Source organism: Leptothermofonsia sp. ETS-13 (genome assembly GCF_049200465.1).
Taxonomy (GTDB): domain Bacteria; phylum Cyanobacteriota; class Cyanobacteriia; order Leptolyngbyales; family Leptolyngbyaceae; genus Leptothermofonsia.
In genome coordinates this window covers 4,550,581-4,779,280 of record NZ_CP120836.1, presented here as the reverse complement: position 1 = coordinate 4,779,280, position 228,700 = coordinate 4,550,581, and the positions used below count along the sequence as shown (strand labels likewise).

Genomic DNA, 228,700 nt, shown 5'->3' with positions numbered 1-228,700 from the left:
GCCCGCTTAGATTAAACCAGGTACCTGGCGGCAGGGATTGGGCTTCAAAACGGTTCATTGCCGTCAGGGGTAATGGCCGACTGGTTCCGCCATGGACAGACCGGGCTTCAACCAGTGGTGCAATGGCAGAGGATTCCTCCGGACCGGTGATCGCCAGTTGGTCCACCAATTGCAGACGGGGTTCTGGCCCTGCCCCATGGTGCGGGGGTGAAACCGCCTGGTATAACCGCAGCTCCACAATCCGCTCTAGATGGTTGGGAGTATTTGGTTGTCCTTCCAGCACAGGTATTAACAGATCCGATGCTGTCAATCGGCTATCCCAAAAGTTCCGATTTTTTCCGAGCGGCAAAGCTTCTCCAGGAACACGTCCTGCCTGTCTAATTTCAGCCCGAACTTGCTGAAGGGTCTGGGTTGCCTTCAATCCAGTGACTGGGGTTGGCATCCAATTAGGGGACCAGTGGTTAATCCAACCCACTGCTTGAGGGTTCACAATTAGCTGTATTCCTAACCAGGTGATGCCAGGCACACCACTCGCCGCCAGCAAGAGAGCGGCGATCGCCCCAATTATTTCAACGCGCGATCATCGCTGTCTAGATTCACCCCTCCGAGCATCTGTTGCCGGTTGCTTATAGACTGTTGCTTTCAAAACTCCCCCTCACTTCACCCCTCCCCTGACTCCTGACGTGTCTTCAAAAGATCAAGCTCCCGCTGCAAATGCTGCGCCCATTTCGCGGCTAAAGGCGGTTCTGTAAAAGGGATGCCGATGGGCTGATCCCGATCTATACAGGCAAACTCCAGCACCGCTCGCCCTCTTTCCGGCGGAGTCTCCCAACTGGCAGGCTGGCCATTGACCAGTAAGCGAATGGTTTCTATATCTCTGAGAGAAAAGCTCTCCAGGTTCACTGGCCCTTTGCGCGTTGGAATTCCCCAAGTTAAGTCGCTCCCTTTTTGCCCTAAAACAGCGTAAATATCATACTTTGCCTGGTCAAACGATTCAGCCCAGAGTTGGTAAGCTTCAACCTTCCGGTATTCATTCCAACCAGACCAGGCCAGCCACAAGAAAAAGAGCAGCAAAGGAAGCCAAAGAAGACCACGTTCCATCGTTCAAAATCATTACGTCTTCCCACATTATTGACGGGACGTGAGCTATCTTGGTAAGAATTCTCACTGTTGGCCAACGGTATGAAAAACCTTTTGCTGCTGGGGTTGTTTCTGGGTGGGTTGTGGCTGGCCATTGCCAACTTTACAGGATTGGCACACCAGGGAACCTATGACTCAATCGTGCTGGACTTCCGTGAAGATGTGGGAGCAGCGCAGATTGAGGAACAGGTGCAGGCGATCGCCAAACAGTTTCATATCAGCCCCCGCCTCAACAGCGAGTTTTCCCTTGCGGATCACGTCTTTGTGGTTCCCGGCGACGAGAAACTGCTCAGCGCTTTGAAGAAGTCTGAGGTCAGGAAGTACACCGAATTCATCGAACCTAACTATATCTATCAGGCATTCATCGCGCCTAACGACCCTGACTATGGCAAACAGTGGAATTTGCGCAGCATTAATGTCGAGGCCGCGTGGGATGAAACGAAAGGCAAAGGAGCGATTGTTGCCGTGATTGATACGGGCATCAGCCCAGTTCCTGACCTGGCAAAAACAACCTTCGTCAAAGGCTATGACTTTGTCAATGATCGAGTTGAAGCAGTTGATGACAACGGTCATGGCACTCACGTCGCTGGCACGATCGCCCAGTCCACCAACAATAGCTTCGGTGTGGCAGGAATTGCCTACGAAGCTAGCCTGATGCCATTGAAAGTTCTCTCTTCCTCTGGTGGCGGTACCATCGCAGATATTGCTGAAGCCATTCGCTTTGCGGCTGACAATGGTGCCCACATCATTAATATGAGTCTGGGTGGGGGCGGCGAGAACCAACTGATGAAGGAAGCGATCGACTACGCCCACAGCAAAGGGGTAGTCATTGTGGCAGCAGCTGGCAACTCCGATGAAAATGCAGCCGCCTACCCCGCCCGCTATCCCCACGTGATTGGAGTTTCTGCCCTTGGCCCAGCCGGGACGAAAGCGCCCTACTCTAACTTTGGGGCAGGCATTGATATTTCTGCTCCTGGTGGGGCAAAGGATGGAGATGACCCTGCGGGTGGCATTTTGCAAAACACCATTAATCCTGAAACGGGTGAATCGATGTTTGAAGCGTACCAGGGCACCAGTATGGCGGCACCTCACGTGGCAGGGGTCGCCGCTCTCCTCAAGGCAGAGGGGATTAGCAATCCCGACGAGGTTGAAGATGTCCTCAAACAATCGGCTTTGAAGGTTGAAGACGACTCCCTCAACTATTACGGTGCAGGCAAGCTGGATGCGGCGGCGGCGGTGAAACTGGCAACCCGTGGTCGAATCACGTTCCACGACTTCTTCCGCTGGCTGCGCGATAACGGCTACCTCAATCCCAGATTCTGGATCGATGGTGGGGTAATTGCCCTCTGGCCCAAGATTCTCATGGTCATCGGCTCTTACCTGCTAGCCTGGTTTCTACGCAATTTCTTTCCCTTCACCTGGGGCTGGTCCCTGTCTACCGGCCTGATTGCTGGAAGTTCAGGACTATTTTTCCTGAAGGGGATTTACCTGTTTGATGCGCCTCAGTGGCCTTTCCGTGTTCTGGGAAGCTCCATTGCGGAACTGGGCGGATCAATTCAGGGAACTACGGCTCTCAACCCAATTTTTGCCAGTGTGCTGATCCCGCTGGTGTTAATTGCTCTACTGTTAGGACACCGCCAGTGGAAGTGGCTTGCCATTGGAACGGCGATCGGGATGACAGCCTGCCTCGGCGTCAGTGCCATTCTGTCTCCTACAATGATGTGGATAGGAGACGGAATCGCCGCTCGCATTTTTCTGATAGTGAATGCCCTACTTTGTTTCGCACTGGCACGCCTTGCCGTTCAGCCAGGAGGAGCTTCAACCATATGAGTATGCAGGTCGAAGGCAAAATTGAGCGTAAAGGATTTGGTCCCGGCACCTGGGCGCTAGTCAGCACTGACGGCAAGACCTACGAGTTGCATAAGCCCCCCGCAGATCTACACAAGGTGGGACTGAACGTCAAAATTAAAGGCGAAGTTCGCGAAGATATCATGTCTTTTGCAATGATTGGTCCGATTCTGGAAGTAAAGAGTTTTGAAGTGTTGGAGTAGAGAGTCGTTATCCAGATAAGTAGCTAGGTGCAATTAAATTAAAGATAATTTCGGGGGTGGAGGGGGGAAACCCTCTGCCTGGGGGCGCAGCCCCCATTCCCCCCTTTACAATTAGGACTACCTACTTAGGATCGCTATATTAGCAACACCTCTTTCCCTAATTCGTACTTGCCAAAACCTCCTGTAACCGGCTCCTGAACTCTCCTTTCGGGTGGCCACCCTTAACTTCGCCTAGAATTTTAAACTCATCGCTTTCGGGTTCGTCGCAGACAAGATAAGTGGGCCAACCCATTCCTTCTTTGTCCGGGTACTGAGCCAACAGGATTTTGCGGTACTTCCGGTAAGTTGCCGTATCCTGCATTTTGACATTAATGAACTGAAGCCCAAGTTCCTCAACAACCTTCTGATCGTAGAACGACATTTTGTGGCAAATTCCACAGTCTTCCGAAGAGAATTTGATCACAGCCCGATTCATAGAGTTCCTATCTCCAAACAGTTCTGCATGAGTTAGCTCTCCTGAGAGTTGGGTGATAAGCGAAGCTTACGCTACTCCTCACCGAAAAGCCGGGAGAGCCTTAGTTAGATAACCAGTGTTACAAACACTAAATCGTGCAACATGGAGGTTTGGGGGTTCCGCCCCTGCACCCCGTTTAAGTTTCAAGAAAGATCGCTATAGATCTGATTATTTGTAGGATGAGTTAGCGTAGCATAACCCATGCTGGCATTGAGTTGAAGTATGAAACCCAACCTCGTATCTGCAATTTAATCACAAATAGAAAACCCCCCCGGTTTAGGTGTAAACCGGGGAACAAATCAGGGTGCATCTACCATCGATAAAGATCGGGTCGGATTTTCATTGATCCGGAATTGTTTCGTGGGAAGTTTGAAGACCATGGGGAGTTTTTTTGAATTTTCAATAACGTTTTGCTGGAGGAATCCTGTACTTAAGTAGCCCGTGTCATGATTCAGTAAGGAATTGATGAAGCTGAATGGCTTTATCGGTGCATTTACCGAAATTTACGAAAAGCCTCAAACCAAGGTTGTAGAGTGAAGTAAGCAGTTTGCCGTTCCCTGTCAAGCAAAACCTCTAGGGATGAATGGCGCTGCCCCACCTCAAGCAGGGCAATCTAAATATCAGACGACTTAGCGTCGAGGTTTCTGCCTGACACATCAGTTTGGCTGGTAGCTAGGATGGTATGGGCAGCAGTCTGCTGTCGTCGCAAGAAAGCTCGTAAGCAGTCTTCTCGGAGTGTGACGGTGACCCAGGAATTTCACATTTCTGTGACTCCAATCGGAGATGATGAATATCTGGTGCGAACAGAACGAGTAGCACCGGGGGTACCGTTGGCAGAGGAGCAGGTAAGTTGGCCTGTGGATGAGTGGCTGGAGCGGGCAGCACTTTTGATGAACGACCCAATTACGGGGTTGCTTCGAGGTGATGCAATTCCTTTCTTCACTGATCCTTTACACCAATCGTTGACTGATGCCTCAGATGCCCAGGCTCAGCGTTCAATCAACTTAATTGTCCTCGGGCAGCATCTTTACAATGCGCTGTTTCAGGGCACAATTCGCGATAGCTGGATGAAGGCTCAGGGGATTGCTCAGCATCGGCAAGAGATTTTGCGGTTGCGGTTGGGGTTGAAGGATAACCGCTTGCCACGGTTGCCGTGGGAAGTATTACATGCGGGCGATCGCCCTCTGGCAACGGGAACTGATGTGTTGTTCTCCCGCTATAATTCTAGTTTTGCCGCCATATCATCGTTCCAGTTTCAACAGCTTCCAGTCGTTGAACCGGGGCAACCATTGAAGATTTTGTTGGTGTTGTCGGCTCCCAGCGACCAGGAAGTGCTGGCTCTGAAACAGGAAGCATTGCATCTGCAAGAGGAATTGCAGGGGCTGCAAAACGGCAATCGCAACGGTCGCTTTCCAGATATTCAACTCACCATTCTGGAACAACCTGGGCGGGAACAGCTCACCCAGGCGCTGGAGCATAACCACTACCAGGTGTTGCACTATGCGGGGCACAGCAATCTGGGAACAGCAGGTGGCAAGCTTTACCTGGTCAGTAACAAAACCGGCTTAACCGAGGCACTTAGTGGCGATGATCTGGCAGGATTGCTGGTTAACAACGGCATTCGGATGGCAGTTTTCAATTCCTGTCGGGGTGCTCACACTGCAACGGCAGATTCAACGGCAGCAGTGGAAGAAGGAAACCTGGCAGAGGCTCTGGTTAAGCGAGGTATTCCAGCCGTGCTGGCAATGGCAGAGCGAATTCCAGATGATGTGGCGCTGAATTTGAGTCGGCTGTTCTACCGCAACCTGAAGCAGCTATATCCAATTGACCTGAGTTTGAGCCGTGCCCGTCAGGGGTTGCTTTCTTCTTACGGCTCCAATCAAATGTATTGGGCGCTGCCGATCCTTTATCTACACCCGGAGTTTGATGGCTATTTACAACCGCCAACGGAGAGTGCCGACAGGATTCTGGCCCTGGGTTCCTTTGACCAACCTTCAGATTTTGACCAGCCTGCTGTCGATTCAAACGCCTGGGAGGATGAGTCGATCAAGGAGGAAGAAGCTGTAGTTGATGCAGCGATCGCCGCTGAACCTTCAGATACTTTTAGGGCAGATAGCTTTAATCAGGAAGAGTTGGATAGTGACGGCTTTGATGTCGAAGAGTTCGATAACGAAGAATTTGATGAATTTGATGAAGCGGCCCTGTTAGACCCGGATGATCTGGAGTTTGAGGATCCGGAGTATCAGCCTGAATTGGAGATTGCCCAACTGGTTCAGCAACTCTCCCAGAGCTCAGCTAGGGAAAGGGATAAAGAACCACCCCTGCCTGCCCCTCCTTCAGAAAGCTTACTACCTGAAGCAGAGGAGGAGTTGAAGCCGGACGATTATCTTGTTTTGCCTGACAACCCCTGCTATCACTCGCCTGTTGTAGCACCAAGACCGGGTCGGGAGGCTACAGTTCTGGAAACTAAAATCCCGACTGATCGCGATGCCAATGCTGACGAGGATGGGTCAGTCTATCTGGAACTGGAGCGGCTATTGGCAGAAGCAGGCAAACCAACAGAGGCGATCGCACGCTGTAATCAGGCTATTCAAGAAAACCCAACCAATCCAGAAGCCTACGATCGTCTGGGGTTTGCGCTTTATCAGCAAGGTTACCTGTCTGAGGCGATCGTCGCTTATCAACAGGCTATTCGCATCAACCCTTCACTGGCCGATGCCCACAACCATCTTGGTTCAGCCCTTTATCAGCAAGGAAATGTGAAGGATGCCATCCGGGCTTATAGTCGGGCAATTCAACTCAATCCCAATCTGAAAGAAGCCCGACAAAACCTAGATATTGCCCTTCGTAAGCAGGGTGTTCACCTTTCACCCAGTCAGCTTGCTTTGGACGAGGAGCAAACCCACCATCGCCCAATGGCTGAATTGACCAACGGTGTTGGCAGGTCGAGCAATAGTGCCGCCATGGCATTGCCTTTGCCATCAAGCCAAGTTCCCTTCCAGCAAATGCTTGATTTTCCCAGACCTGCCTATGCTCGCGCCAGGGCAATTTCTTCCGGGCAATCCGCTAAATCACTACTATGGGCGGGGGTCGGAACCCTTGGAGTGGCATCGGTGGTTCTGGGTGTCTGGTTCTTCCAAAACCATTTTGATAGCTCGGCTTTCCAGTTGCCTCTGCCACAACCGTCCATTTCCAGTATCGAAAAGCCAGAAGACTTAAAGAAAGCGAGCACGTCAGCCGTTGCCGCTTTCGCCACCGAACAGTTGAATCAGGGAGACATCCAGGAGGCTGAACCGGCGATCGAAGCATTACTTGATCGGGGTGCCCTGTCTCAAGCCGTTGCTGCCATGACTCCGGTGTGGAGTGAACAGACAGAGAACGCTACCCTCAATTTTTTAATGGGCCGGGCTGCCTGGCAGTCCGTTATGTCGGGAAATCGGGACTACAGTGTCAATGATGTTCAGCGCTTTTGGGAAGCGTCGATCCGGCAAGACCCCAATGCCGAATGTCAGGCGGCTTTAGGTTTTGCTTATTATACAGAAGGTAACCTGGATCGGGCTAGCCGCGCCTGGTTACGGACACTGGAGCTTTCTGGAGAAGGTTCTGCGACCCAAACGGTTGCAGAGCAGACCAGTCCAAGTCGGTCTTCAAAAGAGGCTTTGAAAGCTTACGCCGGTTTGGCGTTGGTGTTGATGAAAAAAGCAGAGAACCAACCGCCTGAAGAGCGTACCCGGATTTTGAGCCAGGCGACCCAACTACGTCAGAAAGTCCTGACGCAAGATCCAAATGCTTTTCAGGCTGATGCGCTAGCGAAGGATTGGATGTGGTCAGCGCAGGCGATCGCAGATTGGAAAACGCTTTTAAGCATTTCAAGGTGAGGTAGACACAGCCTCAACAGAAAACTTGAGAGTCCACGCTTTATGGCAAAGGTTTTATAGCTGTCACCCGGTTGCTTAAGACTACATCTTCTTGTTGCTGGCTGACGGGTGCGTCAAGCTCACAACTCTCTTCTTTCGCGACTGCTGACCTTAGCCTACATTCCGCACTTCCAACTGGCACAAAAGGATTTTCCCCCTCAACACGGCAAGTAATACTGTCGGCGAGCAGACCCGAGAAATTAGAGAATCCGACAGCGATCGTCCGCTAGATTGATGATCTGTTTACCGCCATTCAAGGCGTACCTTTGCCCAGTTGATTGGGAATCGTTTGATTGGGCTGTTGCAAAGCTTAGGAGGGATTCTAGAAAAGGGGCTCTGATTCCTTGAAACCCTGATTCTCTCGACCTCCTTTCCAGGATTGCCACAAAAAATTTGACAAACTCAGGTGGGGGCTTCGCCCCCACCCAGGGGTGGAACCCCTGCACTCGTTCAAATTTCAAGAAGGATCGCTATAGTTCAGTCACTTCTTAGTTTAGTAACTGATTTGCAATGTTACAGAAGCTTCTACTTGCTGGTCACCGCCGATCACGGGAGTAGGGGCAGCCGCAGCTTTTTTTAAGGCATCAATTTCGGCAAATACAGGTCGAGGGGGTGGGGTGAAGGCTGCGCCAATTTGGATGCTGACTATATCTTTGCTAACCAACCCAAGGGCACTCAAAACAGCATCCGCTTGTTCCTGGGCGTTCTGAGTGGCTTTGCGGAGGGCGGCTTTTTGGGCAGTGGCGATCGCCGCATCCGACGCAACAAAACTGACGCTATCAATCCGGGTTGCCCCTGCTTTCACAGCATCATCCAGTAGACTCCCGGCTTTTTCCGTTGCAACCCGAAAGCTAACAATATTGCTAGCAGTATAACCAGTGAGTGTCTGAGTGCCACTGTCATAACGGTAGGTGGGATTCAGGTTAATACCCGTCGTTTCCAATCTTTCGACATTGCGTGCCTTTAATAGTGTCACAACTGAATTGGAGCGTCGCGCCACTTCTTGCTGTACCTCATTGGCCGTTTTGCCCTGCGCCTCAACCCCCAGCCTTATCTGAGCCAGACTAGTTGCCGCCATCTCCGTTCCTCTACCCGTGACGGTCAGCGTTTTCATAATTTTCTCCTGTGCAAGAACTGGATTGGCAACCATCAGGCTCAACATCCCTGCATTGATCACAATAGCTTTCAGCCGACTCCAGCTTCTGGGTTTTCTGGTTAAGACAGTTAGGAACATAAACAAGGTTCTCCTCCACCAAATAGATTGAATATCGATTTAAGCTGCAGATGCGACAAATCAGGATTGTTGACACTCTGCACCCCTCACCCTTTTCATCCTCAGGGTGCTGAAATATAGCTGTCGCCAGGTTGCTTAGGACATTGGTTTTAAGGGGGGCGGGGGCTTCAACCCCTGGCTGGGGTTCCACTCCTGCACTCCGTCCTCAGCCTAGTGGCGATAGCTGTAATCAGCAACGGCGGTTTGGGCAAGCGTATTTCTAATCTGCCACTAGATCGAAAAGACGGTATGAACGGTTACAATTTCGGAAACTTTGGGCAACGGCTGTTATTGGTCAAGAGGAGGATAGTCGATTGCGGTTTTTAAAGTGAAGATTCTAGATTGAAAGGGTTATCGTACCTCCCTATCCTCCTCCTTATGTCCGCCATTCTGGTTGAGAACTTGAGTAAGACCTATCCGGTCGCTGTGAAAGAGCCTGGGCTGAAGGGCACGGTGCTGCATTTCTTTCAGCGCACCTACCGTCAAATCAAAGCCGTGCAAGATATTTCGTTTCAAATTGCTCCTGGGGAAGTTGTTGGTTTTTTGGGGGCAAATGGAGCAGGGAAAACAACCACCCTCAAGATGCTGACGGGTTTAATCCATCCCTCTGCTGGGCAAGTGAATGTAGCCGGGCACATTCCATTTCAACGAAAAACGGCATTTTTAAAGAAAATCACGCTGGTGATGGGGCAGAAGCAGCAGTTGATTTGGGATCTGCCTGCAATGGATTCGCTGCGGATTAATGCGGCAGTGTATGGGATTCGCGATCGCGAATTCCGCGATCGCATCGGCGAACTGACTGACATGCTTAACCTGGAAAGCAAACTCACTCAGCCAGTCCGCAAACTTTCCCTGGGCGAACGGATGAAAGCCGAGCTGCTGGCTGCTCTCATCCATCAACCTCAAATTCTTTTTCTGGATGAGCCAACCCTGGGGTTAGATGTTAACGCCCAGGTTAGCGTGCGAGAATTTTTGCGGGAATACAATCAGCGTTACCAGGCAACCATTCTCCTCACCAGCCATTACATGGCCGACATCACGGCCCTTTGCCCACGGGTCCTGGTCATTCACCAGGGGCAGTTGGTTTACGATGGCAGCCTGGAAGGACTGGTCGATCGCTTCGCCCCCTGTCGCGAAGTTACAGTGGAACTGGCAAACTCCTATCCTCCCGACAAACTCTCCCTTTACGGTGATTTGGAAGCCGTGGATGGTCAGTCAGTCAGATTTCTGGTGCCCCAGGAAACCCTCACCCGCACGGTCGCTAAGATTCTGGCAGAGCTAGAGGTGTTAGATCTAGCTGTTACCGAACCTCCGATTGAAGAGATCATTGGGCGCGTTCTTAAGGCAGGGGTGGTGTCATGACCATCAACAGGCAGAAGGCGAAAGGCGAAAACTATACCCTATCCGGCATCCTGCCTTCCTGCCAGCAAGCCCTTCGCATTGCCGGTACCCTGCTCTCTGTTTACTACGCCTATATGGTTGAATACCGGGCAGAACTCTTGTTGTGGGTACTGTCAGGTTCGCTGCCAATTATCTTGATGGGGCTCTGGGTGGAGGCAGCTCGAAGTGGGCAGTTTGGCTTGACCCCCGTAGATTTTGCCCGTTATTTCCTGGCGGCGTTCATTGCCCGTCAGTTCACTGTAGTCTGGGTTATTTGGGAATTTGAGCGGGAAATTGTGGAAGGGAGGTTATCGTTTCGCCTGTTACAACCCCTGAACCCAATCTGGCATCATTTCGCGTCCCACGCGGCAGAGCGCCTTGCCCGCTTACCCTTTGCCTTTGGGCTAATTGCTCTGTTCTTTCTCCTCTACCCGCAGTCTTTCTGGGTTCCTAACCTGACAACGCTTGCCCTGTTTATGGGCGTTGTCATCCTGGCCTTTGCGCTGCGTTTTTTGATGCAGTACACCCTATCCATGTTTGCCTTCTGGATTGAGCGGGCCAGCGCGCTGGAGCAGTTCTGGTTTCTGTTTTATCTGTTTCTGTCAGGGCTGGTTGCTCCTCTGGAAGTTTTTCCACCATTGGTGCGAGAGATTGTTCTCTGGACTCCATTCCCTTACCTGATCTACTTTCCTGCTAGCCTGCTAGTAGGGTTGCCTGTCAATTTGGGAAAGGGGCTGCTGGTAATGGTGATTTGGACCGTGCTGTTTTCTCTGGCGTACCGCTGGTTGTGGCGTCGAGGGTTGCAGCAGTATTCAGGAATGGGGGCGTAGGGACTATTCGTTGTAGATTATTCGTCTTTTTCGTCTTTAAAGAGGTGAGAGATGAAATGGAGTGATAGAGTGACGGGGTGATAGTTTTTTAATTCCATCACTCCCTTACCCTCCACTCATCTACTCATCCACCCATCTACTCCTGTAAACTATATGTTACTAACAACCTCTGCCAGTCATATTTAACCCCGATGGGAACGATACTTTCGCTGCCGATGCTTTGCGAGTGCTTTGCGCTTTTCCTTCTCAAGTGGGGTTTCAAAGTGCCGATTTTTGCGAATGTCCTGAAAAATTCCTGCTTTGGAAACCTCACGCTTAAAGCGTCGTAATGCGGATTCAATTCCTTCGTTCTCTCTTAAAACCACTTGAGTCATTCGAGATCTCCTCTTGCTAAAATTTTTTGCCAGGTAGTGACCTATGTTAGGAATTTGGTGATCGTCATTAGGGGCGGAGCGTTCCAAACACCATTCCTATTCAGGACTACCATTTGCCATATACGGGAGACAGCCCAAAGTCTTCAGCAGACTAGGGTAGCCAGCGTGTTCTGCTGAAAACCCTAGAGTTCAAACTTTAGGAAAGTCGCTTAGTAGCGACGATATCCTCCGCGGTTGTTGCCCGTATTACCTCTGGGAGCGCTTCTGTTTTCGCGGGGTTTGGCTTTGTTAACCTTCAGGTCGCGCCCCATCCACTCGGCTCCATCCAGTGCTTCGATCGCAGAAGCTTCTTCTGCCTCGGTACCCATCTCAACGAAGGCAAATCCTCTCATTCGCCCTGTTTCCCGGTCCGTTGGTAGCTGAACTCGGCTAACCGTTCCGTATTCTCCAAATACTTGCTCCAAATCTTTTTGTGTAACCTCGTAGGACAGATTACCAACGTAAATCGACATAATGTTTCCCAAAATCAATAAAACAGGTGTAGAGAGTTAGATTCGGAGAAACATCTATCGCTAAAACTAATGAAAGGTTTCAGAAAGGTTTCAGGCCGAAAATAATCCTTACTAGGGCACTATAGCACAGGGAGCAAGCTCTATGGGTCGTTACTGGCAGGTTTTGAAGTTATTTTGGGCTACTGCGATCGCCGCTGAACTGGAGTATCGCGTCAATTTTTTGCTGGCTGCCCTCAGCAGCTTGGGTGGGTTGGCGGGCAGTCTGTTCGGGTTGTTTTTATTTTATCAAAATGATTACACCTTTGCCGGTTGGAGTTGGGAGCAGGCTCTGGTGGTGCTGGGGGTTTTTACTCTGCTCCAGGGATTTTCCAGCACATTTCTGGCTCCCAACCTGAATCGGATTGTGCGCCATATTCAGCAAGGTACCCTTGACTTTGTGCTGCTCAAGCCAATTAATTCTCAGTTCTGGCTCTCGACTCACACCCTTTCGCCCTGGGGATTTCCGGATTTAGTGTTTGGGCTGATTGTAATTTGCTATGCTGGAGCCCGTTTGGGACTGCATGTTGGAGACTATCTGCTCAGCCTGGTGCCAATTCTGTTTGGTTTCTTGATTCTCTACAGTCTCTGGTTTATTTTGGGGGCCACCAGCATCTGGTTTGTCAAAATCTACAATGTCACCGAAGTACTGAGAGGGTTGCTGGAAGCCGGACGGTTTCCCATAGTAGCTTATCCCACCGCCTATCGATTTTTCTTCACCTTTGTGGTTCCTGTCGCGTTCCTTACCACCGTGCCAGCGGAAGTGATTTTGGGGCGGGGTGAAATTGGTTGGACGATAGGTGCGGGGGTGCTGGCGATCGCCCTCCTGTTTGCCTCTCGTACCTTCTGGCAGTTTGCTCTCCGGTTTTATACCAGCGCATCAAGCTAACTGCTCCCAACCGTTGTATATCTGTCGCCAGGTTGCTTGGGACATTAGCTTTAAGGGGAGGTGGGGGCTTCGCCATCCCAGCCAGAGGTGGAACCCCTGCACCCCGTCCTAAGCCTGGTGACTATAGCTATAAAAAAGAAGACTCCATTTGGAGTCTTCTTTATTCAGGTGTGAGGTGAACTCAGTGGTCTGTCCAGATTTTTCAGGAGCAAAATCCCTGAAAAAGTAACCTCTACAACAGCCAACTCTACTCGTCAACTCAAGGTTGACAAATACTTAGAACGAAAATGTTGTCCGAATCGTACCAACAAACTGGGTATCGTTATCGCTATTCCCTTCCGGATTGATAATGACGAAGAATCCAGGGGTCACTGCAATGTTGTTAGTAACCTTGAAGCGATAGAACGCTTCCACGTGAATCGGAGTATCCTCATCTTCACGATTCACATCGTTATCAACTACATAGGGAGGAATACCCACCAGCAGTCCACCCAGATTTCCTTTCTTCAGCAGATCTGGAAACCCCAAGTAAACTGCCGCGTTGAGGATTTGCGCCTGATCGCTATTACTCCGTCGATTGGCCCACATGTAGCCAAACCAGCCACCAAAAATAAAGTTCTTACTAATTTTCCATTGAAGATTCGCACCAACCGTATCGTTAGAAGTGGCGACACCAGAACCAAATGGCCTGCGGGCAAACTCAGAGCCTGTACTAGCAGTAATGTTGACATCTCCTCCTGAATAATAGGAGTGATTATAGAACAGACCCAGCGAAAGATCCTTAAATGGTTTGAGCACGAGCTGGCCGATCGCACTGTAAGAACCATTAAATAAGCCATTTTTAGGTAGCGGAACATTGCTATCACTGTCAGCAATGTATCCTGCCTGAAGGTTAGCCCAGTCTCCTAACTTGATATCAAACGTCAGCCCCGCGCCCGAACTCCCACTTCTGAGAAAAGGGTTAAAACGACCGAAACGAGAAACTGCACCGCTACCACTACTCTCAAATGGGCTGTTGGTGCTAATTAAAGCATCGTAAAATTCAGTGTTAGTGGCATCAATTTGAACCCGCAAATTGTCTCCAATAGGAAAGCGATAGTAGAGTTCATCGATCGAAAATGCGTTGTCATCGCTACCGTCAAAGGATAGACGGGTCATGTTCGTTCCAGTGAGGTTGCCACTAAACGAATTAACGTTGGCTGCTTGAAGGCGAGTACGCAGGCGGTCTTTGCCCGTAAAGCTGGTGTCAAAGTTGAGACGAACCCGGTTTGCCAGAATTGGTTGGGTGTTATCATCGTCATTTACACCACCAATAACAGCACCATTACCACGGCGAGTCGCCGCATCACCCCATGTATCGGCAACCGCAAAGATTACTTCACCTGTCAACTTCGTTGTGGTGGAGAATTGCTGCTTCTCCAGAGTTGCAGTCCGAACTTCCAACTGATCCACTCGACCACGCAGAGCGGCTAACTCCGCTGCAAATTCTTCCTGAAGCTTTTGTAACGCCAGTAGGTCTTCCTTTTTAACCAAATCAGCTGTTGATGCAGCAATCAGTTCACTGATGCGGTCCATACAAGCATTGAGACCCGCGGCAAACTCGTAACGGCTGAGAGCCCGGTTACCACGATAAGTTTTATCTGGGTAGCCGACAATACAACCATAGCGTTCAACCAGAGATTGTAATGCCTGAAAAGCCCAGTCAGTTGGCCTTACGTCAGTCAGTTGAGAAACTGAGGTAACTTGATCAAGAGCACCGGCATCTACACTTGCCAAATTGCTAACAGAGGGCTGAGGCATAGAAATAGAAGTAGATGCATCAGCCTTAAGCAAAGACGTATCGGCTACCAAAACTGGAGCAGACTTCGTTTGAATCACATCCTGTTCAGCTAAAACCCCCTTAGAGTTTTCGACAGAAGCCACAGCGGAAACAGCCGTAGCTCCCAAAAAAACAGGAGTTAACCACAAAACACTTCGAACGGTTTCAAACATGCTTCCTTCCTCACATCCAGATTATTAAGCAATATAGCGGTGACTTCGATTCGCAGATGCCGAATTCGAATGACAACATTTGCGTAAAAAGCATCAACGAACACTAGTCTACTGATTATGCTCAAGCTATTTTCTAAATTACAGCTAGCCTTAATGAATTGAAAACAAACAGACAAATAACAGATGGTTAAGGCTACCTAAAGATTTAGTTAAAAGCGCTTTTAACCAATCATTTTTAATAATCATTTTTAATTTTTTAATAATCATTTTTAATAATCAATATGATTTTCCTGTAGTTCGGGTCAATTGCTCAGAGCTTCTATCTGAAAGGGCTTAGTGAGCCATAAGCGCCTTTCTAGAAGTCTTTTAGGGCTTTTAGAGAATGAAATCATGAGTAGTAGACATAGACTTTTCTAAAAGCAGGGATTAAGTTTGAAAATAGGATTGAGAAAAACAGAATTGAGAAAACCGTTGGGTAGGGTGATTATTGTATTCTCTTTCAAAGAAGAGTAATTTCAAGAAGAGTAATAATAGTCTTTGCTTAATCAAAAGTTAACCAAACCACAGTGTTTTTTAACGGTGTTTTTAACCTGGACAAGGTTTTAGATTATGGTCTCTTAACTCTAGGCATGTATCTTAATCAAGGTTGATGTATCAAAAAAATGTGTAGCTCACGGAGCGAATGGTATGGCAAGCAATGCAATGAAATTTAAGTTCAATCGCTTCTCGGTAGTGGGTGCGATCGCTGCACTGGCCACGACCGTTAGCCTTGCAGTTCCCAGCATTGTCAAGTCTCAAGCTGTCATCAAGATCGATGGTTCTAGCACCGTTTATCCTATTACTGAAGCTGTTGCGGAAGAGTTTCAGAAACAAAAAAGTGGAATCAAAGTAACGGTAGGTATTTCCGGTACAGGTGGTGGTTTCAAGAAGTTCTGCCGGGGTGAAACGGACATTTCCAACGCTTCTCGCCCTATCCTCCAAAAGGAAATTGATGCCTGTAAACAGAAAGGAATTCGTTACATTGAACTTCCAGTTGCTTATGATGCGTTGACGGTTGTGGTCAACCCTCAAAACACCTGGGCTGATAAGTTGACCGTGGCTCAACTGAAAAAAATGTGGGAACCCGCCGCTAAGGGCACAATTACTAACTGGAATCAGATTAATCCTAATTTTCCGAACGCACCTTTGAAATTATTTGGACCTGGAGCAGACTCTGGCACTTTTGACTACTTCACTGAAGCCATCGTAGGTAAGTCAAAGTCTAGCCGCTCTGACTATACAGGTAGCGAGGATGACAACGTGCTGGTTCAGGGGGTTTCGACCGATAAGAATGCTATTGGATACTTCGGTCTTGCCTACTACGAAAACAACAAAGGTCGGGTGAAGGCCGTTGCAATTGACAATGGCAAGGGACCCGTTCTTCCTTCAATACAAACGGTGCTCGATGGCAGCTATAACCCCCTTTCTCGCCCAATTTTCATTTATGTCAATGCAGAGTCTGCTAAAAGGCCAGAGGTGAAGGATTTTATCCAGTTTTACATGAGAAATGGTGAGCGACTGGCGAAGAAGGTTGGCTATGTTCCTCTGCCCTCCAAGGCTTATACTACTTATCTGGGCTACTTCCGTGCAGGCCGGGTCGGTTCTGTTTTTGGGGGGTAAGGAGAAGGTTGGTCTAACTATTGACCAACTGATGACAATGGAAGCAAAGCAGTAAGCTTCTAGCTTGCTTCAAAGTTTGCTTCACGGATAAGCTCCCTCACCTCCTTTTCTCTAAGCCTGGCGAGCATTGTGATCTAAGCCTGGCGAGCATTGTGAGGTGAGGAATTACTATAAGGTAAGGATTTTTCTGCTATTCCAATGAGGGTGTTCTAGAAACGGGGCTCTGAATCCTCGAAACCCTGATTCCCTCGTTCCCCCTTCCAGAACTGCCACGCAAGAACTGGCAAAGATCGGCAAACCCTTCCCAACTATCACTAAGCCTGTTCTTTGTTTGACTTTTCCCATGACTGAACAACCCTTGCAACTGTCTTTTCCTACCCAGCTTTACCGAAAGAAGTGGTTTCGTGACTTGAAAGAGCAGGCCATTCAATTCCTGTTGCTACTAGCAGCCTGTTCATCGATTGTCACCACGATCTCCATCATGTGGGTATTAATCAGCGAATCGGTTGGGTTCTTTCAGCATGTTTCTCCCTGGAAATTTCTAACCGGAACAGAATGGGCTCCCCTGTTTGAGCCCCCTGCTTATGGTATCTTGCCGCTGGTTTGTGGCACTCTGGTCACTTCTGTCGTTGCGCTTGCGGTCGCCATTCCACTTGGAACCATTGCAGCCCTTTACCTGACTGAATTTGCTTCTCCTCAACTAAGGGAAACTGTCAAACCCATTCTTGAGTTACTGGCAGGAATTCCCACAGTAGTATTTGGTTACTTTGCTCTATTGTTCGTCACCCCGTTGCTTCAGAAAGTCATTCCCAACTTACCCGGATTTAACATGCTGAGTCCGGGAATTGTCATGGGCATCATGATTACGCCATTGATTAGCTCCGTCAGCGAAGATGCGATGCGAGCTGTACCAGTAGAGTTACGGGAAGGGTCCTATGCAACTGGTGCAACTCGCTTACAGACGGCTTGGAAGGTGGTATTTCCGGCAGCCATCTCTGGCATTTCTGCTTCTTATATTCTGGGAATCTCGCGGGCAGTGGGGGAGACAATGATTGTGGCGATCGCCGCTGGACTCCAGCCCATCATGACCCTCAACCCTCTCGAGTCTGCTGCTACCATTACCACCTATATCGTGCAGGTCAGCCTCGGCGACACCCCCCACGGTACCCCCGAATACCAGACCATCTTTGCCGCCGGACTGACTCTGGTCATTATTACGCTGATTTTCAACATTATTGGCTACTTCTTGAGTCGGCGCTATCGGCAAAGGTACTAAGAGAGGATTGAATGAATTTTGAGTTCTGAGGTTTGATTTTTCACCTCACTCCTCACTCCCTTGGCACCTGATATCTATTACCTCTGACACTTAACACCGAATCTCTACCTCCGTTACCCCCCTCATTCCTCCCCTCACTGGTAACTAACAACTAACAACCCTCATGACCACTGAGAATCTTTCAGAACTTCGAGCTAACATTGATCGCCGTAAATTACTCAGTGCCATTTTCGCCATTATTGGGCTACTGTCAATTCTGGTAGGGTTGATTGTGATTCTGGCGCTGGTGATTCAGTTAGGCATCAAGGGCGTTCCTCGCCTTTCCTGGCAGTTCTTCACGTCCTTCCCCAGCAGCAACCCTGAAGAAGCGGGGATTCTTTCGGCATGGGTAGGAAGTTTTCTGGTCATGCTGGTCACGACTACTGTTGCCGTTCCCTTGGGAGTTGCGGCGGGTATTTATCTGGAAGAGTATGCCCGCAAGGATTGGCTTTCTGCCGTAATTGAAATTAATGTCACCAACTTGGCAGGCGTACCTTCGATTGTCTACGGTCTTCTTGCTTTGGGCTTTTTTAACTATATTCTGAATTTAGGGGAGAGCATTCTAGTAGCAGGGTTGACTCTGGCCTTGCTCATTCTACCTGTGGTAATTGTAACGACCCGCGAGGCATTGCGGGCGATTCCAGGCAATTTACGAGAAGCAGCCTACGCGGTTGGAGCAAGCAAGTGGCAGATGATTCAGGATCACATTCTGCCTTACTCAGTCGGGAGTATTTTGACAGGGGTTATTATTGCCCTCTCCCGGGCAATTGGTGAGACGGCCCCTCTTGTAACAATTGGGGCACTGACCTTCATTGCGTTTTTGCCCGATTCCCCCTTTAAATCAGAATTTCCTTTCATTTCATTTGAGTGGCTGAAGGCTCCCTTTACTGTTATGCCAATTCAAATGTTTAACTGGGTTTCCCGCCCTCAGCCAGAGTTTCAGCTCAATGCTGCAGCAGCAGGGGTCATTTTGATTGGCATGACTCTGGTGATGAATGGGCTGGCAATTTATCTTCGCTATCGTTTTCGAAAAGGTATCAAATGGTAGAAGAAGCATTTAAACCCCTGTCTGACTCGCCTGGACTTCAGTCAAAGGCTCAGGCCAAGAACCTGAATTTTTACTACGGCGGCACGGCTCACGTTCTGAAAAATGTGAACCTGGCGATCGCTGAAAACCAAGTCACAGCTCTGATTGGCCCTTCCGGCTGTGGCAAAACAACGCTATTGCGCTGCTTCAACCGAATGCACGACCTGTACCCCGGTAACCGCTACGAGGGGGAAATTCTGCTCGATTCCAACATCAATATCCTGGATCGACGAGTTGATCCAATTGAAGTCCGGATGCGGATCAGCATGGTATTTCAACGCCCCAACCCCTTTCCTAAATCCATTTACGAAAACGTTGCCTATGGATTGCGAGTGCGGGGGGAACGCAAACGCGGGGTAATTGATGAAAAGGTAGAACAGGCTTTGCGATTAGCCGCTCTTTGGGATGAAGTGAAGGATCGGCTGAGAGAGCCAGCCTACAATCTTTCGGGGGGGCAACAACAACGCCTCTGCATTGCCCGTGCTCTGGCAACGGACCCAGAAATGATTCTGTTTGATGAGCCAACATCAGCCCTGGACCCGATCGCCACAGCCAGCATCGAAGAGTTGATGAGCAATCTCAAAAAACACGTCACGATTTTGATTGTGACCCATAGTATGCAACAGGCTGCGAGATTATCAGACTACACCGCGTTTATGTTTCTGGGTGAGTTGGTGGAGTTTAACAAGACCATTACACTTTTTAACCAACCCTTGAGCAAGCAAACGGAAGATTACATTCGTGGACGTTTTGGATAGGTCGGTTTAGATAATTTGCTATGGGGAATCCACTCTCCACCGCCGCAAAGAATACATCGCCAGCGCTAAAAGTGTCGTGGCGGCCAATGCTGGCGATCGCCCTTGTTTTGCATACTCTGTTATTGTTTGCCCCCCTGGGTGAACAGAAGAAAGCTCCTCCCAAAGCCGATCCCAAGGCTGTCAAAATCACCCGATTACCCAAATCCCCCTCTAAATCGAACCAACTGCGACCCACGACTAGAAGAGCGAAACCTACAGTCAAGCGAAAGACAGCGCCCCCCCCTTCAACGATTGTCACCAAAGCAACTCCAACCCCTCCTCCAGTTGAAGGACCAGCAAATCCTAAGGGGGATACTTCCAATGAACCGGTAGGAGGCAGTGGTCCTAAGTTAGACGATGTAACAGAAATCTTCACTGCCCCCTTCGCTGAGTTCGTCGTTCCGCGAGAGCAGGTCGAAGGCGGTGAGATTCTAGAGCCTTTACGAGCACCAGCAGATGCCCCTGTGACAGCTGACCTGTTCCCTAACCCAAATGCCTTTTTTTCCAACCCCGACAAGCTAACCAAAAGAGCTGGTCTAATCACCTTCGAATGGTTTACCGCAATTAATCCCGATTTTTTATACAGCAACCATCTTGAACCGATCTACACGAAGAAAGGCTTCATAATTGTCGAAAAGGGAGAATACGGCGGTGGCAAAGTTTATGAACTGAAAAAGGGTAATGATGTTCTGTACTTTAATATTGTACCTACTGGTGATACAACTGGCACCCTAATTATGGTGTGGAAGAATTCTCCTGTTTAGTGATCGCACCTCATCCTCTCAATTCCTATGGCTTCCAATGGATAACCCCATGTCTGCTGCAACCAAAAATCTGCCCTCTGTTTTGCGAACTTTGTGGCACCCTATGCTGATCCTTGCCGTTGGCTTACATGCTATTTTTCTAGCCATACCACTTGGTAGTAGGCAAAAGCAACTGCCAGAAGTGACGGAACAACCCGTTCAATATAATCGGCTACCAGATATCAAGCCAACTCCCCCCAAGTCTGCTCGCAAATCAACCGTGAAGAAACAAGTCGCTCCTCCACAAAAAACGGTTACTTCTCCCCGTTCTCTTCCCCTAACAACCCCTAACCCAAGCCCTGCCACCTCCTACAAACCACCCACCAGCGCTCCATCGTCAGATTCTGACAATTCAGATTCTGACAATTCTGTTGCCGATTCCGCAGGTTCCCCAGACAACGGTTTCCTTGTTCGAGTGGGCCCTAAGCCTGTCACAGCAGATTCCACCCCTCCACCCCCATCCCCTGGTTCTGTCTCGGCAGCCAATTCAGCCACTACCACCACGGCGGTTAACTCACGCCCTGATCTGGACCCCGAAACACGAGAACTGATTGAACGACTCGGTGATTTGAATGGTCGCCCCATTGCTCAGGATGAAGACTTGACAGGCATTATCCCCACTGAGAAAATCTCTAATTTTTTCACAAACTTTGAGAAAAAAGAACCTAAACCAGGGCTGGTTGGAGTGGAATATCTGTCCACGCAAAAACCAGAGGAGGTTTATGAGTATCTAGGTTTAATCTACCCGGACTACACACTAAAACAAGCGGGAGAGTACGGTGGAGGAACCATTTATGAAATCAAGAAAGGTGAATATGTGCGCTATTTCAATTTGATCAGAGATAAGGAGAATAAAGGTACTGTTATTGTGCTCTGGAAGGAGCGTCCTGTTTATTAAAAGATTATTATTTTTGATTTCTTATCAATGGCCAGAAAGCCTTCATCGTAGGATGGACATTGCCTGCTAGCCTTGATTCAATACCACTTTGTCCATTATTTCTTATCAACTATTTCTTATCAACAGCCAGTGAGACATTTCCTCCGCCGATGTCTTGCATAATTTGAAGCATACTTGCAACTTTGTCGTAACTCAGTTTTTGATCGGCTTTTAACACGACAATACCATTGGGACGAGTATCGAGGTAAGTGACTATTTTTTGAGCCATCTGGTCAATGTTGACAGGTTGCCCTTCGATGAGAATTTGACCCTGACTGTCCAGTCCCACAATCATCGTGTCTGTGGTTTCCTGTTCTTTAACGCCCAGTTTGGCCGAGGGGAGGTTTACCTTAACCGCTGCCTCTTGTCCAGTCAGGGTCATAGAAATGATGATAAAAAAGGTCAGTACTGTCATCAACACGTCCATCATTGGTACCAGGTTCACTTCTGGAACCCGTGATTCATTTTGACGATTTCTAACCATAGATAATCAGTTGATTTACTAACCGTCTAATGCCAAAGAGACGCGATCGCCCCCTACAGTTTGTAATTCTCCCAAAATTTGAACCACCTGTTCATATCCCAGGGCACGAGATGGCTTCAAAAGCACGACCCCTTTTGGATTCCTGACCAGGTAAGTCTGAATTTCAGCTATCAACTGATCTTTTGTGAAATTGCTCTTGCCAACCTGGATACGTCCACCCACTTCCAGTTCCACAATCATTGGTTCTGGCAGAACCTCCTGAGGGGAAGGACTCACCTTGCTGCTCGGGATCGACACATCCACAGCTTGCAAATTGCGTAACATTGCTGTAATCATGACAAAGAACGCCAGAATTCCCATCATCACATTCATCATCGGGATGAGGTTAATTTCCGGGATTCCGCCGTAGTTTTCTTTTTTTCTGGCACGCATAGGAAACGTTAGCTACTTCTACTGGCAGATGCTGGAGGGGTATCTTGAAATCTCCTTTCTGCATAACCTTGCTGAGATTCGCTCAGTTCATACCAGGTTTGACGGTAAATCAGCTCCAACTCGTTACCAACATCTGAAAAGTAGTTCACTTGTTGTGATTGAAGCGTGACAAATAGACGATAAAACAACAACGCAATAATTGCCACAATCATTCCACCCGCCGTGGTAATTAGAGCTTCACCAATTCCTCCCGCAGCCTTCGTCGCCTGCTCACTGGTACCGCCGCCGCCAATATTCAAATTACCAAAGGTTGCAATCAGTCCCGTCACTGTCCCCAAAAGACCCAACAGGGGTGCAACAGCGACCACCGTCTCCAGTAATTTGTCGCCCTTACGCATTTCAACAAATTCCTTATCACCAGCCGCTTCCATTGCCAGCCGAAAGGTTTCAGGAGTGGGTTGATTGAGCCTTAAAGGGGCCGACAGATACCGACCAATGGGAAGATCCTGGGCTTTTTCAGCGATCCTGGCAGCTTCATCCAAATCATAGCGAGCTGCCTCTAGCACATCGTGAGCGATGCGAGCCTCACTCCTTAAAAGCTGGAACCAGAACAAACCCCGCTCAAGGGCACAGGAGATTGTCAAAACAGACAGCCCCACGATCGGAATCATGACAGGGCCACCCTTAATTACAATGTCGAACAACGTAGACATAGTGTTACTTAAACTGCCCCCTTAATCTACCAACACTTCGCCATCACCGGGACGGTTCGGATCTGGAATGTTTTCAGTTGTTACCTTAGGCTTCTTCAAAGTCTGGCCAGGCTTTGAAGAAGCCGAATTTGTCTTAGCTGAAGCTGATTGCCCAGAGGCTAATGAGCCCCCTTTAGGATTTGCACCTGGAAGGACTCGCTGCCAATTCACTCCCCCTGCCGGATCAATGGTGACGAGAATAATTCCTGGTTGTTGGTTTTGAGCAGCTTGTTTTGTTTGACGGTTGTTCGTCTGCAGGGATTTTTCAGCTGTTTTTTCCGTCAATTTTGCTATCGGCTTTGCACCGCGCTTCAGCACCTTGCACTCAAAACTTTCTCCCGGTTTGACCGCCCGGTAAATATTATTACCACAATTGATAGTTAGTGGTCCCAGTTCTTTTTCCAGTTCCTGCTGAATCTTGGTTTGAAGTTCAGATACGTTAACAAGACCCTTGACGCTAGGTACACTCCAACGCACAGTTCCTTGATCGTCTTGTTGGGTAACTGGAATAGCAAAGCCGCCATCAGTATCTAATATGCCAACACATTCAAACGTTTGACCCGACTCTGGCTTGACACCATCGGGACAGACGACGCTTTTGAGGGACAACCCTCCCTGTTTGATGATATCGTCCTGAATTGTTTCCGCAATTTTTGCTGTATCCAGAGGTTTTCCACAGCCTGTCAGGGTCAACAAACTGGCTACAAATAAAAACTGGGGAGTTTTTACCAATGCTATTGTTTTGGCTTTGCCCACGTAACCTGTCTCCAGCGATCGCCCTCAGCTATAAACTAAGCGCCCTTTGCCATCATTACCTTATCCAGAAATGGTAAAGAAGACGTTAAACGCAGGACGCCTGCGATCTGCTGTACTCAAATCAGTGGTGGAAACTGAAGGAATACCCGGTATACTGATTCCCTTCATAAGAAACGACCAGCCAGGTTTGCGGATCAAAAGCCAGTGGGTAAGCTTCACGTTGAACTGTGCCACTCGCCATTAGGTTTGAGGTCTGAAGCTTACAGTAGGGTTGCTTCAGGGTCTGGCGAACCTGCTCCTTGCTAGAACCTTCAGGGACAGCCAGCAGCCGAGACAACTCCTCTCTCGACAAAACCCTCCTGGACTGCACTACCTCTTGGCAGACATCTTCCACCGGAGATAGGCTGGCCAACAATCCACTCGGATCAACGAGCATGCCAAAGGCAGCCACCACCGATCCACCAGCTAGCACGTACTTAACACCTGTTGTATGGGATTTACGACGATTCATCTCTTTTAACCCTCGAAAATCATCGAGTTGAAATCTCAAACGAGGTAAATGAAGGGGAAACTACCTAACACCAATCCTCTTTACTCTGAATAGGAACTAGAATTTACCCTGAATAGGGACTAGAAGCTCCTAATGGAGCAAGCCTTCCTGTTTAAGGTTAATTATCAATATAGTTCATTAGTACTAAAATAGCGCATTAGTACTATTTTGCAAAGTTTTTTGAGAAGCCAGGAACTATGAGTTAGAGGTCAGGGAGCAGGAGCTAGGGGCTAGAGAGCAAGTATTGGGACAACTCATAACTCATTCACCCCTCCACCCTTCCTGACTCAATTCACCGTTACAGTAACAATAGGTTCTTAGTATCAAACTGAACTTTTTTTGAGGCGGTTTTTAAGGCGGTTTTGAACTAAACCTCCTTGAAATTCTTGTTTGATCGCACATAAGGGTGTTCACAAAAGGGTGTTCACAAAGCAATGAGTAAGCTAGAGCAGAAGGTTTTTGAGCAATCTGTCCAGATCAATGCCAGCGCGACGGTTGTCGAGCGATGTCTTATCGACCGTTCTCTAATGCATCGTTGGCTCAATCCGGCATTGCGGTGTGAACCCGTTGGTGAATGGTCAACCAATATGGGGGGGGAAAGCCGTTTCATTATCCAGGTACCGCTGTTGCAGCCCAGCCTGAAAAGTGTGGTGGTAGAGCGAGAACCGGGGTTGATTGTCTGGGAGTTTTCGGGTTTCTTTAAAGGGCGCGATCGCTGGGAGTGCAACCCAGAACTGAGGGGAACCCGACTGCTCAATCGATTTGAATTTGAGATTCCGAATCCTCTGGTGCGTTTTGGCTTTAACACCTTTGCTGCTTCCTGGACTCAAGCAGATATGGAGGCCCAACTGAGACGGTTGAAGCAAGTTGCGGAGGAGATTTATCAACGAGAGTCGTAGTAGGAGTAAAGGAGTGGAAGCAGGGAATAGAAAACGGTGTAGCTGGCTCAATTTCGCATAATTTTTTCTATTAAATTCCGAATAATTGGGGCATCTGGTGCGGCAGGCATGAGGTCTAGATAGTCCTCCAAATCCTGGCGTGCTTCAGCGAATCGGTTGAGGTGGTAGTAGAGGATGCCGCGATCGCGCAATTCCACGGGCGCACTAGGAAACAACAAAAGAATCCGCTCAATGGCAGCCAGAGCCTTTTGGAAAACCCCCTGGTTCAAATAAATGATCTTCAAGTTGGAAAGCATTCTTGCCAGAAATTGATGGGGAGTGACCGCTTGCAAAAAAGCTGGCTGAATTTCGACAGGTTGGCCGAAAAGTTGAGCCAACCGATCCATGCAATCTTGTGGAAACAGAATCTCCCCTTGATGGAAGGCATCCACAAAAATTTCCATCTCTCCCACATTGGGACGAATCAAAAAATGCCCCGGCATTCCAATCCCAACCATCGGAAAGCCAACCCGTTTAGCGATCGCTAGGTAAATTAGCGACAGCGTAATCGGAATTCCCGTGCGTTGATCAATCACATTGTTTAGAAAACTGTTGCAAGGATTGTAATAATCGTCTGCATTCCCTTTAAAGCCCAGATCTTCGTACAGGTAACGATTAATTGTTTGCAAAATTCTGAGGGGATAAGGTTCAATTGGCAATCGTTCCTCAACTTCTGTTGCCATCACATCCAGGGCATTTAGATAGGCTTCCACGTCCAGATCTGGATACTCTTCCATCGCCAGGTAAAGCGCTGCCCGTTCCAAACAAATTTGCTCGTCGGTTTGATGAATTTCTTGATAGAAAAACTGGCGTGCAACTGAAAATTCCATGACGTTATAAACGCTTGCGGCTTAACGCATTGCGTGGGTAGAGCACAGCAAAACAATACCTTTATAATCCTAATGGTTACTGAAACAAACGGGATCAAAATTCACTGGCTAACAGCCAGGTCTTTCAACCGTTGCAATAGCCAATCGAGCCGCAGTTTGGCAACTTCTAAACTTGCAGAAATTTCAGGATTCAAGTTTAACTCGGAAGTCACGTCCTCATTCAACTGACGATAGCGGCTGTAACCAAGTCGGCTAACCGTTCCGCGCAAGCGATCAGACAGAAAAGCCGCGATCGCCTGATAGAAATGGGCTGCAAAGGCATTGTCTTGCAGCAACTTTGCCCGCAGTTGATTGCGCGGAATCGCCCAGAGTATCGTCGGCTCTATCGCTTTAACCGTAGCTGACGGTGGGCGAGCATCCACAAACGACATTTCTCCTACAATTTCGCCACTGGAAAGGACTGCAATTTCCTCTCCTTTAACCGCTTCAGCTGAAACTGACAGTTTCCCTTCCAGCACAATATAGAGGGCATCGATCGGCTGCCCCTCTTGAATCACAACGGTTCCTGCTGGAACTTCTTTTCGCTTACCCGTTTTGATTAACCAATCAAAGTCGCGATCGCTGAGTTCTGCTATAAAGATATAAAGCTCTTTTCATATTTTCCTTCTTTCACTCAAGGATGGTAATTATAGCTGTCGCCAGGTTGCTCAGGACATTGGTTTTAAGAGGGTGTGAGGGCTTCCGCCCCCAGCCAGAGGTTCCACCCCCTGCACCCCGTCTGTCCTAAGCCTGGTGGCTATAGCTATAAATCTTTTTCCACCATGAATTGCCAAATCTGGAAGGTTGATGGTGGAATGCTGTAACAGAGGTTGTTAGTGATGGGGGATGGGGGATGGGGGATGGGGAAGAGGAGGGGGAGTTTTGAGTTTTGAGTACTGAGCTAACTTCTGGCTTCTAACTCGTAGCTTTTTCCGGCCTGTCAATTTTTCTGTATCAAACATGGAAAGGGATCCAGGGGAATCAGGGTTTCGAGGAGTGAGAGCACCATTTGTGAGACACACCCTTTTTTCCTCTTTTTCCTTTCTCTTTCCTTCTTTCCTCTTTCTTCTCTCTTTTTCCTCCCAGTTCCTATTCCCCACCTGATCCTATTCTAGGTAATCGTTTCCGGCTCCGTACTTCCATGCATCTGCCCAGCGTCGAATGTAATATTTCTGAACCGGAGAGAGGCGATCGCTCCAGGACCTTAGCACCTGCCCCAGGGGAGAAAGTCCAGTATAGGCGGCCAGATTGCTGTAGTGCATCACCCATTCCAGTAGGGTTGAAAGCCCCACCTGGGGAATAATTTTGAACACCATTCCTGGTTGGACGAGGGAAGTTTTGACCAGGGTTTGAAACAAGGCTGGAAATTGCACCACATCTTGCAGAAATGGTCTCAATACTGGATCACCCAATTGCTCCATCTGCCTAAATACACTGGCAAGTAATTGATTGATCTGATTGGGAGCAATTTTCTGGTCCACTCGAACGCTCATAGCCCGTTGAAACAGCCAAGTGACTGCCAGATTGGGCTGATAGGGCTGTAGCAGTGCCAGGGCGTTGCGGTTCAAAACATCGCTCTGCAAAGCTTCGTGGATTCCTTCAGTCAACCGTTCCAGGTGCCGCACCATCGCCCCAAATCCGCCAAAGCTGAGGGGCGATTGACTACCACTGCTGTCTCCAATGGGTAAAATTCGGTTCCATCGGGGCTTCAGGGGGCTTTGACGGTAGCAGGGAAAAAATCCAAACAATGCCCGCTTAAACTGAAGCTGCTCCAGGGAGACGGTTTGATAACCGGGCAACAGGCGGAGGTAATCTTCAAACAGATTTTCCAGACTGGGGCGATCGGGATGGGCGTCCAGGTAGGTGAACAGATAGGTTGTTCTGCCGTCCCTGGCCGGAAAGGCTTCCCAGAAGTACTGACATTGGTTTTGTAACGGCGTGAAGGAGACAATCAGGTCACCCGTTTCATTTTCAGGAAAACCCGTCGCACAACTGCCGACTACTAGGCAAACCGCATCTGGCTTTTTGCCCTGCCGCGCCTGTTGCACGATCGCCGAAAAATGTCCCATGGCATCCAGAACCAGACGGGTTTTGAATTCTTGTTCACCCGCTTTGACAACAACCCCACTGGGATGAATCACAGCCCCTTCAAAGGGCGTCTGCTCAAACAGGTGCCCGCCCTCAGACAGAAAGCGCTGCTTGAGCGTTTCCAACAGGAACACGGGATCAACACCAAGGTTGAGAATATCCCTTACCCAAATTTCGGGGCCATCTAAAAAGCTGACACGGGCGGGATTGTACTCCGTGGCGATCGCCCGCTCCAGTTCCTCCTCCGTCAGCAACTCTAAACGGATAAACGACTGAAGCTCTTTGCGAGAAATATTCCACTCTTGCTCCCGTCCGCGCAGAATACCACGCTCAATCAGGGCAACCCGCCAGCCCCGCTGTACCAGCCCTGCCCCAATTAACACTCCCAGCGTGCCACCGCAAATCACCACGTCCCATTCCACCTCAATCGGTTGGTTGCTCTCCTGCACAACGTCAGGTACTGGCAAAGTTCCTTCCCGCAAGGATTGCCAGAGTTTATCCAGCCGTCGCAACCCTTCCAGGGGATTGCCCGGTACCTGGGAAAGAACTTGCTCAGTCAGAGTCATATGCAGCAGGGATCAGGGATAAAAATCTTAGCTTTGCAACAGTCGTTAGCCATCTTTAATGGTTGATAGGAAATTGTTGATAGGAGTGACTCAGGGGCCCATCAAGCCATTGCCATCATGTGAGCCAGGTCATCCGGTGCCAGGTAGGGTTGTACCACGCTGCCATCTTTGAACCAGATGATGCGGCGAGTGCGGCGAGCAACATCTGGTTCGTGGGTCACCATGACGACGGTAATGCCACTGTCATTCAGTTCTGAAAAGATATTCAGAACCTCTTCCGTAGTGCGGGAATCCAATGCTCCAGTTGGTTCATCCGCAAGAAGCAGAACGGGTCGGTTGACGATCGCCCGCGCAATTGCAACCCGTTGCTGTTGTCCCCCTGACATTTGATTGGGGCGGTTATGCATCCGGTTACCCAGCCCAACCCGGTTCAGCGCTTCTGTTGCCCGTTCTCGCCGATCTGCCGCTGGAACATTAGCGTAAACCATTGGCAGCATGACATTTTCCAGGGCATTGAGTTGGGGTAACAGGTGAAACTGCTGAAACACAAACCCAATTTTGCGGTTACGGATTAGGGCCAGATCTGCATCGCTCAGGGCCGCTACCTCCACTCCATCCAGATAGTAGCGCCCGGAGGTAGGACGATCCAGGCAGCCAATCATGTTCATCATAGTGGACTTACCAGAACCGGAGGCACCCATAATGGCGCAGAATTCACCCTGCTCAATGGTCAGATTGACGCCTGAGAGAGCTTTTACCTCAGTTTCTCCAGAACCGTAGATTTTATAGATGTCTTCAAGCCGAACGATAACGGAGTTGGGCATGGTGGGTGGAGGTTTGAGTAGAGGGTCAGGGTAGAGGGTAGGGAGTAGGGGTCAGGGACAGGGGTTGGGGACAGGGGGTCAGGAGTCAACAGCAGCCAATAGCCAGCAGCCAGATGTGTTACGCGCTTCTGAGGGCTACGATGGGGTCTAGTTTGGCGGCCTGACGGGCAGGGAAGACACCAAAGAATAAACCAATGCCACCGGAAACACTAACTGCAAGAGCGATCGCAGCGGGTGAAATTCCAGCCTTTAATGGTGTAAAAGCTCCAACAGCGGCAATGCCTCCGACTCCAATCACCGTGCCCAGTAGTCCGCCTGCTGCTGAAAGAATCACTGCTTCAATCATAAACTGCACCAGAATGTCCTGCTGAGAAGCGCCAATTGCCTTCCGCAGGCCAATTTCCTCGGTGCGCTCCGTTACGGAAACGAGCATGATGTTCATGATGCCGATGCCACCCACCAGAAGGGAGATGCCCGCGATCGCGGCTAGCATGGCAGTCAACCCCCCGGTAATGGTGCCCACAATATTCAAAATGTCCTTCTGGGTCTGCACCGTAAAGTCATCTTCGTCGGTAATTTTGTGCCGCAAACGCAACAGGTTTGTGACCTGAAATTCAGCCGCTCGAATGCTTTCAGCGTCCTTAGCAGAAATGGAAATAAAGGTCAGATCTAGCCCATAGGGAGAAGTGCGCCCAGTCAGGCGATTGGCATGGGTAGTAATGGGAATGTAGGCTGCATCATCCTGGTTATTTCCTAAAAAAGGCTCCCTTTGCTTGCAACACTCCGATCACCTGAAATGGAATGCCCTTAATCCGAATTTGTTCCCCAATCGGATCTCGATTGCCGAAGAAACGGGTTGCCAGATCAGATCCGAGAGCAACTACCTGAGCATTTTTGTCCACATCCTGATCGTTAATAAACCGTCCCTTTGCCATATCAAAGGTACGAACGGAAAGGAATTCGGGTGTAGTCCCAACAACCAGGGAACTGGTGTTCAGGTTGCGGTAAACCACTGGAAGCTGGCTCTGACGTTGGGCAGCCACTTCTTTGATGGAAGGCACCTGGGTGGCGATCGCCTTAGCATCTTCTAGCACCAGCGTTCTGGGTAAATCAAATGTGCGGTTACGCGCCTCCCGCGCCCCCGGAGTCACAAACAGCACATTGGGGCCTAGCGACTCAAACTGCTCTGATGCAAGGCGTTGCGCCCCCTGCCCAACACCCACCATCGCAATCACCGAAGCATTGCCAATGATGATGCCAAGCATCGTCAAAGCACTCCGAAGCTTATTTGCAGTTAGCGTTTTGACCGCCATTTTTGCACTATCAAGAATATCCATTGCCGTTGGAAATAGTTATGAATTTTGGGTTTTGATGGAGGCAACAGGCAACAGGCGATAGGGTGGAGTGGAGGAGTTTTAAGTTCTGAGTTTTGAGTTCCAATACCCAATCCCTGACCCCTGGCCCCCAGTCCCTTCTGACTTCCGACTCCTGACTCCTGAATCCTGAATCCTCCCCCCTTATCAGCTACCCCCCTTTACCCATACCCTTTGTAATGTCTTCCAGCTTTTGTCCTTCGGGTAGCTCAACAAATACCAGGTCGCCAGGCTGAACGCCTTCCAGAATCTGGGTCTGGTTGCCAATGGTGGGACCAATGGTAACGGGCTGGAATTTGGGTTTGTTGTTGCGATCGGGAATGAGAACGCCAGTCTCTCCCTTATTCGTGACGATCGCCACACTGGGCACCATCAGCGCTCTGTTCAACTGCTCGCCTAGAAATGCCAGGTCGGTGGTCATGCCAGAGCGAAGTTCATTTTTGCCCGTTGTGATGCTGACCCGTACTTCGAAAGTAATCACGCCCCTCTGAGTGGGGTCTTCTTTGGCTTCCGGTGAAACCAGGCGAACCACTCCCCTAAACGTTTGCTTCGGGTAGGCATCGGCTCGAATTTCCACAGGCTGTCCTGGCTTAATCTGCCCAATGTCAACTTCAGGGACTTTAGCCAAAATCTCCAGATCATTGGCCAGAGTCACGATCGAAGTGGCAGAGGAGGTGGTGGAGGCAAAGCTGGTAGGAGTGACAAAATCACCTTCAGTCGCATTCTTTTGGGTAATGATGCCGTCAAATGGAGCACGAATAATCGTGTCATCCAGTCTGGTGGCGATTTCTTTCAAGCGGGCTCTGGCAGACTGCACCTGAGCTGCTGCCTGCTCAATTTCTTCGACCCGGTATCCGTTTTGCTGCTGATTCAACTGTTGTCGGGCGTTATTAAGGCGAGCTTTGGCCTGCTCCAGATTGGCCCGGGCGCTACGCTCTTCATTCACAACTTCATCCAGGCGATCGCGGGAAATTGCCCCCTCGGATGACAACATTTGGTTTCTGCGAACCCGTTCACCGGCTAAGTCTAGACGGGTTTGTGCCGCTTTCACCTCTGCCTGGGCCTGCTCAACCGAGGCCCGTGCCTGCCCAATCGCTTCAGGTCGACTTCCCGAACGCAGCATAGCCAGATTGGCCTCTGCCCGCGCCAGTTCAGCCTGTGCCTGGTCTCGTTGAGCGACCAGTTCGCTACTATCCATTCGCGCAATGATTTGACCCTGCTTAACGCGATCGCCCTGTTCCACATAAAGCGCCTCAAGCCGACCGGCAGCTTTGGGGTTCAGGTTCAGCCGCTTCACAGGTACTACATCCCCACTGGCGGTAATCCGCATCGTCACATTCTTCATCGCCACCGGTTCAGTAAAGCGGCTGATGTCTTGTTGAGGTGTATTACGAACAACCGCAAACGTCGTGGCAGAAACGCCAACCAACCCAGCCGCTACCAGCCCAAGCATCCAGGGCGTGGTCTTCTTCGTTACAGTTTTCATCAAGGGGAGTTGCATGGGATTCAAACCATAAAAGCGAGTGTAAGTTCAAAGCGAATGGGGACAGGTGACAACTCAAGTCGAATGAATCCTTACTTTTTAAACTGACAAATTTTTTATTTAGTGCCTTCCTCCAGATGGGCAAACCGTCGCTCTTCCCAACGCTGAATCATGGCTGGCAGTTCCTGCTCAAGAAAGGCATGCATATCGCGCATTTCTATGAGGCGATCGCAAAGATTCGGATTTTCTCCCTCCAGCAATTCCAGTCCACGCTCTGCCAGTTGGCGAAAGGCAGTAATTTGAGCCATTCGCTGTTTAGTCAGTTCAGTCCAGGCATTGGGCTTAATGCGAAAGTAGTCTCTCCGTTGGCCTGGCAGGCCGATGCGCTCAATCAAACCAATCTGAATCAACAGACGAGTCATCGTGCTAATCGATCCCTTACTGGCCTGAAGCACATTGGCTAACTCACCAGGCGACTGGTGCGGCGGATCAGAAAGCAACAACCAACCGAAAATACGCCCAGCCATACGTGGTAGACCCACCATCTCAAACGAAAGCCCAACATCTTCAACAAAGTGCATTTGCTTGAGCGCTTGCTCAGCCCTTGCAGCATTAATACTTATGTTTGTCAATGTTCCCATGCCCTCAGCTTAACACATCTTAGTTCAATATTTACTGAACAATTTGAATATACAGATCAATCTGTATCCAACCCAGGGTGGTAGGTGTCAGAGTCGCTGTTTGTTTCAGATTGTTTCGACTCGCTTTCTGCGTAGTAAATGACTCTCCCGTCCGTAGTAAAGTGAAAAGCATCAAAGCTGTAATACTTGAAGCTTAAGAACAGAAGGAAAACACATGGCAATCCAGCGTGGTTCTAAAGTACGAGTTACTCGTAAAGAGTCTTACTGGTATGGAGATGTGGGCACCGTTGCCTCCATCGACAAAAGTGGCATTAAGTATCCTGTGATAGTTCGGTTTGACCGGGTTAACTATACGGGTTACAGCGGCAACGCATCGGGTATAAACACTAACAACTTTGCAGAAAGCGAATTGGTTGAAGTTGAGCCACCAGCTAAGTCCAGGAAACCGGCTGCCGCCGCTGCTCCTGCCTCCACACCTGAGCCGCCTAACGAAGGTTAATTGCCACTCTCAGGGTAATGACCTCTGCTAGCTAATCTGAATCCTAAGAAAAAGGGTGAGAATGGGTAATTAACTGCCCGTTCTTACCTTTTTTTGGTTGTTAGTTAAGTGAGGTGTGAGGTGTGGGGTGAAAACTCAAAACTCATTCACCTCATCTACTCATCCACCCGTCTACGCCCTCACTCCCCCACCCATCCCCTGCCCCTCCACCCTCTCCTATTCTCCCTATCGCCCATAGCGGTTTTCATTTGAATGAGGTACGGTACCTCACACCCTTGAAAAAGACTACATTCTCATACCTATGCCCGAACTGCCTGAAGTTGAAACAGTCCGAAGGGGGCTGAATCAAGTGACTCTGCATCAAACCATTCAGGGTGGAGAGGTGCTGCTGAATCGTACCATTGCCTGCCCTGCATCGGCTTCAGCATTTTTGGAAGGATTGCAGGGGACGGCGATCGCTCAGTGGCATCGACGGGGCAAATATTTGTTGGCTGAGTTAACGTCCTCCGGCTATTTAGGGGTTCATCTTCGCATGACCGGGCAACTGCTCTGGCTCAATTCGTCTGAACCCGTGCAAAAACATACCAGAGTGCGGCTATTTTTTGCAGGTCATCAGGAACTCCGTTTTGTGGATCAGCGAACCTTCGGGCAAATGTGGTGGGTGCCGCCAGGTGAAGCCCCTGAGCGCATTATCAGTGGATTGCAGACTCTGGGACCAGAACCGTTTTCGGAGGATTTTTCCCTTGCTTACCTGGTCAGGCAACTGAAGCACCGTCGCCGCCCCGTTAAAAATGCCCTGCTCGATCAGGCGATCATCGCTGGGATTGGGAACATTTATGCCGATGAAGCCCTGTTCTTGAGCGGCATCCATCCCGAAACCCTTTGCATTGACCTGAATCGCAGGAAAATTGAAGGCTTGAGAACCAATATCCTACAAGTGCTGCAAGCCAGTATTGAGGCAAAAGGCACAACGTTTAGCACCTTTCGCAGTGTGGAAGGGGTAAATGGTAACTATGGTGGGGCAGCCTGGGTCTACGCTCGTGATGGGGAACCTTGCCGCACCTGTGGAGCCGTCATTCAGCGACTGAGAATGGCGGGGCGATCGGCCCATTACTGCCCTCAATGTCAGCGTAAAGTAAATCGCCTCTAAGGTTATGGTGGTTATGGTAGGTAATAGGCGGAAGGAATGAGAAGCTAGGAGTCGGCGGAAGTGAGGTGGGAGGTAGATTCTTCCCCTCACTCTCCAGTAATCGATAACGCTTCAACCCACACATAGGGACATACGCCAGCGGGAGTCACATGGGTCTCTTCCTCCACATAAACGATTGACTTCAGTAACTCCAGAAAATCCCCGGCAACTGTGGCTGACTCAATACTGATGCGTTTGCCCTGATGAATCAACCAACCATCAAATGGTAGGGAGAAAGAGCCTTGAAGCGCCTTAACTCCTGCGTGAAGTGCCTGCAAGTCATCAATCAATACCACATTTTCTGCGCTGTCCAAGCTGTACGTCTGCTCAGCAGGTTTGCCTGGAAAGACGTGATAGAAATGAGGGCTGACGCTGACTTTGGCTCCAATGTTGGCGTGTCCGGTAGGTTGGGTGTTGAATCGCCTGGCGGTTCCAGCACTGTGCAGGAAACTCGTCAACACTCCGTTCTCAATCAAAGTCACTCGACGGGTGGGGGTACCTTCCCCATCAAAGGTGGTGATCGCCGCGTTGTCTGGATGGAGTGCATCATCACAAACTGATAGTAGGGGAGATGCAATCTGGGTTCCCAGTGATTCTGGGGTTGAAAGGCTTTGTTTGTCTAGAATGCTTTGGGCATTGAACAGGTTTGAAAAGGCTCCTAACAGACTCAAAAACGCATCGGGTGAAAAGACAACCTGGTATTTGCCCGTCGGAATCTTTTGGTAGTTCAGGTGACTAATTGTTTTGTCAATGGTTTCTTTCAGGCAGCCTTCAATGTCCAATGTTTCTAAACCCCGGCTCATACGGAATGCCCCAGCACTACGAGTTTTTTTTCCTTCCTCCTCCGTTTTGCTGTAGAGGTAAATAGAGGCTGTAGAGTATGCTTCGGTGCGCTTGGCACCATCGCTGTTCAGGTAGAAATGGTCAATGTCGCGCTGGGCCAGGCCGTTATAGGGAACGCTGGCGATCGCCGGATGAGCCTCTATGACTTCCTTTTCAACCAGAATCAACTTATCGAGCAAATCTGCAACGGGCACCTGAGCGGTTTTATCGCTAATTTGTTGAGCCAGGGGAGCCGTTGCTTCGGGGCTAAAATCGGGAACGTTTTCTTTCACGCCAAAGAAGCTGGCTTCGTAGGCCGTCTTTAGTGCTAGCTCCAGCCCATTGGGGTCAACATCCGTTGTAGAAGTGACTCCCACCGTGTTCTCCTCGTTCCACACCCGCACGGTTACGCTGGAACGCTGAGAAGCTTTCACCTGGTCTGGCTTACCCTGATCAACTTTGACACTGGTTTCATCGACTGCTGAACCAAAGATGTCATATTTCTGGATATTCAGACGGTCTGCAATTTCCTTGGTCTGAATTGCAAGTTCTTGAATACTTAGCACAACAATTCCCTCAAATCTTCTTCAAAAACTAATGTTCTTCTCCTACTTCGTGACAGAAGTTTTACACCAATTGCGTGGATGAGTACCTCTCCCCCTCCCTCTCCACTCATCCACCCAGCCGATCCCAACTGGGCAGCCACTTCTGCCAGCCTGCACTACCGTCCGCCAACCGTAATGGAATCAACCTTGATATGAGGCTGACCAACGGTAACGTAAACGCTGCCGCTAACGGAACCACAGAATCCCGCAGCCAGATCCAGATCATTTGAACACATAGAAATTTTGTTCATAATTTCCCTGGCTTCCCCAATCAGGGTGGCTCCTTTGAGCGGTTTGGTTAGCTTGCCATTCTCAATCAGATAGGCTTCATCTACTGAAAAGTTGAACTGTCCCGTTGGGCCAACACTGCCGCCCCCCATCTTCTTGCAATAGATTCCCTTGTCAATCGAGGCCAGCAAATCATCAACCGAATACTCACCGGGAGCGATGTAAGTGTTGCGCATCCGCGAGGCGGCAGCATAGGTATAGTTCTGGCGGCGACCACTACCTGTGCGAGGATGCCCGGTACGAACGGAACCCGCTCGATCTGCCAGAAAGTTTTTCAGGATGCCCTTTTCAATCAGCAATGTGCGCTGAACCGGCATTCCCTCATCATCCATGTCGATGGTGCCAAAGGCGTCGGGGGTCAACCCTTCGTCCCAGGCGGTCAGGTTTTCGTGGGCAATCTTCTCGCCTTTCTGATCAAGAAAGGGGGTGGTGCGTTTTTCAACCTGAGTGGTTTCCAGCAGGTGCCCACAGGCTTCGTGAAAAATGACGCCACCAAACTTATTGGCCATCACAATCGGATAGCTACCAGATTCAACATAGTCGGCATACAACATTCTACCCGCAGATTCGGCAACGCTCTCGGCTGTGGAAGCATAGTCCCAGTTGCGTAAAAAATTGGGATCTCCGGTCTTACCTGCCCGCTCAGAAATGGAAGAGCGGTGAGTACCATCGGCACACAGAAGGCTATAGCCAACTGACTGGGTGAGGCGAATGTCTCTGGCAAAGGTGCCATCACTGGAGGCAACCATCACTTCCTGACAGTCACGGAAATACACTGCCCGACGGGATTGCACATGGCTGGCTTTTTGTTGCAGGCGAGCGTTGGCATCCAGCAGAACTTCGCTCATTTCGCGCATGGAACTACATTGGGGTAGCCAGGACTCTTTACCCCGCAGCACAGCATAGTCACGCAAAGGTTCCAGGTTGATTTCGGGAACAAAGGCGCCGGGGGCTGGAAGTTGCAATCCCAAAATGGAAAGTCCTTTCTCCAGGGCGGCTTTCAGTCCAGAAAAGGTCAGATCGTTGGTGCTGACGTAACTGTCAGCGTGTCCCCGAAACACCCGCACTCCTGCTCCGGTGGATAGGCGAGGAGAAATGCTGGTGATGGAGTCATCTTCTGCAAGGCAGCTAATGTAGTTGACCCGTTCTAGAAAGAACTCAACGAAATCTGCGCCCGCAGCACGCCCCAGGCCAAGGAGGGTAGATAGGGGAGACTCCCAGGTTTCATCGAAGCGGTTGGGAGTGGAAGTGTACTGAAGGTTTGGGAGCTCTCTGGAAAGAAGGAGAGGGGTTGCAAGCATGGTTTCTCCGGGGTGGCGATCGCAACTGAGCAACTTACTTTTTCAAACTTACTTTTTCAAAGTATAAAAGGCATCCCAATCTGATGCCCATGAATTCCATTCTAAGAGGCCTGCAAAAAATTTGTCGTGAAACCCAATTTCCCTCCAAAACTAAGGTTATAGCTCTACGCAGGTGCGTTAGGAAATTGGAATTAGAGAGGGAGTGGGGGCTTCGCCCCCAACCAGGGGTTCCACCCCCTGCACTCCGTCTTCAGCCTGGTGGCTATCGCTATACCTCAAAGCAAGTGGACTTCAAAATTCGAAGCAGGATGGATTGCTATGTATTCCCATGGGTGATGGCTTCACTGGTCATATCACCTGCCATAACAACTCTCTTAGTCCCTACTTTTCTCTTAGTCCCTACTTTGAAAAACTGTCATCTGTTATCTCAATCTGGGAACAGTAAAACCCTGCAAAAATGGCTGCTATGTAAAGCAGAACTCCCAGCCAGAATACCAGGTTGCCGATCAGTTGATCTTTCGTTAACAGGTTCATATCCAGCAATAGAAAATGCCAGTCGTGTAACACAGCTTCTCCACCCAACAGTGGCAATGCTCGTGCTTGGGCATCTTTGATGTAGATAGAAACATCCCATAAATTCTGGGCAACCCAACAAAGGGTAACTGCACCTGCATATAACTGCCGATGAAAGAGGAAGTAGCCCGTAATCCCTGCTGGAACCAATACTTGCATGAGTGAGCCACCCAAAATATGGAGAAATCTTCCAAAAAACGAGAAAATCACATGTCCCGCTTCATGGAAGATGAGGTTCACTCCATGCAAAAACATCATGATGCTGTCGCTTCCTTCCAGGAACCGCTCAACCGTGTAGCTTGATGCCCCAAATAGACCGTATAGAGCCAGAATGATGACAAAACTTACTTTCAGCGGATTCAGTTTGAGCAACAGGTGCCGCAGATCATCGGTGGTGTAAGTAAATGAACCAATTTTGAAAATGGGTGTCGTTCCAGGCGTAGTCCGTCGCATTGGAGTTGCGGACTCTTCAGGCGCAGATTGTTGGCTGGGTCCACGGCCTGTCTCTGGAGAGGTCGCTGAGAATTTTATACACTCAAATGCAACCGTCCATGCAGGTTTGGTTTCCCCGCGCTGCCGTCCATAGATCCTGACTACAGACGCGATCGCAAACTCCAGTTCCACCAAACACTGTCGGATACGACGAACAGCCATTACCTGATTGGGCACCAGTTCCGCCTCCAAAAGAACATGCAGACAGTCCTCGTGCTGGTGCACCTTAACAGCAACATTACGATCGCGCACAGCCTGACTCAACAGAGTCGCGATCGCCTGTTCATCTCCTTGCTTTGCCAGTTCTACAAGATCAAACGGCATCATATCACATCCAGTATGCCCGGTCTGTCTGGCAAAAAGATCAAAAAAAATCGATCGCCCCCATTAGCCAAAGAGCGATCGTTTGATCCAATTATAGTACAAACGAACTGAATATACTAGTCAATGGCTTCATCACTCCTCCACCTTTTCCCTCCTTCCGGTTCCAATCGTAAGAGAGGGGTTAGGGGTGAGGAGCTTTAAGTTTTGAGTGCCGGGTGCTGCGTCTCCTAACCTCTAGCCCTCAATCCCTATTCCCTAACCCCTATTCCCTGGCCCCTGGCTTCTTTGCTCTTTCCCCTTTCCCCTTCCCTCTTTCCTCTTTTCCCTCTCCCCTGCCTACTCCCCATTCCCCAACTAAGGAATCATCGCAACCTTAATCACCTTCCGCTGCTTCATCTCTTCAAACACCTGTCCCAGTGAGGTCAAAGGTTTTTCTCCACTAATCAATAATTCAAATGGAAGGGTTTGACTGGCTAACAACCGGAGGGCCGCCCGCACACATCTGGGTGTGTTATGGAAAACTCCTTTGAGAGTCAGTTCGCTGTAGTGGAGTTGTTCGGTATTCACCGTGATGGTGGTATCGCGGGGACAGCCACCAAACAGATTGACAGTGGCACCCGGACGGGCACAGGCGATCGCCATCTCCCAAACCGATGGCACTCCCGTTGCCTCAATTACCACGTCGGCACCCCAACCATTGGTCAGGTCTTTTACCAGGGAGGGCACATCCTCCAGCTGGCGGTAGTTAAAGGTTTTTACGGCTCCCAGTTTTTGACCGATTTGCAGGCGTTGCTCATTGCCCCCGAACAAGAAAACCTGGGCAAAGGGTTCGGTTGAGTCAGGCATGGCTGACTGGTTGTGCCAATCTCCTTTACCGGAGGCCAGAGCGGCCACAAACATCAAGCCGATCGCCCCATCACCCAAAATCACGATGCGATCGCCCCGCTTCACATTAGAACGGGCCGCTCCATGTAGCACACAGGCCAGTGGTTCGGTCATGGCTGCCAGTCCGTAGGAAACTCCTTCAGGAATAGATAACAAATTGTGTTGCACAATTGGAGCCGGAATTTTGAGGTACTCAGCAAAGGTGCCATTGTTAAACAGCAAATTCTGGCAGAGGGAGTACTCCTCTTTGTTGCAAAAGAAACAGTTCATACAGGGAGCCGAGTTGTTAGCAACGACGCGATCGCCCACCTGCCAGTCCTTTACGCCTTCCCCAACTGCAACTATTTCCCCTGCGGCTTCATGCCCAAATAATGTGGGTGGCTTTAGCATCTTCGCGTGCCCACCCCTGCGCCAGACCTTCAGGTCTGTTCCACAGGTGGTTGCGGCTCCTACCCGAATGACCACCTCTCCTGCCCCTGGAATGGGGTCTTCCACTTGCTCCAACCGGAGGTCTTCTTTTCCGTACAGTAATGCTGCCAGCAAAGCTGCCTAACCTTTAGAGAAGATTACCGAATCATCTTACTGGTTTGGCGACTCGATTTTGTAGTTCAGCCTCATCTATCCCCCAGCTTCAACAACATTTGCTTTCCGGAGTAAGAGAAACACGCTTGTAGTATTTTGTAGTTTAGTGGTACAGGTTTTCTATCTCAATTCTCGTTTGGATGTGGTACGGGCGGAAAGGCGAAACGCTTTCCGCCCCTTCAGCCAAGATATTGCTTTCAATTGAGAATCGCCCCATCACAGAATCCATCAACGACAACGGACTTTCCAGAGATTTATTACAAATTTCCTTCAACTGTGGAATAGGAAAATTGTCCGTTGAAGCTAAAAAAGCCCCAACGTTAAAAGGTCACGATCATGGTGTTACTCTACCCCCAATCATTCAAACCCTTCCAGCCCCCTCCAGAGTCTGATAAGAAGCCAGAACCGTCAAAACTCCCTCCAGTTCCTCTGGATGACAAGATTCAGGAGCCTGACCATTCGAAGGAATCGGCAGAAACGATTCACAATCTCCGACAAACCTATTACCTTACCTGGTACCTGGAACGACGCACGTTTTTGTAAAGACGGTTACGCACAATTTGAATGGAATTCTTATGAAGACGCTAACACGGCGCCCTTACCAGGGAGAATCTGATTTGCCCAGGATTGTTGACTTAATCAATACCTGTGCGATCGCCGACGACATAATTGATAGCACAACGTCCATTAATGAACTGCAGATTGAGTTCGGTTCTCCTTTAGTCAATCCAGAGCGTGACATTTGTCTCTGGGAAGATATCGACGGTAAGCTAATTGGCTTTGCTGAACTCTGGATTCCAGAATCGAGTCAAACCCAGAGGGGTTCCCTCTGGTTTAATGTACATCCCTCTATCCGCGATCGCGACTTAGAAACCGAGATTCTGATGTGGGCGGAAAGGCTAATGCAAAAAATCAGTCAGGAACGAGGAGTCACAGTCAACCTGCAAGTGCCCGTCCGCGAAACGTTGACAGACCGGGTGACTTTGCTGAAACGTCATGGTTTTGGTCCTGTGCGCTATTTCTACCGCATGGAGCGATCGCTTGCAGATCCCATTCCCAAACCCCAATTTCCAGATGGATTTATCCTTCGTTCGATGAATAGGATAGAAGATGCCCAGGCATGGGTTGATTTATATAACCAGTCTTTTATTGATCACTGGAACCACCATGAAATGACACTGGAGGAATGCCGCTACTGGATGAACCACAATCCAGTCTATCGACCGGAATTGGATCTGGTGGCGATCGCCCCTGATGGCACCTTTGCTGCCTTTTGCTACAGCGAAATTGACCCTGAGTACAATGCCCGCATTGGGCAGAGACTAGGTGCAGTTCATCTACTGGGCACCCGTCGAGGTTTTCGCCGGATGGGATTGGGAAGAGCAATGCTGCTATCAGCCCTACACCGACTTCAGAAAGCAGGGATGGAAACCACCCGATTAGGAGTGGACACCGAAAACCCCTTGGGTGCAAAGCAACTCTACGAATCCGTCGGCTTTAAGCAAGTGTTGACCAGTATCGTTTTTGAAAAGGAATGAGGGGTGAGGGGAGTTTTGAGTTCTGATGAAGGCAACAGGCAATAGAGTGGAGGGTAAATGGGCTGATGGGTAGATTACTGAATGCAACTGAATGCAATTGTTACGTTGCGGGAAATCACTAAAGAAAACCTGGATGGCATCCTCAAGCTAAAGGTGACTCTCGCTCAAGAAAATTTTGTTGCTTCCAATGCTGTATCTATTGCTCAAGCCCATTTCTATCCAGAAGTTGCATGGTTTCGAGCAATCTATGCGGACGAAACACCCATCGGGTTTGTAATGCTGGAAGATGACCCCGCCAATTCATCTTATTTCCTCTGGCGATTCATGATTGATGCTCGTTTTCAAAAGTGTGGGTTTGGACGACGTGCTTTAGAATTGGTAACTGAATACGTCAAAACCCGTCCTGGAGCAAAAGCATTATTGACTAGCTGCGTTCCCGGCGAGGGGAGTCCTGGAAAGTTTTATGAAAAGATGGGCTTTACCTACACCGGTGAAATGGATGAGGATGAGTTAATTATGCAGTGTAAGTTTTGAAGTGATGGCAGGTGGTAGGTGGTAGGTGGCAGGTGGTAGCTCCTGCCCTCTGATCCTTATCATCTACCACCTGGATCCCTTGCATTTCTCTGACAACTAACAACCAACAACTAACCACTACCCTAACACCTATTCCCTTCCCAGCTTAAGACGCCTCGCCTTCAGTGTTTGCAACAAATGCTGCATGCTGATCTTGGCTTCTGGTATTTCAACAGCGGCGTAAAAAGCAGCTTCGCGGGCAATGACCTGAATCTCTCCCCCGGTGAGGCGAAACTTGTGTGCCAGCCATTCCCAATCAATGTCGGCATGTAAAGGAGTTTGAGGGGGAAAGGCCCGCTGCCAGAGTCGCAAACGGCTTTGCTCATCGGGCAGAGGGAACTCCAGAATGGGAGTGATTCTTTTCTGCCATCGGGGTTTTACCGCTTGCTTGCTGGGAACACTGAGGAGCGTAATGCTTCGCTGCAGTTGACGCTGGTGCAAAAATTGAAGGATTTCTGTTTCCAGCAGAGGTGGGGGTTGCCGTAACCAGATCTGGGCAGATTTGAGCAGTAAAACCGTGGGGGCTTGTTCAGCGATCGCCAGCAACACCTGACTATGAGCATTGGGAGGCAGTAGTGCCAGATCAACCACTGTGAGGGGAGTGCCCAACTCCTGGGCAATTGCCCTAGCTGCCATCGTTTTGCCTGTGCCAGATGCTCCAATCAGGAGGGCGATCGCTCCAACAGGTGGCTGGTCCATCCATTCCTGAAATCCCCAAACCTCATCCACCTGGGAAACTAACTTGAACCGTTGGCAAAGATGCTGGAGCGTTTCTAAAAGCGCTGGGGGGAGAACCAGGTCAAGCCAGGAGGGGGCAGGTTGAGATGGAAAAAAGCTGAGCCATGTAGCAGGAAAGCCAGAATTAGTTCCTGTTTGTTTAAGCTGTATTTGATGGGAGTGACTAACAGGTAAATCGGGTTGCAACAATTCTTGTAGAAAACAGACATCTGGTTTGTCGGCTAGTAGAAAACTGACCAGCGGATCGGAAAGTTTTACCAGACGGGTCAGAAATGGTTCTGCCTGATTGGACAGCACTTCCAGCAGTCGATACCTCAGCAAAACCGAATCCCTGGTCAGGCATTGTCGCCCCAGTCGCCACTCAGTATCGTTGCGGCAAAGAATGCGTAGAAGCAGGTCTACTGTTGGCAGGCCGGGGGCTCCGGGCTGTTCCGTTTCTTGTAAGTAATTGTAGATCTGTCCATAGCGGCGATTGATTTCGGGAGCCAGTGCCATCAACACCAGGTTTTTCTCAAAGGCTGAAAGTTGCAAGTGATTCCTTAACAATGGCAACCCCAGACCGATCTGTTGTTGTTCACTGGCTCGAATTTTCGCCTCCATCTGTTGCTGATAGCCACCTTTGCTGGCTCTACGCCGTGGCATTTCTGCTGGAGAGTCATAGGCCACTTCACCTTCCAAACTCACCAAACCTTTCCACCAATGGCTGCTGGCGCGGTCGGCACGATTACGGGCGAGGCGATCGACTTCCTTTGCTTCCTTCCGTTGCCGTGCAATAGCCAGGCTCAACACCCGATCCAGCCAGTTTAATTCTGCTTTCAGGTATGTCCAGTTATCGGGGAAGGGTTCAACGGAATCGCCAGGCATTGAGGTGAGGAATAGGGAATAGAGGGTTAGGGAAGGGTGATCAGGAAGAAGGAAGAAGAAAGAGGAAAGAAAAAAGAGGAAAAAAGCTACGAGTCAGAAGCTAGAAGTTAGCTCAGCACTCAGCACTCAAAACTTATCCATCCATCCACCCTGTTATCCTCTAATCTGGCTTTGTTGGAGTTGTTCTTGCAATTGTTCTGCACTCCAGGCAGGTTCCTGGCAGCTCAAGCCCTGGCAAACCAGACCCACAGCACCCGGAGGCAGGTCAGTGTTTACTTTGTATACAACGGTCGGCAGGTATTGAGCAAAAAGCGCAACAATCTGGTCGGATGTGGTACGCACCAGGGTGTGGTTTTGAAACCAGTCAAGGGCAGAAAAGAGACTAGGGCAGGACTGGGGCGATCGCTCCATCACTACTCCAAATGCTCGCAGGATTTGCTCGGCTCTATCCAGATTGCTAAGGTCTTCTGTTAATAACGCTAGCCGAACCAGATTGGTAGCGGCAACCCCATTGGCGGCAGGAGTCGCATTGTCTACATAGCTCCGTTCGCGCAACAGTAGATCACTTCTAGCATCTGTATTGTAGTAGCCTCCCAACTCCAGACTCCAGAGAAATTCATCCAGCTCCTCTTGCAGCCTTACCGCTTGCCCCAACCAAACTTTAGCCTCTCGCGCAAGAGCTAAATTGGCCTGATGCAGATCAAGTAGTGCCTTGATAAACAGCGCATAGTCCTCCGACTGGGCCAGAACGTCGGGTTTTCCATCATAATTAACGCGATGGAAACGCCCATTTACCCACTGATGGTCGAGGATAAAATTGGCAGCTTGGTGGGCGAGTTCTAGATATTCACCGTTTTGGAAAACCATCGCAGCCCGCGCCAGTCCCGAAATCATCAGGCTATTCCAGGCAACAATCATTTTCGTGTCAGTCACCGGAGGAATGCGACCAGTCCAGGTAGTGGTTTTGGCTTCCTGGTTGTTACGGGCAGGTGGAAAGGTTGGCAGGGCATCGGCAAATTCCCCATAGCGAACCTTAAACAGCTTGCTTAAAGCTACCTCCAGGCTATCTGAAAGTTGACCGGGTTGCTGCCGCTGCAAGACGTTATACCCTTCAAAATTGCCATCCTCCGTCACTGTAAACTGTTGGGTCAGTTCTGCCAGTTCTTCAGCCGTGAGCAACGATTGCAACTGTTGATAATCCCAGACGTAGAAGGCTCCTTCTTCAGGTTCGGCTTCGGTGGGGTTGGTGAAACTGTCGGCATCCTGGGCGGCGTAGAAGTAACCTTCGGGAGCGGTCATCTCGCGCTTGAGCCATTCAACGGTGAGGGCAATCGCCCGTTCAAACGCAGGTTCCCTCACCCCCAATGCCCACAGATTTGCCAGGTATTCCACAATCTGCCCATTGTCATAGAGCATCTTTTCAAAGTGAGGCACCGTCCAGGTTGGGTCTACTGTATAGCGATGGAAACCACCCGCAACGTGATCAAAAATGCCACCCAGAGCCAGATCTAACCCTCGTTGTCTGCTAATTTCACCAGCCTGAGGCACTGACTCAGGAAACCGAGACGCCCGCAGCACCGCTTCCGCGTAGGGAATCATCGGGAAACTGGGACCCGGCGATTTTGAAGAGATAATCCCTGTGCTGGACTGCAAACCCTTCTTCAGGAGATCTCGACTGAGCTCCTGAATCGGTTGCAGGGTCGCCACAGTCTGCAAATTGCTCAAGATTTCTCCCTTGACCGATCGCAGCTTGTCTTTTTGGGTGTCGTAGTACTGACGGATGGCTTGCAGCACTTGCAAAAAGCCAGGTCGCCCGTAACGGGACTCAACCGGAAAATAGGTACCACCATAAAAGGGAACCAGGTCATCAGGAGACAGAAATACATTAAGGGGCCAGCCACCCTGCCCAATCATCATCTGCACGGCCTGCATATAAATGCTATCCAGGTCAGGACGTTCTTCTCGATCCACCTTGATTGGCAGAAAGTGGGCGTTCATGTAATCGGCGATCGCCTTATCCGAAAAGGCTTCCCCTTCCATTACCGTGCACCAGTGGCAACTGGAGTAACCGATGGAGAGAAAAATCGGTTTATCTTCTCGCCGCGCTGTTTCCAGTGCTTCTTCACACCAGTACCACCAATCAATCGGGTTGTCGGCATGTTTGCGCAGGTAGAGGCTATTGGATTGGGCAAGGCGGTTTGGCATGGGAAGTTATTAGTTGTGTTGGTTGTTAGTTGTTAGTCAGGTGAGGGGAGCGGTGTGAGGTGAGGAGCAGCGCCTCCTTATCTGCCCTGGAGTTTTGAACTCTGGCACCTACCAACTACCAGTCTAAAATTTTCCTGCCAGCCTGATACGAAGTCACTCTCACGGGTACCACAAAACCTTTCCTGGCTTTTCTAAGCTGGAGTCGAAATTGAATCGAATCCCCTATAGCGTTCACAAATAGTTTGTGAACAAGGGGGGTGGAGGCTTCGCCCCCACGCAGGGGTTCCGCCCCTGCACCCCGTTCAAATTTCAAAAAGGATCGCTATAGAAAGGATTGAACGGATTGCCAGGTTAGTTTTGGCGTAATGACCTGTTTGTTCGATAGTTGTTAATCCTATTCACCCTGCAATAGCTGCAATTCATCCAGATTTACCAGGAGAAAAATCAATGACTCAAAAGATATTGGAAGTGACGGCGATCGCAGATCTGATAATTCTGAGAAGCTTTCCACCCAAATTACAAATCAGTGCCTCTGGTCATGTGACATCATCCGGTTGGGCAAATGCTCAGTTGATTCCATACGTATATATTCCAAGCGCCTCCAAATGGCATTTACGATTTTGATTTTGTTGCAGAACCACCCGATGAAGCAGCAGCCCAGGCCATTTCGACCATAGAAGCGAGTTATCTATGGGACGCATTTCCCGATGACTTGAAGGGTGTAAGGATACACGCCTCAACAAATTCACTTGAAAAGCTACTGAGCCCAATCGAAGAGCCTACTAAGAAAGAACCTACCAAGAAGTAAGTAGGTAGTCATAATTAATTTGTAAAGGGGGGGGGGGAGTGGGGGCTGCGCCCTCACTCCCCCTTCTGACAGTTAATTATGGCTATCTACTTGTCACTGGTTAAAACTTATCACTGGTTAAAACGGAGAGAGAGGGATTCGAACCCTCGTTAGAGTTACCCCTAAACAGCATTTCCAGTGCTGCGCCTTCAACCACTCGGCCATCTCTCCAGGGGGGATTGCGCTATATCCACAGTCACAGAATGATTATATTAGCAGAAGCTGGTCATAGACTGGTAAAGAAACTCGTAATTGATCCATGACCCAATCTTATATTGTTCGAATTCGCGATCGCCGCACCAACACCCTCCGCACCGTCGAAGTGCCCGAAGACCGTTACATCCTGCACACCGCTGAAAACCGGGGTATAGAGCTGCCCTTCTCCTGTCGCAATGGAGCCTGCACCACCTGCGCGGTTCGAGTGCTTTCGGGCGAAATCTACCAGCCGGAGGCGATGGGGCTATCTCCTGGCTTGCGCAAACAGGGATATGCTCTGCTCTGTGTCAGCTATCCCCGCTCTGACCTGGAAGTAGAAACCCAGGATGAAGACGAAGTTTACGAACTTCAGTTTGGACGCTATTTTGGCAAAGGTAAGGTGACAAGAGGGCTGCCACTGGATGAAGATTAGTCAGGCGACAGACAACGGACGACAGGCGGCAGAGAAAAGCCCCTCTTTTCTTTTGGGTCTGGTGTCCCTGCTCTTTTGTCTTTTACTGACAGCCTGTCAACCTCCAAACCAGCCCCAGGGGTTGACAATTCCCGTGCAGCAAGTGCTTACCGGGCGCGATATTGAGGTGGCGGGGATTGTTGGGCAACCAGAAATCACCGAGCGGGTTCGGTTAGAAGGTATTGATGCTCCCGATCCAGCTCAACACCCGTGGGGAGAGGCAGCTAAAAACTGGTTGAAACAGGCGATTGGCAACCACCCTGTGCTGCTAGAGTCAGATCTGGAGCCACGGGACGACAACGGCCAGCGGTTGGCTTATGTCTGGCAAAATAGCCAATTGCTCAATGAGAAACTGGTCGCAGAAGGTTACGCGATCGCTACTCCCCCATCCCCCCAACCGCAAATACGACCAGCGCCTTGCCCGCGCCCAGGATCGGGCAAGAACACTGGGATTAGGGATCTGGAATCCCAACCAACCGATGCGGCTTTCACCTGCGGAGTTTCGTAGCGGCAGGGGAGCGTAGGAGTGAGGAAGTGAGAGAGTGAGGATTCGCCCCCAGTCAGGGGGTCCCACCCCCTCCACCCCCCGAATCTATCTTCAATTTAATTTTGTCCAGTTACTTAACACCAGTTACTTAACACCAGTTACTTAACAACTGATATCACCCGATTACCCCCTCCCCGTATTACACCCTCACACCCTCACCCTATCACTCATCCACCCATCTACCCTCTCATCCCTCACTTAACCAACAACTAACAACTAACAACTACCTCATGCTTACTAGCTCTGAACAACTCGCGGCGTTCCTTGACATTGCTACGGAAGCCGCTTTGGCGGCGGGTGTCATTTTGCAGGATTACCTGGGCAATCTGGATGAGATCGAGGAGAAGGGGCATCCTGGTGATCTGGTAACAGAGGCAGACCGGAAAGCGGAGATAGAGATTCTGAAGGTGCTCCGCCGCCATGTGCCGGGGCACAGAATTCTGACAGAGGAATCGGGACAGGTGGGCAGTCTGGACAGTGAGTTTTTTTGGGCGATCGACCCGCTGGATGGTACTACAAACTATGCGCACCAATACCCGGTTTCGGCGGTTTCCATTGGGCTGATGATTGAAGGGGTACCTCAGGTGGGGGTCATCTATGATCCTTTTCGGCGAGAATTGTTTCGGGCTGCTAAAGGGCTGGGAGCAACCCGCGATCGCCGTCCGATTCGCGTTTCAAAAACCTGTGAATTAAGTAAAAGCCTGTTAACAACAGGTTTTGCCTATGATCGCCGCCAAACCACCGACAACAACTATGCCGAGTTTTGCTATCTGACCCACCTGACGCAGGGAGTACGGCGGGGTGGCTCAGCCGCGTTAGATTTGGCCTATGTTGCCTGTGGTAGATTTGATGGCTACTGGGAACGAGGTCTATCACCCTGGGATATGACTGCGGGCATTATTCTTCTGGAGGAGGCTGGGGGAAAGGTGACCGCTTATGATGGCAGTCCTTTCCAGATCGATTCTGGACGGATACTGGCGACCAATGGTCACATCCATACCAGCCTTAGCACGGAGCTACAGCGAGTTCCTTCCCTCACCATTTGGGCAGATCTCGGCAAGTTTAGTAAGCTAGGCTAACGCCAGCTTGCTCAGGCAGTATTACACTAGAATGAATTCAACGGCAGGTAAGCATACATACCATGTCTTTTCTAATTGAGCGAGGGCTTTTTCTCCTGGACTTTAACGATCACCATGCAATTTTAGGTGTCCCGGTTGATGCCGACATCAAAGACATTCGGAAACGGTATCTCAAGATTGCTCGACGCCTGCACCCGGATAGCTGCCTATCTGAGAGCGAAGAAGATAAACAGCGTGCCAGTCAGTTTTTGTCTAAACTGGTTAACCCAGCCTGGGAAAAGCTGTCTCAAGAAAAAGACCGCAGCGAATACGGCTTGCTTTTGAAGTTGAAGGTACAACAAGCTCTGCAAAAGAGGGGATCGCTAGATGTGGTCAGTAGTTTGGCAAAGCAGCTTTCCACCACCCCCAATCCCGACCACTTTTATCAGGCATCCTTAAAAGACCTGGCGAATAAGCAATATGACCATCTGGATCAAACTCTGGAGTTAACCGCCCAGATCAGTGAATTAAATCTGGTGTATCTGATGCGCAAAGAAAGCAGTGGTGGTATTGCACTTGATGAACCGAAAAAGACGATTTACACCGGCAGCAACATTCCAGATTCCACTCGATCCTCGACCAGACCGATCGCAACGGCTCCAAACGTGCCTCCTAAACGAGAATCCTTCTCTGATCAGTATTACCGTCGAGCGGAAGCCCTGGCTGCAAAGGGTAATTTTGCCCAGGCAATTCTGGAACTGAGGGATGCCTTGAAAATTGAACCCAATAACAGCCGTTGCCACAGCTTGCTGGGAGTGATCCATCTGCGGCAGAATCAGTTGCCGATGGCACGGGTTCACATTAATAAAGCACTACAAATTGATCCCCAGAATGAGATGGCATTGGAAGCCAAGCAAAAACTGGAGCAGGGGCAAAGCAGTGCGGGGAAGGTGACTCCTCCCAAAGCGTCACCCAAGTCGAATAAGCCTAACGATCAGCCCGGTGGCGGTTTATTTGGTTTGTTTGGTGGGAAGAAGAAGTAATGGCCTATCAGTCTCCGGCAGGAGCAAGGGATCTACTACCCCTGGATGTTGCTCAAAAACGTTGGATTGAAGATCGCTTGCAGCAGGTATTTCACCGCTGGGGCTATCATCGGATCATCACCTCTACCCTAGAACGGTTAGATACCTTGATGGCAGGGGGCGCAATTCAGCGATCAACGGTGATTCAACTTCAGGAATCGGAAGAGGAAGAATTGGGGTTACGACCCGAACTGACTGCCTCGATCGCCCGTGCTGCCGTCACTCGGATGGCGGGTGCAACTCTTCCCCTGCGTCTTTACTACAACGCTAATGTTTTCCGCCGTGCCCATGAAGGCAGCCACAGCCGCCAGCAGGAGTTTTACCAGGCGGGCGTTGAACTGTTGGGAACAGGTGGTTTACTGGCTGATGCTGAGATCTTGCTACTGTTGACGGATGGTTTGAAATCTTTGGGATTACGACAGTGGACGCTGGTGCTGGGAGAGGCTGGTTTAACGCGATCGCTCCTCGCGTCTTTTCCCTTAGCGGTGCGGGATCAGGCGCGCTGGGCGATTGCCCATCTGGACCGCATCACCCTCGAAACCCTCCCCCTCACATCTGAATTGCGAGAACGGGCACTGATGCTGCTGGATCTGCGCGGTCGTCCCGATGAGGTATTGCAAAAGGTTGCCAGCCTCAAACTCGACGCCTACCAGCGAAAAGCGCTTGACAATCTGAAATCCCTCATCGATCTGCTGGAAAAAAGCAGTTTTCTCCCCTCTATGCCTCACCCTTCCCCCTCCCTGGTCCTCGACCTCAGCCTGATTCGTACCTTCGACTACTACACTGGCATCGTGTTTGAAGTTGTTAGCCCCAGTGAGGCAGGGCTTCAAACTCTGGGACAGGGAGGACGTTACGATCAACTCCTCGGAGTCTATCACCCTCAAGGGCAGAGTTATCCTGGCATTGGGTTTTCTCTGCAAATCGAACAGCTCCATCAAATTTTACTGCCGACCGGGCAACTGCCTCAGCAAACCCCTGGTAGTGAGTGGTTGGTTGTACCAGATAGCCCCCAGGCTTATACCGCAGCTCTAGCCTATGCCCAGAGCTTGCGTCACTCAGACAGTCTCGCCAGAGTTGAGCTGGACCTGGGTGGACGAACTTCAGCCGAAATTTACGATTATGCCCGCCACCGACGCATCACCCAAATCGCCTGGGTCAAAGCTGGAGGAGACCCTGTAATCGAAACGGTCAATCATCAGCTTTAAAGTAAGCATACCGATTTGTACTCACTTGATGCTGTTGTGGGTGAGTGTCAATATCTCCTCCGCTCTCATCAGTAAGTTAACTGACAAGTTGATGCATTTGGCGATAAACAACATTGCTAAGCGATGAAACCGACCGATTAAAGATCGAAAGGCAGCTTCGTTACATTTCGCCATTCTATTCCAGGATGCTTTAACGATTGACAATCTCAGGGCTTACACAAAAGTCTAAACATTCTCTGGTTGGGTTGTAGAAAACCACGGTGCTGCAACCCTCTCTCTTTATAACCCTCTCTCTTTTATGGCAACAAGTTTGTCTTTGGCATTGCTTGCTTTTGGCATTGCTAGTTCTATGTCATAGATGGCTGGACAGTCTACCCTTGCTTGATTAATGTGGATGATCACATTGTCAGCGAGACCTATTATGATTCGAGTTGAGGAAGAGAATACCCGATTACAGCACTATCTGTAATCGCTTGCATCGCAAGACGTTGTGTTATTGTAAGTCCGTAAAAAAGCTGAAGCACTTGATCCAAGTGTTATAGCTCTACGCGGGTGCGTTAGGACATTGGAATTAGAGAGGGAGTGGGGGCGAAGCCCCCAGCCAGGGGTTCCACCCCTGCACCCCGTCCTAACCATCATGACTACCGCTATATTTCACTATTTGAAATTTCGTTCGCTTTGAAATTTCGTTCGCTACCACTTCTTGCCTAATTCATACTCGATTCAGTAACGCCTGATAGCTTTTTACACCGAATCTTCCCCCTTGTCTTGTTCCATCCGCTTCTTCAAGAGACGAATTTTATTGCCCCGACCCGAAATAGTGGCAGAATCCTTCTCAATCTCCACAAATAGCTTGCCAGAGAAGAAATTGCTGAGCGCGGGACGAGAATAAACGGTGAATGCATCCAATTTTCCAGCCTCGCTGTACCCTAACTGTTCCAGGGTTTGCTTCAACTTTTTAAGAAACGCGCCCCGATTTTTAATGGGAAGCGTAAGAGTTTGATGGCTATTGAAATAAGCACCCACCAACCCTGCTGTTAAACCCAATAAAATACTCACCTGGAAAGGATTAAACGTCAGTTCAGAACCAACCCCCTGATCGATCACAAACGCTGCGATCAGGGTTGTACCAACAAAGTAAAACAAAAAGGTGGGAACAAACCCCGGACCTTTCATGACAGCTCTCCTGATTGGGTGGATGGGTGGATGGGTGGGGGAGTACTCCTTACCCCCTGAACAAAATCCAATAATTGATGCGCCATTTGTAGCTTACTGCACGGTTCGATCGCCTGTTGCCGTCCTTCGCGGTCAATGAAAACGGCCTGGTTCGAGTCACTGCCAAACCCACTATCGGCTTGGTCGATGGGGTTGGCGGCGATCGCGTCCAGTTTCTTCCGCTTCAGCTTGTCTAAAGCAGGTGTCACGATATCGCCACTTTGGGCGGCAAATCCAATCAATTTCTGGTGAGGTTGTTTCAGGCGGCTAAGTTCTGCGGCAATATCGGGAACGGGCTTCAACGGCAGGCTGTCAGGCAAGGCTGCCTTGGGCAATTTCTCTAAGCTACAGGTCGCTGGCTTGACATCCGCAACCGCCGCCGCCATAACTGCCCAATCTGCATGGGGAAACCATTCCAGCAGCGCTCGCCGCATTTCATCAGCACTGACCGTCGGAATCAACCGAACTTCCTGGAGAGCGGCAACCTTCTGGATCTCCATTGGGGCATGCACCAGGATAACGGTGGCCCCACGATGAATTGCTGCCTGGGTTAGTGCGATTCCCATCTTCCCCGTCGAAGGATTACCAATAAAGCGAACCGGATCCAGGTGTTCTCGGGTTCCACCAGCACTAATCAGCAGGTGTTTGCCCGCCAAATCGCGTTTTCCCTGAGTATGCAAAAGGGAAAGAATATGGGGCAGAATTGCGTCGGGTTCTGCCATCCGCCCCATGCCGACGCGATCGCAAGCCAGAATACCTGCCCCCGGCCCCACCCGGTGATAGCGAGGATCAGTGCAAATTTGCTGCCAGTTTCGCTGAACCGACTGTTGCTCCCACATGTCCGTATTCATGGCCGGAGCCAGCAACACCGGGCAGGTAGACGCCAGCACTGTATTGGTCAGCAAATTATCAGCCATCCCGTACACCAGCTTAGCCAGGGTGTTGGCAGTGAGTGGTGCAATCACCAGCACCTCAGCCCACTCTCCCAACTCAATGTGCAGCGGACGGGCCTGGGTCGGCTGCCAGAAGTCCCGATCTGTATAGGCAGGATGACGACATAGGGTAGAAAAGGTCAGCGGAGTGACAAACTCCTGGGCTCCATCGGTCAGGATAGCTCGCACCTCAATACCCGACTTCGCTAGCGCCGAGGCCACTTCTGCCATCTTGTAGGCTGCAATGCCACCCGTAATTCCCAGTAAAACCCGTCCTGGTTGAGCCATGACTGGAATAGAAACCTATGCTTCGTCGTAAGCTTCCATATCTAGCAAATAGAAGTAAGGTTCAGCCAGTTCTGGACGCCGAAACGCGATCGCCCGTAGCAGATGCCAGTCACGCAGTTCTTCTGACGTGGTGGTGTACTCGTCTGCTTCCAGCCTGGCCGCGATCGCGGCCACATCTGCCGCAGTCAAGGTAGAGACATTCAGTTGTTCAAGATTCGCCATGACCATCACTTGCACTTCCCCCTGCTGCCGAACAGCAATACCAGAATGAAAATATCAGCGGATCTCCCTATATTTTATACTTGTGGATTTGACGCAAGCCCATTTCCCCGACTTCATTTGCTCCTGGAGAACAATTCTTTAATAAAATTTCGCATTTGCTCCAGGACCAATGGTTGAATTTCATGCCCCATGTCAAATTCCTGGTAGCGCAAGTCCACCCCAAGAGCATTCAAACTTTCCCGCGCCTGACGAGCCGCTGCCAGCGGAACTACCATATCCTGCCTGCCGTGCACCATCAATACTGGTGGAAACGAGGTCGCTTTTGGTCGAAGTGGGGCGTGCAGGTACCCACTCAACACCATCAGCCCCGCCAGAGGAAAGTTTAAGCCCACATCCAGTGTCATCGCCCCTCCCTGAGAAAATCCACCCAAAACGGTGCGAGAGAAAGAAATTCCCGTTTGCTCAGGCAGGGAATTCAACAAGTGGGTCAACAGTTGGCGGCTAGTCGTGAGGTCGGGACGGTCATAAAATCCTGGCGTACTCTGGAAATTAAACTCAGGTGTAAAGTCGTACCACATCCTTCCTCCCGGTGCATGGGGATGGACAAAGGGCGCATTCGGGAAAACCATCTGGAAATCAGGCAAGTTGATAAAATTTGCCAGCCCCAAAACATCCTGAGCATTGGCCCCCCAGCCATGCAAAATGACGATCAATCCCTCAGCCGCTTGACCCGACCGAGGCGGAACCATAATTGTTTGTAGCTGCAATTGATTTCCCCCTTCAGAGTTTTGAGTTCAGAATTTTGAGTTTAAGGCGAAAGGCGGGGACGGGTGAAGGTCAGTTGTTAGTTGTTAGTTGTTGGTTAAGCGAGGGGTGAGGGAAAAACGCAAAACTTAGAACTCAGAACTCAAAACTTCTCCTTTCCCCTCCCTCCGCTAAACTAATCTAGTACAGCAAAACGAAAGTCTTGTTGGGGGTGCAGGGGTTCCACTCCTGCTTGGGGCGAAGCCCCCAAACCCCCATGGTGCAAACCCTAAATTTTGCAACCCTACAACTTATGGAAGGGAAGGAAAGAAATGGCAAAGCTGGCTTTGCTGAGTGTATGGGACAAGACCGGGCTAATTGAATTGGCACAGAGTTTAGTGCACGAATTTGGCTTTGATTTAATCAGCAGTGGGGGTACAGCGAAGGCCATTAAAGAGGCAGGGCTGCCAGTCACAAAGGTTTCTGACTACACGGGCTCTCCTGAAATTTTGGGTGGGCGGGTTAAAACGCTTCATCCTCGCATTCATGGGGGCATTCTGGCCCGGCGAGATGTACCGCAGGATCAGGCAGATTTGGAAGCGCAGCAAATTCGCTCAATCGATCTGGTCGTCGTTAACCTCTACCCCTTTGAACAGACGATCGCCCAACCCAACGCTTCTCTGGCAGAGGCGATTGAGCAAATTGATATCGGGGGACCAGCCATGTTGCGAGCATCGGCAAAGAACTTTGCCCATCTAACCGTGCTGTGTAACCCTTCCCAGTATGGGGATTATTTGGAAGAACTGCGACGGAACCAGGGGGAAGCTTCTCTGGCTTTTCGTCAGAAGTGTGCGCTGGCCGCTTTTCGTCATACGGGGGCTTATGACCGGGCGATCGCTGCCTATTTAGAGGCACAGGCAGCAGGTGCGGAGGCGAGTTTAGCCAAAACATCGAAGGTTTCTGCACCAGAGTCAACCGTCCAGAAGTTTACGGAACAAACGTTACCTGCCACCTTTATCCTGGAGGGCCAACAGATTCAGGCTCTGCGTTATGGCGAAAATCCCCATCAACCCGCCGCCTGGTACCAGACTGGAGGTGCAACTGGATGGGCAACCGCCACCAAACTGCAAGGAAAAGAACTGAGCTATAACAATCTGGTAGACCTGGAAGCGGCCAGACGTATCATCGCCGAGTTTGCCAGTCCTGATGATTCACCAGCGGCGGCAATTCTAAAGCACACCAACCCCTGTGGAGCGGCATCAGGTGAAACCTTGGCAGAAGCCTATGACAAAGCGTACAACGCGGATCCTGTCTCTGCGTTTGGTGGCATTGTCGCACTTAACCGTCCAATCGATGCGGCAACGGCAACCGCCCTGACGCAAATTTTTTTAGAATGTGTTGTCGCTCCCGGCTGTGAACCAGAAGCCAAAGAAATTCTGGCTGCAAAGTCAAAAGTCCGCGTGTTGATTCTGCCTGATCTGAGAAACGGTCCCACCGAAACAGTGAAGCTCATTGCAGGCGGATTTCTGGTACAGGCTTCTGACGATCTGATCACTGACTCCAACCAGTGGAAAATTGTGACGGAGAAATCGCCTACCCCTGCTCAACTAGAAGAATTATTATTCGCCTGGAAAATTTGTAAGCATGTGAAGTCCAATGCCATTGTGGTGACTCGCGATCGCACCACTCTGGGAATTGGAGCGGGACAGATGAACCGGGTGGGTTCCGTCAAAATCGCCCTGGAACAAGCAGGTGCAAAGGCTCAGGGAGCCGTCCTTGCCAGCGATGGCTTTTTCCCCTTTGATGATTCCGTCAGAACCGCTGCCGCTGCCGGAATTGGGGCGATCGTCCAGCCCGGTGGCAGCCTGCGTGACCAGGATTCCATTAAGGCAGCGAATGAGTCAGGAATTGTAATGGTGTTTACCGGAATTCGCCACTTTTTACATTAGGTGGCAGGGGATGGGGGATTGGGGATGGGATGGGGGAATGGGTGGCTGGGTTGGGGTTATAGCGGTAGTCATTGTGGTTAGGACGGGGTGCAGGGGTGGAACCCCTGGCTGGGGGCAAAGCCCCCACTCCCTCTCTAATTCCAATGTCCTAACGCACCTGCGTAGAGCTATAACAGGTAGATGGATGGATGAGGGCTGGAGTAATGGGGTAGAGAAACCTCACTCTATTAACCCATCACCCTATCACTCCATTACCTCACTCCCCTACTCCCTCACACTTCACACCTCACTTCAACACTCGTCCACCCATCCACCCCTATAGATCAGGTAGCCAGACTCTGAAGGAAGTCCAGCCATTCTGGCTTGTGACGCTGATCTGCCCTTGCAAGGCGTGTACTATTTCTCGAACTACCGACAAACCCAGCCCCGATCCTCCAGGATCTCGATTTTCCTCTACCTGGTAGCGGTAAAATTGGTCAAACAGGTAGGGTAGCTTATCCTGCGGAATTACCTGCGTGTTACGGACTGCCAGTTCAACCCCGGCTTGTTCCTGCTGAACCTGAAACTGAATTTCCCCACCAGGATTCGTGTATTTGCAGGCATTTACGACCAATTCCTCCAGAATTCGTCTAAGCAGAAAGGGATCAGAAGTCAGCCGTAGGAAATTGGGTGCAATCTGGAGGGTGAGTCGCTGCTCCTGTCTCTGAACACGGAGTTCAAAGGGTTGTAGAAGTTTTGGCAACCAGGAATTCAGGTCAATTGGCTCCAGTTTCAGTTCATAGGAGCCGGACTGGATTCTGATTAAATCTAGAAAATTATTGATAAATTCAACTTCGCGATCGCACTCGCTTATTGCCAGTTCATAGTACCGCTGCTGTAGCTCCGGTGATGGTGCTAACCTCATCATCTGCAAAGCCATTTGCAAATTATTGAGCGGGGCACGCAATCCATGCACTAAATTTCTAACGAAATTCTCATTCACCCGCTGACTTTCAGCTTCTGCGGCTTCGCTAACCACGGCGATTCTAATCATCGCTCCCTGATAGTTCACAGTTTTTGCCGCAACCTTAACCAGGACTGTTGCACCATCCTTTGTGACACCCGTCGTGACATAGGAACTGTCCTCAGTAGAATGGCACTTTTGCCGTACAGTTTCTTGAAACTCAGGTGCAACCAGATCCAGCGGACTACTATCTAAAAGTTCAGAAAGTTGGTAGCCCGACTTTTCGCAAAAAGTAGCATTGCTATCAATAATTCGATTGCCGTCATGAATTAGAATTCCCAGAGTTGTCATTATGTCTTTGTATGTCTTTGTCCTCACCGGACAGTGAACATCTCAACCATCCGAAATCACTCCAAAACCACATCAAAGTCGGGGTTGGAGAGCTATTTTTAACACTTCTTCTACGTGTTTTACGTGGCCCCGCACGCGCATTTTCATTATTGAATCCACAACCTTCTTCTAACATCCCCTCCCTGAGTGAAGCTAGAAAAGGCTCTGAGCTAGCCCAAATGGAGGAGAGGGGTTGAACGCGCCACCTGACAATAGTAGCTTTCTATATCTAAAAGGTGTGGATAACTCATCCCATCCTTTTGGGGAGAGATTATGCTAATTTTTATGAAGTTCCTCTAACATTCCCAACCTGATCCTATGAGTTTTGAAATCCCAGAATCCATTAAGGTTTACAGCCAGTTTGTTCACCCGGTAATTATGTGGGTGCTGTTTGCACTAACCTGCTATGCCCTTTACCTGGGAATGAAAGTCCGCCGCACTCGTTCCGCTGAAGGTGAAGAAAAGAAGGCGTTAATCAAGGGAAAGTATAATACCCGGCATTTTCAAATTGGCTCACTGGTACTGGCACTGATGGTGGTGGGTTGTATTGCCGGTATGGCAGTGACCTACATCAATAATGGCAAGTTGTTTGTTGGTCCACACCTGCTCGCGGGTTTGGGGATGACTGGGTTGATTGCGGTTTCCGCTGCCCTATCCCCTCTGATGCAAAAAGGTGTCGAGTGGGCTCGCTACACACACATTTTCTTGAATGTCACTATCCTGGGGCTTTTTGGCTGGCAGGCACTGACGGGTGTTGAAATTCTGCAGCGCATTATTAGCAAGATGTGAGGCTCTGCTGGGTAGTAGGTTTCAGTTGTCAGGAAAAGTGAGGTGATAGGGTGAGGGAGTGGATGGGTAGAGGGGGTAGATCGCCTCCTCTCATCTCTTTCCATCTCACGATTCTTTCTTCGCTGAACTATAACGACCCTTCTTGGAATTTGAACAGGGTGCAGGGATAAATCCGTGGTTCGGGCACAGCCCTCCTCAAAGCCAATGTCTGAGCAACCTGGCAACAACCATAGCTATGTATCTAATTCTATAACTAAATAATTACTAGAAACTCATAAGTGGATTAGTCTTCCAGCTTCTCCATTTCGCCTTCTAGTTTTCTTTGAAACCAGCGCCGGGAATGTTTGGGAATTGGCATTTGATGGGAGGTATGGAAGTCTTCCAGAACTTTGCGCGTCAAACGATGGGAAACCTGACGCACAATTTGCCGCAGGACGCGATCGCCCGTTGTTTGGATCAGCGACTTTGGCAGAGCACGATGAATAAAGCGAGGAAATTGGATCGTCACTGTCAGATCAAGATGCCACTGAACTCGCGTCAAACAATGGGTGAATTCATTCTGGTCACTCGCTTCAACAAACCCAGCGGGGCTAATTTCAATTAGCTTCATCGCGGCTCGAAAGTCCACATCGTAGCCAGTAGGGGTGTAGCCTGGCACCGGAATCGTTTCAATTCGGTAAACGCCCTGTTCCTGGGGCAGCAGATCCAACCCAATCTTAGGCTCAATCACAAAACCGTAGGAACCAAACCGCCCGATTGTTAGAGCATAGCCATTTTGACCGATTGGCTCAGCTTTCATCGGTTGAGCACAGCGGCTGAACCAGTCAGAGTGCTTATCAAAATAAACTGCAACGGTTTTGGGGTCGGCACACATTTCCATACTGTCAACATACTGGCTGCAAAACTTGGTAGGTTCAACCTCATTACAGCTAGATTCCTGTGACATTGGAGCATTTGGGTTAGAGATGATGGATGCTGTATGCAGCAAACCATCAGAAGTGTTAGCTGATTGATGTTTAACGGGGCGTAACTGCATGTTCAGCGTTCCAACATTCATTGCTGTTCTCAGGTTCAGAGTTCCCTTCAACGAAGGACGAACCTTCGGGGTTTCTACCGATTTATCGGTTGTTTCCAGGTAGACCACAAGTGGTAATGATGGCGGCATTCATCCTTACCAATTCAAAAATCCTGGTGTTGCTGAATTTGGGTATGAAATAAGTGCTGTATGCTCGAAACTTCGTTTCGATTCATACTGCTTTTCAGTAGCGCTAAAATCCTTACGATTTGGGCACCACCGTTTCCAGATTCTGTTTTAACTGAGATGCAGCCAAGGGGGGTTAGTGAGGTTGCCAGAAAGCCATCTGGGATAGTAAACAATCTGTTACTTAACCTCATATGCTGTAACAAACAGCAATATATCATCAATACTAAGGGTAGACCTTACTGTCTAACTAGACTGTGAGGAATATCACCAGAATAGGGGAACAGCGATCCATTTTTAGTCTGGTGTTTTGAAGGATCATTGTCTTGAGGTAGTTAAATGAAAGCATTTGTCGCAGGAGCAACGGGACAAACTGGGCAAAGAATTGTGCAGGAACTGATGAAGCGGGACATTCCTGTGCGAGCGCTGGTGCGCGATCGCACAGCGGCTCAGGCCATTTTGCCCCCAGGAGTTGAGATTACCGTTGGGGATGTATCGCAGCCAGCTAACTTGACGGCAGCGATCGCAGACTGCACAGTTTTGCTCTGTGCCACGGGTGCCAAACCCAGTTTCGACCCCACTGGTCCCTATCGGGTGGACTATGAAGGCACCAAAAATCTGGTCGATGCCGCAAAAGCAAAAGGAATTGAGCATTTTGTCCTCGTCTCTTCCCTCTGCGTTTCGCGCCTGCTGCATCCGTTGAATTTGTTCTATCTCATCCTGGTTTGGAAAAAGTGGGGAGAGGAATACCTGCAACGAAGTGGCCTCAACTACACCATTGTCAGACCGGGCGGCTTGAGAAATGATGAAAGCCCTGACGCGATCATGATGACATCTGCCGACAACCTGTTTGAAGGGAGCATCCCCCGCACGAAGGTAGCACAGATCTGTGTAGAAGCCCTTTTTCAGCCGTCTGCGCGTAACCAAATTGTGGAGGTAATCACAAAGCCCGATGCCCCAATAAAGCCGTTTGAGGAATTGTTTGCCAGTGTAGCTCTCAACTAGTGGGTCTTTGCTACGGTTGTAGCCATTACTTGTCTGCCGAAGCCAGAGTGGTCGCTTAGTCAGTTATCTCAAAACTGGCGATGTTCATGTCAAATGATTTACTAAAAATTATGGATTGAATTTCGGGTTGAATTGGGTTGGGTGTACATGAATTCGCAATCCTTAAAGCAAAAATCGATCGAGGGCGGTCTTTAACTCCTCAATTTCTGCCTCAATATCCCCTTCTTCAGCAGCACGGGCAATACACTGAGTCAGGTGCTCATCCAAAATAATCCGGGCGACCCGGTCCAAAGCACCCCGTACCGCTGCAATCTGAACCAGCACATCGGGGCAGGAGCGGCTTTCTTGAACCATGGTTTTAATCCCCCGGATATGACCTTCAATCCGGGAGAGGCGATTGACGATTCGTCGCAGAGATTCTTCGCTGTGGACATGGGAATGGCCTGGGGAGCCGTGCTCATGAGTAAGATGATCACGCTGATGGGAATGATCGTCATCAAAGTAATCAAGGTCTCGCCGTCGAGGAAGTTCAGAAGTTGCCATTGGGGGAGACTTTGCATAGTTGAAGTACTCAAGATTCTAGCCCAAAAGCAGCAGGAGCAGGGGAAGGCGTAAAGTTCACCGCGATGAACAGACCAGGCAGATCGACGTGCGAGCAGCTGAGTTACAAAATGCGGCTATTGGTCTGTCAGGTAGTGCATCAAAGCAGTGTGGGAAAATTGTAATAATTGCCAGGAGACCTTCATTTGCCTATTTTCAGGTTTGATTGACTCAAATCTGAAAATCTTGGTTAAGTTATAATCCCGCATTTCTCTGATTCACGATCGTCTGTCAAGACTTATAGCTCTAGGCGGGTGCGTTAGGACATTGGAATTAGAGAGGGAGTGGGGGCTTCGCCCCCAGCCAGGGGGTCCACCCCTGCACCCCGTCCTAACCATCATGACTACCGCTATATTTTGTGAGACGAAAACTCATAAAATAACCACTCTTATTCAATCCGGAGGTACAAAATTAAAACTGACAAACTACTAGTAGTCTGCCAAGCAGATTTTGAAGGGTTGCAAACCCTTCAAAACCCCCTAAATTAGTTTTTCCGGATTTAGATAACGAGGCAAATTTCCTTTGGTGAAACACTAGTATCTGTCCAAAAATTGTTTGTGTTGTAAGGATGTTCTACGTAACGTTCCTATCCCAATTGCTTAAGGGGTCGTTATCCCAGTAGGGGCTGGTTGTGTAGACGTTTGAGGCGCGGGTTCCGGAGTGGGCGCAGCGGCTGGACTGGGGGATGGAGTGGGTGCCCCCTGGGCCGCGGGTTGGGGCGTCACGACTGGAGACACTGGAGCTGTACCTGGAGTTACGGTTGGAGTCGTCCCTGTATTCGCCGGAAGCGTTGAGTTGGTGGGTAATGGAGTAATAACGGCAGGTGGTGCCGTAGGAACAGTTACCGGAGCGGTTACGGTTGGCGCGGTAGCTGCCGGAGTTGTAACAGAGGGAGTAACTACTGTCGAAGGAGAAACCGTCGGAGCAGTCACGGTCGGAGGTGAGGGAGTAATTGGGGTCGGCGTTGGGCGTGTTAACTGTGGCAGATTGATGGTCGATATTGGCTGCGGATCAGGGCGCACAATGGGGGCTGGAGTTGTTGGAGCGGGTGTCGTTACTGGAGGTGACGACTGAACAGGCGTGGAAACAGGTGGAGTGACCACGGGTGTTGGATTCGATGCAGGTAGAGGCTCTGGTCGATTGATAGGGGTGGGAGTGGGTTGAGTCGTGACTGGTGCAGGAGTGGGTTGAGTCGGAGTGGAAGGAGAGGGGGTAGGCCGACTGATTGGTTCCGGGTTTGGGGCAGGAACAGGAGTGGGAGGGGCTGGAACCGGATCGGGACGGACGGGACTGGCTGGATCTGGAGTTGGAGCGGGTTGTGGACGAGGAGAAATTTCAGGGTCAACTGGGGAAAGGGGAGCGGTCCCGATAGGCCCTTCAGATTGCCCTGTTAGTCCTGAAGGTAGAGAGGGGGCTGATGGTTGGGCGATGACAGCGCCGGAGTTTTGGGTTGTTTCGGTTGGTGCTTTTCCGGCTAAGCCATCGGGACCAACCAAAATTAAATTGGTAAAACCTTCAGACAGGCTGCGATCAATGCCGTTTTGTAAAGCGGGGTTGGAGACCACTGGCTGCTCTGCGGGACGAGAATAGGCGACCCAGGGGGGATTGACTACAACGTCAGAGTTTGCCAGAACGGGTTGGGATTTGAGAGCCTCGGCGGTTTCTTCCTGGACAGCGGCGATCGCCTCATCGGAGTTGGGTGTTGGATTTTGTCGGGGCAGATCCAGATCCCGTACCATCTCACTGGTTTCGTAAAATGACCTCAGATCAAAGTTGTAGACCTCAAAGATGCGGTCCTGAACCAGAAGTGCCATCTGTCCGGCTTTCAGCGTAATCGCCTGGGTGCCCTCTTTATTTTGAGCAACCTCAATTTCACTGTTGGTCAATGCACCAACCAGGGTCGTGTCTGTTTCAGGGTTGTAGCGAATAAATAGGGCAGAACCTCGAATTCCAGCGACGGCGTTGGGCGTTTGTACACGGGTCCGCCCCTGCTTGGGGGGAATTAACAGCAAGACGGTGCCATTTCTCAGGTCAAAGGTCCGTGTGTCCGGCAAAAACTGGAACAGCGCCCGTTCGCCAATTCGGGCCAATGAGCGATCATTAAAGCGAAGTTCAGCCCAAGATTTGCTAGCCGTCTTCAGGGCATCCAACGGTTGCATCGTGGTGCCTCTAGAAGCATTGCGCCACCGTTCTCCACGGGGTTGAAACTGCACCTGGTTTCGTAACTCCCGAATCGTAGCACTCGTGAGTTTTACCTCGGCACTTGCAACCCCCGAAAACAGAAGGGTTCCAGCGCTCCACAAACTTAAAGTGATGATAGTCAGGAATCTACAAGGCATAGTGGCTCCAGAGTTTCACTTTGGGGCGATCGCGTTGTCCCAGATGTGTCCCAGATGCGCTTCAGCAATTCGCTAATTTCGGATTAAAATTCATCCGGAGTTCAGGAATACTTCCGTGATTTCTCTTAAATAACCCCACGCGACATCTGATTCATCAATGAGTAGTATTTCGAATAACCAGTTTAATTGCACCCTGTTGGAATGTCACTAAAAAGCCTAACAATCCCGATTTCGGGGGATGGCATCAAACTCGCTCACATAGCCTAATGGCATAAAGCTATCAGGAAGAATCCAGCGGCAGGCGATCTTGTTTCCCTGGCTTCATCAAATCTTTAAAGTGAGTGTGCTGGTTCAGTAAATCCACGGTTTTAACTTTGCGGAGTCGTTTTAGCCCTTCCCCTTTCGGATCTGGTCTTTCCACGCGCTATGGTTTCTGGCAACATACTCTTGCGTGGGGGACCTTGTTATTGAGTAACCCTACCTGGGCTGCTCCAAACCCATCCCACTCTTCATTTTCGAGCGCTGAACAGCCTTCAGGGCAGGCGCTTGTGTCAGAGTTCGAGCCCGTTGGCTACAAGTCCGACTTGGTTCGCCCCTCCTATGCCTACAGTGCCGCAACCCTAACTGAACCGTTGCCTGCACAACCGCTTCGCGTCTCCTTCAGTTCCATCAAAAGCCTCAAGTCTGCTGAAGGGAATCCTCCCCCACCGATTCAAGTTAGCGATGCTGCTCCGGCTGAATCGGCTGAAGACCCTGAATTGGGAGTGTTACGTCTACAACCCCTGTTCAAGCCCCCCCCGTCCCAACCGCCAATCCCCAACCTGCCTGACCAAAGTCAAACAGCGAATCAACCACGTTGCCGCGGTGACGTTCCCCCCGACCCGGAGTTGGGCTGTATCCTGATTCCACCACCACCGCCGCCGCCCCGTCAGCCAACGGTTTACCTACTGGCAAGATTTGACTATTTCAGGAGTAGCAATATTTATTCGGCGATCGATCCAATTGATGATGGGCTAGCCAGACCTGGAATCACACTCTATGCGGCTCCTCGTCTCGGGCCGAACACCTTCCTGACCGCTTCTGTAACAGGTAACCTCGTTCGCTACAGCACCCAGACCCAAATTAATTACAACGAGTTGGTGTTTGAAGCAAGCATTTTTCAAGTGCTATCTCCAAGCATGTTTGGCCGAATTGGTTGGACGAATCAGCGACTCTTTATTGCCAGCGATGATATTCTGGGTCTACCCAAAGGTAGGCGATTCCTGGATGATCACGCCATCCGTTTGGAGATTAGCCGCAAGGACCAAATCACCAGTCGTCTCTACCTGAACACCTTCTATCAGTTACGGGCGGGTTTTGCCAATCCCAGGGACCGATCGCGCATCATCAACTCATTCATTGCCTCCCTCAATTACGATATTCAGCCCACCCTTCAATTCGGGTTGGACTATCAGTTTGCCCTGGCAAGCTTTACCCACCAGCCCCGGGAAGACCAGTTTCAGCAGGTAGGCGTTCATCTAGCTCATACAATGTTTCGCAACACTCAGATTTATCTGTTTGTAGGATATAGTTTCGGACGTTCTTCCGCCCCCCTAGTTGACTTTGATGGTCTGGTGTTTGGAGTTAGCCTCAGTGCTACCCTGGGGCTATTCTGATACCGTTAAAATCATCCTTAAGCAACTACTCTTAAGCCTCTATGTCATTTCAGTCAGAAAGCCAGGAACCGACCTGGCTTAGGGTTATTCGGCTCTTGCGATGGGATAAACCCGAAGGGCGATTGATTCTTATGATTCCGGCTCTCTGGGCGGTGTTTCTGGCCGCAAGGGGAGCGCCGCCCCTACCGCTGGTGGGAATCATCATCCTGGGTGCACTGGCCACTAGTGCCGCAGGCTGTGTCATTAATGACCTTTGGGACCGAAATATTGACCCCAGGGTACAGCGCACCCGTAATCGCCCACTGGCGTCCCGTGCCCTGTCAGTTAAAGTGGGCCTGGTGATAGCATTGATTGCACTTGTTTGTGCCTGGGGGCTGTCGCTCTACTTGAATCCACTGACATTCTGGCTATGTGTAGCTGCCGTTCCGGTCATTATTCTGTACCCTCTAGCAAAGCGGGTGTTCCCGGTACCGCAACTGATGTTAGCGATCGCCTGGGGATTTGCCGTTCTGATTAGTTGGAGCGCGATCAGTTGTGCCCCAACCCTTGCCCCAACGCCCTGTTTAGGAACGGAAACCTGGCTTCTGTGGGGGGCAACCGTACTTTGGACCCTCGGGTTTGACACAATCTATGCTATGCCTGACCGCGAGGATGATCGCCGTATAGGGGTCAACTCCAGTGCTCTTTTCTTTGGCAAATATGCTCCCCTGGCAGTTGGCGTATTCTTTGCCGGGACCACCTTTCTGCTGGCAAAGCTGGGGCTGGTCATGCAACTTCAACTGAGTTACTGGGTTGCCCTCGGAATTGCAATTCTTGGCTGGGCCTGGCAATATTCCCGGCTAACCCCAAAAACAGTTCCTCCAAGCGTTTATGCGGGTCTATTTCGGCAAAATGTTTGGATTGGCTTTGTCTTATTGATTGGAATGATTTTTGGTGCAAGAGGATAGCCCCTTCAACATTGACCTGCTTCAAGAAGGCGATCGCCTTTCCGTTCTGGAAAATGTGGCGCAGACCCACTGCCAGATTCTGGTCAACCATTCAATGGATAGATTGATGGTCTATAACGATAGCCACCAGGCTGAGGAAAGGGTGCAGGGCTTCGCCCCCACTCCCTCTCTAATTCCAATGTCCTAATGCACCCGCGTAGAGCTATTTTACGGGAAAAGGGCTGGCATCATTAAAAAACTGGGTTAACCAAAGGCCAACCCAGTAGGGAGCAATATGCCAGACGCAACGTGAAAGAGTGACAGAACCTTTAACGGAGTAAGGGCCTAAGGATCGGTTTGTAGAACAGAAGGTTGCAGCATCGAAACCATTTGCTGAATGCCGCGATGAATGCGGCGAGTGACTGTCATTGGGCTGACCCCTATCCGCTCAGCCACCTCTTTGCGGGAGAGGTCATTGATAAAAACATACTCAATGGCTTGCCGAGTCTTCTCTTCAAGCTGATTCATGGCCCGCTGAAGCTGTTGCCGGTCTTCTTCCAGATTTTGCAGGGTCTGGTAGCGAACATCGGGTAAGGTGTCTCCCAGGGTCATGGGCGAGTCAATTTGCTGGCAAACGGTGGCATCCAAGCTGAGGGGAAGACGATTCTTCGTTGCCATCTTGCTTTCACGCCACTCGTTGACGGATACTCCCAACTTCTCAGCAATTTCGTCATCAGTAGGCTGGCGGCCCAGTTCCTCAATCAGGGCTTCGCGAACTTTTTGGCCTTCTTTGTTGAGTTGCTGCCAGCGGCGGGGAATCTTAACAGTACCACTGCGATCGCGCAGGAAATGCAACATTTCACCGCGAATGTAAGGAACGGCAAAGGAGCTAAATGCACAGCCTTGATTGGGATTAAAACGTTCAATGGCGCGAATTAAGCCCAAATAGCCAATCTGCTCCAGATCTTCGTAAGGCTCGGCGCACTGGTGGCTGACTCGGTGAGCAATTTTTCTAACCAGGCCAGCATTTAACTGAACCAACTGGTTGCGAACCTTAACTGAGGGTTTCTGGTGGTAGGAAATCAGCAATTCCATCCCACGGGAGCGAAGAGAAGTTTGAGTAGCCATCGTCTGCAGGTCACCTTTCACATCAGTGTTGAACCTATTCTCTGTAGAGATGGCAAAGGAAACTATCGTTAATCTACGGTACTGATCAAGGAGGTACAATTAGGGTTTCGGCATAAACACGTAAAACCTCCCTGGTGAGACCTCCGGGTTGGTTCAACTTTCCTTAATCTTCTAAGCGCTCAAATCGTTTAGTAGAGCCCTGTTCGTTCTTGGAAATTCACGTAAAAATAGGGACAGCTATTAATGTTTCGTCTACGAGAGGAAGTCCCGTGAGTAATACCAGCAACTTCCGACAAGCCATTGCTGAGGCTAGAAATCAAGCTCTGATTGGCCCTAATGTAATTGCCAATGCGCTTCCTTGGGTGGGGGGCGGATTGGTTCTAACGGCGGTAGGCACCTTTGGTGGACTGCAAGTTCTGGCTAATAATCCTGGTCTGTTCATGGCCACATTCTGGGTGGCCTTGATTGGAAACCTGATTCTGTTCTTTGTGGCCAATTCGGTTGCCCAGAAAGGGAATAACAGCGTTGCTTTGCCCCTTTTGGCTACCTACAGTCTGTTGACGGGGTATACCCTGACTGGGATCGTTGCCGTTGCCCTGGGTACTAGGGGGGTTGGGTTCCAGGGAATTGGATTTGCAGCGCTTGGCTGTGGTATCACGTTTGTGCTTGCAAGGCAGATTGGCTCTAACTTGAGCGATCGCGACGGTATGGCCCTTGCCCAGACCGTTCGCCTGGGTATTATTGCCCTGTTTGTGGTATTGCTGATTCAGCTTGGGCTCGCCCTGTTTAGCATTCATACCCCCACCTTCCTGGAAATTGCCATTTCGGGCCTGGGAGTGCTTCTGTTTGCAGGTGCAGCCGTGGTAGACTTCTATGTCCTGCCCCGCACCTATAAAGATGATCAGTACCTATCGGCAGCCCTGTCGATGTACCTGACCTATATCAACTTGTTTATCTTCATCCTGCGGCTTTTGATTGCCATCTTCGGTGGTCGGGATTGATCTCTGTTGAAGGAGTAATAAGCAATGGGCGAGAGGCGAAAGGATGAATGGATTAGTGATGGAGGGATAGGGTGATTGTTCTTTGGGTTTGTCAAAAAATTGACAAACCGTGAAAATGGAGTCGAAGGAATTAGGATTTAAATCAAGGTTTCAAGGAATCGGCGCCCCGTTTCTAGAACAGCCTCCTCAAAATTTATCCAACCATCCACTCCCCTACTCCATTACTCCCTCTCTCCCACTCATCCCCTCCTTTCACGCTCTTTGTATGGCCTCCTGGCTTTTGCTTTAAGCTCAAACTTTCCTATTCCCTTGTAATTGGTTTTGTAGGATCACGATTTTTTGACATGGAAACGCTCGAAATTAAGCGCGAAGTCGAATTGCTCTCTGATCGCCTGGGTAAAACCCAGGACTATCTTTGACATTCCTGCCCTGACTGCCAAAATTCAAGATTTGGAGCAAATTGCAGCCCAGCCCGATTTCTGGAATGACCAGACCGCCGCCCAGCAAACGCTTCAAGAGTTGAATGACCTCAAATCTCACCTTCAACAGTTTGAGCAATGGAAGCGCCACCTGGAAGATGCCAGGACAGTGCTGGAATTGGTGGAACTGGAAGAAGACGAGTCTCTCCTTCAGGAAGCGGAATCAAACCTGACCCAACTCAGCCGCGACCTGGATCAGTGGGAACTCCAACAACTTCTTTCGGGCCCCTACGATGCGAAGGGGGCTGTTCTGACAATCAATGCGGGAGCAGGGGGCACCGATGCTCAGGACTGGGCAGAAATGCTGCTGCGGATGTATACTCGCTGGGCAGAAGCTCACCGCTACAAGGTTCATATGACGGAACTTTCGGAGGGGGATGAAGCGGGCATCAAGTCTGCCACATTGGAAATTGATGGGCGTTATGCCTATGGATATCTAAAAGCTGAGAAGGGAACTCACCGCTTGGTTCGCATTTCGCCTTTTAATGCGAACGGCAAGCGACAAACCAGCTTTGCCGGGGTTGAGGTGATGCCGATTCTCGACAACACCGTTCAACTGGAAATCCCGGAGAAAGATCTGGAGATTACTACTTCCCGTGCTGGAGGCAAGGGGGGGCAAAATGTGAACAAGGTGGAGACGGCGGTAAGGGTTCTGCACATCCCAACGGGGCTGGCCGTGAGGTGTACGGAGGAGCGATCGCAACTCCAGAACAAGGAAAAGGCTCTGGCCATCCTGAAAGCCAAGTTGCTGATCATCGCTCAGGAGCAGAAAGCTAAGGAAATTGCAGATATTCGAGGCGATATGGTGGAAGCGTCCTGGGGCAATCAGATCCGTAACTACGTATTTCACCCCTATCAGATGGTGAAGGATTTACGCACGGGGACTGAAACCACGGCGATTACGGATGTGATGAATGGTGATCTGGATCCGTTCATTCAGTCCTATCTACGTCAGGAAGCCCAACTAGTCGATGTTAGCTGACAAACCACTGGATGAGGAATAGAAAAATGGGGATGCCCTGTCAGGTCAACAGTATTTTGCGACTAAATTGATCGCAGGGCTACCCAAACCCTCTTGACCCCGAACGCCAATACCAGGCCACAAAGGAGGGCTATCGAATTTTGCCAATAGATGTGCCGCTGCAACTGGTTGATGAAAACTGGATTGCCCACACAGATGTCATGATCCAGCGGCTGACCTGGGAACAGCAAGCTACAACTATCGACTTTAAGGTGGTTAGAGTCTATGCTGTGCCTTTTCCTCTGAAATAAATCATTGTCCAATCTACTAAATCCTATGAAATCCCAAAATCCAACTTCAGAAGTTCCCCAAGCAGGCGAAACCGAACCTTCCAAGCCACAAGGGAGCTACGTTAAATACGCTATGCGGAATATGGTACGTAAGCGGGGAACTTCCCTCAAACACTTTGTTTTAACAACCCTTGGGCTTCTGGGCATTCTGATTGGGCTTTCTTACCTGACTCGTTGAGGGAGCGTGAGTACTGTGCAGGTTGAAGTCTGTGTTCAGGAGAGCTTTGATGAGGTTTTTGAACTGGAATTGAACGGATTACCAGCAGCGAATTCCTCTTCCTCTCGTTGCACGATTTCTGTAGAAACCTGGGAAGACTGGTTCCAGAAATGGTTGGAAGCTCTCCAGCCTGATTTTTCTCCCATTCAGTCTTACGAGTTAAGTTTACGGCTGACGGGCGATCGCGAAATTCAAGCGCTCAATGCCCAGTATTGCCAGCGAAACCAGCCGACAGATGTTCTCGCCTTTGCGGCCTTAGAAACTGAAGGTCCCCCCTCTGAGGAAATAATAACTTCCTTGCCACTTTACCTTGGAGACATCGTGATTTCGGTAGACACGGCCCAGCGACAGGCAAAAGCGCAGCAGCATCTTCTGGAAACGGAACTGGCCTGGCTCGCAACCCACGGACTTCTGCACCTGTTGGGTTGGGATCATCCCGACGACGACAGTTTGACTCGAATGTTAAATCAGCAGCAAGCTTTACTTCAGATAGTTGGGTTTCGTCTCCAGACCAGTTAGAATTCTTGCGGATCTGTAATAAAGGTTATACTCCGCGATCACCTGTGCCCGCATAATGAATTATCTTCTGGAACCCAGACCCCTTCGAGTGAAGATGATGGTTAGACTCCTTCCAATCCGCCCGCTTCAACCCCTTGTCAGTTAGTCCCTGTTCTCCCTGTCGGCTATGCCTCCTGAACTTTCAACCCAAACCTCCGAACACTCCAACAATGGTAAGGTGCTGCATCTCATCAAACTAAATCGGGATCTCTCCTGGCAGGTTGCCCCCAGTTTACTGATCAGCTTTAAATTTGCCTGGGCTGGTATTAGCTATGCCTTTCAGACTCAGCGAAATTTCCGCATTCACGTTTTGCTAGGCTCCCTGGCCATTTTTCTGGGTATTACACTCCATCTCACTGCTGTAGAAATGTCAGTTGTGGCGCTAACCATTGGGGCAGTCCTGGGGATGGAACTACTGAATACGGCGATCGAGTCGGTGGTTGACCTGACTGTCAAGCAGAACTACCATGAGCTTGCCAAAATTGCTAAAGATTGTGCTGCCGCTGCTGTTTTGATTTCTGCCCTGGTGGCGATCGGGGTTGCAGGCTCCCTCATGCTGCCCAAACTTTGGCTACTGATCGTGCCATTTTTACATTTGTGATGGGCGGTCGCTTTAGCCAGTCAAAATCCAACCTGAACAGGCAGAGAGTGCCCAATGATTTTGGTCATCGACAACTACGACAGTTTCACCTATAACCTGGTGCAGTACCTGGGTGAACTGGGGGCTGAGTTCTCCGTTGCCAGGCAAATCCAGGTTTACCGTAATGATCAAATTACCCTGGAGCAAATCCGCCAGCTAAAGCCAGATGGAATCGTGATTTCTCCCGGTCCTGGTCGTCCGGAGGATGCGGGCATTTCGATGGCGTTGATTCGAGAACTGGGGCCAGACCTGCCAATCTTGGGAGTTTGCCTGGGGCATCAGAGTATTGGACAGGTGTTTGGCGGCAAAATTGTTTCTGCTCCAGTATTAATGCATGGCAAGACCTCGTCAGTGACCCACACAAATGCTGGAGTTTTTCAGGGTTTAGAGAATCCGTTGACCGCAACCCGGTATCATAGTCTGGTGGTTGACCGGCAGGCGTTCCCTGAAGCGTTAGAAATCACCGCCTGGGTTGATGACGGCACCGTCATGGGTATACGTCATCGACAGTACCCGCACATTCAGGGTGTACAGTTTCACCCAGAGAGTGTTCTAACGACTTCGGGCAAGCAACTATTGAGGAACTTCTTAGTATCCATTAGCGGTCAAACACATTAGGGAATTAGGAATTGGGAAGCAGAAATCAGGACAGGTAATAGGCTGTCTGTTCTCCGTTACCCCTTGACCCTTGCCCTCTAGCCTTACAGTGGTTCGGTGAGGAGATTATGAGACGGCGGCAGTTGATACGCTACACAGGAGCGGGGTTGGTTTCGGCACTGGGAGTTGGAATCACTTCCAGGCTTGAAAGAGTACAGGCTCAAACATCAGGACTTTCAATTCGGTATTTTGGGCATACCTGTTTTTTGTTTACTGGGGGTGGAACCCGAATTCTGGTCAATCCGTTTCGATCGCTCGGATGCACAGCCGGATATAAACCTCCCAAAGTGGCTGCCGATCTGGTGATGATCAGCAGCCAGCTTCTGGATGAGGGAGCAGTCGAAATTGTCCCTGGCAATCCCCGGCTGCTTTATGAACCTGGCGTTTACCAGGTGGGCAAGCTGCGGATTGAAGGCATTCGGATGGATCACGATCGCGTCGGTGGACGCAGATTTGGGGTGAACGTCGCCTGGAAGTGGAAACAAGCAGGAATCGAGCTCTTGCACTTGGGTGGTGCTGCTGCCCCCATTTCTGTTGAACAGAAAATTTTGATGGGTCGTCCGGATGTGCTTCTGCTTCCAGTGGGTGGTGGACCTAAAGCCTATACTCCAGAAGAAGCTAGGCAAGCCATTGACACCTTGAATCCGAGGCTGGTAATCCCGACCCAATACCGAACGCAGGCAGCCGCGAAGGAGGGGTGTGACCTGGTAGGGGTAGACAAGTTCCTCTCACTGATGAATGGGGTTCCTGTGCGGCAGGGGGGAAACACCCTAAACCTGGGGCGGGGCGATCTGCCAGCAAAGGGAATGGTAATTCAGGTAATGAGCTATGCATAATTAGCATTACTCATCGATCTGCCAAATTTCCTTCGTATAATTATCGTCCAGCACCTTTTTGGGACGCATAACTAAAATGACCTGGCCCAGAATTGTGGCTTCTGGCTCATACTCGAACCACTGGATTTGGAGTTGTCCAGCATTATCGACCACAAAATAATGACGAGGGTCCCAGTCTCGTTGAGACCGATCAACCACCACCATCACCTCTTCCGGTGCACCAGGGAGTGCTACTGGCAGGGCCTCACTGTCACAGAGAATGGCAACTGGATCCTCAGCCGCTAAAATAACCTGCCACCCAGGGATAGCCACCCAGGCTCCCGTTCCGGAAAATTTCACAATCCGGAACGGTTCAATCTCCTCAACCAAGGGGGCTGCCTGCAAGTCAGCTTTCGTAAGGGGAAGTTTCCCAATCACGGGCAGCAAGCGTGGAAGTTCTTCCGTTGCTTCCAGGCGGTACACTGGCAAAGCGGGGGTCGGAGTTGCAGGTACAACTGAAAAATCTGTCAGCAGCTGCTCAATCTTTTTACGAGCGGCATCACTGTGTGCAAATCGAAGTCCTTTAGCAATCAAGCGAGAGCGTTCCTGCAAATCTGACTTTTGTCGTGTCAGTCTCCAAATCTGGTAAGCGATCGCATCCCCTGGATGATCGGTAAATCCTTCTGGCTTATTAACCAGGCGAGAATACTCTTTCACCGCTTTAGCAGCCTCATGAACTTCATTCATATCCAGCTTTTTCTCGAACGCTAACTCTGCCATCGCGGCTCGTTCTGGTTGAGTCAGAATGCGAAGCTCATACAATACATCGCTGCCCTTAACACCAAAATATTCTTTGGCTGCATCAGAAACCCCAACTGCAAGAATGCTGGCATAGACCTGGGCTGCAACAACAATCTGGTTTTGCTGAATCGGTTCAAAACCCGTTTCTTCAAAAATAGACTGTGGATTATAGCCCATCTTCTGCAATGTCTGACAGGCTTGCCCCCACTCAACCCAGGTGCCCTCTTTCCGGCGGAGCGATCGCAACACCCCTTCCACATCTACAGTGTTTTGCTGATCGGAATCAGGGAGATTTTGAGGAATTTCAGTCATAGCAACGGCGGTGGTGTTTTCTATCAGTTATCGGTGCTTGCCAGCGATTCAGAAAATTGGAAGCATCCATCATTCAATATCAGTCATTGTCTAAGTCAAATTATCGCGCTATTACTTGACGAATAGCCAGTCTCAAGGGATGATGTAATACGCATAAGGGGCTATAGCGCAGTTGGTAGCGCACCTCAATGGCATTGAGGGGGTCAGCGGTTCGAATCCGCTTAGCTCCATCCAAGGTAGGCTATTTGTTAGAGGTTGGTGATTGGGACAATAAGCACTAAGTGTCCTTAAACGACACTTAGTGCTTATAACTGGTTCTAGTCAGTTAATGCTTGTCTTGAGCTTCGCAACGTTACCCCACTGATTTTGCCTGTACTATAGGTTTTACCTATCATTTCCTTTACGGCACTTTTAGCAAGACTTAAGGCAATTTCCGGAGAAGAGGGTACCGAATTAAATGAGTTGGATTAGGGCGTGTCATCAAATAGGTAAGCTGGGATAGCAGACATTTATCCCACAAGCTGAGCATGACCACTCGCCGCTATGCTTTACGAGATGACCAATGGGAACGCATCAAAGATTTATTAGCTGGCAGTGACCAGTGGGTTGGAGTCAAGGCGAAGGACCATCGGTTGTTTGTCGAAGCTGTCTTGTATCGCTACCGAGCAGGCATCCCTTGGCGCGACTTGCCAGACCGATTTGGGCACTTTCGCAAAGTCCACACCCGGTTTCGGCGGTGGGCCAAAACGGGTGTATGGGAGCGAGTGTTTAGGATGTTAGCCCACAATGCAGACATTGAATACGCGATGCTCGACTGATTATGCGCGCCCACCAATATAGTGCCGGGGCAGAAGGGGGGCTGCCGATGCCCAAGCTATTGGTCGCAGCAACGGGGGATTGAGTACTAAAATTCATGCCTTGGTTGATGCTTTAGGCAATCCGCTTGGGTTTCACCTCACACCTGCGCAGGCATGTGACTTGGATGGGGCGGATGTGCTGTTAACCGACCTCAAAGCAGACACCCTGTTGGCAGACACGGGGTATGATGCAAACCCACGAGTGATTGAACGATTGCAACAGCAGGGCAAAACGTGTGTGATTCCCCCCAAGCGCAACCGCAAAACCCAGCGAGACTACAACAAGCACCTCTACCAAGCACGCCCTCTGATTGAAAACTTCTCTGCCCAACTGAAGCAGTATCGGGCGATTGCAACGCGCTACGACAAGTTGGCACAGATGGTTCTGAGTGGGATTTATCTGGCGGCTGTTGTTATCTGCCTCAATTGATGACACGCTCTAAGATATATCATCTGGGTAACAATGGATTGGTAACAATGGATTGCGTTCTAATCTTCCCTCCACTGTTTTCATAACTGACTTAGAGAGCGAAATCTCTTTTTGGTAAACCTTTTGATTCAACTGAACAATGGGATAAAGACATTGCTAGAGCATACTTTGTGCCCTAGCAGGCATTGTGGCACATCTTTGAGCTGAGTACCATTCCAATGCTGTTCTAGAATGATTCAGCACTGTTCAATGGGATCAAACTTACTATAGTAGGGGGGATAGTACAGCAAGTGTAAAGGAACGTTCGCCTTAGACAAAACAGACTTCAATCATCATCTGCTGCATTTTGAGTGGATTCACTTTGGAGCAAATGTCCTAATTGGGAAAAGTGATTTAGAGTCAGCGGGCTAAACACTTTCGACTTAAATCGTGGACTTAAATTTAACAAAGACAGTTTAGCTATTTAAGCGGCGATCGCAGGTCAAGGTGTAGCGTTATGTAGCAATATCCACGTTGCTGATGATGTGGCATTAGGTTTCTTAGTACAACTCCGTTTCTTAGTACAACTCCCTGATGTGCCACTGGAGAGGTTGAACTATTCGGCAGTGTATTTAGAAAACCACCCAAAAGAAACACTGATTCTAAAGTTTGTAGATTGGTTAGTTGCAATCGCTGGTAGCTTCTCTCAACCTAAAGCCTTAGGATAAGGTAGTGTGTTGCAATTGCCATACAATCGGGTCGAGGAGAGCATTTAACTCTCCCCTCCCACCCCTCCCATCATGCGGGTCCGCAATGGGCGGCTCATGAAGACGCACAAACAACTCTGATGATTGATGAGGCATATCCTTGAACTTGCATCCAAAGTTGCCTAATCGATAGCCCCCTCTGTGGCTCTAACCACTCATTGGTCATTCCCGTATGCGTTGCGAACGTCTTTGACAAGCGCCAATAGCCTTTACGGCGAATGCCCGTCAAAATCGCCTGACGCTTTGTTGTCCCCAGTTTGAGCAAGTTGGTGATGCGAGTTCTGGGTCTACGCCACTGCTTCCAGGAACACATCCGAATCCGCCGCCTCAACCAACCCTCTAACTCCTCCATGGGACTGTAATGTTAGGAAATGCCAAAGTCGTTCATCCAGCCTCGCACGTATCGGTTCAACCGTTCGATTCGTTCTGCCATCGAGACTCCCCAGTTGCGGCAAGTTAACCCTTGAGTCGGTGTTTGAAGTCTTGCAGAGCCTGGTTCGAAGCCAAGATCTGAATGCCTCGGAAGGTAACCCCCAGGTATTCCAGGTCTTCGATCTTGACCACCCGACTTTTCTCGCGATTGACCCTAAGCTTCAGCGTTTGGGTCAGGTAACGGCGAATGTTCGCCATCCCCTGTCCGTTGCCTGAATTGTGCTACCGACTAGCACTCCTGCTCTCAGGTAACGACCGATGAGGCTTAAAAGCACTTTGTCAGTTACTTTACGGGCAATGCGGGACATCAATACATCGTGGTTGACTGTATCAAAGAATTGTTCCAGATTCAGGTCAACCGCATACCGATCCCCCGATTTAACACGATTTAACAAAGGTCTTCACCTGCCGGATGGCACCGTGAGCAGAACGTTTCGGTCGGCTCCCATCATTGGACTCGGACAATCCAGGGTCGAAGATGGGACTCAGCACTGGCAGGATGGCTTGTTGGATCACCCGGTCAACGACATCAGGCACCCCCAACTTTCGTTCTCCCTGGCCCTGGGGCTTGGGAATCACCACCCGTCGCAGGGGGCGCGGTTGGTAGTTGCCCTCCATTAGGGATTGGCGAATCTCACCCCAATCCTCGCGGGCATAGGCCGGACAATCGTCTCAGGTCATCCTATCACTGCCAGCTGCCCCCTTGTTCGATTTCACTCGTTCCCAAGCTCGTTTCACATTGTCGCGCTTTAAGATTCGCGTCATCAGGTTCTCTAAGGCTGGCTCAATGTCAGCGCGCCAAGCATCATCTTCCCCATCCGGGTTCATGGAGGCGCTTGAGTTGTTCATCGCTCCTCCTTCGTTCGTTCATGTTCAGCCCTTCATCCTGGAGGGACTACTATGGCTTCTGCTGACTTCTGTTCAGTGTCCCCCTCGAAATTACTCTCAAGCGCGCTGCCTCGATGACGTTAGGGGTCTGTGGCTCCCTCGCCGTTTCCCGCGAGACCTCTATCAGACTCCCATAGTCCATCGAACCGCAACCAGACAGACCTCCCCAGATAAGAACGTGATCTGTCCCGCCGCAACCGCGTCATTGACGATGCCCCTTGAACCACGGGTTTCGTTGTGTTGTGCCAACTCACCCAGGAGGCTTCGCCTTCTATGACGTTTCTGTTCGTCGGCTCGTCGGTTTGCCGCTGGCTTCCTCCAGACACTCCCTCGCAGGAGCAACCTTGCCTTAAGCTAGTGGTTATCGTCACTCGGAACTTTTGGGTTCATTTGGACGCTTGTTCCACCACAGCGGACTTTCATCCCATCAGTTCACGCCCATGCGGGCGTACACATGGCGCTGGAGCGGCCTGAAGGAAACCACTGGTGCTGAGTTCGAAGCTACTGCAGCCGCTGACCTTTGCCTTTAGCTGGCTTCGTCCTGGGTTAGGGCTATGCAGAAAGATTATCGGTCATGGGTGAATGTTAAACTTGACCCAGATATACCAGGAGAGCGATCACTGTAACTTCTATAGCTGTCGCCAGGTTGCTTAGGGTATTGGTTTTAAGGGGATGTGGGGGCTTTGCCCCTAGCCAGGGGTGGAACTCCTGCACCCCTTCTTCGCTTACTAGCCTAGCGTTGCTTGAACCGTCATAGCTGATGCCTCGCCCCCAGCCAGGGGTGAGCCCGTGCACCTCATCCTAACCCTCTTGAACCACTTCGGGAAAAGTGAATTCAGTCAAAAATGGTGAAACCTTTACTCAGTCAAGGTCTCAGCATATACAGTTTATTTCCGATATTGCAAAACATTCGACAATAAAGTGTATATGTCCAACAGCACGCGGTGAGAGGCTTTCAGCATTTAGAGACAGTTTTACTTCGCCTAGAGTGATATATCAGGGATAAAGCCACTAGAAGCGTTTCGATCGCCATTGGTCCAGTGTTGTTACCCAACAGTTCAGGGGGATGATTACCACGTAGGGTGAAGTGTTGATCCATCACTTGACCGAGTTGTTCGATGATTGGATTCAAGCTATTTAATCGAGTCAACCAATACTGCCTTCCACAATTCCGTATTAGCTAAAAATTCTACGTTTTTTGCTCCATCTGCCAGATGATCAGCAATTCCAAGTTGTGCTGCCACTGCTGCCACACCAATGCATTGTGTTAGTCATAGACCATTCATCATTTGCAGGATTTGCATTAAAGGGTTGGATTGAGCATTCGAATACCCAATAAATCCGTAACAAACAATACTTTTTTCCCTTGAAAATAGTTGCTTATTAAGGAAGCTAGAGTTTTTGTTGTTATCAGGGTTTATCTGATATTTTCTTTAGAAAACTCTTCTATACCACTAGTGGTTCACCAAAGGAACTTTGCCTGGTTATCTAAACCCGGAAAAACCCCTAAATTGGTTTTTCCAGGTTTGCAACCTTCAAAATCTGCTTGGCAGACTACTAGTGTTGTAAACACTAAATTTTGCAACATGGGAGTTTAGGGGCTCCGCCCCCAGGCAGGGGTTCCATCCCTACACCCTCAACAAAACTTTCGTTTTGCCGTACTAGACATTAATATGCCTAAAGTCATTTCCATTCACTCGTACCGAGGTGGTACGGGCAAGTCTAACTTTGCTGCGAACTTATCAACGACGGTGGCTGCCCTAGGCAACCGGGTGGGCATGGTTGATACAGACGTTCCCTCTCCAGGGATTCATAATTTGTTTTGTCTAGAGCCAGAGCAGATGGGTAAAACCCTCAATAACTACTTGTGGGGTGAAAGTCCAATTGAGGATGCAGCGTATGATGTCAGTGCCAATGTGGGCATAGATGGGACAGGTAAGCTGTTTCTGGTGCCTTCCAGTGTGAAAGCGGATGACATCGCCAAAATTTTGAAGGACGGCTACGATGTCAAGCTGATGAATGACGGGTTTCGCAATCTGGTCAAGGGGTTGCAATTGGACTATTTGTTCATTGATACTCATCCTGGCTTATCGAAGGAGACCTTTCTGTCGATCGCCATCTCCCATATCCTGATTCTGATTTTGCGTCCTGATAAGCAGGATTATCAGGGTACAGCGGTGACCATAGATGTGGCACGACAATTGAATGTTCGCAGAATGCTGTTGGCAATCAACAAAGCTCACAGCAAGTTGAATTTGGATGCTCTGAAACAGAAAGTGGAGGAAACCTACAACGAGACAGTGGCGGGGGTGTTTCCCCTCTCGGAAGATGTAGTGCAACTTGCCAGTGAAGGGGTGTTTTGCGTGAAATACCCAGAACATCCGGTGAGTCAGGAGTTCCACAAAGTGGCACAGCAAATTATTGAGGGGTAAGCATCATGTCAAACTTAGGAGATTTGCAGTCCCTTGCCAGTTCCATTACGGCAGTTACATCCCCCTTTCGCAATTATCTAAATGATCTTTACGAGAAGTATCGATCGCTCAATGAAGGAGCCGTTGCAGATTACATTCCCGAACTGGCGCTAGCAAAACCGGAATGGTTTGGGATTTGTGTGGTGACACAGAATGGGCAGGTATTTGAAGTGGGTGACTGCGACAAGTTGTTTACGATTCAGTCCATTTCCAAAGCGTTTGTGTTTGGCCTGGCGTTGGAGGATCACGGACGAGCGTATGTGAATAGCAAGGTGAGTGTGGAACCGACAGGGGAAGCTTTTAACTCCATCGTGCTGGATGAAGCCACCAACCGTCCCTATAACCCGATGGTGAATGCGGGAGCGATCGCGACTACCGACCTGATTAAAGGCAAAAACGGCACTGAACGCCTGAAACGAGTGCTGGAGATGTTCAAACGCTACACTGGCCGGGATCACGACATTAACGTGCCTGTCTTTTTGTCGGAGAAGGCAACGGGCTACCGCAACCGGGCGATGGCCTACCTGATGCTGAACTTTGGCATGGTCAGCGACAGAATTGATGAAACGTTGGATCTGTATTTTCAGCAATGCTCCATTCTAGTAAATGCAAAAGATCTGGCAATGTTGTCGGCAACGCTGGCAAACGGGGGCGTAAATCCGGTGACGAAGGAGCGGGCGATCGATGAACAGTATGTGCAGGATGTGATCAGTGTGATGCTCACCTGTGGCATGTACGATGCATCGGGCGAGTGGTGTTACCGAGTCGGCATGCCTGCCAAGAGTGGCGTAGGCGGTGGTATTACTGCGGTCGTCCCCGGCAAGTTGGGCGTTGGCACCTTTTCGCCACCGCTCGATGCCAAAGGCAATAGCACTCGCGGCATCAAAGTTTGCGAAGACCTGTCAAGGGATTTTGGTTTGCATTTATTTAACGTGGCGAAATCAGAACGGGATTTACAAGAGTGGATCGTGGGAGGAGATGGAATTAATGATTGGTAAGTCTGCCAGAAACTCCCCAGGCAAGTTTCGTCTTCGCACCACTCTGGTGTTGCCTTTTGTGCTGCAAATTATGACAGCGGTTGGACTGGTGGGCTATCTCTCCTTCCGCAATGGTCAACAGGCTGTCAACGACCTGATCATTCAGCTATAGCTCTACGCAGGTGCGTTAGGACATTGGGTATGTTGGATTGGCGAACGAGAAAGGGCAATATCTTCGGATTGGCTGGGTTAATCCCTACAGAAAAGTTCTTGCGCTCTTGCGTCTCCGGCAAGCACCGGAAACTGGAGCTTCTTGTTGAAATGGCTACACTTCACTGAGTCAGCGATCGCGCTCATCTTTGACTCCATCGCATAGGTGGCGATCGCTCTCCTTCAGGTTGCTGTTGGTTTTCAAGTAGTCTCCCACCCATTGGCAGCCCTGCACGAGTAAATCCTGCAAGTCCAGGTTCAGCATCATGATTTTGGTTTCATTAACAGCTACAAGAACTTTTCCATCAGGACTAAAGCTTAAACCTTGAATACGATCGTTGAATCGACCAAAGGTGGACAATAGCGTACCCCATTCCAATAATTCTGCATTTTCCTGCCTGGACTCCACAGGTTTCTCTAGACTCCAAAGAATTAATTGACCATCTGCTCCACTGGATGCTAAAAGTTTTCCATTGGGACTGAAATTAACATTGCTTACCCCACGAGAATGTCCTTGCAGGGTTTTAAGTAAAGTCCCATTCCGATTCCATAACTTCACGGTTGTATCGTTACTAGCAGATGCAATAAGTCGACCATCAGGACTAAAGCGGACATCGTAAATTACGTCAGTGTGCCCATCTAAAGTTTTATAGAGGTTTCCATTCCGAGTCCATAGCTTTACAGTTCGATCTCCTCCGGCAGATGCCAGTAGTTCTCCATCAGGACTAAAGCTGGCTCCATAGATGTAATCACTATGTCCTTGAATTACCTTCTGAAGCGTACCATCCAGGTTCCACAATCGAATGGTCTTATCATCACTGACAGAGGCAAGAGACTGCTCATCCGGACTGAAGGCTACTGCTCGAATCATGTCTGTATGACCTTTAAGTGTCCGCAGTAAGTGTCCATTTCGATTCCAAATCTTGACCGTTTTATCAGCGCTAGCAGATGCAATCAGTTGGCCACTCGAACTGAAGTTCGCTTCATTCACCCAATGATTATGCCCCTCCAGTGTTTTTTGCAATTCGCCATTCCGATTCCAGAGTTTAACTGTTTTATCTGAGCCACTGGTTGCGAAAGTTTCTCCATCGGGGCTAAAACTAATCCAGTTGATAGCATGGGTATGCCCGTCAAATAGCGCTGATTCTCCAGCATTTACCTGCCAAAGCCTGATCGTGTTGTCAAACCCAGCCGAAATCAAGCTCTTTCCGTCAGGGCTAAAACGGACACCGATAACGAATCCAGCATGTCCAGGGAATGCTTTAACTAAAGCACCATTCAATTGCCACAAGTTCACAGAACCATCAGCACCCGCAGTAGCAAGCGTTTGGCCATTTGGGCTAAAGCGAACACTCATCAATTCAGCCGGGGATGAAAATCGAACCTTCGCCCGACGGAGAACCACTTCCCGTAGCTCCCCTCCCTTGCGCTCAACCTTCAAAGATACCTCTGTACCCACGTTTCCTCTGATTCTATCGCTTGCTTCCGATTGATTAAATCTAAACTCGCTGATGAGTTTGCCATCGACTGCAAGGATGCGATCTCCAACCATCAATCTAGCAATTTGAGCAGGAGAATTCTCAAACACCTCTGTAATGGTTAAGTTTTTTGCTGTCTCATTCCATTCATACCGAATTCCAATCCCAAACAACTCGCTGTAGCTGGTGCCTGTTGCAGAAAATTGGCTCAATTTTTTCCCTGTTAGGTTCCAAACTCTAACAATGCCATCTCCTCCAGCCGTTGCGATGGTTTTTCCATCGGGACTAAAGCTCACATCCCTAACACCAGTATCGTGGTTGAAGATTTGAGATGCCTCTAAAGTGCTGTTCAGCATTCTCAATTTCACGTCTTTTCCTTCAACCGTTGCTATCGTTCGACCATCTGGACTGTATGCCATCACACGAGTATTTTGCCCGTAATCTTGAAACAAATCTGGTTGAAATGCCTTAAGAAGTTTTCCGTCTAATTGGTAAAACTTCAGCCCCTCCTTATTGAAAATGATGATTGTTTTGCTATCCGAACTGAACATGACATCGGAATCGGATAATCCCTGAAGCGTTTTAAGCAAAATACCCTCACGATTCCAGATTTTAACAGTTTTATCGGAAGCGGCTGTCGCAATGTTTTTTCCGTCTGGGCTGAACTTTACGTCATACACAAAATTCTGGTGTCCAGTTAGACGTTTAACTAATTGCCCATTCCGATTCCACAGAATCGCCGTATTATCTGCACTGGCAGAAGCAATTAACTGACCATCTGGACTGAAATTAACGCTTTGTAAACGATTGGTATGTCCCTCTAGGCGGTTGTATTCTTGTACTCCGTAAACTGCTTGCTGAAGGGCGACAACTGCTTTCGTCCTTAGGTTGTCATCTATCCAGCTTGCCTGTTCCAGTAATCTTGCTGCATTCAATCCTTGCAGAAGTGCATCCAATCGCTTATTCAGGCTAAACAGCGCTTCAGAAGAAGCAATCAGAGCACTCACCTCATTTTTTTCTGATGCAACTCGCCGTTGCTCAGCCTGCTGATACTGGTTAAATGCGGTGAACGCGGAAGCGATCGCAACCACAGAAACCGCTGCAACTGCCCCTAACCACATTCGTTGCCGCTTAATTTGAAGTCGCTGTTGTTGAATTTCAGCTTCCTGACGATCACTTTCGGCCTTACGACTGGCACCGATATAGTCACGCTGAATCTGAGTTGATCGCGGTTCTTTCTTGACATTCTGGGTTAACCACTGAATCACCAATTCCAGTTCACTGCCGCGCAACAGCAAATCAGGATTGCGGTCTTTTTGATTCCATTCGATCGCTTTCACCAATATCCGCGTATGTTGTTTTACATGCTCCAGATCGGTGTCGATCGTTTCTATCAACTTGTGAAATGCATGGTCAAAATCATCGGTTTCCTGAAAAAACAACCAATTGTGCCGTTTCAAAGCAGGATGAACTTGATCACCGGCAAAATCATCCCGTCGCACAAGGGGCACTAACCGTTTGTGATATTTGACGGCGTGTTCAATTTCCTGGTAACAAACCCTAGATTCAACTGAATCAGAACTAAGAATAAATACGAATGTGTTGGCAGCTTCAATCCCCCGTTCAATTTCCTGCCACCAATCAGCAGTCAGAGGAATGTCCTGCCAGTCTACCCAGGCTTCGCGTCCAGATTCTGCCAGTGCCGTATGAATGGCTTTGACGAAGTCCTTATCCTTGCGCGAGTAAGAGATGAAAACATCGGTCATGCCCATACCCCAGCGAGAGGATGTCCCAGCTTCAATTTATCAGGTCTGGTGATTGGAACTGTTACCCATTGGGGTTAATTTAGGTTTGCGAGGATAGGGGCGATCGCTTACCCTCATTTCCATTCTGATTTTTAGCTTCCCGACCAGAGGCACGATCACCAACTATACAACTCGTACACCAGCTTTTTCTCCCGTAGAGTTTCAAGCTCTCTGGCTGTGGCTGGGCTTTGACCATTCTGGAGTGCCTTCAGCCAGCGTTGTTGTCGCGTCTTATAGCTCTACGCAGGTGCGTTAGGACATTGGAATTAGAGAGGGAGTGAGGGCTTCGCCCCCAGCCAGGGGTTCCACCCCTGCACCCCGTCCTAAGCCTGGTGGCTATCGCTATAGAACAAACCTGAACAAGTTGGCTTGCCTTACTTCCTGGATTTGCCAGAAAACACGTTAGAATTGTTGAGGCTTCTTTACCAGAGTTTGCAATTGAATTTTGGGAAAACTTTCTTAAGAAGCTGTTTTTAGCCTTAACGCCCTAGCTTTTCATCGGTATTCCTCTATGACTCTCCCGATTCGCAATGTCGCTATCATTGCCCATGTTGATCATGGCAAAACTACCCTCGTAGACGCACTACTCAAGCAGGCAGGTACCTTTCGGGAGGGCGAAGATGTGCCTGAGTGTGTGATGGACTCCAACGACCTGGAACGGGAGCGGGGAATCACTATCCTGGCAAAGAACACCGCCGTTCGCTACAAAGACACCCTGATTAACATTGTTGATACGCCCGGTCACGCTGACTTTGGGGGTGAGGTTGAGCGAGTACTGGGGATGGTGGATGGCTGTCTGCTGATTGTGGATGCGAATGAAGGCCCTATGCCCCAAACGCGCTTCGTACTCAAAAAGGCGCTGGAAAAAGGGCTACGTCCCATTGTTCTAGTCAATAAAATTGACCGCCCCCAGGCAGATCCCCATGGAGCCATTGACAAGGTGTTGGATTTATTCCTGGAGCTGGGAGCTGATGATGACCAGTGTGAGTTTCCTTACTTGTTTGCATCGGGGCTGGCAGGGTATGCGATCGCCCAGCTCGATGATGAGCCTATTGACATGAAGCCTCTATTTGAGGCATTTCTGCATCACGTTCCACCCCCCATTGGCGACGTCAACAAACCCCTTCAACTTCAGGTCACCACCCTGGATTACTCCGATTACCTGGGGCGGATTGTCATTGGCAAGATTCACAATGGCACCATCCAAACCGGGCAGCAGGCAGCACTGGTGACAGAGAGTGGCGAAATTGTGAAAGCCAAAGTCACCAAGCTTATGGGTTTTGAAGGGTTGAAGCGGATTGAAATTGAGTCAGCCTCGGCAGGAAACATTGTTGCAGTGGCTGGCTTTGCCGATGCCAATATTGGCGAAACCATTACGGATCCCAACAATCCCCAGGCTTTGCCGTTGATTAAGGTGGATGAACCCACATTACAAATGACCTTTTCGGTGAATGATTCGCCATTCGCCGGTCAGGAAGGGAAACTGGTCACTTCACGGCAGGTACGCGATCGCCTCATGCGCGAACTGGAAACTAATGTTGCGCTCCGGGTTGAAGAAACCGACTCACCCGATAAGTTTCTGGTTTCGGGTCGGGGCGAACTCCATCTGGGCATCCTAATCGAAACCATGCGGCGGGAAGGCTACGAATTTCAGGTGTCTCAGCCTCAAGTTATTTACCGCGAAGTCAATGGTCAACCCTGTGAACCTTACGAAACATTGGTGCTGGATGTTCCCGAAGATGCGGTGGGTAGCTGCATGGAACGCCTGGGGCAGCGGAAGGGCGAAATGCAGGACATGCAGGTGGGGGCCAAAGGTCGCACTCAGCTAGAGTTCGTGATCCCGGCTCGCGGATTAATTGGGTTTCGGGGTGAATTTATGCGCCTGACCCGTGGCAACGGCATTATGAACCACAGTTTTCTGGACTACCGGCCCATCAGTGGTGAAATCGATGCCCGCCGCAACGGTGTACTGATCGCCTTTGAAGAGGGAGTAGCCACTTTCTACGCGTTGAAGAATGCCGAGGATCGCGGAGCCTTCTTTATTACCCCCGGCACTAGGGTCTACAAGGGCATGATCGTGGGCGAACATAATCGTCCCCAAGATCTGGAACTCAACGTCTGTAAAACCAAGCAGTTGACCAACCACCGTGCCTCCGGTGGCGAAGAACTGGTACAGCTTCAGGCTCCTGTAGAAATGAGTCTGGAGCGAGCACTGGAATACATTGGCCCCGATGAGTTGGTGGAAGTGACCCCAAAATCTATTCGCCTGCGCAAGGTGGCAAAGGAGAAGAAGTTGGCAAGGAAATAGAGGAAATAAACTTCAGGCAATGGGCAACAGGCGACGGGCGGTAGGTATGATTTTGGCTGTTACCTGTTGCTTTTTAAGCATGGGTAAAATCGCGGCCAGCATTTCTGGAGGGATCAAACCCTTCGTTTCTGACGCGGCGACGGAGATCGCCTGCATCGGTTGAGGCACGTACGGCATCGTCGGGGCTGATTTTGCCCAACAGCACCAGGTCGCAGAGGGCCTGGTTGAGGACCTGCATGCCTTCGTTGGTATCGGTTTCCATCAGGTGGAAGGCTTCCCCTTCTTCCCCTTTGAGCAGATAGTCTGACATAGCCGGGGTGTTAATCAGAATTTCATGGGCTGCCGTCCGGCGACCATCGGTGGTAGGAATCAGCACCTGGGCGATCACAGCAATCAATGATTCGGTGATTTGTACCCGCATGGCTGGCTGCTCGTCTGGGTTGTAGATGTTGAGCAGACGGTTGATGGAATTGATCGCATTCCGGGTGTGCAGGGTTCCCAACACCAGGTGACCAGTTTGAGCAGCTTTCAGGGCGGTATCGACAGTGATGCGATCGCGCATCTCCCCGATTAGAATCACATCTGGATCTTCCCGCAGGACAGACCGCAAAGCGCTATGGAACTCGTGGGTATGAAGCCCGACCTCCCGCTGGCTGATCAAACACCGCTGGGAAGAGTGGACATACTCAATCGGGTCCTCAATAGAGACAATGTGTCGGGTTTGGGTTTCATTCATGTGCCGGATCATGGCCGCGATGGTGGTGGATTTTCCCGAACCCGTTGGGCCTGTCACCAGAATTAAACCCTGGGGCTGGCTGGCCAGATGTTTCAGAACTGGCGGCAACCCTAAACCGTCAATGGTTGGAACATCCAGCGAAATCAACCGGAGCACAATGGCTCCGCCCCGCAGCGTTTCAAAACAGTTGACCCGACACCGCAAAAACCCAGGATAGAAGATGGCTGTATCCAGCTCCTTATCTCGTTTAAACCGCTCTATTTGCTCAGGAGTCAAAATTTCAGCCAGGTATTGCTCAAAAATTTCAGGGGTCACCATCACCTGATCTCGCGGCTGCACCATTTGCCCTCGAATGCGAAACCGGGGTAGCTCTCCTACCCGAATGTGAATGTCAGATGCCTGCCGTGCGTGGGCATCCCTAACCATCTGCTCAATCGTGCTGACTGGCTTTGCTTCTACCTGCTGCCCCTGTATTGGCGTAGGAGCCGGGGGGGGCGGTGGAACAGGTAAATGATCATGAGGTCGGGGTGCAGAACCGTGCATAGGTTTCTCTCTTGTTGATGATGTCGTCAGAGAAGCAGATCGAGCTGGAGCCGAGTCGTTCAACAGGTAGCGCCCTGGGTAAACTAGCGTGAGAGCATCGGGCAACCCTTCCAGAGCCAGGAAATGGCAATGAATTTACGAACACTCTTAATAAATATCCACTAATTGTATCGAGTCCGCATCGAGTGATCTGCTTTTTTAAGCATTCTTGTTACTGAGTTCTGGTCCTTCCGTGAGCGATCGCCTCGCTACAAAAATCTTTTCCAGAACTGCGCTTCTACCTACCCTGACGATTGACATGAGCAAGGCCACACAAATTGCCGAATGGCTGGAAACCCGATGGGTAGCCCCTGCTTACAGCGGCTGGCTGTTAGGGAGCCTGTCCATCTTTTTCTTCATTTCAGCGACCAACACATTAGCGGGTTGGCTATATGTGTTGAGCGGAGTTGGCATCGCCCTGCTGGCGATCGCCGCCATTCTGCCTGAGCGTATACTACGCAACATTCATGTCCACCGCAACCCTATCCACCCGGTCAGCATGGGGGATAATCTGACTATTGAACTGGTACTGGAAAACCCAACCGCTCAACCCAAAACCCTGATTCAGATTCAGGACATGCTGCCCTACGTACTAGGTCAGCCCGTGACAAAAGCGATTGAAACTATCCCGCCTAATGGCAATTACCACTGGGTCTATTTTCAGCCCACCCAACAGCGGGGTATCTACCGCTGGCAAACGGTGAATCTAAGAACAGCTGCGCCCTTGGGGTTATTTTGGTGTCGGCGAAGTCGGGTCGAACCAGCCAAAGCAGTGGTTTACCCCACAGTCCTGCCCTTAACCCACTGCCCCCTGATAGATGAAATGGGAAGAGAGGCCAGTTTGCAATTTAACAGCGATCGCCGCACCCAGGCAGCTACTGAAGGCATTACCCGTTCCCTGCGCCCCTATCGCTGGGGAGACCCTACCCGCCTGGTACACTGGCGCACTAGCGCCCGCTACGGCGAGTTACGGGTTCGGGAACTGGAAGTTTTGACGGGAGGGCAGGAACTGGTCATTTGCCTCGACAGTGCCCTTCCCTGGCGAGATCGAATCCGGCCTCCTACGCCCCCTTCAGACGACTTTGAGCAAGCTGTGATTGCTGCTGCCTCCCTCTACTTCTATGCCCTCCACCGCGAAATAAACGTTAAACTGTGGACGGCTGGTACAGGTGTGGTTCAAGGTAGCCAGATTGTTTTAGAAACCCTGGCAGCCGTACAGCCAGGCGAAGATGTCTACGCCGAAAACCTGCCCAGCACTCCAATCCTCTGGCTGACCCAAAACCCTACCGGGCTACATACCCTCCCTCCTGGTAGCCGCTGGATTTTATGGCCCTCTGTCCAAGAGCCAAATCGCCAACCTATCGAATCAAACCCTCTCCCCTCTGTACAAAACACTCCTGGCATCACAATAAATCCCAATCAACCCCTTCAGCTTCAGCTTCAAGGCCCATTTAATTAAGTTTTGAGTTTTAAGTAAAGTGAAAGGGTGAATGAGTGGATGGGTGGATGAGTGTTGAGTGCTGAGTTGTCTCAATGCCTGCCCCCTAGCCCCTAGCCCCCATTCCCCAATCCCTGACTCCTAACTCCTGGCTTCTTTCTTCTTTCTTCTTCCTAACCCCTCCCTCCCCCCTTCTAGATGACTAACGACCAACCCGACCAATTCTGGCAGGGTGTTGAGCAGTTCAATCAGCGCCAGTTCTATGCCTGTCACGATACGCTGGAAGCCATTTGGATGGAAGCGTCGGAACCTGACAGAAGGTTTTATCAGGGAATTTTGCAGATCGCCGTTGCACTCTATCACCTGGGCAACCAGAACTGGCAGGGGGCAGTAGTGCTCATGGGCGAAGGCATGAATCGATTAAGAAGTTACCAACCAGAGTATGCGGGTATTGATGTAGAAGGGTTTCTGGCACAAACAGCTCAAATCCTGAAACTGCTACAAGAGGCTGGACCCAACCGGGTTTCGGCGATCGCCCAACAACTGGGCTATCCCATTCAGAGAAATGGGCAGGAGGAAGCAGCTATGGAAACCATTCAGGCAAGTACCCATCCCCTCCCAACCTTGCAAAGAATTTCTACCCAATAGCCCCCTTCCGCCTCTCAAAGGAGAAATACGGGCACGCCTCTACCTGTCTTCCCCTGTCACCCCTGAAACTTCCCGCCACCAACATCCGTCATATCCTGGTATAGTGATAGCCACCAATCTCAGGACGGGGTAAAGGGGTAGAGCCCCACACCCCTTAAACCAGTGTCCTAGCCTGGATTATTCACGAAGGGTCAAGATAAATATAGAAAGTCAAGATAAATATAGAAAGGAGAGCTTTAAACCGTATAAATTCAAGCTTTCTAGCCTTTAAAAGCGTCTTTATTTTGACATGACAGTCTGTAATTCAGATTTTCTCTACGATTTTGATGTCCCCGAGCCCTAGCGGTGCAATTTTCAGATCTTGAACTGAGCAGGCGTATATTCTGAGCAGGCATATATATTGAGTAGTTGTTGAGTAGTTGATTGGGGCAGCGATCGCTGTAACACCATTCAGGTTTGAAAGACTCTGGAGAACAATTGAGTGAAGTTACGGAAGATTTTTGCGAATTAATCGAATACTGTAAAATATAGCCGTCGCTAGGTTGATTAGGATATGCCAGGTTGATTAGGACATTGGTTTAAGAGGGTGTGGAGGCCTTGCCCCCAGCTAGGGGTGGAACCCCTGCACCTATCCTAAACTTGGTGGCTATAGTTATAAGGCATTGCTGAAAAGCAATATCAATCGAAAAAAGTTTCGAGCATATAGCACCTATTTCATACCCAAATTCAGCAACGCCAGCTATAAATCTACCGTTGGGCCAAACGGTAAAGCAAATCTAGTTGGCTCTTCCAGGGTGTGGGAGGGAAAATACTTCGAAATACTCTATTCATCCCCCTCAAGCTCTCTGTAATAGGGGTTTAGCTTTGGTGATAACGTTACTTGATTATCACCACGCTGTATAGCTCACCATCAAATTTTAGTTTGGCACTAATGAGTTTTCTGTAAATAAAATGAATTAAACATTTAGGACATTTTCTCAGCGGATAATTTCAAACCTGAATGATAATATTGCGTTGAACGCGTTCGAGGGCATGTCGTGATTCGCTCTGCTACTCTTCCTACTCCTCAACCTACTCTCCCATCTCTGACTGACAATAACCGCCTGCGGCTGCTCTCTGGCTCGGCAAATATCCCCCTTGCTCAAGAGGTTGCTCGCTATCTGGGAATGGACCTGGGACCCATGGTTCGCAAACGGTTCGCGGATGGTGAGTTATACATCCAGATTCAAGAATCCATTCGAGGCTGTGATGTCTACCTGCTGCAACCAACCTGCCGTCCGGTGAACGATCACCTGATGGAACTGTTGATCATGATCGATGCTTGCCGTCGCGCTTCCGCACGGCAAATTACGGCGGTGATTCCTTACTATGGCTACGCAAGGGCAGACCGCAAAACAGCGGGTCGGGAGTCCATCAGTGCAAAACTGGTGGCAAACCTGATCACCCAGGCAGGGGCAAGTCGTGTGCTGGCAATGGATCTGCACTCCGCTCAGATTCAGGGCTATTTTGATATTCCCCTCGATCATGTGTATGGCTCTCCTATCTTGATTGACTACCTATCAAGCAAGCAACTTCCCGATCTGGTTGTGGTTTCGCCGGATGTGGGGGGTGTCGCACGGGCCCGAGCTTTTGCAAAAAAATTGGATGATGCTCCCCTGGCCATTATTGACAAACGGCGGCAGGCTCACAATGTTGCCGAAGTGATGAACGTAATTGGGGATGTGTCCGGTAAAACTGCGGTTTTAGTGGATGATATGATTGATACCGCTGGCACCATTTTGGAAGGTGCAAGAATTTTGAAGGAAAATGGTGCCCGTCAAGTTTATGCCTGTGCGACCCATGCTGTGTTTTCTCCGCCAGCGATCGAGCGATTGTCGAGTGGTTTGTTTGAAGAAGTGATTGTCACTAATACGATCCCTGTGTCTGAAGAATTGCGCTTCCCACAGTTGACGGTGCTTTCAGTTGCGAATTTACTGGGCGAGACAATCTGGCGAATTCATGAGGACAGCTCAGTCAGCAGTATGTTTCGGTAACTGATTGTTAGTTATTGTTTGTCAGTGAGTGGTTAGTGGCGAAATTTACTGACCATTTATTCTGTCTGCAGGTGCCTGATTCTTAACCCCCCAATGAAAAAACTGACCTGATAAGCTATTGAAGGGCTGCTCAAGCTTCTTTAGCCTTGCCTAGTATAAGGTTCATGCCATTTGGGAATTTACTGACGGCTGGTGGTGTGGTCATGGTTCCACTGCTGGGATTTTCAATCCTGGCAGTGGCTCTGATCATGGAACGAATTGGGTTTTGGGTGCGGGTGGTGCGGCGGCAAGATCCGGTAGTTCGTGAAGTGCTAGATCTTTATAAACGTAGTCCTAGAGCGGCTTTTTTAAGGCTAGAGCAGAACCTGGATCTGCCCATCGCCCGTATCTTCCTTGCCGCTCTGGAACTGGAGCGACCAACCCCGGAAGAATTTCGTCTTGCTTTGGAGAGTGCCGCTCAGGCTGAATTACCTTTACTAAAGCGCTTCAACACCGTATTTGAAACGATTATCAGTCTGTCACCCCTGCTGGGTTTGCTAGGGACAGTTTTGGGGTTGATTAACTCCTTTGCCTCTCTCCGATTGGGGGATGTAGCAGGCACGAATGCAGCCGAAGTCAGTGCTGGCATCAGTGAAGCCCTGGTTTCAACAGCCTCTGGATTAGCTGTGGCAATCTTTACGTTGCTGTTTGCCAATACCTTTCGAGGTTTATACCTACGGCAAACTGCGTTGATTCAGGAATACGGGGGGCAGCTAGAGCTTCTCTACCGTCGCCGTTACGAGCAAGGAAAGTATCCCTATGCGCCTGCCTGAGGAACCTGACATTCCGCCTCAGATCAACATCGTTCCCATGATTGATGTGATCTTTGCCCTACTCACGTTTTTCATCATGTCGGCGCTCTATCTTACTCGTTCGGCTGGATTACCTGTTAACCTGCCCAAGGCCATTACAGCAGAAACCCAATTCAAAGATGAGATTGTTGTTACCGTTAATCGACAGGGACAGTTATCACTGAATCGTGAACCAGCCCAAATTGAAGACCTTCAGGCACGAGTGCGGACTTTGATGGGAAATAGCCCTCAGGCAGTGGTGGTCATCAATGCCGACGATCGCGTCAACCACGGTCGGGTGGTTGCGGTGATGGATCAGCTGCGTCAGATTCCTGGAGTGCGAATTGCGATCGCCGCCGAACGGCCTTCTATGTGAAAAGTGGAAGGGTGGATGAGTGGGAGAGTGGTGGTGGGAGTTATAGCGGTAGTCATTATGGTTAGGACGGGGTGCAGGCGTGGAACCCCTAGCTGGGGGCAAAGCCCCCACTCCTTTCTAATTCCAATGTCCTAATGCACCTGCGTAGAGCTATAGAAGCTAAGAGCCAAAAAGTTAACCTGGAACTCAAAACTCAGAACTCAAAACTCATCCACCCATCTACCCCTCACTACAGCAGTCCTAAATCAGTCGTGAGATTGAGAGGCTTTGTGAGAAGGGATTCCTGAGAAATCCTTTCTCACAATCCAAATAGGATCGCTATAGTACAGCAAAACGAAAGTTTTGTTGGGGTGCAGGGGTTACACCCCTGCTTGGGGGAAGCCCCCGAACTCCATGTCGCAAAATTTAGTGTTTACAATACTAGCCCTTACCGACGCCAACATAGCGGAAGCCTGCTTGCTCAACCAATTTGCGATCCAGGAAATTGCGTCCATCAATCACAATGGGTGTATTCATCAGCGATGCCATTTTGGTGTAGTCGAGATTGCGGAACTGCTGCCAGTCGGTTACCAGCACCAGCGCATCACAACCATCGGCTAAGCGCTCCAGATCCGTTTCTACAAGGACATTCGACAAACCATGGCGCATTCCCGTCTGGGAAATGATCGGGTCGTAGGCTTTGACCTTGGCGCCTAGGCGAGCAAGCTGTTCGATAATGTTTAAGGCTGGGGCATCCCGCAGGTCATCTGTATCAGGTTTGAACGTCAGTCCCAACAGCCCGATGGTCTTACCTTTGAGAATCTTGAGTACCTGCTGGAGCTTTTCGACCACAATTAACCGCTGATGCTGGTTAACACTCACAGCCGCCTTCAACAGTTGGGCTTCGTAGCCGTAATCATCTGCAGTATGAATCAGCGCTGACACATCTTTAGGGAAACAGGAGCCCCCCCAGCCAATGCCTGCTTGAAGAAATTTGCTACCAATGCGGGAATCCAGCCCAATTCCCTTGGCAACTTCTGTCACGTCAGCACCCACGCGGTCGCAGATATTCGCAACCTCATTGATAAAGCTAATCTTGGTCGCCAGAAAAGCGTTTGCGGCATACTTAATCATCTCTGCCGAACTCAGGTCTGTGATCACGACGGGCACTGGGGGAAGGGATTTATCTTCAGCAAACTGGCGTTGTACGATGGGCGCATAAAGTTCTTGCATCAGGGCGATCGGTCTGGGATTGTTGCTGCCCAACACGATGCGATCCGGGTTAAAGGTGTCATAAACTGCCGAGCCTTCCCGCAAAAACTCCGGATTGCTGACGACATCAAACTCTGGTTCCTTAAAGATTGAGGAAACAGTGTCAGGGATGCCTCCACCAGCCAAAACAGGGGTTGCGGTTGCTGCTTTCTTCTCGGCGTATCCATCTAATACCAGCATTCTGACCCAGTCACCAGAACCAATGGGCACAGTAGATTTGTTCACAATCACCTTATACTCACCATTGAGGTGGGAACCAATACCACGAGCAACAGCTTCTACATAACGAGTGTCGCTCTCCCCATTAGGCAATGCTGGAGTTCCTACAGCGATAAACAGAATTTGTCCATGGGCAACTCCTGCGGCCAGGTCAGTGGTGAATTCAATTCGTCCCGCATCAATGGCCGACTGCATAATTTCCGAAAGCCCCGGTTCAAAGATAGGAGAGCGTCCCGACTTCATTAATTTGACTTTTTCTTCGTTATTGTCCACACAAATGACATGGTGACCTGTATGGGCAAGGCAGGCTCCAGTAACCAGGCCGACGTATCCGGTACCAATTACACAAACACGCATGGAAAAATCCTCAGAATGTCAATATTTATTTAGGGTGAAATGGTCGAACAGTGTGAAGTCGGCAGATGCTACTGCCTATGAGACGAGAGGCTGCTTCAAAGAAGCTATTATAAGAACCTACCTATCCAAGTGGAGGCACAGTTGCTTTGGATGCCTTTCCATCGGCATAACTGATTCGTGAGCGAAAATCTTCAATTGTTTCCCTCAACCCTTCTTGCAGCGGTACAGTTGGTTGCCAACCCAGCCATTCTCGAGCTTTGGTAATATCTGGACGGCGACGACGTGGATCATCTTGGGGTAATGGCTTAAATTGAATTTCTGCGTCGGGATTCACCATTTGCTGAACGGTCTGCGCCAGTTGCAAGATGGTATATTCCTCTGGATTACCCAGGTTGACTGGTCCCAGGCGATCGCCATTCATCAATCGCATCAATCCATCTACCAGATCTGATACGTAGCAAAAGCTACGAGTTTGGGACCCATCACCATAAACGGTTAAAGGAATACCACGCAGAGCCTGCACCACAAAATTGCTGACTACTCGACCATCGTTTTCCAGCATCCGGGGACCGTAAGTATTAAAAATCCGAGCAACCCGAATTTGCACATCATTCTGTCGGTGGTAGTCGAAGGCGAGGGTTTCAGCAACTCGCTTCCCTTCGTCATAGCAACTGCGAATCCCAATCGGGTTCACGTTTCCCCGGTACTCTTCTGATTGAGGATGAATTTCTGGATCACCGTACACTTCTGAGGTCGAGGCCAACAAGAACCGGGCTTTGACCCGCTTGGCCAGCCCCAACATGTTCAGCGTTCCCATCACATTGGTTTTGATGGTTTTCACAGGGTTGTACTGATAGTGAACCGGAGAAGCAGGGCAGGCCAGGTGATAAATCTGGTCAACTTCTAGGCGGATGGGTTCTGTAATGTCGTGACGGATCAGCTCAAAGTAGGGATGGTTGAGCCATTTCAGGATATTGCGTTTATGCCCGGTGTAAAAGTTATCCAGACATATCACTTCGTGACCGTCTAACATTAGTCGGTCGATCAAGTGAGAACCAATAAAACCAGCGCCGCCAGTAACTAAAATTCTCATAATCAAGAAAAATCAACGAAAAGGCTGGGTGCAGACACTATTTGGCGATTGAAGCCGAGCACAGATACAGGCTGATGGTTGTCTATCAAGCAAGGCTTTAGAGAAACTCAGGAACCTCACGGGTACTCTTTTCTCTTTTACTTTAAGAATGCCCTATGAACCGGAACCTTTAGTTGAAGAACCATCACTCATAGAAAAAATGCCCGGAGTACTGGCGTTCTTAAGCAAGTGGATGAAAGAGGCAATCAGTTGTTTAGAAAGTTAACAGAGTTTTGCTGCCAGAAAAATCCTCCATCAAAGAATTCATTAAATCTTCAATGGAAAATCCTGATATTTCAGAGTTTTTACAAATGACAGATGACAAATGACAGATTAAGTCAGAATCAGAATTCGTCAGTGGGTTTTCCCGGATTGTCGGTGAAAGAGTAGCTTACGCTACTCTTTCACCTCAAACAAAACCTCTGGAATATTGATTTTGTTTTGGTGATAGCTTCGCCTATCACCAGGGTCTCAGGAGAGACGTCAGTGCGCTAGCGGCTGCATAACCTTTGAAATCCAGGGCCAATAGTTGAAATCCAGGGCCAATAGTGTGTATAGCGTTCCCAGCCGTTTGCGAAAAAGGAGACTTATGAAGGCTTTCCTTAGTGAGAAAACCTTTCTCAATCCAGACAGGATGGCTACTTATCCTTGTTCAAGTCATTGTTCAAGTTTCAGGACTGCCATAAAAGCTTCTTGGGGAACGTCTACTGTCCCGATCGCCTTCATCCGCTTTTTACCTTTAGCTTGTTTTTGCAGCAGTTTCTTCTTGCGGGAAATGTCACCGCCGTAGCACTTAGCCAGTACGTCTTTACGGAGAGCAGGAATGTGTTCACTGGCAATGATTTTGCTGCCGATCGCAGCCTGAATGGGAATTTTGAACTGATGGCGGGGAATCAATTCTTTTAGCTTTTCCGTCAAGGCACGCCCCACACCATAGGCTTTGTCGCGGTGGACAATGGTTGCCAGGGGATCGACCGGATCGCCATTAATCAAAATGTCTAACCGGACGAGGGGATTTTCTCGATAGCCAATGAGCTGGTATTCCATGCTGGCGTACCCGCGCGATCGCGACTTGAGTTGGTCAAAAAAGTCAGTTGCCACCTCTGCCAGCGGTAATTCATAAATTAATGTCGTCCGCCCCGGCGTCAGATACTTCATGTCCTTAAACACTCCACGGCGGCTCTGGCTCAACTCCATCAGGGTGCCGACATATTCTTCCGGTGTAAAAATATCGACCTGAACATAGGGTTCTTCAATCTTTTCCCGGTACTGGGGGTCAGGCAATTTACTGGGGTTGTCAATCAGCAGAACCTCGCCCTTAACCGTTGTTACCCGATAAACCACTGAAGGAGCCGTGGTAATCAAGTCCAGGTCGTACTCCCGCTCCAACCGTTCCTGAACAATTTCCATATGTAGCAGACCCAGGAAGCCGCAGCGGAAGCCAAAACCCATAGCACTGGAAGTCTCTGGTTCGTAGTTGAGAGCCGCATCACTCAGCTTCAGTTTCTCCAGGGCTTCGCGCAGGTCTTCAAACTGGTCAGCATCGGTCGGAAACATGCCGCAGAACACCATGGGTTTGGCTTCCACATAACCGGGTAACGGCTCTTTTGCAGGTGAGGTTGCCAGTGTAATGGTGTCGCCGACGCGGGCATCTTCAACCGCTTTAATGGCGGCTGCCAGGTAACCCACTTCTCCGGCATGGAGTTCTCCCACCTGGATCTGGTTGGGGGAGAGAACGCCCAACTCATCAATTTCGTATTCTTTGCCGGATGCCATCAGGCGGACGCGATCGCCCTTTTTAACCCGGCCATCCATCACCCGAAAGTAGACAATCACTCCCCGGTAAGGGTCGTAGTAGCTATCGAAGATCAGTGCCCGCAGCGGTTGGTCAACGGTGTCCTGGGGCGGCGGAACCAGATGGACGATTGATTCTAGAATCTCATCAATCCCCACCCCTTCTTTGGCTGATGCCATAATTGCGCCGCTGCAATCGAGCCCAATGATGTCTTCGATTTCTTGCTTCACCCGGTCAGGCTCGGCTCCCGGCAAATCGATTTTGTTCAAAACGGGAATGATTTCCAGATCATGCTCCAGGGCCAGATAGACATTGGCCAAAGTTTGCGCTTCAACCCCTTGAGATGCATCCACAACCAGCAAAGCCCCTTCGCAGGCGGCGAGCGATCGCGAAACTTCATAGGAAAAGTCCACATGCCCTGGCGTATCAATCAGGTTCAATACATAATGCTGGCCATCCCGCGCAGTGTAGTTCATGCGAGCAGCCTGAAGCTTAATGGTAATACCCCGCTCTCGCTCTAGCTCCATGTTGTCGAGAAACTGCTCTTTCATCTCTCGTGCATCTACCGTTCCGGTCGCCTGTAACAAACGATCAGCCAGAGTTGATTTCCCGTGGTCAATGTGGGCAATGATTGAAAAATTGCGAATGTGGGAGACGGGCGCGTCAGTCATAGGGGTTGATGTCACATCGTGAGTTCAGCATGAGTCCGACTGGTATTCGTGCAGATTCTGCTTAACGTATTGTAATTCTTTCTTACACAAGGCACAGCAACTGGCAAAGACTGGATTCCCAGCACTTGCCCGGATGTATTCCTTGCCCGGATGTATTCTTATAGAGAGATATGTAAAATTTACAAGAATGAGGCGTATTCTATGCCATAGATTGATATATCTATCCCTTTAAGGTTCTCCCAGTTGTACTTTGTATTTACTTCATAAAATCCGGTTTAGACAGGATAAATTCCATGCTTTTCCAGGCTGGTTTTTAATTTAAGGAACTTTATCGCCAATCTACATTATCCCCGATCTATGAGTGAGTCCGCTATCCATTCCCGTCCATCTCCTGACAAAGTTGAAATTTCTATTCACCTTGACGCTGACTTACTCAATCAGATCAAGCACCTCACGAATGATCCCAGTAAAGTCATTGAGGTAGCTATTCGGCAGTGGCTCAGAAGCGAAGTGACTCGCGATGATGACCTATCCCGTAACCTTCAGCGGAATCCACCCGTTCCCCCTCGTGGTGAATGGAACGATTAGGATTGTTCAGTCCTGCAAATCATGGATATGAATACGGTACGAGTCCTCAACCGAATCCTGGTCTATCTAGCTAGCATTGCTGTCTTGCTGCTTCTATCGTCGCTCTTGAGTGCTCATAACCCTAACGCATGATGATTCCTTCCACCAACTTTCAACCCTCTTTATCGGATTATGGTAAACTCCCTGTGCAGGAAGACCATACTCAGGGAACAGTGAGTGAGTTGGTATTTTCTCAGGATGTCGAGGGAAACTACCTTTCATTTTATTGGCGAGGGGCAGAAGTTTATGGCATTTCTTCAGAGCAGATTCTGAAGGGGGCTGCTGGAACGTTTGGCCCAGTTGAAGTTGCTCCCTATCGGGAACGGATCAAGCGAGTGTTGAGTTGTCTATCGTCGGAACGCTTTAGATGCCAGTTCTACTGTGGTGGACAGACGCTGCTGCTGGATTTGGTGATGAGTCCAGTTTTGCTGCCTGATCGCCTCCCAACTACGGTGGTTGTTGCAGGTTATCCCATTTCTGCTGCAACCGGAGATGCTACCCTGACTGGTCTCGATTCTGCGATCGCCTATCCCATCCTTTCCCTCAGTTCAGACCGTTATCAAAAACTGCTGACCCAGATTGCCTGGAATATCCGTCGTACTTTGGATTTACCAATTATCTGGCAGCAAACGGTGAAGGGATTGGGGAAAGCGCTAAGCGCTAGTCGTTGCATCGTCTGTCCTTACAAGCCGCTGAGCCACAAAGTGGAGGTGATTGCTGAATATTGTGAAGAGGGTGTCCCTTCCATGCTGGGGCAGGAGTTCTGGATTTCTGAAGATCCCTGTCTGCGGGATGCCATCAGCACCCTAAAACCAGTCATTGCTCAGCACGACGAGGATAGCTTGGAAAATAATAGCGAGGCTCCACCCTGGCACTCCATGCTGGTCGTGGCGACCTGCTATCAAGACCAGCCTAATGGATTGATTATCCTGCACCAGTGCGATCGCGTTCGCCTCTGGAGCGAAGCCGAACTGGAGTTGATGCAAGACCTTGCCGACCAGGTAGGAACGGCGATCGCTCATGCCACGCTATTTGCCGATAGCCAGGCACTGACAACCAAACTACAGCTTGCCAACAACAGCCTGAAACAGCAACATCGGGAACTGGAAGAAGCCAGAAGCCAAGCGGAGGAAGCCTCCCGTCTAAAAAGCGAGTTTCTCGCCAACACTTCCCACGAACTGCGGACTCCTCTTAACGGCATGATTGGCTTTCTAAAGCTAATTATGGATGGAATGGCCAATGACCCAGAAGAGCAGAGTAAATTTATCAAAGAAGCCTATCGATCAGCCCTTCACCTGCTCGATATCATCAACGATGTTCTGGACATCGCCAAAATTGAAGCGGGCAAGTTGGAAATTGAAATGTTGCCGGTCAAACTCAGCGAACTTCTGGAGGATGTTGAAGACTTCACCCGTAGCCAGATCCTGGAAAAGAGACTAAGTTTCAAGATAGAAAAACCTCCCACAGAGGATGAAATTATTCTGTTTGGCAATTATCAGCGGCTTTTGCAGGTAATGCTAAATCTGGTCGGCAATGCTATCAAGTTCACCCATGAAGGTGGCATCACAATTAGCGTTGAAATTATCAAAAAGAAAGTAACGGTCCACAACCAGGAGCTTCCTGGAATGGTAAAGGTGCGCGTTGCTGATACAGGAATCGGCGTTTCCCTCGACAAGCAAGACAAATTGTTTCAGTCCTTCAGTCAAGTCGATGGTTCCCGCACTCGTCAGTATGGGGGCACAGGTCTGGGACTCGCCATTTCCCAGAAGCTAGTGGAGGCAATGGGTGGTGTGGTTAACTTCTACAGCATGGGGGAGGGTCTGGGTTCAACCGTTACCTTCACTGTCCCCCTCTATCAGGAGCCACTCATGATCTCATCCTAAGCGGATTCATATAGGCAAAGCCGTCAGTCTTTTAGTAGAAGCCAGGAGTTAAGACCAGGAAGGTGCCTATAACCCGTTGCCCACAGACTCCTGTCTATATCAGCTTATCTATAAAAAATCGCGGACGAATTCGAAGAGATCGTCTTCCCAGCAAGGTTCCGGCAAGAGCCGAAGCAGACAGCTAGCAATATCAGCTTCAACTTCAAGCATGTCATCCCGTTGAAACCAGTCAGATAGCACTTTGGCATCCCGTTCTCTGAGGGGCAAAAGTGGTGCAGCGTGACCACCTGGCTGCGTAAACTGAGTAGACCTGGTAAGTCCTTCTCCGCCCCGTAACCCAAGCCGGGATTTCTGAATCTCGCCTTGCTCTGCTGCCTGTTTCAATTCTGCCAGGCCATCTGGCGTAGCTTCTGATTCCGGTTTTTTGGGCAATAACAGCCCTTGTTGTCGAGCGATTAAAGTAGCCCGATGCAGTTTTCGCAGGAGAGCCCAGTTTTTTTGCAAACCGAGAGGTCTGGATCGGCCAGAGGGCGGGGTTGACAGCCCAACATCGGGTTTTAAACCAGGTTGTTTTCCTATGCTCTCTACAGTAAAGGGGGCAGCTAACTGAGATGGATTGTCGTCTCCCGGTGATGTGGTAAATATGGTATGCATAACAGAAGTCAGTGCCGGTTGCATGATTCAACCCGCCCAAAAGGGTATTCTTGCTACTCAATGCTTTTGATCACCCTGGTAGCAGATACACAAGATTTAGATGGATTTTGGTAGATGCGGGATCAGCGCATTAATAATTCAAACAATGCCCACAACTGCGATCGCTTAAAACGTTGAAAAACCAACGATAGCACATAACTTATGGCTTTCTCACCATAGTAAACCTCCCTCACTTGAGGGAATTTAAAACCGGAGCTATACCTTTTGCGGGCATGGACCTGGTTTTTATAGATCAATTGCAGAAAAGAGATGGTTTTGATAGAAAAACCAACACAATACTCATCAATAGTCTTATTAAGTAGCTAGACGCAATTAAATTGAGGATGATTTTGGAAGTAAAGGGGTTAAAAAACTACTGCCAAGGGGGCGCACCCCCCACTCCCCTTCTTACAGTTTATTATGGCTGAATAGCGATGTAAGCGGGATCAGTGGCTAAAACCCTCAGATCTGGCTCATTATTATAGCGATAGCCACCACGCTTAGGACAGGGTGCAGAGGTGGAAATCCTGACTGGGGGTGAAGTCCCCCCTAGAGCCAATGTCCTAGGAACTTAGCGACAGCTATATGCCAATTTTGACCTTGTGTTAGTGATATTCAATTATGGCTATCTACTTAGAAAATTGGGATTGAGGAGTTGGCAAAGGAATTCTGGTTTTTCGGCTTGCCGGTGAAAGAATAGCATAAGCTACTCTTTTATCTCAAACAAAGTCCCTGGAATATTGCTTTTGCTTTAATGATAAGCAAAGCTTATCATTAAACTCCCAGGACAGCTGGAATTCTCCTGCTTGAGGGTGAGTACAGCGTAGAATCTACCGTTGACAACCCTTGTTCGGCGCGAAACAGAAGATTATCCGTGATTGTGCGGTTATTTCTGCAAGTCCAAGAGCTTTACTCTAAATGCCATGCGGCCCTCATTCTATCTACGTGTTCTCTAACAATTGACCACTCCTGAATAAACACCTGAATAAACATTTTATGAGTGCAATAAACATTCATTTTATGACTGCAAAGTTAACGCTTGCTCAAGGATATTCAGGCTATTATGCTCTAAGTTTGTTCCACAGTGTCATTAGATGGCCTTAACTAACTATAAAAGGGGGAGTGGGGGCGTCGCTTCCAAGCAGGGGGCTTCCCTTCCTCCCCAATAAGTTCAATTGTGCCTGGATTTATTTGTGTCTAGTTACTTAAACGATCGTTTAAAGCGATTGTTTAAGAATCGCTTGATTTTACATCCGATTGATAATGCCCAAGCATGTGACTAGGTTGAATGTAACTTTCCTTGCCGTATCTACCCGCTGGCAATAAAAAAACTACCCTAATCCCTCAATCATTACATTGATCAACTAGATTCATTTATCAACCAGATTTCATACAGTCTTGCAACCGCTTAGGAATAAAGTATGACTGACTCACAATCCTTGATCGAATATCCATCCCACGTCGTTAGAGTTTCTGGGGAAGAAGATTTGGAGCAGCGCTTAGGGCTGTACCGGGTGTTTCTGAAACTCTATGAGCATCATCGCGGATTGTTGGATGAAATTTTGGATCTGGAAAACAGCGATGAAAAATGGCGTAGCCGTGCTGCGATGCGCTATGTCCAGGGAGTTGTGCAGAAACAGGCCCATCTGATGACTAATTTAGTGAAAGGCAAAACGCAAGTAATTTATCAACCGGAAGGGGTTTGGGTGATTGGGCGCGATCGCAAAGCAGCTCTTCCCATTCAGGACAAGCGGTTGTCTCGTCGCCATGCCGCAATTCAGTTTGTTGAGAACGAGGGATTCTACCTGATTGATCTGAACAGCACCAATGGCTCGTTTGTCAATGGGGAAGCTGTGCGGCAATGTGCTCCTTTGAAAGATGGTGATCAGATTCGTCTTGGCAGCCTGGCCTTCACCTTTTTCATTTGCGAAGCCTCTAGGATGGTCGAGAGTTTACCAGCAGATGTGCTAGAGCAAGTTAACACTCTGCGCAAAGCGATCGCTTCTGCTAATCAGGACTTAGCTGATCAGGAATCGGGATATTCATCAATAACCTCAGATTGGGAAACTCCCTTCCTAATTGGGCCAGAAGAGACTGCTATGTTTCCTGTTTCATCCGTCCCTCCCAAAGACCTGCTCCCAGAGGCTGTAACACCAGAATTAAGCACAGCTCAGCAAGCAAAAATTCTTGACCGTTTTCTCCGGCGCTAAGCTCAATACATAGCAGTCCTAAATCATAGGATCGCTATAGCTGTCGCCAGGTCGCTTAGGACATTGATTTTACAGAGGTTTTCAGTGAGTTAGCTACACTCTTTAAGGGCTAGGGGTTAGGGGCTAGGGACTAAAGAGTGGTTTATGCGTTTGAAACTAGCTGTAAGGGAGTGTGGGGGCTTCGCCTCCAGCCAGGGGTTCTATCCCTGCACCCCGTCCTAAGCCTGGTGGCTATAGCCATAGCAGTCCTGAGTCACAGGTGAAAAGGGGGGTAATGTTGGGCTAAACCTGTAGAACTGACTGTGGGTAAGGACATTGCAGCAAAGCCCCTACCCATGGACTCCTACTCGTCTTCTTCCAGATAGTCGTCCTCATCATCCATATCAGCTTGCCCGACAGTGGTAGCTGAAACAACCGCTCCCATTTCCAGCTTTTGCCGAACCTCTTGCTCAATCTTTTGAGCAAATTCCGGTTTCTCGTCGGCATACTTGATAGCGTTGTCCCGTCCCTGAGCGATATTGTCGCCGTTGTAGCTGTACCAGGCTCCTTTCCGAATGATCACCCCCGTCTCCTCTGCCAGATCAATTAAGCAGCCCAGCGTGGAGATCCCCTTGCCAAAAATGACATCGAACTCAGCAACTCGGAACGGAGGCGCAACCTTATTTTTGGCAACTTTAACCTTGGCACGGATGCCATATTCCTCGGTGCCTTTTTTCAGAGTTTGAATGCGACGAATGTCCAAACGAACCGAAGCATAGAACTTGAGTGCTTGCCCTCCGGTAGTTGTCTCTGGACTGCCATAGGTTACCCCAATCTTCTGGCGGAGTTGGTTTAAGAAGATAACTGTACAGCCCGATTTCCCCATATTGCCTGCAATTTTACGCAATGCCTGACTCATCAGGCGAGCTTGCAACCCCACATGGCTGTCCCCCATTTCACCTTCAATTTCTGCGCGGGGCACCAGAGCCGCAACAGAGTCAATCACAATAATATCGACGGCAGATGAACGTACCAGTTGATCCACGATTTCTAGGGCAGCTTCGCCAGTGTCTGGCTGGGAAACCAAAAGATTATCAATATCAACCCCCAGTGCTCTGGCATAGGCGGGGTCGAGGGCATGCTCTGCATCAACAAAAGCAGCAATTCCACCCGCTTTCTGAACTTCAGCCACCGCATGCAGGGCAACTGTTGTCTTACCAGAACTTTCTGGTCCGTAAATCTCAATTACCCTTCCTTTAGGAAGGCCGCCACCCAACGCCAAGTCTAACGTGAGTGCTCCACTGGGAATGGTTTCAACCTTCATGCGGCTGGCATCTCCCAGTCGCATAATGCTGCCTTTACCAAAGTTACGCTCAATTTGGGTCAGTACCAGGTTCAAGGCTTTTTGCTTATCGGAAGTTTCGGTTTTAGTAGCCATTAGCGCCTCAACGCAGAAGTGTTTGTGGAAGTAGGGGTATGTATCAGAACTTGGAGGATTTTAATTCAAATATTCCCCTCCTGGGAGACATGGCAACGATTTTGAACGGGCAAGTTAGGAGAAGCCAAGGTTTAGAGTTGGGGTCAGTGATCTGGAGAAATGGACTTAAGGCGAACAAAGTGGCTGAATGAAACGGAATAGAATTGAGCATATCAATAGATTTAGTTGAGTCTAGTGAATCTCAAGGGGATTAAAGCGGATTTACACCAAATTTTCGGTTTTCTGGTGGCCATGAACGGGTGGATGGTGGAAGGGTGAACTGGATATATTTTAGATGTCTATGGATTAATCTCAAGCATTAGGCGTTTGTAAGTGACAGGCATGACCTCCTATCTTCCAAGTTTGCTCGTTCCAGATACGGCGCTTTCGGTGGCAGGGCTGACGGCGTACATTCAGGCAATGTTTGAACAAGACATTCAACTGAGGCAGGTTTGGGTAACTGGGGAGGTTTCCAGTGCAAGCCGCTACCGAAGTGGTTTATTTTTTACCCTTCAGGACCCAGATGCGAAAGCAGCCATTCACTGCGTTGTGTGGAACAGTTATTTAGAAAAGTTGACCACTATACCGGTGACAGGAGAACAACTGATCATCCTGGGGCGGATTCATGTGCATCCTCAGCGGGGTCAGTATCAGTTGATTGTCTGGCAGACATTACCTGCAGGAGAGGGTTTACGGGCTCTGCGTTATCGGCAGTTACGCAATCGCCTGGAAGCAGAGGGTTTGTTTGATCCGGAGCGAAAGCGGCCCCTTCCTCCCCATCCCAAGGCAATCGCGGTTGTAACTTCACCTCAGGCAGCAGCCTGGGGAGATATTCAGCGAACGTTACGGCGGCGGTATCCAGGGTTGCATGTGCTGTTTTCTCCGGCGCTAGTACAGGGGAATCAAGCTCCAGCCTCGATTGTCAATGCCATCCGTCGAGTTGAACGGGATGGTAGGTCAGACGTACTAATTCTATCACGAGGTGGTGGGGCGATTGAAGATATGGCGTGTTTTAATGATGAGCAAGTGGTGCGGGCGATCGCTGAATGTTCTATTCCAGTCATTGCAGGCATTGGGCATCAACGGGATGAGACATTGGCAGATCTGGTTGCGGATGTTTGTGCCCATACTCCGACTGCTGCCGCTGAACAGGCCGTTCCTTTGCTGGCAGACCTTTATCTTGAGCATCAGGAGCGGGTTTTGGCGCTAAAGGAGATTATGAATTACTCCCTGGAAATAACTCAGGAACGGCTGCAACGTCTGCGCATCCGGTTAACTAAACTCCAGCTTGATCGAAAACTGGAGCAGGAGTCCCAAAGGTTAAATTGGATGCGCAAGCGTCTGGTACAGGGAAGCCTGTTACAAATTCAACAGGCAAAGCAGCATTGCTTGTTATTGAGACAGAAGTTGGAGACACTCAATCCCGAGGCGGTATTGAAACGGGGTTATGCAGTGATTAAGCAGATGAATGGGGCGATTGTGCGCTCAACCAAGGGGTTGAACGTGGATCAGGATTTGCAAATTCAGTTGGGACAGGGTCAGTTAAATGTCAAAGTAACTGAAGTCCTGAATACAGCGACAGAGGGTTAATTACAACTATAGTTAATTACAACTATAGTTGTAATGATATGTCAGGTGCCAGTGCAGAGGAGCTGGGAGGCAATTGTTGGTTGGTGGTGGTTAGTGGTTAAAGCGGTGTGAGGTAAAAGCTTAAAACTCTACACCTGAGGTGCTTCTAGTGTAGTGTCAAGACTAAAAATTAGGGTCAGCCATCTCTGAAAACTTTATCTGACGAGCTTTTCAAAATGTGACACTTCTAGAGTTGAGCTGTAGCACTGCACTAGTCTCTAGTTTCTAATCTCTCGCATCCTGTTCGCCTTGAACTGGGTGCTTATTATGTAATCTTTGCTATTTCTGATGTAAGCGGTTTATCAAGAATTTGTTGGAGTTCGTACTTTTGATATATGAATAATTCCAGTCTCGATTCCCCTTCTAATCCATTCCAGGAAGGCTGGAATTATGAGGCGACAGTGAGAAAAGTTGAAGAGATTATGGCGCGTATCGAGGCGGGTGAACTGGAGCTTTCGGAGGTGTTTGACCAGTTTGCTGCTGCCGTTGAGTATTTGCGCCAATGTGAAGCGTTTCTGGCTCAGCGTCAGAAGCAGGTGGATCTGTTGATTGAAACACTGACGGATGAATCGGAATTCTGAAGGAAATTATTTTTAGGACAGAGGACAGGAGTGGAACCCCTAACTGGGGAGAAGCCCCTATATCCCCCTAAAGCCAATGTCCTAAGCAACCTGGCAGCAGCTATATTACGATTCCTATGACGATTCCGGCTCTTGCACGGGGGCCTTCCACCAGCGATCGCCCTGTACCAGGGTATGAACCTGCCATTGGGAGTCTGTTTTGGGATAGTCCGAACGGTAGTGCCCACCCCGACTTTCGGTGCGGAAATAGGCGCTTTTCAAAATGAGGTACCCAATGTCCAGGAGATTGCGCGTTTCGGCCCAGGTGCGAAGGTGAGACTCAGTATCCGGGCCATCCAAACGCATCGGGCGTTTGGGCTGGAGATTCAGGAGGGATTGACTGATGGGTAGGGCTAGAAATTCTTGCTGCCACTGTTGAATTTGGGCGATCGCCGCTTCCATTCCTTGCCCTTCCCGGCAAATTCCGGCGCTCTGCCACACCAGGCGAGGCAACTGGTAGCGTAAAAACTCGATGGTATTGATTTCATTGAGGGTTAGAGCACTAATTGCGGCTGGAAAGGTCTCCTTCACCGGTTGCTGGTAGCCGTCATCCGCTCCTGTTTCCCTAATCTGGGGAACGTCGAGATAGGCGAACTGGGCCCCAAAAACGATACATTCGAGCAGCGAATTGCTGGCCAGGCGATTGGCCCCATGAACTCCGGTGCTGGCCGTTTCACCCACAGCATAAAGCCCTGCGATCGACGTTTGGTTGAATAAATTAGTGGCGATGCCACCCATCCAGTAGTGAGCAGCAGGGGCGACTGGAATCGGTTCCCGGAACACATCTATTCCCCACTGCTGGCAAACCTGAATGATGTTGGGAAACCGATGCTGGATGGTTTCTACGGGAATTGGACGCAGGTCCAGCCAGACATGGGCAGCGGCAGGATCGGTGTAGGTCTTTTGCAGGTAACTGAAGATGGCCCGGCTCACCACATCCCGGGGCGCAAGTTCTCCAGCCGGATGGTAGTCAAAGGCAAACCGCCTGCCCTGTGCATCCACCAGATGGGCTCCCTCACCTCTTACGGCTTCGCTAATCAAAAAGCGGGGAGCCTCCGGTTTGGTCAATGCGGTGGGGTGAAATTGGACAAACTCCAAATCTCGCAGAATTGCGCCTGCCCGGTGGGCGATCGCAACCCCATCTCCCGTACTTAAAGTGGGATTGGTCGTCTGGGCAAACACCTGTCCACCGCCGCCCGTCGCCAGAATCACGACTCCTGCCCGCAGCCAGCGAATCTGTCCATGGTAAAGCAGGCAGACCCCTTGGCAGCGCTGATTTGCGGCATCCATCCACAAATTCAGGGTTAATGCCTGGGAAATCATCTGAATATTTTTGCGATTCAGAACCTGGGCAATTAAAGTGCTAACTACGGCTCGTCCGGTAGTATCGGCAGCATGCAGCACTCGACGTCGAGAGTGGGCCGCCTCCAGGGTGAGGGCGAGGTCACCGTTGTGGCGATCGAAAACTACCCCCATTTTGATCAAGGAATGAATACATTCCGATGCTTGCTCAACTAAGAACTTAACGGGTGCGTAATCACACAGACCTGCCCCTGCCCGCAGGGTATCTTCCAGATGAAGGGCAGTGGAGTCTTCTGGAGCCATGACTGCTGCAATTCCACCCTGCGCCCAGTCACTGGCTGAAAGAGAGGGAGTGTCTTTTGTAACTAACCCAATTTGAAGATCCTTGGAAAGGCAGAGGGCAGCATACAGTCCCGCTGCTCCTGCTCCAATTACCAGCACATCAAACCGTTCAGGAAGTTCTGAAGCGATCATCTGTGTGACTGTGAGTTGAGCTTGCAACGAAGTTCTCGGCAGAAGATAAAAGAAAATAAAAATTGCTCTCTGACCCTGGGATGGGCATTGAGCAATTTAGTTAGGGCTTACATAAACTCTGGAGGTTTTAACCTGAAGCCGTACTTTATGACTCGCATCAGTGCTTAAACCTCTGAGATTTTGCAAAATGCGTAAGTCCTTTTAGTTTAAGGTATTGAACCGAATCGTTAACGATAGATGCCATTGTTGAAGCGATCGGCTCCTTCAACCAAAGCATCTTCAACGTCGGTTACGGTAAAGTTTTGCATGTTGGCTTGCAGAATTTCTCGCTGTTTTTCAGTTAAACCTGGAATCTTCAACACATCATCCACTTTCTGGTAAGGAGCGTTTTTGACAATCATTCCTGCCAATGTTGGATACAGCCCTTGATACTGTCTAAAAGCACGAACATTCGCGTTGTTCAAGTCAACTTTCTGACCGTACTCAGACGCCAACTTTTCTCCTACGACGTCACGGATCTCTTCGACCGCAAACAGTTTAGGAGCAAAGACTATCCCTTTCAATTCTAAACTGGCAGGCAGGTTTGCAGCTAGCGCACTTTGTGGCACTCCAAACAACCCTAGACAACCTATCAACATCCCCAGAATTGTTAACAGGCGAAAAACCCTTTTCATGAACATATTCCTCCCGTCCTGTTGCACGAAATCGACTTATAGCATTTATTAGAGCCTTTATTAGAGCCTATCATTAGCCAGGCACGATCACGCCTACTGGCAAGCTCGGCTAAGAGCAGGATTTAGAAAACTTTACAATTTTAGTAAAGATGAACTGTGTCTGGTTGGGATAAAACCTCTGCTACACAGCAGAAGTTCAAATTTATACTCAAAGCCTATGAGTTCCTCTTCCCTGAGTTCCTCGTCCCTATGGTGGACACCCTTGGCTCATGCCAAGATGTTAGTTTTTACTCTTGGATTGTAGAAATATATTCAGATCGGAATACGAACAGGCATGGGCAACGGTGGGGATATCGTAACCCTTGAGGTGGACAGTGTATTGCTTAAAGAGTTTGGAGGAGTTGGCACCCAAAGCAGAGAGATGCTGATAGGTAGTTTCACCTACCGCAATCTCTAGACCAATTTGCTTGGTGGAAGTCTCCAACCGGAAGGCAGCGTTTACGGTATCTCCCAGGGCAGTATAGTCGGGGCGATCGCCGCTGCCGGTATTGCCAACCATGGCATAGCCAGTGTTGATGCCAGCACCAATGCGCAGGGGAAACGGTAAGGGATAGCGGTTATAGAGGTCGCTAGTCATTTTGTGTAAAGCGCTCAGGGCACGGAAAATCCGTACCATTTCTTCATCGCTGACCCCTTGAGCACTATGAATCCAGATTGCCATGACGGCATCCCCGATGTATTTATCGACCCAACTGCCGTACTCGCGAATAATGTCCCCGGCGTGGCGAAACCAGGTACCGATGACCTCTGACAGCAATTTTTCGTCCAGTTGACGGGTCAACACGGTAAAGTCTCGAATATCGACCACCAGAACTGAAATAAGTCGCCGCACATGCAGGGTGGCGGTTGCTGTGAATTCCTTCGAATCACTGTTCATTGGATCAGCCGCCTGGCTGACATTGGGGCAATGAAATTCCAGTTCGGTCTGACCGAAGGTGAGGCGATCGCCACTGTGGAGGGTTACGGGAATGCTCACTCGACGACCATTGACAAAAGACCCATTCCGGCTACCTAGATCAATTAAATAAAATTCTCCGGTCTCCATGCATTGCAACATCGCATGGTTGCGTGAGATCCAGCGATCGGGCAACACAAAGTTGTTATCCTCACTTCGCCCAATCGTCCAGCAATTGCTACCGGTTAACGGTAGCCGTCTGATACCAGATTCGGTTCGCAGTAGCAGATGGGGAGTGGATTGTAAAGTCACCACAGACTAAGAAGCAAGATTGATTTTTACCCTAATGATGCATCCTGACACATCTCTGTATGCCAGTGTAGACTCGAAAGAAAAAATCACCCAAAAACATTAGAATTTCCGGGGTTTTTCGCTCAGTTTAGCCGCAATCAAATTTGGAGGCTTCTATGGGAAACTAGATCACCTTCATGCGGTAACAGCCGCCAACCAAAACAAACTATCTACCAGAATTGTACTCAATACCGCCCCACTAAATGCCCACCAGCAACTTTGTCGGGAATAGAGTGGCAGGAGGCTAACCCCCAGTAGCAAAAGAGCTAGTATGATGGCCCAACTGACCCCCAAGGGGGTTTGCATGTGGGCGATCGCATCCTGAAGGATGGGACGTGCTTGTTCTCCTTCTACTTGCATCAACTGCCGCCAGTGAGGGATCAGGTTGACCAGGTAAAAGTAAAGATCAGTCACAACGGTGCCAAACAGAGAGCCAAGATAGAAGAAGCTGCCAATTCTGGTTTGATTACGGGCGATCGCCCAGACTGCAAACGGCAACCCAATTGATTCAACTGGCAAATGGATCAGAGGTTCCCAGCGGAGCCATCCCCAGTAAATCGATCCGGCCAGCCAGGTCCAGGTAAAGCCGAGTAGCAAATCCCCAGACCACAAATTGTGACATCGAGATGACAACTGGAGCCCTATCCACCAGAGAACAGGGGTTAAACCCAGACTTATCCAGGGCCAGAACCGAACCAGGGGAGCTTGCAGGAAAACTGGCACAGAAACCAGAAAAACTGAAGCCAATAGCACCAGCCAATGCCTGGCAGACACACGCTTTTTAAGCGTCAACTGACCGTGGATTTCTGAGGAATAAACGACGGCATGGGAAGCATATTCGGGGGAGCGAGAGGAGAAGAAAACCAAGGATTGTTAATATTTTTTATTTAATTTACTTTATTTAACATACCACAGATTTTGGTATATCCCCCCCTGGGGCATAATCTTTCAACCTTTTAGCTTTTTATGGGTTGGCTGAACTACTCAACAGTCGCTTGATTCAGTAAAGAGTTGATTGAAAGCTTGAGATAAGCTTCTCGCTAACGCCAAACCTATGGCAATCTGGACGAGGAAATAAACCAGATTCTGAGCGCAAAAATAAACCAGGTAAGACCTGCGATCGCAAGAACTGTCAAGACTGTAACAATCTGAGGGAGAAGAATGAATGGGCTGGCTCGAATTAAATCCAGGGGGATGGATGGGAAACCTGAATGGGGACAGCCTTTGGTATGTCAGCCAGAATGTTCTGGCTTTGGAGGGTCAGGCCTCGGTTGATTTTCAACCAGATCTTCTGGTCAGTATCTTTCAGGCGTTTATCCTGGGAATTGTTCAGGGAATCACTGAATTTCTGCCAATTAGCAGTACAGCCCATCTCCTGGTCTTTACTAAAGCCTTTGGTTGGAAGCTTTTGGGACAAAAGTATTTTGTTGATGCCATTCAGTTCGGTAGTGTAATCGCGGTTCTTATTTATTTTTGGAATGATCTGCACCAGATTGTAACCGGTGCCTGGAATGCTTTTCGCAAGCAGGACTGGGAGCGGGAAGAGTGGAAGATAGCTATAGGAATTGCTGTGGGTACTTTGCCAGCCCTAATTGGCGGCTATTTCTTGCAAGATAAGATCCCAGAGAGTGCTGTAGTAATTGGTCTGGCATCCATTGGAATGGCTCTCTTGCTGGGGCTGGCAGAACAGATTGGCAGTCGCAAGCGGGGCTTTGACACCCTTCAGATTAAGGATGGCATCCTGGTTGGGCTGGGACAAATGCTGGCTTTGGTGCCTGGAGTTTCACGTTCTGGTTCCACGTTAACCACAGCGCTCTTTCTGGGGTTAGAGCGGCAAACGGCTGCCAGGTTTTCATTTTTGTTGGGATTGCCAACTCTGGCGATCGCTACCCTGTATCAGTCCCGCAAAGCATTTGGTGATGTAGATATCCTGATCCCACTTTTAATTGGAATCCTCTCAACCTTCATCTTTTCCTATCTGTCAATTGCCTGGTTGCTGCAATACCTGCAACGCCAAAGCACGTGGGTCTTCGTCTGGTACCGATTAGCCTTTGGCTCCGCTCTGCTAATTACAGCTATTCAGGGGCTAATTCAATAGCCTTACAGCAATTTTGATTGTTAATGCGACGAAGCGAGGTGTTAAGAAGCCAAATTTATTTGGGCTCCTAGCCTCTTCCATCAAGACATCTGCTGTCAAAATTGGCCAGTATTAACCCCTTAGATTTTCTGGTTCCTGGCTTTTTTATCTTCGTCCTAACTTGAATGCCTTAATCGATCGAAATCGATTGGGGTCCGCTGCTTTTGCCATTTTGAACTTCATCTGGCGAAGTGTAGGAAACGCCCGTTTGCTTATCCAACCAGGATTTCACGGGGTCATCCTCCAGATTGAGGCGAAGTAGCCCGGAGAAGAACCCGCCCATGAAGGCGATCGGGTGTTGGGCCAGTCCCTTAAGAACGGGCATTAATTCATCCATGAACACGCTAAAACTCTCCTTAGTGAGACGGTTACTCTGGTGATTGTAGCGTGGGAGGTGGTGGTGGGTTAGAGAGAGGAGGGAGTAGGTGATAGGTGGTAGGAAGTAGGCGGTAGGGATCAGATGTCAAGTATCTTTCTTCTCCGGCAACATACACTTGTCGCTATCGCAGCCAGCGGGACCTTCGGCGAGGCTAAAGCCGGAGTCGTAGCGGCTGAGGGCAGAGTAGAAGTCACTGGTCCGTTGACGGGCTTTGACTTCTTGCTGGAGGCGGTCAAAGGTATCTTTGTCGATCTTTTCAAAGGGTAGGCGAGGGAAGGGGGCATCAAAGCGGGCCAGCAGCGCAGCACTGATGTAGCCTTCGTCGGTGGCGATCGCCTCGTAAATCCGCTGCGCCAGAGGCTCTATTTCAGCTTCGGTCAGTTCAACGGTGGCACTGGTGTTATGGGTGGTGTAGTGCTTCTGCACCTGCATATAGAAGTCAAACTGAGCCAGCGCAGAGAATTTTTCAATCGCAATCTCATCGGCTCCCGGCAGGTTTGCCCACGAAACTTCGACGGGAATTTCAACCAGCCACTCGGTGCAGCGGGGATCGAAGGGATCGTTTAACAGATTGCCCTGTTCATCCTTATCCGACTGGGAAGGCACCACGTTGTAGCCATAGTCCAGACAAGCAAGGGCAACGGGATCGTTCTTACGGAAAGTGATTCGCCGAATAAATCGCTGGGCTTTGGGGGGATGCCATCCAGGGCTAGCTCCCGTCAAAAGGGATTTGGTACCGGCGGGTTGCACGGTGGTGCAGCGGTTGGGGCGTTTGATGTCGTGGCGATCGCAGTAATCCCACACAACACGATGGACAATTTCCCGCCAGTAGTTCAGATACTCCTGCTCCCGCTGTTTGAAAGCAAGACCTGCTGGAGTCTCTGGTCGCCCAGCTTCCCACCAGCGCAGCCAATCAACTCCAAAGGCATGGACAAAGAAGTCAAACAGCCCGGTGAAGGAAACGCCCACGATAGGGTCCAGTTCACGTGACTTTTGATAGCGCGGTTCAATAAAGTGGTGGTTTAACAGCGCTGCCACTGACAGTGCAGCAGCCGTAAATGCTTCTTCCTGCTCTTTAACATTACGGGGGTCGATCTGATTTAGATGGACTTCCGATAAGTTGCAGTGAAAGTCTGCCCCGATAATTTCTCCACAGGGATTTAAGCCGTAGCGTTCCAGGCGATGTTCTAATTCCTCGGCTGGCATTTGAGGGTAGTGCTGCTGGAGCCAGGCTTTAGCAGTGCCCTGGTTATAGGCTTGCAGAAATGCAGTTCGAAGTTGGTCAGTAACCAACAAATCACAGTTAGCACGGGCGATCGCTTCCGGTGCGTACTGAATTGCCCCTTCGCCGGAATAGAACTGTTTGCGAACGGCATCAATGCATTCCTGTTCCGTTGGCTTGTGGTGGTAAACACGCGTGTGGTTTGCCATCCGTAGCACATCGCGATCAGGGTCAATTCGCCAATTCCCCGCAGCATCCTGCTGCCAGAGATTGTCTTTTGCCGTAGCAAAGGCTTCGTCAGTACTGACCCCCTGACGCATCCCTGCGGACCGCCGGATGTTCCCGGCAACCACTGTGGCCGCAGCTTCATCGATTAGCAGACAGCATTCAACAGAGGTCAGTTGTCGTCCGATCGCCCGATTCAAAATCGCAGCACACCGTTCGTAGAGCCCTGGCAGCCGAATGGGATTGGCCACCCCGCCGAAACCCTTCAGGATTTCTCCTTCTGGACGAACATCACTCAAGCTTACTGTGACCTGCACCTCGCCGGAGAAGCGATCGTCCGTAGACAGTTCCAGTAGCGTCTGATAAGATTGCACCCATCCCTGACGGCTATCACCGACTTCAATCTGCACCTGGTTGCCGTTAATGGTGACTTCAGTGCGATCGCGCCGCTGACCCGTCGGGGTTGTCCCAATTTCTCCGTCTAACTTCACCACCAATCGATTACGAATCGGCGGTAGTTGGTTGATGTACCGCGGTTCCAGAATGGCTCCCGTCCCGCAACCCATCATCGCCAGATCCATCATCAGCCCAAACGCCCGCCAATCAATGACATTAGTGCTGGTGCAGTTGTAGGCTCCAGAAAAGTTTTCCGGCTTCTCGATCCACTGAGTTCCACCCACCCATAGCCAGCGACCGGAAGGGAGACTTTTCAATTCGCGCTGCATCCGCTCGACCAGTCTGGCCTCGTCTGGGGTCAGCCGTCCAAGTTTAACCAATCCCTGGGTTGTTCGCTGGATCACTTCTTCTAATGGCTCACGCCGATCGCCCGAACGGCGGCTGTACGTTCTGTAAAAAACAGGATTCGCCGTTGGCGCAGTTTCTGGAAACTGATTGGCAAGGGGCGTTGCAGCCGCCTGGAAGTTGGAACTGCCGTTCAAAACATCTTTAGGACGGGTTTGTTCAAGCTCTTGAACCATAGGAAAGGATCTCGCTTTTGTGGTGGAATTGTGCTGGAACCGATGTACTGATACTAAATATAGGGGGGAATTCCGGGTTTGAAGCCTTCAGTCTACACCATCTGTAGCTGTTGGTCAGTAATTCTGTAGAGTTTTAGCACAGAACCTTTCCAATCGGGTGATTTTTACCGAGTGGTTGGGGGCTAAATCTAGATTAATTCTCTGTAGAGATGTTTTATGGAACGTCTCTACCAAGGAAGCCAACATTTTTCAAGCATTCCTACCAGGAGCGATCGCCTCTCTAAAATCAACCCGAACAACCCCCTCGATTCCTGTACCTTGCGATAGAGTCATTGAATACTGTGCATTTGACCTCAGTTCATGACAGACTCTGCATCGGCTGACCACCGCACCAACGGGTTACCAGAACGGCTGGTTAAGTACAAAGTACGCTATGCCCACCATCGGGATGTGAACCGGGAAGCGTTGACCCCGATGATGCGGCATTACGTGGAGCTCAAAGACCAGCACCCCCACGCCCTGCTGCTGTACCGGATTGGCGACTTCTTCGAGACCTTCTTCCAGGATGCCATCACAATTTCGCGGGAACTGGAAATTGTCCTGACCGCTAAACATGCCGGGGAAGAGGTGGGCCAGGTGCCCCTGGCCGGGATTCCTCACCACGCCCTCGATCGCTACTGTGCCCAACTGGTCGAGCGGGGTTATGCAGTGGCGGTCTGTGACCAGGTAGAAGATGCTGCCGATGCTCAAGGACGGCTGGTACAGCGCGAAATTACTCGCGTGATTACCCCCGGAACGGTCATGGAAGAGGGGATGTTGAATGCCCGTCGCAACAACTTTCTAGCAGCCGTAGTGATCGCTGGCCATCACTGGGGCCTGGCCTATGCCGACATTTCCACCGGAGAATTTCTCACCACCCAGTCTGAAAACCTGGAACAGTTGACCCAGGAGCTGATGCGGTTACAGCCCTCGGAAGTGCTGGTCCCCACCGATGCGCCGGATCTGGTTAGCTTGCTGCGACCAGGAGAAAAGTCCGACCAATTGCCTGCCTGCTTGCCTGCCCAGTTTTGCTACACTTTGCGCCCCCAGGCTCCCTTTGTGCTATCGGAGGCCCGTTATCGACTGCTGCAACGATTCAAGGTGCGATCGCTGGAAGGCATGGGCTGTGAACATTTACCCCTGGCAGTGCGGGCAGCGGGGGGATTGGTGGAGTATCTGGAAATCACCTCGGAACGGGGGCAGGAGCCAGAAGGCAGGAGCCAGAAGGCAGGAGTTCATTCAGAACTCAGAACTCAGAACTGGCAACGATCTCATGCATCCTTACAGAAAGTGCCACTGCAACCTCTCTGCACCTACACCCTGTCGGAGTTCCTGGTGATTGATCATCAGACACGGCGCAATTTAGAGATTACTCAAACCGCACGAGATGGGACGTTTCATGGATCGCTGCTGTGGGCACTGGACCGCACCATGACCACGATGGGAAGCCGGGCGCTGCGCCGCTGGTTATTACAGCCGCTGCTGGACTTGCAGGAGATTAGCGATCGCCAGGACACGATTCAAGAACTCGTTGACAATAGTTCCCTGCGGCAGTCACTCCAGCGTCTATTGAAACAGATTTACGATTTAGAACGACTGGCTGGACGAGCGGGCTCCGGAACGGCCAATGCCCGTGACCTGGTGGCCCTGGCTGATTCCTTAGAAAAATTACCAGAATTAGCTTGCCTGATTGATTCAGCCCACTCCCCTTACCTGAGAAAACTACAACAGGTACCTCCGGTTTTGGAAGAGTTGGGTCAGACGCTGCGAGCCCACCTGGTTGACTCGCCCCCGCTCCACCTCACCGAGGGCAACCTGATTCGCTCAGGGGTTGATATCCGCCTGGACAGCCTGCGGCAGCAGGTGGAAGCGGACCAGAACTGGATCAAGAATCTAGAAGCGATCGAACGGGAACGTACCGGAATTCAAACCCTCAAAGTGGGCTACAGCAAAACCTTTGGCTACTACATCAGCATCTCGCGGGCCAAAACCAACCAGGTGCCTAAAGAGTACAATCGCAAACAGACGCTGACTAACGAAGAGCGCTACATCACTACCGAATTGAAAGACCGAGAAAGCCGGATTTTAAACGCACGGGAAGACCTGAACCGGCTAGAGTACGAGATTTTTGCAGAATTGCGATCGCAGGTCGGCACCCACGCTGAACTAATTCGGAACGTCGCCCATTCCGTTGCCGCAGTAGATGTCCTTTGCGGTTTAGCTGAGGTTGCCGCTCTGCATGGTTACTGCCGCCCCCAGATGACCCGCACCCGTAAAATCTCCATCCTCGAAGGCCGCCATCCTGTCGTCGAGCAGTCCCTGCCAGCGGGGTTTTTCGTGCCCAATTCAACGGAGTTGGGCGATGGGCAACTGGCAACCAGCGATCAGAAAGGAACTGGGGACTGGGGACTGGAGACTGGGAGGCAGGAGTCTAAAGGCGAAAGGGAGGAGCCAGGAACCAGGAGCCAGGAACCAGGAGCCAGAAGGCAGAAGGCAGAGGGCAGGAGGCAGAAGGCAGGAGAACTCAAAGCTCAAAGCTCAGAACTCAAAACTCAAAACTCCTCTTCCTCTCCCGATCTGATCATCCTCACCGGACCTAATGCCAGTGGCAAAAGTTGCTATCTCCGCCAGGTGGGGTTGATTCAACTGATGGCACAGGTAGGCAGCTTTGTGCCTGCCCAGCAAGCCACCCTGGGGATTTGCGATCGCATCTTTACCCGTGTGGGTGCGGTCGATGACCTGGCAACGGGCCAATCCACGTTCATGGTGGAGATGAATGAAACGGCCAATATTCTGAACCATGCCACGGCGCGATCGCTCGTTCTGCTGGATGAAATTGGTCGGGGGACTGCTACATTTGACGGCTTGTCGATCGCCTGGGCAGTAGCCGAACACCTGGCGATCGAGATCCGCGCCCGTACCCTCTTTGCCACCCACTATCACGAACTCAACGAACTGGCCTCCATCCTGCCCAATGTCGCCAACTATCAAGTAATGGTGAAAGAACTACCTGACCAGATCGTGTTTCTCCATCGAGTGCAGCCAGGTGGCGCAGACCGTTCCTACGGTATCGAAGCAGGACGGTTAGCGGGATTGCCTGCCTCAGTCATCCAGCGGGCAAAACAGGTCATGATTCAGATTGAAAAGCACAGCAAAATTGCCGTGGGTCTCCGCAAAGGCAGTTCCGCCAACCACTCTGTTCGAGAAGGTAACGGCAGAGCCGATACCAAATGTACCAGTCAGCCGATGGAGCAGCTCGATATTTTTGGCGGCTGATTCCCGCTCAAGAAAAATGAACTTTTGTAAAGATTGACAATTTGAGCAAAAACTGTAAAAATAAATACAGAAATAAATCGTTCATCTTCTCACCTGTCTGGATCATATATTTTTCTGGACCATATATTTTAATGTCTAGCCCGGGCAGATCTGAAGGGAAGACGGAAGTAGGGAGTCATCCCGAAGGAACGCGCCTCAAATCGCAACGGATTACTTAGGAGGCGAACCATGAAACTTACTTACCGAGGTGTTAGCTACGAATCAACTCAAAAGCCAGCATCTATTCCCGCTGTTGATCTCAGATATCGTGGTGCCAATTATCGGCTGAAGCAGGTGGCAAAAAATGAAAATCTGAATGCCATCCTCAAATATCGTGGAGCTGCCTACACTCTGGAACCCACTGTTCAAACGGCAACTGTACCCTCCGCCGCTGTCCCCGCTGTTTCTGCAGTTTCCCATCTTTCGATTGAAGAGCAAGCTCGTTTCCTGACCCTGAACCATCACCGGGCAGTTAAAAATCGGCAGCAGTCGATGCTAAGACGTTCCGCTGCTGAAGCTGGGCTGTCGGCTCACATCGCCAATTATTGGAACCATATTCAGGGCAAAGTTCATCCCAGTTTCTGGATGAGCTATGACCGTAGCCACACAGCTCTCAGCTAGGTCAATCATCTGTTTATCGAGCGCTCATCATTCAACTCATCCAATTTTAATTAATCCAAAGGGCATCTGTTTCAGGTGCCCTTTTATCTTTGGGTGAGGAGAGAGGAGAGAGGGGAAGGGGGGTTGTCAAATTTTTTGTGGTAATTCTAGAAAGGGGTTGAGGGAATCAGTAGAAAGGGGGTTGAGGGAATCAGGGTTTTGAGGAGTGAGAGCACCATTTCTAGAACACTCTCCTGATTCCCAATCCCCAATCCCTGACTCCTATCCCCTTACCCCCTATTCCAAATTCAATCTGAAGTTAGTTGCATCTCTGCCAGTGTCAAGTTCACGGAAGTTTTCCCAGCGGGAGTTGGCTCCTTTGCACTGGCGATCGGCATTGACGAAGGCAAACTTGCGGTTGGAGACACAGAATCGGTGTTCGCCTTTCCAGGAGTAGGCACTGTCTGCCCAGGCGTAGTAATAGTAGTAACGGTTGGTGAGGTTACCTTCCAGCATGGTGCTACATTCACCTTCTTTCAGGCTGAGCCATCCCTGGCTATTCCAACCATTCTTGCCATTTGGATAGGCGATCGCTACCTGCACGGTGCCTTCATCACTTCGGTTGCAAATTTCCAGCTTTGTCTTAGCCGAGGTGGCAAAGGAAAAACTGGTGATGATACCGGCTGCGATCGCCGTTAGAGCAATCAATCCCAGGTATTTACCCATCGGTCACTTCCAGTCAACTGTCTCAACTTCCCTTCAGGCAGGCGATCGTCGTTAAATTGAACTGATTAGGACTGTCGGCAATCACCCACCTGACGAGAGCTTGCATTGTCATCCAGTTTTAGTCTGCTGGAACCATGTTTTAGCAACTTTTTACCTACTTTAGTGATCTTTCTTGAAATTTGAACGGAGTGCAGGTTTTTCCCCCTTGTTCACAAACTATTTGTGAACGCTATAGAGACAATGAACTTCCCTATTCCTTCCTCGTCCCTTTCCCCTTTTGGCTTCAGTTATTAGAGATGCGTGAGGTGTTGACTGGATCAGCACTTCATGTCTAGTCTGGGTTCTGAGCTTTGAGTTTTGACGTAGCTTTGGCTGTTGACTTCTTCCTTCTTTCTTCCTTTCTTCTTTCTTCTTCCCTATCCTGGTCCCCTGCTTTATGTCTGCTGAACCCTGGATACCTCAGCTAACAGAGGATGGTTCTTTCACATTCTTCTCAAAGGAGTTTGGGGAGGCGTTTCATAGTCGCTATGGAGCAAGGCAGGAAGCGTTTTTCAAATTTGCCAGAGTAACCGATCTGGTGGAGCGATCGCGTCAGGGCTATATCTGTTTGTTAGATGTCTGCTATGGATTGGGCTACAATACAGCGGCAGCTCTGGAGACGATTTGGGCCACCAATCCCTATTGCCAGGTCGAGGTCTATGGGTTGGAGTTAGACGAAACAGTCCCACGGGCCGCGATCTCTCCCCCCCTGATTGAGTCCTGGTCGCCAGAGGTGCAATCGATTTTACAGGCGATCGCCCTGGAGCATCACTGCACAACGCCTCAGTTGACCGCAACCTTATTGATTGGAGATGCTCGCCAAACTGTCCAGATGCTCGCTACCAGGCACTTTCAAGCGGATGCCATCTTTTTTGATCCCTTTTCACCCCGGCGGTGCCCCCAACTGTGGACAGTGGAGTTTTTTGCCCAGATTGCCCGTTGTCTCAAGGCAGATGGAAAACTAGCCACCTATTCTCGCTCTGCCTCGGTGCGATCAGCTTTGTTAGAAGCTGGTCTGCAGATTGGCACCATTCCTCTGGAGAATACCCACTTACCTCATGAGTGGTCCCAGGGAACGGTTGCCGCCTTTCATGGGCGATCGCTCCCTTCACTCTCTTTGATGGAACAGGAACACTTGCAGACCCGTGCCGCGATCCCCTACCGGGACCCGCTCCTATCAGACTCCGCCGAAACTATCCGGCAACGACACCATCAGGAACAACAGTATTCCCAGCGGGAATCGACTTCAAGCTGGCGCAGACGTTGGGGAATTCGGTGAAGGATGGTTAAAGAATCGGGAGCCGGGAGTAGGTGAATGAATGGAGGGGCGGATAGGGTTTGAATTTTGAATTCTGAGTTTTGAGTCAGCTCTTTCTTTCTTCTTCTTTCTTTCTAGCTTTCAGTTCCCAGCCCCTGACTCCTGACTCCTGGCCTCTGAATCCTGACTCCCTAGTTCAAATCCCCAGCCGTTGATAAATCTGGTCCAGGTTCTTCAAATGGTGTTGGGGATCAAAACAGGCGGCCAGTTCTTCTGAGGAAAGGTGTTTGGTCACTCGCGGGTCCTGAGCCAGTAACTGCTGGAAGTTGCCATCAGTTTTGTTCCAGGCAGCATGGGCGTTTGACTGAACAATCGCATACGCTTCTTCCCGGCTCAACCCTTTGTCTACCAGAGCCAGTAGCACCCGCTGGCTGAACACGACCCCGCCATAAATGTTCATGTTGCGGATCATATTTTCCGGGTAAACCAGCAGGTTTCGTACCAGATCGGTAATTTCAACCAGCATAAAGTGGGTGAGAATGCAGGCATCGGGAAAGGCAACCCGCTCTACGGAACTGTGGGAAATGTCTCGTTCATGCCAGAGGGCAACGTTCTCCAGTCCGGCAACGGCATAGCCCCGCACCAGCCGCGCCATGCCAGTCAACCGTTCCGAACGAATGGGATTCCGTTTGTGGGGCATGGCAGAAGACCCTTTTTGCCCCTTGGAAAAGTATTCTTCCACTTCCAAAACGTCCGTTCGCTGGAGATTACGGATTTCAACCGCAAACCGCTCGATGGAGGCGGCCAGGAGTGCCAGGGCGTTGAGAAAGTCCGCATGGCGATCGCGTGAAATTACCTGAGTTGAAGCCGTATCGGGTTCCAGTCCTAATTTCTGGCAGGTAAGCGCTTCAATTTGCGGATCAATGTTGGCGTAGGTCCCCACGGCTCCTGAAATCTTGCCGACAGCGATTGCCCGCTTCTGATAGCAGAGGCGATCGCGATGGCGCAGCACTTCCGCCAGCCAGCCAGCCAGCTTAAAGCCAAAGGTAATGGGTTCGGCATGAATTCCGTGCGATCGGCCAATCATCACCGTATTGCGATGCTGCTGCGCCTGATAGCGAATGGCCTGAATCAACGCCTCCAGTTGCGTCATGATCACGTCCAGACTGGCAACGAGTTGTAGTGCCAGAGCCGTATCCAGCATGTCAGAACTGGTCATCCCCAGGTGGATGTAGCGCCCAGCCTCACCGACAGACTCATTCACATTCGTCAGGAAGGCAATCACATCATGCTTGACTTCTTGCTCAATCTCCAGCACGCGCTGGGGGTCAAACTTTGCCTTTGCTTTGATTTCCTCAACCGCTTCAGCCGGAATGTAACCCAGTTCTGCCTGAGCCTCGCAAACCGCAATCTCTACTTGCAGCCAGGTTTTCAGTTTGTAAGCCTCAGTCCAAATTTCGCCCATTTCGGGCAGGGTATAACGCTCTATCAAGGGTTCGTCGCACAGAATACAACCGCCCTATTTTACTGTTTCTCGCGTAACTCTTACCATGCCCTGGATTTATACTATTACTTCTGAAATAAAATACTTCTAAATAAAAAGCTACTTCCAAGAAGTGCTTCCATATGCGCCGCAGCGATCTGAAGGAACTGTTTTCTCAGGTGTCGCTGGGAGCCCCCGTCAGAGTTGTGCAATAAACTTGCCAACATCAGAGTCTGGATTCTGAAAGAAGCTGGTCTAATTTCCTGTCGCCGTACAAAAGCTTCAGAGCATAATCTAGTGATTGTCGATGCAACTTGGGCAGCGATTCTCGCCAGTCAGAAAACTCTGTTGACCCTTTAGCATTGTTGCAGTCATAGCACATGACAAGAAGGTTTTCCGTGTCAATCGCTTTATGAAGATACCAACGCTTTGACAAAAGATGATCTAGCGTTGCTTTTTCTACAGAGAGCGTATCACTACAGACCGGGCATACGTAGTCCAGTCTCTCCAACTGTTGCCGAACAAAACTTAAACCCTTCTCAGAAAACCTCCATGTTTCGTATTCCTCTACAACATCTTCGTAAACCTGATTCACAACCTTATGGGCTTTAAGCTCTATCCCTTTCAACATGTCGGCTTTTTTCCCAGCCGACGCAAATTTTCAGTTGACACTGGGAAATCACCTGTAAACGAATTCTGCAATATTGTTTTTTGGAGTCTGATAGTTTTTTGGAGTCTGATGAGATTGATAAGGTTCATCAGTCACCGAGTGAATTACTGCCTTAATATTACTTTCCAGTTGTTTAAGCCGTTTTGCTTTTTGAGCCAGTTGGTCTAGGAGACTACTGCTAGACGATATAAAACTACTAATCCAGTCATATAATTTGATGACACAATTCCATCCAGCATTTTTGAGCTTTAATCGTTTCCGTTGTTTATCTAGAGCATGGGTTAGATGCTCTTTATTCCATTTTTGAAGTTGGCGGTAGCTCATACCTTGATAGGTTCGTGCTGTCATATGTTCCCTCTTGAATCTATCTACCGCAAGGCATTTAGAATGATACGAATTCCTTGATAAATTTCGCTTGTCTCAAACCTCAGTAGATCGCGCAATAATTCGCGGGCAAGCCTTTTGTAATCCTCTAACTGTCTCTCGACATAACTTAATTTTTTTCGAGTATCAATAAGCTTGTTCCCTAACTGATAGTTGTTCAGTCCCAATTGAGAGTTATTCTTAGCTTTGGCATTTCGCTCTTCGATAATAGCGCGGATAGCCACACTTAGTGGACTTTGGCTCTCAAGAGCATCGACTAAAGCTTGTAGTTCATCACGAGCCAATTGTTGAGAAACCGAGTAGCGAATCTGATAGCACTCGGCTAGTAGCCTACGCAACTCTGTCCTTGTACGCAACTCTGTCTTTGTTTTTTGTTTTTCAGCTACCATCACTAATCTTCAGTAAATGTTATTTAATGTTACAGGATAGGGGCGTTGCTGAAACTGTAATGATTTAAGCTGGCAAAGGAACTGTCCAATCCTTCAAGGAGTGAAGCAGCAAACGAAGGGAACATTTCAGCATTGCGACAGACTTAGAGTAGCACAAGGTCTTGCGGTGCAACCGTGCCAAGTAGTGCCGCAGACGAATGTTCTCCCCCTCCACGCGAGTCATGTAGGTTTTGCTCACAATCTGGTCGCCCTCTTCGATGAACATCGGGTAGACTTTCCATCCATCGGTGATATAGAAGAAGCATTGCCAGCATTTGACCATTGACCACAGCCACTTGAATGTTTCCGCACTGCGGTCACCAATCACCCACGCCAAGATTCCGGCTCTCTTATGATTAACCGCTGTCCAAATCCATAGCTTGTTGCGCGTATTGCCTATAAAGGTTTGCAGTTCGTCCAAATCGGTGTTCTCTGGAATCTCCTCTACTTCTGGCGCATCCCGCAATTGGTGTCCTGCCGCCCGAATCCAACGCAGAATCGTCGTGTGATGGATTTCGGTGACCCGTTCGATGCCTCGCAGTCCCATGCCGTTGAGGTACATCTTGATGCACAATTGCTTCACCTCATTCGAATAGCGCCAAGGATAGTAAGTTGCAAGAAATTGCCGACCACACTGCTTGCACTTGTAGCATTGTCTGCCTCGACGATGCCCGTTCTTTGCCGTTTCAGTTGAATTACATTGAGGACATTTCATCCTTCTATAATGCCGAACTGTGCATTACCCTTGCAGCAACGCCCAGGATAGGTAGAGCAGAAAGTCTATAAACAGTACTGAATCAAAGATAATAACCAGCACCTAGCTCTATAAGTATCGAAGCTTTCAGTGATTCGCAAAATTTTATTTCAGTGGCATTCGATAGACATATATACGTATCCAAATTAACCGATGTTCTACCTGGGATGTAAAGTCAAAATTGCATCTTTATATACTTTATGCAGGCAAACTTTCCTCAACTGAACCAACATATGCTCAGGAATATCCAGAGTTTCCCAACTGGTGACAGAACCATCTTTCTACAATAGAGTAGAAAATTACCAAACTTATCTAAAACACTCCATGAATGCTCCGGTCATTATTCCGCCCACTCTCAGATTTGACGAAGAAGAATTCACGCGACTCGTTGCTGCCAACCCTGACCTGCGTATGGAGCTGACGGCTGAAGGAGAACTGATTGTAATGGCACCAACGGGTAGCGAAGGCGGTAGCTACAACGCTGAACTCACCACTGATATTGTTTCCTGGAACCGTCGAACTCGATTGGGGGTTGTCTTTGATTCTTCAACGGGTTTCAAGTTACCCAATGGGGCGATTCGCTCTCCCGATACAGCCTGGATTGCTCAATCACGATGGGATGCACTAACACCTCAACAGCGCAAGGGCTATGCTCCAATCTGTCCGGACTTTGTGCTGGAGCTAGTCTCTGAAAGTGATGATGTGGAAGGCGTTCGAGAAAAAATGCAGGAGTACATTGAAAATGGTTGCCGTCTGGGATGGATGATTGCCCCCAAAACTCGACAGGTAGAAGTTTACCGACCGGAAAGAACTGTTGAAGTGTTGCAGTTCCCAACTTCACTTTCAGGTGAGGAGGTGTTACCTGGGTTTGTTCTCAACCTCGAAACTGTTTTCAGTGAAATCTGATATTTTGTATTGAAAATTCCCTCCGTCTAAGAAGCCAGAAACCAGAAGTTGGAAGAGAAAAGGAGTGAATGAGTGATGGAGTATGGGAAGTGGTGGGGTGGAAAATTTTGCGTATTGAATTTTCACCTCCCACCTCCCACCTCTTTAACGACTAACAATTAACAACTGGTCTTTACCCCATCACCCTATCACGCCTCCACTCATCCACCTCCTCACCCTGTTGCCCGTTACCTGTAGGCTATTGCTAGCCTTTCGTCCGGCGGACGTGGTCCATGATTTGTCTTTTTCGTTCTGGAGAAAGGTTCGAAGTTGGGCGTTTATTGAATTCACCCAAACTGCGAACAAGATGTTCCATGACTCGTTTTTTGCGCTCGTCTTCAAATGCCATAGTCTGACTGAGTTTCGGTAAGGGTTACACTCCCTATTGTTACAAAACTTTATTGTTGTTTGCTAGATGCCTTCGAGCCAATTACAAAACTTTTTCAAGGGTTTCTAGCTGAGATTCCGGGGGCTTGAGTTCGGAGACCACTTCGTAGACAAAGACATCTGGGCTGTGGGCAAAGAGCGGAGCCATCTTTTTAAGGATTGCCTGATAAGTCTCGCTTTCGTTATCGGCCATGTCTTCTACGCTTTCCCAAAAAATGACTGAAATTCCTTTGTCACTGCCGGGGTCACGGAGCAGGTAAGCGCCTTTAAATCCGTGGGTGTAGGTGGCAACAGCCTGTTCATAGAGAGACTGGGCTTCGCAAAATTTGCCGAGTTTGAACTCTCCAACAGCCACATGGGCATACTGGCGTTTTAGAAAATCTTGAAACTCGCTCATAGGGATCTCCTGGTGCGATGATGCGGTTGCTGATCACTATATCGCCAGCCAGGAGCTACTCAAGAGGCCGGAGTGTTAAGGATTTCCGTAACTTTGGAGGGCTGACTGCTTCACCCACTCAGCAATGTCTGTAATGACTACGGCATCCACATGGTTAGCAACCTGATATTCCTGTGGGGTGGCTTTCCCTTCCCCTGGCATAAACAGGTGATTCAGGTTGGAATAGGTTTTGAATGTCACGTTTTTGCGGTCAGACAGGGCTTTTTGCCAGCCGCGAAAATCATCCAGCGTCACCTGATAGTCCCGTTCCCCTTGCAGAATTAGTATGGGGCGCTTGAGTTCTTTGGCGACTTCGGTTTGTTTGTAGTCTTTTAAGTCCAGCCAGTAGGCGGGTGGAACGCCCAGTAGCAGTTCGGTATCGGGTTCTTTCCGCAAGTCCCGGTCTTTGATGCGTTCGGCCTGCTGTTTGAAGGTTGCGATCGCCTGCTTTTCCCGTGGCGTGATCTGATCGTCCAATTTCGCCAGGTATTCTGATTGAGCGATATACAGATCCTCAAACGGGCGCGTGTTGCCTGCCAGAATGATGATGCCTGCCAGGGAAGGTTCTTGCTGGGCAATGCGGGGAGCCAGCATCCCTCCCAAACTGTGCCCCAGCAGAAAAATCTGGTCTGGATTAATGGAGGGGGTTTGCTGCAGAAGGGCGATCGCGGCGATCGCGTCATCCGTGACTTCTTCCTTCACCGTGAACTTACCTGAAAACTGACCGGGATGGACCCGTGTTCGTTTGTCATAGCGCAACACGGCCACTCCCTGAGAGGCCAATCCCCAGGCCAGATCGCGAAATGGCTTGTTGGGGCCAATGGTTTCATCGCGATCGTGGGGTCCCGACCCCTGCACCAGCACAACGGCTGGAAACGGTCCCTCTCCTCTAGGCAAGGTCAGTATTCCAGGAACCGCAGAAGGGGCGGAACCAATCGTGACAGCCTTCTCTTGAAAAGCCTCACGATTTACATAACTGGGCGGCTTGTAGGTGTCAGTGGCCTGGGAGGGGGAGACGATGAAGAGACCAGCGACTTTCTTGTTACTGTTGTACACTACGCGAATGTCCAGCCTGGCTTTTTCAAATTCGCAGTTCACCACTACCACATCGTATTGATCTTCTTTTGAGGTTTTACTGCCTATCTGACGTTTGAAGGGTCCCGCTTCCTCCAGCACATCTGCCCAGGTTGCTTTCAGTTTCTCAGACGGCAGGGCTTTCTGCATGGTGGGATCAAAGCTTTTGGTGACTTCCCCAAACTTTCCCTGAGCCAGCAAGTTCACCAGTTTAGCCGCAGCAGACTTCAAGTCCTCAACCGCTTTCTGGCGCTGAGTTTCCGTGCGCATTTTTTGCAGAAGCTCCTGCGTGACCCGGCGATTGGCACTGGCGCTATCGGCAACGCTGAGCAGGGCGATCGCCCCGATTCCCACCAACAGTGTCAACCCAAGCCAGTGTGTGATTTTCGCCCAACCCATCACCTATTCCTCCCACTGCAACTTACGAGAAGAACCGTTCACTACTGCATTCTGTCGATTGTACGATACTGAATCGCTTCGGCGACGTGGTGGGTTTGCAGGTTCTCATCGCCAGTCAGGTCAGCAATGGTGCGGGCAACTTTGAGGATGCGATCGCTCGCCCGCACCGACAACCCTAACTTACGAATGGCACCCTCCAACAAATTGCGACTGCTATCGTCTAACCGGCACCATTGCCGTAGATGGGGGCTTTTCATTTCGGCATTGCAGCGCAGGGCCGTTCCTTTGAAGCGATCGCGGGCTCGTTCTCTGGCAAGCTGCACCCGCTCCCGCACTGTTGCCGAGTCTTCGCCCGTTGGCTGTTGAGTAATTTCCTCCGGCTTCAGACGGTTCACCCCCACCTGCAAATCAATCCGATCCATGAGCGGACCCGATAACCTCGCCCAATATTGCTCCCTGGCTCTGGGTGAACAGGTACAGGGCTGAACCGTATCCCCGAAATAGCCGCAGGGACAGGGATTGGTACTGGCAACCAGCGTAAACTGAGCCGGAAACACAACCGACTGGCGAGTACGCGAAATGGTAACATAGCCGTCTTCCAGAGGTTGGCGTAAAAACTCTAAAACATCCCGCTTAAATTCTGTTAACTCGTCAAGAAAAAGTATCCCTCGGTGAGCCAGGGAAATCTCTCCCGGTCTGGGAAAGCTGCCTCCTCCTACCAACGAAGGACCCGAAGCGGAATGGTGCGGAGCTCGAAATGGGCGGGTTGCGACCAGAGTGCCCTTGTCTTTGAGTAACCCGGCAACGGAGTGAATTTGAGTTACCTCCAGGGCTTCCTCAAAGGTCAGGGGTGGCAAAATCGAGGGCAATCTGCGAGCAAGCATGGTTTTGCCGCTCCCTGGAGGCCCGACGAAAATAAGGTTGTGCCCACCTGCTGCGGCAATTTCCAGAGCGCGGCGGGCGTGAGCTTGGCCTTTGACATCGCACAGGTCGGGACCTGAAAAGCGTGTTTTTTCCAGTTCTTCCAGTCCGTTGACCTGAGCTGAAACATAGTTTTCGGAAGCGCTGAGGAACTCGCCCACCTCAGACAGGTGCTTGAAGCCGAATACTTTCAGCCCTTTCACAACTGCGGCTTCGCGGACATTATCAGCGGGGACGACCAGCCCTGAGATGCCGAGGCGTTTGGCGGCAGCAGCGATCGCCAGCACCCCTGCCACTGGACGCAGTCCCCCATCCAGCGAAACTTCACCCAGAAACAGGTATTCGTCCAGTAAATCAACATTCACCTGTTCCGATGCGGCCAGAATTCCCACACTGATAGGCAGATCAAAGCTGGGGCCTTCTTTCCGCAAATCGGCTGGAGTCAGGTTGACCACAATTCTCCGCATGGGAAAGGCAAAGCCTGCATTTTTCAATGCCGTTCTGACCCGTTCCCTAGATTCCTGCACTGCCGTATCCGGCAAACCCACTACCACAATTCCGGGGAGTCCTCCTGCTACATCGACTTCTACCCCAACTTTCACCGCGTCAATGCCGACGAGGGATGCACTCCAAACTCTGGCAAGCATGATGCCTCTCAAGAATCACCGCTTACTGAAGAGTGCCCCATAACCTGAAAAGTTAGAACAGGGCAACTTTTTGACGCTGTTCAAAGAATCTTCTAACGTTAAGGACAGGGAGCGCCCAAATCATAATGATTTTTGAGTTGTTAATGACGGCGGCCAGTGCCGCTCATCATGACCTTGTTAGGTCCATCAGGACAGGTGTATGAGCTTGGAGGATTCAGCATCATGCCAGCCGCTATTTCCACTAACAATTCATCCGCAAAAATGGTCTCTGAGGTTCGCCCCAATGATGTTTTTATCTCTTACTCCCGTCGAGACAAAGAATTTGTCCAGCAGTTGGATAGCGCCTTTAGAAAGCTGAATCGCGATCCCTGGGTTGACTGGAATGATATTCAGCCATCCGAGGATTGGTGGCAAGCTATTGAAGCTGGCATTGAAGCAGCTGAAACCTTTGTTTTTGTGATGAGCCCCGATTCAGTGATTTCTCAGGTCTGCCGTCAGGAGGTGGAACACGCTGTCAACCACAACAAACGTTTGCTACCTGTTGTACGGCGAGAAGGATTTGCGATTCAGGATGTGCATCCATCTCTCAGTCGCCATAATTGGCTATTTTTTCGGGAGACCGATGATTTCAATCAGGCATTTCAGCTTCTCATCAAGGCTCTTGATACGGATTTGGGGCATGTGCGGGCTCATACACGCTTGCTGGTGCGGGCGATCGAATGGGATAAGAAAGACCGCAATGACAGTTTTTTATTGCGAGGCACCGATCTCGAAGAAGCGGAAGATTGGCTAAACCAAAGCGCAGGTGAGCAACCCGAACCCACCCAGCTCCAGAAAGAGTACATTGCTGGCAGCCGCAAAGCCGAAACTGCTCGTCAAAAGGCTGAAATAAGACAACAGCGAATGTTCATCACTGGGATTGGGGTGTTTACCTTGCTTTCGGTAGGGGCTGCTGTTGCAGCTTTTATTCAGTGGCAGGCAGCAGACAGATTATCAAACGAAAATAAAATACTGGCCGAAAAAAATATGCTGTTGCTCAACCTGCCCAATGCCTATGAAGCGATTCTGGAGGATCAGGTAAATTTTCTCAGATCCAAAATTAGGGAGGCGGCCAGGGCAGGGCGATCGGCCAGGGCTTTACAGTCGGAAATTTATCGTTCTGAATCCATCAGCCCTGTCCGGTATGCGGAACTGAAAAAAGCCGCCCGAAATTTGATGAATGAATGGCTTCAGGCAAAGCAAGAGATTTTTGCTCCGCCCTTTAATACCCGACGACTTGAGGAGTTGACCACAGGCGCACGGCTAGAAAGAGCAAGATTGGCTGTACATTGGCTGCAACTTAACAATGCTTACTTCAAGTATGGAGAGTCCAAAATTTCTGATTTTAGAATTGTCAGCGTCAATGGGGATCAGATAGTTTGTGAAGCTGAGGAAACAGAGGCTGTAACCTACTACACTAATTCCAAACAGAGCCCGACGGATCAGGGAGGAACCCGGCGCACTCGCTACATTATGGAAAAAGAGGATGGTCGCTGGAAAATTTCGGATTCCCAAACGATCAATAACGATTAGAGCTTGATGAGAGGCAGAGGCCAAGAAGGGAAAGGAATGGCTGAGGGGGAGGGTGGATAAGTGAAAACAGATCTCACATTGCTCAGGTATCCGATTTTTCAGAATCAAACGGGTTGAGTGTGCTATGTCCTGATCGGTGGGCTTCGTAGCATTGGCCAGGTGAGTTTGGAAAGGTTGCAGGCAAACCAAGATTTACCAGCAGTTTTCCCCAATTCCCATCCCCTGGCTCCCTGCTCTTGCTACAGCCCCAGCTCCTCACAGATCACTTCCCCATGACTATCTATATTGGAAACCTCTCCTACCGGGCAACAGAAGACGACCTCAAAGAAGTTTTTGCTGAATACGGTGCGGTCAAACGGGTTGCTCTTCCCACCGATCGCGAAACCGGGCGGATGCGCGGCTTTGCTTTCGTTGAACTTGAAGAAGAAACCCATGAAGATGTGGCGATCGCTGAACTTGACGGTGCTGAGTGGATGGGTCGTCAACTAAAAGTCAATAAAGCAAAACCGAAAGAAGATGGTCGCGCCGTTGTCAAACGGGCCAGCGCGTAAAAGCACTGCGGTAGAAGACTTTGAATGCCCAGAACCCTGAAAACTATAGCAGGTGCCTATGGGGTTCATTAATATTTGCTGGGAATTTTCCCTGGGCTTAACCGCAAAAAGGGAATCATCTATGGCAATCTGTAAAGACAGAGATCCTATTGAAAAATTGGATTTTTCTATCATTGCTGTCGTCAGCCATTAAAAACGGTATGCAAACCCTGCCCAATCCTGTTGCTTCTACGACCTCCCCTGATCTTTCCAGGTATTTCTCCACAGAGCCCACTATTCAGCGACGCAAAACCCGTCCCGTTAAGGTTGGAGCTGTAACCATTGGGGGAGGACATCCTGTCGTTGTCCAGTCCATGATCAACGAAGATACGCTGGATATTGAAGGCTCGGTTGCAGCCATTCGCCGATTGCATGAGATTGGTTGCGAAATTGTCCGGGTGACGGTACCCAGCATGGCTCATGCCTATGCCCTGGCAGAGATTAAACAGAAACTTTACGACATCTACCAGCCCGTACCCCTGGTCGCGGATGTGCATCACAATGGCATGAAAATTGCCCTGGAAGTGGCAAAGCACGTTGATAAGGTTCGGATTAATCCCGGTTTGTATGTGTTTGAAAAGCCAAAGAGCGATCGCACCGAATACACCCAGGCTGAATTTGATGAAATTGGCGAAAGAATCCGGGAAACGCTTGCGCCTCTGGTGATTTCCCTGCGGGATCAGGGCAAAGCAATGCGGATTGGGGTTAACCACGGTTCCTTAGCCGAACGGATGCTGTTCACCTACGGCGACACCCCAGAAGGCATGGTGGAGTCTGCTCTGGAATTTATTCGCATCTGTGAGTCGCTGGATTTCCGCAACCTAGTGATTTCCCTCAAAGCCTCCCGCGCTCCTGTGATGCTGGCAGCTTACCGTCTGATGGTGCTGCGCATGGATGAACTGGGCATGGACTATCCACTGCACCTGGGAGTCACCGAAGCCGGAGATGGGGAATACGGACGCATCAAATCCACGGCGGGAATTGCTTCTCTCCTGGCTGAAGGGATTGGTGATACGATTCGGGTTTCCCTGACCGAGGCACCGGAGAAGGAAATTCCGGTTTGCTACAGTATTTTGCAAGCCCTGGGTCTGCGGAAGACGATGGTAGAATACGTTGCCTGCCCCTCTTGTGGACGAACGTTGTTTAACCTGGAGGAAGTGCTGCACAAGGTGCGGGAAGCCACCAAACATCTGACAGGTCTGGATATTGCTGTTATGGGCTGTATTGTCAATGGCCCCGGCGAGATGGCGGATGCAGACTACGGCTACGTGGGTAAGCAGGCAGGTTATATTTCGCTCTATCGGGGGCGGGAAGAGATTAAAAAAGTCCCTGAAAATAGAGGGGTTGAGGAATTGATCAACCTGATTAAGGCAGACGGGCGTTGGGTAGATCCCTAATGCAGGCTAGTAAAAATCCCTCTCAAGTTGTGAGATCGAAACCTCCAGCTAAGGTCTCTCCCCCGCACTCCATCCTAATCATAATGATTACCGCTACACCTCTTGAAGGCTATCCACTGTATTTGCTCAAGCTGCCTTTTGTTTGTTAAGAGTTGTGGCTTAGGATGGCTTTAGCTAGAAACAGAGTTGATTGCGAGAGAATGCCGATGCAAGAGCCCAGAAATCAAACCCAGAAAGCGAAAATTTTGGTACTGGTCTTCTGTTTCATCGTGATACCGTTGATTCTGTTTCTTCTGGCAATTCGTCCGGCATTCGCCGACAACATCCCAAAGCACTACACCGATTTAACGTTTCCACCACTACCGGAAGTGAAACTGCCAGAATACACCCGGTTCCAGCTTGGGAATGGAATGGTGGTATACCTAATGGAAGATCACGAATTGCCACTGGTGGGGGGAACGGCTTTAATTCGCACAGGGTCGCGCTTAGAACCAGCAGAGAAGGTTGGTCTGGCTAGCATTATGGGCAGTGTCATGCGAACGGGGGGCACCCAATTTCGTTCTCCAGATGAAGTGAATGAATTTCTGGAGCAACGGGCCGCTTCGATTGAGACTGGAGTTGGAGAGGTTTCGGGTAGTGCCAGTTTCAGTGCTCTGAGCGAAAACTTAGAGGAAGTATTTGATTTATTTGCAGAGATTGTGCGTCAACCAGCGTTTCCGCAAGACAAAATCGATCTGGCAAAAACGCAGGCACGGGGAGGAATTGCCCGACGAAATGATGACCCTAACGGAATTGCCAGTCGCGAGTTTCGTAAGCTGATCTACGGCGATAATAGCCCCTATGCCCGCACGGTTGAATATGCCACCCTCGACAACATCTCCCGGGATGACATCGTTGGTTTTTATCAGCAGTATTATTCTCCTGGAAATGTTCTACTGGGGATTACAGGAGATTTCAACAGCAAAACGATGCGGAAGCTGATTGAAGAAAAGTTTGGCGACTGGAAACCTGGGACAAAAACAAATTCTTCTTTACCATCAGTGACCCAGGCGAAAACAGGGGGCATTTTTCTAGTTAATCAACCACAACTGAGCCAGAGTAGCATTCTGGTCGGGCATCTGGGTGGGTTGGTGAATAGCCCAGACTATCCTGCCCTGTCGGTGATGAATGAAGTGCTGAATGGGTTTGGTGGACGGTTGTTTAACGAGGTGCGATCGCGCCAAGGTTTAGCCTATTCTGTCTATGGCATCTGGAATCCCCGTTATGACTATCCAGGAACTTTCACAGCCGGAGGGCAGACCCGCTCAGATGCGACGGTTTCTTTCGTTAAAAGCATCCTGGCAGAAATTGAACGAATCCGTACTCAGCCAATTTCCAATACCGAATTGAGTTACGCGAAGGATTCTGTCCTTAACTCTTTCATTTTTAACTTTGAAGACCCCAGCCAGACTCTCTCCCGGCTGTTGCGTTACGAATACTTTGGCTACCCTAGTGATTTTCTGTTTCGTTACCGTCGTGGTGTGGAAGCCACCACCATTGCAGATGTACAGCGGGTTGCTAAGACTTATTTACAACCAGAAAAGATCGTTACTTTGGTGGTTGGCAATGAGCGGGACATTAACCCACCACTGAGCACCCTATCACCGAATGCAGAAGTGACCGCAATTGATATTTCAATTCCTCCCCCCAGAAGCAGTTGATTATAGCGATCCTTCTTGAAATTTGAACGGGGTGCAGGGGTTCTACCCCTCATGGGGGCGCAGTCTCCGCCTCCCTTGTTCACAAACAATAGCAGTCCTAAATGATTCGTGAAATGAAAAGGCTTTGTGAAAAGGGATTCCTGCGGAATCCCTTTTCATACGATTTAAATGATGAACCTTGCCCATCACCCCACCGCCTCCTGAAATCCCCTTGCCAAGGGGATTTCAGGAGGGGTCAGATCTGCACTGTTTTCAAATCAAATGGGTATCACAATCCAGATAGGATCGCTACATTTGGGAACGCTATAGGATGCAACCTCTTCCAGTTAAGGAACGTGCTTTGCTTCGTAGTTTTCGATTAAGACGCCAAGAACGTCCATCAGTGTAACTTCAAGCAGCGCCACATCAATCAAGGCCACATCAATCAAGAGAGAATTACATAGGTAGGTGGAATCAAATGTAGGCTGGATTAGCGATAGCATAACCCATACGGGTGTTAGGTTTCGTGCCTCAACCAAATCTACACAGGTCTTATATTTAATTAGTCCCACCTACTTAGACGAGGGAGAATTAGAGACTGTCCTCTGGCGGTTTTAGATTTCGCAGGCATAATGGAGTTGAGGAATTTGCTGCTTAAACGCTCTAAGGCTTTTTATGCAGACACCGGAAACAAAACCTCAATCGGCTACAATTGGACCTGAGACGATATTCAATGCAGATAATTACAAGACTGAACAGTCCCATTTTCTGGTTTGTGGCCTGGGTAGTTTGGGGCAATTCTGTGTAGCAGCACTCAAGGAATTTGGGGTGTCGGTGCATGCAATTACCACTGCCTGCCCTGAAAGCTGGGAAATTACTAATCTACCCGGTTTAGTGGATAGCCTGCTGATGGGTGACTGCCGTCAGCCAGATGTTCTGGAAAGGGCGGGGGTCAAGGATTGCCGGGCCGTTTTGATCGTAACCAACGATGAACGGGTGAATATTGAAGCAGCCTTTGCGGTGAAGCTGCTAAACCCAGAGGTCAGGGTGGTTGTGCGCTCGACCAAACAGAATTTAAATCAATTGCTGGAGCAAGGATTGGGAAATTTTGTAGCATTGGATGCTAGCCAGTTGCCTGCACCCGCATTTGCAATCGCCGCCTTAGGCAGTGAAATTCGTGGCTTGATTCACCTGGACGCTTACATGTTGCTGGTTGTCAAGGTATCGATTGACACCACCCATCGCTGGTGCGATCGCCGCTTCTTGCATGAACTCAACACCCAAACCCGCCGTCTACTCAGCCACATTTCCGCTGGAAGCCCTTTACCTGTGGGATTTTATCAATGGGAGCCGGATGCTCGTGTCCAGGCTGGCGACCAGGTTGCCTACATTGAAGTTGTTGATCGATTTACAGATCTGATATCAGTTCCCTCGGCAGGAACTCCAGTAAAAGCGCGTTCAGAAGCGAAGCCATTCTGGCACAAATTACGCCACTTTTCTAGCTATCACCTGGGGCAGAAGTTGGTGAACTGGTGGCAGGTAACTGCCCAGCAACCTACAAAACGGGTTGCCACTGTGGTTGGTGTGACGATGCTGGTCCTGTGGTTGCTAGGTACCCTCACTTTCAAGTTGACGAATTCCCAAATTAGCCTGCTATCAGCATTTTACACAGCGGGTGTGATGCTGTTAGGTTCCTATGACACCGTGTTTGGTGCCCTTGATCCACAAGATAGTTTCCCCGTTTGGATGCGGATTATGAACCTGACCTATATGTTGGCGGGGACTGCTTCCATTGCGGTTTTGTATGCACTCCTGACAGAAACTCTGCTGGTTGCCAAATTTCAGCTCCCCAAGAAGCGCCCTCCTGTCCCCCTGCAAGGTCACGTGATATTAATTGGACTGGGGCGGTTGGGGCGACGAGTGGCAACCTTTTTGCAGCAAATGCGGCAACCCCTGGTTGGGGTAAGCAACGTTCCCTTGGAATCTACGATTTTGCCCTCAATGCCTCTGGTAGTGGGAGATTTAGCTAATTCCTTGAGCAAGGTCAATCTGGCCACTGCAAGAAGTGTTGTAATTGCAACCGATGACGAGATGGCAAATCTGGAACTTGGCCTAATGGCCCACGCCGCGAACCCTGACTGTGCGTTGGTAATCCGTACTTTTGATCCTCGTTTCAGTGCCAGTATTGATGGCCTGTTGCCCTATGCAAAAGTGCTCTGTGCTTATGACCTGGCAGCCGATGCCTTTGTTGCGACGGTGTTTGGGGAGAATGTTTTAAGTTTGCTGCGGCTGAATGAACAAACTGTTCTTGTCATCGAATACATGATCAAATCAGAAGACATGCTGAATAGACGTTTGCTAGCGGAAGTCGCCTATGGTTACGGGGTGGTTCCCGTCTTGTATCACAGCTTAGCGAAGGGGACGGTGCGATTCATGCCGTCGGATGATATCCGGCTGGAAATGGACGATCGTCTGGTCGTTTTAGCCACCAGTGATGGGTTACAACGGATTGAACGGGGTGAAATGTACCCCCGACGCTGGCAGGTAACAATTAACAAAGCTTCATCCAAGGACTCAATCTTTGATGGGTCAATGGCGATCGCTCGCATCACTGGTTGCAGTATTAATCAGGCGCGGGAAGTGATGAACCAGCTTCCTGCCGTCCTACCCTTCCCTCTCTATAAACACCAGGCCCAACGTCTGGTTCGAGAACTCAGCAAATCGCAGGTGGTTGCACAATTGGTATCGTTGTCAGCGTGAGGCAATCAGCAGATGGAGAACCTATGAACAATCGGCTGACTCAAGAACAATTAGGCAAAATTGTGGGCGAAGTTGAGCGGCTTTCCCAACAGCGCCAGAATGAAGTGGATCGGGAGCAAATGGTGCAAATTCTGCAAGAGCTGAATTTGCCACCGGAGTTAATCGACGAAGCGATGATTCAGGTGCAGCGGCGAGACGCTTTAGCCGTCCAACAGCGCCAAACTCGCAGGCTCATAGTAGGCATTGCAGCCTGTCTAGCTGTTGCTATTGGTGGCATTGCTTTTTGGTCGCAGCAAAATCAGCAGACCCTTGCCCGTGTTGCAGTGCAGCAAGATCGGATTACCCTGACACAGGATGATGGGAGCAATCTGACGACGGTTTCTCGCCCGGCAGAAGTGGTTTACCGGGTAACGCTGAAGGATGCCCCGGTTGGCAAGAAACTCGATCTTTCCTGTGACTGGATTGGGCTGGGAGACCAAGTGTTGAAACAAAATCGCTACCAGACGAAAGAAATTACAACACCCGTCTGGAATACGCAATGCAGAAACACGATCGCCGCCAATGCCCCCTGCCGGAACCTGGAAGGTGCGAATGTTTCTGGGCGATCGCCCACTCAGCGATGCCAGTTTTGAGGTGAAGTAGCGATTTGAGACGAAGGAATTGGAGCCAATTGTTGAGTGTGGATCTGTTTAGATCGTGAAGGTTGTTCACAACGGCTTAACCGAGTCATCGGTTACTGGGGCAGGGGGCAACGGTCTTCGTTGGAAAAAACGATTGAGTCATGCGGTGATTGCAGCAGAAGAAACCCAATCTCTTCACCGGAAATGCTCTGCACCCCAAAATCCTGATAGCGCCTTGTGGGGAATAGCTTATTGGGGGCAAACAGCGGGAAATGGACCCTATTTTGATTCTTGGATTAAGGTGGACGAACAGACTTTGACCATGGGACGAGACTCCTTTGGACGTGTGCCGCTCTACTGGGTGCAAGTTCAGCAGGTAGTCTGGTTTGCAAGTCATTTCAGCCTGTTACTGCCGATCGCGAATGCAATTGAAATCAGCATCCCTGCACTTTACGGTTACAGTTGCTTCTCCTATGTGCCGACGCCGCTGACTCCTATTGCTGGGATTTTTGCGATTCCGACAGGAGGTGAGCAGACCTGGACATTCCGTAACGGAGCGATCGCCGCGCCACACTGGCAGCGATCGCTGGAGTGGCAAGAATCGCCACTGCCGCTTCAGGATGAACCAACGGCCATTAATCAACTGCAAACCCTGCTGAAAGACGCCATCCAACGCCAGATTGCTGACCTGAATCCGGGATCCCGTCGGTGTCTTTCTTTCCGGTGGGCTAGACTCTTCCATTGTGGCGGCTTTGCTGGTGCAATTTGGAGTGAAGGTTCGTGCTTACACACTGGATTTTGGCAGTGCAGGAATTTCAGAGCATTCTTACGCACAGGCGATCGCCGACTTTCTCAAAATTCCCCTGGTGCGGGTAGAGGTAACTCCCCGCCAAATTCGGCAAGCACTGATTCCCACTGCTCAGGCGTTAGACCTGCCCTTTGGGGATGGAGTGACCGTTCCCCTCTCTTCCTCCTGGGACAGGTTGCCAGTCAGGAGGTGAAAGTCATTTTCAATGGGGAAGGAGGCGACCAGTTGTTTGCAGGTTGGACCAATAAACCCCTGATTGCCGCCAGCATTTACCAGACGGAACACCCATCTGAACAGGATTTTACGCAACAATATTTGCGCACCTTCCATCGCCTCTGGGGTTACGAGAGCCAGATCTTTCAGCCAGAGGTCTATGCTCAGATCCAACAATGGTATCCCCAGGAATGGCTCAAAGACGCGCTCGATCCCGCCTTCAGCCGTTCTCTGCTACACCGCCTGCGTCGCGCTAATTTGATGCTCAAAGGGGCCCAGAATATTCATCCCCGTGCTACCCGGTTGGGATTGGCTCACAGGTTGGAGGTGCGATCGCCCTTTTGCGATCTTTCCCTGGCGCAATGGGCATTTCAAGTACCTAGTGAGTTTTACCTGCGAGGCTCCTGCGAAAAGTACATTCTGAAGCGAGCCGTTGAACCCTGGCTGCCACCGGAAACTGTCTGGCGACCCAAACGGGGAATGGGAGTCCCCTTAACCTTCTGGTGTTTTGATGGGTTATGGCATGAAGTGGGGCGCTGGCTCAACCCGCAGCACTTACAGCAGGAAGGTATCTGGCAACCCACTCTGGCAACTCGGATTGTTCTAGGTGAATTGGGTACCATTCAGGGTCGTCGCATTGGTGAAAGTCTCTGGTTGCTGCTGATGTGGCAGGTTTGGCGCAGGGCTGTTTTAAGGGAACCTGTTCCCCGCCTGTCCTGGCATCCTCTCTTCTCCCTTCCTCCCTGGCTTGGACGACTATACCTTCGATTCCACAGGAGCATTGAGTCATGGTAACCCCTCCTTCACAGCAGACCCGGAGCAGTTCCCTGTCTTTATGGCTGCCACCCTTTCCTCTATCGCTTGCCCAGGAACTGCTTTCCACCTATGGCTCACCGCTCTATGTATATCAGAGCGATCGCCTGCGTCAAACCATTCACCAAATCACCCGCGCCATCCCCTACCCCCATACCCAATTCCAGTTCGCCACAGTCACCAATGGCAATCTTGCCCTTCTTCGTATTTTTCGGGAAGCCGGTTGGGGGCTGCACGCCAACACCCCCGGCGATGCTTACCTGGGACTTCATGCAGGCTTTCATCCCAACCAGATTGTTTACAGCGGCAGCAACCTGAGTCGCTCTGACATGGAACAACTCCTCCATTGGAACATTACCACCTTCAATCTGGATAGCTTATCTCAGTTACAGCTTTTTTGTGAGGCGTATGAGGAGATGAGAGGGAAGAAGGAAGAAGAAAGACAGGAGTCAAAAGTCAGAAGCCGGGAGGCAGAAGGCAGGGGCCGGAATGGGGAATGGATAGTAGGAAATAGGCAGGTGAAAACTCAGAACTCAAAACTCATCCACTCGTCCACCCCTCCACCCCTCCACCCCACGCCTTCCCTTGGTCTTCGCCTCAATGACCCCACTCTTACAGGTGACAGCCGCATTGGGGTGCGCCCAGAGGAATTTTCTGAAGCGATCGCGATTGCCCATCAAGCCGGACTTAAACTCACCGGACTGCATTTCTATCGGGGGACGGGAACCAATGCGACGAAAGCATTTACTCAAGTGATTGAGCGGGTATTGGCGATCGCCCAAACCCTACCTGATTGGGAATACCTGGACTTTGGGGGCGGCTTTGGTTATCCCTACCATCGAGGTGGAGTCGCTTTCAATTGGGAAGAATTTGGAGCTGAATTGAGCAATTATCTGAATCGGCTAAAGCGTCCCATCCGATTGGTGATTGAGCCGGGGCGGGCGGCGATCGCAGGGTGTGCCGTGCTGCTGACTCAAGTGGTTTCGGTGAAATGGCAGAACGAAAAGCAAATTGTTGGCACCGATACCACCGTTGCCAATCTTTCGGTTCCCTCAGTGCATGGCGGTTATCGTGAGATTGTGACGTGGCAAGAGGCAGAAGCCTCTAACCCCGATTCCCTGTTTCCCACCGATGTCTCTGGCAATACGACCTACTCTCTCGCGATTATTTGGGCAAAAACTGCCAGCTACCTGCGTTGCAGATGGGAGATATCCTTGCCATTCTGGATGTGGGTGCCTATGGGTACGCAATGACTTCCCATTTTTTACACCGCCTCCGACCGGCTGAAGTGTTGCTCGAAAACAATAGTCATCGTCTGATTCGCAAACGAGAAGACTACAGTGTTTTACTGAGTAATCAGGTACTTTAGAAAGTGATTATATATAGCGGTAGTCATTATGGTTAGGACCGGGTGCAGGGGTTCCACCCCTGGCTGGGGGCGAAGCCCCCACTCCCTCTCTAGTTCCAATGTTCTAATGCAGCCGTGTAGAGCTGTATCTGAGACATAATACCAAATCCGATTGCCCCGTCATTGCGTCACACAAGGGGCAAATGGCGGTTTGCCTGTACAAATTATTCAAACGAATTTTCTGTCAAGAAATACACACAGTTAAAGGGGACAGTATGAAATGCATCCAGTGTGGAGAAGATAACAAACTCAAAGATCGGAAAGATAACTATGGTCGATGCAAAAACTGTCAGCACCCTTTTGTGTTTGAACCTACCGAGGGAAATGACAATATTACTGATCCGATGTTTGCCAGGGCGATCGCCGATCTTTCTGCAAACGGTACCCTCTTTTCACCCCAAAACAGTTTTTCTATTTCATCGACAATCGCCTCAAAATAGGCGTAGTAATAGTATATCATTACCAGTTCTTTTCTTTTTATTTATTGTTTGTAATTTGGCTCTTATAGTTGTGGTATTTGATAAAATAGGCCACTCAAACCTTGTACTTCCATTTGCATTAATTCTGGGCTTAATTCTGAACGATCTGCCTTTTATTGTATATCTCTATTCCAACAGCCAATCGAGTAGGGGAAACCACCGTAGCCGCAGACAGGCGGCCAGAGGGTTGCAGGTCATTGGTGGTATCACATTAGTAGCAGGCAGTTTTGCTAGTTTTATTAGTTTTATTAACTCTCTGCCTCTAGGGGTAACTGCGGCCGGGGTAACTGCGGCCCTGTTGGGCATCCTGGCGATTGTTTTGGGAAGACTGCAATTGTCAAAACAATCCTGGCTTGCCCAAACATTCTTAACCACACAAGACCGCTTTTACTACTGGGTGATCCGCTGGCAGCAGATTAATGGCTCAATTGAAAAAATGCTATCTCCTCCCCAGCAGGACAGTCCTCCAGCCCCAGTAAATTCTGAAATAACGGCTTACAGTTTTGATCGGTTAGTAGTTTGCGATCGCCCAGAAATTGCCCAACTCCTGATTGCTAACAATTTTCATTTTGAAAATAACTGCGCCATTCTCAGCATTACTGGCTATCCCCCCACTATTTTCAACACAGCCATGGAGATGCTGCGGCGCAATCCAGATTTGAAAGTCTATGCACTACATGACTGTACAGCCCAGGGAATTGGGTTGATGCATCAATTGCGATCTAACCCCGATTGGTTTCCTGACCGAAATATCGCCGTTATTGACGTGGGCCTATCCCCTCGTCAGGTTCTCTCAACGCCAGGATTATTTGTGCAAAATTCAGTGAGGGCTGCCAATGCTGCAAAACAGATGCCCCCGGAGGTGCGTCAATTGTTGTCACCGGATGAAGTCGCCTGGTTAGAAGCTGGAAATTTTGTGGAACTGGAATCGTTTACACCTCAACGCTTAATTCATGTTCTGAATCGAGGTATCGCCGGAAGCCGTGAGTTAGGAGACAGTAACGATGGGAGCATCATTTTCCTGGGTGATTCCGGTGGCTATTACGCATCGGATAGTTTTGGGTGATGAGTAGGGAGTAGGAGATAGGGAATTAGGGAAAATTTAACCATCCCTCAAGTTCACCCGATGGCTTGCAGATTCAATACGAATCCAGATAACACGTCTTCATCGGAAAGACTAACTGGATCTGGCAAAATTTCGACTTCTTTGCCAGGGCGATAGATTTCTACTTTCCGGGCTTTTCGAGCCTGGCAACCAGTCGAGTTTGACCCTATACAACACCGGGCGATTGCCTGGCTCCATTGGGTAGCTCGAAACAGATGGAGGAATCAAAAACTTCACCCAGGTTTGCTTGCTCATTCCACACAACAAAGCGAGTGGTGAGTTTGGCATTGTAGATTCCCGTATTTCCTCCAGTTGGAGCTACAGTAATCAATTCCCCTTTGAATTTTGTTCAAATTTGATCTCTGGATTTGCTCGACAAACTTCAAGAAACTGTTCATCAGGTAGCCGCAAAATTGGATTCAGTCTGACGACAACGGATGTCATACCACCAACTTGGAGTTTCGACGAGCCTGGACTTCTAAATAAATCAATAATGCATTGATATCTGCCGGGTTGACGCCACCAATCCGGGAAGCCTGCCCAACGGTAAGCGGACGAACTTTTGCCAGCTTTTCGCGGGCTTCTTTGGAAAGGGTTTCAATCGAGTGATAGTCCAGATCGGGTGGAAGCTTGCGGTGTTCTTGGCGGGCAATCTGGTCAATCTGGCTCTGTTGACGTTGAATGTAGCCGGAATATTTGATATCGATTTCGGCTCCTTCCTTCTCGGCGCGATCGAGTTCCAGATTCCCCAACCCAAACCGCTCTAAGTCTGCATAGTGGAAGCCGGGTTTGCGCAACAGGTCGGCCAGGGTAATAGAGCCTTTGATGGCCTGTTGAGTGTAGGCGGCAATTTTCTGACCCAGTTCATCATGTTCTTTGACGCGGGTTTCGTGCAGACGCTCTTTTTCAGCCGCAATCTGAGCCTGTTTGTGAACAAACAAATTCCAGCGGCGATCGCCAATCAGCCCGATTTCCCGCCCCAGCGGAGTCAGGCGTTGATCGGCGTTATCCGATCGCAACAGCAAGCGGTACTCTGAACGGGAGGTTAGCATCCGATATGGTTCCCGCAGATCTTTGGTACACAGATCGTCAATCAGCGTCCCGATATAACTTTGCTCCCGCGGGAAGGTGATCATTTCTTGCCCCCGGACGAATCGGGCTGCATTCACCCCGGCTACCAACCCCTGGGCAGCCGCTTCTTCGTAACCCGTTGTGCCATTGATTTGCCCAGCGCAGAACAGTCCCTCAATTTTTTTCGTCATCAGGGTGGGGTAGCACTGGGTGGCTGGGAGGTAGTCGTATTCCACGGCATAGGCCGGACGCAGCATGATGCAGTTTTCCAGACCAGGGAGCGATCGCAACATTTGCAATTGAACCGGCTCTGGCAATCCCGTTGAAAAGCCCTGGACATAAATTTCCGGAATGTCTCGCCCTTCCGGTTCCAGAAAAATCTGGTGGCTTTCCTTATCGGCAAAGCGGACAATTTTGTCTTCAATGCTGGGGCAATAGCGTGGACCTTTGGCATCGACCCACCCCCCATAAACCGGAGACAGATGCAGATTCTCGCGGATGATGCGGTGAGTTTCTGGGGTAGTACGGGTGATGTGGCAGTCCATGGATTCCCGCTCCACCCAAACATCCGGGTCAAAGCTAAACCAGCGGATTTCGGGATCGCTGGGTTGGGGTTCCAGGATGGAAAAGTTGATAGAGCGGCGATCGACGCGGGCAGGGGTTCCCGTTTTCAACCGTCCCGTTTCAAAACCGAAGCGATTCAATGTTTCAGTTAATCCTTCTGCTGCAAATTCCCCAGCCCGACCCGCCGCCATGGACTTGTTGCCCACCCAAATGCGCCCTCCCAGGAATGTTCCAGTCGTGAGAATGACCGCTTTACATTGAAAGGCAACGCCGAAATAGGTTTGGACTCCTATCACCTCGTCGTTTTTGCCCAGAACCAGATCGGTCACCATGCCCTCCCGAACGGTCAGGTTTTCCTGGTTCTCGACAATGGTTTTCATGACAGCAGCATACTCGCGCTTGTCAGTTTGCGCCCGTAATGCCCATACTGCCGGACCTCTGGAGGCATTAAGGATGCGTTTTTGGAGATAGGTGCGGTCTGCCATTTTGCCAATTTCGCCACCCAGGGCATCGACCTCGTGTACCAGTTGCGACTTGGCCGGACCGCCGACTGCCGGGTTACAGGGTTGCCAGGCGATCTTGTCCAGGTTGAGCGTTAACAGGATCGTGCGACAACCCAGCCGCGCTGTTGCCAGAGCCGCTTCGCAACCGGAGTGACCGGCTCCCACAACCACAACGTCAAACGCATCCAAAAAGTCAACGGGTGAATCCAGGGTCATAGTCAGCACAAAAGGGGAATCTCCACCTAAATTTTAACGGTTGCAGATCCTGCCCCACTTTCTACAGTCCCACTTAGTGCAGTTGGAGGAGTAATGGGGTGGATGGGTGGATGGGACACAAAAATCTATCTAGAGCGTAAGGAAGAATTCGGGCAAGCCCCCCAACATGAAAGGGTGTGCAAATCGATGGAGGAAATATGGCACTGAAACTGAACGTTCCCACTTTGAATAGCCCGGAGGCAGCTCAGACCATCCGGGAAACGATTCTTACGGCTGAACCGGATGCCCAGGTGGACATTGATGTGGATACCAAAGCTGTGACGGTGGAGGTGAAGGCGTCGGAAGAGACGTTCAAACAACTGATTGAGGCAGCCGAGCACCGGATTGCTTCACGATAACGCCACTGGGGTTCACTCACTGGTTGCCATGGTTTCCAGGGCGGTTTGTAGCTCCTGGGTGAGGTCGGCGATCGCCTGCTTCGCCCCCTTTCGGCTCTCTTTGTAGGCATCCCAGCGTTTTGAGACGGAGATGGGCTGTCCCACTGTTAATAGTGCCTGCTGCGCTCCCAACTTGGGTCGGTTAAAGGGACTTTTGCCTTTGATGCGGGCAAACATGTCCCACATCAGTAGTGTGGTTTCGGCAAAGCGTTCTGCTGTCGGTTTTTCCAGCACATACTTACCCGTCACCGCAACAAAGCTCTCCACAATTCGCATATGCCAGGCTCGCAGGTCGGCCTCTTCCGCTACCCGATCTGCCAGCCCCCTCTCCAGAACCGAAAGGGTTTCAATATTTTTTAGATCCTCCCGATAAATGTAGTCCCAGGCGGCCTGCTCCAGACGACGGCAGCGGTCAATTACGCTCCCTTTCGGTTGCACATAGAAAAATTGTTCTGCAACTTTAAGTGCCGCATCCAGCAATACACTCAACCGATTGGCAAACTCTTCATTCGAAATGGGCACGTAAGGCTCGCTGGTTTTGCGGGATTTCAATTTAGCGGTCGTTGAGGCAGGTAATTCCTGATGATAAAAGCGGGTGTAATAGTCTTCCATTATGTTCAGAAGATGTTCTCCCAATCGATACAGCCGTTTGTAACGGAAGGAATCGATGGCTTCCCCCTCGGTAGGTTTCATAGCAGCTAACCCGGCATCGGCTTCCAGTTCAGTCAATAAGTCATCAATAGCAGCCCAGGGGGGTGTGATGTAGCGGTAACAGATGCCGAGAGGCACAATCATGACTTCTTCGGACCGTCCCGCTTTCTGTAAATCTTCTACACACCAGAAACCGAGCTGGCTAATGCCGGGCTCTAAGGGACTGACAATTTCTGAATGCCCGTTGATGGCCCCTTCTGGAGCCGCTGCCATGGGAAAGGGGCCATTCGCAAACAGGTCGCGGGCAGAACGCAAACCCTGAAGATCAATTTTGCCACGATGGATGGGAGTACCACCCAACCTGGCATAAAGCCAACCCATGAATTTTCCTGCCCAAAGAGGAATACCGCGATCGTAGAGGCAATGGGCATGAATTGGAGGTTTCAGTCTTACTCCCTGTTCTCTGGCTACCCTGGGCACCAATCGGTAGAGTAAATGCCCCAGGCAAAGGGGGTCATCGGCACTAGGGTGGCGAAAGGCAATTAAAAAACGAATCTTATCCATCTGAAACTGATGGTAAAGGTTCACTAAAACTTCAACATTCTTCGCTTCGATATGTCTGATAGCCGTTCGGTACCGAATAATCAGTGGCAATAGAATTTGTAAAGTTCGTAGAACTTTTATATCCAGTTTCGGTGGGATAAATTCCAGGGGGGGTTGGGCATGCTGAATCATACGGGTTAAGGGAATTCTCCTGAGTGGATTATCCTGGTTATATTCTGACAACCTAAAAAACTGGGTGCTTGACTGGATCAATCAACTTTTCCTAACTCTGAACAAGTTTGTATTTGGCTCTACTACGACCAATGTCTAATTCATACTTCTTAAAGTTAGTTCATGGTTTGGCTGATTCTCAAGTTGAAACTTTGAGTGAAACCATTGATTGGGTAAAACAACTGGAACAGTCTAACGCCAAGTTACAGCAGAAAGTTGATTTACAGTCCCAGGAATTAGCACGGTATCATCAACGAATTAATGCACTATTGAATGAGTCGCACCGGATGCAATGCTATTTAATGCAGATGGAGAAAATGGCATTGCTGGGACAAATGATATCTGGGATCTCTCACGAAATTAATAACCCGATTAGTTTTATTTACAGCAATTTGCCTTATGTTGAAGAGCATGTGAAAGATTTACTGAAGGTTTTACACACCTATCAATCTAGCTACCCAATAAAAACAGAAGCGGTTCAAGCAGTGTTGCAAGAGGTAGAACTCGACTTTGTGTTAGAAGATTTGCCACGGATTGTGGATTCGATGAAGTTGGGTGCCGATCGCATTCTAGAACTTGTTTTGACGTTGCGAAACTTTTACCGTGTCGATGAGCCAGAAATGAAACTGGCTGACCTGCACGAAGGAATTAACAACACTCTACTGCTTTTGCAGCATCGGTATAAACAAGAGATTGAAATCATTAGGGAATTTGGTAATATCCCACTGATTGAATGCCATATCAATCAGCTGAATCAGGTGTTCATGAATCTATTAAGTAATGCCATTGATGCATTACTAGAACAATCAGTAAAGGATTCCAGTCATGGAGACGATGAGACAATCGTCAAGAAAATTCTGATTAAAACAGAAAAATTGGGTAGCGATCGCATCGCGGTTAGTATTACGGACAATGGTCCCGGCATTCCACTAGAGATTCAGGAACGGTTGTTTGAACCCTTCTTCACGACGAAGCCGATGGGAGTCGGCACTGGTTTAGGGCTATCAATTTCCCATCAGATTGTGACCGAGCATCATCATGGGCAAATCTTCTGTTGCTCAGCACCAGGGGGAGGAACCACGTTTATGGTGGAGTTACCCATAAAACAAGGTGAATAATATGGCTGTCACCAGGCTACTCAGGACACTGGGTTTAAGGTTCGCCCTTACTCACAGGAATGAATCGCTATTCAGTCGAATAAATTATTCAAGTGGATTTCACGGGAGCCAATAGCGAATTGTCGCAAACGATGCTGCCGTTGCTAAGACTGCCAGCGTCCGAACGTGGTTCCAGTTTGTCCACTGGGTCAGGTGTTTAGTCCACAGGCTGGCATTTTCAGGACTGGTTGGTTTGACAGTTGCCAGTACATTGCCTTATCCATGCTTCTTAGAATTGTGACATGCCTCGAAATTGAGTAGCACTACCCGGAGCATTGGCACTGCAAGATGTAGAGGTAATTCGCGCATCAAACACATCAATCCGGCAGTTCCCGCGGGTATTGATCACCCGCAGGTTATTGGCAGAAGAAGCAAAACTATCTATCCGACCTTCGATAACAAAGGTGTTGGGGTTGCTGGGGTTTGTGTTGCGAATCCGCCTGATTGTACCCAGATATTGAACCTGCGTCCTAGTTCCCGGTGGGACAAATACCCTCAGGTTAAAGCGATTCCGATTGAAGCTGAGCGATGCATCAGCTCGCCGTCCCCGTCCAAAAACGCCACCACTGGCATTGCCGCGCCCCTGAAAATTGCCTTGACTGGGTGGAGAAACAACTGGAGGTGGAACATTCCCCCCACCCAACGTCACTGACAAAACAAAGCCATCGATGGTGTTAACTCGACAGGTTGCGGTTTGCCCTGTCCGGGTATTCCGCATGAATAAATTTCTCACTCCGTTTTCAGGATCGATGGGACCCGCGCCTATAACCGTAATATCCCGGGTTGCCACAACCATTTCTTCTGCCGTTCTTTGAATACAGGCATTTCTAGCCTTAGCGGGAACAGGTTGGGCGATCGCAGGATAGGCAAGCATGAGCGCTGCTACCGTCATCACACCATTCCTGAAAATTGTTCTTAAATGTGTCACGGTATCAAACTCCTTCACCAGTTAACATTGCTGACACCGAGTAAACAGTTAACATTGCTGACACCGAGTAAAGTTGGAAATCAATCTCAGATATGAGACTTTCTCAGCAACAAAACTCGAAAAGACAGGGAAAACAGCTTCTCAGCAATCGTAAAGCTAATTTCCCTTGGACTACCACCCCAAAATATAGCCATAAACACCGGGCTTAGGACGGAGTGCAGGAGTTCCACCCTGGCTGGAGGCGAAGGCCTCCTTAAAACCAATGTCCTAAGCAACCTGGTGACAGCTGTAGAACCAATATTCCAGGGATTTGTTTGAAATGAAAGCGTAAATTGCACTACTCTTTCACCAGCAAATCAGAAGGATCGCCAGGGCAAACTGACTGACAGAAGTTAGAATACATTTTTGTTGCCAAAGAAAATGATAATTTTTACCTTCTGTTTAGATTGTGCTCACGCGACAACTCAGGGTGTATACCGATTTAAGTACGATCGCTCCTCACATCACCTGGAGGAAGTGTGGGCTCGCCCATCCCTTTGAGGTCCCTTTTCAGTAACATTGGAGTCTTCTTAACGCCCTTTGGGCTTTCACAGTGTTTGCCTGCTGTTTGAAAAGTTCGGCTGCTTTTTCAAAATCGGAGATCGCCCCTGAAAATCTGCTCTGTTAACCTTATCCAACCCCGTCTGAGAAAATTGTTAGCACCCGGTTGCAGGGAAGAAAAGGAAATCCCAACTCCTAAAAGAACTGCGATCGCCCCAGCGGGTAGAAGCAATCGCTGGATCTTTCTACGATAGGGTGCCCCTTGAGTCAGGAGTCGTTCTTCACTGGTTATTATTCAGATCGCCAGAAACTTTTTGATTGAAAGTTTGAATCCAGTGATTTGAGGTTTGAGCCAAGCGATTGAATGTCTGAGTAAAAGCCTGTGGAACTTGCAATCATCGAGTTGGTTGGCTCAAACACTTCTGAATTGGTTCAGTATCTTCGTCTCTGAGTCCCAGTATAGCGGTAGTCATTGTGGTTAGGACGGGGTGCAGGGGTGGAACCCTTGGCTGGGGGCGAAGCCCCCACTCCCTCTCTAATTCCAATGTCCTAACGCACCTGCGTAGAGCTATACATGTTGGAAATACTTCAAATCATTTTGAATTTGCTTAGTCAGTTTCGGTTCATGCCGAAAGGCTTCCATCAGTGCTTGTTGATAGCGATTCAGTTTCTCCTCAAATTCCTGATAAGGTTTTAGCACCTCAACCCGGATGATGTCTGCTTCTTCGGGAGACAGGTTTAGCTGCTTCCGTTTTTCTTCCCACCCCATCAAGACCAGGTTTGATAGTTGACCATTCCTCTCCTGTGCCCGTCGCTCTACCTCCTTACGGTATTCCAATTCAGGATCCCCGATTGGTGCTTTTGCCAGCACACTGCGGTAACCTTCCCTAACCGCATAAATTTCTGGTTTCATCGCAGGAAAGCCAGTATCACACACAACACCCTTCAAGACGAATCTTTCACCTATCAGGGGATGACAAAACTTCCTGACAAAATTACTCTCTGTTACATATAAGGCTTCCTTTGCCAATTGCATCGAAAACCCCAGAGACAATAGAAAACAGCACTCCTCACCACTTCAATTACCATGCCATTCCATCAAAAAACCAGGAGCCTGCTGCTCCTGATAGGTTTCAGTTCACTTGCGCTCATTGCTGGCATCCAGATAGGGCAGGGAAGACAGGTTAGACTGACAGGAGCCGTTCCTCCTGCGCAAACCTCTCCTGTGCCATCCAGCGATATTGCTCAAACTCAAACCAATGGGATTCCTCCCCAATTTGACAGTGCTTCAGACTTTTCTGAGGGGTTAGCGCTGGTCGGGTTTGAAGGTACTTATGGTTTCATTAATCGGGATGGCAAGGTTGTGGTAAAGCCGGATTTAGAAATCAGTGGCATGTCATCGTTTTCTGAAGGGCTGGCGGTCATCCGGTTTAGTGGGATTCATGGGTTCATTGACCAGAAAGGACAATTGTTTGCCAGCCCCTACGATGAGGTTTCACGGTTTTCAAACGGTTTAGCAGCTGTGCGCAAGGGGCGTCAATATGGCTATGTGGATAAGTCAGGTAAGGTGGTAATTCAACCACAGTTTGCACTGGCAACGGCATTTTCTGAAGGGCTGGCCGCAGTGAAACTGAATGACAAATATGGCTATGTCGATCGCACCGGGAAACTGGTCATCCCTCCCCAATTTGATGACTCCTGGGAATTTACAGAGGGAATGGCCGTCATCCGACAGAACAAGAAGTGGGGCTATCTGGGCAAAAGTAAACGGGTTGAAATTCCTTCCCAGTTTGATGGTGCATTTTCGTTTTCTGGTTCCCTGGCACGGGTGCGGATGGGTGACCAATGGGGTTATGTGAATCGCAAAGGGGCGATCGCCATTCCACTCCAGTTCAGCTTTGCCTCCGACTTTTCCCAGGGACTTGCTGCCGTACAAATCGGGGAGAAATGGAACTATATCAATCAATTGGGTCAGCCGATGTTCAATCGCCAATTCGATTTTGCCAATAAATTCTCAGAAGGACTGGCCGCCGTAAAGGTAAATGGGAAATGGGGCTACATCAACCAATCTGGCTACCTCACCATCCCAGCGATTTTTGACAATGCCGGACCATTCTCCGAAGGCATGGCCAGAGTTCAGGTGGGGGACAAATGGGGATATATCGGCAAGAGGTAAGTCGGAGGGAAAGGAGTGGATAGGGAAGGAGTTGTTAGTTGTTAGAAGGGATTAAAAATGTGATGAGGTATTGGAGTGATGGGGTGATAGGGTGAGGTTTCTTGACTCCATCACCCACCCACCCCTTTATCCATTCACCCTCCTACCCATCTCCTCCTTCCATTCCTTCCCTCCTGCGTTCTATTGGCGGAACATTGGGGAACTCTGCAATCAGTGATCCTCCCCCAGTTTCCACTGACAGCTCGTTTCAAATGCATAAACCACTCTTTAGGCCCTGGCCCCTTAAAGAGTTTGGCTAACTCAACTGAAAAACTCTGTAATTGAGACTCCCATGTACAACCTGACAAGCTTCACCCTTAGCGATATGACCGAGTGTGGAGCGGCGCTTCGCAAAATTGGTACAGGAGCAGTGACGATGGAAGCTGTTGCCAATCGGATCATTCGCTACCTCTACGAAAATTTCATCGATCCAGAAACGGGCCGCCAATCCCTTGCACTGGTGCGTTTGTTTAAGACCCACCTCTACGAAGATTTGGAACCGGAGTTGCGATCGCTCGTGCAACAATCGCTGGGCGGTGAGCCTCACTCCCGTTAGATGAAATGCCTGACGCTGCTGGCCACTGCTGGGGATCACCCGGACTGGAACAATCGGTACCGCTCTCGTGGGCACCAGGCCATTCCCCTCATTAGTAAAGAATTGGTAGCCCAATTCCCGATGATTTCCCAGTTTATTCGTCAGTTAGGGTTGGAGATTAGTACGGTTGTGCAACCCGACCCCGATCTGGTGATTGACTTAGAACAAAAAACGTTTAATGTGTTTCATGTTCCCGAAGCGCAGGGCAGCCCATTTGTACCCGCCCAGGCTGGGTTTGTGATTCCCTATGGGGTGCGATCAGTGCTGGGGTTTGGTGGCCTATTACCTTCTGGCAATCTGCTAGCCATCATCATGTTTTCCAAAACGCCCATCTCGCGGGACACCGCAGATATGTTCAAAACGCTGGCTCTGAACGCCAAGATGGCTCTGCTACCGTTTGAAGGAACGGCCGTTTTTGAAGGGCTGCGAGTGAACCTGTAGCTACTCAGCTTTCAGCGCTAATCCTCAACACCCTTAAAGCATCCCCTAGTGGTCTGTCAAGACTGTTTTGATGGGTTGAAAACCCTCAAAACACCTGAGAATTGGGTTTTGTAGATTTGAGTTATCCCTCAAATCTATCCTGACGGACTACTAGTACCGCGCGGCGGAAATGGGCATATCCTGAAGGAGTCGGTGTTGGAGGATTGAGTCTGATGCCTGGTCCTGCCCTTCCCGCCCTGATTGTGAGTGAATCCGAGCGTCGCGAACTAGAGCAGTTGGTGAAGCGACCGAGTACACCCCAACAACTGGCATTGCGAGCGCAGATCATTCTGCGTGCCAGCCAGGGAGACAGCCAAGGTCAGATTGCTCGAGAGCTCGGCATCGGGGAGCAGATGAGTCGCTGTTGGCGGCGCTGCTGGCAAGCGCTACAGACCTGTGAGTTGCCAGTGTCGGAGCGCTTAGCCGATGCCCCCCGTCCCGGTGCCCCCGCCACGTTTACCTTGGAGCAAATCACTCAACTCTATGCCCTCGCATGTGCTCCGCCCGAGCACTCTGGACGCCCCATCAGTCACTGGACCCCTCCAGAGTTAGCCGATGAACTGGTCAAACAAGGCCTTGTGGCGCGGATCAGTGGTCGCCCTGTCGGGCGTTTGTTAGCCGAAGCCGAACTGAAACCGCACCAGAGTCCCTACTGGCTTCATCCCCCGACCCGGACTTTGCCACCAAAGTCCAAGACATCTGCCAGGTCTACGAACAAGTGGCTGCGCGGGCCGAACGTGGGGAGATGACCTACAGTCTTGATGAAATGACGGGCATCCAAGCCTTGGAGCGCGTGATGCCGGATATTGAGATGAAACCCGGACGCTGTGTGCGGGTGGAATTTGAGTACCAGCGTCATGGCACCCAAAGCCTGATTGCCACCTTGAATGTCGCCACTGGACGCATTGACCAGGCGACTGTGGGCGACACCCGAACCGAGCAAGATTTAGCGGCTCATCTCGACGCCCTACTCGCCCAAGTCACCGATGCCCCTAAAATTCATCTGGTCATGGACTGTCTCAACACCCACCAATCGGTAGCTCTGGTGCCACTGGCGGTCGCCCTGGAACCCGAACCACCGCCGTTAGGGCGCAAAGGCAAATCCGGCATCCTGAAATCGATGGCCACCCGGGCTGCTTTCTTGAGCAATCCACAGCACCGCCTGGTCATACATTTCACCCCAAAGCATTGCTCCTGGCTCAACCCAATCGAAATCTGGTTCTCCATTCTCAGGCGCAAGTTGCTGCGACGGACCAGTTTCACTAGTCAAGCTCAGCTCAGAGCCAAGATTCTTGACTTCATCGACTACTTCAATCGCACCATGGCCAAACCTTTCAAGTGGAACTATACGGGCAAGCCTCTGACCTCATGATAGCTATGTGTTGTTATGCCGCTGGGTACTAGCCCCTAGCCCCTAATCCCTCACCCCTGTCACCTGCTATATGAAAGGGAATGATACCAACCAGGAAGTTGCTCAACTACGAGAGCAGATTGCAGCCCTGGAACAATTGCTGGAGGTTTACGAGCGGGAAACCCTGGATAAATCAGCCAGGCTGGAACAGGCATTGGCGGATGTCAGGCAACATGCCCATCAACTTTCATTGTCAGAAGCTCGCTATCGACAACTGGCTCAACGTAAAGAACTGCTCAACCGTCTGGTGGTTCAGGTGCGGCAGTCGCTTGATCTGGAAACTATCCTTGCAACTGCCGTGACTGAAATCCGGCAGCAGTTGCAGATTGATGCCTGTATTTTCTGGTGGTACTCTCCCGTGTTGACCAATTTTCAGGCAGTCTGCGAATCTCATACTGCTGCAATTACTCAGAACTTGCAGCAGCGCTATCCCATGAACGGTGATGCTGATTCGGCTAATCAGGCTTTTTTGAAGGAATTGCCTCCCAATACCCTGCCCTACCCAGAAGCCAGCTTTTTGAAGTCAGTCTATGAGGAGTATGCCCAGTTAATGCTGCCTGTGCAGACTCGCAGCAAACAGCTGGGAGTGATCCATTGTTTGCACCGGGAGAAAACGCGGGAGTGGGAAGCAGAGGAAGTGGAATTGCTGCAAGCTGTGGCAAATCAGTTGGCGATCGCCCTTGATCAGGCAGAACTGTATGAACAAAGCTGTGCCGCCACCGCTCAGGCCCAGGCGCAGGCGCAAGAACTGGAAAAAGCATTGCAGGAAATTCAGCGCACACCGCAACTGATTCAGACTGAAAAAATGGCAAGTCTGGGCCAACTGGTGGCAGGGGTTGCCCATGAAATTAATAATCCCGTTAACTTCATCCACGGCAACCTTCTCTACGCCAGTCGCTATGTCGAAGATTTACTAGATCTGCTCCAGCTTTATCAGACAGAGTATCCAACGCCAACCCCTACCATCCAGAAAAGAACTGCTTTGATCGAAGTAGACTTTATTGCTGAAGATCTGCCCAAGCTATTTGCTTCGATGCGTTTAGGGGCTGAACGCATCCGCGAAATTGTGCGATTGCTGCGCACCTTCTCCCGACTGGATGAAGCTGCCATTAAAGCCGTCGATATCCATGAGGGGATCGATTCCACCCTGATGATTTTGCAGAACCGCCTCAAACCCCAAACTGACCGACCAGGGATTCAAGTCATCAAGGAATATGGTGAGTTACCCCTTGTGCAATGCTACGCAGGGCAACTGAATCAGGTTTTCATGAATATTTTGGCAAATGCGATAGACGCCCTCGAAGAACAGTTTCGCTTCACAGGCAGTGCGTTAACAGCACTGGAAGGATTGAGTCTGGGTGCAGAAGAACCCTCCACCCCTGCCAAAACCCTAACCCGGATGCCATTCGATCAACCAACTATCAGAATCCATACCGAGGTTAAAAGCAACGAAATCCTTCCCAATTCTGACTCCTGGCTTCTGGCTCCTGCTTACGTCGTCATTCACATCATCGACAATGGACCAGGAATGAGCCCAGCCATTCAGCAACGGTTATTTGATCCGTTCTTTACAACCAAACCTGTAGGCAAAGGAACAGGTTTGGGAATGTCAATCAGTTACCACATCGTGACAGAAACTCATAAAGGGCGCTTGCAGTGCATTTCAGCACCTGGTCAGGGCACCGAATTTGTGATTGAAATTCCTGTTCACCAGAGTAACGCTTCTTAAGTTGTTAGCTGTTAAGTAGGTGGCCATAATTATATTGTCAAGGGGGGAGTGGGGGCTCTGCGCCCCCAGGCAGAAGGTTTCACCCCCTCCACCCCCGAAATTATCCTTAATTGCGCCTAGCTACTTAGCTATTAGAGAAAGTAAGGGGTGATGGAGTGACCGCGTGATGGGCTATCCACTCATCCACCCTCCCACCCCATTACGCTCCTACTCCATTTCCCCAGGTGTTAAACTTAAAATTCCAGATAAGGTTTTTGTTATGGCGATCGCAGAGCATCTGGCGCTCCTAAAGCAGGGGGTTGACTGCTGGAACGATTGGCGACGTCACAACCCCCATTTTGTGATCGACCTCAGTGAGGTGGACCTCAGTACTGTCAACCTGGCAGGAGTTGACTTTCATGCCGTTAACCTAGATGGTGCCGATCTGAGCTACACCAATCTCAGCCATGCCGATTTAAGCGGGGCAAACCTGCACGTTGCCAACTTGGGGCGAGCCAATTTGAGTCGAGCCAATCTCAGCCGGGCTGTTCTTTACATCGCTAATTTGGAAAAAGCCGACTTGCATCTGGCTGATCTCTGCCATGCTGATCTGAGTTGGGCTGGACTGATTGAGGCAAACTTGCGACAGGCGAACCTGCACGAAGCCAATTTGCATGGGGCTAATTTGAAAGCTGCCAGGCTCAGTGGGGCGATTCTTACAAAAGTGAATCTGACCCAGGCCAATATGGATCATACCGATTTGCTAGGGGCAAATTTAAAGGGGGCAATTCTGTCAGATGGGAGTGTGCATTCGTAGTGACTAGTTCCGAGCTAAATTCCAAAATTCAGCATTCAAAATCTGACGCCCTCTGGCAGCAGGGGCAACTGGTGGAAGTGGAGATTGCTGACCTGAGCGACAGCGGTGATGGGGTGGGGCGTTTTGGTGATCGGGTCGTGTTTGTGCCGGATACAGTAACGGGCGATCGCGCCCTGGTGCGGCTGGTACGGGTTAGGCCCCAGTATGCCCACGGCAAACTTCAGGAACTGCTGAAACCGTCTCCCCATCGCATTCGTCCCCGTTGCATCGTGGCAGATAAGTGTGGGGGCTGTCAGTGGCAGCATGTGGACTATGCCTATCAACTTGTAGCCAAGCAAAACATTGTGGTTCAAGCTCTGGAGCGAATTGGAGGGTTCACCCACCCCCCAGTTCAGCCCATTTTAGGAGTGGGTAAACCGTTGGGCTACCGCAATAAAGCAACCTATCCGCTGCGGCGATCTCCAACAGGGCAGGTGCAGGCCGGTTACTATCAGAAAGGTAGTCACCAGATTGTGAATTTGAATCAATGCCCGATTCAGGACTCACGGCTCAATCCTCTACTGGCAGAAGTAAAACAGGATATTCAGGAGCGGGGATGGGGCATCTATGACGAGAAAAACCATCGCAGCAAACTGCGCCATTTGAGCTTGCGTATCGGTCGTCGTACAGGGGAAATTTTGCTGACGCTGGTTTCTAAAGATGGCAATCTGGCTGGTTTAGAAGATCAGGCTCAAACCTGGCTCCATCGCTACCCAGAGTTGGTAGGGGTGTTGTTGAACATTAACCCCGATCGCACTAACGCGATTTTTGGAGCAGACACCCGCTGCATTGCCGGTCAACCTTACCTTACAGAAGAACTGGCCGGATTGAAATTTCAAATCCGACCGGACACCTTCTTTCAAGTCAATACGGAGCAAGCAGAAGCCTTATTAAAACTGATTTTAGAGCGGCTACAGCTACAGGGGGATGAAGTTCTAGTTGATGCCTACTGTGGCATTGGAACACTGACTTTACCACTGGCAAAACGAGTAAAGCGGGCGATCGGACTGGAAGTACAGGCAGAGGCGATCGAACAAGCCTGGCAAAATGCAACCCTCAATCAGATCGAGAACGTTGACTTTCAAACAGGGGCAGTTGAAGCAACCCTGCCTCACTTAAACCTTCAGCCCCACATTGTACTGCTTGACCCACCCCGTCGAGGCTGCGATCCAGCCGTTATCACTGCACTACAAACCCTACGACCTGATCACATCGTCTACGTCAGTTGCAACCCCGCCACCCTCGCCCGCGACCTCAAACTGTTGACCCAATCCAGGCGATACGCCCTTCAGCAAGTCCAGCCCGCCGACTTTTTCCCCCAGACTGCCCATATGGAATGTGTCGCTTTCCTACAACGGTTTTCAAATCAGTAAACTCCAACCTCTGGATTTGATTGTGAGGTATAGGATGTAGTGATGCAAATAAGTAGATAGCCATAATGGTGTTACTGAAAAGCAGTATGAATCGAAACGAAGTTTCGAGCATACAGCAATCTATTTCATACCCAAATTCAGCAACGCTGCCATAATTAACTGTAGGAAGAGGGATTGGGGGCTGCGCCCTTAGGTAGGAGGTTTCACCCCCTCTACTCCCGGAATCACCTTTAATTTAATTGCGTCTAGCTACTTAAGGTATAGCTGTCACCAAGTTGCTTAGGACATTAGTTTTAAGAGAGTGCGGGAGCTTCGCCACCACCACCCCTTGTTCACAAATAGTTTGTGAACACTCTAACAACCAACAACTAACAACTTTTCTTAAAACGATGCCTTACAAGCTGCTAGATTTATCAACTCCTGCTCCAGTCTTATCCTGGGCAGGCCATGAATTGGGACAGGATGAAGCTCGCATGGCGCGTAATGTGGCTTCCCTCCCCTTCGTGTTTAAGCATGTTTCATTGATGCCCGATGTTCACCTTGGCAAAGGAGCCCTGGTTGGTAGTGTCATTGCTACTAGGGACGCCATTATTCCCGCTGCGGTTGGGGTAGATATTGGTTGCGGCATGTGCGCTGTCAAAACTCCCTATACGGCAACTCAGCTTGAGGGCAAGTTAAAGCCAATTCGACTGGACCTTGAAGCGGCTATTCCAGTTGGCTTCAACGAAAATAAAGAAATCGATAAAGCGGTTTCCAACTGGCAGGGTTGGCGACAGTTTAAGGAATTGCATCCTCGCGTAAAGGACCTTGAATCGAAGGCTATGCGGCAGATGGGTTCTCTCGGTGGCGGCAACCACTTCATCGAAGTGTGTCTGGATGAGGAAGAAAACGTTTGGTTGATGTTGCACTCCGGTTCCCGCCACATTGGTAATGCTCTGGCGCAGCGTCATATCGAAACCGCAAAAGAGTTGGCGAAGATAGCCGGAGCGAAACTTCCTGATCCTGATTTGGCCCATTTCGTTCAAGGCACTCCAGAGTTTGAGTCGTACTGGCGAGATCTTCAGTGGGCACAGGGGTATGCCTTCTTTAACCGAGTGGTGATGATGAACCGCTTTAAGCGAGTGGTGGAAAAGCATCTGGCTGGTGGCAAGCCCATGAAGCCCTTGCTGGAAGTGAACTGTCACCACAACTATGCCGAGCGGGAACGCCATTTCGGTGAGGATGTGTATGTAACCCGCAAAGGGGCTGTGCGTGCCCGCGAAACCGATTACGGAATTATTCCCGGTAGTATGGGAACCAGGTCATTCATTGTCAAGGGTAAGGGAAATGTAGATAGCTATTGCTCTTGCTCTCACGGTGCGGGGCGCCTGATGTCTCGCAATAAGGCGAAGGAACACTTCAGCCTGGATGACTTGATCCAACAGACGCAGGGGGTCGAGTGTCGGAAAGATCGGGGCGTACTGGATGAAATTCCGGGGGCGTACAAGCCGATTGAACAGGTGATGGCAAACCAGGCAGATTTGGTTGAAGTGGTGGCAACTCTGAAGCAGGTGGTTTGTATTAAGGGTTAATGTTCAGCCATTAGCGGTGCCTTCTAAAGGTTCATGAGGAGAGAACAATTCAAACAGGTTAAACTAGCCACTATGAACTATAGCAGTCCTGAATGATTCGTGAAATGAAAGGGCTTGGTGAAAGGGGATTCCTGCAAAATCCCTCTTAACAATCCAGATAGGATCGCTATATATGCAGCGCCACGAATGAAAATGGGCGATTAGCTGTTGGCTGATAGCTATTCGCCCTTCTCAAGTCAGGCCGCCGTTCGAAGTAACACGGATACCTCTTTTGCCGATCGCCTAACCACTGACAATGAAATTTAGCGAACTGGTTGAAAAACTGAGCTCTGTCAATTCCCAATCTCTGCTGTCCCATGGGAAGGAGGATCTGGAAATTACTGGCGTTGCGCCGATTGATGTCGCTGCTCCTGGCAGTCTCAGCTATATCGATGGTGGAAAATTTGCCTCCCAGGTTCAGACGACAAAAGCCAGTGCATTAATTCTGCCAAAGAATTTAGCGCTTCAGGCTCAAGCGACAGAGCGGGGAATCGCCTGGATCGAAGCGAAGGATCCCAGACTGGCGTTTGCGCAGGCGATCGCCCTCTTCTATCAACCCTTCAAACCGGCTCCTGCAATTCATCCAACGGCGGTGATTGATCCTTCGGCAACGATCGGGCAGGAGGTTGCGATCGGGGCCCATGTTGTCATTCAGGCAGGGGTCACAATTGGCGATCGCGTCTGCATCCATCCCAATGTGGTGGTTTATCCAGGAGCACAGGTGGGCGATCGCACAACCCTCCATGCTAATTGTGTGGTTCATGAACGGGCCCAGATCGGAGCCGATTGTGTCATTCACAGTGGCGCAGTTATTGGCTCCGAAGGCTTTGGCTTTGTGCCCACGCCTGAAGGCTGGTACAAGATGGAACAGTCCGGTCGGGTCATCCTGGAAGACGGAGTTGAAGTGGGTTGTAACTCAACCATTGACCGCCCCGCCGTTGGCGAAACCCGTATTGCCCGCAACACCAAACTCGATAACCTGGTCCACATTGGACATGGCTGCCAGATTGGGCAGAACTGTGCCTTTGCTGCTCAGGTTGGCATGGCAGGGGGTGTCAGGATTGGCAACCGAGTCTTCTTAGGAGGGCAGGCAGGGGTTGCCAATCAAGCAATGATTGGGGACGGAGCGCAGGCAGCCGCCCAGGCAGGTATTCACTGTAATGTTGAGCCAGGAGCAATTGTTTCCGGCAGCCCCGCCGTCCCCCACCGGGTTTATCTCAAAGCATCAGCAATCTACGCCCGCCTGCCAGAGATCTACCAGTCCCTGAAACAGATTCAGCGACGCTTGTTAGAGCAGGGTGAGAGGGTAGATGGGTAATGGGGCAGAGGGGTGAGAGGGTAGTTGTTGGTTGTTAGTGGTTTTCCACTCCATCACTTTCCCCACCCATCCACTCCTGAAAACCCTACCTTCTTCTTTTCCGTCTACGCCCTACTCCGCTAATTTTAAGGACATCAGTGAAGGTGGCACAGTAGGTGGGTAAACCAAAATCTTCTGGGCTCACCACACGCTGATGGGTGAAGTGGCGGTAATTCATAGAGAAGCGATCCCAGGCCGCCATCCGAATGCGAAACAGGCGGATGATCAGGTTGGCTAACTTGGGCGTTAGCGGAATCCGAAAATAAATGCGTTTATTCAAGTAAGCACAGGACTCTTCGATCGCCTGATTCACCGTCACCATCTGATTGCCCAGAACTAACTGGTGGGGTTCATTCTCGGCGGGGGGGTGATCAATTAGGTGGCGCACAATTTGAGCGATATCTTTACCGTGGATGAAATGGAAACTGGCATCGGTTTGTAAAAAACGGAGTAACCACAGCCACTCTTCTACCTGGGGAATGCCGGAAGAAATGTGGGAGTAGGGCTTGTTAGCATCACCTCCCAGCAGTAGGGTTGGAAACAATGTGGTAATGCGGGGGGCGATCGCCAGTTTAGAGAGTTGCTGGTAGCACAGATATTTGGAGCGAATGTAATCCGTTCCAATCTCACCCGCTTCTTGCAGGAGTTGATTCTGGCGATCAAGAATGCTGGCTGTTGAAAAGTAGATGACTTGCTCACATTTCTCTGGATCGAGCAAGTTCATCAACTGAAGCATTTTGACGACGTTGATGTCATAGACTTCCTGTGGCCCTCCCCACGCAGTTGCAATCAGTACTGCACCATCCATTGTTTTGAGCAGTGAACTAAACCGCTCAATTTCCCGCAGATCCGCTTGCAGAACTGTGATGCCGGGGCGCGCCCTGTAGTCAACCTTGAGCTTTTCCGGGTTTCTAAGCAGCAGATACAACTCGTGGTTAGTTTCTTGAATCAAGGCTTCGACCACATAGTGACCAATACAGCCACTCGCGCCAGTCACGAAAATCCGCTTGGATGTCATCAGGAGTTAAGCATGAACAGCCAGTAACTGATCGGTCTGCTTGCCAATTTCAAAGAAATAGGCGGCATTTTCTTCGGGAGTGTTGGGTAGAATACCATGCCCCAGATTGAGAATATGTTTGTGACCGCCTGCTTTGCGAATGGTGTCGAGGATGCGATCGCGGATAAACTCCCTGGAACCAAACAGGGCAGAGGGATCCACATTCCCCTGTACCCCAAGGGTAGAACCCAGACGACGGCGAGCATCTGCCATATCGACTGTCCAGTCAACGCTGACAATATCCACCCCAGACTGCCCCATCCGTTCCAAAATTCCAGCGCTGCCATTGATGTAAAGAATCAGAGGCGTATCGGGATGGGTCGCCTTCACCTGCTGTACTACGCGCTGCTGGTAGGGAAGGGCAAAGGTGTCATAGTCCTGTGGGCTGAGTTGCCCTGCCCAGGAATCAAACATCTGCACAACCTGAGCGCCCGAATCAATTTGGTAGCGAACATAGACGGCGATCGCATCCGCTAGCTTCGCTAAAAATTGGTGTAGCATTTCTGGCCGACTGAATGCCATGCCCTTAATCAGAGTGTAATCCTTGGAGCTTTTGCCCTCGATCGCGTAAGCTGCCAGCGTCCAGGGAGCCCCAACAAAACCTAACACGGTAGCACGGTTACCAACCTCCCGCCGTAGGGTTTGTAGGATTTCCCGAATAAATGGCAACGAAATTTCCGGCTCTAACGAACGAAGCTGGTTAATCTGCTCCAGGCTACGAATGGGTGGGTCAATCACAGGCCCCCGACTTTCAACAATATCAAAGGGAATCCCGATTCCGGGTAAAGGTGTCAGAATGTCAGAAAACAGGATTACCCCATCCGGCTGGAAAGCTCGGAACGGCTGCAATGAAATTTCAACAGCCAGATCGACATTTTCAGAACGCTCCCGAAAGGAAGGATACCGGTCCCGCAACTCCCGGTAGACCTTCATATAACGTCCAGCCTGACGCATCATCCAAACAGGAGGGCGATCCAATACTTCACCACGCGCAGCCCTTAGCAAATAGGGAACCTGGGTTGACCCGGTCATCTAACGTCATCCTAGAATTTTTAGTGCATTTGCTAGCTTACCATTCCAGGATGACGGTTTTACAGGCACTGCTGAATCTGGTTAGGAAATAGATACTGCATGCTCGATAAAACCTCCGAGGTTTGCCCAAGCCCTAACCTCAAAACTTTTCCGCTCATTTAACTAAGCACACCCCCCCAATTGACAGTGTACAGGCGGGAGCAGGCTTCTGAGCTGGGTCCAGATTGCCCGTTGTGGCATTGTAAGTATACTCGCCAGCACGAACCAGGCGGTTGGGGTTAGCGCAGTAGATGTAGCTTTGATTGTTTTCTGGAAAGGCAACCACGACTAGATTGGTTCTGGCCGCAGGGCAGCCATCAAGCACTGTGAGACCGTACTCAGTTTGTAGTAGTTGCCGTCTGCTGTCGCTAGCGGCGATGGGAGAAGGAGAAGGTTGGGGAGTGGGTTGGGTTGTTATCGGAGCCCCCGTTGTAGGGGATAAATCGTCTGTAGTGACGTTATAGCGGTAGGTTCCGGCTTTGATAAAGCGTGTCGGGGTAGCGCAGTAAGTATAATCTTTCCCATCTTGAGGATCGGTTATGGTAATCTGTGCGACTGAAGTTGCTGGGGAAGGGCAGCGCTCCAGCACATTGACCTGTAACCGTTGAGCCAGCAATTCGCGTCGAGAATCGACCAGGGTGATGCGCTTAGTGGTGTCATCGTAGGTGTAGACGCCTGCTTCGATGTCGCGGGTGCACCGTTCCTCGTTGCCAATCTTGATGCGGGCCACATTGGGTACGCCGCAACCGATGATTCTAAGGCGTAAAACATCAGTCATCACCTGGTCTGCTTGAGAGGTTGGGGTGGCGGTTTTGGGTGTACTCAAGCCATCGATCGCCAAAGTGTATCGTCCCCGCGTGTTGCTCCCTCCCAGTACCAGAAGTCGATAGGTTCCTGTTGTGGGAGCTGTGTACCGGAGGATGTTGGATGTATTGCTAAAGCCTACCTGTCTGCCGTTGGGATGAAATAGCACCAGAATCGGTCTGAGAGCACTGCCGTCTTCTGGATCAACCGCAATTTCAATATAGTCACCCCGTTGAGCCACAAAAGTATACTGAATCCCACGAGCGTTTTGGGCAGGAGTTCCCTTAACGGTTGTATTTCTGAAGGTAAAGGTAGGTGAAGTATTTTGAACATACCCGCTGATGTTGTCTCCATCTTTAAGCACCGTCTGAGCACTAGAAAAGTTGGTGACCGCACCTACTACCATCACTGTTGCGGCAACTGCCGCGGCAATCTGGCTAAAACATTGACGTGGAACCATTGCTTCTAATCTCCGCAAGGACAAGCATCTCGAAGACCACTGTTGAAATTCAGTGCTCAGATAGAAATATACACAGAAATGGACATCACCCTCCTTTTGGCAGAAGGTGAATGCAGTATACCCAGACTGGTAGACTTTCTAACTTTGCTAAAGTTCCCAGGAGTTAGAAATAGAAGCATCCGCCAGAGTGTCCTCGGAGTCGCTGTTTAATCCTTCATCGGGATTGGGAACTTGATTCAGGGTCGGTGCAGCGAGTGGATTTTCCTGGGGCGTTCCCATCGCTTCTCCCGGCGCTGGGTTAGCGGCTGGTGCTCCCATTGGATTGGGTTGAAAATCAGAGGTATTACTCTCGTTAACGCCTGGAGTGAGACTATTTGGCGTCAGGCTGTCTGGAGTGGGGACCTCTGTGGGCATTGCGGATGAATTTTGTTGAAACTGATTGAAGGTATCTGCCCCTGGTACCTGGTTGGGGTCAGTGGTGGGCACGATCGCTGGATTTTCCTGGGAACCACCAGCGCCTGTTTCATTCAGGCTGGGCTCAAGGAGGGACGGATCGGTGACGTTACTCACCGGTGGTTGAACAATAGTTTCGTCTTTGGCTTGTAGAGCCAATAACTCTGGGACAGTGACAAATCGGTATCCCTGTTGTTTCAGGGCGGTGATGATTTGGGGAAGGGCCTGCACGGTTTGGGTGCGATCACCCCCTCCATCATGCATCAGCACAATGCCCCCCGGCTGTGCCCGACTCAGCACATTGTCCACAATGATGGGCGCAGAAACATAATAATCATCCGACTCGGCAGACCACATGGTAATGACACTCTTTTGATTTTTGGCGTAGGGTGCCATCGAGCCTTCGAGATTGCCGCCTGGCGGTCGAAATAAATTAGTGTGCAAGCCTGTGGTTTCATAAATCAGCCGCGCCATGTTGTTAAATTCCTCTGCGGCTGTGACTTCATCCACGTTCTCCATAATGTGCCGCCAGGTATGGTTACCAATAGCGTGGCCATCAGCGACTACCTTGCGGGCAATTTCTGGGTTTTTCTGAAGCGCCTGCCCCACCCAAAAGAAGGTCGCCTTGATGTCATTTTGCTTGAGAATATCCAGCACCTGCTCTGTGGTGTTTTCCCAGGGGCCATCATCGAAGGTCAGGGCAATGACCTTTTCCCCATCGGTGGGTTTTACCTGATACACCACCTTTCCGGCAAACTGGTCGGCGACTGTTTTTTGCACCAGTTCTTGCTGAATGCTTTGTCCCAACACTGCCAGGCTACTTTCATTGGGCACGTTAGAGGGAGTTCCTGCCCGCAGTTGCCCCTTGGTGGAGGTTTGGTCGGTTTGCTCGACGACGATCGCGCTAGAGGTCATCGCCGCTAAAGTCTGCTCGGCCGCATGTTTGCCTGCCAGTTCCCAATACAGTAACCAGTAGCACAGAAAGAGACTCGCCACCGTTAAACGGCTCACCATAGCCGATCGCATGATCTGGAATCGAATCCAGGCCGCTCCCCGGCGGGTGAGGGTGCGCAGGGGGCTGGAGCTTTGGGGATGGCCCGGTTTGCGCAACTTTTCCCGATTGGCTGGAGTAACAATCCGCACTGACTGTTTCCAGAGGATGTCAGATTCCCCAGCAATGCGGGCAATGATCCGGACATCCCGGATCTTTTCTGAGTTCAACGTCCAGAGGCGATAGCAAATAAAACGCACTAAATGCTTCCGCAGTGCCATGTAAAACTCCCGGCGTCGGGGCTGTTTGAAATCAACCAGGATATTCAATTGCCCAGAGCGGCTGGGGGTGGCGTGAATATAGATGCCATAGGGACCCAGCAGGCTGTTAATCCAGAAGGCGATCGCCCGAAAATTTCCTTCCCGCGCCAGTTCAAGAATGGAGGGTCTGTATAATGCGAGTGAATTGCTCATTCCTTCCTCTAACACCAACTAAGCCAGCAAAAACCACGAGACTGCCCAGAACGCTGTCAAACTCCCGCCTGGCAACCTCTTTGTACAGGTAGTGCATATCTCGCATACACGTTAGCTCAGGAATGCCAAAGTGAAGCAATTTTTTGAGATAGGGGTGAATGGGTGGATAGGTGGATGAGTGGATAGGTGGATGAATTCTAAATTGCTCCAATCCCTGATCCCTGGCCCCCAATCCCCAATCTCTGACTTCTATAGCTCTACGCGGTTGCATTAGGACATTGGAATTAGAGAGGAGTGGGGGGCTTCGCCCCTAGCCAGGGGTTCCACCCTTGCACCCCATCCTAACCATAATGACTACCACTATAATTCCTGTCTCCTGACTTCCTTCTTCCTTCCTCCTTCTCTAACAACTAACAACTTCTCTCCCGCCACTAATGCCTCGCTCGACTTTTCCAATACAAATCATTCTTGTTCCGCAGGGAATAGAGTACCGGGCGGTTTGTCAGGGGTTGGGGAAAGTTGCTAATCCGCCCAGGGTACTGCCAGTTCCTGTCGGGCCTTTGTCTCTCAATCGGTATTTGGAAGGGTTGTATCAGGATGGATGTTTTGCTTACCCGGCCAGTATTTTGATGATGGGATTATGCGGTAGCTTGTCTCCCCAATATGCTGTTGGCGATATTGTGCTTTACCGAGAATGCTTCTATCACTCTCTACCCCCTCTTCTTTGCGATCGCCCCCTCACCTCCCTCCTGCGACAGAAACTGGGTGAGCAGATACCTTTGGTCAAAGCGCTGACAAGCGATCGCGTAGTCTGTTCAGTTGCAGAGAAGCGATCACTCTCCCTTTATGCCGATGTAGTGGATATGGAGGGCTACGCAGCCCTGAAATTCTTTCAGCAGGTGGGGATTGCGATCGCAACCCTGCGGGTTATTAGTGACGACTGCCATCACGATCTTCCAGACCTGTCAGCGGCATTCGCTTCAGATGGAAGCCTTCAAATACTACCGCTAGGACTCAGTATGATCCGCCAACCCATCGCAGCTACTCGGATGATTCAAGGTTCTCTACAGGGGCTGAAGGTTCTACAGACTTTAACCAGTGCCCTGTTTACAGTGTGACCAAACAAAAATCAGGAGAAATGGCACCAGCGAAAACTAAAAGCGGCATACTTGGTGTTGCAACCGACATTGCACCTTTGAAGGATCCCATAAGGAATTCATTTAAAAGCATAGCTTTTACAAGGCTTTGGGCAAAGGGGGTGTGGTATTAACAACGAGTTGATAGCGCAAAACCTCGATCATCTGGACATTGCTGCTGGATTGGTAGACGAGGTAGAAATTGTAGGATAGGTCAATAGGCACTTAGGCGAAGACTAGGGGAGCGGATTAGTCCAGGAGTGGTGGTAAAAGCGATGATTTTGAATGGCTTAGGGTTGGCATCAACATTGGCTTGAGGCTTGCCTAAAAGTTTGGCATCGAGCGTCAAAGTGCCCATGCGGATGGAATTTCCTTTGCAGTTGAAGGGTCGTATGAGGAACCAGCGTTAATCGAGAGTGCTGTGCCATTACTCATCACCCTGACCTATGGGTACTCGCGAGATCATCGTCCCGACCTGAAGCAGTTTGTGATGAACCTGGTATATTCTGATGCAAGAGTTTAAGTCTTAGTGGAACTTTGCAAGGTCATATTTTGCTAATTCTGCCCTCTATAGTCAAGACAATTTGGGGCAGTCGTCAGGGATACGAGGCATTGCTGAAAAGCAGTATGAATCGAAACAAAGTTTTGAGCATACAGTACCTATTTCATACCCAAGTTCAGCAAAACCCGAACATGGATATCATATTTTACCTGGATTCTACCTGGTGCAACCTGGAAAGCATACTTTCCTGAGCTTGAGAATACTCACCTTAAAACTCATCATCATAACCGTTGTTGCTCATTTCAGCGCCGTTGTCACGACGAGAGCCCAGCAACTCCAACCGTTCTACCCGAATGACCGGCTTGTTGCGGTCTGTTCCAGTGTTGCGGTCTTTCCAATAGTCAAACTTAAGAGAACCGCTCACACCAATTAAGCTTCCCTTCCGCACATAATTGGCAGCCACTTCAGCTTGCTTACCCCACAATTCTAAATTGAACCAGTCTGGTTGATCATTATTGCGAGACACCCGATTGACTGCTAAAGTAAGGTTGCATTTTACAGTGCCAGACTCAAAATATTTCACATCTGGCTCTCCACCCACTCGACCGACCAAAATTACAGAATTAAGACTCATACTCGATTCCCAATACCCTATAAAGTTTCTAGGCATTACTGAATTTTGGTATGAAGTTACTGAATTTAGGCATGAAATAGATGCTGCATGCTCAAAACCTCGTTTTGATTCATATTGCTTTTCAGCAACACCAAGGTTCTAAATAAATTTCAATTTTCAATTTACTTTAGCATTCTCCCGTTCACCTCCACTCACATAAAAGTTCATATTAACAGTCTGGATTATGAGAAGGAACTCCGCAGGAACGCTTTCTCACTTAAAAAGCCTTTTCATCTCACAACAGATTCAGAACCGCTGTGGTAGCACAAGGGTGCTATACCATTCTATGGAGACGGTGAAAATGTTTTCTCGTAAGTAGGTAGTCATAATTAATTTCTGTAGTCATAATTAATTTCTAAAGAGGAGATTGGGAGCTGTGCTCCAGGCAGGGGACTTCACCCTTCCACCTTAATTACTCGAAATTATCTTTTTAATTGCACCTAGCTACTTATGTGCGTTAATGTCATCCCACTCCCTATTCTCCACGCCCTACTCTCTCCCCAACAAGACGCCCTTACTTAAACAAGAATCACAATCCAAAATCTCTGTATTCTACAACGCTACTAGACTTCAAACATTAAACATAAAAATAACCTATCAACTTTTCGACTTTTGATTAGATTCCCTCCCTGACCTTAATTCAGGAATCCTTTATTAGCATCCAAGTAATCTTTTATTCAGAGGGTTAAGCTCCTCGCTAGACGCGCGATCAAAAACGTAATAAAATCCAACTTTGATTGCATTTGCGGTTTAGTATTCAGGTCATTCTGGCGTAGAAGATAGTGGGCTTTTTCAGGCGTTTTTCCCTTTCGCGGGATATGGGTATTGACCTTGGCACAGCAAATACGTTGGTTTACGTGTCAGGTAAAGGAATTGTTCTTCAGGAACCTTCTGTAGTAGCGATTGACCAGGATGCAAAAGTGCCATTGGCCGTTGGGGAAGACGCGAAGAGAATGTTGGGGCGTACTCCTGGAAATGTCGTAGCCCTACGCCCCCTTAGGGATGGGGTCATTGCTGACTTTGATACCGCCGAACTCATGCTCAAGCATTTTATTGCTCGTGTTCATGAAGGTAAAACGTTGGTTTCTCCCCGGATTGTGATTGGCATCCCCAGTGGGGTGACGGGGGTAGAACGTCGGGCTGTGGAAGATGCGGCAAAAGAAGCAGGCGCTAGAGAAGTTTATTTGATTGATGAGCCAGTTGCCGCTGCGATTGGGGCGGGTTTGCCAGTTGCCGAACCTACAGGCAACATGATTGTAGACATTGGCGGCGGTACCACCGAGGTGGCAGTGTTGAGTTTGCAGGGTACGGTACTGAGTGAATCGGTCCGGGTTGCGGGAGATGAATTGAATGAGTCGATCGCCCAGTACATGAAGAAAGTTCATAACCTGGTGATTGGCGATCGCACCGCAGAAGAAATCAAAATCACGATTGGTTCTGCCTACCCCGTCGAAGATGACGCGATTATGGAAGTGCGTGGGTTGCACCTGCTTTCGGGACTACCCCGCACCGTTACCGTAAAAGCTCCCGAAATCCGGGAGAGCATGTCCGAGCCGCTGGCCGTGATTGTGGATGCCGTAAAACGCACCCTGGAGCGCACCCCCCCGGAACTGGCCGCTGATATTATTGATCGCGGTATCATGCTGGCAGGTGGCGGCGCCTTGCTAAAAGGCATCGATACCTTAATCAGCCACGAAACGGGAATTGTGGTTCACGTTGCCGCCGATCCGCTCAGTTGTGTGGTGTTGGGAACCGGACGGGTGCTGGAGAACTTCCAGCAACTGCAACGAGTCTTCAGTAGCCGTTCGCGTAATTATTAATACCGCTTGCGGTTTTGGAGGGTTGAACTGTTAACATTCACTACCCCGCTTCCTTTTGGAAGTCCTTGATCGAACCTGAGTCTGGCTAACCTCGCAAATTCCTCAAATGTTTACCCTGCGTCGCTGGTGGGAACGGCATCGACTACAGATTATTCTGGCAAGCCTTGCCATTGGTTCCGCAATGTTTATTCGCCAGACGGAAGCCAGGTTTCTGTTTGAGACGTATCAGTTTTTGACCCGCCCCTTTCAACAGGCTCCAACTCAAAAGGCTCTGTTAGAAAATGCCCAGTTCCGGGAACTGCAGCAGCGCCTGACCGACCTGGAAAGCCAGAACCAGCGGTTGAAGGAGCTACTAGGTTACGTTTCCCAGCAAGCCACTCCGGGAATCCCTGCCCCCGTTGTCGGGCGTAGTGCTGATCACTGGTGGCAGCAGGTGATCTTGGGGCGTGGCCGTAAAGATGGGGTAAAGGTTGGGGATGTAGTCATGGCTCCGGGTGGATTAGTAGGCCGCGTGACCAATGTAACCTCCCACACAAGCCGGGTTTTACTATTAAGCGATCCCTCTAGCCGTGTGGGTGCAACCATCAGCCGCAGCCGCTTTATGGGTTTTGTCCGAGGGCAATCCACTAACCGTGCCGTAATGGTCTTTTTTGACCGGGTTCCCGATGTGCGGCGTGGTGATGTGGTCACCACCTCTTCCTTCAGCCAACTGTTTCCGGCGGGTTTGCCCATCGGACGGGTAGAGTCCGTAGACCTGAATAAGAGCCCAGCACCTGAAGCGATTATTGAGTTTTCGGCTCCAGTCAGTTTTCTAGAGTGGGCAGTCATTCATCCCCATGTACCCCATCCTTACTCCACTATTCCCAGCAACGAGGAGCCCAACCCTGAGCTATGAAGAGCGAACCCCTCAGTCGTAGCTGGCAGGACCATCCCCTTTCCCGACTGTTGATTAACTGTGCAGTGACGGTTGGGTCAGTGTTACTCTGTCTGTTGATTTTGCCCACTCGTCTGCCGGGGATGGAATTGGCGGGAATTGGACCCAACTGGTTGTTGATCTGGGTAGTGGCATGGAGTGTTAAGCGCACCATGCTTCAGGGAGCTCTGGCGGGATTGGTGTTGGGGTTGATTCAGGATGGAATGACAGCGCCTTCGCCCACCCATGTGTTTAGCCTGGTAGTAGTCGGTGTTTTGACCGCCCGCCTGCGCAAAGAACGGTATCTTCAGGAAGACTTTATCTCGGTCGCGCTGATTGCCTTTGGAATGGCGGTGCTGGCAGAGACAGTGACCGCGATTCAGTATAGCTTCCAGGGCGATCGCTCCCTGGTTGAGATCTGGACCTACCATCAACTAATTGCTCTCAGTTCAGCTATTCTCAGTAGCCTCTGGGCACCTGTACTCTACTTTCCTCTTAACCGCTGGTGGGAATATATGAGCGAATTGAAGGTGCTGTAACTTCCCGCAACTGCTTTAGAACTTTTGCCATAGCGTAACAGGTTTCCTTCAATTTCAGCTATTTTAGTGATGTCCCATACTGAATTAGGGGAATTCTAGAGATAGATAGACTTTAGGCAATCAAAATCACTTCTATGTCAACCCCCATCTTCTTAGTAGATCCCTGGTTGGCTCAAACCTCTAGTAAACCCGCTAAACCCAGAACGACGACAACGGAGCCTGCTAAGCCAGCCACTTCCGAATCCAGTCCAATCTGGATGTACTCTACGGGCGGACTGGCTGTGCTGCTGCTTGCCCTGGGCATCCTCTCCAAGCTAAGCATGGATAAGGTCAGGAAACAGCTTAAATTTGAAACCTTTAAGAACCGGGAACTTCAGAAAAAGCTGAAATACGCCGTTGAAACTATCGGCAAAATGGAGCGCAACCCTGACCTGATCCACTCCCGTGAATTTAACCTGGATTACCTGCGGATGCGGATGGAAGAAGAAGTCTTTCACTTTGCTATCTTGAACCAGATCAAGATTAAGGTCAAAGATAAAATTGCTATCGCACTGCGACCCAACCAGGGGCATCAGGGTGAGATTGGGATTGCCAGCACTGGACGGCAGATTGATGAGATTTTTGATGTGGAATACGAGCCTGGAGAAATGCCAAAAGGAACTAAGCGAGTTCTGTTCCGGGTGCAAATCAAAATCTTCAAGCTACCTACTCAACCCACTTCTGTGACAATTAACCAGATTATTGACTGCATGGAAACCTTCCTCAGTCCAGCTGGTGAAAATGACACCTGGCAACCCACCATTCAGGGACGCATCGCCAACATGCACTGGGACCAGAAGGCAAAACCCACACCACTGCTGGTTCTGGAACAAACCCAGGAAGGTTCCAACGTCACCTTTAGAACAACTCGCATGGCTCATAGCTAAAGGAATTGATTTTCCCGCTTCTAAGCAATTTTGTACTTGAAGCCATCCCCATCCCTCTACAGTGCGGAGAGAAGTTTTCAAAACCTCCTCCCACCCTGCAAACGGGTTGATTTCTCCATAGAATTGTTTGTTCAGAGAGCAGCTGGAGAGTTCATATTCCACCCCTGCATCCCGTCCTAAACATAATAATGACTACCGCTGTACTCCCGCTCCGCTAGATATTGACTCCTGACCTTGATAGGTGCATACGGTAACAGCTTTCCTATCTTCTACCGCCGGACTGAAGGGGTAATCTACCTCAGGAGCGAACTTATTTAGAGTTTGTGCTATAGACAACAGTTCCAGCGGAAGCCATTGCCAGTCAATAAGCTGTGCGATCGCCTCAACCCAAACTCTAAGAGCTGTCTTACCCTGAAAGATATCACTCGTTAGAAGCCAACCTGGGTTAACCCATGAAAGCAATTGGATTCATTTTCTCTACCCTACTTCTGCTAGCAACCCCTACCCTTGCTGCTGACTATCAGGGAAGAACCCTTGACGGCAGAAAGCTAACCGCAAAAGTGTATTCCTACAACACGGGAGGTGTTTATGATGCCCAGGTCGAGTTTAAGGGAGACTTAGCCACTATTTACTTTGCCAATGGTGGGCAACTCCTCATCCGGCTCAATCAACGCACCATCACTGACCCCAGCAACATTCTCGGTTATGGCAGAATTGGGCAAATTCCCCTCGGTCGTTCTCTTGGGGTTGGCCTCCGCTCTGACAATGGCTTAACGGGTGGTTTGACCCTTAGTGCAGGACGGTTGGAAGACTTATGGCGAATCAATCTGATCACAGGTGAGGGGAGATGAGTGGATGGGGGATGAGCAGATGGGGAGATGGGGGGATGAGTTCTTTCTTCTTCTACATGAAGCCACTCCGACTCTCCCCCACCTCTCCCTAACGCGGCTACCGTGTCATTGGCCGTTATCTCGTTGCCCGGCTCCCGCCTAGCCATGTCGATTAGAAGCTCCTGCTTCCCGTGTTGGTTCAGAGAAAGGGGGGGTGGGGGTTTTGCTTTCCACCCCTGCACCCTGTCCTAAGCCTGGTGGCTATAGCTATAATCCAAATCTCCAGGATACACGTATATTCCAATAGCTCTGACTTGAGGAAAGTGAATGGCCGAGATTTCAATCAATGAACTGGAACCCCTGCCCCAGACACCCGTTACCTACGATATTGAGCAAGCTGTTTTGCAACGTTATCAGGCGGTAGCACATCAGCCCGAGGCGGCACTCTGTTGCCCAACCGATGGCTACGATTCTCGCTATCTGGAAAATCTGCCATCAGAAATTATCGAAAAAGATTATGGTTGTGGCGACCCAACCCGCTATGTGGCCATTGGTGAAACCGTCGTAGACCTTGGCTCTGGTGCGGGAAAAAACTGCTACATTCTGGCGCAGAAGGTGGGTGCAGCAGGCTGTGTAATTGGTGTTGATTTTAATGATGAAATGCTAACGCTGTCTCGCAAGTACTTAGATGAGATGGCAGAAAAATTGGGCTATCGAAATGTGCAGTTTGTCAAGGGAAAGATTCAAGACCTGGCCCTGAACCTGGATTTAGCTCAAGCGTGGTTAAATCAAAATCCCATTACAACAGTTGATCGGATCGCAGCCTTTGAAACCGAATGTACGCGATTGCGTCAAGCACAGCCGCTCATTGCCAGCGACAGCGTTGATGTTGTGATTTCAAATTGTGTTCTGAATCTAGTTCGTCCTCAGGATAAACAACAACTGTTTCAAGAAATCTATCGCGTGTTAAAACGGGGAGGTCGAGCTGTAATTTCCGATATCGTGTGCGATGAAGACCCAACCCTTAGGATTTTGAATGACCCCGAATTGTGGAGCGGTTGCATCGCTGGAGCATTTCGGGAAGATGCCTTTCTGCAAATGTTTGAACAGGCAGGCTTCTACGGGATCGAAGTTTTGGCGCGACAGGAAGAACCGTGGCAGGTGATCGATGGCATTGAGTTTCGCTCAATGACTGTGCGAGCCTTTAAGGGAAAGGAAGGGCCCTGTTGGGAACGAAATCAGGCCGTGGTTTACAAAGGACCCTGGAAAGCGGTGCAGGATGATGATGGGCACACTCTGTATCGTGGACAGCGAATGGCAGTTTGCGACAAAACATTCACAATCTACACCAACCCAAACGGTCCCTATCACCAAGAGATGATTCCTATTCATCCCCATGAGGAAATAGCACCAGAGTCAGCCACTGTGTTTGACTGCACCCGTGATCAAATTCGCTCCCCACGTGAAACGAAAGGGGTAGAGTACCAGGTTACGCAAACAGATACCAGCAGTGCCTGTTGCAGTCCTAACAGTAGTTGCTATTAAACGTTAGCTGCAGGACGGGCAAGCAACCCTTGCTCATTGAGGCTAGAAGCCGAAAGATTGGTAAAACCCCCGTGCCCATCCAGAGGATCTGGTGATGGAATGGGCACGGGCCAATTCATCTATAGCTTTACGAGCTTTACGCATGCTGGTTAGAACCAGAAGGTGTGGAAGCGGTGCCCCCACAGCAGGGGTTCCCTCCTGCACCCCATCCCAATCCAAACGCTTATTGCTATCAATTTTCTACCACATGACTACCTCCGATCGCCTGATTATTTTCACTCGTTATCCTGTACCGGGTGCTGCAAAAACCCGTCTCATACCGGCACTGGGGGCGGAGGGGGCAGCTGAGCTACACCGAACAATGGCGGAGTATACCCTGGCTCAGTCGAGGGTGTTGCAATCTTCTGATTCCGTCACGTTAGAAGTCCGCTTTGATGGAGGAAGTGCCATTGCGATGGAGGCGTGGTTGGGGAGTGGGCTGCGCTATCAGTTGCAGGGAGAAGGGGATCTGGGCGATCGCCTGATTCGAGCTTTCCAATCTGCATTTGATGAGGGTGCCACCTCGGTTATCATCATTGGCACCGATTGTCCTGAGTTAAATGCACCCTTGTTACAAGAGGCATTCAAACACCTTCGGCATCATAATCTGGTGCTGGGTCCTGCTGTGGATGGCGGGTATTATCTCATTGGTTTGCGTTCTCCTGTACCTAAACTGTTTCAGCAAATTGCCTGGAGTACAGCAACCGTGTTGCGTCAAACAGTGGAAATCGCAGAACGACTAGGATTAGCGATCGCTTACCTGCCCACCCTTTCGGATGTTGATTATCCAGAAGATTTGCCGATTTGGGAAAAGGTTCAATCCCACCTCCCTTGCCCCACTCCAGTCCCCCTACTCAACGAGCATGAACTTCATTCATTGATAAATAAGTCCACAATCTCACTCTCAATCATCATTCCAGTCTTGAATGAAGCCAGGAATTTACCAGAAATTCTGAATACCGCCAGAACCACCAGCAACACTGAAATCATTGTGGTAGATGGAGGCAGCAAAGATGATACCCCCGCAGTTGCCACTTCGTTGGGAGCAAAAGTGATTCATACCTCGCCCGGTCGTGCCCATCAAATGAACCAGGGTGCAAAGATGGCTGCTGGAGAAATTTTGCTGTTTTTGCACGGAGATACCCAGTTGCCAGCTAACTTTGATCAAATGATTTACCAGACCCTGAGCCAACCTGGAGTGGTAGCAGGAGCATTTGAACTGAAAATTGGCGGAAAAGGTTGGGGACTAAGGGTGGTTGAATGGGGTGTCAGTTTGCGATCTCGGCTGCTGCAACTACCTTACGGCGATCAGGCACTCTTCCTTAAAACCTCTGTGTTTCAAAAAATCGGCGGATTTCCAGAACTTCCCATCATGGAAGACTTTGTTCTGGTACAACAGCTGCACCTGCTTGGCAAAATTGCGATCGCCCCTGCACCTGTTGTCACCTCCGGTCGTCGCTGGCAAAGATTAGGTATCTGTAAAACAACACTCATCAATCAACTGGTAATCCTAGCCTATTTTTAAGGGATTTCTCCCCAGGCGATCGCACGATGGTATCGCTGCCTTTAGCTGACCATCCCCCTGTAGCTGACCTGGAAAATAAACCCCTCGATTCCTCCAACTACTATCTGACTCCCTGTTTTGATTGGTGGCGCTGTACGTCGTTCATAATGGCTACTTATAACCTAAAAAATTAGATCCAGACAATACAATTGAACTATAATACGAACAAACTATGAGGTGGTGGAAGCATGGCTCCCCTTAAACGGCTTGAGCAAGAATTGTTTGACTGGATTGTTGAATATAACCGAGAACATGGACACTCACCCACCATCCGCCAGATGGTTGACGCAATGGGTCTTAAGTCCAATTCGCCAATTCAAAATCGCCTGCAAAGACTGAAGGAAAAAGGTTATATTGCCTGGGAAAAAGGCAGAATGAGGACTGTGCAAATCCTCCATAGCTTTGATCAGGGGGAAGGCATTTATGTACTTGGTACGATCTCCGCTGGTGGTGTTGTCGAATCCTTTACAGAGCATGAGCCCGAGCTTCTAGACGTACCCGCAAAGTTGAGAAAGCCCGGAAACTACGCCCTCCGGGTCATCGGTGACAGCATGATAGACGCCCACATCTGCCCGAATGATATTGTCATCCTGCGTCCTGAAACCGATCCTCGGAACTTGAAGCCAGGCAGCATCGTAGCCGCTAGAGTAGAAGGGGAAGGGGTTACCCTTAAGCATTTCTATCAGAAGGGCAAACACGTCCGCCTGATGCCTGCAAACCCAAACTACCGACCAATTGAAATCGAAGATGCATCGCGAGTTCAGATCCAGGGAGTTCTGATTGGAGTGTTTAGGAATTACTAGAGAGGCAAAATTTACGCATTTTGCCAAAGCCTTGGAGGTTTTAACTTAAAACTGCACTTCATGACCCACATCGGTACTTAAACCTCTGAGGTTTGCGTAAGCCCTGAGAGGAAGAAGCCAGGAGCCAGGAGTCAGAAGGGGTTAGGGATAAGGGGCTGGCGGCTAAGAGTGTTGGTTGTTAGGGAAGGGTAGGGTCATTACCTCTTCACCGGGTAGACTGTCCTACTACTTGACCTCAACTTATGATTATCCGGTCGACTATGATCATCGGGTATAGAACTCCACCACATACTGCTTAATTTTTACGTCGTAGCGATCGAAGAAATCATGTCCAAGGAGACCAATATTAGTCTTATCGGCGATCGCCACTTCCACGTTCCGTACTTCAGCCCCACTGACTGAAATAGACTGAACCCGCGCCATCGGTAGCGCAATCACCCGACCATCCGCCATCTCAAACTCGCCTAACCCGGTAACCGGCAACTTCAAAGCTCGCGCCATATTGCGGGTAATCAAAGTGCCATCTGCTCCAGTATCAACAATCATTTCAAACGTCTGCTGATTGTTGAAAGTGACATCAATTACTGGAGTTTTGCCCATGCGGTACTTAATCTTTGCCTGAAATACGCTGCTAACTACATTAGGAGTCCCTGAAGAGGTTGGATTGCTCCGAGTAGAGGGTTTACTAACACCACAAAACTTGTCAAGGCTGACTACTCGTCCAGAAGACGTAACCATGTAGCAATTGTCATCTTGAGCGGTTGCATCTGAACCTGGTAGCAGAACCGTAACCCCTGATGCCATTACCATCAAAGCCAGATTAGCCAACGATAGCAGCCGAATAGAACCTTGTTTCACCTTGACTCTCCCTGGATTGTGCAATTGCCCGATTGTTAGAAAAAATTTACCCTTCATTGTCAGAAATCTTTCCCTTTTTAACAGAACTCCAGGGGCAATCTCTTTAAATCTCTTTCTGGCACAACATTGCAGGTGAGCAATGTCCACCTTCCCTGAATTTAAGCGATCGCAATATTAATTTTTGGATAAGCCCTTAACGCCGACGAACAGGACCATTGTAATTAACAACCGTTTTCCACCCATTGATGGCAACTGTGACCACGCTCTCGATTGTGGGAGCCGCACCCGGAACGCCGCCATAGAATGTGAACGTCACAGTTCCATCCGGATTTTCAACAAAACGGGTTTTCTCAACTGAACCATGCATCAGTGCTTCGGCTCGATAGTACCTGAGGCCACCATTTCTTTCTTCCGCAGCTTGCCGGGCATAATTTTTGGCTCGATTCAGATTAACGATGGTGTTGCGATAAACAACAGTTGTAGTTTGAGTTCTTCGTTCAATGGTTTGGTTGTTGCTCTGAGCAAAAGCAGAAAAAGATGTAAGTGTGATAGCAGTCAAGGTGAGACTGGCAAGGAGTAACTGATTCATGGCGTTTCAACCTATTTAAGGGTGGTTTGAAACATTTCAGACGGCAGCGATTCAGGGAGGAGCATCAAACTACCTGTGCTGTTTCTTAAGACATACCCAGTTGGGGAAGGAAAAAGTTTAAAGATCGGGGCAGCATTTCTGAGACACACTCCTATACAGATCAGACCATGAAGCTTTTTGGAGAATAATCATCATCGTTCAACCTACAATCTCAGTTTACCCAGCCAGCCGTTTGTTCAAACATTCACACTCATCATGCCATCACCTTTTCACCCTCCATGCCCACTAACACTAAATAGATATATGGCTGTCGCCAGGTTGCTTAGGACATTGGGTTTAAGGGGGTGTGGGGGCTAGAAGATTTGACCCCCTCCACCCCCAATCATTCTTAATTTAATTGCGTCTGGCTACTGATTGGCTCTCTTGAGGGTTTGGTTATAAGTGCAATTTATCCCAGGTAAAATCAATATTCCAGGTTTTTTGTTTGGTCTGAAAGCATAGCTTACGCCACTCTTTCACTGGCAAACCGGGGGAACTTCACTATTACCGCGCCCGATTAATATAGCTCTACGCAGGAGCGTTAGGACATTGGAATTAGAGAGGGAGCCCCAGCCAGGGGTTCCACCCCTGCACCCCGTCCTAACCATAATGACTACCGCTATACCTTCTGTTGAGATTCGTTCGACTTCTACTGGCGAATTTTCAATAACGCGGTATAGTCAAGCCGTGGAACTGTGAGGAGTCATCTATGAAGTCGTCCCATCCAAACAAAATCCTGGTCGTCTTGAACGGCAAAGGGGGGGTGGGCAAAACGACGACTGCCATCAACCTGGCAGCCACTCTCTCCGAAAATAACCGCGTCCTACTGGTCGATGCCGATCCCCAGGGTTCTGCAACCTGGTGGGTCGAACGGGGGAACAAAGCAATGGGATTTGATCTGGCCAAGGAAACCGATCCCACCCTCCTGAGGAAGCTACGGGATTTGGATAACTACGAAGTGGTGGTGGTAGACACTCCCCCAGCCCTTGACTCCGATGCCCTGGCCGCCGTTGTTCCCGCTGCCGATTACGTTGTTTTGCCCACACCACCCGCCCCTATGGATCTGGCCGCCCTGATTGAAACTGTGCGAGAAGCGGTGATACCTCAGCAGGTTGCCCATCGAGTTTTGCTGACACGGGTTGATCCACGCAGTTTAAATGAAGCGTTGGAAGCTCAGAATACCCTTCTGGAACTGGGCATCCCCGCCTGTAATGCGTTTATTCGAGCCTACAAAGCCCATGAAAGAGCGGCACTGGATGGGGTTGCCATCAGTCAGTGGCGCGGCAAGAATTCGCGAGAAGCGGAGGCAGACTACCGGCGAGTTGTGGAGGAAATTCAGAGGGATTGGAAGAGGTGAAGGAGTAGGGAGTAGAGTGGAAGAGGGTTGTGAATGGCCAATGATTTACGGAAGTGGAGGCAGGTATGGCGAGGAAACGATTATCAGACTTGCTGCGCGAGGAAGCACAAAAGTCTACCGATGGTGAAGCAGAGGGAGCTTCGGTTACCAGTAACGGAAAGCGGAGAAGTACAGCCGCTGCTCGCTCCCGCAAACCTGCTGAGCAATCGCCCGCCCCATCTAAGCCTGTAGAATCGGCTGAAGCAAACAGATCTGGCAGGGAAGAAGAGCTTGATGAGTTGAAAGCTGCCCTGGAGCGATCGCAAGCACGAGAAACCACCCTCCAGCAGGAACTTGCCACCTTACAATCAGCACTGGATACCCAGGAAGCATTAGTGAAAACGCTAAAGTCTGATCTGGCAAAGGTCGATTCGCTCAAAATCGAATTGGAACAGGCGAAGAAGGCAGCCCTCCAGTTGGCAGAAGAAAACACAAAGCTGCGAGAAGAACTGCACTCTGTCCAGACACCTCAACCGCGGGCTGACATTTCTACCCCCACTGTAGAACCCAGCACGGCTCTGGTGCAACGTGAAATACTTGTCCAGCGTCAGGCTGAATCGCTGAATCATCCCATTTTTCCATCTGGGGATTCACCGGGGCGGCTATCAGACCAGGATTTGGGATGGGTTGATTAAACAGGCAATCTTGAAAGATCAGAATCTATGGCTGCAAAGAGTAAGCACACCCAAACACTCGCGGTGGATATTGGTGGCAGCGGCATCAAGGTGATGGTGTTGGACGAAGACGGCAACCCACTGACGGAGCGAGATCGCCTCAATACGCCTAATCCTGCTAAACCTGAGCCAATTATCGATATCATTCGTCAACTGGCCGCAGGCAAGGAGTTTGACCGGATCTCTGTTGGTTTTCCGGGGGTTGTCAAAGAAGGAGTCATCTACACGGCAGCCAACCTTGATCCAGACTGGCTCCGATTTGACCTGGCAGGTACGCTCTCCTCCCGTCTGGAAAAACCAGTGCGGGTGATTAACGATGCAGATATGCAAGGACTGGGATCCATCGCGGGTCAAGGGGTTGAATTGATGATTACTCTGGGAACCGGACTTGGCTCAGCCCTTTTTGTGAATGGCCGATTGGTACCCAATCTGGAAATGGGGCATCACGAATTTCGTAAAGGTGAAACCTACGAACAGCAGTTGGGGCGGGAAGCCCTGGATACGACTGGCAAAAAGAAATGGAATGAACGGCTACTGAGGGCGATCGCGGCTTTGGAACGGCTGTTCAATTACGACACCCTCTACATCGGTGGCGGCAACACGAAATTTATTACGGTGGAGTTGCCGTCTAAAGTCAAAGTTGTACCCAATATTTCCGGTTTACTGGGCGGAATTGCTCTGTGGCGTGAGTAAAGGACCATTTCGTAACTATGCCCGTACTGACTCAGGCCACAGTTCTTCTAGCTCAGATGGCAACATACCGACAAAGAGGCTTCAGAGCACCAAGCATTAATACATTAGCCAGGATTCTTCGATCACCTTAATCACGAATCCACAGCTTAACTTCTGTCTTAGAGCAGATTGATTGTTCTGTAGCTCTACGCGGGTGCTTTAGGACATTGGAATTAGAGAGGGAGTAGGGGCTACGTCCCTACTCCCCAACTTGGTAGACCAGCTTAAAAATTTCACAATGTTTGTAGTTCAGGCTTTAACCTGATTTAAATGAAGTCGTCATTGACCATGGTTTACTAGAAGAATTCTTGCTACTCTACTTCAACAATCGGTAGATGGTGCTGGGTCCTCCGTAAGAACCATTGAAGTCGGTATCAGACTCCCAGCGGAAACTGGCTCTAGAAGAAGAATTTGACAGTACCGTCTTGCAACCATCATCCAGCCCCACTCCAATGTGAGCCTCGCCGTAAGCGACCACCAGATCGCCTGCTCTTGCCTCTTCTCTGGAAACTTCTATCCCTCGCCCATTACGCAGAGCTTCTACCAGCGAAGGGACGTAATTGGGATTTTCGCCGAGGGCGGGGATACCTGCTTTTGCCAGTACTCGATTGAGCGACCAGGCACAGGCGTTGTTGCCTCCATCGGGTCCATCCATCGTACACATGCCCAGTAGCTTTTCAGCTGCTGTTGCGATCGCCCGGTTAAAATCACCCTCTGCTTCTACAACATCCCCACGACTGCCCCAAATTTCATCAAAGTAAACTCCCGCCGTTTGTGGTCCAATCATCCCCTGATAGAGGCCACTATTGTTCAGGTGGTGTTTTTCCTTGAATGCATTGACTCCAGCCTCTGAGAGATCCAATCCTCGCTCTTTGCAAAGTTGGAGAAATGCACTCAGCGTTCCCGGACCGATCACCCCCGGATTCCCCAGATTCAGCCGCTGCTTTAACTGGTTGACTTCCTCAACCGGCAGATTCGATAGAATTGCAAAGGCATATTTCTCTTCGGTCGATAGGGTGCTGGCATCAATGTTTTCAATCGTGGCAGTAGACATCGTTTTGATTCGAGTGACGACCTTAACAAAAACATATCGCCAATCAACTAAACAAACAGTCCTCCAAATAGAAATTTAACGTTTAGGAGAAATAACGTAGAAGAGCTTCTTCATAGCATTCAGGAGTATTCAAATCCATCAGAACGTCAGCCGTCTTGAATTCGACATACTGAATGTGTTCGCTAAACATTTGCATAACCTGACGCAATCCTAGGGTCTCTTCGCTCAAACAGTCCAAAGATATCCAAACCGCCGTTGAAAAGACCAGGGGATGCCCGATGCGTCCTTGATAAGTGGGTGCTGTAACAGGCGCATTCGTTGACAGGTGTGCCTGCAACAATGTTTGATAAATCCATTGGGAACGGGGTTGATCCACTGCAACAATCATCAACGCTTGAAAATCTCTGGGAATGTGCTTTAGCCCGGCCAAAATCGAACTGACTTTTCCAGTCTCCGGGTGGGGGTTAATGACAACCTGACACTTTATCAACCCGGTTTGCTGTCGGGCATTGTGTGGTCCAAAAACAACTACTGGTGTAATACCTGCCATTAGCAATTGCTCAACCTGGTAAGAAAGCAAAGTGGTACCGTTCAACCAGGGTAATTCCGCTTTGCATCTTCCCATGCGGGTTGAAGCTCCAGCCGCAAGGACGATCGCCCAGGGTTTACTACTGCTGTGCGGACTATTGGGCATATTCTGATGGAATTGAAGGAGTGGATGAGCCGTTGGCGGATTGTTTGGGCAGATGGATTCGCTCGGAAAGCGATCGCCCCGTTCCTCCCCGCCGCACTTTGATCAATTCGGCGCAGATGCTGATGGCAATCTCTGCGGGAGTTAAGGCACCAATATCCAGACCAATTGGTGCATGGATCTGCTGAAGAAGATTTGTTGCCTGTAATGCCCCTATGGACTGTTGTAAGGTGTGAAAAACGGTTCTAACTCGTTTTTCACTACCGATCATGCCAATATATTGAGTGGAACGTCCCATCAGAATTTGCAAAGCTTCCAGATCATAGGTAAGGCCGCGTGTGACCAGTGCCACATAAAGTTGGGCAATTTCTGGCAGGGATTGGAGCGCTTCGGCAATCGGCTTTGCCAGAATGCAACTAGCGTCAGGAAAACGTTGGCGATTGGCAAACTGAGGGCGATCGTCTTGCACGATAACACGAAAGCCAGCGATATGAGCTATCTGCGCCAGAGAAACTGCACAGTGACCGGCTCCAACAATGAGTAGAGTTGGAGGAGGAATGAGGGGTTCAGTGTAGGAAGGGGGGAGTGGGAAATAGGGAGTGGGAGGGGGGGAGAGTTCTAAATAAGGCGATCGCGAATCCTCAAATGGCATTACCAGCACTGCCGTTTGTCCTAACTCTAAACATTCAACAATCTGGCTGACAAGTGCAAGGGCTGGTTCCCCCTGCCAGCGCTCTAACCAAACCTGCATTACTCCGCCACAGATTCCTTGGGTTTCCCGTTGGGGGGCTCCAGAGAGATCAATTTCCGTTAAATGTTTCTTTCCAGTTACCAGCACCTGATGAGCCTGGTCAATCACCTTGGCTTCTCCTGCACCGCCACCAATCGTGCCAATGATTGTCCCATCCGAACACACTACCATTTTCGCACCCACTTCCCTGGGGACCGATCCTTTAGCATGAATGACTGTCGCCAGAACAATCGGCCCTTGTCGCAGGGCACAAACCATTTGTTGATAAAACTCAAGCATATTGTTACTCCAAAGGTATTGCTACCTCGCCCAACTAAGTAGCTAGGCACAATTAAATTAAGGATAATTTCGGGAGTAGAGGGGGTTTCACCCCCTCTACTCCCTTGACAATTAATCATGACTACCTACTTATTCCTGTTTATAACTCGTAGCTTTCGCTACAGTTTCGCTACAGTAAAGTCTCTGGGTCAACTCCAAACTCTCGCAATTTCATCAGTAAGAATTCCTTGTCGCTCATCTTCTGCCTGTCGTTGAGCCTGTTCTACTGCTTCGCCCACTCTTCATCAGAAATTTGAGCATTACTGAATCTGGGTATGAAATGGATGCTGTATGATTGAAACTTCGTTTCGATTCATGCTGCTTTTCAGCAAAACCCGCGATCGCCCATCTGGTTCTTGTCACCTGCAATCAACCAGACTTTGCCCTGCTGCTAGAGTTAGTAGTGGGAAACTGGACGAGATGGGGGCTATCGTATTCACGGCTATTCAGAGCAACAACTCTCCCACAGGTTAGGTTACATCTCGCAACATTGCCTGTACCCTGGGCAACTGAAGCGCTCAAACCAACTCATGCAAATTCAAACACCTGATTGGGTTAAACACGCGGTTTTCTATCAAATCTTTCCCGATCGCTTTGCCCGCAGTCAGCATCCCCATAAGAAGCTGTTGAAAAAATGCAACGTGGGAAGAGTGGAATGCGATGCCCACGCTTCAGGGCTACAAGGGTGGCGATCTGTGGGGCGTCATCGATAGGCTGGATTACTTGCAGGATTTAGGGATCAATGCCATTTACTTCACTCCCATCTTTCAATCCGCCAGCAACCACCGCTACCACACCCACGATTACTACCAGGTTGATCCGATGCTGGGCGGTAATTCTGCCTTCAAAGATCTGCTGGATGAAGCCCATCGGCGCAATATTAAAGTGGTTCTCGATGGAGTGTTTAACCATTCCAGTCGGGGCTTTTTCTTTTTCCATGATGTGCTGGAAAATGGCCCCCCACTCTCCCTGGGTGGACTGGTTCAAAATTCATGACTGGCCCTTGTCGCCGTACAACGGAGAGTTCCCGGCCAATTATGAGGGTTGGGCTGGAAACCGGGCACTACCGGTGTTCAACCACGACAATCCAGAGGTGCGGGAATACATTATGGAAATTGCCGAACACTGGATTAAGTTTGGTATCGATGGTTGGCGACTGGATGTGCCATTTGAGGTGAAAGCTCCCGGTTTCTGGCAGGAGTTTCGCGATCGCGTCAAAGCCATCAACCCGGAAGCCTACATTGTGGGCGAAGTGTGGGGCGACTCGCGGGAATGGCTGGATGGTACCCAGTTTGATGGGGTGATGAATTATTTGTTTGCAGCACCGACGATCGCATTTACGGCAGGCGATCGCGTTGTCATGGAACAAGTTCAGGATCGCTCCTACCAACCCTACCCCCCATTGTTTGCAAAAGAGTATGCTGAAAAAATTCAGGAGCTTTTGAACCTGTATCCGTGGGAGATTCAGCTAACCCAGTTGAATTTACTGGCAAGCCATGACACCGCACGGCTGATTACGATTGCAGGGGGTGACAGAGCCAGCGTAGAACTCGCAACGCTGCTGCTACTCACATTTCCCGGTGCTCCCAGTATTTATTACGGCGATGAAGTCGGCTTACCGGGAGCTTTGGATCCCGATTCTCGCCGGGGCTTTCCCCTGGAATCGGATTGGGATCGAGAAATTCTTGACTATCACCGCAAACTCATTTCCCTGCGTCATGCTTATCCTGCTTTACGAACAGGGGATTATCGAGTTCTCTTTGCTGAAGTCACAATGTATGTGTTTGCCCGTGTTTTAGGCGATAAGGAATTGCTGGTTGCTGTAAATATTGGCACTGCTCCGGCCAAAGCAAGTGTGATTCCAGCAGCGGTGGGGCTGAAGTCTCGATTTAACCAGCAGTTATTTGGCCCGGCTGAATTTGAATGGAGCCAGGATGCGGAGGGTGCCATTTTACAAATCGCTTTGCCACCCCGAAGTGGCTGCATTTTGCAACATTTTTCTTAGCTAAACTGTTGTATTATAGCTCTACGCAAGTGCGTTAGGACATTGGAATTAGAGAGGGAGTGGGGGCTTCGCCCCCTACCAGGGGCGGAACCTACACTCCGTCCTAAGCCTGGTTAATCTAGCTATAGACAGCTATAGATGGGTGGATGGGTAGATGAGTTTCGAGTTTTAGCTGCTGGTATAGATGCCGAGATCGCGCAGTTGCTGAACAAAAAACTCTTCCAAAGTGGGGCGTGACAGGTTTACCGTTAAAATCTGGGCACCCATCAGGTTAAGTGTTGCCAGAAAATCGTAGGGGTCGCCTTGCAAATGCCCATACCAGCAGCCATCCTGAAATCCCAAATTGGTCATCCGTTTTTTGAGAACATCCAGACTGCCACCCTTGCCTTTAACGAAGTAGGTATCGGCTGTACCCAATAGTTCTTGCAACGAGCCCATGCAAATGAGTTCGCCTTGAGCCAGAATGCCGACGCGATCGCAAATCATTTCCACATCTGACAGTACATGGCTATTGAAGAAAATTGTCCGTCCCTGGGATTTTAGTGACAGGATAATTTCCCGAATTTGATAACGGCCCATGGGATCTAACCCAGACATGGGTTCATCCAGAAACACCACCTCTGGATCGTTAATGAGTGCCTGTGCCATGCCAATTCGTTGCAGCATCCCTTTGGAATATTGCCGCAGTTGCTTTTTCTTGGCGGCGGAATGGGCCAGTCCCACCAGGTCAAGCAATTCGGGAATTCGCTGCTTCTGCACAGAACGGGGAATGCGAAACAATCCAGCTGTGAACTGCAAAATTTCCCATCCCGTGAGGTAGTCATAGAAATAGGGATTTTCAGGCAAGTAACCCACCCGTTGTTTGATGGCGCGATCGCCCACGGGTTCCCCCAGCAGTTTGGCCTTACCTCCCGATGGGCGAGTAATACCCAGCAACGTTTTCAACAATGTTGTTTTACCTGCACCGTTTGGACCCAGTAAGCCAAAGGTTTCTCCCTCGAACACCTGTAAAGTGCAGCTTTTCAGGGAAACAATTTTCTGAGTGAGCCAGAATCCAGTTCGGTAGGTCTTTCGCAGCTCATAGGTTTCCACAACCGCTGGACGTTTGGCAACAGTTGGTTCAACGGTTGGTTCGGTTGCTTCCTGATTAACAGATTCCATAGATCTTTTAGATATATCCGGTCGCCTAAAAGTTTCCATCGGTTGGCCTACCCCATAGTACCCTGCTATACACTGTGGATGGAGACGTTCGGAGCGGTTATGGATCGGTCTAAGGTTATTGCTGTGATTACAGGCGCGATCGCCATTGCCATCAGCATTGCCTACCTGCTGATCGTGCAAATTCTTGATTTTCGCAGCGAGATGGTGCCTGCCCCCCCTGGGAATGGTTACCCCCATTGAGGTTTACGCTCCTGGCAGCAGGATGGGGGGAATGCAGTAAACTATTTCAAGTTGAGGAAAGACGTTGAGAGAAAATGCCCCAGGAAGAGATGGAGCAGGCAATTGCGCAGCATACTATCAAAATCACGGAAATTAAAAATGATGAGGGGTGTTTCCAGGCAGCTAAGTAGCTAGGTGCAATTAAATTAAGGATAATTTCGGGGGTGGAGGGGGTGAAACCCCCCGTCTGGGGGCTGCTTCCCCACTCCCTCCTTTACAAATCAATGATGACTACCTACTTATTTGGGCTATGATTTGCCATCCACGAATATCGAAAGCCTATGACATTCGAAGAAGTTGAGCAGGCGATTGAAAAACACAATACTGAGATTGCTGAAATTCGCCAGATTCTGATGCAAGTTGCAGAACAACAAGCAGCCAATATGCAGCAAATCGCAGCCAATACTGCCGGACTGACAGAGTTGCGAGGCATTTTGGCAGGTTATTGCGGGGGGCGATCGCAGTTTGATTCATGAGCCGTTTATTCAGGATGGATTCTGAAACCGTTGCTCCGACGCCTTAAACCCTTGATTAACCCCGACTCCCTTTTAAGAATTCACAAAAAAATTGACACGCTTACTAATCACTTAATTAATATCGTCTTCACGCTTCCCAATCGTCTGAATTGGAGTTGCGCGGTTCCCAATCCTCTTCAAGATTCGCACCTAAGTGTTTAGGGTTCGGCGATCGTGAAGGAGGCAATAGAGATTCCAATTCTACCTCAAGTTGTAATTCTTCCAATTCCAATATCGCTTCATCTTCCTCCTCCGGCTGATTCAAATGCAGAGGATTCACCACCCGCGTAATTGCCTCCTGCACAAACGATTTAATAAATTCATCCCGGCGATTCAATTGAAACTGGCGTTGCACAACTTCGGTAATGCCCCCGTCTCCCCAATCCTGGTCATGCCGGAAGTATTCAATAAAGCTTTTACCGGCAATCCGGGTCAGGTAAGCGGCTGTCACTCCCTGAATGGCCCGCCCTACCAACATGCCCCCAATACTGAGTTGGAGGGCCGTGGTCACAAGGGTAATCGCTCCTTTGACGATACCCAGACTGGCCAGGGTTTTGCCCAGGGAAAGGGCCAGTTCCCGTCCCCGTTCCGTATTAATTTCACATCCGTAAACTCGCCCAATTTCCACCACCATCTGAGCGTTGACAGCCGCCGCTGCCAGCATATCTACAACGGGTAAGGGAGTTGCAGCAACTACTCCGGCTCCAATCCACTGAAACCGCTCCACAAGTTTGTCAGCCTGGCGGCGACGCTGAACGTCAATTAGATTACGAGCCTTCTCACTCAGTCGCTGAGATTGCAGCAGGATATTGTCAGCCACCAGGTCTTCCCCTTCCGCCCGCAGAACCGCCACCATGCGGCGAATCAGGGGCATGATGTCGGGGTCAGGTTGAAACATTTGCCCATCTTCCAGCCTGACTGCTTGAGGCCGGGCTGCAACGGCAACCACGTCAGCAGGCGCTACCAGATGCCGCACCCGTTCGCGCAGGCGGGCCAGAATTGTTTCCCGATCCTCGTCAGGGAGGAGGTCTGATTTGTTGAGCACAACCAGCGATCGCTTCCCAATTTCTGCCAGCGCCTGCAAGGGGTCATATTCAGACTTACGCAGGTCATTATCCAGGACAAACAGCAGCAAATCGGCTTCAGTTGCTAACTTGCGTGCCAGTCGTTCCCGCTCCGTTCCCGCAACCCCTGCTTCCAAAATTCCGGGGGTATCAGTAATCAGGATTTCTCGATTTAACCCCTTCAGCTTGAGCGAGTAGGTTTCACCCACCTCCGTCGTTCCCATCGGGGCACCCACCTCGCCCACCATGCGACCAATCAACGCATTCACAATGGAGGTTTTACCGGCTGATCCGGTACCAAACACTACAACCTGGATTTCTCCTCGTGAAAAGTTTTGCTCAATTTCACGGGAGCGCATCAACAGTTCCTGACGGGCTACTTCGTCCTGAATCTGGGCAACCTGCTGCCGTACTGCTTTCAAGGTTTCTTCTGCGGCTTCTGTTTTGGCGATGGGCACTCTAGGTTGCGATCGCCGCGCCCGTTTTTTCTTGCGTTTCTGTTGTTGAGGTAGCCAGAAAAAATAGTAGACAAAGGCCGCAATCAGCAACCCTATCAGGACAATGATCAGAAACAGAAGCGCCTGTGACAACAGCGGGTAGTAAGACAGTTGCCAGAATAAGCGCTGAAGAGAATCAATCAACCAGATCGCTAAACCCAAGATCAGGATGATGCCAGTGATGAGAATCAAAAATCGCGACAGGGGCATGGAGAAAACGCCTACAGCCAGTGCCATTGCCTTTCATTCTAGTCTCAGTCGGTTGGAAGGGGCAGTAATGGAAACGTTGTTATCAGTCGTTGGGGGGTATGTTCGTTCTTCCCTTCAGCAAACACGAGCGACTCAAGGGGCTGATCAGGCCCAGGCATTAGTCAACCAATACAGTGGCACTGGTCCCAATCCACAGGCTGTGAACGCTTTGTTGGGGACTTCGATGCAACAGCAGGTTGTGCAAGATTTGATGCAGCGACCTGGACTCAATCCCCAAACGATTCAGAGTTTATTGCCTGTACTCGTTCCTCTGGCGTTGAATCTGCTGCGGAGTGGAGCCAGTACGCAAAACCCCCAATCTGCTGGAGGAAATTCAGTGCTAAACACGTTTTTGGATAGCGATTGCGATGGCGATGTTGACCTGGGCGATGCAATGCGAGTGGCAGGCCAGTTTTTGGGGTCGCGCCAGTGATCTTTTCCCCGACCGGGCCCTACTAAACCAAACTTTCCTCTTTATCCAGGGGTTTAACTCCTGCTAAGTCCAAAATTTGTGGAATCAGATCTTCCCGCTTGACGGCCATCATGTGCACTCCCTGGCAAAGTTGGCGGGCCAGTTGAATCTGCTCTGCGGCAATAACCATCCCTTCATAAAGAGGGTCGGAGGCACGCTCCAGGCGATCAATAATGGAATCGGGAATGTGAACACCCGGAACGCAGCGGTTAATGAACTGGGCGTTTTTAGCCGACTTTAGCAGAAAAATGCCTGCTAGGATGGGCTTGTTGCAACCTGCGGCAATCTGAGTCATAAACTTTTCGAGGCGGTCAAAGTCTGAGATTAACTGGCTCTGGAAGAATTGCGCTCCCGCTGCAAGCTTGCGTTCAAACCGTCGCTGGAGCCCTGACCAACTGCCACACTGAGGATCGACGGCAGCACCGACAAATAAATCTGTGGCTCCATCGGGCATCGGCTTTTCATTAAAATCCATGCCTGCGTTGAGCTTATGGATTAGCTGAAGCAATCGGACAGATTCCAGTTCAAACACGCCGCGGGCTTCTGGATGATCACCTGCTTTAACTGGATCGCCGGTCAGTGCCAGAATGTTACGAATGCCAAGGGCATGGGCCCCCATCAGGTCTGCCTGTAAGCCAATCACGTTGCGATCGCGGCAAGCTATCTGACAAATGGGTTCGACTCCATGCTGAAGCAAAATTGCCGAAGCGGCCAGAGATGACATCCGCAACACGGCTCGACTGCCATCGGTAATGTTGACGGCATGTACTCGTCCTTTCAGCAACTGTGCCATCTGAATCATGTGGGAAGGATCTCCCCCTTTGGGAGGCATCACCTCTGCTGTAACCAAAAAGTGACCCGTCTGAGCCGCTTCACGAAAGATGGGCATGGAATGGGCATTTGAATTAAACAGATTTAGCATTCACAGTCGAGCGTATTAACTTCAAAATGCTGCTACCTACCTTACCTGTCATTAAGGAAAGTTAAAACCGAGAATTAAAAACTTTCATCAGAACTTAAAAACAACGTTGGGTGGATAAACTTGCTGTTGTAGAGCATTTCTAGCCCGTTTCTAGCCTAAGTCGGCAGGGAGTAGCCTAATGCTAGCTTGACTCTGCAGAGGGTTTCGTTGGCAATTTCTGAAGCTTTTTCCCGTCCGTCGCGCAGAACTGATTCCAGATAGCCCTTCTCGTTCATGATCTCGTGATATTTGTCCTGAATCGGTTTCAGGTGGGCGATCGCGGCTTCCGTCAACAGGGGTTTAAACTGGCCCCAACCCATGTCTTTACACTCCTCGGCCACGTCTTCTTTAGATTTGCCGGAAAGCAGCATGTAGAGGGTCAGCAAATTGTTGCACTCCGGGCGATCGGGGTCACCAAAGACTAACCCCCGCACCGGATCGGTCTTGCATTTTTTGATTTTGTTCTGAATTACCTCTGGCGAGTCCAGCAAGTTAATCCGGCTCATGTCAGAGGGATCGGATTTTGACATCTTCTTGGTGCCGTCAGTCAGGCTCATGATCCGGGCGCCATCCGCTCGAATCAAAGGCTGTGGCGATTTCAATACTGGCTGATCGGGCTTACCGTACTGGTGGTTGAGGCGGTTTACAATATCGCGGGTTAGCTCGATGTGTTGCTTCTGGTCTTCACCAACCGGCACTTTGTCTGCATCGTACAGCAAAATGTCGGCTGCCATTAGCACGGGGTAGTCTAACAGTCCCACACTCACGTTTTCTCCCTGCTTGACGGCCTTCTCCTTAAACTGAATCATGTCAGTCAGCCAGTTTAGCGGAGTAATGCAGTTGAGTAACCAGGCGAGTTCTGCATGGGCGGAAACATGGGACTGGACAAAAATGGTGGAGTAGGCCAGATCAATGCCGCAGGCCAGGTAGAGGGCAGCGATCGTATAAGTATCCGATGCTAACGTAGCAGGATGATGGGGAACTGTAATAGCATGCAAATCGACCACGCAAAAGAAATTGTCATATTGGTGTTGCCCCTCTACCCAATTGCGAATAGCGCCCAAATAGTTGCCCAGGTGAAGATTGCCCGTTGGTTGGACTCCAGATAGAACTCGCTGCTTAGTCATGGTGCTTAACAATTAATCCCTCTTGGACTACTTCTGTACAACAAATTAAATAAATGTAAATATTATTACTCCGCTGTCACATTTGTTCCTACCAATTATGACCCAATCCCTTACTCAAGAGCAGTCTGCTCAACTTCAGGAGTGCTTTCTTCTAGCACAGGATCCCAAGCAACAGGCCGATGCCAGTAAAATGTTTGCCCAACTGAGCGATAGCCTTAGCTCTAACCCCATTGCCACTGAACTCCTGGCAGCCCTCTGGAATGAAGTATTAGCCGCCCGTCGCTCAGCGGCATTCTGGCAACAGTTCAGAGATGTTGAGAAAGAAATGTCAGACAAACTGGCAAAGAGCCACTTGCAGTTGAGGCAAAATTATCTGCGATTGATGCAGGAGCAATAGAGTTCTTATGAAACGTTCCTACAGATAGCCACAGATTTATAGCTGTCGTCAGGTGCTCAGGACACTGGCTTTAAAGGGGGTGGGGAGGCTTCGCCCCTAGCCAGGGGTTCCCGCCTACACCCTGTCCTAAGCCTGAGCCTGGCGGCTATCGCTATAACACATTAACCCCTAACCTCTCGTCCCTTGCCTCTTCTGCACCTGGTTCCTGCGACATCACAGGGATTGAAGAATCTGCTGGGATGTCTGGATTTGTTCGGGGCTGAAGCCTGCTTCGTTTAGATAGTTCAGGAAGGTGGAGTCGCGATAGCGAAGGTCTAACTCGATCGCCTGCTGGTAAGATTTCTGGGCAATGACATGATCGCCGTTTCCCCAGTGGGCGATTGCCTCGGCAACGGGGGGATGGGGATTTTCTGGCTCTAGCTTAGCGGCTTCCCTGGCAGCAGCAACTGCCCAGTCGTACTGTTTCAGCCGTTCAAAGGCGAGGCTCAGGTTGTAGTAAGCAATTTCGTTGTTTGGTTTCAGAATTGCTGCCCAGCCGTGGGCTGCTACGGCAGAATCCAACTGTCCACCAACCAGGTAAACAATTCCTAAAGCGTTCAGGGTTGGGACATCAAATGGATTGAGATAAAAGGTTTGCAGTAAAGTGTCCGCGGCTTCCATTGTTTGACCCGCACGGTGCTGAGTCCATCCCAGCAATACCCTGCCAGAAAGGTTATCCGGTTCTAGCTCAACGGCTTTTTGAAACGCCGCGATCGCCTCTGGATACCGCTCCTGATTTCGGTATTCCAGCCCCATCTGCCGATATTCCTGGGCTGAAGATGCCGCTATGGACGGTTTAACTTCTACCAGGCTGCTGAACGTAACGATGACAGCCACACAAAAGATTCTGGACACCCGCGATCGCCACAGATTGGGAGTTGAGGATTTTGCCATTTGTCAGTTTGTCCTAGCAATACCGGTCATCGACTCCAGAGCTTTCAAGCCCAGGAAAGTGAACTTCATGGGGATGGAGAAGCGAAACCCTTCCCCAAACACACCCATCACTTCAAGTTGACCGACTACCAGGGTACAGGATCGGGGAGTGCCGAAGTACCCTGGCGGGTGTTTTAGATTTCCATCGGCTTTAGTCATTCTGGCAATATCAATCGCACCTTTCATTCCCGCTTGAAGGCAACAGCACATCCACTCCCCACTCCCCACTCCCCCACTCTTCCTAGCCTTCTCACACCTAACCCCTACTCCTTATCCCCTATCACCCCTACAACGTCCGATATCCAATACCGCTAAACCAGGAGAAAAAACATGAATATTTTCAAACCAGAGTCCGAGGGTTACTGTCCACGAGTTGTGGTCAAATTCCAGGATGACCTGGAACTTCCCTATGAAGATGGAGTTGAGGTTGTAATTCAGAACCGACAGTTAGGTCCCTGGGAACAACTGGCGCGGGAATATCCCGGTATTACCCTCAAAAGACTTTACACCTCGGTTGATTCAAGGAAAATCCAGGAACTAGTCAACCAGGCAAGGCAACTCGATCCTGGCTATCGTCCATCCAGGCTAGCCAATTACTTCGTGATTAACTGTCCACCGGGAGTGGAACCTGAATCACTGGTGAAAATCCTTTCGTCCTGGCAGGCAGTTCAGACGGTATATTTCGATCCGCCTGGTGATGAACCATTTGTCAATCCAGCGGATGATCCGCGATCGGGCGATCAGGGGTATCTAAATTCCGCTCCCCAGGGGATTGATGCCCGCTATGCCTGGCAGTTTGCTGGGGGTAATGGGGCTGGCCTGCGGGTGATTGATCTGGAGCGGGGCTGGACACTCAACCATGAAGATCTGGCTGCTCAGGGGGCTACTCTCTTGCATGGATCGATTCGGGATGGCTCCAGAGCTCATGGAACGGCGGTATTGGGTGAGCTTGCAGCGGTAGATAATACTCTGGGGTGTATTGGCATTACCCCCAATGTTGCATCCGTGGATGTGGTTTCCTATTGGGGTAGCACCAGACCCGATGCAATTATGGCCGCGATCGCCAACCTTTCCGCAGGGGATGTGCTTTTACTGGAGGCTCAACTGAGCATTCCAGATTGGCCCAATATGCCGATTGAAGTACTGGATGCCGAATTCGATGCCATTCGACTGGCAACGGCTTTGGGAATTTTGGTGGTAGAAGCGGCAGGTAACGGATCCAACGATTTAGATACATACACTGATGGAGCCGGTAACGCGATCTTTAACCGCACAGCTCCGGGCTTCCGCGATTCAGGGGCGATTATGGTGGGGGCTGCCAGCTCAACGATTCCCCATACCCGCCTGGGTTTCTCCAACTTTGGTAGCCGGATTGATTGCTATGCCTGGGGCGAAAACGTCAACACCTGTTCCTCGAACGACGCGGGTGCGATCGACCAGTACACAGAATTTTTCAATGGCACTTCCAGTGCATCACCCATCATTACGGGAGCTGCTTTAGCCGTACAGGGACTTGCTGAAGCAAACCTCGGAGCCCGTTTTACCCCTCAGCAACTGCGGGCTATCCTCAGTGACCCTGCCCTGGGAACGGCTTCTAACGATCCAGCCAGCGATCGCATCGGGGTCATGCCCAATCTCAAAGCCATTATTCACAAGCTGGAGATCCACAAACGCCCCTGCGAAATCTGCATCCCCATTAAGCTAAAAGTTCCCATCTACGTCAGCCCCATTGTGATTGAGAAGGAAGCAAAGTGCTTCAATCCCTCACACACTGGGTGAAAGGGATAGGCAGTAGGTGGTAGGGCCAAGGAAAGTAAGAAGTGAGAGGTGAGGGAGTGATAGGGCAAAGTTTCTTTCCTCCTTCCCTCAGCCATCCACCCATCCACTCATCCACTCATTAATAGGGACAAACCCTGAGCAATTAGAATAGCGGCGATCGCTCCAATGAATGTATTCAAAACGTTAACAACTTCATTGGTCAGCCAGCTAAACCGGGTCTGTAAGGTTGCCCCAATCACGCTTTCGAGACTGGTGGCAATGAAGGCTGCCACTACGCAAACCCCCACCATTGCCAGAGAAATTAACCCCACCGCCCAGCCAACCAGGGCAATTACCACAGATGCCACCACTCCTGCCACTGTTCCTTCCAGGCTGACGGCACCTTCCGTTCCCCTGGGAACTGGTTTGAGGGTAGTAATCAAAAAGGTGCGCTGACCATAGGCTTTTCCAATTTCACTGGCAACCGTATCAGCCAGTTTAGTGCTGAAACTGGCTACATACCCTAGCAACAACAAAGGAACCAACCTCGTTCCGATAGATAAATTTAGCCAGGATGTCAGCAACACTCCCACAGCACATAGAGCCCCAACCAGTGCCGATCCCCAAACATTTTCCGGTCCCCGTGCCCCAGAGCGTTTTTCAGCGATCCCCTCCGCTTCCTTTTGCGCTAGGCCAATCCGTGTCACTGCCGATCCCAGCAGAAAATAGACCATCACCACCAGGTATCCCTGCCAACCCAAACTGCCCCATACCAGCACCCCCAGAAACCAGGCGTGAAGCAGCCCCGCTGGGGTAAGTAATTTTTTGGGTGCAAACCAGGCGATCGCGGCCAGAGCTGTATTTAACACAAGAGCAATTAGCCAGAGAGTGAGAGAGGAAGGGGGAGATGGGGAGTAGGGGGTGAGGAGGAGATTGAGGCTTGATAGAAGTAAGAAAGGCATGGACGGAGTCTGGAGGAATAACACCCATTATTCTGACACCCTAAAGCTGCAAAGTACCCTGGTGGGTAATGCTCAGTCCCAATTCCATTGCGCAAATTGGAAGAGATGAATCACCTAAGCCAGACAATTCAGAGGCAGACTATTGCTAATAAACAGTCAGTTTGGACACCCTTTTTCCCCACCAGGAGAAACTCGTGCTCTCTACTCAAAATCGGAACAAAGACTGCATTGCCGCAGACAAGGAACTAGAAAAACACCAATGGGATTCTCAGTCTTACAGCCAGCGGTTTGTTGACTGCGAGAAAGTGATCGCTCATTCCAATGAAGCCTTGCAAATTAATCCCCATCCCGATGAAGCCTGGCTTCTGAAATCCAGAACGCTCCTGTCTTTGGGACGCTACGAAGCAGCGATCGCCAGTTACGACAAGGCCCTCCGTCTGAATCCTGACAATATGGAAGCCTGGCGTTGGCGGGGATTTGCTTTGTATCTCCTTTACGATGAGCAAATCGCTTTTTCAGAAAAAGAGGCTATTAACCTGGCTTTGGAAAGCAACCCTATCCATCCAGCAATGGCTAACATGGTAAGTAGATACCAGCAACCAATGACTGAAAGTAAACATTGGACTACGTTAGCCACGCCTCAGGAATGCTCAGAAGAATGCAGAGTGGCGATAGCTTGCTATGAGCGAACAATTCCCACCAATTACACCCCTTCTGAAGCCTGGCTGGGACGCTTCTAGGGAAAGAGGTGCAGGGGGATAGGGGATGGGGTGAATGTCAGTTGTATTTGTTGATCGTTATATGAACCAACCACTTTTCCACCTTGCCTTCCCCGTCAACAACATTCCTCAAACGAAGGAGTTCTATGTTGATGGACTGGGTTGTGAGATGGGGCGTGAAAGCCCACACTCGATAATTTTGGGTTTGGGTGGGCATCAGCTTGTGGCCCATGTTACCGATGAACCACTGCAACCCCAAAATGGCATCTATCCCCGGCACTTTGGCTTGATCTTTACCTCTGAGGTTGAATGGGAAAACTTACTGGAACGGGCGCAACAGAAGCATCTGGCATTCTATCAGCAGCCTAAGCGACGGTTTCCCGGTCTGCCGTTAGAGCATCGCACCTTCTTCTTACAGGACCCCTTCAGTAACCTGCTGGAATTCAAGTTCTATTGCCACCCCGAAGCCATCTTTGGTCAGCGTGAATTTACAGCCATTGGCGATCGCGCCGCTGTTAGCTCATAATTCCTTACCTTCAATGGTTCTGTTAAAGCCGTAGCAACCACCCGGAGGCTTCTGGGATCCGAGACCATATAGTGGTGTGCCGGAACCCACACTTTAATATTCTTGCCCACTGGCATCTGCGAACTACTAGCAGGAACAATCATTGTATCGAGAGGAGTCCAGATAGAGGTGAAGTTGAGTTGTTCCAGGGCTGTCATATCCCGGTTCAAGTCTTCTAGAAAAGAGCTGTTCGGGCGCATTTGTATGCACCCCGGACGAAAAGAACCATAGGCAACCCAGGTGCCGTTGTGAGGGGAAGACAGGGTAATAAACCGTCGAACTCGCTGGGCTCCGCCCATCCGCTGAATATAGTAGCGACTCACAATGCCGCCCATGCTGTAACCCACGATATCCAATTGGGTTCCTGGAACAAAGGTATCATCGATGTAGTCAGCCACCTGAGCAGCCAAATGCTCTAGCTCACTGTCTCCATTATTTGGTTTCATATCCAGGTCATAGACAGACCAACCCCGCTGGGTAAGGTGAGATCGCATTGAGTGAAAAATGATACCCGTATCCCAGATCCCATGGATCAACAGCACTGGATTACGCAAGCCTGAAGAAGTCATTGGAAGAATTGGGGAGGGTTTGTAGTGACATGAAACTACTTTATAGCTGTCGCCAGGTCACTTAGGACATTGGTTCTAAGGGGGTGTGGGGACTTCAGGGGTAGAACTTCTGCACCCCATCCTAGGACTGGTAGCTATCGCTATCTAAAATCTAGCCAACGAAAAGTAAAGTTAAGCACAGTACTGAGCCAGTTTCTGAAGTGGCCTTAAATAATGGATTTAGCTTATATAGCGGTGAATTCAACCGATTAGGACTACGCCACCGTCTCCAGTTTTTAATCTGAAAAAATTAATTTTTATTAAAAGTTAACCTGCTTTGATTAGCCTGTCGGCCTAGCTTATCCTTAATCTTTACGGATTCAATCTTTACGGATTCAACTATAGTTTTAGAGAGGAAGTTCACCGAGCCACAGAAATTATATTTTCTAAAGGTAAATCGTTGAGCATTTTGCGTCTCTGCGATCGCCCTAGCATTGGCTCTGGTATCAACATCCTTCGGACCAGCTGCAACCACATCTCCAGCAGCTAATACCGGTAGTACCACTCCGGCAGTATCTTCACCAATTAGAGCTCTACACGGGTGCATTAGGACATTGAAATTAGAGAGGGAGTGGGGGCTTCGCCCCCAGCCAGGGGTGGACCCCTGCACCCCATCCTAACCACAATGACTACCGCTATACCTGTAAGCAGCCTGCCCAAATTAGTAAAGCTGGTGTTGGTAAAACTGTAGAGTAGCCTACTGGAACAGGTGGTAAGAGGAATGAGGGAGTTCCGCTGCGGTTCAGCAACTGGCTAGAGCGATTGGCTAGACCAATACTCCCATGCCAAAGAAAACGGTCTGAAGATAGCAACTATTGAGAACAAGCTAGGGGAATTCATCACACCTTCTCCAGAATCGGCTGCTAAGGCTCTGGAGAGGCAAACCATTCCCGCTGACTTTGCACTAAACTCTGAAGGTAAGGATGTTTGCCCAATTGCGGGTTTAACCTGGTTGTTTCTTGACAACAAGTACGATGCCCCCGCAAGAGCAGACGCTCTGAAGAACTTTATCAAGTAAGCTTATAGTGATAGTGCCAAGTTTGCAATTGAACTCGGCTATTTTCCTACTCCGGCAGGTGTTTTGTCTAAGGCGATTGCCACCCTGGATAAGATTCAGGTAGGGTTAGCAAACTACTTCTTTATTTGAGTCTACTCCCATTGCTTCCATTGCGATTGAGGTGGGCTACAGCAAAAAATCTATTTTTTAATACATCTTTAATACAATTGCCCAATTGCTGGGATGGAGTGACAGCGTGATAATCTTGCTTTTGGGTTTGTGATTTGTATGGCAGACTCATTCTCAAAAGGTTTTTAACTGATTTATGGCTCTAGTAGTAGACCGTTCGGCGACTCCTTCTTGGAAACGAACCGAGCTCTCCCGTCATATTGATAACTGCTTTGTTTGGTTAACGGGAGCGTTTGCGATCGCCATTGCCATCGTACTCTTCATGATTGTCCTCCAGGTTGGTGTTCAGGCTCTTCCTGCTATGCAGAAATTTGGTTTGGGCTTTCTGGTGAATAGCCGGTGGGATCCTGTTGCCAATATCTATGGAGCATGGCCCCAGATCTTTGGTACGATCGTTACATCCCTGATTGCTCTCATCCTGGCGATTCCCATTGGTGTAGGCATTGCACTCTTTTTAAGTGAAGACTTTTTGCCACCTCGTTTGAAGCAGCCAGTTGTATTTCTGATTGAACTGTTGGCTGCTATTCCAAGTGTGATTTATGGTCTTTGGGGTATCTTCGTCTTTATCCCGTTTGTTAAACCGTTCGGGAACTGGCTGCATCAGAATTTTGGTTGGGTGCCATTGTTTAGCACCCCTCCAGCTGGGCCTGGCGTTTACGTAGCAGGCATTATTCTGGCGGTTATGATCTTGCCCATCATTTCAGCCACTTCACGGGATGCACTGGTAGCCGTGCCTGTGGAATTGCGTCAGGCGGCCTATAGTTTGGGGGCAACTCGCTGGGAAACTATTTTTAGAGTAATTTTACCCGCCGCCTCCGCTGGAATTCTGGGTGGGGCAATGCTGGGATTAGGTCGAGCCATGGGCGAAACAATGGCCGTCACCATGGTGATTGGAAACTCTAACGTTGCTTCTCCTTCAATTCTGGCGCAGGGTTCAACCATTGCTTCGCTGCTAGCAAACCAGTTTGCCGAGGCAAGAGGTCTGCTAATGTCTTCTCTGATGTACGCTGCGATCGTCCTGTTTCTACTAACGCTAGTGGTGAATGTTCTAGCGGAATTCATTGTCAGCCGGATTCGGTTGAGATACTAGCAAGGTTGGGAAGTGATTAGATAGCTTCACCACTTAAGACAGAACATAGTTTGAAGAACGTAGGTGCCCAGAGGAATATACGATGACCGGACAGGATCTATCTTTTTCTTTTCCGGGAAGAACCTTGAGGAAAAACCTAAGTTCGCCCCGAACATTGTTTTCCAGCGTAATGTCAGGGATAGTGATCTTGTGTGCTGTAATTGCACTCATTCCTCTGATCGCGGTTCTTTCCTACGTTCTGATTCAAGGATTTGCCTATTTGCGTCTGGATCTCTTCTTCAAGCTACCGCCTCCACCCCTGGTTAAGGGAGGTGGTTTTGGCAATGCTTTTGTCGGTACACTGCTGACGGTTGGGCTGGCATCTTTGATCAGTATTCCGTTTGGGATGATGGCAGCTATCTTTCTGGCAGAGTTTGCAAGGGATACAAAGCTGGCTTACTGGGTTAACTTCTTCACAAACGTTCTCAGCGGTGTCCCATCTATTGTGATTGGGGTATTTATCTATGCGCTGATTGTAATTCGCACCGGGACGTTTTCGGCAGTTGCTGGTGGGACTGCCCTGGCAGTACTAATGCTACCAACCATTGTGAGGACAGCAACTCAGGCACTGGAAGCTGTTCCAATGGATTATCGGCAGGCCGCGATCGGGTTGGGTGCAACTCGAATTCAAACTACTCTACAAATAGTCTTGCCAGCTGCAGTTCCAGCAATTCTGACTGGAGTAATGTTGGGAATCGCGCGTGCGGCTGGAGAAACAGCTCCTGTTCTATTCACAGCGTTGTTTAACCAGTTCTGGAATAGACCTATCTGGCAGGGTGGGCTTTGGGAACCCACCGCAACGATGTCAATGCTGGTCTACAACTTTTCGACGGTTCCCTATGAAAACCAGCAGCAACTTGCCTGGGCAGGGGCTTTGGTCTTGGTAACTCTGGTTTTGGTAATTAGCATTGTTGCACGGATATTGACTCAACGCAGACGTTAGCTTCTACAGAGCTTCTACAGGTACGAACCCTATTCTAAGTAATTGCCTATTGCTCTTCCCTTGCAGCTGAAACCAAATTCAATATTTATTCAACCTCTATTCAACTTCATATTTATTCAACTTCGACCTATGACTTCCAATCTTCAAATTGCTCGCCAAACCGAAACCGTATTCCGTACAGAGAATCTAGATATCTACTACGGCAATTTCAAAGCCGTTCGAGATGTCAACATTGAGATTCCCAAAAACGCCATCACTGCCTTCATTGGTCCCTCTGGCTGTGGTAAGAGTACGGTGATACGCTGCTTTAATCGCCTGAATGACCTGATCAGTTCATTTCACATCAACGGTAAGATTTATTACCACGACCAGGATCTTTATGCACCAGACACTGATCCGGTTGAGGTGCGCCGCCAGATTGGAATGGTATTTCAGAAGCCCAACCCCTTCCCCAAAACCATTTACGACAACATTGCGTTTGGTCCACGGTTATTGGGCTTCAAAGGCGATATGGATGAATTGGTTGAACGTTCCCTCAAGCAAGCAGCTCTGTGGGATGACGTGAAAGATAAGCTTAAGGCAATGGGCACCGATTTGTCGGGTGGGCAGCAGCAGCGTCTCTGTATTGCCCGGGCGATCGCCGTTCAGCCCGATGTCATCTTGATGGATGAACCCTGTTCTGCCCTGGACCCGATCTCCACTCTGAAAGTCGAAGACCTGCTTCAGGAACTGAAAGAGAATTACACTATCGTCATCGTGACCCACAATATGCAACAGGCTTCCCGTGCTTCAGACTTTACCGCCTTCTTCAATGTTCAGGCAAACGAAAAAGGGCAGCAGACTGGGTATATCGTAGAGTACGACCGAACAGAAGTGATCTTCCAGAATCCGCAGCAAGAAGCTACGAAAGAATATGTCAGCGGTCGTTTCGGTTAATCCTGAAACAGTCAATCAGTTGCTTCAGTGATAGGAGCGTTAGACGTGTGCGTAAGAAACAGGTACGTATTTTTTATTGTTATTGCACGTGGAATCAGGAGTCAAAAGTCAGGAGACAGAAGTTAGAAGGTTAAAGGAGTGGGAGGGGATATGGACGAATTAATGGGTGAATCTCCTCCTCCGATCTATCCATCTTCCCCCTTTACCCCTTCTAACAACTAACCACAAATAATGGATCTCTACCCCATCCCCCCATCACTCTTCTACTCATCCAACCCTTTCCCTGCATTCCTAACCAGGGACCGCTCCTCAGTTTCCTAAATCACGGTACAATAGCGAAAATCCTATAATTTTTGGAAGGTTAGAACGTAGTCCCGTCGTTTTGCGAATGCTTATGAAGCGATATCTATCATGCCTGCTCTCTTTGGTTCTGGTTGTTTGCATTGGTCTCATGGGGTGCTCTTCTGCACCAGCAGGCTCTATTGGGATGACCGGAGACTACAATCAGGACACTCTGGCAGTCGTAAATGTATTGAGAAACGCAATTGAATTGCCTGATGACTCGCCTGAAAAGGGAGCCGTCCAGGCGCAGGCGCGTCAATTGATTAATGACTTTTCGTCTCGCTATCGGCGGGAAGGGTCCGTTGCCCGGTTGAATTCTTACACCACTATGCGCACAGCCCTAAATTCTTTAGCAGGGCACTACAGTTCCTATCCCAACCGTCCGATCCCTCAAAAATTGAAGGATCGGCTGGAAATGGAATTCAAACAGATTGAGCAAGCAATTAGCCGTGGTGTATAGCGGCAATAGAATGATTGCGATCGCCCTCTACTTGCAGCAGCCCATTCAGCAATGAAGCCGGGCGCTGCTGGTATGGCCAGGCAAAAGCATGACGGAAGGCAGCATCCTGGCAGGCTTGTAACTCCTGAAAGCCAATGATGTCATGAGTCAGTAAGTTCTCATACTCAAACGGCAACCGGACGTTATGGAGTCCGGCATTGTCTGTGCAGATGGCAATATCGACTCCGGCAGCAAAGCAGCGGTCAAACACCAGCTTCAGTTCAGAAATGTCCTTCAGAGTGCCCGTTTTGGGATAGGTGGTGGGGCAAACCTCCAGGCATTGCCCCCGCGCTGCCACCTCCTTCAGCAAGTGAGGGTAATGGAGTGGAATTTGAATGCCATGCCCAATTCGCATTAGATAGGGCAGCAACTCTGGATAGCAACCTTCACGGGTTTCATACAGATGTCCGGTGGTGTTGATATCCAGCGATCGCGCATAGGCATACAGTTCCACAAATTCATCCAGGCGATCGCGGTAGTGGATATCGCCCCCCGCTAAGTCGATCGCACAGACGTAATCACGTGATTGGGCAGCCAGGTCGACAATTGCCCGGTTTACCTCATAGGGCAACCGCGAGTGCATGCAAAGGATCTGGCTGGTAACAATCGGGTACTCGTTCAATCGGCTGGCCTTGCCTACAATTTCCACAATTTGTGCCATCAATTCAATCCGGTTAGACTGGGGCAGGTGCTCAGGCGTCCGCAGATAGGGAGTATACCGCAGTTCCAGGTATGCCAAATTCTCGAAAATATAGGCACCCCGCATCAAACGGTACACAAAGTAGGGCAAAGCCTCTGCCGTCTGCACGCTTTCAACCAGCGTGTGTAACTCCAGATACTCATCCAAAGTGTTACGAGGACGTGTGTAAAAATCCTCAAACTCTAGATAATTGGGAAATCGTTGAGCCAGGTCAGGATCATGACGTTGCAGATACCGCCACAGAATACGAGGTACAACAGAGCCTCCAAGGTGGCGGTGGAGTTCAGCATACAGAGCCACGGGCACCTCTCTATAGGTACTATAGGTAAAGGATTGTACAAAATTCATCAACAGGGAGTTGGGGCAAAGCATCCGGTCAAACAGTTCTCAGAGTAATTGAATCCATGCTTGCCCAGGTACTTTGCCTCTACCAATGACCAATGCCGATAAACACTGAACGGTTTGCAGCATCTTAATCTAGATCATAGAAAATGCACAAAGAACTGCCCCGCATCTAACACGACTTTCAGCAAAATTGCTGAGTATTGTAGATTACCTATTTTTTTCGATTTCGATTGACAGGCGTGTCAAGCGCTGTTGATAATGGACATTTGTGCAAACTCTAGCTTGACAAAAACTCTTGGCTAACGTTGTTGTAGTGGGTGCCCAGTGGGGCGACGAAGGAAAAGGAAAGATTACCGATCTGCTCAGTAAGTCAGCGGATGTGGTAGTTCGCTATCAAGGCGGTGTCAATGCCGGACATACCGTTGTTGTTAAAGATCAGGTTTTCAAGTTGCATCTCATTCCCTCTGGAATTCTCTATCCAGACACTGAGTGCATCATTGGTTGCGGAACTGTTATTGATCCTCAAGTACTGATTGGAGAGCTGGATCAGCTTGAGCAACTAGGCATCTCGGCGGAAAATCTGTTCATCTCAGAGACCGCTCACGTAACCATGCCTTACCATCGCTTGATTGATCAGGCATCGGAGCAGCGCCGGGGGGAACACAAGATTGGTACCACTGGACGGGGTATTGGCCCAACCTATGCCGACAAATCCGAGCGCACCGGCATCCGTGTGATAGACCTCATGGATCGGGAGTCACTTCGCAAAAAACTACGCTGGACCGTAGAGTATAAGAATGTCATTCTAGAAAAGCTTTATGAATTGCCCCCCCTGGATCCACAGGCGATTATTGACGAGTATCTGGAATACGCCGATCGCCTCCGCCCCCACGTTATTGATAGCTCCCTGAAGATCTACGACGCGATTAAGCGCAGGCGCAATATCCTGTTTGAAGGGGCTCAGGGAACCTTGCTCGACCTGGATCATGGCACCTATCCCTACGTCACCTCTTCCAATCCGGTTGCTGGAGGAGCCTGTGTCGGTACGGGGGTTGGCCCCACCATGATTGACCGTGTTATTGGCGTAGCCAAAGCCTACACCACTCGCGTTGGCGAAGGTCCCTTCCCAACAGAACTGCATGGCACAATGGGAGAGCACCTGTGCGATCGCGGTGCAGAGTTTGGCACAACCACCGGGCGCAAACGGCGCTGTGGCTGGTTTGATGCCGTCATTGGTCGCTACGCGGTTCGTATCAATGGGCTGGATTGCCTCGCCATCACTAAGCTGGATGTTCTAGATGAACTGGACGAGATTAAAATCTGTGTCGCCTACGAAGTCGATGGCAACCGTTGCTATGACTTCCCGAGCAACTCTCGCCGGTTTGCCCGCTGCCAGCCCATCTACAAAACCGTTCCGGGCTGGAAGCAGTCCACCGCTGACTGCCGTTCCCTGGATGACCTACCAAAACAAGCGCTAGATTACTTAAAAGTGCTGGCGGAGTTGATGGAGGTACCGATTGCGATCGTTTCCTTAGGTGCAAGTCGTGATCAAACCATCATCGTAGAAGACCCGATTCACGGACCCAAGCGTGCCTTGCTGTATACGAACGGCACAGCTAACACTGAAACGGGTAATCAAAAGTTAGAAGTTTGAAACCAGCAGGTCGATAAGCAGGAAACAAAACTAGATCCATTTTTTCCACTTGGTTCTTTCTACCCACTCTATTCCCTTTGCTCCCATTGCATTTCTCAACAACTATGGAACTCTCACTTGAATGTCAAACCCGCTCTTCTAATAGCAAAGCAAATACCCTGCGGCATTCTGGCCTGATCCCCGCCGTACTGTATGGTCACAACGGCGTTGAATCGGTTCCGCTGGCCGTACCTGCTAAAGCAGCGGAGAGGCTAATTCGGGATGCCTCCGTCAACAATACCCTGATTGACATCAACGTGACTGACCTCCCCTGGAGAGGCAAGGTTTTGTTAAGAGAAGTTCAATCCCATCCCTGTAAGGGAACTCTGTATCATCTCAGTTTTTTCTCAGTTGGTTCCCATGCGACTCTAGATGTTGATGTTCCAATTCACACGGTTGGCGAGGCTCCTGGTGTCAAGACAGGCGGCGGTTCCCTGGATCTGCAAATTAACGAACTCCATGTTCGCTGCGCCCCAGACCGGATTCCAGAAGTCATCGAAATTGATGTGTCCGGGCTAAATGTAGGAGATGCACTTCACGTCCGTGAATTAACCCTGCCTGAGGGGGGTCACTGCCCTGGTTGAACCTGACCAGGTGGTGGTCACCATTCTTCAAGGGAGGGATAGCGGCAGTGGTACTGGCAGTGATGAAGAATCGACTTAATGAGTAGGGGATAGGGAAAGGAAGGAGGAGGGTGGATAGATGAATAAGCGGATGAGCATCCATTTATCTACCTCGCATTTACTCATCCACTTATCTACCCCTTTCCCGTGTCCAAATGGCAAGCCCCCCTCCCCGACCACGGGCAGCAATATAGTCTTCAGTTATTAGAAAGAAGGCAAAAAAGGGAAGTTTAGAAATTGGCTGATGCTCAAAGGCTTGCGTCTGAATTTTGCTGCTACGAACATTACCCCCATAAAGCGTGCGCCCAAACAGGGCAATTTGCATGTGAGTAAGGTCAAATGCCAGCAGATTTTTTTTTTTACCCAGGTATCTACAAGGGCCTGTAAACTTTACCAGGAGTGGGCCAAGACGAACCTCATTACCAATTTCACCGTGGCTTGAACCCTCAAGGGCGTTGAACGAGATCTGTGCCTTTGCTACTTTTGGCATGTACCAGCCGCGTCCTAACAGGATTCCTCCCCGTTGACGGGCTTTGCGGGTGCCAGTTGCAAAACAAAGTTGCCAGTGGCCGAGGAGAGGTTGAAAAGGATAGACCAGCCGCTGTTGCTTGGCAGCTTTTTCTGCCTGGAGCAAAGCATTGACTACCGCATCAGCAGAAGGACGATTGGATGATTCCCCTCTAAAGGCGGCAACCGCTTCGGAAAGGATTTTCAGATAAGCAGGCTGAGCAGTAGATAGTAGGTTCACCGTCATGGGATTAGTTTTGGTGGTGCTACCCCAGATCTAGCACACTATAGCGATCCTTCTTGAAATTTGAACGGGGTGCAGGGGTGGAACCCCCTGGCTGGGGGCAAAGCCCCTACTCCCTCTCTAATTCCAATGTCCTAATGCACCCGCGTAGAGCTATAAAACCTACCCGTACAGCGGAGAGGAATTTTCCCTATCTGGAGGTAGTGGCAGTGCGTGGGAGGCCAAAGGGGGGTGGCATACAATAGAGTTTTACCTATCGCGTTTTGAGTCATGCTGCCACGAGACGAATTACTGAAGACTGTTGAAAATCGTGAAGCTGTAGCACGAGTCCTGGACCAGGCAGAGCAGGCCATCAAAACCTGGGAGTTGGTGCAGACAGATTTTCTTTCTCCTCCAGAATATAGTGAGGTCCAGCAGGTATTTGGGCGGTTGACTGAAATTCATGGGGTTGCATCGGGTGGATACCCACAGGCAGAACGCCAGAGGCTGGCGATCGCCCGTGCAGAGCTACCCCTCGACTCCAGTCAGGTGGAACTTGCAGCATTAGAAATCGCGGGAAATTTTCTGTTTGATCTGGCAACCCATCGCGACTTTTTGGGGGCCATTCTGGGTACGGGAATTGTGCGGGGAAAGGTCGGCGACATCATTGTATTGGGCGAACGGGGAGCACAGGCGATCGTCGTTCCTGAAATGGTGGAATTTCTGGAGATGAACCTGAAGCAAGTCCGCTCTGTACCAGTTAAAACCCAACCTATCAGTTTGGGCGAACTCAAAGTGCGAGAGCCAAAGAAAAAGGAAGTGACGACTGTGGAAGCTTCTTTACGGCTGGATGCGATCGCCTCTGCGGGGTTTGGCATGTCCCGTAGCAAAATGGCAGATATGATCACTGCGGGTGATGTGCGGGTTAACTGGAAGGAAACAACCAGTGCCAGTTACCCGGTCAAAGAAGGAGATCTGATTGCCATCCGTGGCAAAGGCCGGGTTGAGGTGGGCGAAATTGCAATCACTAAAAAAGATCGCTACCGCATTCAACTAACCCGGTTTGTATAAACAGCAAAGCCCCTACAAAAGCCCGATCGCATGTAAAGGGCCGCGTCCCATCAGTAATTCCATCAGCACAGCAATAATTCCAATCATTGCCAGACGACCATTCCACACCTCGGCAGAAACCGTCATGCCCCATTCCCACCGTTCCGGTGGATACATCTTAACCTGTTTCTCGGGGTGCATCACTTCTGACAGCTTCATACTGGGAGCATTCATTGACTCCAGAACCATGTTGGCCAGATCATCAATGAAAACGGGATGGGTATTCAGTGCGGGGACTCGATGAAAGTTCTCAATCCCAGCTTCTTCGGCGATTTCCCGGTACTCCATGTCAATTTCCTGCAGCGTTTCAATGTGCTCCGAAACGAAGCTAATGGGTACCACAACCATGTCCTTGACACCCTGTTCGGCCAGTTCTTTGAGGGCATCTTCAGTGTAAGGTTGCAACCACTCTACGGGACCGACCCGGCTCTGATAAGCAAGGGTATGGGCGTTCGGACGGTTCAGCGTCTGCATAATCAGCGCAACACAGTCCTCAATTTCCTTTTGATAAGGATCGCCTGCTTCCTTCACATAACTAATCGGAACACCGTGGGCGCTAAAAAAAACATGCACTCCATCTGGGTTGGGAAACTGGTCAATCTCCTGCGCAATCAGTTGTGCCATCGCTGTCAGGTAGCCAGGACGGTCATACCAGGACTGAACAACGGTATAATTAATCGCTTGCAGTGCAGGGTCCTCTTCCCAAATCTTCTCAAGCAAACGGAAACTCGAACCGCTGGTGCTGATAGAAAAATGAGGGTAGAGGGGAAGAATCACCAGTTGATTGATGCGATCGCGCTTAATTCGGGCAATGGCTTCTTCAGTAAACGGATGCCAGTAGCGCATCCCCACGTAAACAGTGGCTTCCTGCCCTTTCTGCTGAAGTCGAGTTTGGAGGGCCTGGGCCTGTTCCTCAGTGATGCGTCTGAGGGGAGAACCCCCACCGATGAGTTTATAGTTTTCCTGCGATCGCTTTGCCCGCATTGTTGAGATCAGCCAGGCAAGGGGGCGTTGCATCCATGGAAAAGGAAGCCGAATAATTTCGGGGTCTGCGAACAAGTTATACAGGAACGGACGAACATCTTCCAACTTGTCTGGTCCGCCCAGATTTAATAACAGAACCCCAACTTGACCCATAGCGGCTATAGCTTTCCCATTTTCTAAGGTTTGTAACTGATTTTAACAATAAATCTATATTTGAAATTAAGGTAGGGAATAAATACCTAGTAGAGCTGATTTCTGAAGATTTCGTAGCATTGACAATTTCGATAGCATGCTCAAACGAATGCAGGATTGGGGGAGGAGAGAGGAGAGAAGTGCAGGAGTAGAAGGGTGGGGCAGTGCTTCCGTGTCTGCTCTCCAACCGTCAAGATTATGTTGGCCCGCAGAACCTTGATTGGGACATAACTTGATTGGGACATAATTGGAAGCATATGCATGAGTAGCGGCGATGCTCAGGTAATCGAAAGTTCTTGATTAGGTGGTAGGAGATTGTTGATAGGCTGCGACATTTAGGCAAGCAAAGTTTTGGGCTGAGATATGTAGCGATCCTATTTGGATTTTGAGAAAGGATTCCTGCGGAATCCTTTCTCAAAAAGCCTCTAAATCTCACGACTGATTTAGGACTGCTATAGCTTATACCAATTCAATATGAGGATGCGTAGAATCAGAACCCTCTGTAGTCCCCCTTGGTAAGGGGGACGGCGACAGCCGGGGGTTGATAATGTACAGCTTCATAAAATATTGGTATTAGGAATCGCTAATGGTTGGTAGACTGCATTGATCAATTGTAAGATAAGGGAAATTCGAATCAATGCTGAAATAATGCCATGATGCACTCTGCAAATGCTCAAAATGTGGGTCAAATCTTCAATACGTTCTTCAATTTAATACAGGAACTTAAACCGTTTGTAAAAGTAGATGATTTGAAAGTTGCGTTTGATAGTGAAGGTAATGTTTATCTCCAAGGAACCGATTTTCAGGAGCAAATCCATGCCAATTTTATGCTGTGGCGAGAAGTGCGGAATGAGATGCGAAGCCTGATTGCAAAACATAGAGCCAATCATGCATTGAACACAAAAAACTCTCAAATTGGGTTAGTAGTAAGTGAGTAACCCACAGCCTTTTTCAAGTAGCAAAGTTCTGCTTCAAGTGGGCTAACAGTTCAAATGTAACGGACGAACAAAAGCTTCTAAACAGGGTAGTGCATCAAAGCGGTGTGGGAAAATTTGTAAAGATTGCCAGAAGAGCTTCATTTGCCTGTCTTCAGATTTGAGTCAATCAAACCTGAAAACCTTGGTAAGTTATGAGCCCACATTTCTCTGATTCACGACCCTAAAAAGTTGCAAAGCCATGCATCATCGCTGATTTGAGTTGAGATATAGCGATCCTATTTGGATTGTGAGAAAGGGTTTCTACGGAACTCTTTCTCATAAAGTCTCTCCATCTCACAAATGATTTAGAGCTGCTATGGCTGGTTAGTAGTACTTCTGTTTGCCATGTCGGATACAAGTTCGCCAATTGATACACGAATTGCCCAGGTTAACCAGCGACTAAAGGCAGCCCGGTTGGGGCTCCAGATTGAGCGTCGGGGGGAAAAACTCAACCTGCGGGGAACGTTACCCCCACGTCCTGATAGTTTGCGGATGAAGCCTTACCAGCAGCGGATTAGCCTGGGTTTGCCTGCAACGGTCACTGGCCTTAAACAGGCCGAACAGGAAGTTAAGGTGATTGCAGCTCAGTTGATTCAAAAAACCTTTGATTGGCGTCATTACATCAGCGGGCCAGGATGGGGCCGATTGGATCAAATGGGGCTGGTTCAGCAAATTCAGGCCTTTAAACAGCATTTCATGGTGGAGCCACAGCGATTGATCAATCCCGCTTCAGCCAAAACAACCTGGGAAAGTGCTTACGCACCGTATTTGAGGAAACTGGAAGCGATCGCCCAGGCTAACTCCAGCTTCAGTCTGCCGGAGGCGATCTACGCTACGGTGCGATCAACAGAAGCCAATTCTCGCAGTCGCCAGGTCTGTTGTACAGCTTTGAGTGCTTTTGCTGCATTTATCAGTCTGGAATTGCCCATTGACTTAAAATCCTTTTGGGGTGCGTATGGTAACAGCCGCACTCAGGCCCGCAACCTGCCATCAGATGAACTGATCGTAGAAACCTGGAGAAAAGTTCCCAATCCCTCGTGGCAGTTTGTCTACGGGATTATGGCAACCTATGGGCTGAGGAATCATGAGGTATTTTTTTGCGATTATTCAGCCCTGCTCAGAAACGATCGTGAAGCCACCATTCGAGTGCTTGCCTCTACAAAAACAGGGGAACACGAGGTCTGGCCTTTTTATCCAGAGTGGGTTGACCAGTTCAATCTGCGTGAGGTCAATTTACCTGCAATTCAAACCGATCTTTCTAGTACAACGCTTCAGCGGATTGGTCAGCGGGTAACGTCTCAGTTTCGCCGCTATGGGCTACCCTTTTCGCCCTATGACCTGCGCCATGCCTGGGCAGTTCGCACCATTCACTTTGGATTGCCAGATACCGTCGCCGCCCGCATGATGGGGCACTCAGTTGCTGTTCATACCCGTACCTATCACCACTGGATTACTCGCCGAGATCAGCAACAGGCAGTGGAAGCGGCACTGAGTCGGAGTCAGTTGAAGGCACCAGAAATCGAGTAAGGGAGTGATGGAGTGGTAGGGTGGAGGGGTGATGGAGTAAGGGAGTGATGGATGTAAAGGGGTTTGTCAAATTTTTTGTGGCAATCCTGGAAAGGGGGCCGAGGGAATCAGGGGTTCAAGGAGTCAGAGCCCCATTTCTAGAACAGCCTTATGTAAAGAGCAATCACTCCATCACCCTCTCACTCCGCATCTGCCTAACAACCAACAACTGACCTTCAATGTCCCTATGGCTACTATTCTCAGAGATTGGAGTTACCAATATCAGTGGCTGTATGACGGTGTTTCGTGGTTAGCCGCGTTGGGGGTGGGTGGGGAAAGGAGATTTCGGCAACTGGCTCTGGAGGGATTGGAAATTACCCCAGAGACAAAGATACTGGATATGTGTTGCGGGGCTGGTCCGGCAACGCAGATTTTGGTGGAGCGATCGCGCCATGTGACTGGACTGGATGCTTCACCTAATGCAATTAAACGAGCAAAGGAGCGAGTGCCCCAAGCAGATTATGTGGAAGCATTTGCCGAAAAAATGCCGTTCCCAAACAATCAGTTTGACCTGGTGCATACCAGCACCGCTCTGCACGAAATGGAATCGGAACAACTGCGGCAAATTTTGCAAGAAGTTTATCGGGTGTTGAAACTGGGCGGCATTTTCACTTTTGTCGATTTTCATGCGCCAACCAATCCGCTTTACTGGCTTGGAGTTTCCCTCTTTCTGACGCTATTTGAAACCGAGACTGCCTGGAAATTAATCAAAACTAATCTTCCAGAACTGCTGGCCGAAACGGGTTTTCAGATGATTGCCCAAAAACTCTATGCGGGTGGCAGTCTTCAGGTTATTCAGGTAAAGAAGTAGCCATCAGGATCACTCTTCTCCAGCGACTTCTTCTCCTAGAGCGGCGGCTTCTTCAGTTGAGGTGGGAACGAGGGCGACGGCGGCGATCGCGTCATCCTCATCCAGCCGCTGCACCCGCACCCCCGTTGCTGGACGGGATTGAGACGAAATTGCGTTGACAGACTGGCGAATGATAATGCCTCGGCTCGTGATGATCATCAACTCATCATCTTCGTTAACAATGTGCAGGGCAGCCAGGCGATCGCCTGGCTTGCGGAATTTGGTCGCCACAATGCCCATGCCCGCTCGATTTTGCAGCCGGAATTGGGAAACTGGAACCCGCTTCCCAAACCCGCCTGTCGTCACAATCAAAACCCAGGGGCCAAGGCTGGTGGTGATAGTTTCTGCGGTTTCCTCGTCGCTCTCGCTGGCAGATTCCAGCTCTTGGGCCAGGTCAGCCACGATTTGGCTGGGTAAAATCGCCATTCCAACCAGACTATCTCCTTCCCGCAGAGACATGGCACGTACCCCTCGTGTTGCCCGTCCCAGGGGACGCAATTGCTCGTGGTTTGCCCGGAAGTGGATCGCCTTACCCTGGCTGGAACCAATCAGAATAGTGTCCTGCTCACGGGCACGACGGACCCACCGCAGCTGGTCGCCCTCTTCCAGTGAAATCGCAATCAATCCGTTGGTGCGGATATTGCTGAAAGCGGCGAGGGCAGTTTTCTTAATATACCCGCCTGTCGTCAACATCACCAGATACTCATCTTCTGTGAACTCGGTGACGGGGATGACAGAGGTAATTTTTTCATCACGGGGAATGGGCAGCAGTTGCACGATTGGGGTTCCCCGTGAGGTGCGAGAGCCGGTGGGGATCTGGTATGCCTTGAGACAATAAACAACGCCGCGATCGCTGAAAAACAGCACACTGTCATGATCATGGCAGGTAAGAAAATGCTCCACCGCATCATCTTCTTTCATGCGGGTGCCTACTTTACCTTTCGTAGCGCGGCTTTGGGCTTCAAATGTATTCACGGGCATCCGCTTCACGTAGCCCTGCTCTGTCAGCAGGATGACCGCCCGTTCGTTGGCGATCAAATCCACATCTTCAATCTCTTCTTCCGATTGCTCCAGCACTGAGCGTCGAGGCGTAGCATAAGATTGTTTCAGAGCAGTAACTTCTTCAATAATGATGTCAAAAATCCGGTCCCGTCGGGCCAGGATGTCCTGAAGATCGGCAATCTGGGTTTGAAGTTCTTCGTGCTCCTGATGGATTTTGTCGGCTTCCAGAGCCGTCAACCGCCGCAGTTGCATTTGCAGAATCGCATCCGCCTGGGCTTCTGAAAGATTGTAGGAGGTGATCAGCTCTTGCTTGGCGGTGGGTGTGTCAGCCGCGCTCCGAATCAGGGCAATGATGGCGTCTAGATTATCCAGCGCAATCAGCAAGCCCTGGAGTAGATGATCCCGTTCTTCTGCCTTGCGCAGGCGGTAACGGGTGCGACGAGTAATCGTCTCCACGCGAAAGTCCAGGAAGACAGTGAGAAACTGCTTGAGCGTCAGGATCTGAGGTTCACCATTGACCAGCGCCAGCATGTTGGCTCCAAAGTTTGCCTGGAGCGGGGTTTGCTTATAGAGGTTATTGAGAACAACACGAGGATAGGCATCCCGCTTCAATTCGATGACAATGCGCATCCCGTCGCGATCGCTCTCATCCCGAATGTCTGCAATGCCATCAATCTTTTTGTCGTTCACCAGCTCGGCAATCTTTTCAATCAGGGCGGCCTTGTTGGTCTGGTAAGGCAACTCAGTGATGATGATCGCTTCTCGGTCAGGGCGTCCGCGCTGTTCAATAGTTTCAATACTGGCAACCCCCCGCATGATGATGGAGCCACGCCCAGTGGTGTAGGCTTCCCGAATCCCCCTTCTACCCAGGATTTGCGCCCCCGTAGGGAAGTCCGGTCCGGGAATGTACTCCATCAGTTCTAGGTCGGTAATGTTGGGGTTGCGGATCAGCGCAATTAACCCATCAATCAGTTCTCCCAGGTTGTGGGGAGGAATATTCGTCGCCATCCCCACAGCAATGCCGGATGATCCGTTCAGTAACAGTTGGGGAATACGAGCAGGCAGGACGATTGGTTCTTGCTGGGAACCGTCAAAGTTATCAATGAAATCAACGGTTTCCGATTCGATGTCTTGCAGCATACCCTCGGTCGTGATTGCCCGCAGACGACATTCGGTGTAACGCATGGCCGCGGGAGGGTCGTTATCCACCGAGCCGAAGTTGCCGTGACCGTCGATCAGAGGCGATCGCATGGAAAAATCCTGCGCCATCCGCACTAGAGCATCGTAAACCGCCGTGTCTCCGTGGGGATGGTATTTACCCAGCACTTCCCCCACTACACGGGCACACTTCCGGAAGGGGCGATCGGGCTGCAAACCCAGTTCATGCATGGCGTACAGAATGCGACGATGCACAGGCTTCAACCCATCTCTGGCATCGGGCAGGGCTCGACCCACGATAACGCTCATCGCGTATTCCAGGTAAGACCGCTGCATTTCGTTTCTCAGATCCGTTGGGACGATCCGATCCTGGGGCGGTTCCTGGGCAAAGGTCATATTGTCAAAAACTCCGAAAACACGAGCGAACAGAAAGCAGTGATACTGAAAAGGGTTGCCTGAACACAGTTAATAGCTGCTGGCGTTAGCTATTAGCTGTCAGCTATTTTCAATTCAGCTACTGAATATGGTGGAATTCACTATTGAGTGGACTGACTCCAGCCAATAGAGTGCAAATTCAATCAATAAATTGTATCACACCTAGACATTTTCAACCGCTTTCCGTGGGTGCTGTCATAAGTTGGAAACCCTTGTGGAGTAAGCCTTTCAGCTGCGGAGTCTTGTCAGGCTACCACCTGCGGTCAGGACTTTTCAACCTGTTTCATTCAGAGGTAGGTTCATCACTGAGCGATCGCAAAGCAAGCATCTTAAACTAGACAAATGAATACCAGTCACTGCCTATGCTGCCTGTCATCTATTCGGACGAGTTTTTGCTGCACGAAACGGGTTATTTCCATCCAGAAAAGCCAGAGCGATTGACGGCAATCAAAAATGCTTTGAAGGCAACTCCCTGGGCAAACCTGCTGGAATGGCGGTTACCTACCCCGGTGGAACAGCGTCCCGTTTTGCCGCTGCTGCACCAGATCCACTCAGAACGCTACATCGAAGGGGTGCGGCGATTGGCCAATCGGGGCGGTGGCTATATCGATGCGGATACGCCTGTGTCGGAACGCAGCTTTGAGGTGGCGCAACTGGCCGTGAGTGCCTGGCTGGATGGGGTCGATCACGTTTTGCGGGCGGGAGAACCGGTGTTTGTGCTGGCCCGTCCGCCCGGTCATCATGCAGTCAGCAACTTTGGCATGGGATTTTGCATTTTTTCCAATGCCGCGATCGCCGCCCACTATGCGTTGGAACAGCCCAGTGTTAATCGGGTTGCTATTCTCGACTGGGATGTGCATCACGGAAATGGGACGCAGGCGATCATCGAAAAGAATCCGCAAATTGTCTTTTGCTCCCTGCACGAATCGCCCCAATACCCTGGCACAGGAGCGGCTGACGAAACGGGGTTTCATAACAACGTGCTGAATTTGCCCATGCGTTCGGGCAGCACCCTAGCAGACTATGAGCCTCTGTTTGAACAAAAAGTCATGCCCTTTTTAACCCGGTTTCAACCCGATTTGCTCATCGTTAGTGCCGGGTACGACGCCAATCATGCCGATCCTTTGGGTGGTGTTGCCTTAAAACCAGAGGATTATGGAGTATTTACCAACTACTGTTTGCAATTAACCCGGCGTGTTGTGTTCGGGTTAGAGGGGGGGTATGACTTTGATGCGATCGCTCAATCGGTTATTGCAACTATTGAAAAATGTTTAGTAATGACTTGATTAAGCTATCTCAATTGTTCCTGTAGGCTGAAATCTGAGGGCTAAATTAATGATGGCACTGGGTTGCTAATGAAGGATACTTTGTGAAACACTTGCCAAATGGCGATTCATATGTACGAAAAACTGGTATCGTTCCTTAGAAGTCCAGTGCCTGCTGCTGAGTTCCAGATTTCCGGCGTTGTTCAGTAACGTTTGTTTGAAGTGATCGCCATCCACCATCTGAAGTACTCCATCCGCAACTACCCGTTGACCTCTCACCCAGACGCTGTCAACAGCATGGGCAGGTCTTCCTAAAACCAGGAGTTGAACTGGATTCGGTTCTGGGAAGGAGAGACAAATTCGTCAGGTCGTCAAGCACCAGATCCACCTGCTGACCCACTTCTAGCGAACCAACCTCAACAGCCAGGTTGCCCCCTTAAATCCACCCACTGAAGGCATTTCAACGGCTTTTCGAGGAGTAATCCAGTTCTGGTATTCAAAGTCGGTGACCTTGTGCAGAATAAAGCCGAGCTTGATCCCCTTCAATTGAATATCAACACTTCAATTGAATATCAACAGATGAATATCAACAGATGTGTACTCTGTTTCAACCGGGATCAGGGCATTGCAAAGGGTGCAAGTCACGTTGCGTCAATCCTTCGCGGTGTATCAAATTATTTAATTTGTTGTTGAAATCGCAAACTCTTGTTGTGATCCCTTAAAGTGCCATAAATCTGGCTGAAATTTACGATTGAATCAGTTATGTTGCGATGAATATGATGCATCTGATTCAGTTCTAATTCAGTTCTAATCAGTGCCGGGATGTTTTTCTCAAAGAGCTTTATGCATTTGGCTCAAGACCCGATTCAGGATAGATCAGCTTTCTATTGCTAAACCTCTAACCCCACTCTGGCTTTTCGTTGTAATAAGTAGGTAACCACAATTAGTTGTGAAGGGGCAGTGGGGGCTGCGCCCCCAGGCAAGGGGTTTCACCCCCTCCGTCCCCAAATTATCCTTAATTTAATTGTGCCCGGCTATTTACTGTAAGCTGTTACACGGTTAAACCTGGTCTGCTTTTTTGCTATTGAGTTGCAATCGAAGTAATTTTTCTTGTTGTTTGCGTTGTTAGCCCCAGTTTTTTTTGATTGTCTACCTTCGATTTCTATTTGCCGCTGTTTTTAACCAAACCAGTAGTTAAAGAGTAGTTAAAGCGGTCGATAGTGTTTCCTGCCCTTTTGGAACTTTTTCTATGTCTACATCTGATACTCATGCGAGTCAATCTTTAGCGGCTCAGTTTGCTATTTCTGACCATCTAGCAACCTACAACAGTCAAGATTCCAGGCTCTTGTATGAGGAGCAGCGACCCGTTTCCGTTTCCAGCGATCGCGCCAATGATCCCCTGTATACTGCAAAGGGCGTTTACATCACTATTCATGGTCATTTCTACCAGCCACCGCGAGAAAATCCCTATCTAGATGCAATTGAGCGTCAACCCAGTGCGTCTCCATTTCACGATTGGAATGAGCGAATCTATTACGAGTGCTACCGTCCGAATGCCTTCGCTCGGGTCTTGAACGATCGCGGTGACGTGCTCAGGATCGTCAATAACTTTGAATTCCTCAGCTTCAACATTGGTCCTACCTTGATGAACTGGCTCGAACGCTACGACGTGGAAACCTATCAACGAATTTTGGAGGCTGACCGCAAAAGTTGCGATCGGTTGAATGGACACGGCAATGCGATCGCCCAGGTTTACAACCACATCATCATGCCTCTGGCAAACGAGCGCGACAAACTCACCCAGATCCGCTGGGGCAAAGAAGACTTTCGCTCCCGATTTGGACGCGATCCCGAAGGCATGTGGCTGGCAGAAACTGCCGTAGATTCTGCCACCCTTGCAGCCCTGGTGGCAGAAGGAATTAAATTCATCGTTCTGGCCCCCTCTCAAGCATTACGCTGCCGTCCTTTACCAACGACCGACCACCCCAATCCCGAATGGATAGAAGTAGGAGGGAGCCAGATTGACCCAACCCGTCCCTATCGCTGCTATTTGAAGAGTCAGGAGTCAGGAGCCGGGAGCCAGGAGTTAGGAGGCAGAGATCCAGGGGCGGACGCCAACTCACCCGTCCCTAACAATCAGCAACTAACAACTAACAACTATATCGACATCTTCTTCTACGATGGTCCCATCTCCCGCGACATGGGTTTTGATGATAGTGCTCTCAGCAGTTCTTACAATCTTACCAATCGTTTAGGGCAGGCAGTCAGAGGGGATCGTCGCCCTTCACAACTGATCGCAGTTGCAACCGATGGTGAAACCTTTGGACACCACAAGGGCGGGACTGAGAAGTGTCTGGCTTACAGCTTTATCCACGAATTTCCCAATCGGGGCTGGACTGTAACCAACTTTGCCCATTACCTGTCGATTAACTCCCCAAGTTGGGAGGTCGAACTCAAGTCAGTGACAGCTTGGAGTTGTGCTCATGGTGTTGATCGCTGGCAGGATGACTGCGGCTGCGGTGGAGGGGGTGAGTGGCACCAGAAGTGGCGACGCCCTCTGCGCGATGCCCTCGATTGGTTGCGGGATCAGTTAATCAAAGTCTATGAGGAAGCGGGTAGAAAGCTGTTCCGCGATCCCTGGCAGACACGAGATGAGTACATCCAGGTGATTCGCGATCGCTCCCTCACCAATGTCACGGCCTTCCTTGCGCGTCATCAGACCCATAAGCTTTGCCCCGCCGAACAAACCGATGCCCTGAGGCTTTTGGAAATGCAGCGCCATGCCCTGCTCATGTACACAAGCTGCGGCTGGTTCTTCGAAGAACTGTCTCGCCCAGAGGGGGTACAAATCCTCCGCTATGCCGCCCGTGCCCTGGAGCTTGCTGGAGATGTAACCGGAATTCAGCTAGAAAAAGGCTTTGTTGAACGATTGGGGTTGGCTCCCAGCAACGTAGACTGCTTCAAACATGGTGCCGAAGTTTACCGCCAGTTGGTAAAGTCTGCGCAGATCAATTTGAAACAGGTTGCCGCCCATTATGCCATCAGTTCTCTGTTTACCAATTTTGCGAGAGAGCAGCAAATTTATTGCTATACCGCCCACCAGTTGGATTATCAAATGCAGCGCATGGGTGCATTGAGCCTGGCCATTGGGCAACTCAACCTGACCTCAGAAATTACTCGCGAAAGCGCAAATCTCGTATTTGCCGTTCTGCATTTAGGGGGATGGGACTTTCACTGCTGCATCCAACCCTTTTCTGGACGGCAAGACTACAGCCTGGTGAAAGACCGTTTGTTTGAAGCCCTTCAGCAAGCTAGTGCCGCCCAAACCATTCTGGCAATGAACCAGATATTTGGCGACCAATCCTACAACCTGCAAAGCCTGTTTGCTGAGGAACGTCACCGCATCATGCGGCTGCTCACTCAAGAAACTTTGACCCGTCTGGATCAGCTTTATACCCAGGTTTACCGGGATAACTATGGTGTTCTGATGGCCTTCCATCGGGATGAGTTAGTTGTACCTCAGGAACTCCAAGTGGCGGCTGAAGTTGCGCTCAGCCACCGGGCCTTACTCTCTATTCGAGCTCTGGAGCAAGAAAGTAGTGATTTATCCTCTGAAGGGGGCCAATTGGGGTTAAACCATCTGGGAGAGCTAGAGGCGATCGCCATTGAAGCCGCCCACCTGCGCTGCAAACTCAACCTGCCCGAAGCCAAACAGATTTTGGAGCGGTTGATTTTGCGATCGCTCTGGCACCTTCTGCATAACTTTGATCCCAATACCTGCGAAGCCGAATTGCAGCGGCTAGAGCGATTGATTGACCTAGGGCAACAAATGAATTTAGGACTTTCCCTTGCCCAGGCTCAGGAGCTTTACTTCCATTGCTTAAATCACTGGATTGTTCCTGAACGCCTGAAACACAGCAGCGCTGCAAAACCAGAATCGCCTGCTGAAACAGAATCCTCCATCAAACTTCATCCTCTCCACCAGCTTCTGCAACTGGGACAAAAACTCGCAGTCGATGTAAGTGGCTTTATGTAAAGTTATCGGGTTGACCCACTCGCCTATCAGAGGTAAAAAGCGTAAAGTAGATAAGGTTAACTAAAAGCAGTGATGGATGGTACCTTTGCTTTCAGTTGTAATCTTGTTTGTTGCGAGGAGCTGAATTTAGATGAAAATGCGTGTTTTGTCCGCGATCGGCGCTACTGCCATTTTGATGGGGGCTTCCCTCCCGGCATCAGCACAGACAGCTGAGACGCCAGTTCTTCCAGATGAGACTATTTCTGGCGTCCCTTCCCAAAAACTGCCAACTCCCCCTGTCCTCACGGCAAAATATACCCTGCCGATGGATATTCGAGTAGCAAAAGATGCCAGCATCACCTCTAACACCCCACTTACTGACCAGTACGGCAGTGACTACGCAAAGTGGGCTGAGTCCGTTAGAGAGTGCCTCAAATCCAAGCCCATTCTCGTGCGGGTTGTTGGTGAAGAGTCTGTCCCCTTTATCGTCAACGGCTCTGAAGGCAAGCTCAAGTTAAACGCAAACGACAAGGCAGTCTGCTCTCTCTAAGCTAATCGACTGTATTCGTCCTGTTTTTCTTCAAAAAGCCAGACTCTTCTGTAAAAGGAGAGTCTGGCTTTTTAAATTCTGAACAGTCCCCCACGACGCCGTCTTACCTCAGTTTTTGACCTGGTATAAACCAGGTGGGCACCAGTTGTCTTGGTTTAAAGTTTCCGGGTACATGCCCGGTCTACTGCCACCAGACGTTTGAGGTTCCCTTATTCACAAGGCATAGATCATAAAACGTTATTGGCAGTCACCAACGCCGTAGCAGAACCTTGTCCCATTCTAACGGGTAGAGACTGAATCCGCATCTAACACAACAAGAATAAACAGATCCACCCGTGCCAAATAAGATGAAATAGTATTATAAACTACAGATTTTAATATAAGTTTATGTATGGCATTGATAGGAAAACGCTTTTTAATCAGCAGCGGGGAGTTATCGGTGTCTTTTCTTGCCGGGAGGCCGCAGGGCAGGCACTTGATCAGCTTGTTTTTGCTGGATTCCCCTTGTCTCAACTTTTCCTGATCGGCGAAAGTTCCTTTTTTGGAAGCACCAGCTCCGAAGTTTCCCAGGTTAAAGAATTGCTCCATCAAGTTCCTGTAAGCGATGTTACCGGCACTCCTGGAGGACTCAAACGTGCCTTGATCAGTGGAGGAGGGGTGGGCAGTTTTGGAGGGTTATTACTGGGGTTGGGGTTGACCATGGTGCCCGGTGTAGGACCTTTACTGGGGGGATCTGCGATCGCCTCTACCCTATTTAGTATCAGCATCGGTGCTCTTTTGGGTGGGTTAATCGGAGCTCTGCTCAATTTTGGCAGTACCGAGAACCAGGCCAGAGAATGTATCACCCAAATTTCTAGAGGAAATTACTTGCTCATTGTTGCTGGCACAAAGGCAGATATTTTCCGAGCGAAACATATTCTCCACACTCGTTGAATGATGGGTGTTGCTGAAAAGCAACACCGAATGATGAAACGGGTACGCGGGTGCAAAAAACCAGTGGGATCGACCCATCCACCCATCCACCCATTCAGGGATTTTACAGAGACTCTCCATTAATTTGACTTTAAATTTCCAGTGTGTATGCTGTAGAACCTTGCGAAGATTTTGTGAGTAGATAGCGATATCCTGGTTAAGCGAAAAATAAGGACAAACTAAACCAGACACTTTCCGGAGACGGGGAATTGGTATGGAAGACAAGAGAGGGATTAAACGCGATCGCCTATTACTAGTGGGGGATGAGCTTTACACGATTTTCCTCATCCTGACGTACCTAGAATCCTGTGGTTATGAGGTTGCATCAGCACGCAGTAGCCAGAACGCGCTTGAACTCTTACAGGTGACCACACCCGACCTGATTCTCTTTTGTGATGACGGGGTACCATTGATGGATAACTTCACCTTCTTGAAACAGGTGCGGGGCATGTCCCAAACCTCTAAAACTCCAGTTATTCTGATTTCATCTAGAAATCAAACCCTGGAGCAGGCACAAAGTCTGAATCATGAAATAGATGCTTATCTCGTGAAGCCCTTTGAGCTGGATGATTTGAAAGAACGAATACATTCAATGATTAAGCAGACTGTCTCCCCAATTGGTTAAGGGAAGGGTCTATCAAATTTTTCATGGGATTCCGAAAAGGGAGTCGAGCGAATCAGGGGTTCAAAAAGAAGGGCCTCTTATCAAATGGGAGGTGTATGAGCAAATACTTCGAGTCCCTTACTAGGCCGTATACAACCATTACACTAATCAACTTCGTGCCTTCGTCTTACGTGATGGGCAATACCAGGAAATCACCCTGGCAAAACCTCGCTTCTGGATGCCTGCTTTTAAACCGGGGCTGGGAATTTGGGAAGGAAAGTACGAAGGTGTTACCCGTTTCTGGTTACGCTGGTCCGATAGCACTGGCAACTGGATTCTGACCTTAGTTGAAGATGATAAGCGTCGCTTATCACCAGAACAAAATCAATACTCTAGGGATTTGTTTGAGATGAAGGAGTAGCTTACGCTACTCCTTCACAGCAAGCTGGGAGAATCGAAGGAATAAGAGGGAAAAGAGCAACAAAACCATCGCTATGGAGCCTAGCCAAGCCCTGATGGAAACGCCGGAGTCTCTTCTTCGCACTGAGATTGCTCCCAGAGCTGTTGCGATCGATCTCAGTTCCAATACTCTCCAGTAAGCACTGGATACGTGATGATTATTTTTGTTCGCTATTTTCCTAAGGCTCTGCAATTCTGAGGAAGAGTGGCAGAATTTAGCAGTGTCTGTAAGCACTGAAATGAACCATGCTGGCTCTACAATACGGGGATTCGTTCGGCAGAAGCGGAAGAGAAAATATGTCTAATTTGTTGATTCAGCTTTTGGTTATTGGCCTAGTGGCTGGTGTTGCAGGGGGAATGTTTGGGATTGGGGGTGGAGCCATTATGGTTCCAGCAATGGTGTTGCTATTGAGCATGGATCAGAAATTTGCCACAGGAACCTCGATCGCCGCCCAAATTCTGCCCATTGGACTGTTTGCGGCGATCGTTTATTACCGTAACGGTAATCTAAATATTAAACATGCAGTCGTGATTGCAATCGGGCTTCTGATTGGTAATTTGTTTGGAGCCTTATTTGCCAATCAACCCTTCATCAGCAGTGAACTCATGAAAAAACTGTATGGAATTTTTTTACTGGCGATCGGAGTTCGTTATCTATTCTTTCGATGAGAAATTCCCATTTGCTTGAACAATTCGCTCCTGATATTCCTTTTCGGACATCAAATCTTGAATGCTCTCAACCCGTGCTAGAAACACAAGTCCATCCAGGTGGTCCAACTCATGCTGGAAAATACGAGCAACAAAGCCGTTCAGTTCCTTCCGATAGAGTTTTCCATCCTGTCCGGTATATTCCACCTCGATCGCCTCATATCTCGGCACCAACCCTCGAATACCCGGTACACTAAGACAACCTTCCCAGCCCTTGGCCACCTCATCGGAATGGGCCAGGATGCGGGGATTGATCATGGCAGTCGGTTCCATCTCCGGTGCATCGGGATAACGGGGGGTAGGACGGGACGCCACGATGAAAAGTCGGTCAGTCTGAGCCACCTGAGGGGCCGCAATTCCAACTCCATTGGCATTCCGAACCGTCAGTATGAGATCGGTAATTAGTTTTTGAATCCGATCGCCTCTCACGTCCATAACCGGATGCGATCGCTGCTGCAAAATTGGATTCCCAAGTTCAATAACGGATAAAAGTTCAGCCATAGGTAGAAGGGATAGGAGAGGAGGGAGTGAGAGAGGGGTGCGATGAAATGATGTAAAGAGTAGTCACCCCAT

216 protein-coding genes, 2 tRNA genes, 1 other RNA gene, 3 pseudogenes and 1 riboswitch (1 of these 223 cut by a window edge) are annotated in these 228,700 nt (G+C 49.8%); of the genes and pseudogenes, 121 read left to right on the top strand and 101 right to left on the bottom strand.

Annotated elements, in window-relative coordinates; translation table 11 throughout:
- Positions 1-442: the beginning of a hypothetical protein gene (locus P4D80_RS21780; RefSeq protein WP_421656138.1), read on the bottom strand. The gene continues 785 nt to the left of window position 1, outside the view; the window shows 442 of its 1,227 coding nt (coding positions 1-442); it begins with the start codon at positions 440-442; the stop codon falls past the left edge of the window.
- 218 nt (positions 443-660) lie between these two features.
- The gene (locus P4D80_RS21775) at positions 661-1,101 is read right to left on the bottom strand and encodes a hypothetical protein (RefSeq protein WP_421656136.1); all 441 of its coding nucleotides are present in this window, start codon (positions 1,099-1,101) and stop codon (positions 661-663) included.
- 81 nt (positions 1,102-1,182) lie between these two features.
- On the opposite strand from P4D80_RS21775, the gene P4D80_RS21770 reads away from it, so the two are divergent.
- Complete coding sequence (locus tag P4D80_RS21770) at positions 1,183-2,970, top strand: S8 family peptidase (protein ID WP_421656135.1); 1,788 nt, start codon at positions 1,183-1,185, stop codon at positions 2,968-2,970.
- Complete coding sequence (locus P4D80_RS21765; protein ID WP_421656133.1) at positions 2,967-3,191, top strand: hypothetical protein; 225 nt, start codon at positions 2,967-2,969, stop codon at positions 3,189-3,191. The genes P4D80_RS21770 and P4D80_RS21765 overlap by 4 nt, the downstream gene beginning before the upstream one ends.
- Before the next feature lie 157 nt (positions 3,192-3,348).
- On the opposite strand, the gene P4D80_RS21760 is transcribed toward P4D80_RS21765, so the two are convergent.
- Complete coding sequence (locus P4D80_RS21760; protein WP_421656131.1) at positions 3,349-3,666, bottom strand: thioredoxin family protein; 318 nt, start codon at positions 3,664-3,666, stop codon at positions 3,349-3,351.
- 716 nt (positions 3,667-4,382) lie between these two features.
- Here P4D80_RS21760 and P4D80_RS21755 point away from each other — a divergent pair.
- Entirely contained in the window at positions 4,383-7,583 is a 3,201-nt protein-coding gene (locus tag P4D80_RS21755; RefSeq protein WP_421656129.1) for a CHAT domain-containing protein, read from the top strand.
- A 532-nt stretch (positions 7,584-8,115) separates the two neighbouring features.
- Here P4D80_RS21755 and P4D80_RS21750 read toward each other — a convergent pair.
- Positions 8,116-8,856: an SIMPL domain-containing protein gene (locus tag P4D80_RS21750; RefSeq protein ID WP_421656127.1), complete on the bottom strand. Its 741-nt coding sequence runs from the start codon at positions 8,854-8,856 to the stop codon at positions 8,116-8,118.
- Between the two features lie 417 nt (positions 8,857-9,273).
- Between P4D80_RS21750 and P4D80_RS21745 the strand changes: the two genes are divergently transcribed.
- Together P4D80_RS21745 and P4D80_RS21740 are read left to right on the top strand one after the other, a co-directional pair.
- On the top strand, positions 9,274-10,257 hold the full coding sequence (locus tag P4D80_RS21745) for an ABC transporter ATP-binding protein (RefSeq protein WP_421656125.1): 984 nt from the start codon (positions 9,274-9,276) through the stop codon (positions 10,255-10,257).
- Complete coding sequence (locus P4D80_RS21740; RefSeq protein ID WP_421656123.1) at positions 10,254-11,105, top strand: ABC transporter permease; 852 nt, start codon at positions 10,254-10,256, stop codon at positions 11,103-11,105. Before P4D80_RS21745 ends, P4D80_RS21740 begins: the two co-directional genes overlap by 4 nt.
- A gap of 182 nt (positions 11,106-11,287) precedes the next feature.
- On the opposite strand, the gene rpsU is transcribed toward P4D80_RS21740, so the two are convergent.
- Together rpsU and P4D80_RS21730 are read right to left on the bottom strand one after the other, a co-directional pair.
- On the bottom strand, positions 11,288-11,479 hold the full coding sequence (gene rpsU / locus P4D80_RS21735) for a 30S ribosomal protein S21 (protein ID WP_421656121.1): 192 nt from the start codon (positions 11,477-11,479) through the stop codon (positions 11,288-11,290).
- Positions 11,480-11,688: 209 nt separating this feature from the next.
- On the bottom strand, positions 11,689-11,991 hold the full coding sequence (locus P4D80_RS21730; protein WP_421656119.1) for an RNA recognition motif domain-containing protein: 303 nt from the start codon (positions 11,989-11,991) through the stop codon (positions 11,689-11,691).
- 142 nt (positions 11,992-12,133) lie between these two features.
- Here P4D80_RS21730 and P4D80_RS21725 point away from each other — a divergent pair, with 142 nt between their 5' ends.
- Positions 12,134-12,916 (top strand): ABC transporter permease, encoded by a 783-nt coding sequence (locus P4D80_RS21725; protein WP_421656117.1) that lies wholly within the window; start codon positions 12,134-12,136, stop codon positions 12,914-12,916.
- Between the two features lie 276 nt (positions 12,917-13,192).
- On the opposite strand, the gene P4D80_RS21720 is transcribed toward P4D80_RS21725, so the two are convergent.
- On the bottom strand, positions 13,193-14,908 hold the full coding sequence (locus P4D80_RS21720) for an iron uptake porin (protein ID WP_421656115.1): 1,716 nt from the start codon (positions 14,906-14,908) through the stop codon (positions 13,193-13,195).
- Between the two features lie 687 nt (positions 14,909-15,595).
- Between P4D80_RS21720 and P4D80_RS21715 the strand changes: the two genes are divergently transcribed.
- The 6 genes from P4D80_RS21715 (at position 15,596) to P4D80_RS21690 (ending at position 21,467) form a co-directional block, all read left to right on the top strand.
- Complete coding sequence (locus P4D80_RS21715; protein WP_421656113.1) at positions 15,596-16,567, top strand: PstS family phosphate ABC transporter substrate-binding protein; 972 nt, start codon at positions 15,596-15,598, stop codon at positions 16,565-16,567.
- A gap of 343 nt (positions 16,568-16,910) precedes the next feature.
- A complete protein-coding gene (gene pstC / locus P4D80_RS21710) occupies positions 16,911-17,843 on the top strand; it encodes a phosphate ABC transporter permease subunit PstC (RefSeq protein WP_421656111.1) in 933 nt (310 codons plus the stop codon).
- 163 nt (positions 17,844-18,006) lie between these two features.
- A complete protein-coding gene (gene pstA, locus P4D80_RS21705) occupies positions 18,007-18,930 on the top strand; it encodes a phosphate ABC transporter permease PstA (RefSeq protein ID WP_421656109.1) in 924 nt (307 codons plus the stop codon).
- Positions 18,924-19,727: a phosphate ABC transporter ATP-binding protein PstB gene (gene pstB, locus P4D80_RS21700; RefSeq protein ID WP_421656108.1), complete on the top strand. Its 804-nt coding sequence runs from the start codon at positions 18,924-18,926 to the stop codon at positions 19,725-19,727. Before pstA (P4D80_RS21705) ends, pstB (P4D80_RS21700) begins: the two co-directional genes overlap by 7 nt.
- A gap of 20 nt (positions 19,728-19,747) precedes the next feature.
- Positions 19,748-20,530 carry a hypothetical protein gene (locus P4D80_RS21695; protein ID WP_421656107.1) on the top strand — a complete coding sequence of 261 codons (783 nt, stop codon included), beginning with the start codon at positions 19,748-19,750 and terminating at the stop codon, positions 20,528-20,530.
- Between the two features lie 49 nt (positions 20,531-20,579).
- The gene (locus P4D80_RS21690; protein WP_421656106.1) at positions 20,580-21,467 is read left to right on the top strand and encodes a hypothetical protein; all 888 of its coding nucleotides are present in this window, start codon (positions 20,580-20,582) and stop codon (positions 21,465-21,467) included.
- Positions 21,468-21,576: 109 nt separating this feature from the next.
- Here P4D80_RS21690 and P4D80_RS21685 read toward each other — a convergent pair whose 3' ends face one another.
- From P4D80_RS21685 to P4D80_RS21665, 5 genes are all read right to left on the bottom strand, one after another.
- Positions 21,577-21,990 (bottom strand): ExbD/TolR family protein, encoded by a 414-nt coding sequence (locus tag P4D80_RS21685; protein ID WP_421656105.1) that lies wholly within the window; start codon positions 21,988-21,990, stop codon positions 21,577-21,579.
- Positions 21,991-22,008: 18 nt separating this feature from the next.
- Positions 22,009-22,422, bottom strand: coding sequence for an ExbD/TolR family protein (locus P4D80_RS21680; RefSeq protein ID WP_421656104.1), 414 nt, complete (start codon positions 22,420-22,422; stop codon positions 22,009-22,011).
- An 8-nt stretch (positions 22,423-22,430) separates the two neighbouring features.
- The gene (locus P4D80_RS21675) at positions 22,431-23,135 is read right to left on the bottom strand and encodes a MotA/TolQ/ExbB proton channel family protein (protein WP_421656103.1); all 705 of its coding nucleotides are present in this window, start codon (positions 23,133-23,135) and stop codon (positions 22,431-22,433) included.
- Positions 23,136-23,156: 21 nt separating this feature from the next.
- The gene (locus P4D80_RS21670) at positions 23,157-23,930 is read right to left on the bottom strand and encodes a DUF4333 domain-containing protein (RefSeq protein WP_421656102.1); all 774 of its coding nucleotides are present in this window, start codon (positions 23,928-23,930) and stop codon (positions 23,157-23,159) included.
- A 121-nt stretch (positions 23,931-24,051) separates the two neighbouring features.
- Positions 24,052-24,441 (bottom strand): hypothetical protein, encoded by a 390-nt coding sequence (locus P4D80_RS21665; protein ID WP_421656101.1) that lies wholly within the window; start codon positions 24,439-24,441, stop codon positions 24,052-24,054.
- A 473-nt stretch (positions 24,442-24,914) separates the two neighbouring features.
- On the opposite strand from P4D80_RS21665, the gene P4D80_RS21660 reads away from it, so the two are divergent.
- The gene (locus P4D80_RS21660; protein WP_421656100.1) at positions 24,915-25,379 is read left to right on the top strand and encodes an SRPBCC family protein; all 465 of its coding nucleotides are present in this window, start codon (positions 24,915-24,917) and stop codon (positions 25,377-25,379) included.
- Positions 25,380-25,426: 47 nt separating this feature from the next.
- Here the strand turns inward: P4D80_RS21660 and P4D80_RS21655 are convergent, their stop codons facing one another.
- The 8 genes from P4D80_RS21655 to P4D80_RS21620 form a co-directional block, all read right to left on the bottom strand.
- Complete coding sequence (locus P4D80_RS21655) at positions 25,427-26,248, bottom strand: SirB1 family protein (RefSeq protein ID WP_421656099.1); 822 nt, start codon at positions 26,246-26,248, stop codon at positions 25,427-25,429.
- 101 nt (positions 26,249-26,349) lie between these two features.
- Positions 26,350-26,847: a cyclic nucleotide-binding domain-containing protein gene (locus tag P4D80_RS21650; protein WP_421659580.1), complete on the bottom strand. Its 498-nt coding sequence runs from the start codon at positions 26,845-26,847 to the stop codon at positions 26,350-26,352.
- 546 nt (positions 26,848-27,393) lie between these two features.
- The gene (locus tag P4D80_RS21645; protein ID WP_421656098.1) at positions 27,394-28,941 is read right to left on the bottom strand and encodes an FAD-dependent oxidoreductase; all 1,548 of its coding nucleotides are present in this window, start codon (positions 28,939-28,941) and stop codon (positions 27,394-27,396) included.
- A gap of 101 nt (positions 28,942-29,042) precedes the next feature.
- Positions 29,043-29,765 (bottom strand): ABC transporter ATP-binding protein, encoded by a 723-nt coding sequence (locus P4D80_RS21640; protein WP_421656097.1) that lies wholly within the window; start codon positions 29,763-29,765, stop codon positions 29,043-29,045.
- Between the two features lie 118 nt (positions 29,766-29,883).
- Entirely contained in the window at positions 29,884-30,360 is a 477-nt protein-coding gene (locus P4D80_RS21635; protein WP_421656096.1) for an ABC transporter permease, read from the bottom strand.
- Positions 30,361-30,511: 151 nt separating this feature from the next.
- Positions 30,512-31,102, bottom strand: a complete 591-nt coding sequence (locus P4D80_RS21630; protein ID WP_421656095.1) for an ABC transporter permease — start codon at positions 31,100-31,102, stop codon at positions 30,512-30,514.
- Between the two features lie 187 nt (positions 31,103-31,289).
- Positions 31,290-32,639, bottom strand: a complete 1,350-nt coding sequence (locus tag P4D80_RS21625) for an HlyD family secretion protein (RefSeq protein ID WP_421656094.1) — start codon at positions 32,637-32,639, stop codon at positions 31,290-31,292.
- 98 nt (positions 32,640-32,737) lie between these two features.
- On the bottom strand, positions 32,738-33,262 hold the full coding sequence (locus tag P4D80_RS21620) for a GbsR/MarR family transcriptional regulator (RefSeq protein WP_421656093.1): 525 nt from the start codon (positions 33,260-33,262) through the stop codon (positions 32,738-32,740).
- Positions 33,263-33,476: 214 nt separating this feature from the next.
- Here P4D80_RS21620 and P4D80_RS21615 point away from each other — a divergent pair, with 214 nt between their 5' ends.
- Both P4D80_RS21615 and P4D80_RS21610 read left to right on the top strand, forming a co-directional pair.
- A complete protein-coding gene (locus tag P4D80_RS21615) occupies positions 33,477-33,761 on the top strand; it encodes a photosystem I reaction center subunit IV (RefSeq protein ID WP_421656092.1) in 285 nt (94 codons plus the stop codon).
- Positions 33,762-34,062: 301 nt separating this feature from the next.
- Positions 34,063-34,911, top strand: a complete 849-nt coding sequence (locus P4D80_RS21610) for a DNA-formamidopyrimidine glycosylase (RefSeq protein WP_421656091.1) — start codon at positions 34,063-34,065, stop codon at positions 34,909-34,911.
- 86 nt (positions 34,912-34,997) lie between these two features.
- On the opposite strand, the gene P4D80_RS21605 is transcribed toward P4D80_RS21610, so the two are convergent.
- The 4 genes from P4D80_RS21605 to P4D80_RS21590 form a co-directional block, all read right to left on the bottom strand.
- Positions 34,998-36,338: a TldD/PmbA family protein gene (locus P4D80_RS21605; protein ID WP_421656090.1), complete on the bottom strand. Its 1,341-nt coding sequence runs from the start codon at positions 36,336-36,338 to the stop codon at positions 34,998-35,000.
- 155 nt (positions 36,339-36,493) lie between these two features.
- The gene (locus tag P4D80_RS21600) at positions 36,494-37,966 is read right to left on the bottom strand and encodes a TldD/PmbA family protein (protein ID WP_421656089.1); all 1,473 of its coding nucleotides are present in this window, start codon (positions 37,964-37,966) and stop codon (positions 36,494-36,496) included.
- 399 nt (positions 37,967-38,365) lie between these two features.
- Positions 38,366-39,358: a hypothetical protein gene (locus P4D80_RS21595; protein WP_421656088.1), complete on the bottom strand. Its 993-nt coding sequence runs from the start codon at positions 39,356-39,358 to the stop codon at positions 38,366-38,368.
- 351 nt (positions 39,359-39,709) lie between these two features.
- Positions 39,710-40,783: a zinc-dependent alcohol dehydrogenase gene (locus tag P4D80_RS21590; RefSeq protein WP_421656087.1), complete on the bottom strand. Its 1,074-nt coding sequence runs from the start codon at positions 40,781-40,783 to the stop codon at positions 39,710-39,712.
- Between the two features lie 375 nt (positions 40,784-41,158).
- Here P4D80_RS21590 and P4D80_RS21585 point away from each other — a divergent pair, with 375 nt between their 5' ends.
- The 3 genes from P4D80_RS21585 (at position 41,159) to P4D80_RS21575 (ending at position 42,894) form a co-directional block, all read left to right on the top strand.
- Complete coding sequence (locus tag P4D80_RS21585) at positions 41,159-41,365, top strand: hypothetical protein (protein ID WP_421656086.1); 207 nt, start codon at positions 41,159-41,161, stop codon at positions 41,363-41,365.
- A gap of 32 nt (positions 41,366-41,397) precedes the next feature.
- Entirely contained in the window at positions 41,398-42,360 is a 963-nt protein-coding gene (locus P4D80_RS21580; RefSeq protein ID WP_421656085.1) for a GNAT family N-acetyltransferase, read from the top strand.
- A gap of 81 nt (positions 42,361-42,441) precedes the next feature.
- On the top strand, positions 42,442-42,894 hold the full coding sequence (locus P4D80_RS21575; protein ID WP_421656084.1) for a GNAT family N-acetyltransferase: 453 nt from the start codon (positions 42,442-42,444) through the stop codon (positions 42,892-42,894).
- Between the two features lie 129 nt (positions 42,895-43,023).
- Here P4D80_RS21575 and P4D80_RS21570 read toward each other — a convergent pair whose 3' ends face one another.
- Positions 43,024-44,535 carry an AAA family ATPase gene (locus P4D80_RS21570; protein WP_421656083.1) on the bottom strand — a complete coding sequence of 504 codons (1,512 nt, stop codon included), beginning with the start codon at positions 44,533-44,535 and terminating at the stop codon, positions 43,024-43,026.
- Between the two features lie 153 nt (positions 44,536-44,688).
- A complete protein-coding gene (locus P4D80_RS21565) occupies positions 44,689-46,740 on the bottom strand; it encodes a thioredoxin domain-containing protein (RefSeq protein ID WP_421656082.1) in 2,052 nt (683 codons plus the stop codon).
- Between the two features lie 447 nt (positions 46,741-47,187).
- Here P4D80_RS21565 and P4D80_RS21560 point away from each other — a divergent pair, with 447 nt between their 5' ends.
- Positions 47,188-47,364: a hypothetical protein gene (locus P4D80_RS21560; protein ID WP_421656081.1), complete on the top strand. Its 177-nt coding sequence runs from the start codon at positions 47,188-47,190 to the stop codon at positions 47,362-47,364.
- A 307-nt stretch (positions 47,365-47,671) separates the two neighbouring features.
- Here P4D80_RS21560 and P4D80_RS21555 read toward each other — a convergent pair.
- Positions 47,672-47,758: transfer RNA gene (locus tag P4D80_RS21555), tRNA-Ser, on the bottom strand.
- A gap of 88 nt (positions 47,759-47,846) precedes the next feature.
- On the opposite strand from P4D80_RS21555, the gene P4D80_RS21550 reads away from it, so the two are divergent.
- From P4D80_RS21550 to P4D80_RS21525, 6 genes and pseudogenes are all read left to right on the top strand, one after another.
- On the top strand, positions 47,847-48,215 hold the full coding sequence (locus P4D80_RS21550; protein ID WP_421656080.1) for a 2Fe-2S iron-sulfur cluster-binding protein: 369 nt from the start codon (positions 47,847-47,849) through the stop codon (positions 48,213-48,215).
- The gene (locus P4D80_RS21545; protein ID WP_421656079.1) at positions 48,205-48,762 is read left to right on the top strand and encodes a thermonuclease family protein; all 558 of its coding nucleotides are present in this window, start codon (positions 48,205-48,207) and stop codon (positions 48,760-48,762) included. The genes P4D80_RS21550 and P4D80_RS21545 overlap by 11 nt, the downstream gene beginning before the upstream one ends.
- A gap of 269 nt (positions 48,763-49,031) precedes the next feature.
- The gene (locus tag P4D80_RS21540) at positions 49,032-49,880 is read left to right on the top strand and encodes an inositol monophosphatase family protein (RefSeq protein ID WP_421656078.1); all 849 of its coding nucleotides are present in this window, start codon (positions 49,032-49,034) and stop codon (positions 49,878-49,880) included.
- A 62-nt stretch (positions 49,881-49,942) separates the two neighbouring features.
- Positions 49,943-50,902, top strand: a complete 960-nt coding sequence (locus P4D80_RS21535; protein WP_421656077.1) for a J domain-containing protein — start codon at positions 49,943-49,945, stop codon at positions 50,900-50,902.
- Positions 50,902-52,146, top strand: a complete 1,245-nt coding sequence (locus P4D80_RS21530) for an ATP phosphoribosyltransferase regulatory subunit (protein ID WP_421656076.1) — start codon at positions 50,902-50,904, stop codon at positions 52,144-52,146. The genes P4D80_RS21535 and P4D80_RS21530 overlap by 1 nt, the downstream gene beginning before the upstream one ends.
- A gap of 345 nt (positions 52,147-52,491) precedes the next feature.
- Positions 52,492-52,688, top strand: a pseudogene (locus tag P4D80_RS21525) (IS1 family transposase); the annotation flags it as partial.
- A 202-nt stretch (positions 52,689-52,890) separates the two neighbouring features.
- On the opposite strand, the gene P4D80_RS21520 reads toward P4D80_RS21525, so the two are convergent.
- From P4D80_RS21520 to P4D80_RS21505, 4 genes are all read right to left on the bottom strand, one after another.
- On the bottom strand, positions 52,891-53,322 hold the full coding sequence (locus tag P4D80_RS21520) for a hypothetical protein (RefSeq protein ID WP_421656075.1): 432 nt from the start codon (positions 53,320-53,322) through the stop codon (positions 52,891-52,893).
- Positions 53,319-54,581: a bifunctional phosphopantothenoylcysteine decarboxylase/phosphopantothenate--cysteine ligase CoaBC gene (gene coaBC / locus P4D80_RS21515; RefSeq protein WP_421656074.1), complete on the bottom strand. Its 1,263-nt coding sequence runs from the start codon at positions 54,579-54,581 to the stop codon at positions 53,319-53,321. Before coaBC ends, P4D80_RS21520 begins: the two co-directional genes overlap by 4 nt.
- Before the next feature lie 15 nt (positions 54,582-54,596).
- Complete coding sequence (locus P4D80_RS21510) at positions 54,597-54,803, bottom strand: DUF2555 domain-containing protein (RefSeq protein WP_421656073.1); 207 nt, start codon at positions 54,801-54,803, stop codon at positions 54,597-54,599.
- A gap of 113 nt (positions 54,804-54,916) precedes the next feature.
- Positions 54,917-55,552, bottom strand: a complete 636-nt coding sequence (locus tag P4D80_RS21505; RefSeq protein ID WP_421656072.1) for an alpha/beta hydrolase — start codon at positions 55,550-55,552, stop codon at positions 54,917-54,919.
- A 327-nt stretch (positions 55,553-55,879) separates the two neighbouring features.
- Here P4D80_RS21505 and purH point away from each other — a divergent pair, with 327 nt between their 5' ends.
- A complete protein-coding gene (purH, locus tag P4D80_RS21500; protein WP_421656071.1) occupies positions 55,880-57,496 on the top strand; it encodes a bifunctional phosphoribosylaminoimidazolecarboxamide formyltransferase/IMP cyclohydrolase in 1,617 nt (538 codons plus the stop codon).
- Between the two features lie 316 nt (positions 57,497-57,812).
- Here purH and P4D80_RS21495 read toward each other — a convergent pair whose 3' ends face one another.
- Complete coding sequence (locus P4D80_RS21495) at positions 57,813-58,790, bottom strand: ATP-binding protein (RefSeq protein ID WP_421656070.1); 978 nt, start codon at positions 58,788-58,790, stop codon at positions 57,813-57,815.
- A 357-nt stretch (positions 58,791-59,147) separates the two neighbouring features.
- Between P4D80_RS21495 and P4D80_RS21490 the strand changes: the two genes are divergently transcribed.
- Entirely contained in the window at positions 59,148-59,618 is a 471-nt protein-coding gene (locus tag P4D80_RS21490) for a DUF4079 domain-containing protein (protein WP_421656069.1), read from the top strand.
- Between the two features lie 283 nt (positions 59,619-59,901).
- Here P4D80_RS21490 and P4D80_RS21485 read toward each other — a convergent pair whose 3' ends face one another.
- Positions 59,902-60,783: a DUF1997 domain-containing protein gene (locus P4D80_RS21485; protein WP_421656068.1), complete on the bottom strand. Its 882-nt coding sequence runs from the start codon at positions 60,781-60,783 to the stop codon at positions 59,902-59,904.
- 375 nt (positions 60,784-61,158) lie between these two features.
- Here P4D80_RS21485 and P4D80_RS21480 point away from each other — a divergent pair, with 375 nt between their 5' ends.
- Complete coding sequence (locus P4D80_RS21480) at positions 61,159-61,824, top strand: SDR family oxidoreductase (RefSeq protein WP_421656067.1); 666 nt, start codon at positions 61,159-61,161, stop codon at positions 61,822-61,824.
- A 162-nt stretch (positions 61,825-61,986) separates the two neighbouring features.
- Here the strand turns inward: P4D80_RS21480 and P4D80_RS21475 are convergent, their stop codons facing one another.
- The 3 genes from P4D80_RS21475 to P4D80_RS21465 form a co-directional block, all read right to left on the bottom strand.
- A complete protein-coding gene (locus tag P4D80_RS21475; RefSeq protein WP_421656066.1) occupies positions 61,987-62,367 on the bottom strand; it encodes a metal-sensing transcriptional repressor in 381 nt (126 codons plus the stop codon).
- 656 nt (positions 62,368-63,023) lie between these two features.
- Positions 63,024-64,763: a FecR domain-containing protein gene (locus P4D80_RS21470; protein ID WP_421656065.1), complete on the bottom strand. Its 1,740-nt coding sequence runs from the start codon at positions 64,761-64,763 to the stop codon at positions 63,024-63,026.
- Positions 64,764-65,043: 280 nt separating this feature from the next.
- Positions 65,044-65,184, bottom strand: a complete 141-nt coding sequence (locus P4D80_RS21465) for a hypothetical protein (protein WP_421656064.1) — start codon at positions 65,182-65,184, stop codon at positions 65,044-65,046.
- A gap of 127 nt (positions 65,185-65,311) precedes the next feature.
- Here P4D80_RS21465 and P4D80_RS21460 point away from each other — a divergent pair, with 127 nt between their 5' ends.
- From P4D80_RS21460 to P4D80_RS21450, 3 genes are read left to right on the top strand one after another with little or no spacing between them, the layout of a single operon-like run.
- A complete protein-coding gene (locus P4D80_RS21460) occupies positions 65,312-66,418 on the top strand; it encodes a hypothetical protein (RefSeq protein WP_421656063.1) in 1,107 nt (368 codons plus the stop codon).
- Positions 66,419-66,459: 41 nt separating this feature from the next.
- Positions 66,460-67,365, top strand: a complete 906-nt coding sequence (locus P4D80_RS21455; RefSeq protein ID WP_421656062.1) for a 4-hydroxybenzoate solanesyltransferase — start codon at positions 66,460-66,462, stop codon at positions 67,363-67,365.
- On the top strand, positions 67,352-67,552 hold the full coding sequence (locus P4D80_RS21450; protein WP_421656061.1) for a hypothetical protein: 201 nt from the start codon (positions 67,352-67,354) through the stop codon (positions 67,550-67,552). Before P4D80_RS21455 ends, P4D80_RS21450 begins: the two co-directional genes overlap by 14 nt.
- Before the next feature lie 137 nt (positions 67,553-67,689).
- Here the strand turns inward: P4D80_RS21450 and P4D80_RS21445 are convergent, their stop codons facing one another.
- Positions 67,690-68,472 carry an RNA polymerase sigma factor SigF gene (locus P4D80_RS21445; RefSeq protein WP_421656060.1) on the bottom strand — a complete coding sequence of 261 codons (783 nt, stop codon included), beginning with the start codon at positions 68,470-68,472 and terminating at the stop codon, positions 67,690-67,692.
- Positions 68,473-68,741: 269 nt separating this feature from the next.
- On the opposite strand from P4D80_RS21445, the gene P4D80_RS21440 reads away from it, so the two are divergent.
- The 8 genes and pseudogenes from P4D80_RS21440 (at position 68,742) to P4D80_RS21405 (ending at position 74,171) form a co-directional block, all read left to right on the top strand.
- Positions 68,742-69,473, top strand: a complete 732-nt coding sequence (locus tag P4D80_RS21440; RefSeq protein ID WP_421656059.1) for a Bax inhibitor-1/YccA family protein — start codon at positions 68,742-68,744, stop codon at positions 69,471-69,473.
- Between the two features lie 344 nt (positions 69,474-69,817).
- A protein-coding gene (gene prfB, locus P4D80_RS21435; protein ID WP_421656058.1) for a peptide chain release factor 2 occupies positions 69,818-70,934 on the top strand; the annotation gives its coding sequence in 2 pieces (ribosomal slippage) (positions 69,818-69,889 and positions 69,891-70,934; 1,116 coding nt in all).
- A 119-nt stretch (positions 70,935-71,053) separates the two neighbouring features.
- Positions 71,054-71,224 (top strand): annotated as a pseudogene (locus tag P4D80_RS21430) (DUF2584 family protein); the annotation flags it as partial.
- 25 nt (positions 71,225-71,249) lie between these two features.
- The gene (locus P4D80_RS21425; RefSeq protein ID WP_421656056.1) at positions 71,250-71,441 is read left to right on the top strand and encodes a DUF3285 domain-containing protein; all 192 of its coding nucleotides are present in this window, start codon (positions 71,250-71,252) and stop codon (positions 71,439-71,441) included.
- Between the two features lie 6 nt (positions 71,442-71,447).
- Positions 71,448-71,999, top strand: coding sequence for an rRNA maturation RNase YbeY (gene ybeY / locus P4D80_RS21420; RefSeq protein ID WP_421656054.1), 552 nt, complete (start codon positions 71,448-71,450; stop codon positions 71,997-71,999).
- Positions 72,000-72,165: 166 nt separating this feature from the next.
- Entirely contained in the window at positions 72,166-72,639 is a 474-nt protein-coding gene (locus P4D80_RS21415) for a diacylglycerol kinase family protein (protein WP_421656053.1), read from the top strand.
- 54 nt (positions 72,640-72,693) lie between these two features.
- On the top strand, positions 72,694-73,296 hold the full coding sequence (locus tag P4D80_RS21410; protein ID WP_421656052.1) for an anthranilate synthase component II: 603 nt from the start codon (positions 72,694-72,696) through the stop codon (positions 73,294-73,296).
- 107 nt (positions 73,297-73,403) lie between these two features.
- Entirely contained in the window at positions 73,404-74,171 is a 768-nt protein-coding gene (locus P4D80_RS21405; protein WP_421656051.1) for an MBL fold metallo-hydrolase, read from the top strand.
- A gap of 6 nt (positions 74,172-74,177) precedes the next feature.
- On the opposite strand, the gene P4D80_RS21400 is transcribed toward P4D80_RS21405, so the two are convergent.
- On the bottom strand, positions 74,178-75,263 hold the full coding sequence (locus P4D80_RS21400) for a RuBisCO accumulation factor 1 (protein WP_421656050.1): 1,086 nt from the start codon (positions 75,261-75,263) through the stop codon (positions 74,178-74,180).
- A gap of 157 nt (positions 75,264-75,420) precedes the next feature.
- Here P4D80_RS21400 and P4D80_RS21395 point away from each other — a divergent pair.
- Both P4D80_RS21395 and P4D80_RS21390 read left to right on the top strand, forming a co-directional pair.
- Positions 75,421-75,493 (top strand) — tRNA-Ala (locus P4D80_RS21395).
- A 297-nt stretch (positions 75,494-75,790) separates the two neighbouring features.
- A pseudogene (locus P4D80_RS21390) lies at positions 75,791-76,550 on the top strand (IS5 family transposase).
- 801 nt (positions 76,551-77,351) lie between these two features.
- Here the strand turns inward: P4D80_RS21390 and P4D80_RS21385 are convergent.
- From P4D80_RS21385 to P4D80_RS21360, 6 genes are read right to left on the bottom strand one after another with little or no spacing between them, the layout of a single operon-like run.
- Positions 77,352-77,648, bottom strand: coding sequence for a hypothetical protein (locus P4D80_RS21385; RefSeq protein WP_421656049.1), 297 nt, complete (start codon positions 77,646-77,648; stop codon positions 77,352-77,354).
- A 12-nt stretch (positions 77,649-77,660) separates the two neighbouring features.
- Complete coding sequence (locus P4D80_RS21380; protein ID WP_421659579.1) at positions 77,661-77,729, bottom strand: hypothetical protein; 69 nt, start codon at positions 77,727-77,729, stop codon at positions 77,661-77,663.
- 23 nt (positions 77,730-77,752) lie between these two features.
- Complete coding sequence (locus P4D80_RS21375) at positions 77,753-77,926, bottom strand: hypothetical protein (protein WP_421656048.1); 174 nt, start codon at positions 77,924-77,926, stop codon at positions 77,753-77,755.
- Positions 77,902-78,123, bottom strand: coding sequence for a hypothetical protein (locus P4D80_RS21370; protein ID WP_421656047.1), 222 nt, complete (start codon positions 78,121-78,123; stop codon positions 77,902-77,904). The genes P4D80_RS21375 and P4D80_RS21370 overlap by 25 nt, the downstream gene beginning before the upstream one ends.
- The gene (locus P4D80_RS21365) at positions 78,107-78,346 is read right to left on the bottom strand and encodes a hypothetical protein (protein ID WP_421656046.1); all 240 of its coding nucleotides are present in this window, start codon (positions 78,344-78,346) and stop codon (positions 78,107-78,109) included. Before P4D80_RS21365 ends, P4D80_RS21370 begins: the two co-directional genes overlap by 17 nt.
- A 54-nt stretch (positions 78,347-78,400) precedes the next feature.
- Complete coding sequence (locus tag P4D80_RS21360) at positions 78,401-78,577, bottom strand: hypothetical protein (protein ID WP_421656045.1); 177 nt, start codon at positions 78,575-78,577, stop codon at positions 78,401-78,403.
- 1,712 nt (positions 78,578-80,289) lie between these two features.
- On the opposite strand from P4D80_RS21360, the gene P4D80_RS21355 reads away from it, so the two are divergent.
- From P4D80_RS21355 to P4D80_RS21345, 3 genes are read left to right on the top strand one after another with little or no spacing between them, the layout of a single operon-like run.
- A complete protein-coding gene (locus P4D80_RS21355; protein ID WP_421656044.1) occupies positions 80,290-81,048 on the top strand; it encodes a MinD/ParA family ATP-binding protein in 759 nt (252 codons plus the stop codon).
- Positions 81,049-81,053: 5 nt separating this feature from the next.
- The gene (gene glsA / locus P4D80_RS21350) at positions 81,054-82,085 is read left to right on the top strand and encodes a glutaminase A (protein ID WP_421656043.1); all 1,032 of its coding nucleotides are present in this window, start codon (positions 81,054-81,056) and stop codon (positions 82,083-82,085) included.
- Positions 82,075-82,236: a hypothetical protein gene (locus P4D80_RS21345; RefSeq protein WP_421656041.1), complete on the top strand. Its 162-nt coding sequence runs from the start codon at positions 82,075-82,077 to the stop codon at positions 82,234-82,236. Before glsA ends, P4D80_RS21345 begins: the two co-directional genes overlap by 11 nt.
- Before the next feature lie 168 nt (positions 82,237-82,404).
- Here the strand turns inward: P4D80_RS21345 and P4D80_RS21340 are convergent, their stop codons facing one another.
- Positions 82,405-85,518 carry a TIR domain-containing protein gene (locus P4D80_RS21340; protein ID WP_421656040.1) on the bottom strand — a complete coding sequence of 1,038 codons (3,114 nt, stop codon included), beginning with the start codon at positions 85,516-85,518 and terminating at the stop codon, positions 82,405-82,407.
- 550 nt (positions 85,519-86,068) lie between these two features.
- Between P4D80_RS21340 and typA the strand changes: the two genes are divergently transcribed.
- Positions 86,069-87,865 carry a translational GTPase TypA gene (gene typA, locus P4D80_RS21335; RefSeq protein ID WP_421656039.1) on the top strand — a complete coding sequence of 599 codons (1,797 nt, stop codon included), beginning with the start codon at positions 86,069-86,071 and terminating at the stop codon, positions 87,863-87,865.
- Between the two features lie 73 nt (positions 87,866-87,938).
- On the opposite strand, the gene P4D80_RS21330 is transcribed toward typA, so the two are convergent.
- Positions 87,939-89,144, bottom strand: coding sequence for a type IV pilus twitching motility protein PilT (locus P4D80_RS21330; protein WP_421656038.1), 1,206 nt, complete (start codon positions 89,142-89,144; stop codon positions 87,939-87,941).
- Between the two features lie 208 nt (positions 89,145-89,352).
- Here P4D80_RS21330 and P4D80_RS21325 point away from each other — a divergent pair, with 208 nt between their 5' ends.
- The 5 genes from P4D80_RS21325 (at position 89,353) to P4D80_RS21305 (ending at position 94,508) form a co-directional block, all read left to right on the top strand.
- Complete coding sequence (locus P4D80_RS21325; protein ID WP_421656037.1) at positions 89,353-90,642, top strand: DUF58 domain-containing protein; 1,290 nt, start codon at positions 89,353-89,355, stop codon at positions 90,640-90,642.
- A 177-nt stretch (positions 90,643-90,819) separates the two neighbouring features.
- Positions 90,820-91,269, top strand: a complete 450-nt coding sequence (locus P4D80_RS21320) for a DUF309 domain-containing protein (protein WP_421656036.1) — start codon at positions 90,820-90,822, stop codon at positions 91,267-91,269.
- 1,037 nt (positions 91,270-92,306) lie between these two features.
- Positions 92,307-93,302: a ribose-phosphate pyrophosphokinase gene (locus tag P4D80_RS21315; protein ID WP_421656035.1), complete on the top strand. Its 996-nt coding sequence runs from the start codon at positions 92,307-92,309 to the stop codon at positions 93,300-93,302.
- Between the two features lie 164 nt (positions 93,303-93,466).
- The gene (locus P4D80_RS21310; protein WP_421656034.1) at positions 93,467-94,114 is read left to right on the top strand and encodes a MotA/TolQ/ExbB proton channel family protein; all 648 of its coding nucleotides are present in this window, start codon (positions 93,467-93,469) and stop codon (positions 94,112-94,114) included.
- Entirely contained in the window at positions 94,101-94,508 is a 408-nt protein-coding gene (locus tag P4D80_RS21305; RefSeq protein ID WP_421656033.1) for an ExbD/TolR family protein, read from the top strand. Before P4D80_RS21310 ends, P4D80_RS21305 begins: the two co-directional genes overlap by 14 nt.
- A gap of 420 nt (positions 94,509-94,928) precedes the next feature.
- Here the strand turns inward: P4D80_RS21305 and P4D80_RS21300 are convergent, their stop codons facing one another.
- The 3 genes from P4D80_RS21300 to lepA form a co-directional block, all read right to left on the bottom strand.
- Positions 94,929-96,335 carry a UDP-glucose dehydrogenase family protein gene (locus tag P4D80_RS21300; RefSeq protein WP_421656032.1) on the bottom strand — a complete coding sequence of 469 codons (1,407 nt, stop codon included), beginning with the start codon at positions 96,333-96,335 and terminating at the stop codon, positions 94,929-94,931.
- A gap of 121 nt (positions 96,336-96,456) precedes the next feature.
- Positions 96,457-97,428 carry a UDP-glucuronic acid decarboxylase family protein gene (locus tag P4D80_RS21295; RefSeq protein ID WP_421656031.1) on the bottom strand — a complete coding sequence of 324 codons (972 nt, stop codon included), beginning with the start codon at positions 97,426-97,428 and terminating at the stop codon, positions 96,457-96,459.
- Positions 97,429-98,124: 696 nt separating this feature from the next.
- Positions 98,125-99,933, bottom strand: a complete 1,809-nt coding sequence (gene lepA / locus P4D80_RS21290; protein WP_421656030.1) for a translation elongation factor 4 — start codon at positions 99,931-99,933, stop codon at positions 98,125-98,127.
- Positions 99,934-100,290: 357 nt separating this feature from the next.
- Here lepA and P4D80_RS21285 point away from each other — a divergent pair, with 357 nt between their 5' ends.
- Both P4D80_RS21285 and P4D80_RS21280 read left to right on the top strand, forming a co-directional pair.
- A complete protein-coding gene (locus P4D80_RS21285) occupies positions 100,291-100,521 on the top strand; it encodes a hypothetical protein (RefSeq protein ID WP_421656029.1) in 231 nt (76 codons plus the stop codon).
- A 128-nt stretch (positions 100,522-100,649) separates the two neighbouring features.
- Entirely contained in the window at positions 100,650-102,443 is a 1,794-nt protein-coding gene (locus tag P4D80_RS21280) for an ATP-binding protein (RefSeq protein WP_421656027.1), read from the top strand.
- 108 nt (positions 102,444-102,551) lie between these two features.
- Here the strand turns inward: P4D80_RS21280 and P4D80_RS21275 are convergent, their stop codons facing one another.
- The gene (locus P4D80_RS21275) at positions 102,552-103,121 is read right to left on the bottom strand and encodes a hypothetical protein (protein WP_421656026.1); all 570 of its coding nucleotides are present in this window, start codon (positions 103,119-103,121) and stop codon (positions 102,552-102,554) included.
- Between the two features lie 1,436 nt (positions 103,122-104,557).
- Here P4D80_RS21275 and P4D80_RS21270 point away from each other — a divergent pair.
- The gene (locus P4D80_RS21270) at positions 104,558-105,346 is read left to right on the top strand and encodes an FHA domain-containing protein (RefSeq protein WP_421656025.1); all 789 of its coding nucleotides are present in this window, start codon (positions 104,558-104,560) and stop codon (positions 105,344-105,346) included.
- Positions 105,347-105,689: 343 nt separating this feature from the next.
- Here the strand turns inward: P4D80_RS21270 and recA are convergent, their stop codons facing one another.
- Entirely contained in the window at positions 105,690-106,763 is a 1,074-nt protein-coding gene (gene recA / locus P4D80_RS21265) for a recombinase RecA (RefSeq protein WP_421656024.1), read from the bottom strand.
- Between the two features lie 381 nt (positions 106,764-107,144).
- On the opposite strand from recA, the gene xseA reads away from it, so the two are divergent.
- Both xseA and xseB read left to right on the top strand, forming a co-directional pair.
- Positions 107,145-108,392 carry an exodeoxyribonuclease VII large subunit gene (gene xseA, locus P4D80_RS21260; RefSeq protein WP_421656022.1) on the top strand — a complete coding sequence of 416 codons (1,248 nt, stop codon included), beginning with the start codon at positions 107,145-107,147 and terminating at the stop codon, positions 108,390-108,392.
- Between the two features lie 374 nt (positions 108,393-108,766).
- Positions 108,767-109,012, top strand: coding sequence for an exodeoxyribonuclease VII small subunit (gene xseB / locus P4D80_RS21255; protein WP_421656021.1), 246 nt, complete (start codon positions 108,767-108,769; stop codon positions 109,010-109,012).
- 114 nt (positions 109,013-109,126) lie between these two features.
- Here the strand turns inward: xseB and nadB are convergent, their stop codons facing one another.
- The 4 genes from nadB to P4D80_RS21235 all read right to left on the bottom strand — a co-directional run bounded on the left by nadB (position 109,127) and on the right by P4D80_RS21235 (position 113,674).
- On the bottom strand, positions 109,127-110,827 hold the full coding sequence (gene nadB / locus P4D80_RS21250; protein WP_421659578.1) for an L-aspartate oxidase: 1,701 nt from the start codon (positions 110,825-110,827) through the stop codon (positions 109,127-109,129).
- 227 nt (positions 110,828-111,054) lie between these two features.
- Entirely contained in the window at positions 111,055-111,501 is a 447-nt protein-coding gene (gene psbU, locus P4D80_RS21245; RefSeq protein WP_421656020.1) for a photosystem II complex extrinsic protein PsbU, read from the bottom strand.
- A gap of 280 nt (positions 111,502-111,781) precedes the next feature.
- On the bottom strand, positions 111,782-112,771 hold the full coding sequence (locus P4D80_RS21240) for an FHA domain-containing protein (RefSeq protein ID WP_421656019.1): 990 nt from the start codon (positions 112,769-112,771) through the stop codon (positions 111,782-111,784).
- Positions 112,772-112,942: 171 nt separating this feature from the next.
- On the bottom strand, positions 112,943-113,674 hold the full coding sequence (locus P4D80_RS21235; RefSeq protein WP_421656018.1) for a DUF3120 domain-containing protein: 732 nt from the start codon (positions 113,672-113,674) through the stop codon (positions 112,943-112,945).
- A 298-nt stretch (positions 113,675-113,972) separates the two neighbouring features.
- On the opposite strand from P4D80_RS21235, the gene P4D80_RS21230 reads away from it, so the two are divergent.
- Complete coding sequence (locus P4D80_RS21230; RefSeq protein ID WP_421656017.1) at positions 113,973-114,905, top strand: undecaprenyl-diphosphate phosphatase; 933 nt, start codon at positions 113,973-113,975, stop codon at positions 114,903-114,905.
- Positions 114,906-115,074: 169 nt separating this feature from the next.
- Here the strand turns inward: P4D80_RS21230 and P4D80_RS21225 are convergent, their stop codons facing one another.
- Together P4D80_RS21225 and nrdJ are read right to left on the bottom strand one after the other, a co-directional pair.
- Positions 115,075-115,281, bottom strand: a complete 207-nt coding sequence (locus P4D80_RS21225) for a hypothetical protein (protein ID WP_421656016.1) — start codon at positions 115,279-115,281, stop codon at positions 115,075-115,077.
- A gap of 126 nt (positions 115,282-115,407) precedes the next feature.
- Positions 115,408-117,747: a ribonucleoside-triphosphate reductase, adenosylcobalamin-dependent gene (gene nrdJ, locus P4D80_RS21220; RefSeq protein ID WP_421656015.1), complete on the bottom strand. Its 2,340-nt coding sequence runs from the start codon at positions 117,745-117,747 to the stop codon at positions 115,408-115,410.
- A gap of 360 nt (positions 117,748-118,107) precedes the next feature.
- Between nrdJ and mutS the strand changes: the two genes are divergently transcribed.
- Together mutS and P4D80_RS21210 are read left to right on the top strand one after the other, a co-directional pair.
- Positions 118,108-121,062, top strand: a complete 2,955-nt coding sequence (gene mutS, locus P4D80_RS21215; RefSeq protein WP_421656014.1) for a DNA mismatch repair protein MutS — start codon at positions 118,108-118,110, stop codon at positions 121,060-121,062.
- A gap of 76 nt (positions 121,063-121,138) precedes the next feature.
- A riboswitch (Glutamine riboswitch) is annotated at positions 121,139-121,257 on the top strand.
- A gap of 33 nt (positions 121,258-121,290) precedes the next feature.
- Positions 121,291-121,722, top strand: a complete 432-nt coding sequence (locus P4D80_RS21210) for a DUF4278 domain-containing protein (RefSeq protein WP_421656013.1) — start codon at positions 121,291-121,293, stop codon at positions 121,720-121,722.
- A 276-nt stretch (positions 121,723-121,998) separates the two neighbouring features.
- Here the strand turns inward: P4D80_RS21210 and P4D80_RS21205 are convergent, their stop codons facing one another.
- Positions 121,999-122,427 carry a DUF1036 domain-containing protein gene (locus P4D80_RS21205; protein ID WP_421656012.1) on the bottom strand — a complete coding sequence of 143 codons (429 nt, stop codon included), beginning with the start codon at positions 122,425-122,427 and terminating at the stop codon, positions 121,999-122,001.
- A gap of 436 nt (positions 122,428-122,863) precedes the next feature.
- Here P4D80_RS21205 and P4D80_RS21200 point away from each other — a divergent pair, with 436 nt between their 5' ends.
- A complete protein-coding gene (locus P4D80_RS21200; RefSeq protein WP_421656011.1) occupies positions 122,864-123,745 on the top strand; it encodes a tRNA (5-methylaminomethyl-2-thiouridine)(34)-methyltransferase MnmD in 882 nt (293 codons plus the stop codon).
- Between the two features lie 175 nt (positions 123,746-123,920).
- Here P4D80_RS21200 and purB read toward each other — a convergent pair whose 3' ends face one another.
- The 5 genes from purB to P4D80_RS21175 all read right to left on the bottom strand — a co-directional run bounded on the left by purB (position 123,921) and on the right by P4D80_RS21175 (position 127,404).
- Positions 123,921-125,216: an adenylosuccinate lyase gene (purB, locus tag P4D80_RS21195; RefSeq protein ID WP_421656010.1), complete on the bottom strand. Its 1,296-nt coding sequence runs from the start codon at positions 125,214-125,216 to the stop codon at positions 123,921-123,923.
- A gap of 217 nt (positions 125,217-125,433) precedes the next feature.
- A complete protein-coding gene (locus tag P4D80_RS21190) occupies positions 125,434-125,838 on the bottom strand; it encodes an HNH endonuclease signature motif containing protein (protein WP_421656009.1) in 405 nt (134 codons plus the stop codon).
- A gap of 48 nt (positions 125,839-125,886) precedes the next feature.
- Positions 125,887-126,225: a hypothetical protein gene (locus P4D80_RS21185; protein ID WP_421656008.1), complete on the bottom strand. Its 339-nt coding sequence runs from the start codon at positions 126,223-126,225 to the stop codon at positions 125,887-125,889.
- Positions 126,226-126,245: 20 nt separating this feature from the next.
- The gene (locus P4D80_RS21180) at positions 126,246-126,650 is read right to left on the bottom strand and encodes a hypothetical protein (RefSeq protein ID WP_421656007.1); all 405 of its coding nucleotides are present in this window, start codon (positions 126,648-126,650) and stop codon (positions 126,246-126,248) included.
- Between the two features lie 64 nt (positions 126,651-126,714).
- Positions 126,715-127,404, bottom strand: coding sequence for an IS1 family transposase (locus P4D80_RS21175; RefSeq protein WP_421656006.1), 690 nt, complete (start codon positions 127,402-127,404; stop codon positions 126,715-126,717).
- 363 nt (positions 127,405-127,767) lie between these two features.
- On the opposite strand from P4D80_RS21175, the gene P4D80_RS21170 reads away from it, so the two are divergent.
- A complete protein-coding gene (locus P4D80_RS21170; protein ID WP_421656005.1) occupies positions 127,768-128,349 on the top strand; it encodes a Uma2 family endonuclease in 582 nt (193 codons plus the stop codon).
- 469 nt (positions 128,350-128,818) lie between these two features.
- Here the strand turns inward: P4D80_RS21170 and P4D80_RS21165 are convergent, their stop codons facing one another.
- From P4D80_RS21165 to P4D80_RS21155, 3 genes are all read right to left on the bottom strand, one after another.
- The gene (locus tag P4D80_RS21165) at positions 128,819-129,172 is read right to left on the bottom strand and encodes an antibiotic biosynthesis monooxygenase (RefSeq protein ID WP_421656004.1); all 354 of its coding nucleotides are present in this window, start codon (positions 129,170-129,172) and stop codon (positions 128,819-128,821) included.
- A gap of 75 nt (positions 129,173-129,247) precedes the next feature.
- Positions 129,248-130,684, bottom strand: coding sequence for an alpha/beta fold hydrolase (locus P4D80_RS21160; RefSeq protein ID WP_421656003.1), 1,437 nt, complete (start codon positions 130,682-130,684; stop codon positions 129,248-129,250).
- Between the two features lie 41 nt (positions 130,685-130,725).
- Entirely contained in the window at positions 130,726-132,252 is a 1,527-nt protein-coding gene (locus tag P4D80_RS21155) for a YifB family Mg chelatase-like AAA ATPase (RefSeq protein ID WP_421656002.1), read from the bottom strand.
- Positions 132,253-132,474: 222 nt separating this feature from the next.
- Between P4D80_RS21155 and P4D80_RS21150 the strand changes: the two genes are divergently transcribed.
- From P4D80_RS21150 to P4D80_RS21135, 4 genes are all read left to right on the top strand, one after another.
- Positions 132,475-133,824 carry a TIR domain-containing protein gene (locus P4D80_RS21150; RefSeq protein ID WP_421656001.1) on the top strand — a complete coding sequence of 450 codons (1,350 nt, stop codon included), beginning with the start codon at positions 132,475-132,477 and terminating at the stop codon, positions 133,822-133,824.
- 272 nt (positions 133,825-134,096) lie between these two features.
- Positions 134,097-134,375, top strand: coding sequence for an RNA recognition motif domain-containing protein (locus P4D80_RS21145; RefSeq protein ID WP_421656000.1), 279 nt, complete (start codon positions 134,097-134,099; stop codon positions 134,373-134,375).
- A gap of 200 nt (positions 134,376-134,575) precedes the next feature.
- Entirely contained in the window at positions 134,576-135,811 is a 1,236-nt protein-coding gene (ispG, locus tag P4D80_RS21140) for a (E)-4-hydroxy-3-methylbut-2-enyl-diphosphate synthase (RefSeq protein WP_421659577.1), read from the top strand.
- A gap of 206 nt (positions 135,812-136,017) precedes the next feature.
- Positions 136,018-137,511 (top strand): M16 family metallopeptidase, encoded by a 1,494-nt coding sequence (locus tag P4D80_RS21135; RefSeq protein ID WP_421655999.1) that lies wholly within the window; start codon positions 136,018-136,020, stop codon positions 137,509-137,511.
- 326 nt (positions 137,512-137,837) lie between these two features.
- Here the strand turns inward: P4D80_RS21135 and P4D80_RS21130 are convergent, their stop codons facing one another.
- Positions 137,838-137,993: a hypothetical protein gene (locus tag P4D80_RS21130; protein WP_421655998.1), complete on the bottom strand. Its 156-nt coding sequence runs from the start codon at positions 137,991-137,993 to the stop codon at positions 137,838-137,840.
- 172 nt (positions 137,994-138,165) lie between these two features.
- Here P4D80_RS21130 and P4D80_RS21125 point away from each other — a divergent pair, with 172 nt between their 5' ends.
- The 6 genes from P4D80_RS21125 to P4D80_RS21100 all read left to right on the top strand — a co-directional run bounded on the left by P4D80_RS21125 (position 138,166) and on the right by P4D80_RS21100 (position 145,657).
- The gene (locus tag P4D80_RS21125) at positions 138,166-140,250 is read left to right on the top strand and encodes a potassium channel family protein (protein WP_421655997.1); all 2,085 of its coding nucleotides are present in this window, start codon (positions 138,166-138,168) and stop codon (positions 140,248-140,250) included.
- A gap of 23 nt (positions 140,251-140,273) precedes the next feature.
- Positions 140,274-140,882 (top strand): DUF3859 domain-containing protein, encoded by a 609-nt coding sequence (locus P4D80_RS21120; RefSeq protein ID WP_421655996.1) that lies wholly within the window; start codon positions 140,274-140,276, stop codon positions 140,880-140,882.
- A gap of 64 nt (positions 140,883-140,946) precedes the next feature.
- Positions 140,947-142,686, top strand: a complete 1,740-nt coding sequence (locus tag P4D80_RS21115; RefSeq protein ID WP_421655995.1) for an asparagine synthase-related protein — start codon at positions 140,947-140,949, stop codon at positions 142,684-142,686.
- Positions 142,680-143,957 (top strand): decarboxylase, encoded by a 1,278-nt coding sequence (locus tag P4D80_RS21110; RefSeq protein WP_421655994.1) that lies wholly within the window; start codon positions 142,680-142,682, stop codon positions 143,955-143,957. The genes P4D80_RS21115 and P4D80_RS21110 overlap by 7 nt, the downstream gene beginning before the upstream one ends.
- A gap of 370 nt (positions 143,958-144,327) precedes the next feature.
- Entirely contained in the window at positions 144,328-144,552 is a 225-nt protein-coding gene (locus tag P4D80_RS21105; RefSeq protein ID WP_421655993.1) for a hypothetical protein, read from the top strand.
- A 70-nt stretch (positions 144,553-144,622) separates the two neighbouring features.
- Entirely contained in the window at positions 144,623-145,657 is a 1,035-nt protein-coding gene (locus tag P4D80_RS21100; RefSeq protein ID WP_421655992.1) for a hypothetical protein, read from the top strand.
- Positions 145,658-145,862: 205 nt separating this feature from the next.
- On the opposite strand, the gene P4D80_RS21095 is transcribed toward P4D80_RS21100, so the two are convergent.
- Both P4D80_RS21095 and mnmG read right to left on the bottom strand, forming a co-directional pair.
- Positions 145,863-146,027: a Uma2 family endonuclease gene (locus P4D80_RS21095; protein WP_421655991.1), complete on the bottom strand. Its 165-nt coding sequence runs from the start codon at positions 146,025-146,027 to the stop codon at positions 145,863-145,865.
- 109 nt (positions 146,028-146,136) lie between these two features.
- The gene (mnmG, locus tag P4D80_RS21090; protein ID WP_421655990.1) at positions 146,137-148,050 is read right to left on the bottom strand and encodes a tRNA uridine-5-carboxymethylaminomethyl(34) synthesis enzyme MnmG; all 1,914 of its coding nucleotides are present in this window, start codon (positions 148,048-148,050) and stop codon (positions 146,137-146,139) included.
- Positions 148,051-148,247: 197 nt separating this feature from the next.
- On the opposite strand from mnmG, the gene P4D80_RS21085 reads away from it, so the two are divergent.
- Positions 148,248-148,448 carry a heavy metal transport/detoxification protein gene (locus tag P4D80_RS21085; RefSeq protein ID WP_421655989.1) on the top strand — a complete coding sequence of 67 codons (201 nt, stop codon included), beginning with the start codon at positions 148,248-148,250 and terminating at the stop codon, positions 148,446-148,448.
- 12 nt (positions 148,449-148,460) lie between these two features.
- Here P4D80_RS21085 and P4D80_RS21080 read toward each other — a convergent pair whose 3' ends face one another.
- On the bottom strand, positions 148,461-149,873 hold the full coding sequence (locus P4D80_RS21080) for a 1-acyl-sn-glycerol-3-phosphate acyltransferase (protein WP_421655988.1): 1,413 nt from the start codon (positions 149,871-149,873) through the stop codon (positions 148,461-148,463).
- Positions 149,874-150,004: 131 nt separating this feature from the next.
- On the opposite strand from P4D80_RS21080, the gene P4D80_RS21075 reads away from it, so the two are divergent.
- Entirely contained in the window at positions 150,005-151,030 is a 1,026-nt protein-coding gene (locus tag P4D80_RS21075; RefSeq protein WP_421655987.1) for a sensor histidine kinase, read from the top strand.
- 268 nt (positions 151,031-151,298) lie between these two features.
- Here P4D80_RS21075 and P4D80_RS21070 read toward each other — a convergent pair whose 3' ends face one another.
- Positions 151,299-151,961 (bottom strand): hypothetical protein, encoded by a 663-nt coding sequence (locus P4D80_RS21070; protein ID WP_421655986.1) that lies wholly within the window; start codon positions 151,959-151,961, stop codon positions 151,299-151,301.
- 1,144 nt (positions 151,962-153,105) lie between these two features.
- Positions 153,106-153,450, bottom strand: coding sequence for a hypothetical protein (locus tag P4D80_RS21065; RefSeq protein ID WP_421655985.1), 345 nt, complete (start codon positions 153,448-153,450; stop codon positions 153,106-153,108).
- Positions 153,451-153,624: 174 nt separating this feature from the next.
- On the opposite strand from P4D80_RS21065, the gene P4D80_RS21060 reads away from it, so the two are divergent.
- The 10 genes from P4D80_RS21060 to lpxD all read left to right on the top strand — a co-directional run bounded on the left by P4D80_RS21060 (position 153,625) and on the right by lpxD (position 164,103).
- Positions 153,625-154,713: a WG repeat-containing protein gene (locus P4D80_RS21060; protein ID WP_421655984.1), complete on the top strand. Its 1,089-nt coding sequence runs from the start codon at positions 153,625-153,627 to the stop codon at positions 154,711-154,713.
- A gap of 331 nt (positions 154,714-155,044) precedes the next feature.
- The gene (locus P4D80_RS21055; protein WP_421655983.1) at positions 155,045-155,308 is read left to right on the top strand and encodes a hypothetical protein; all 264 of its coding nucleotides are present in this window, start codon (positions 155,045-155,047) and stop codon (positions 155,306-155,308) included.
- Positions 155,309-155,788, top strand: coding sequence for a hypothetical protein (locus P4D80_RS21050; protein ID WP_421655982.1), 480 nt, complete (start codon positions 155,309-155,311; stop codon positions 155,786-155,788). It abuts the gene before it with no gap.
- A gap of 212 nt (positions 155,789-156,000) precedes the next feature.
- A complete protein-coding gene (locus P4D80_RS21045; protein WP_421655981.1) occupies positions 156,001-156,576 on the top strand; it encodes a helix-turn-helix domain-containing protein in 576 nt (191 codons plus the stop codon).
- Positions 156,573-157,199 (top strand): transposase, encoded by a 627-nt coding sequence (locus tag P4D80_RS21040; RefSeq protein WP_421655980.1) that lies wholly within the window; start codon positions 156,573-156,575, stop codon positions 157,197-157,199. Before P4D80_RS21045 ends, P4D80_RS21040 begins: the two co-directional genes overlap by 4 nt.
- A 70-nt stretch (positions 157,200-157,269) precedes the next feature.
- On the top strand, positions 157,270-158,967 hold the full coding sequence (locus tag P4D80_RS21035) for an ATP-binding protein (protein ID WP_421655979.1): 1,698 nt from the start codon (positions 157,270-157,272) through the stop codon (positions 158,965-158,967).
- A 166-nt stretch (positions 158,968-159,133) separates the two neighbouring features.
- Entirely contained in the window at positions 159,134-159,763 is a 630-nt protein-coding gene (locus tag P4D80_RS21030; RefSeq protein ID WP_421655978.1) for a pentapeptide repeat-containing protein, read from the top strand.
- Positions 159,763-161,175: a 23S rRNA (uracil(1939)-C(5))-methyltransferase RlmD gene (gene rlmD / locus P4D80_RS21025; protein WP_421655977.1), complete on the top strand. Its 1,413-nt coding sequence runs from the start codon at positions 159,763-159,765 to the stop codon at positions 161,173-161,175. The genes P4D80_RS21030 and rlmD overlap by 1 nt, the downstream gene beginning before the upstream one ends.
- 389 nt (positions 161,176-161,564) lie before the next feature.
- Positions 161,565-162,746, top strand: coding sequence for an RtcB family protein (locus P4D80_RS21020; RefSeq protein ID WP_421655976.1), 1,182 nt, complete (start codon positions 161,565-161,567; stop codon positions 162,744-162,746).
- 295 nt (positions 162,747-163,041) lie between these two features.
- Complete coding sequence (lpxD, locus tag P4D80_RS21015) at positions 163,042-164,103, top strand: UDP-3-O-(3-hydroxymyristoyl)glucosamine N-acyltransferase (protein ID WP_421655975.1); 1,062 nt, start codon at positions 163,042-163,044, stop codon at positions 164,101-164,103.
- Positions 164,104-164,188: 85 nt separating this feature from the next.
- On the opposite strand, the gene P4D80_RS21010 is transcribed toward lpxD, so the two are convergent.
- The 5 genes from P4D80_RS21010 to P4D80_RS20990 form a co-directional block, all read right to left on the bottom strand.
- Positions 164,189-165,160, bottom strand: a complete 972-nt coding sequence (locus tag P4D80_RS21010) for an NAD-dependent epimerase/dehydratase family protein (RefSeq protein ID WP_421655974.1) — start codon at positions 165,158-165,160, stop codon at positions 164,189-164,191.
- A gap of 6 nt (positions 165,161-165,166) precedes the next feature.
- On the bottom strand, positions 165,167-166,231 hold the full coding sequence (gene hemE / locus P4D80_RS21005) for a uroporphyrinogen decarboxylase (protein WP_421655973.1): 1,065 nt from the start codon (positions 166,229-166,231) through the stop codon (positions 165,167-165,169).
- Positions 166,232-166,385: 154 nt separating this feature from the next.
- Positions 166,386-167,534 (bottom strand): hypothetical protein, encoded by a 1,149-nt coding sequence (locus tag P4D80_RS21000; RefSeq protein ID WP_421655972.1) that lies wholly within the window; start codon positions 167,532-167,534, stop codon positions 166,386-166,388.
- Between the two features lie 147 nt (positions 167,535-167,681).
- A complete protein-coding gene (locus tag P4D80_RS20995) occupies positions 167,682-169,451 on the bottom strand; it encodes a polysaccharide deacetylase family protein (protein ID WP_421655971.1) in 1,770 nt (589 codons plus the stop codon).
- Positions 169,411-169,722 (bottom strand): hypothetical protein, encoded by a 312-nt coding sequence (locus P4D80_RS20990; protein WP_421655970.1) that lies wholly within the window; start codon positions 169,720-169,722, stop codon positions 169,411-169,413. The genes P4D80_RS20995 and P4D80_RS20990 overlap by 41 nt, the downstream gene beginning before the upstream one ends.
- Positions 169,723-169,885: 163 nt before the next feature.
- Between P4D80_RS20990 and P4D80_RS20985 the strand changes: the two genes are divergently transcribed.
- The gene (locus P4D80_RS20985; RefSeq protein WP_421655969.1) at positions 169,886-170,569 is read left to right on the top strand and encodes a phosphorylase; all 684 of its coding nucleotides are present in this window, start codon (positions 169,886-169,888) and stop codon (positions 170,567-170,569) included.
- A 232-nt stretch (positions 170,570-170,801) separates the two neighbouring features.
- On the opposite strand, the gene P4D80_RS20980 is transcribed toward P4D80_RS20985, so the two are convergent.
- Positions 170,802-170,945, bottom strand: coding sequence for a hypothetical protein (locus tag P4D80_RS20980; protein ID WP_421655968.1), 144 nt, complete (start codon positions 170,943-170,945; stop codon positions 170,802-170,804).
- 412 nt (positions 170,946-171,357) lie between these two features.
- A complete protein-coding gene (locus P4D80_RS20975) occupies positions 171,358-171,723 on the bottom strand; it encodes a single-stranded DNA-binding protein (protein ID WP_421655967.1) in 366 nt (121 codons plus the stop codon).
- Positions 171,724-172,580: 857 nt separating this feature from the next.
- On the opposite strand from P4D80_RS20975, the gene P4D80_RS20970 reads away from it, so the two are divergent.
- The 4 genes from P4D80_RS20970 to P4D80_RS20955 all read left to right on the top strand — a co-directional run bounded on the left by P4D80_RS20970 (position 172,581) and on the right by P4D80_RS20955 (position 175,960).
- Positions 172,581-173,582, top strand: a complete 1,002-nt coding sequence (locus P4D80_RS20970) for a rod shape-determining protein (RefSeq protein WP_421655966.1) — start codon at positions 172,581-172,583, stop codon at positions 173,580-173,582.
- Between the two features lie 106 nt (positions 173,583-173,688).
- A complete protein-coding gene (gene mreC / locus P4D80_RS20965; protein WP_421655965.1) occupies positions 173,689-174,477 on the top strand; it encodes a rod shape-determining protein MreC in 789 nt (262 codons plus the stop codon).
- Positions 174,474-175,034, top strand: coding sequence for a rod shape-determining protein MreD (gene mreD, locus P4D80_RS20960; protein ID WP_421655964.1), 561 nt, complete (start codon positions 174,474-174,476; stop codon positions 175,032-175,034). Before mreC ends, mreD begins: the two co-directional genes overlap by 4 nt.
- Before the next feature lie 134 nt (positions 175,035-175,168).
- Entirely contained in the window at positions 175,169-175,960 is a 792-nt protein-coding gene (locus P4D80_RS20955) for a hypothetical protein (protein WP_421655962.1), read from the top strand.
- Positions 175,961-176,152: 192 nt separating this feature from the next.
- Here P4D80_RS20955 and P4D80_RS20950 read toward each other — a convergent pair whose 3' ends face one another.
- Complete coding sequence (locus P4D80_RS20950; protein ID WP_421655961.1) at positions 176,153-176,422, bottom strand: hypothetical protein; 270 nt, start codon at positions 176,420-176,422, stop codon at positions 176,153-176,155.
- Here P4D80_RS20950 and P4D80_RS20945 point away from each other — a divergent pair.
- The 4 genes from P4D80_RS20945 to lexA all read left to right on the top strand — a co-directional run bounded on the left by P4D80_RS20945 (position 176,413) and on the right by lexA (position 180,741).
- Positions 176,413-176,811: a hypothetical protein gene (locus tag P4D80_RS20945; protein WP_421655960.1), complete on the top strand. Its 399-nt coding sequence runs from the start codon at positions 176,413-176,415 to the stop codon at positions 176,809-176,811. The two genes, P4D80_RS20950 and P4D80_RS20945, sit on opposite strands and share 10 nt — an antisense overlap.
- Positions 176,812-177,117: 306 nt before the next feature.
- A complete protein-coding gene (locus tag P4D80_RS20940) occupies positions 177,118-178,335 on the top strand; it encodes a methyltransferase domain-containing protein (RefSeq protein WP_421655959.1) in 1,218 nt (405 codons plus the stop codon).
- A 94-nt stretch (positions 178,336-178,429) separates the two neighbouring features.
- Positions 178,430-179,899 (top strand): TIGR04283 family arsenosugar biosynthesis glycosyltransferase, encoded by a 1,470-nt coding sequence (locus P4D80_RS20935; RefSeq protein WP_421655958.1) that lies wholly within the window; start codon positions 178,430-178,432, stop codon positions 179,897-179,899.
- 227 nt (positions 179,900-180,126) lie between these two features.
- Positions 180,127-180,741, top strand: coding sequence for a transcriptional repressor LexA (gene lexA / locus P4D80_RS20930; protein ID WP_421655957.1), 615 nt, complete (start codon positions 180,127-180,129; stop codon positions 180,739-180,741).
- A 264-nt stretch (positions 180,742-181,005) separates the two neighbouring features.
- Here the strand turns inward: lexA and P4D80_RS20925 are convergent, their stop codons facing one another.
- Both P4D80_RS20925 and P4D80_RS20920 read right to left on the bottom strand, forming a co-directional pair.
- On the bottom strand, positions 181,006-181,599 hold the full coding sequence (locus P4D80_RS20925; protein ID WP_421655956.1) for a retropepsin-like aspartic protease family protein: 594 nt from the start codon (positions 181,597-181,599) through the stop codon (positions 181,006-181,008).
- Positions 181,600-181,792: 193 nt separating this feature from the next.
- Positions 181,793-182,188, bottom strand: a complete 396-nt coding sequence (locus P4D80_RS20920) for a hypothetical protein (RefSeq protein ID WP_421655955.1) — start codon at positions 182,186-182,188, stop codon at positions 181,793-181,795.
- 748 nt (positions 182,189-182,936) lie between these two features.
- Between P4D80_RS20920 and P4D80_RS20915 the strand changes: the two genes are divergently transcribed.
- From P4D80_RS20915 to P4D80_RS20905, 3 genes are all read left to right on the top strand, one after another.
- Positions 182,937-183,584, top strand: coding sequence for an AAA family ATPase (locus tag P4D80_RS20915; protein WP_421655954.1), 648 nt, complete (start codon positions 182,937-182,939; stop codon positions 183,582-183,584).
- Between the two features lie 65 nt (positions 183,585-183,649).
- The gene (locus tag P4D80_RS20910) at positions 183,650-184,258 is read left to right on the top strand and encodes a hypothetical protein (RefSeq protein WP_421655953.1); all 609 of its coding nucleotides are present in this window, start codon (positions 183,650-183,652) and stop codon (positions 184,256-184,258) included.
- 27 nt (positions 184,259-184,285) lie between these two features.
- The gene (locus tag P4D80_RS20905; protein WP_421655952.1) at positions 184,286-184,990 is read left to right on the top strand and encodes an ROK family protein; all 705 of its coding nucleotides are present in this window, start codon (positions 184,286-184,288) and stop codon (positions 184,988-184,990) included.
- A 355-nt stretch (positions 184,991-185,345) separates the two neighbouring features.
- Here P4D80_RS20905 and P4D80_RS20900 read toward each other — a convergent pair whose 3' ends face one another.
- The 3 genes from P4D80_RS20900 to P4D80_RS20890 form a co-directional block, all read right to left on the bottom strand.
- Entirely contained in the window at positions 185,346-186,083 is a 738-nt protein-coding gene (locus P4D80_RS20900) for a hypothetical protein (RefSeq protein WP_421655951.1), read from the bottom strand.
- A gap of 82 nt (positions 186,084-186,165) precedes the next feature.
- Positions 186,166-186,777, bottom strand: coding sequence for a nucleotidyltransferase family protein (locus P4D80_RS20895; protein ID WP_421655950.1), 612 nt, complete (start codon positions 186,775-186,777; stop codon positions 186,166-186,168).
- Positions 186,767-187,804 carry an XdhC family protein gene (locus P4D80_RS20890; RefSeq protein ID WP_421655949.1) on the bottom strand — a complete coding sequence of 346 codons (1,038 nt, stop codon included), beginning with the start codon at positions 187,802-187,804 and terminating at the stop codon, positions 186,767-186,769. Before P4D80_RS20890 ends, P4D80_RS20895 begins: the two co-directional genes overlap by 11 nt.
- Positions 187,805-188,134: 330 nt before the next feature.
- On the opposite strand from P4D80_RS20890, the gene P4D80_RS20885 reads away from it, so the two are divergent.
- From P4D80_RS20885 to P4D80_RS20875, 3 genes are all read left to right on the top strand, one after another.
- Positions 188,135-188,317 (top strand): hypothetical protein, encoded by a 183-nt coding sequence (locus tag P4D80_RS20885; RefSeq protein ID WP_421655948.1) that lies wholly within the window; start codon positions 188,135-188,137, stop codon positions 188,315-188,317.
- A gap of 186 nt (positions 188,318-188,503) precedes the next feature.
- Positions 188,504-188,839: an alpha-amylase family glycosyl hydrolase gene (locus tag P4D80_RS20880; protein ID WP_421655947.1), complete on the top strand. Its 336-nt coding sequence runs from the start codon at positions 188,504-188,506 to the stop codon at positions 188,837-188,839.
- Positions 188,781-189,848: an alpha-amylase family glycosyl hydrolase gene (locus P4D80_RS20875; RefSeq protein ID WP_421655946.1), complete on the top strand. Its 1,068-nt coding sequence runs from the start codon at positions 188,781-188,783 to the stop codon at positions 189,846-189,848. Before P4D80_RS20880 ends, P4D80_RS20875 begins: the two co-directional genes overlap by 59 nt.
- A gap of 168 nt (positions 189,849-190,016) precedes the next feature.
- Here P4D80_RS20875 and P4D80_RS20870 read toward each other — a convergent pair whose 3' ends face one another.
- Entirely contained in the window at positions 190,017-191,009 is a 993-nt protein-coding gene (locus tag P4D80_RS20870) for an ABC transporter ATP-binding protein (protein ID WP_421655945.1), read from the bottom strand.
- A 99-nt stretch (positions 191,010-191,108) separates the two neighbouring features.
- Here P4D80_RS20870 and P4D80_RS20865 point away from each other — a divergent pair, with 99 nt between their 5' ends.
- Positions 191,109-191,249 (top strand): hypothetical protein, encoded by a 141-nt coding sequence (locus P4D80_RS20865; protein WP_421655944.1) that lies wholly within the window; start codon positions 191,109-191,111, stop codon positions 191,247-191,249.
- 320 nt (positions 191,250-191,569) lie between these two features.
- Positions 191,570-191,764, top strand: a complete 195-nt coding sequence (locus tag P4D80_RS20860; protein ID WP_421655943.1) for a hypothetical protein — start codon at positions 191,570-191,572, stop codon at positions 191,762-191,764.
- Positions 191,765-191,891: 127 nt separating this feature from the next.
- On the opposite strand, the gene P4D80_RS20855 is transcribed toward P4D80_RS20860, so the two are convergent.
- Complete coding sequence (locus P4D80_RS20855; protein WP_421655942.1) at positions 191,892-193,601, bottom strand: YcjF family protein; 1,710 nt, start codon at positions 193,599-193,601, stop codon at positions 191,892-191,894.
- On the opposite strand from P4D80_RS20855, the gene P4D80_RS20850 reads away from it, so the two are divergent.
- A complete protein-coding gene (locus P4D80_RS20850) occupies positions 193,573-194,046 on the top strand; it encodes a hypothetical protein (protein ID WP_421655941.1) in 474 nt (157 codons plus the stop codon). The two genes, P4D80_RS20855 and P4D80_RS20850, sit on opposite strands and share 29 nt — an antisense overlap.
- A gap of 22 nt (positions 194,047-194,068) precedes the next feature.
- Here the strand turns inward: P4D80_RS20850 and P4D80_RS20845 are convergent, their stop codons facing one another.
- Both P4D80_RS20845 and trpS read right to left on the bottom strand, forming a co-directional pair.
- Positions 194,069-194,974, bottom strand: coding sequence for a methylenetetrahydrofolate reductase (locus P4D80_RS20845; RefSeq protein WP_421655940.1), 906 nt, complete (start codon positions 194,972-194,974; stop codon positions 194,069-194,071).
- 188 nt (positions 194,975-195,162) lie between these two features.
- Positions 195,163-196,173, bottom strand: coding sequence for a tryptophan--tRNA ligase (gene trpS, locus P4D80_RS20840; protein WP_421655939.1), 1,011 nt, complete (start codon positions 196,171-196,173; stop codon positions 195,163-195,165).
- A 97-nt stretch (positions 196,174-196,270) separates the two neighbouring features.
- Between trpS and P4D80_RS20835 the strand changes: the two genes are divergently transcribed.
- Positions 196,271-196,570 (top strand): hypothetical protein, encoded by a 300-nt coding sequence (locus tag P4D80_RS20835; protein ID WP_421655938.1) that lies wholly within the window; start codon positions 196,271-196,273, stop codon positions 196,568-196,570.
- Between the two features lie 213 nt (positions 196,571-196,783).
- On the opposite strand, the gene P4D80_RS20830 is transcribed toward P4D80_RS20835, so the two are convergent.
- On the bottom strand, positions 196,784-197,503 hold the full coding sequence (locus P4D80_RS20830) for a tetratricopeptide repeat protein (RefSeq protein ID WP_421655937.1): 720 nt from the start codon (positions 197,501-197,503) through the stop codon (positions 196,784-196,786).
- A 3-nt stretch (positions 197,504-197,506) separates the two neighbouring features.
- Positions 197,507-197,728, bottom strand: a complete 222-nt coding sequence (locus tag P4D80_RS20825; protein ID WP_421655936.1) for a hypothetical protein — start codon at positions 197,726-197,728, stop codon at positions 197,507-197,509.
- 144 nt (positions 197,729-197,872) lie between these two features.
- Between P4D80_RS20825 and P4D80_RS20820 the strand changes: the two genes are divergently transcribed.
- Positions 197,873-199,321 (top strand): S8 family peptidase, encoded by a 1,449-nt coding sequence (locus P4D80_RS20820; protein ID WP_421655935.1) that lies wholly within the window; start codon positions 197,873-197,875, stop codon positions 199,319-199,321.
- A gap of 107 nt (positions 199,322-199,428) precedes the next feature.
- On the opposite strand, the gene P4D80_RS20815 is transcribed toward P4D80_RS20820, so the two are convergent.
- Complete coding sequence (locus P4D80_RS20815; RefSeq protein WP_421655934.1) at positions 199,429-200,262, bottom strand: TIGR00297 family protein; 834 nt, start codon at positions 200,260-200,262, stop codon at positions 199,429-199,431.
- A gap of 194 nt (positions 200,263-200,456) precedes the next feature.
- On the opposite strand from P4D80_RS20815, the gene P4D80_RS20810 reads away from it, so the two are divergent.
- On the top strand, positions 200,457-201,002 hold the full coding sequence (locus P4D80_RS20810) for a tetratricopeptide repeat protein (RefSeq protein ID WP_421655933.1): 546 nt from the start codon (positions 200,457-200,459) through the stop codon (positions 201,000-201,002).
- Positions 201,003-201,036: 34 nt separating this feature from the next.
- Positions 201,037-201,507, top strand: coding sequence for a VOC family protein (locus P4D80_RS20805; protein WP_421655932.1), 471 nt, complete (start codon positions 201,037-201,039; stop codon positions 201,505-201,507).
- On the opposite strand, the gene P4D80_RS20800 is transcribed toward P4D80_RS20805, so the two are convergent.
- Positions 201,459-202,115, bottom strand: coding sequence for an esterase/lipase family protein (locus P4D80_RS20800; protein WP_421655931.1), 657 nt, complete (start codon positions 202,113-202,115; stop codon positions 201,459-201,461). The two genes, P4D80_RS20805 and P4D80_RS20800, sit on opposite strands and share 49 nt — an antisense overlap.
- Before the next feature lie 1,361 nt (positions 202,116-203,476).
- Between P4D80_RS20800 and pstC (P4D80_RS20795) the strand changes: the two genes are divergently transcribed.
- The 4 genes from pstC (P4D80_RS20795) (at position 203,477) to psb27 (ending at position 207,150) form a co-directional block, all read left to right on the top strand.
- Positions 203,477-204,430, top strand: coding sequence for a phosphate ABC transporter permease subunit PstC (gene pstC / locus P4D80_RS20795; protein WP_421655930.1), 954 nt, complete (start codon positions 203,477-203,479; stop codon positions 204,428-204,430).
- A 169-nt stretch (positions 204,431-204,599) separates the two neighbouring features.
- The gene (gene pstA / locus P4D80_RS20790; protein WP_421655929.1) at positions 204,600-205,412 is read left to right on the top strand and encodes a phosphate ABC transporter permease PstA; all 813 of its coding nucleotides are present in this window, start codon (positions 204,600-204,602) and stop codon (positions 205,410-205,412) included.
- A 129-nt stretch (positions 205,413-205,541) separates the two neighbouring features.
- Complete coding sequence (pstB, locus tag P4D80_RS20785; protein ID WP_421655928.1) at positions 205,542-206,348, top strand: phosphate ABC transporter ATP-binding protein PstB; 807 nt, start codon at positions 205,542-205,544, stop codon at positions 206,346-206,348.
- 451 nt (positions 206,349-206,799) lie between these two features.
- Positions 206,800-207,150 carry a photosystem II protein Psb27 gene (psb27, locus tag P4D80_RS20780; protein WP_421655927.1) on the top strand — a complete coding sequence of 117 codons (351 nt, stop codon included), beginning with the start codon at positions 206,800-206,802 and terminating at the stop codon, positions 207,148-207,150.
- Here psb27 and P4D80_RS20775 read toward each other — a convergent pair.
- The gene (locus tag P4D80_RS20775; protein WP_421659576.1) at positions 207,134-208,237 is read right to left on the bottom strand and encodes an adenosine deaminase; all 1,104 of its coding nucleotides are present in this window, start codon (positions 208,235-208,237) and stop codon (positions 207,134-207,136) included. The genes psb27 and P4D80_RS20775 overlap by 17 nt on opposite strands.
- A 292-nt stretch (positions 208,238-208,529) precedes the next feature.
- Here P4D80_RS20775 and P4D80_RS20770 point away from each other — a divergent pair, with 292 nt between their 5' ends.
- Both P4D80_RS20770 and P4D80_RS20765 read left to right on the top strand, forming a co-directional pair.
- Positions 208,530-209,888, top strand: coding sequence for an adenylosuccinate synthase (locus P4D80_RS20770; protein WP_421655926.1), 1,359 nt, complete (start codon positions 208,530-208,532; stop codon positions 209,886-209,888).
- Between the two features lie 104 nt (positions 209,889-209,992).
- Entirely contained in the window at positions 209,993-210,511 is a 519-nt protein-coding gene (locus tag P4D80_RS20765) for a 50S ribosomal protein L25/general stress protein Ctc (RefSeq protein ID WP_421655925.1), read from the top strand.
- 169 nt (positions 210,512-210,680) lie between these two features.
- Here the strand turns inward: P4D80_RS20765 and P4D80_RS20760 are convergent, their stop codons facing one another.
- Positions 210,681-211,304 carry a hypothetical protein gene (locus tag P4D80_RS20760; RefSeq protein WP_421655924.1) on the bottom strand — a complete coding sequence of 208 codons (624 nt, stop codon included), beginning with the start codon at positions 211,302-211,304 and terminating at the stop codon, positions 210,681-210,683.
- A gap of 267 nt (positions 211,305-211,571) precedes the next feature.
- Between P4D80_RS20760 and P4D80_RS20755 the strand changes: the two genes are divergently transcribed.
- Complete coding sequence (locus tag P4D80_RS20755) at positions 211,572-212,351, top strand: photosystem II S4 domain protein (protein ID WP_421655922.1); 780 nt, start codon at positions 211,572-211,574, stop codon at positions 212,349-212,351.
- A 12-nt stretch (positions 212,352-212,363) separates the two neighbouring features.
- Here the strand turns inward: P4D80_RS20755 and hemH are convergent, their stop codons facing one another.
- The gene (gene hemH, locus P4D80_RS20750) at positions 212,364-213,527 is read right to left on the bottom strand and encodes a ferrochelatase (RefSeq protein ID WP_421655921.1); all 1,164 of its coding nucleotides are present in this window, start codon (positions 213,525-213,527) and stop codon (positions 212,364-212,366) included.
- Between the two features lie 692 nt (positions 213,528-214,219).
- Between hemH and P4D80_RS20745 the strand changes: the two genes are divergently transcribed.
- The 3 genes from P4D80_RS20745 to P4D80_RS20735 all read left to right on the top strand — a co-directional run bounded on the left by P4D80_RS20745 (position 214,220) and on the right by P4D80_RS20735 (position 216,920).
- A complete protein-coding gene (locus tag P4D80_RS20745) occupies positions 214,220-214,504 on the top strand; it encodes a hypothetical protein (protein WP_421655919.1) in 285 nt (94 codons plus the stop codon).
- A 384-nt stretch (positions 214,505-214,888) separates the two neighbouring features.
- The gene (locus P4D80_RS20740) at positions 214,889-216,070 is read left to right on the top strand and encodes a site-specific integrase (RefSeq protein WP_421655918.1); all 1,182 of its coding nucleotides are present in this window, start codon (positions 214,889-214,891) and stop codon (positions 216,068-216,070) included.
- Between the two features lie 226 nt (positions 216,071-216,296).
- Positions 216,297-216,920: a class I SAM-dependent methyltransferase gene (locus P4D80_RS20735; RefSeq protein WP_421655916.1), complete on the top strand. Its 624-nt coding sequence runs from the start codon at positions 216,297-216,299 to the stop codon at positions 216,918-216,920.
- Positions 216,921-216,929: 9 nt separating this feature from the next.
- Here P4D80_RS20735 and gyrA read toward each other — a convergent pair whose 3' ends face one another.
- Complete coding sequence (gene gyrA / locus P4D80_RS20730; protein ID WP_421655915.1) at positions 216,930-219,515, bottom strand: DNA gyrase subunit A; 2,586 nt, start codon at positions 219,513-219,515, stop codon at positions 216,930-216,932.
- A gap of 401 nt (positions 219,516-219,916) precedes the next feature.
- Here gyrA and P4D80_RS20725 point away from each other — a divergent pair, with 401 nt between their 5' ends.
- Entirely contained in the window at positions 219,917-220,840 is a 924-nt protein-coding gene (locus tag P4D80_RS20725) for a histone deacetylase (RefSeq protein WP_421655914.1), read from the top strand.
- A gap of 381 nt (positions 220,841-221,221) precedes the next feature.
- Here the strand turns inward: P4D80_RS20725 and P4D80_RS20720 are convergent, their stop codons facing one another.
- Positions 221,222-221,365, bottom strand: a complete 144-nt coding sequence (locus P4D80_RS20720; protein ID WP_421655912.1) for a hypothetical protein — start codon at positions 221,363-221,365, stop codon at positions 221,222-221,224.
- A 703-nt stretch (positions 221,366-222,068) separates the two neighbouring features.
- Between P4D80_RS20720 and P4D80_RS20715 the strand changes: the two genes are divergently transcribed.
- Both P4D80_RS20715 and P4D80_RS20710 read left to right on the top strand, forming a co-directional pair.
- Complete coding sequence (locus P4D80_RS20715; RefSeq protein WP_421655911.1) at positions 222,069-224,855, top strand: DUF3536 domain-containing protein; 2,787 nt, start codon at positions 222,069-222,071, stop codon at positions 224,853-224,855.
- 130 nt (positions 224,856-224,985) lie between these two features.
- Positions 224,986-225,384 carry a hypothetical protein gene (locus tag P4D80_RS20710; RefSeq protein ID WP_421655910.1) on the top strand — a complete coding sequence of 133 codons (399 nt, stop codon included), beginning with the start codon at positions 224,986-224,988 and terminating at the stop codon, positions 225,382-225,384.
- 83 nt (positions 225,385-225,467) lie between these two features.
- Here the strand turns inward: P4D80_RS20710 and ssrS are convergent.
- Together ssrS and P4D80_RS20700 are read right to left on the bottom strand one after the other, a co-directional pair.
- Positions 225,468-225,652, bottom strand: a non-coding RNA gene (ssrS, locus tag P4D80_RS20705) — 6S RNA.
- An 11-nt stretch (positions 225,653-225,663) separates the two neighbouring features.
- A complete protein-coding gene (locus tag P4D80_RS20700) occupies positions 225,664-225,972 on the bottom strand; it encodes a hypothetical protein (RefSeq protein ID WP_421655909.1) in 309 nt (102 codons plus the stop codon).
- Between P4D80_RS20700 and P4D80_RS20695 the strand changes: the two genes are divergently transcribed.
- From P4D80_RS20695 to P4D80_RS20680, 4 genes are all read left to right on the top strand, one after another.
- The gene (locus P4D80_RS20695; protein ID WP_421655908.1) at positions 225,964-226,317 is read left to right on the top strand and encodes a hypothetical protein; all 354 of its coding nucleotides are present in this window, start codon (positions 225,964-225,966) and stop codon (positions 226,315-226,317) included. The two genes, P4D80_RS20700 and P4D80_RS20695, sit on opposite strands and share 9 nt — an antisense overlap.
- Positions 226,318-226,570: 253 nt before the next feature.
- Positions 226,571-226,981 carry a response regulator gene (locus P4D80_RS20690; protein WP_421655907.1) on the top strand — a complete coding sequence of 137 codons (411 nt, stop codon included), beginning with the start codon at positions 226,571-226,573 and terminating at the stop codon, positions 226,979-226,981.
- Positions 226,982-227,198: 217 nt separating this feature from the next.
- Entirely contained in the window at positions 227,199-227,381 is a 183-nt protein-coding gene (locus tag P4D80_RS20685) for a hypothetical protein (protein ID WP_421655906.1), read from the top strand.
- Positions 227,382-227,716: 335 nt separating this feature from the next.
- Positions 227,717-228,088, top strand: a complete 372-nt coding sequence (locus tag P4D80_RS20680) for a TSUP family transporter (protein ID WP_421655905.1) — start codon at positions 227,717-227,719, stop codon at positions 228,086-228,088.
- Here the strand turns inward: P4D80_RS20680 and def are convergent.
- Complete coding sequence (def, locus tag P4D80_RS20675) at positions 228,074-228,628, bottom strand: peptide deformylase (RefSeq protein WP_421655904.1); 555 nt, start codon at positions 228,626-228,628, stop codon at positions 228,074-228,076. The genes P4D80_RS20680 and def overlap by 15 nt on opposite strands.
- Positions 228,629-228,700: the final 72 nt, after the last annotated feature.

Bases quoted from the DNA above. Each gene is read 5' to 3' on its own strand.
- coaBC (WP_421656074.1), bottom strand. From the start codon at position 54,581: ATGGCTCAACCAGGACGGGTTTTACTGGGAATTACGGGTGGCATTGCA.
- P4D80_RS21740 (WP_421656123.1), top strand. From the start codon at position 10,254: ATGACCATCAACAGGCAGAAGGCGAAAGGCGAAAACTATACCCTATCC.
- P4D80_RS20875 (WP_421655946.1), top strand. From the start codon at position 188,781: ATGATGTGCTGGAAAATGGCCCCCCACTCTCCCTGGGTGGACTGGTTC.
- P4D80_RS20995 (WP_421655971.1), bottom strand. From the start codon at position 169,451: ATGAGCAATTCACTCGCATTATACAGACCCTCCATTCTTGAACTGGCG.
- P4D80_RS21205 (WP_421656012.1), bottom strand. From the start codon at position 122,427: ATGGGTAAATACCTGGGATTGATTGCTCTAACGGCGATCGCAGCCGGT.
- P4D80_RS20765 (WP_421655925.1), top strand. From the start codon at position 209,993: ATGGAACTCTCACTTGAATGTCAAACCCGCTCTTCTAATAGCAAAGCA.
- P4D80_RS21320 (WP_421656036.1), top strand. From the start codon at position 90,820: ATGACTAACGACCAACCCGACCAATTCTGGCAGGGTGTTGAGCAGTTC.
- P4D80_RS21620 (WP_421656093.1), bottom strand. From the start codon at position 33,262: ATGGGAACATTGACAAACATAAGTATTAATGCTGCAAGGGCTGAGCAA.
- pstA (WP_421655929.1), top strand. From the start codon at position 204,600: ATGTCAGGGATAGTGATCTTGTGTGCTGTAATTGCACTCATTCCTCTG.
- P4D80_RS20975 (WP_421655967.1), bottom strand. From the start codon at position 171,723: ATGAGTCTTAATTCTGTAATTTTGGTCGGTCGAGTGGGTGGAGAGCCA.
- pstB (WP_421655928.1), top strand. From the start codon at position 205,542: ATGACTTCCAATCTTCAAATTGCTCGCCAAACCGAAACCGTATTCCGT.
- P4D80_RS21080 (WP_421655988.1), bottom strand. From the start codon at position 149,873: ATGATTCAGCATGCCCAACCCCCCCTGGAATTTATCCCACCGAAACTG.
- P4D80_RS21425 (WP_421656056.1), top strand. From the start codon at position 71,250: ATGAAATCCCAAAATCCAACTTCAGAAGTTCCCCAAGCAGGCGAAACC.
- P4D80_RS20940 (WP_421655959.1), top strand. From the start codon at position 177,118: ATGGCCGAGATTTCAATCAATGAACTGGAACCCCTGCCCCAGACACCC.
- P4D80_RS21145 (WP_421656000.1), top strand. From the start codon at position 134,097: ATGACTATCTATATTGGAAACCTCTCCTACCGGGCAACAGAAGACGAC.
- P4D80_RS21470 (WP_421656065.1), bottom strand. From the start codon at position 64,763: ATGCCTTGTAGATTCCTGACTATCATCACTTTAAGTTTGTGGAGCGCT.
- P4D80_RS20775 (WP_421659576.1), bottom strand. From the start codon at position 208,237: ATGAATTTTGTACAATCCTTTACCTATAGTACCTATAGAGAGGTGCCC.
- P4D80_RS20935 (WP_421655958.1), top strand. From the start codon at position 178,430: ATGGAATGGGCACGGGCCAATTCATCTATAGCTTTACGAGCTTTACGC.
- P4D80_RS20680 (WP_421655905.1), top strand. From the start codon at position 227,717: ATGTCTAATTTGTTGATTCAGCTTTTGGTTATTGGCCTAGTGGCTGGT.
- P4D80_RS21600 (WP_421656089.1), bottom strand. From the start codon at position 37,966: ATGCTTGCAACCCCTCTCCTTCTTTCCAGAGAGCTCCCAAACCTTCAG.
- P4D80_RS21085 (WP_421655989.1), top strand. From the start codon at position 148,248: ATGGCACTGAAACTGAACGTTCCCACTTTGAATAGCCCGGAGGCAGCT.
- P4D80_RS21300 (WP_421656032.1), bottom strand. From the start codon at position 96,335: ATGCGTGTTTGTGTAATTGGTACCGGATACGTCGGCCTGGTTACTGGA.
- P4D80_RS21045 (WP_421655981.1), top strand. From the start codon at position 156,001: ATGCCTGGTCCTGCCCTTCCCGCCCTGATTGTGAGTGAATCCGAGCGT.
- ispG (WP_421659577.1), top strand. From the start codon at position 134,576: ATGCAAACCCTGCCCAATCCTGTTGCTTCTACGACCTCCCCTGATCTT.
- P4D80_RS20970 (WP_421655966.1), top strand. From the start codon at position 172,581: ATGGGTATTGACCTTGGCACAGCAAATACGTTGGTTTACGTGTCAGGT.
- P4D80_RS21750 (WP_421656127.1), bottom strand. From the start codon at position 8,856: ATGTTCCTAACTGTCTTAACCAGAAAACCCAGAAGCTGGAGTCGGCTG.
- psbU (WP_421656020.1), bottom strand. From the start codon at position 111,501: ATGAAAAGGGTTTTTCGCCTGTTAACAATTCTGGGGATGTTGATAGGT.
- P4D80_RS21125 (WP_421655997.1), top strand. From the start codon at position 138,166: ATGCAGACACCGGAAACAAAACCTCAATCGGCTACAATTGGACCTGAG.
- P4D80_RS20845 (WP_421655940.1), bottom strand. From the start codon at position 194,974: ATGCCCATCTTTCGTGAAGCGGCTCAGACGGGTCACTTTTTGGTTACA.
- pstC (WP_421655930.1), top strand. From the start codon at position 203,477: ATGGCTCTAGTAGTAGACCGTTCGGCGACTCCTTCTTGGAAACGAACC.
- P4D80_RS20725 (WP_421655914.1), top strand. From the start codon at position 219,917: ATGCTGCCTGTCATCTATTCGGACGAGTTTTTGCTGCACGAAACGGGT.
- P4D80_RS21385 (WP_421656049.1), bottom strand. From the start codon at position 77,648: ATGGAGGAGTTAGAGGGTTGGTTGAGGCGGCGGATTCGGATGTGTTCC.
- P4D80_RS20985 (WP_421655969.1), top strand. From the start codon at position 169,886: ATGCCTCGCTCGACTTTTCCAATACAAATCATTCTTGTTCCGCAGGGA.
- P4D80_RS21050 (WP_421655982.1), top strand. From the start codon at position 155,309: ATGAAATGCCTGACGCTGCTGGCCACTGCTGGGGATCACCCGGACTGG.
- P4D80_RS21070 (WP_421655986.1), bottom strand. From the start codon at position 151,961: ATGACGGTAGCAGCGCTCATGCTTGCCTATCCTGCGATCGCCCAACCT.
- P4D80_RS21640 (WP_421656097.1), bottom strand. From the start codon at position 29,765: ATGCCCAACTCCGTTATCGTTCGGCTTGAAGACATCTATAAAATCTAC.
- pstA (WP_421656109.1), top strand. From the start codon at position 18,007: ATGACCACTGAGAATCTTTCAGAACTTCGAGCTAACATTGATCGCCGT.
- P4D80_RS21305 (WP_421656033.1), top strand. From the start codon at position 94,101: ATGCGCCTGCCTGAGGAACCTGACATTCCGCCTCAGATCAACATCGTT.
- P4D80_RS21720 (WP_421656115.1), bottom strand. From the start codon at position 14,908: ATGTTTGAAACCGTTCGAAGTGTTTTGTGGTTAACTCCTGTTTTTTTG.
- P4D80_RS21225 (WP_421656016.1), bottom strand. From the start codon at position 115,281: ATGGATGAATTAATGCCCGTTCTTAAGGGACTGGCCCAACACCCGATC.
- P4D80_RS20805 (WP_421655932.1), top strand. From the start codon at position 201,037: ATGTCAGTTGTATTTGTTGATCGTTATATGAACCAACCACTTTTCCAC.
- P4D80_RS21295 (WP_421656031.1), bottom strand. From the start codon at position 97,428: ATGAGAATTTTAGTTACTGGCGGCGCTGGTTTTATTGGTTCTCACTTG.
- P4D80_RS21545 (WP_421656079.1), top strand. From the start codon at position 48,205: ATGAAGATTAGTCAGGCGACAGACAACGGACGACAGGCGGCAGAGAAA.
- P4D80_RS21690 (WP_421656106.1), top strand. From the start codon at position 20,580: ATGTCTGCTGCAACCAAAAATCTGCCCTCTGTTTTGCGAACTTTGTGG.
- P4D80_RS20880 (WP_421655947.1), top strand. From the start codon at position 188,504: ATGCCCACGCTTCAGGGCTACAAGGGTGGCGATCTGTGGGGCGTCATC.
- P4D80_RS21110 (WP_421655994.1), top strand. From the start codon at position 142,680: ATGGTAACCCCTCCTTCACAGCAGACCCGGAGCAGTTCCCTGTCTTTA.
- P4D80_RS21365 (WP_421656046.1), bottom strand. From the start codon at position 78,346: ATGGAGGGCAACTACCAACCGCGCCCCCTGCGACGGGTGGTGATTCCC.
- P4D80_RS21190 (WP_421656009.1), bottom strand. From the start codon at position 125,838: ATGTTGAAAGGGATAGAGCTTAAAGCCCATAAGGTTGTGAATCAGGTT.
- nrdJ (WP_421656015.1), bottom strand. From the start codon at position 117,747: ATGGTTCAAGAGCTTGAACAAACCCGTCCTAAAGATGTTTTGAACGGC.
- P4D80_RS20865 (WP_421655944.1), top strand. From the start codon at position 191,109: ATGGATCGGTCTAAGGTTATTGCTGTGATTACAGGCGCGATCGCCATT.
- mnmG (WP_421655990.1), bottom strand. From the start codon at position 148,050: ATGACCCTGGATTCACCCGTTGACTTTTTGGATGCGTTTGACGTTGTG.
- P4D80_RS20715 (WP_421655911.1), top strand. From the start codon at position 222,069: ATGTCTACATCTGATACTCATGCGAGTCAATCTTTAGCGGCTCAGTTT.
- rpsU (WP_421656121.1), bottom strand. From the start codon at position 11,479: ATGACTCAAGTGGTTTTAAGAGAGAACGAAGGAATTGAATCCGCATTA.
- P4D80_RS20890 (WP_421655949.1), bottom strand. From the start codon at position 187,804: ATGCTTGAGTTTTATCAACAAATGGTTTGTGCCCTGCGACAAGGGCCG.
- P4D80_RS21400 (WP_421656050.1), bottom strand. From the start codon at position 75,263: ATGACTGAAATTCCTCAAAATCTCCCTGATTCCGATCAGCAAAACACT.
- lexA (WP_421655957.1), top strand. From the start codon at position 180,127: ATGGCTCCCCTTAAACGGCTTGAGCAAGAATTGTTTGACTGGATTGTT.
- P4D80_RS20895 (WP_421655950.1), bottom strand. From the start codon at position 186,777: ATGCCCAATAGTCCGCACAGCAGTAGTAAACCCTGGGCGATCGTCCTT.
- lepA (WP_421656030.1), bottom strand. From the start codon at position 99,933: ATGACTGACGCGCCCGTCTCCCACATTCGCAATTTTTCAATCATTGCC.
- P4D80_RS21150 (WP_421656001.1), top strand. From the start codon at position 132,475: ATGCCAGCCGCTATTTCCACTAACAATTCATCCGCAAAAATGGTCTCT.
- P4D80_RS21665 (WP_421656101.1), bottom strand. From the start codon at position 24,441: ATGAATCGTCGTAAATCCCATACAACAGGTGTTAAGTACGTGCTAGCT.
- P4D80_RS21560 (WP_421656081.1), top strand. From the start codon at position 47,188: ATGACTCAAAAGATATTGGAAGTGACGGCGATCGCAGATCTGATAATT.
- typA (WP_421656039.1), top strand. From the start codon at position 86,069: ATGACTCTCCCGATTCGCAATGTCGCTATCATTGCCCATGTTGATCAT.
- P4D80_RS20830 (WP_421655937.1), bottom strand. From the start codon at position 197,503: ATGGCAAAATCCTCAACTCCCAATCTGTGGCGATCGCGGGTGTCCAGA.
- P4D80_RS20815 (WP_421655934.1), bottom strand. From the start codon at position 200,262: ATGCCTTTCTTACTTCTATCAAGCCTCAATCTCCTCCTCACCCCCTAC.
- P4D80_RS21765 (WP_421656133.1), top strand. From the start codon at position 2,967: ATGAGTATGCAGGTCGAAGGCAAAATTGAGCGTAAAGGATTTGGTCCC.
- P4D80_RS20980 (WP_421655968.1), bottom strand. From the start codon at position 170,945: ATGGGCACTTTGACGCTCGATGCCAAACTTTTAGGCAAGCCTCAAGCC.
- P4D80_RS20710 (WP_421655910.1), top strand. From the start codon at position 224,986: ATGAAAATGCGTGTTTTGTCCGCGATCGGCGCTACTGCCATTTTGATG.
- P4D80_RS20945 (WP_421655960.1), top strand. From the start codon at position 176,413: ATGAAAGCAATTGGATTCATTTTCTCTACCCTACTTCTGCTAGCAACC.
- P4D80_RS21170 (WP_421656005.1), top strand. From the start codon at position 127,768: ATGAATGCTCCGGTCATTATTCCGCCCACTCTCAGATTTGACGAAGAA.
- P4D80_RS21505 (WP_421656072.1), bottom strand. From the start codon at position 55,552: ATGGTTCCGCCTCGGTCGGGTCAAGCGGCTGAGGGATTGATCGTCATT.
- P4D80_RS21020 (WP_421655976.1), top strand. From the start codon at position 161,565: ATGCCTTACAAGCTGCTAGATTTATCAACTCCTGCTCCAGTCTTATCC.
- P4D80_RS20740 (WP_421655918.1), top strand. From the start codon at position 214,889: ATGTCGGATACAAGTTCGCCAATTGATACACGAATTGCCCAGGTTAAC.
- P4D80_RS21535 (WP_421656077.1), top strand. From the start codon at position 49,943: ATGTCTTTTCTAATTGAGCGAGGGCTTTTTCTCCTGGACTTTAACGAT.
- P4D80_RS21340 (WP_421656040.1), bottom strand. From the start codon at position 85,518: ATGACCGATGTTTTCATCTCTTACTCGCGCAAGGATAAGGACTTCGTC.
- P4D80_RS21755 (WP_421656129.1), top strand. From the start codon at position 4,383: ATGGTATGGGCAGCAGTCTGCTGTCGTCGCAAGAAAGCTCGTAAGCAG.
- P4D80_RS20755 (WP_421655922.1), top strand. From the start codon at position 211,572: ATGCTGCCACGAGACGAATTACTGAAGACTGTTGAAAATCGTGAAGCT.
- P4D80_RS21060 (WP_421655984.1), top strand. From the start codon at position 153,625: ATGCCATTCCATCAAAAAACCAGGAGCCTGCTGCTCCTGATAGGTTTC.
- gyrA (WP_421655915.1), bottom strand. From the start codon at position 219,515: ATGACCTTTGCCCAGGAACCGCCCCAGGATCGGATCGTCCCAACGGAT.
- P4D80_RS21010 (WP_421655974.1), bottom strand. From the start codon at position 165,160: ATGACATCCAAGCGGATTTTCGTGACTGGCGCGAGTGGCTGTATTGGT.
- mreC (WP_421655965.1), top strand. From the start codon at position 173,689: ATGTTTACCCTGCGTCGCTGGTGGGAACGGCATCGACTACAGATTATT.
- P4D80_RS20955 (WP_421655962.1), top strand. From the start codon at position 175,169: ATGTCAACCCCCATCTTCTTAGTAGATCCCTGGTTGGCTCAAACCTCT.
- P4D80_RS21760 (WP_421656131.1), bottom strand. From the start codon at position 3,666: ATGAATCGGGCTGTGATCAAATTCTCTTCGGAAGACTGTGGAATTTGC.
- P4D80_RS21410 (WP_421656052.1), top strand. From the start codon at position 72,694: ATGATTTTGGTCATCGACAACTACGACAGTTTCACCTATAACCTGGTG.
- P4D80_RS21230 (WP_421656017.1), top strand. From the start codon at position 113,973: ATGGGCTGGCTCGAATTAAATCCAGGGGGATGGATGGGAAACCTGAAT.
- P4D80_RS21200 (WP_421656011.1), top strand. From the start codon at position 122,864: ATGTCTGCTGAACCCTGGATACCTCAGCTAACAGAGGATGGTTCTTTC.
- P4D80_RS21585 (WP_421656086.1), top strand. From the start codon at position 41,159: ATGGTGTTACTCTACCCCCAATCATTCAAACCCTTCCAGCCCCCTCCA.
- P4D80_RS21455 (WP_421656062.1), top strand. From the start codon at position 66,460: ATGTCATTTCAGTCAGAAAGCCAGGAACCGACCTGGCTTAGGGTTATT.
- P4D80_RS21540 (WP_421656078.1), top strand. From the start codon at position 49,032: ATGCTTACTAGCTCTGAACAACTCGCGGCGTTCCTTGACATTGCTACG.
- P4D80_RS21000 (WP_421655972.1), bottom strand. From the start codon at position 167,534: ATGGTTCCACGTCAATGTTTTAGCCAGATTGCCGCGGCAGTTGCCGCA.
- xseA (WP_421656022.1), top strand. From the start codon at position 107,145: ATGACCTCCTATCTTCCAAGTTTGCTCGTTCCAGATACGGCGCTTTCG.
- P4D80_RS21575 (WP_421656084.1), top strand. From the start codon at position 42,442: ATGCAACTGAATGCAATTGTTACGTTGCGGGAAATCACTAAAGAAAAC.
- P4D80_RS21120 (WP_421655996.1), top strand. From the start codon at position 140,274: ATGAACAATCGGCTGACTCAAGAACAATTAGGCAAAATTGTGGGCGAA.
- P4D80_RS21355 (WP_421656044.1), top strand. From the start codon at position 80,290: ATGCCTAAAGTCATTTCCATTCACTCGTACCGAGGTGGTACGGGCAAG.
- P4D80_RS21360 (WP_421656045.1), bottom strand. From the start codon at position 78,577: ATGAACAACTCAAGCGCCTCCATGAACCCGGATGGGGAAGATGATGCT.
- P4D80_RS21595 (WP_421656088.1), bottom strand. From the start codon at position 39,358: ATGATGCCGTTTGATCTTGTAGAACTGGCAAAGCAAGGAGATGAACAG.
- P4D80_RS21530 (WP_421656076.1), top strand. From the start codon at position 50,902: ATGGCCTATCAGTCTCCGGCAGGAGCAAGGGATCTACTACCCCTGGAT.
- P4D80_RS21745 (WP_421656125.1), top strand. From the start codon at position 9,274: ATGTCCGCCATTCTGGTTGAGAACTTGAGTAAGACCTATCCGGTCGCT.
- P4D80_RS21280 (WP_421656027.1), top strand. From the start codon at position 100,650: ATGATGATTCCTTCCACCAACTTTCAACCCTCTTTATCGGATTATGGT.
- trpS (WP_421655939.1), bottom strand. From the start codon at position 196,173: ATGACTAAGCAGCGAGTTCTATCTGGAGTCCAACCAACGGGCAATCTT.
- P4D80_RS21485 (WP_421656068.1), bottom strand. From the start codon at position 60,783: ATGCCGCCATCATTACCACTTGTGGTCTACCTGGAAACAACCGATAAA.
- P4D80_RS20920 (WP_421655955.1), bottom strand. From the start codon at position 182,188: ATGAATCAGTTACTCCTTGCCAGTCTCACCTTGACTGCTATCACACTT.
- P4D80_RS21185 (WP_421656008.1), bottom strand. From the start codon at position 126,225: ATGACAGCACGAACCTATCAAGGTATGAGCTACCGCCAACTTCAAAAA.
- P4D80_RS21330 (WP_421656038.1), bottom strand. From the start codon at position 89,144: ATGCACGGTTCTGCACCCCGACCTCATGATCATTTACCTGTTCCACCG.
- P4D80_RS21475 (WP_421656066.1), bottom strand. From the start codon at position 62,367: ATGGCAACTTCTGAACTTCCTCGACGGCGAGACCTTGATTACTTTGAT.
- P4D80_RS20910 (WP_421655953.1), top strand. From the start codon at position 183,650: ATGGCGAGGAAACGATTATCAGACTTGCTGCGCGAGGAAGCACAAAAG.
- purH (WP_421656071.1), top strand. From the start codon at position 55,880: ATGGCAAAGCTGGCTTTGCTGAGTGTATGGGACAAGACCGGGCTAATT.
- P4D80_RS21180 (WP_421656007.1), bottom strand. From the start codon at position 126,650: ATGGTAGCTGAAAAACAAAAAACAAAGACAGAGTTGCGTACAAGGACA.
- pstB (WP_421656108.1), top strand. From the start codon at position 18,924: ATGGTAGAAGAAGCATTTAAACCCCTGTCTGACTCGCCTGGACTTCAG.
- lpxD (WP_421655975.1), top strand. From the start codon at position 163,042: ATGAAATTTAGCGAACTGGTTGAAAAACTGAGCTCTGTCAATTCCCAA.
- P4D80_RS21165 (WP_421656004.1), bottom strand. From the start codon at position 129,172: ATGAGCGAGTTTCAAGATTTTCTAAAACGCCAGTATGCCCATGTGGCT.
- P4D80_RS20900 (WP_421655951.1), bottom strand. From the start codon at position 186,083: ATGTCTACTGCCACGATTGAAAACATTGATGCCAGCACCCTATCGACC.
- P4D80_RS20850 (WP_421655941.1), top strand. From the start codon at position 193,573: ATGGAGAAAACGCCTACAGCCAGTGCCATTGCCTTTCATTCTAGTCTC.
- P4D80_RS21625 (WP_421656094.1), bottom strand. From the start codon at position 32,639: ATGCAACTCCCCTTGATGAAAACTGTAACGAAGAAGACCACGCCCTGG.
- P4D80_RS20735 (WP_421655916.1), top strand. From the start codon at position 216,297: ATGGCTACTATTCTCAGAGATTGGAGTTACCAATATCAGTGGCTGTAT.
- mreD (WP_421655964.1), top strand. From the start codon at position 174,474: ATGAAGAGCGAACCCCTCAGTCGTAGCTGGCAGGACCATCCCCTTTCC.
- P4D80_RS21270 (WP_421656025.1), top strand. From the start codon at position 104,558: ATGACTGACTCACAATCCTTGATCGAATATCCATCCCACGTCGTTAGA.
- P4D80_RS20835 (WP_421655938.1), top strand. From the start codon at position 196,271: ATGACCCAATCCCTTACTCAAGAGCAGTCTGCTCAACTTCAGGAGTGC.
- P4D80_RS21680 (WP_421656104.1), bottom strand. From the start codon at position 22,422: ATGCGTGCCAGAAAAAAAGAAAACTACGGCGGAATCCCGGAAATTAAC.
- P4D80_RS21685 (WP_421656105.1), bottom strand. From the start codon at position 21,990: ATGGTTAGAAATCGTCAAAATGAATCACGGGTTCCAGAAGTGAACCTG.
- P4D80_RS21175 (WP_421656006.1), bottom strand. From the start codon at position 127,404: ATGAAATGTCCTCAATGTAATTCAACTGAAACGGCAAAGAACGGGCAT.
- P4D80_RS21495 (WP_421656070.1), bottom strand. From the start codon at position 58,790: ATGACAACTCTGGGAATTCTAATTCATGACGGCAATCGAATTATTGAT.
- P4D80_RS20825 (WP_421655936.1), bottom strand. From the start codon at position 197,728: ATGAAAGGTGCGATTGATATTGCCAGAATGACTAAAGCCGATGGAAAT.
- P4D80_RS21715 (WP_421656113.1), top strand. From the start codon at position 15,596: ATGGCAAGCAATGCAATGAAATTTAAGTTCAATCGCTTCTCGGTAGTG.
- P4D80_RS20820 (WP_421655935.1), top strand. From the start codon at position 197,873: ATGAATATTTTCAAACCAGAGTCCGAGGGTTACTGTCCACGAGTTGTG.
- P4D80_RS21565 (WP_421656082.1), bottom strand. From the start codon at position 46,740: ATGCCAAACCGCCTTGCCCAATCCAATAGCCTCTACCTGCGCAAACAT.
- glsA (WP_421656043.1), top strand. From the start codon at position 81,054: ATGTCAAACTTAGGAGATTTGCAGTCCCTTGCCAGTTCCATTACGGCA.
- P4D80_RS21570 (WP_421656083.1), bottom strand. From the start codon at position 44,535: ATGCCTGGCGATTCCGTTGAACCCTTCCCCGATAACTGGACATACCTG.
- P4D80_RS21405 (WP_421656051.1), top strand. From the start codon at position 73,404: ATGAGACGGCGGCAGTTGATACGCTACACAGGAGCGGGGTTGGTTTCG.
- P4D80_RS21310 (WP_421656034.1), top strand. From the start codon at position 93,467: ATGCCATTTGGGAATTTACTGACGGCTGGTGGTGTGGTCATGGTTCCA.
- P4D80_RS21775 (WP_421656136.1), bottom strand. From the start codon at position 1,101: ATGGAACGTGGTCTTCTTTGGCTTCCTTTGCTGCTCTTTTTCTTGTGG.
- P4D80_RS21730 (WP_421656119.1), bottom strand. From the start codon at position 11,991: ATGTCGATTTACGTTGGTAATCTGTCCTACGAGGTTACACAAAAAGAT.
- P4D80_RS21375 (WP_421656048.1), bottom strand. From the start codon at position 77,926: ATGGCGAACATTCGCCGTTACCTGACCCAAACGCTGAAGCTTAGGGTC.
- P4D80_RS21615 (WP_421656092.1), top strand. From the start codon at position 33,477: ATGGCAATCCAGCGTGGTTCTAAAGTACGAGTTACTCGTAAAGAGTCT.
- P4D80_RS21275 (WP_421656026.1), bottom strand. From the start codon at position 103,121: ATGCAACCGGCACTGACTTCTGTTATGCATACCATATTTACCACATCA.
- hemH (WP_421655921.1), bottom strand. From the start codon at position 213,527: ATGGGTCAAGTTGGGGTTCTGTTATTAAATCTGGGCGGACCAGACAAG.
- mutS (WP_421656014.1), top strand. From the start codon at position 118,108: ATGACAGACTCTGCATCGGCTGACCACCGCACCAACGGGTTACCAGAA.
- def (WP_421655904.1), bottom strand. From the start codon at position 228,628: ATGGCTGAACTTTTATCCGTTATTGAACTTGGGAATCCAATTTTGCAG.
- P4D80_RS20760 (WP_421655924.1), bottom strand. From the start codon at position 211,304: ATGACGGTGAACCTACTATCTACTGCTCAGCCTGCTTATCTGAAAATC.
- P4D80_RS21415 (WP_421656053.1), top strand. From the start codon at position 72,166: ATGCCTCCTGAACTTTCAACCCAAACCTCCGAACACTCCAACAATGGT.
- P4D80_RS20745 (WP_421655919.1), top strand. From the start codon at position 214,220: ATGATGCACTCTGCAAATGCTCAAAATGTGGGTCAAATCTTCAATACG.
- P4D80_RS21155 (WP_421656002.1), bottom strand. From the start codon at position 132,252: ATGCTTGCCAGAGTTTGGAGTGCATCCCTCGTCGGCATTGACGCGGTG.
- P4D80_RS21580 (WP_421656085.1), top strand. From the start codon at position 41,398: ATGAAGACGCTAACACGGCGCCCTTACCAGGGAGAATCTGATTTGCCC.
- nadB (WP_421659578.1), bottom strand. From the start codon at position 110,827: ATGATCGCTTCAGAACTTCCTGAACGGTTTGATGTGCTGGTAATTGGA.
- xseB (WP_421656021.1), top strand. From the start codon at position 108,767: ATGAATAATTCCAGTCTCGATTCCCCTTCTAATCCATTCCAGGAAGGC.
- P4D80_RS21135 (WP_421655999.1), top strand. From the start codon at position 136,018: ATGCAAGAGCCCAGAAATCAAACCCAGAAAGCGAAAATTTTGGTACTG.
- P4D80_RS21445 (WP_421656060.1), bottom strand. From the start codon at position 68,472: ATGGCTACTCAAACTTCTCTTCGCTCCCGTGGGATGGAATTGCTGATT.
- P4D80_RS21520 (WP_421656075.1), bottom strand. From the start codon at position 53,322: ATGAAAGGTCCGGGGTTTGTTCCCACCTTTTTGTTTTACTTTGTTGGT.
- P4D80_RS20690 (WP_421655907.1), top strand. From the start codon at position 226,571: ATGGAAGACAAGAGAGGGATTAAACGCGATCGCCTATTACTAGTGGGG.
- hemE (WP_421655973.1), bottom strand. From the start codon at position 166,231: ATGACCGGGTCAACCCAGGTTCCCTATTTGCTAAGGGCTGCGCGTGGT.
- P4D80_RS21130 (WP_421655998.1), bottom strand. From the start codon at position 137,993: ATGCTATCGCTAATCCAGCCTACATTTGATTCCACCTACCTATGTAAT.
- P4D80_RS20915 (WP_421655954.1), top strand. From the start codon at position 182,937: ATGAAGTCGTCCCATCCAAACAAAATCCTGGTCGTCTTGAACGGCAAA.
- P4D80_RS21065 (WP_421655985.1), bottom strand. From the start codon at position 153,450: ATGAAACCAGAAATTTATGCGGTTAGGGAAGGTTACCGCAGTGTGCTG.
- P4D80_RS20800 (WP_421655931.1), bottom strand. From the start codon at position 202,115: ATGACTTCTTCAGGCTTGCGTAATCCAGTGCTGTTGATCCATGGGATC.
- P4D80_RS21695 (WP_421656107.1), top strand. From the start codon at position 19,748: ATGGGGAATCCACTCTCCACCGCCGCAAAGAATACATCGCCAGCGCTA.
- P4D80_RS21105 (WP_421655993.1), top strand. From the start codon at position 144,328: ATGAAATGCATCCAGTGTGGAGAAGATAACAAACTCAAAGATCGGAAA.
- P4D80_RS21285 (WP_421656029.1), top strand. From the start codon at position 100,291: ATGAGTGAGTCCGCTATCCATTCCCGTCCATCTCCTGACAAAGTTGAA.
- P4D80_RS21645 (WP_421656098.1), bottom strand. From the start codon at position 28,941: ATGACTCTGACTGAGCAAGTTCTTTCCCAGGTACCGGGCAATCCCCTG.
- P4D80_RS20685 (WP_421655906.1), top strand. From the start codon at position 227,199: ATGCCTGCTTTTAAACCGGGGCTGGGAATTTGGGAAGGAAAGTACGAA.
- P4D80_RS21660 (WP_421656100.1), top strand. From the start codon at position 24,915: ATGAGTAAGCTAGAGCAGAAGGTTTTTGAGCAATCTGTCCAGATCAAT.
- P4D80_RS21075 (WP_421655987.1), top strand. From the start codon at position 150,005: ATGTCTAATTCATACTTCTTAAAGTTAGTTCATGGTTTGGCTGATTCT.
- P4D80_RS20700 (WP_421655909.1), bottom strand. From the start codon at position 225,972: ATGGAGCAATTCTTTAACCTGGGAAACTTCGGAGCTGGTGCTTCCAAA.
- P4D80_RS21030 (WP_421655978.1), top strand. From the start codon at position 159,134: ATGGGCTATCCACTCATCCACCCTCCCACCCCATTACGCTCCTACTCC.
- P4D80_RS20885 (WP_421655948.1), top strand. From the start codon at position 188,135: ATGATTGAAACTTCGTTTCGATTCATGCTGCTTTTCAGCAAAACCCGC.
- P4D80_RS21035 (WP_421655979.1), top strand. From the start codon at position 157,270: ATGAAAGGGAATGATACCAACCAGGAAGTTGCTCAACTACGAGAGCAG.
- P4D80_RS20905 (WP_421655952.1), top strand. From the start codon at position 184,286: ATGGCTGCAAAGAGTAAGCACACCCAAACACTCGCGGTGGATATTGGT.
- P4D80_RS21160 (WP_421656003.1), bottom strand. From the start codon at position 130,684: ATGGGTTGGGCGAAAATCACACACTGGCTTGGGTTGACACTGTTGGTG.
- P4D80_RS21630 (WP_421656095.1), bottom strand. From the start codon at position 31,102: ATGGATATTCTTGATAGTGCAAAAATGGCGGTCAAAACGCTAACTGCA.
- P4D80_RS21480 (WP_421656067.1), top strand. From the start codon at position 61,159: ATGAAAGCATTTGTCGCAGGAGCAACGGGACAAACTGGGCAAAGAATT.
- P4D80_RS21770 (WP_421656135.1), top strand. From the start codon at position 1,183: ATGAAAAACCTTTTGCTGCTGGGGTTGTTTCTGGGTGGGTTGTGGCTG.
- P4D80_RS21490 (WP_421656069.1), top strand. From the start codon at position 59,148: ATGAGTTTTGAAATCCCAGAATCCATTAAGGTTTACAGCCAGTTTGTT.
- P4D80_RS20860 (WP_421655943.1), top strand. From the start codon at position 191,570: ATGACATTCGAAGAAGTTGAGCAGGCGATTGAAAAACACAATACTGAG.
- P4D80_RS21345 (WP_421656041.1), top strand. From the start codon at position 82,075: ATGATTGGTAAGTCTGCCAGAAACTCCCCAGGCAAGTTTCGTCTTCGC.
- P4D80_RS21210 (WP_421656013.1), top strand. From the start codon at position 121,291: ATGAAACTTACTTACCGAGGTGTTAGCTACGAATCAACTCAAAAGCCA.
- P4D80_RS21675 (WP_421656103.1), bottom strand. From the start codon at position 23,135: ATGTCTACGTTGTTCGACATTGTAATTAAGGGTGGCCCTGTCATGATT.
- P4D80_RS21510 (WP_421656073.1), bottom strand. From the start codon at position 54,803: ATGGCGAATCTTGAACAACTGAATGTCTCTACCTTGACTGCGGCAGAT.
- recA (WP_421656024.1), bottom strand. From the start codon at position 106,763: ATGGCTACTAAAACCGAAACTTCCGATAAGCAAAAAGCCTTGAACCTG.
- P4D80_RS21725 (WP_421656117.1), top strand. From the start codon at position 12,134: ATGGGTCGTTACTGGCAGGTTTTGAAGTTATTTTGGGCTACTGCGATC.
- P4D80_RS21610 (WP_421656091.1), top strand. From the start codon at position 34,063: ATGCCCGAACTGCCTGAAGTTGAAACAGTCCGAAGGGGGCTGAATCAA.
- P4D80_RS20855 (WP_421655942.1), bottom strand. From the start codon at position 193,601: ATGGCACTGGCTGTAGGCGTTTTCTCCATGCCCCTGTCGCGATTTTTG.
- pstC (WP_421656111.1), top strand. From the start codon at position 16,911: ATGACTGAACAACCCTTGCAACTGTCTTTTCCTACCCAGCTTTACCGA.
- P4D80_RS21655 (WP_421656099.1), bottom strand. From the start codon at position 26,248: ATGGAATTTTCAGTTGCACGCCAGTTTTTCTATCAAGAAATTCATCAA.
- P4D80_RS21055 (WP_421655983.1), top strand. From the start codon at position 155,045: ATGTACAACCTGACAAGCTTCACCCTTAGCGATATGACCGAGTGTGGA.
- P4D80_RS20870 (WP_421655945.1), bottom strand. From the start codon at position 191,009: ATGGAATCTGTTAATCAGGAAGCAACCGAACCAACCGTTGAACCAACT.
- psb27 (WP_421655927.1), top strand. From the start codon at position 206,800: ATGGGGTGCTCTTCTGCACCAGCAGGCTCTATTGGGATGACCGGAGAC.
- P4D80_RS21550 (WP_421656080.1), top strand. From the start codon at position 47,847: ATGACCCAATCTTATATTGTTCGAATTCGCGATCGCCGCACCAACACC.
- P4D80_RS21040 (WP_421655980.1), top strand. From the start codon at position 156,573: ATGACCTACAGTCTTGATGAAATGACGGGCATCCAAGCCTTGGAGCGC.
- P4D80_RS20990 (WP_421655970.1), bottom strand. From the start codon at position 169,722: ATGCAACCGCGTAGAGCTATAGAAGTCAGAGATTGGGGATTGGGGGCC.